The organism is Roseateles chitinivorans, assembly GCF_050632145.1.
GTDB classification, from domain to species: Bacteria; Pseudomonadota; Gammaproteobacteria; order Burkholderiales; family Burkholderiaceae_C; genus Roseateles; species Roseateles chitinivorans_B.
Genome location: NZ_CP192577.1, coordinates 2983387 through 3210057 on the forward strand (window position 1 = coordinate 2983387; position 226671 = coordinate 3210057).

The following is a 226671-nucleotide window of genomic DNA, read 5'->3' on the forward strand; positions in this document are numbered from 1 at the left end:
GGCCGGCGAAGCGCCTTCGAAGATGTCGACACCCGGCACCGGGGTCACGCCTTGCGGCTCCACGAAGCTGGCGGCGACGCGCGCCAGTTCAGCCTCGGGGATGAGCTGCTCGTGGCTGCCGGCGTCGTCGTTCAGGATGGCCTGGTACTCGGCGTTGACCGCGTCGAAATAGGCCTGGCCTTCGGCCTTCACCAGGATCTTGATGCGCGCCTTGTACATGTTGTCGCGGCGCCCGAAACGGTTGTACGTGCGCACGATCGCTTCGAGGTACAGCACGATGTTCTGCCACGGCACGAAGGGGCTGATCTCCTGGCCGATGATCGGCGTGCGGCCCATGCCGCCGCCGACGAAGACCTGGAAGCCGATCTCGCCGGCGTCGTTCCTGCGCAGTTGCAGGCCGATGTCGTGCCAGGCGATGGCGGCGCGGTCTTCCTTGGCGCCGGAGATCGCGATCTTGAACTTGCGCGGCAGGAAGGCGAATTCAGGATGCAGCGTCGACCACTGGCGCAGCACTTCGGCATACGGGCGCGGGTCGATCAGCTCGTCGGCGGCCACGCCGGCGGTGACGTCGCTGGTGATGTTGCGGATGCAGTTGCCGCTGGTCTGGATGCCGTGCATGTCGACATCGGCCAGCAGGTCCATGACGTCCGCCGACTGCGTCAGCGGGATCCAGTTGAACTGCAGGTTCTGGCGCGTGGTGAAGTGGCCGTAGCCGCGGTCGTGCTCGCGGGCGATGCGCGCGAGCTGGCGCAGCTGGCGGCTGTCGAGCACGCCGTAGGGCACGGCGACGCGCAGCATCGGCGCATGGCGCTGGATGTACCAGCCGTTCTGCAGGCGCAGCGCGCGGAAGTCGTCGTCGGGGAGCTGACCGGCCAGATGGCGTTCGAGCTGGTCGCGGTACTGGGCCGCACGGGCGTGGACGAACTGGCGGTCGAAGTCGGTATAGGCGTACATGGCGTCGGCTGGACCCGGCCGGGTTTCTCAGGGGGCCCGCCGCGCGTCAGAGACACCGCGGCTGGCCCAGGGCTGGCCGGGAGTCTGCACTCTATGAACGCTTTATATATATGAGAACTACAAAATCGTAGATTGCTTATGGCCAGATAAGCATATGAAGAATCCTGCAAAGGCCGTTGGCCCCTCACGGCGGTTCACCGCGCCTCCGTCTTCCCCCTCTCCCGCAGGGGCGGGAGAGGGAGGGGTGAGGGTGGGATGAGGGTGGGTTTTGCGGCCGCAGGCCGCGCTCAGGCCGTTGCCAGGCGGCGTAACGCCGACATCTGATCGGCGATCCGCGGCGGCAGCGGCTCGGTGCCGGCCAGGATCGCGCGGATGAAGTCGGCATTGGCAGCGGGCTCGCAGGCGGGCGACAGCGGCCAGTCCAGATCCTCGTTGCTTGCCGGGTTGAGATCCAGGCCTTGCCCGTTCGCGAAGCCTTGCAGGTGGGCCTTGCGCCGGAGGTGGAGGTAGGCCTCGCCTTCGCTGGCGCGCATCAGCAGGGCATGGCCGTCGTCGGCGCTGAGCTGCGGCAGCGCCTCGCCCATGCTGTCGACATATTCCGGATGGGTCACCGCGACGACGCGCACGCTGCGGCCCGGCAGCGGGTCCAGCAGCTTCGCGACGCTGTGGCTGCTGTTGCGCAGGCCCATGCGGGGGCGCAGCGCCATCATGGCGTCGAGGCCGGGATGGATGACTTCCGTCGGCAGGATGGCGAGGCGGTCCGAAGCCAGGCGCTGGCCGGCGTCGTCCACGTTCCGGGCGACGGGGAGTTCCAACGCGTCGAAGAGCTCGAAGGGGCTGATGCGGCTGTCGAAGTCATGGCGGCCGTGGATCAGCACCGGGATGCCTTCACGGGCCAGCAGCATCGCCACCAGCGGCATCAGGTTGGCCTGCTTGCGAGCGCCATTGAAGGTCGGCAGCACGACGGTCCGGGGACCGGCGGGCGCCGCCACGCGGGCGGCTCCCTCTTGCATCGCCTCGACGAACCCGAGCAGTTCATCGAGGCTCTCCCCTTGATGCGCATCGCGATCAGGATGGCGCCGCGCTCCAGGTCGGGCACTGTGCCGGCGAGCAGCGCGGCGAACAGCGCGCGCGCCTGCTCACGCGTCAGGTCGCGGGCGCCGCGAGCGCCTCGGCCGATTTCCTTGAGGAGGGGGCGTAGTCCATGCGTCCTTCCGTTGAGGGACGCAGTTTAAGAGGGCCGCCCGCAGGCCCGCGGGGACGACCGCGGCGACATCCGCGCCAGCGACGTCGGCGGCCGCATCGGTCGCCTCGGCAGCGAGCGTCAGACCCAGCTCGCCGAACAGATCCTTCGGATCGTCCATCTCCGGCACCAGGGCCAGCTCGCGGCCCAGTCCGAGCGCCTCGGCGCGGTCGCCCAGCCAGCGCAGCGTCGCGAAGTCCTCCAGCGCGAAACCGACCGAGTCGAAGACCGTCACCTCCTCGTCGCTGCGCCGGCCGGCGGCCTCGCCGCGCAGCACGCGCCAGAACTCGGTGACCGGGAAGTCTTCCGGCATCTGCTGCACGTCGCCCTCGATGCGCGACTGCGGCTCGTATTCGACGAACACCTGGGCGCGCGCCAGCACGTCGTGGTGCAGTTCCGTCTTGCCCGGGCAGTCGCCGCCGACGCCGTTGATGTGCATGCCGGGCTCGATCATGTCGGGCGTCACGATGGTCGCGTTGCGCTTGTCGGCGGTGACCGTCGTGACGATGTCGGCGCCGCGCGCCGCTTCGGCGGCGTCGCGGCAGCGGACCAGGGTCAGGCCCTCGACGCGCGACAGGTGGCGCACCAGCTTGTCGGTCGCGGCCGGATCGACGTCGAAGAGCCGGATCTCGGCTATGCCCAGCAGGTGGTGGAAGGCCAGGGCCTGGAACTCGCTCTGCGCGCCGTTGCCGATCAAGGCCATCCTGCGTGAGCCGGGACGTGCCAGGTGTTGCGCGACCAGCGCGGACGTGGCCGCGGTGCGCAGCGCCGTGCTGAGGGTCAGCTCCGACAGCAGCCGCGGCGTGCCGGTGTCGACGTCGGCGAGCACGCCGAAAGCCATCACGGTGGGCAGGCCCACGAGGTGGTTTTTGGGGTGGCCGTTGACGTACTTGAAGCTGTAGAGCGAGGCGTCCGAGATCGGCATCAGCTCGATCACGCCGTCGTCCGAGTGGTTGGCGACGCGGGCGCTCTTGTCGAAGGCGCTCCATCGGACGTAGTCCTCGGCGATGTAGCGGGCGAGGGTCTGGAAGCTCTGGGCGATGCCGTCGTGCCGGACGACGCGGGCGACATCGGGCGTGAGGAGGAGGCGGGTCGTCATCGGCGGACTCTTGGAAGTGGGAATGCCTCCATTCTTCGGATCGGCGTGTCAGCAGGAAGCCAGAGAACTGATCAATAATCGAAGCGCCTTGCGCATTTCGTCAGGGAACCCTGACGTTTTGCTTTGAAATCCGGGTTAACCCTGGGCGATCCGCGCGCAATGCGGCCGCCGGCGCACCAACATGGACACACTCGACCATCAACTCATCGCGCTGCTCCGGCAGGACGCCCGCGCGAGCATCGCGACGCTGGCGCACAAGCTGAAGGTGTCGCGCGGGACGGTGACCAACCGGCTCACCCGGCTGGAGGACAGCGGGCAGATCGTCGGCTACACGGTCAAGCTGCGGGCCGACGTGGCGCAGCCGCACATCACGGCCTGGATGAGCATCGCGGTGGAAGGCAACCGCACGCGCGAGGTCGTCGGCATCCTGCTCGGCGAGCCCGGCGTGGCGGGGCTGTTCGACACCAACGGGCGTTGGGACCTGCTCGCCGAACTGCGCGCGGACAACCTCAACGAGTTGGCCGAGATCCTGGAGCGTGTGCGCCTGATCAAGGGCATCGGCGCGACCGAGACCAGCATCCACCTGCAGACCTACAAGCTGGCGTGAGCCTGCGCACGCCTGCAGGCACATGAGTGCCGCGGCGGCGAGGCGCCTCAGCGTTTCGGGGCGGAGGCCGGCAGGTCGTCGTCGTCCGGCTCGGGCGCATCCGGTTCGAGCTGGAAGCGGCCGTCACGCAGCTCCATGCGCGTACGCTGCACCACCGCGCGCAGCGCGTTGCAGGCGCCCTCGTTGAAGCGCAGCACGATCTCGACGCGCGGGCCGCGGCCGGGGCTCAGGACGCTGACGCCGGAGGTCTGCGGCGACGCGGTCGCGCCGCAGGCCAGCGGCCCGGGCTTCTCGTCGAAGCCGAGTTCCGCGCCCAGCTGCATCTCGCCGTCGCGCTCCAGCACCAGCCGTTCGGTGCGGCTTTCGCGACCCCGGTCGATGTCGTAGCGGCGGCTGCGCAGGATCCAGCGCTCGTCGGCGATCTGCAGCAGCTGCAGCTCCTCGTCGCCGGATCCCGGCGCGCCCGGCATCAGCAGCAACCCCTTGGCGCGCAGCTTCCAGCGGCCGGACTCGTCCGCGGCGAGCACGGCGGCGCCCAGCGCCGGCACGCAGGCCGCGCAGCGGAACTGGTCGCGCGGGCCGGGCGTGAGTTGATAGACCAGCATCAGCTTGTCGACGTTCGACTCGACGTAGCGCCCGCGGAAGACCTCGCGGATCTCCGCGCGCAAGGTCGGCGAACGACCGCCGAAGAAGGCGGCCGCGCGCTCGTGGCGCCAGGTGTTGCCCCCGTAGACCATCTTCATCGCCGTGGCGGCGTCGGGCGGCCTGTCGATCGCGACGGGGACCTGCGCCTGCGCCGCCGCGGCCAGCAGCAGCGACGCCGCGACGCCCAGGCGGCGAAGGAGGCCGAGGCAACGGCGGTGGGCGAGGGGCTCGTGCACGAAGGGCGGGCTCGGTGTGTGGCGAAGCCGCGATCATCGCCGAGCCGGGCGGCCCCCGGGTACAGTCCCCGGCCATGAGCCGTCCCGACGCCCCGCCTCCGGTGATCCGCAGCCTGCTGGAGACCGATCTCTACAAGTTCACGATGTGGCAGGCGATGCTGCATCGCTACCCGCAGGCGCAGGCCGAGTACCGCTTCGCGTGCCGCAACACGCCGCAGTACCCGCTGGCGGAGCTGGTCGCGGACCTGGAGCGGGAGATCGACCACCTCTGCGCGCTGACCTTCCGCGCCGACGAGCTCGAGTACCTCAGCGGCCTGCGCTTCATGAAGCCGGACTTCATCGACCTGCTGCGCATCTTCCGCTTCCAGCGCGCGTTCATCACGGTGAGGGCGGACGGCGAGAAGCTCGAGATCGTCGTGCGCGGCCCGCAGGTGCACGTGATGGCCTTCGAGATCTTCGTGCTGGCGATGGTCAACGAGCTGTACTTCCGCCGCTTCGATCAAGGTGCCGCGATCGAGGAGGGCCGCCGGCGCCTCGCGCAGAAGATCGACCTGATCCGGACCTTCACGCGTGACGAGGCGCCGCGCCGGCATCCGTTCCAGTTCTTCGACTTCGGCCTGCGCCGCCGCTTTTCCGGTGCGTGGCACGAGGAGGTGCTGCGCACGCTGCGCGACGAGCTGCCCGAGACCTTCCGCGGCACGTCCAACGTGCTGCTGGCCAAGGAGCTCGGCCTGGTGCCGATCGGCACGATGGCGCACGAGTACCTGCAGGCCTATCAGGCCACCGGCGTGCGGCTGCGCGACCACCAGAAGGCCGCGCTGGAGGACTGGGTGCAGGAGTACCGCGGCGACCTCGGCATCGCACTGACCGACGTGATCGGCATGGACGCGTTCCTGGCCGATTTCGACCTCTACTTCGCCAAGCTGTTCGACGGCCTGCGCCACGATTCGGGCGACCCGGTCGAGTGGGGCGAGAAGGCGCTCGCCCACTACGACCACCTGCGCATCGATGCCAACACCAAGCGGCTGGTGTTCTCCGACGCGCTGGACATGCCCAAGGCGCTGGGGCTGTACCGCCACTTCGCGGACCGCGTGCAGCTGGGCTTCGGCATCGGCACCAAGCTCAGCAACGACGTGGGCCTGCCGACGCTGAACATCGTCATCAAGCTCACCCACGTCAACGGCCAGCCGGTGGCCAAGCTCTCGGACAGCCCCGGCAAGACGATGTGCGAGGACCAGACCTTCCTGGCCTACCTGCGGCAGGTGTTCAAGGTGCCGGCACCGGCGTGATCGCCGGCCCGCCTCGCGAGGCGGGCCTGGCCGGGGATCGCGGTCCGGCCGGGACGTTCAGTCCCGATGCGCCGTGATCCTGTGGATCACCGGCCCCGCCAGCAACGGCGTCGGCTTGCCGTCGACCCAGTCCTGATGCCCCGCGCCGTAGAACGGCGACATCGGGTGGCCGCTCTGGCCGCCCGGCATCGACAGCCAGCCCTGCTCCTCGCGGCCCGGCGAGACCACCATCCGCTCGGACTGGCCGAACGCGGGTCCGGCGACATGGGGCAGGTTGCTGTCGCCGCCCTGCGGCACCGACGGCATGTCCAGCCAGCGCGACAGCGCCGGGATCGCCTTGGCCAGCGGATGCTGGATGCGGCTCGCGTTCTGCGCCCCCCAGGTCGCGCCGCCGAGGTTGCCGTCCGGTGCGATCTCGCGCGCGGCACCGTCGAGCTGCGCCAGCAGCAAGGCGTCCCAGCTCGTGAACGCCGCCGGGAGCAGGTGCGGCGGACGCTCGTCCACCGCGCGCGCGGCGCTGTACTCGAACTGGTTGCGCCAGCGCATGCGGCGTTGCGGATCGAGCTGCCGATCGCCGAGCGACGGCAGCGTCCAGGCGTCCCACAGCGTGTCCAGCACGCGCAGCCGCGCCTGGCGGACCAGCCGGTAGGCGGCGGAGTCCGCGTCGGCGCGCCCGTTCCAGTTCTCCAGCAGCTGCACGAAGGCCTTGTGCGTCGGATTCGCGGCAGCGTCGGTGCGCGCCACCGCCAGCAGGCGCGCCGCCCAGGTCTTCATGAAGCGCGCGTCGTCGTCCTGGTGGAGGGCGCCGATCGAGGCTTCATCGTGCTTGTCGGTGGCCGAGAGCCGGTCGCGGATCTGCTGGGCGCGGGCGCCCAGGTCGAAGCCGCCGTCGCCCAGCAGCTCGCCCGGCGCGCCGTCGAGCTGGCGGTTGTTGGCGGTCCACAGCTGACCCTGCGCGGGCGACAGCACCTGCGGCGCGCGGTCGGGCGCGAGCCAGTCGCGCCGCATCGCCGACGGCGAGACGAACCGGCCGTATCCGTCGGGCAGACCCGGCTGCGCCCACAGGCGACCGGCGACGGTCCAGCCGATCTGGCCGTTGCGGTCGGCGGCGAGCAGGTTCTGGTGCGGCATGCCGGCGCGCTGGGCGAGCGCCAGCGCGTCGTTGACATGGCGTACCTGCAGCATGCGATCGAGTTCGAGGTTGTAGGCCGCGCCCTGGTGCGCGATCCAGTGCAGGGCGAAGCGGCGTCCGCCCTCGACGGTGACGATCGGCGCGTCGCCGATCTCGCTCACCTCCATCGTCACCGCCGGGCCGCCGTGGACCTCCAGCGTCTCGGTGCGCGTCGAGACCTTCGCATCCGGCGGGACCTCGATCCAGTCGAACCACTGCCCATAGGCATTGGTGAATCCCCAGGCGACCGAGCCGTTGGACCCCACCACCATCGCCGGCAGACCCGGCAGCGTCACACCGGCCGCGCGCAGGGCGCCGGCGCCGGTGCCGATCTGGAACTGCGCGCGGTACCAGATGGACGGCACGCCCAGGCCCAGGTGCATGTCGTCGGCCAGGATCGCGCCGCCGTGCGTCGATCGCGTGCCCGCGACCGCCCAGTTGTTGCTGCCCAGGACCGCGGGCTCGTCGGTCGCGCGGGCGCTGGCGGGCGGGTGGGCGGGCCCGCTGGCCGGCGTGGCCGGCATGGCCGGCGTATGGGGCCGGCTCACGTCCAGCTGTTCCGACGTCGGCATCGGCGGCGGCGGCAGCTGGCTGCCGTCGAGCGCCGCGTCCCAGCGCCCGCCGCGCGGGCTGAGCCAGTCGAACACGGCGTCGCCGGCATGCTCGCGCAGCGTGGCGCGGTCGAATCCCGCCTCGACGCTGCCGGACTGCAGCATGAAGTACATCTCCGAAATCACCAGCAGCGAGTCGACCGGCGTCCAGTCCTGCGGCTTGGCGCGCAGGGCCAGGTATTGCCAGGGACGCATCGGCAACGCCTGGAGACCGGCGTTGACGCCCTCCGCGTAGGCCAGCAGCAGCAGGCGGTCCTCGCCCGAGAGTCCTTCGAAGCGTTCGGTCAGCCGCGCGCGCAGGCGATGGACGCGGCGCGTGCGGTCGCGCTCCAGCGCCTTGGCGCCGAACAGCGCCGACAGTTCCCCGGCCGCCGAGCGGCGCGTCAGGTCCATCTCGAAAAAGCGCTCCTGCGCGTGCGCGAAGCCCAGACCGCGGGCGACGTCGAGGCGCGTGCGGCCTTCGACGACCAGCGTGCCGAGCGCATCGCGGCCCAGGCTCACCGGCGCGCTCAGGCCGGGGATCTCGGCCTCGCCGTCCAGTTGCGGCAGGCTTGCGCGCACGCAGGCCCAGGCCGCGATCGCCAGCCCGATCACCAGGAACGGCAGCCCCACCAGGCCCCGCACGGTCCAGCGCCGCAGCGCGCTCTTTCCACTCATGTGCTCTCCTGATCCGGGGCGCGATCGCCGGTCAAATCTTCGCGTCGATGGCCGATCGCCACCGAGCCCCGATTGCCGGGCCGCGATTGTGCGTGCGCGCTGCAACGGGATTGCTACAGAGCTTCCCTAGAATCCCGCGCCATGCCCCGAGACGATCGCGACCATACCAAGCCTGACACCGCCGTGCCGGTGTCCTCTTCCTTCGCCTCCCGCCGCCGCTGGCTGAACGCCGCCGGCGCGCTGGGCCTGAGCGCGCTGGGCGGCTGCTCGACCTTCACGCCGGCGTCGGCGCCGCCGCCGGTCGTGACCACGCCCGACCCCGAACTGCCGACACCCGTCACGCCCAAGCCGATCCCCAGGCCGCCGCGCCTGGGACTGGCCCTGGGCGGCGGCGCGGCACGCGGCTTCGCCCACATCGGCGTGATCCAGGTGCTGGAGGAGAACGGCATCAAGGTCGACCTCGTCTGCGGTACCTCCGCCGGCAGCCTGGTCGGCGCGCTGTACGCGGCGGGCCGGACCGGCAAGGAGTTGCAGACCGTCGCCGAGGCGATGGACGAGGGCGCCATCACCGACTGGACCTTCCCGATGCGCGGCCTGATCCGCGGCGAGGCGCTGGCGCGCTACGTCCGGCAGATGACGGGCGGGCGCGGGCTGGAGCAGCTGCCGCTGCCGCTGGGCATCGTCGCGACGGACCTGGGGGACGGTTCGCCGATCCTGTTCCGGCAGGGCGACGTGGGCACCGCGGTGCGTGCCTCGAGCGCGGTGCCGGCGGTGTTCCAGCCGGTCAAGATCGGCAACCGCGAGTACGTCGACGGCGGCCTGGTCGCCCCGGTGCCGGTGCGTTTCGCCAAGCAGATGGGCGCCGAGCTGGTGATCGCCGTCGACATCGGCGAACCGCCCGATCCCAAGATCCCCGGCGATGCGATGCGCATGCTGCTGCAGACCTTCTCGATCATGGGCAAGTCGATCAACCAGTACGAACTGCAGGGCGCGGACGTCGTGCTGCGGCCCAAGCTGGACGGCTTCAGCGGCTCGGACTTCACGACGCGCCGCCGCGCCATCGCGCTGGGGCGCGAGGTGGCGACGGCCATGCTGCCGGAGATCCGGAAGAAGATCGCGGCGAAGACCCGCTGACGCCGTTGATGCCGTTGATGCCGCCTCGGCGCGTCCGGCTCAGAGCCGCTCGCCGCGCGCGCACGCCTCGATCAGCTTGTCCAGCCGCGCGAGCTGCGTCTCGGGCTTCTTGGCGCTGAGGATGTGCCAGATGCTGGTGCGGCGGTAGCCGTCCGGCTGCGCCTGGAAGAATGCCCAGGCCTGGGCGTCGCGCATGAAGATGACCTCGTGCGACGGCGAGAGCTCGACGAGTTCCTTGGGCTGTTCGAACGCGTAGACGCGCGAGCGTTCTTCCTGCCGCCGCTCGAAGGCCGCGACGCCGGCCGGCTTCATCCGGCCTTCCTGGATCAGCGCCTCGGCGCGGCCGATGTTGACGGCGCTCCAGATCGACACCGCCTTGCGCGGCGTGAAGCGGATCTTGTAGCGCTTGTCGTCGATGCGGGTGCGCACGCCGTCGATCCAGCCGTGGCACAGGGCCTCGTCCACCGATTCGGGCCAGGCGAGGCTGGGCTCGCCGGTGGCGCGCTTGTGGAAGCCGACCAGGACCTCGGTGGCCGTGGCGGCATGCTCGTCGAGCCAGGCGCGGAACGCTTCGGCGCTGGCGAAGAAGATCGGGGTGCGGGTGGCCATGAGGCCGCAGTATGCCCGGCGCCTTTCCCACTTGCCCTCCCGCCTGCGGGAGGGGGAAGGGGCGAGGGCCGGCGGCCTTCGCAGTCAGGCCACCTTGAACACCGAGACGACCTCCGACAGCCGCTGCGCCTGCTCGCGCAGCGAGCCCGAGGCGGCGCTCGACTCCTCGACCAGCGCGGCGTTCTGCTGCGTCATCTGGTCCAGGTTGGCCACGGCCTGGTTGACTTGCGAGATGCCGTCGCGCTGCTCGGTGGCGGCGGCGGCGATCTCGCCCATCAGGTCGGTCACGCGGCGCACGCCGTGGACGATCTCGTCCATCGTGCGGCCCGCCTCGGCGACGTCCGACGAGCCGGCCTCCACCGTCTCCACCGAGCGGTTGATCAGCGTCTTGATCTCCTTGGCCGCCTCGGCGCTGCGCTGGGCCAGCGTGCGGACCTCCGACGCCACGACGGCGAAGCCCTTGCCGTGCTCGCCGGCGCGGGCCGCCTCGACGGCCGCGTTCAGCGCCAGGATGTTGGTCTGGAAGGCGATGCCGTCGATGGTGCCGATGATGTCGGCGATGCGGGTCGAGGACGCGCTGATCTCCTGCATCCGCGCCACCACCTGTCCGACGACCTTGCCGCCGCGCGCGGCCGTCTCGGCGGCGCTGCCGGCCAGCTGGTTGGCCTGGCGCGCCGTGTCGGCGGACTGGCCGACGGCGCTGGTCAGCTGCTCCATGCTGGACGCGGTCTCCTCGAGGTTGGCCGCGGTCTGCTCGGTCCGCGCCGACAGGTCCTGGTTGCCCACCGCGATCTGCGACGAGGCGCTCGACACCGACTCGACCCCGTTGCGCACCTGCGCCACCACCGTCTGCAGCTGGCCGACCATGCGCATCAGCGCGGTCTGCAGCTGCGCGACCTCGTCGCGGCCCTGCACGTGCAGGCTGCGGGTCAGGTCGCCCGCCGCGACCGCCTCGGCGATCACGACCGAGGCCGCCAGCGGCCGCGTGATCTTGCGGGTGATCACGAAGCCCAGCACCGCGCCGATGACGACGGCCAGCAGCGTCATGCCGACGATCATCCAGCGGCTGCGGTCATAGATCTGGTCGCCCAGCGTGTCGGCCGCGGCGGCGCCGACGGTGTTGATCTCGACCAGCTCGTCCACCGCCTTGCCCAGTGCCTCGTACGTCGGCAGGCTGTCGACGGCGACCAGGCGCTTGCCGGCCTCGTCGTCGCCCCGGACGGCGGCTTCGACGAGCTTGATGCTGCTCGCTTCGTACGTCGCCCACAGATCGCGGATCTGGCGCAGCTTCTCGCCCTCCGCAGGTGAGGAGACCATCGGCTCGTAGGCCTTGATCCGTTGCTCGATGCCCTGGCGGCCTTGCGCCAGCTTTTCGGCATAGCTGGCGCGCGCATTGCCCTCGGTCAGCAGCAGCCGGTACTCGCGGGTGCGCAGCCGCGCGACTTCCTGGTTGATCGCTTGCGCTGCGCGGGAGGAGGGCAGCCAGTTCGACGCCATGTCGGTGGCGGTGTCGTTGACGCGCCCCAGCTGGAACAGCGCCAGCCCGCCCAGCAGGGCGGTGATGAGGAGAACGCAGAAAAAGGCCAAGCTGAGCTTGGCGCCCACGGAGAGGCGGTCGAGCATGGGGGAGCGCTTTGCAGGTGAAGAAACCCGCAGGAGAGGCGCGGGCATGCCGTTTGCACCTATTTTCGTACTTGTACGGAACTGGTAATCAGGCGTCTCATCGAGGGTTCGTGACTATTTAACGTGGACCCCGGTATGAGATAACGTACACCGACAATAACCTTTTGATGTAGGGAACGCCGTGCGAAACACCGATCAGGACTCCGACCGCGAGCGGCCCCGGCTGCGGCGCGGTCCGGCCGAGATGGCCGCGCTCAAGCGCGAGATGCTGGAGCGCGCGCGCAAGATCTACCGCGACGAAGGCGTGGAGGCGCTCAGCATGCGCCGGCTGGCGCAGGAGCTCGGCATCTCGACGATGGCGATCTACAGCTACTTCGAGAGCAAGAAGGCGCTGCTGGACGGCCTGTGGATCGAGGTGTTCGAGTCGCTGGTCGACGAACTGCTGGACGCGTCCAAGGACCAGCGCGGGCCGCGCAAGGTGCTGGAGGCGCACACGCGCTGCCTGCTCGACTTCTGGGAGCGGCATCCGGAGCAGTTCCGGATGATCTACATGTCGCTGACGCAGACCGGCACGCTGGACGAGATCGGGCAGTCGCAGCAGCCCGTCTACAACCGGCTGCTCGGCCTGATGCGGGAGCGTGTCGCCGCCTGTGCGCCGGCCGGTTTCGAGCCCGGTGAGACAGCGATCCGGTCGATGTGCGACCAGATGTCGGTGCGCACCATGGGCTTCATGATGATGACCATCGGGCTGCCCCGATATCCGCTCTACGACCGCGAGGCCTTGCGCGAGTTCACCGTGCAGGGCGTGCTCCGCGACGTGGCGGACCAGTACGCGCAGTTCGCGGCCGGGGCCCGCCCCGCGGCCGCGGACATCGTGTCGTCCGACGCGTCGCCGACGTCGGCGGACTGAGTCGCCGGACGACGATGCCCGGCGCCCGGGCATCCGTGCGGTTGCCGGCGCACCGCACCGGTGCCCACAGTCCGGAAATGGGGCGCCCGTACAGGCGAAAAAAGCCCAGCATGCGCTGGGCTTTGAAGGGCACTTGGGAAGCTTGACTTCCTTGGGTACCGAGGAGACAACCGATACGGCAACTCGTTCGCTCAGGCCGTGGCGCGCTTGGCGCTACGGGCGGCGGTCTGGGTCGCCTTCACCGCCGTGCTGGTCACGGCGTTGAAATTGGATTCCGCGATGTCGGTGGCTTGCTTGGCGGCCTTGTGCAGGCTTTCGTAAGCGTTGTTGGCCGCGGCCACCGCCGACTTCACCAAAGCAACAGCATTTTCCGTGCCAGCCGGCGCGTTCTTGGTCGCGTTGTCGACGACGGCGCCGAACTTGACCTGCGCGTCAGCGACTTGCGACTCGGCCAGCTTGACGAATTCGGAGGAGGTCGAGGTCGCGATGTCGTACAGGTGGCGGCTGTAGGCGACGGCCTTTTCAGCCGACGGTTGCAGCAGCGCGGTCTGCAGGGCCCACAGTTCCTGCGGGTCCTGGACGGTGATGGCTTGCTGGGCGGTTTCGGCGGCTTCGCCGAGCGCGGTCTTGGCGACTTGCAGGTTCAGCTCGACGAGCTTTTCATAGCCTTCGAAGGCCTTGGCGGTCAGGCCGAACCACGAGGCTTGCAGGTTCTTCTGTTGGTCGAGCACTTGGTCAGCAGTCAGCATGCGAAATCTCCTTGAGGAATGAGGTCAGCCGGGGAAAACGCGGCGGGCTGAGCGCCGTCGCCACACGTTTGTTGCGGTGCAGCATGGAATCAGTATAGGACTGCCGCCGATGATTGCAAGCACTTTTTGTGCAATGCAGCAAAGTCCGGGCGCGGCCACCCGGCACGGCCCCGGAAGCCCGCCGCTGCGGGGTTCCGGGGGCTCTGCTGGGTCGGACCATGCTCGCCTTCCATTACGACCATTTGACGTTGGCGCTTCCGCCGGGCCACCGTTTTCCGCAGTCCAAGTACCAGATGCTGCGTGAGCGGGTGGAGCGGGCGCCGGGCGTGATGCGGCCCCAGGTGGCCGAAGCCGCCGGGCCGGACATGCTGGCGCTGGTCCACACGCCGGACTACATCGACGCCGTCCTGCACGGCACGCTCGGCGCGGCCGAGCAGCGCGAAATCGGATTCCCCTGGGCGCCGGGCCTGCCGCGGCGCTCCCTGTGCTCGGTCGGGGCGACCATCGCCGCCGCGCGGGCCGCCCTGGAAGAGGGCGTCGCCGCCAGCCTGGCGGGCGGCACGCACCATGCGTATGCGGACAAGGGCAGCGGCTTCTGCGTCTTCAACGATGTCGCGGTCGCGGCGCGGCTCATGCAGGCCGAATGGCACCGGCGCCAGCCGGAGCGGCCGGCATTGCGCGTGCTGGTCGTCGATCTGGACGTCCATCAGGGCAACGGCACGGCGAGCATCTTCCGCGACGACGACAGCGTGTTCACGCTCTCGATCCACGGCGAGAAGAACTTCCCGTTCCGCAAGGAGGCGAGCGACCTGGACGTCGGCCTGCCCGACGCCTGCGGGGACGCGGTCTATCTCGACGCGCTGGAGGCCGCGCTCGCCGAGGTCTGGCGGCGGATGGCGGATCGTCCGCCCGGGCTGGCCTTCTACCTGGCCGGCGCCGACCCGCATGAAGGGGATCGGCTCGGGCGGCTGAAGCTCAGCGCCGAGGGCCTGCTGCGCCGCGACCGGATCGTGCTGGAGGCGCTGCTCGAGCGCCGCATCCCGGTCGCGCTCAGCATGGCCGGTGGGTACGGCGAGGACCTGAACGTGACGGTCGATGTGCAGATGCGGACCCTGGACGCCGCCGCGCAGGCCTGGGCGCGCTGGCGGAACGGCTGACGGTGCGGACGGCCGGCGTTGCGCGAGGCCGGCAGTCCGCTGCCGCCAGTAGCCCACGCGACACCTGACCCCGCGCGGCGGTGGAAGAATCGGCGTCATGACCGCCGACCCCTCCGCCGCGACCGCCGCGACCGCCTCGACCGCCTCGACCGTCGAGACACGCCCGGCCCCCGAGCCCCGCGAGGCCTTCGCCCGCTTCCTCCCGGTGCCGACGCGCTGGATGGACAACGACCTCTACGGCCACCTGAACAACGTCGTCTACTACAGCCTGTTCGACACGGCGGTGAATCGCTACCTGATCGAGCAGGGCGCGCTGGACCTCCACCACGGCGAGGTCATCGGCCTGGTCATCGAGACGCACTGCAACTTCTTCGCGTCGCTGGCCTTCCCGCAGCAGGTCGAGGCCGGCCTGCGCGTCGCGAAGCGTGGCCGGTCCAGCGTCCGCTACGAGATCGGCCTGTTCGCCGAAGGCGAGCCGCTGTGCGCGGCACGCGGCCACTTCGTCCACGTGTATGTCGATCGCGCATCGCGCCGCCCGGTGGCGCAACTGCCCGAGTCCTACGTGAAAGCGCTCAGCGCGCTGGAGATGCCATGACGGTCCCCGCTTCCTTTCCCGATTCTTTCCTCGGTTCCTTCCCCGATCCGTTCATTGCCCCGACGCCCGCGCAGTCCGCCGCCGTCGAGGCCGCGATCGTGACGCGGCATTCGATGCGCGCCTTCCTGCCGACGCCGGTGCCGCGCGCGCTGATCGAGGAACTGCTGGCCGTCGCGGCCCGCGCGCCGTCGGGCACGAACACGCAGCCCTGGCAGGTCCACGTGCTGACCGGTGCCGCGAAGGACCGGCTGGTCGCCCGCATCCAGTCGGCCTACGACGATCCCGAGGAACTGGCCACGCACGGCGAGGAATACGCCTACTACCCGCGCGAGTGGGTGTCGCCCTACATCGACCGCCGCCGCAAGGTCGGCTGGGACCTGTACGGGCTGCTGGGCATCACCAAGGGCGACAAGCTGCGCATGCACGAGCAGCACGGCCGCAACTACCGCTTCTTCGACGCGCCGGTGGGGCTGATGTTCACCATCGACCGCGTGATGCAGCAGGGCAGCTGGCTGGACTACGGCATGTTCCTGCAGAACCTGATGGTCGCCGCCCGCGGCCGCGGGCTGCACACCTGCCCGCAGGCGGCGTTCACGCAGTTCCATCGCGTGATCGCGGAGGAACTCGGTCTCACGCCGCAACAGCAGCTGGTCTGCGGCATGTCGCTGGGCTACGCGGATCCGGACGCGGTCGAGAACACGCTGGTCACCGAGCGCGACGCGGTCGCGTCCTTCACCCGCTTTTTGGAGTGACACGCCGGGGCTGATCCGCGGCAGCCGTGGGCGATCCATGGGCGATCCATGGGCGATCCATGGGCGATTTGCGAGCGGGCCACTGGAGCGGCCGGCCTACAGTCGGTGCTTCCCTGCAAGGAGATGCGCCCATGAGCAAGCCCAGCGTCCTGGTGGCCCGCAAGACCTTCGACGACATCGTCGACCGGCTGCGTCCGCACTTCGAGGTCGAGACCAACGACAGCGACACCGGCTGGTCGCAGGACGAGCTGATCCGCCGCCTGCAGGGCAAGTCCGGCGCGTACATCGCCGGCGGCGACAAGATCGACGCGAAGCTGCTCGACGCCTGTCCCGACCTGAAGGCCATCTGCACGATGGCCGTCGGCTACAACAACATCGACGTGGCGGCCTGCACCGCGCGCGGCGTCGTGGTGACCAACGCGCCGGACGTGCTGACCGAGACCACCGCCGACTTCGGCTTCGCGCTGATGATGGCCACCGCGCGCCGCATCACCGAGAGCGAACACTTCCTGCGCCGCGGCGAATGGAAGCAGTGGTCGGTGACGATGTTCGCCGGCGCCGACATCCACGGCGCGACGCTGGGCGTGCTCGGCATGGGCCGCATCGGCGCGGCGATCGCGAAGCGGGGCCACCTCGGCTTCGGCATGCCGGTGATCTATCACAACCGCTCGCGGCTGCCGGCCGACCAGGAAGGCCCGCTGGGCGCGCAGTGGGTGGAGAAGGACGAGCTGCTGCAGCGCGCCGATCACCTGGTGATCGTCGTGCCGTACAGCGCGTCCTCGCACCACCTGATCGGCCAGCGCGAGCTGCGCCTGATGAAGAAGACCGCGACGCTGACCAACATCGCGCGTGGCGGCGTCGTCGACGACGCGGCGCTGGCCGTCGAGCTGCAGGCCGGCACCATCGCCGCCGCGGGCCTGGACGTGTTCGAGGGCGAACCGACGGTGCATCCGGACCTGCTTGCCTGCACGAACGTCGTGCTCACGCCCCACATCGCCAGCGCCACGATCGCGACGCGTCGCGCGATGAGCGACCTCGCGGTGGACAACCTGATCGCCGCGCTGACCGGCGGTGTTCCTCCGACGGCCTTGAATCCCGAGGTGCTCAAGCGCTGAGAGAATCGGACGCATGTCCTTTCCCGACCTGCTGCAGCTGAGCCTCTCCGGGCTGATCCTGATCCTTCTCGTCGTGGTGCTGTTCACCCGGCGACGGTCGTCGGACGGCCACACGGCGGCGGCGCTGGCGCCGCTGATGCAGCAGTCGGGCGAACGCCTCGAGCGCCTGGAGCGCGCGCTTCGCGACGAACTCAGCCGCGGCAATGCCGGGCTCCGTCAGGAGACGCTGGCGACGCTGACGCAGTTCCAGCAGGCGCTGGCGCAGCAGGCGGCGCGTGCGCGCGAGGCGCAGGACGCCGCCGCGTCGCGCATGACGACGGCGATGACCGAACAGCTGCAGGCGCTGGGCCAGCGCAACGAGGCCGGTCTGGCCGAGACGCGCCGCACCGTCGAGGCACGCCTGCAGGCGATCCAGCAGGACAACGAGAAGAAGCTCGAGCAGATGCGGGCGACCGTCGACGAGAAGCTGCATGCCACGCTGGAACAGCGCCTGGGCGAGAGCTTCAAGCAGGTCGCGGAGCGGCTGGAGCAGGTCTACCGCGGCCTGGGCGAGATGCAGACGCTGGCGCGTGACGTCGGCTCGCTGAACCGCGTGCTGACCAACGTCAAGACGCGCGGCATCTTCGGCGAGGTGCAGCTGGCCGCGCTGCTGGAGCAGGTCTTCACGCCCGAGCAGTTCGCCTCGAACGTCGAGACGGTGCCGGGCACCGGCGCGCGCGTCGAGTTCGCCTTGAAGCTCCCCGGCCAGCGTGACGACGGCCAGCCGATCTGGCTGCCGATCGACGCGAAGTTCCCGCGCGAGGACTACGAGCGCCTGCTCGATGCCCAGGAGCGGGCCGACGCGCCGGCGGCGGAACAGGCCGGCCGTGCGATCGAGACGCGGCTGCGGCTGGAGGCGAAATCCATCCGCGAGAAGTACCTCGGCCCGCCGCACACCACCGACTTCGCGCTGCTGTTCGTGCCCACCGAGGGTCTTTACGCCGAGGCGCTGCGCCGTCCCGGCCTGAGCGAGGCGCTGCAGCGCGAGCACAAGGTGATGCTGGTCGGCCCGACGACGTTGCTGGCGACGCTGTCCAGCCTGCAGATGGGCTTCCGCACGCTGGCGCTGGAGAAGCGCTCCGCGGAGGTGTGGGACGTGCTGCGCGCGGTCAAGACCGAGTTCGGCAAGTTCGGCGACGTGCTCGCCAAGACGAAGAAGAAGCTCGACGAGGCCAGCAACAACATCGAACTCGCCGAGCGGCGCACCCGTGTCATGACGCGGGAGCTGAAGTCCGTCGAGGCGCTGCCCGAGGACCAGGCCGCGCGCGTGCTGAAGCTCGGGGGCGGTGCCGCGAACGCTGCCGGTGGCGGCGCGGGGACCGGTGCCGACGGCGAGGTGGACCTCGAGGACGAAGGCGCCGCGGGATGAACGGCGACGCACCAGCAGCGAAGGGCTACACCGGTCTGAGTGCCGGCTTCGTGGCCGTCATCGCGTCGCTGGTCGCGGTGCACGCCTGCATGGCGACGACGCGTGTCGCCGCCACGCTGTGGGTGCTGCACCAGGGCTACGGCGGCGGCTTCGTCGGCGTGCTGCTCAGCCTGTTCGCCGTCGCGCCGTTGGGGCTGTCCCTGTGGGCCGGGCGGCTGGCCGACCGTCACGGTTTCCATCGCCCGGTGGGCATCGGCGTCGCGATGGCCTTCGCCGGCGCGGTGCTGGCGCTGTGCGCGCAGGTGCTGGGATGGGTCTGGTTGCTCGCGCTCGGCTGCCTGCTGTGCGGCGGTGCGGTCGCGATCGCGGCCGTGGCGATCCAGCGCGAGGCGGGCCTGATGGCGCACGACGCGTCGCAGCTCAAGCGCGTGTTCAGCTGGGTGGCGCTCGGCCCGGCGCTGTCCAACGCGTTCGCGCCGGTCATCACCGGCATCGTCATCGACACGGCCGGATTCACCGCCGCGCTGGTGCTGTCGACGCTGCTGCCGCTCGCGGCCTGGGCGATCGCGCGGCGTGTGCCGCGCCACGTCCCCGCGCCCGCCGCCACCGGCGTCAAGCCGCGTCCCGCCTGGGACCTGTTGAAGGACCGCGGCCTGCACAACCTGCTGATCGTCAACGTCGCGATGTCCTCGTGCTGGGACGCCCACAGCTTCGTGGTGCCCGTCGTGGGCCACGCGAAGGGCCTGTCGGCCTCGAGCATCGGCCTGGTGCTGGGCAGCTTCGCCGCGGCCGCGACACTGGTCCGTCTGGCCATCGTCCGCTGGGCCCATCGCATCGACGACGTCAAGGCGCTGCGCGCCGCGATGGCGATTGCGACTGTCACGCTGCTGGTCTATGCCTGGCTGCCGGGCACGCTCGGACTGATGCTGGGTTCTGCCGTGCTCGGACTGGCACTGGGGGCGGTGCAGCCGATGGTGCTCGCGACGATGCATCAGGTCACGCCGCCGGACCGCCACGGCCAGGCACTCGGACTGCGGATGCTGGCCGCCAACGGCGCGACCGTCGCGATGCCGCTGGGCTTCGGCGTGCTGGCCGCCGCGAGCGTCGCGGCCGCGCCCTTGTGGCTGATGGCGTCGATCCTGGTCGGCGCGCAGTGGGCGGCCCGTCAGATCGAATCGCCGGCGCGCGCGCCGTGATTCGCCGGTCGCGTCACCGGCCTCGGTCGCCTCGCCCGACTCATTCGCCGGGGGCGATGGCGACCTGTCGGCGCGCTTCCTTGTGCTTCATCGCGACATACTCCTCGAGCGACTGCTCGTGGAGCTGGCGCGCATAACGCTCGGTGGCGGCGAACCAGTCGCGCAGTCGCCGGTCGAGCCGCTGGTCGGCGGGCGTCGGCAGCGTGTCGAGGTAGGACTCGATCGCGAGGAAGTAGCGCATCGTGTTCCGCTCCGCGATGCCCTGGATGCCGCCCACATAACGGGGACGACCGTCGTCGTCGCGCCCGACCACGGTGAAGCCGACCTTGTCGCGGCCCGAGGTGGACAGATAAGCGCTGGTCGCGACGCGCGCGGCGAAGTTGTTCACGTAGGCGTAGCGCAGCCGCACGAACGAGCGCTTCGCATCGATCGGCACCGCCTCCAGCGTCAGGCGGTAGTTGCTGGTGCCCATCGGTCCCTTGCTCGCGCTCATCTCGACGAGCAGGTACTGCGGCTGCGCCGCCAGGACCTGGAAGCGGAAGTCGAGGGCGTAGGCGTCCGCTATGGGCTGGTCGAACTTGCGGCCGACGGCCATGTGCAGCGTCGCGCCCGGCGCCTGGTCGTCCTCGACAGCGCAACGCTTGACGTTGGCCGGCAGCGTCAGCAGGTCGCACCAGGCGTCGGCATCGCGCAGCGCGCCGGACAGCGTCCCGAACGGATGGTCGACGACCGCATGCATCTCGCCGGTGGGGTGTTCCGTGTCATCCGCCGAGCTCAGCACGATGGGCTTCTGGAACGGGCTCTTCGACAGCTGCGGCGCGAGCTGGTCGTACTGCGCGCGCAGCCCGGCGCCCTGCTGTGCCGACACCTCGGTGGCGATCAGCAGCAGGCCCAGCAGGACCGCCGCATGCGCGACCCAGAACAGCGCGCCGTGATGCGGCGACGGATGCTTCGCGTGCCGGAACATCCGCCCGAACTGCGGATGGGGAAAGTGCGGAAAGGAACGCATAGCGAACTCCATCACTGGCCGGAGAGCCGTTGATCCACCTTAAGAGATGGGGCAGGGGTGGTCTGTCGGACAAGGCCGCGTCGCCCCGTGCGGATGCGCTGTCGGCGGTCGTGCGTTCAACACCGCACTCGCGGTGTTGGGCGCCCGCGGACCTTCGCCTAGGATGGCCCTCAGCCCGGCGAAGGCCGGACAGGAGCCGCACAAGATGTTGGGAACGCGCCGGACACCGACGCGGCGTCGATGCGCGCCAAGCCGTCAGGGGGCGAGGAAGTTCCACGCCGTGAGGTCGTGGTCCGTCGGTGCGCGGGCGCTCGCGCTCGTGGTCGTCGTGTGGTGCGCGTCGGGGGGCCGGCGATGGCCCAGGAAGACCCCACTGGCCCCACCGGCCCCGGTGCCACCGAAGAGGTGGATCCGCAGGAGCCTCCGGGCGCGTTGAGCGTCGACGAGGCCCGCCGCCTGCTCGCCGAACCGCTGCCCGACGCAGCGGATGCGCGCTACGCGCTGCTGCAACGTCAGTGGACGGCCGCGCGACGGATCGAGGACCGCGCTCGCCAGATCGAGATCGCCAAGGCGTTGATGACGCTGGGCCGCGGCCGGCCCGAGGGCGAGGGCTGGATCCGGCTCTACCTGATCACCGAGTACACCTGGGGCAGCTCCGGCGCCGCGCTGGCGGCGTGCGAGCCGCTGCTGGCCGACAGGCAGCTCAGCCCGGCCGCGCGCGCGGGCGTCGCGCTGCGCCAGACCTACTTCCTGGCCAACGGCGGTCAGGATCGCCTCGTGATGCTGCGGGCCTGGAGCCGGGCCGACGCGCTGGCGGCCGAGGCGCTCAAGCAGCAGCCCGGACTGCCGTTGACGATCGACCGGCTGCAGGTGCGCTCCGAGGTCGAACGCCTGACCGGCGACGGCGCGGCGGCGGTCGCCACCTTGCGTCAGGCGGTCGCCCGCTCACGGGAGCTGCTGCGAACCGGCAGCGAGCCGCGGGTTGCCCCGGACACGCTGCGGCAGTGGCAGGGCTGGCTGGACGGCTCGCAGGGGATGCTGGTCTACGCGCTGGTCGCGCAGGGGCGCACGCGCGAGGCGGCCGACATCGCGCAGGACAACCTCGCGCTGTGGCGGGCCGGGCAGCTGGAGGACGGCCCCGGCGCGCGCTGGCACTACCGCGCCGCGACGGCGCTCAACGCGTCGCAGCAGCACGAGGAGGCGTTGGCCGCCGCGCGGCAGTCCGAGGCGATGCTGGCGAGGGCGAATGCCTCGGCGGCGAGCCAGACGCGCTGGCTCGCCCGCCAGGAGATCGTGCGGGCGTTGCTCGGCCTCAAGCGCTGGACCGAGGCCGACCAGGCCTATCGCCAGTTCCTCGACGAGCTCGGTGCCGACGGCGTGGCGCGCAGCCGCGCGCAGGACAACCGGCTGAGCGCGCTGCTGGCGGCGAAAGCCGGGCGCCTGGATGAGGCGCTGGAGATCGCCGAGCGCACGCTGCGTTATCGCACGCGGATCTACGGCCAGGACCATCCGCAGACGCGCGAGAGCGCCGGCGTACGCGCGGTCGTGCGGCTGCTGCGCGGGGACGCGGGCGGCGCGATGAGCGACTACGAGCAGCTCTTCGCCGCGACGCTGGACCGCAGCGACGGTTGGGTGGACCTGGACGCGCGCGGCTTCCGCGGTTTCGTGCTCGGGCTGGCGTTCGACGAGTTCCTCGGGCACGCGGCGCGACGTGCGATCGCGGGCGAGGCGCTGCCCCCGGCGGTGGTCGACCGCGCGCTGCAGATCGCCGACCGGCGCAAGCTGGGCAGCACGCAGCGCGCGCTGGCCGATAGCACCGCGCGGATGCTGGCGGCGACGCCCGAGCTGCGCGGCCTGCTGGACCAGGAGCAGACGCTGCGCAAGGCCGCTTCCGGCCAGTACAGCCAGGTGGCGGCGCTGATCGCGGACGAGGACAAGCTGCGCAAGGAGTTGTCGGGCGAGGCCTTCAAGGCGTTGCCGAAGGAGCGGCGCAAGCCGCGCGAGGACGCGCTGAAGGCGCTTCGCCAGCAGCTGCAGGCCCAGCAAGGGGTGGCGGCCAGCGCGCGCGAGACGCTCGCGGTGCAACGGCAGCAACTGGCCGCGGCCTATCCCGCCTATGCCGATCTGATCACGCCGGCGACGCCCGGTGCCGTCGCACTCAGTGGCAGGCTGCGGGCCGGCGAGGGACTGCTGATCGTGCATGCGCTCGATGAACAGGCGCTGGTCTGGCTGCTGCGCGCCGACGCGATACCGCAGTTCCGCGCCGTGCCCGAAGGCGCGGCAGCGCTGGGCCGACGCGTCAAGGCGCTGCGCCAGCGCCTCGACCTCAGCGCGATGCCGGTCGGGCGCGAGGTTCCGCTTGCGCAGGCGCTGCCGGAGCTGCACGCGCTGTATCGCGATCTGCTCGCGCCGCTGAACCGGCAGGGACTGAACACGCTGATCGTCGCGGGCGACGGGCCGCTGGCCGGGCTGCCGCTGGCGGCCCTCGTGACTGAAGCGCCAGCCGCCGGCCGTCCCGTGGCCTGGTTGCTGCGCCAGCAGGCGGTGGTGCAGCTGCCATCGGGCGCCTCGCTGCAGGCCCTGCGCCGTGCCGGTCCGCCGGCGGCGGCGACCAAGGCATTGCTCGGATTCGGGGATCCCGTATTTGATCGGAGCGCCGGCGCGGCCACCACCATCCCGACTTCGACTTCGACTTCGACTTCGACTTCGACTTCGACCCAGGCCCAGGCCCAGGCCCAGGCCCAGGCGTCGAAGTCGAGCGCCCGCTCGCTGCACCTGCTCGCGCCCATGCCGACGCGTGCGGCCAGCCGCTACGACGCGCAACTCGGCTTCCGTTATGCCGACATCCCGCCGCTGCCGGAGACGCGCGTGGAGCTGCTGTCGATCGCACGTGCGCTCGGCGCCGATCCGGCCGCCGATCTGCGACTGGGCACTGCGGCGACACGCAGCGCCGTGCTGTCGACGCCGCTGGCCGACCGGCGCGTGCTCGCCTTCGCGACCCACGGACTGATGCCGGGCGAGCTGCCCGGCATCTCCAAACCGGCGCTGGCGCTGGCGGCCGAGGCCGACGAGGCCGCCTCGCCCTTGCTGGAACTCGACGACGTGCTGACCCTGCGCCTGAACGCGCAGTGGGTGCTGCTCTCCGCCTGCAACACGGCGGCTGGCGAGCAGGGCGGCGCGGCGATGTCAGGCCTGGTGCGCGGCTTCTTCTTCGCCGGCGCGCGCTCGGTGCTGGCGACGCATTGGGCGGTGGAGTCCGCGTCCGCCGCGGCGCTGAGCGGCGCCGCGCTGCAGCCGGCCGACACGCGCGCCGGCGGCCTGCGTCGGGCGCAGCTTCAACTCGCCGACGGCCAGGAGGGACAGGGCCGTTGGACGCATCCGTATTACTGGGCGGCCTACGCGCTGTTCGGGGACCCGGCGCAGTGATGATGTCGACCGCCGCACCTGTGATGAGCACACCATGACGACGCCGATGAAACATGCGATGAGGGACGCCGCGCTGATCGCGGCGATGACGATGGTCGCGCTGGCCGCGCGGGCGCAGGCCTGCGAGGTGGCCGCGCTGGCGGGCGACGCGACACGCGTCGTCGCGGGCCAGGCGCAGCCCTTGAGGCTCGGCGACAGGGTGGGCGAGGGCGCCCAGCTGCGCACCGGCGACAACGGCCGGGTGCGGCTGCGCTGCCCCGACGGATCCAGTCTGGTCGTCGGCGATCGCAGCCAGCTCACCTTGACCCGGCTGAACCTCGGCATCGACGCCGGCACGGGCGTCATGCCCGGTTATGCGGAGGGCGCCCGCGACGTGTCCCTGCTGCTGGAGCGCGGCCTGCTGGGTCAGAAGGTCACGCCGTCGGGCTCGGGCAGGTGGGAAGTGCGCACGCCGTCGGCGGTGACGGCGGTGCGCGGCACCGAGTTCCTCGTGGAGGTCGGCGACAACGAGCAGACCTCGGTGCACGTGCAGTCCGGCCAGGTGGCCGTGCTGCCAGGGCCGCGCGCCGCCGGACGGACCCGCGGACTGGGCGCGCAACTGCCGGTCGTCGTCGACCGCGCCGGCGGCACGGACTGCGAGGTGTCGCAAGGCTGCAGCGCCGCGACGCAATGGCCGGCGGACCGGGTCCGCGCGGCGCTGGACCGCTTGTCGGGGGTCTGATGAGGATCCCGTCGCGCTGGACCTGGGCTCAACTGGTCGTCGCGCTGCTGGTGACGGCGGCGGTGGGGATGCTGTGGCTCTCGCGCTTCCAGGCCGGGCCGCTGGCTCGCCTGGACGGTGTGGTGCAGGACGCGCAGGCGCAATGGCGTGGCCGGCTCGCGCCGGGCACGACCTATCCGATCACGCTGGTGCGTTTCGACGACGCCAGCGCCGCGCGCTTCGGCGGCATGGCGCCGGGGCGTCCGCTGCTTGCCGAGGCGATCACGCGGCTGCAAGCCGCGAAGCCGCGGCTGATCGCCGTCGACATGCTGCTGCTCGACGCGAAGCCGGACAGCGACGCGGCGCTGGCGGCCGCGATGCGCGGCGGCGTGCCGGTACTGCTGCCGTTCGCGTTGCCTCCTTCAGCCAACGGCAACGGCAACGGCAATGCCAACGACGCGGCAGCTGCAGCAGCGTACGCCGCCTCCGCGCCCGCTGCAAACGCCTCGCCCGTCCTGCTGTCGCAGGCTTTCATGCGTGCCGAAGGGGCCCCGCGCAGCGCGCTGCTGCCCGAGCGTGCCGACGCACCGCCGGAGCCGCTGCTGTCGGCGGCGAAGTCGCTCGGCCACGTCCAGGCGGAGCGCGAGGTCGACGGCGCCCTGCGTCACGACCTGCCGGCGTTGCCGCTGGGCGGCGAGGTCTACCCGTCGCTGGCGCTGCGCATCGCCGGCGACGCGATGCGCCAGCCGTGGTCCGAGGCCACGCTGCGCTGGAGCCGCGACATCCGCTGGGGCACGCTGCACGTGCCGCTGGATCTGCTGTCGCGGCAGGGCGTCAATTACTACGGTCCGGCCGGCACCTTCCCGTCGGTGTCGATGGCCGATCTCGTCGACGGCAAGGTCCCGGAAGACCTGCTGCGCCACCGCATCGTCATCCTCGGCGTGTCGGCGCTCGGCGCCGGCGACCACTTCCCGAGTCCCTTCGACGCCGGTCTGCCCGGCATGGAGCGGCTCGCGACCGTCGTCGACAACCTCCTGACCGGACGCACGCTGACGCGGCCGCCCTGGGCGCCGCTCGCGGAATCGGGCGCGCTGCTGGTGCTGCCGCTGCTGTGCGCGCTGCTGCTCGCGCGGGGATCGCTGTGGCGCGGTCTGCCGGTCGTGGCCCTGCTGGTCGGTGGCGGTGTCTACGGCGCGCAGTGGGCTTTCGAGGAGGCGCACCTCGTGCTGTCGCTGGCCTACCCGCTGCTGGCGGTGGCGGCGGCAAGCCTGGCCGCGCTGACGCTGCGCGCGCTGGCCGACCAGTCGCGCCGGCGAGAGGCGTTGCGGCGGCTGACGGTGAGCGAGGAACGCTATGCGCTCGCCGCGCGGGGCGCCAACGACGGTCTCTGGGATTGGGACATCCCGTCGGACCGGCTCGACGTCTCGGCGCGCTGGCTGGCGCTGATGGGTGACGCGCGGGCGCCGGACGAAGTCCCTGCCGGCGCGAAGCGCGGCTTCTGGCGCCGCGACAGGCGGGGCGGGGCCGCGGACGCCGAGCGAGGCATCGGACGCTTCACGCGCCCGCTCGACGAGCCGGCGGCGGGACTCTTCCGTGCCGATCTCGACGCGCATCTGCAAGGCCGCAGTTTCCAGTTCCACCATGTGCTCCGTTTCACGCAGGGCGGTCAGACGCGGGCGCTGCTGGCGCGCGGCGTGGCGGTGCGACAGGACGGCAAGCCGGTGCGCATGGCCGGCTCGCTGACCGACATCAGCGAGAACGAACGGCTGCAGGCGCAGGTCGCGCACGAGGCGATGCACGACCGGCTGACCGGACTGCCGAATCGCGCGCTGTTCGTCGAACTGGTCGCGCAGCGGCTGGCGAATCCGACGCCGGGCGTGCCGGTCGCCGTGGTGCTGGTGGGCCTGGACGATTTCCGTGCGTTCAACGAGCGTCACGGCCTGCTGGCCGGCGACGCGGTGCTGGTCGAGAGCGCGCGACGCCTGGCCGGTGGAACGGGCCGGACATCGCGCGCCGGGCGCGTCGTCGCGCGTCTGGGCGCGGACCAGTTCGGCGTGCTCTTCGAGGCCCGCATCGAAGGCGGCGCGCTCGTCGATCGCGTGCCCGAGTGGGCGCTGGCGCGCATCGAAGAGCCATTCCTGGTCGATGCCTCCGACCACGTGGCGGCAGCGCAGGCGGACGCGGTCCCGGCCGCGCCGTCGACGACCGCGCGCACCGGGGCGCATCGCCTCACCGCCTGCGCCGGCTGGGCCTACACGGGGCAGGGCAACTTCAGCCCCGACGACCTGATGTCCGCCGCGGAGAGCGCGCTGGCCCGTGCCAAGGCCGCCGGCGCCGGCCACGCGAAGCTGTTCGATCCGGCGCAGCAACTGGTCGAGCAGTCGCGGCGCTGGGTGAAGGAGAACATCGCGCGCGGCCTGGAGGCGGGCGAATTCCAGCTCCACTACCAGCCCTTCGTGAGGCTGTCGGATCGCGCGCTCCTCGGTTTCGAGGCGCTGATCCGCTGGCAGCATCCGAGCCGGGGCCTGGTGATGCCGGGCGACTTCATCCCCGTGGCGGAGGAGAGCGGCCAGATCGTCGAGATCGGCCGCTGGACGCTGATCGAGGCGGCGCTGCAGTTGCGCCGCTGGCGCGAGATCGGCTTCAAGGGCGAGATCGCGGTCAACGTGTCGGGCGTGCAGCTCGCGCGGGACGACGAGCTGCTCAGCGACGCGCGTGAGACGCTCAAGGCGCTGGGCGACGTGCCGGCCTCGCAGCTCAAGCTCGAGGTCACCGAGAGCATGGCGATGGCCAATCCGCAGCGCAGCGCCGAGGTGCTGCAGGAACTGGCGCGGATGGGCTTCAAGCTGTCGATCGACGATTTCGGGACGGGTTACTCGTCGCTGGCCTATCTGCACCGTTTCCCGTTCGACACGCTCAAGATCGACCGCAGCTTCGTCATGCGGCTGGGGGCCGGTCGTGAGTCGCGCGAGATCGTGCGCACCATCGTCGGCCTGGCCGACGCGCTCGGCAAGCAGACCCTGGCCGAGGGCGTCGAGGAGGAGGCGCAGGCCGTGCTGCTGGAGGAACTCGGCGTGCAGGTCGCGCAGGGCTGGCTGTTCGCCAAGGCCCTGCCATCCGAGGAGGCGAAGCGGCTCATCCAGACGGTGCCGTGGAAGAAGCCCGGCGCGCGATGAGCACCGGCGCCGGACCGCTTCCCGTGGCGCCCGTCACTTCACGGTGAAGGTGCCGACGACGACCCCGTCGCCGCGCCCGCTCAGGCGCAGGACGATGTCCTTGTCCTGCTGCCGCGCGGTGGCGAAGCCGGTGGACAGACGCACCATGATCGTCGTCGACGGGGCGATCACCTGCTGCTGGTGGCCGAAGAAGTTGGCCTGCACCGTGTAGGTCCCCGGCTTGGCCACGCGCAGCGAGAACTCCTCGGGGCCGTAGCCGCCGGTGAAGTCCCGCGACATGCGTCCGCCCTGACGCGTCAGCGCGTTGCCGTAGTACGCGCGCTCGCCGTCGGGATCGGTCACCCACAGGTCGATGTCGGTGTTGTCCGCGTCCCAGCTCATCACCACGCGCAGTGCCAGCGGCAGCGGGCGGCGCAGCCGCGCGTCGATCGCCGACAGGTCCAGCGCCTTGCCCTTGAGCCGCGAGCGTTCCGCGATGGCGTTCAGCTCGGCCAGCGCGATCAGCTCGACGTCGGGGAAGCGGTTCTGCCACGGCCGGTTCACGACCTCCGCGAGCAGGTCCACCGCGCGTTGCGGTTCGCTCGCGTCGGCCCAGGTCAGCGCGAGGTCGCGGTAGGACTGCGGCTCGTCGGGCGCCAGGCGCAGCACTTCCTCGAGGATGGGGATGGCGTCGCGTGGACGGCCCGCCTGTTTCAGCCGGTAGGCCAGGATGCGCAGCAGCTGGCGGTTGCCCAGGTCCATCTCGGCGAGGTTGGACAGCACGCGCAGTCCGAGTGCCGTCTGCCTGCGTTCGATCAGGCGGTCCGCCACGTCGAGGAAGAACGCCGAGCTGCGCAGGTAGGACGGCTTCTCGTCCAGGTAGATCGCGTAGAGGTCCTGGTCGGAGGCACTCTTCAGACGCTGCGCGTAGGCTTCGTTGGGCTGCCAGGCGCGCAGGGCGATGTCCCCGTCGCCGGCCTGCGGCGCCACGGTGCCGGCCGGCGCCGAATGCTGGCGTTGAGCTGGCGCCGCAGCGACCGGAGCAGGCGCGGGCACGGGCACGGGCACGGGCACCGCCATGGTGGGCATCGGCGGCGCGGTCGGAGCCGGCGCGGCGGCGATCGGTGCCACTGGACGGACCACCGGAGGGGGCGCAGGCGGTGAGGTGGGCGTCGGCGGCGCGGGCCGGAACTCCTGCGGCGCCGGTGCCGGCGTCGGGATCGGAACGTAGGTCGGCGTTTCGAACGCGCGCGGCACCGACGCGTCGCGCCGGTTCTTGCCTGCGATCTGCTCGGCCATCTGCCGGGCGGCCGCGCGCATGGCCGGCGTCTCGGACCACCACAGCACCTGGTCCTCGAAGCGCTGGATCACGTCGCGGCGGGCTTCGGAGCGGTCGCTCTGGCGCGTCGCCGTCCGTGTGGCCATCAGCCGTTCCCATTCGGCACGCAGGTCCTCGGGCGGCTCGATGTCGTGGCGGACGTAGTCGGCGGCGGTGTCCAGCACGATCAGCGAGGTCTCGCGCGTCACCAGCCCGAAGTCCATGCCCAGCCGGCGGATCGCCTGGCGCTGGCCCGCGCGGTCGGCCTCCAGCCGGCCGAGGCGGAAACTGGCCCAGCGATAGGCGGCGAGCCCGACAGCCGGTGCGGCTTCGGACGTCTCGGCCGGGTCCGCGGACGTCGACGGCGTCGTCGCTGCGACCGGCTCGGCGGCGGCCACGCGCAAGGGCACCGTGATCGATCGGGGCGCGCCGCCGGGAGTCGAGAGCAGCAGCTTCATCGTCGCCTGCGGTTGCGTCATGACGCCGGCGATCAGCAGGCGGCCCGCCTGCGGAAGGAGGGATCCCGTTTCCCACTCGCCGGCGCCCAGTCCGCTGATCTCGAGCACGCGAGGCCGCTCTTCGGCCATCAGACGCACCGCCTCGGCGGTCTCCGTCGTGAGCAGGTCCGCGTAGGACCCGCCGCGCGATTCGGCCAGGCGGCGCAGGGCCGCCTCGGCCGCGCCCGCCGATGCCGAGAAGGCGAACAGCGGCTTGCCGGTCGCCGGCAATCCGCCCGCGCCCCAGGTGCCCAGGCCGTCCGAAAACAGCAGCGTCACGTCGCTGCCATCAGGCGTGTCCATCGCGCCGAGCGCCGTCGCGCCGTCATACGGCACGCGTTCGAGGCGCTGACGCAGCGCGCGCCAGTCGCCGTCCCGGATGACGAAGCGCTCCACCGGTTCGGCGTCGTTGCGGACGACCTTGAGCCGCACCTCGACCGAACGCAATGTCCGGAACCATTCGTCCAGGAGCGCGAACTCGCGGTCATGGTCCCGGGTGGCACCCGATGCGGACGCGTCCCACACCAGGCCCACCGTGCGCGGCACCGGACGCGGCGACGGCGCGGCGTCGACCGGCACTTCGGCCAGGACGTAGGTCCGACCCTTGAAGCGTTCGGTGGTGACGGCTGGCGCGGCCAGGCGGGCGGGCAGCGCGATGCGCAACTCGCCGGTGGTCTCCGCCGCGTCGCGCTGGACGCGCAGCCGGCTGCCGCCGTCCGGCGTCGGCACGACCGCCAGCGGCTCCGGCCCCCAGGACGCCGCGAGTGCGGCCGGCGCGGCCCCGTCGATCCGCACGTCCACCGCCAGCCGGTCCACGGCGCCGTTGAATTGCAGCGGCAGCCGCCAGACCGGCGCAGCGCCGGTCCCGGCGCTCTCCAGCGATTCGCGGATCTCCAGCACCACGCGACGCGTGCCGCCTGCGGGCAGCGGATAGACCTGCAGCTTGTAGAAGTTGCCCTCGGTCACCTCGAGCAGGGCCGGGTCGACGCGATTGCGGATCGTGTCCTCGTAGACCTGCCGGCCCTTGGCCTTCTCGACCGGCACGGCGCGGCGCAGCACGCCGTTGATGTCGAGCGCGAAGCCGGTCACCGTCTGGCCGCCGTTGAGCGGGAACTGCAGTTCTCCGGACAGCACGCGGGCGTTGGGATTGAACAGCGTGAGCTCGACCCGCGAGACCGCGGAGCTGCCGCTGATGCGGCCTTGCACCGAGACCTGCCGCAGCCGGATCGGCGTGCTGGCGTCGGCGGCCTGGATCGAGATCCAGCGCACCGGCGGTGGTACCGGCGGCGGCTTGATCGACAGGTGGGGCGGTGGCGGGGGCGGTGGCGGCGACAACGCCATCGCGGCGCTCGCGCCCAGGAGCAGGGCCACGGCCGTCACGGCACGGCTCAACGTGCCGCCCAGGCGGCGCGATCGGTCATTCGGCATGCGATGTCTCCCTCGAGGGGCGGCGGTCTGTCGCCTCCGCCCCGAAAGTCATGTTGCCGGCGAAGCTCCTCGCCGGCGCCACCGGGCTTTGCCCGGTGCCGGGAGGAACGCGGGCCAGGGTGCCGCGGTTGACACCCCCGGGGCCGCGGGGTCAGGCCATGCCCTGATGCCTGAGCAGCGCGTCGATCTGCGGTTCGCGGCCACGGAAGGCCTTGAAGTTGTCCATCGCGTCGCGGACGCTGCCCATGGAGAGGATCTCGTCGAGGTAGCGCCGGCCCGTCGCCGGGTTGAACACGCCTTCCTCCTCGAACGCGCTCCAGCAGTCGGCGGACAGTACTTCCGCCCACTTGTAGCTGTAGTAGCCCGCCGCATACCCGCCGGCGAAGATGTGCGAGAAGCTGTGCTGGAAGCGGTTGAACGCCGGCGCCGGCAGGACCGACACCTCCGCGCGCACCTCGTCCAGCAGTTCCTGCACGCGCGTCTCCGCGCCGGGCTCCGCATGCAGCCGCATGTCGAAGAGCGCGAACTCGATCTGGCGCAGCGTCTGCAGTCCGGCCTGGAAGTTCTTCGCCGCAAGCATCTTGTCGAACAGCGCGCGCGGCAACGGTTCGCCGGTGTCCACGTGCGCGGACAGCTGCTGGATCACTTCCCATTCCCAGCAGAAGTTCTCCATGAATTGGCTCGGCAGCTCGACGGCGTCCCATTCGACACCCGAGATGCCCGACACCCCCAGCTCCGCCACGCGGGTCAGCAGATGGTGCAGGCCGTGGCCGCATTCATGGAAGAGGGTGGTGACGTCGTCGTGCGTCAGCAGCGCCGGCTTGCCGTCCGCGCCCTGCGGGAAGTTGCACACCAGGTGCGCGACGGGGATCTGTTCGGCGCCGCTGGCGCTCAGGTCCGGGCGGGCCCAGCGGCTGCGGACCTCGTCCATCCACGCGCCCGGCCGCTTGCCGCTGCGCGCGTACAGGTCCAGGTAGACCTGCCCGATCAGACGGCCGTCGCGGCGCAGTTCGCAGAACTGCACCGAGTCGTGCCACACCGACGCCGTCGCCGGGATCAGCTGCACGCCGAACAGCCGGTCGACGATGCGGAACAGTCCCTCCAGCACGCGAGGCAGGGTCAGGTATTGCCGCACCTCCTGGTCGGAGAAGGCGTAGCGGGCTTCCTTCAACTTCTCGGACACGAAGGGCGTGTCCCACGCCTGCAGGTCCTCCATGCGCAGCGCCGCCTTGGCGAAGTCGCGCAGCTCGTCGAGGTCGCGTTGCGCATACGGACGGGCACGGCCCGCCAGGTCACGCAGGAACTCCAGCACCTGCGCGGGCGAGGTGGCCATCTTCGGCACCAGCGAGGCCTCCGCGAAGTTCGCGAAGCCCAGCAGCCGGGCCTCTTCCTGGCGCAGCATCAGCAGTTCCTGCATCAGCGGGCCGTTGTCCCAGTCCGGCTTGTCGCCGAGCTCGCTGGCGCGCGTCACGTAGGCGCGGTACAGCCGCTCGCGCAGCGCGCGGTCCTCGGCGTACTGCATCACCGGCATGTAGACGGGGAAGTGCAGCGTGAGCTTGTGCGTGTCGGGATCGGTGCTGCCGTCCTTTTCCGCCGCGGCGCGCGCATTGGCGATCACGTCGGGCGGCACGCCCTTCAACTCGGACGCCTTCGCGAGGTAGCTCCAGCCGTCGGTCGCGTCCATCACGTGTTCCGAGAAGGCCTGGCCGAGCTCGGCGCCGCGCTCCTGGATCTTCGCGAAGCGCTCCTTGGCCTCGCCCTGGAGCTCGGCGCCGGACAGGACGAAATCGCGGATCGCGTGCTTCAGCAGCTGGGCGCGCTCGGGCGTGAGACCGGGCAGCGCGGCGATCGCCTTGTACTTGGCGTAGAGCGCCTCGTTGGCGCCGAGCGCCGTGTAGAACTCGGTGACCGCCGGCAGCATCGCGTTGTAGGCCTCGCGCAGCGCCGGCGTGTTGGCCACCGCGTTCAGGTGGCCGACGGCGCCCCAGGCCGTCCCCAGGCGCTCGGAGGCGACGTTCAGGGTGCGGGACAGGAATTCGTAGTCGGCGGGGGCGTCGGACGCCGTCACCTGGTCGAGCGCCTTCTGGGCTTCGGCCAGCAGCTCGGCGATGGCGGGCTGGATGTGCGCGGGGTCGATCGCGGCGAAATCGGGCAGCGGCGCGGTCGAGAGCAGCGGGTTCGCGGCGGAGGATGCGGCGGCTGGCGCGGCGGCGGTGGAGTCGGTCATGCAGGCCTCGTGAGTCTGACGAAATGCCGGGACAGTGTCTCAGCCTTTCGCGCGCGGATGCGCGGGAGGTTTCTATCGTGAGGGCGGCGTCCCGGCTATCAAGCCGGGTCCGCCGCTCACGAGACCTGCATTCTCTGTCTCAGAACGTTTCCCAGTCGCCGTCGTCGGCCGCCGGCGCGGGCCGGGGCGGCGGCGGGGCGGACCGCGGCGCGGCCTTCGCGGCGGGCGTCGATGCCTTCGGGGGTTCGGTCGCGGCGCCGTTCGAGGACGGCGGCGCCGCGTGCGCGACCTTGGCGGCGGGTTGGGCCTTGCGCGCCGCGGTCGGCGCGGCAGGAGGCGGCGAGGCCTTGGCCGGGCTTGCCGGCGCGGCGGTCGCCGCCGGTCGGGCCGCCGCAGACGCGGGCTTCGCGCCGCGCGCGACCGTCGGCATCCCGTCCGCGCCCAGGCGGAAGACCGACACGATCTCGGTCAGCCGGTGCGCCTGGTCCTTGAGGCTTTCCGCGGCCGCGGCCGATTCCTCGACCAGTGCCGCGTTCTGCTGCGTCATCCGGTCCAGCTGCACGACCGCATCGTTGACCTGCGCGATGCCGCTGCTCTGTTCGGTCGATGCCGCGGTGATCTCGCCGATGATGTCGGTCACGCGCTGCACGCTGCCCACGATGTCGCTCATCGACGCGCCTGCCGCCTGCACCAGCCGCGAGCCGGCCTCGACGCTGGTCACGCTCGCGCCGATCAGCGTCTTGATCTCCTTGGCCGCTTCGGCGCTGCGCTGTGCCAGCGAGCGCACCTCGCTCGCGACGACCGCGAAACCCCGGCCCTGCTCGCCGGCGCGCGCCGCCTCGACGGCGGCATTCAGCGCGAGGATGTTGGTCTGGAATGCAATGCCGTCGATCGTGCCGATGATGTCGTTGATCTTCCTGGAGCTGGCGGTGATCTCGTCCATCGTCGAGACCACCTGGCCGACGACCTCGCCGCCGCGCGCCGCCGCGGTGGACGCGCTCGACGCGAGCTGGTTGGCGGTCTGTGCCGCGTCGGCGGTCTGGCGCACCGTCGCCGTCAGTTCCTCCATCGAGGAGGCCGCCTGCTGCAGGTTGGAGGCCGTCTCCTCGGTGCGCTGCGACAGGTCCTGCGAGCCGATCGCGATCTCGCTGGACGCCGTCGTGATCGAGTTGCTGGCCGAGCGGACGTCCAGCAGGATGCGCTGGATCTTCTCGGCGAACAGGTTGAACGAGGACGCGATCCGGCCGACCTCGTCGCGGCCGCCGGCCGGCAGGCGCTGCGTCAGGTCGCCGTCGCCGGCGCTGATGTCGTCGAGCGCGGCGCGCACGCGGTCCACGCCGCTCAGCATCGCGCTGATCGTGCCGGTCATCGCGAGCGCCGCCACCGCCATCATGATCAAGGCCGTGATCACGGCGGTGCGCAACAGCGCGCTCAGCGAGGCCAGCGCCTCATCCTTCTTCGCGGCGACGAAGAGCTGCCAGTCGGTGTCCGCGATCGGCGTGCCGCTGACCAGGAAGACATCGCCCCCCACGCTCGCCTCCACCCAGCCCGCGGCCGGATCGAGCGCCGTGGCCAGCGCCTGCGGGGTCAGCTGTTCGGAGACGGCGGTGGCCTCCTTCAGCGCCAGCTTGGCGTCGGGGTGCGCGACGATCTTGCCGTCCTTGGACATCAGGAACGCGAATCCGCCCGGCGTGGGCTTGATCGCCTGGACCGTGGCGACGACGTCGTCCAGGAACACGTCCGTCGCGATGACGGCCTTGGTGCCGCCGCCGCTCTTGTCCGCCGCCGCGAAGGTCACCACCAGCCGGCCCTTAGAGGCGTCCATGTAGGGCGCGGTCAGCACCGTGCCCGAGGCGGAGGCCGCGCCGGTGTACCAGGGCCGCGCCGTGGGGTCGTAATCGGCCGGCAGGTTCTGCGGGGTGTTGAAGACGATCTTCTTGTCGGCGAAACCGACGTAGGCGGCTTCGAGCCGCCCGGACTTGGCGGCCTGCTGCAGCAGCGGCACCGGATCGGCGGCCGCGACGGCCGGCTGCAACGACGCGACGATGTCGCGTTGCGAGCGGACCCACTGGCGGATCGCGTCGGAACGCGCCGCAGCCAGTTCATCGAGGGATTGAGAGACTTGCCGGTGGGTGTGACCCCGCACGGTCACGTAGTTGGCGACGGTGATCGCCAGCAGCGTCAGGGCGACGATGCCGACGCCCAGCGCGATCAGCCGGGTCTTGATCGAGTCGAACATGAACGGGCTCCTTGGCTGTTGCCTGCTGCCTGTCTGCCGACGCCGGGCTTTCCGCTCTCAGGCGTCGCCTCCACGATCCACTCTCTCTACGCCGTGCGCGGCCATGGCACGCGCACCGACCAAGAAAAACGCCCGGGCGTGCCGGGCGTCTTGTCGTTCGGTCAGGCGACCGTCATCGCGTCCATCAGTCCCATGTCCGCGCTGGACATCAGGCCCTCGATGTCGATCAGGATCAGCATGCGTTCGGCGACGGCGCCGATGCCCATGATGAAGCTGGTGTTGACGGTGCTGGCGCTGAGTTCCGGGGCCGGACGGATGACGTCGCGGTTCAGTTCCAGCACGTCGGACACCGAGTCCACCACCGCGCCGACGACGCGGTTCTTGACGTTCAGCACGATCACGACGGTGAAGCTGTTGTACTCGGCCGTCGCGCAGCCCAGCTTCAGGCGCAGGTCGACGATCGGGACGATCACGCCGCGCAGGTTCACGACGCCCTTGATGAAGTCGGGCGCGTTGGCGATGCGGGTCGGCTGCTCGTAGGAACGGATCTCCTGGACCTTCAGGATGTCGATGCCGTATTCCTCCTGACCCAGGCGGAAGGTCAGGTACTCGCCGCTGGCGGGCGCGGCATTCGCGGCGCCGTGCGGGACCAGCGCGCTGGAGTTCGCTTGCACGACTTGCGTGCCGGTTTGTTGGACGATTTCCATGTGTTGACCTCGTGCGGCTGATTAGAAGGTTTCCCAGTCGCCGTCGTCGGCGGTGGTGGCCGGGACGACCGGCTTGGGAGTGAGCGGTGCGGGCGCGGCCTTGGGCGAGACCGCGGGCTTGACGACGGCCGGCTTGGCCGCCGTCGTGGTGGTGGACTTGACGGTGGCCGAGGAGGCCGTCTTTGCCGGCGTGGCCTTGAACGCGGCCTTCGCGGCGGCAGGCTTGGCCGGCGCGGCCTTGCTCTCGAACTTCGCGGCAGGCTTGACCGGCGCCATCGCCGTCGTGACGCCGTGCGTTGCCGGCGTCGCGGTGTCGGACTTGGCCGTGAATGCCGTTGCCGACAGCGCCGGCGCATGACCCGACACGCGGAAGCGGTCGACCACGCCGCCCAGGCGTTCGGCCTGGTCCTTCAGGCTTTCCGCGGCGGCGGCGGACTGTTCGACCAGCGCGGCGTTCTGCTGCGTCATCTGGTCCAGGTTGCTGACGCCCTGGTTGACCTGGCTGATGCCGTCGCTCTGCTCGCTGGACGCGGCGGTGATCTCGCCGATGATGTCCGTCACGCGCTGCACGCTGGAGACGATGTCGCTCATCGTGCTGCCGGCTTCCTGCACCAGGCGCGAGCCGGTCTCGACGCGTTCGACGCTGGCGCCGATCAGGGTCTTGATCTCGCGGGCGGCCTCGGCGCTGCGCTGTGCCAGCGAGCGGACCTCGCCGGCCACGACCGCGAAGCCGCGGCCCTGTTCGCCGGCGCGCGCCGCTTCCACGGCGGCATTCAGCGCCAGGATGTTGGTCTGGAACGCGATGCCGTCGATCGTGCCGATGATGTCGCTGATGCGCTTGGAGCTGGCGTTGATCTCGTCCATCGTCGAGACGACCTGGCTCACCACCTCGCCACCCTTGGCCGCCGCGCCGGAGGCGGAGGAGGCCAGCTGGTTGGCGGTGCGTGCCGAGTCGGCGGTCTGCTTGACGGTGCCGGTCAGCTGCACCAGCGAGGACGCGGCTTCCTGCAGGTTGGACGCGGTCTGCTCGGTGCGGCTGGACAGGTCCTGGTTGCCGGTGGCGATCTCGACCGAGGCGGTGCGGATCGAATCGGCGGCCGTGCGCAGCTGGCCGACCATCGACTGCAGCGCTTCCTGCATGTGGTGCAGCGAACGCATCAGCTTGGACGCTTCGTCGACGCCTTCGACCGGTTTCATCGTGCGCGACAGGTCGCCTTCGGCGATCGCGGCGGCGAGGGCCTCGGCGTCGGCCAGCGGCGCGCAGATGGTCTGCATGTTCAGCAGCGTCAGCGGCACCACGACGATGGCCGCGAACACCAGCACCAGGCCGAAGGTCCACAGCACGCCGCCCTGGGTGCTTTCCATGCCCTTGCGCATCGCTTCCGACTGCGCTTCGAGTCGCGTGCTCAGTTCGTCGAGCTGCTTCTCGGCCTCGACCACCTGGTCCTTGGCCGGTTGCAGCAGCCGGTCGGCGACCGCCGCGTGATCGTAGGCGCCAGCTTCCAGCTGTGTCACGACGTTCGTGGACTTCGCGGCGTAGGTCTCCAGCGCGGTCTGCAGCTTCTTGATGGCGTCCTGATCGTCGGCACCGCTGAGCTTGGCGAGTTCGCTCAACTGCTCCGAAGCCTTCTTGCGGGCGGCGTCCCACTTGGCGTGGCGATCCTTCACCACGTCCGGCTTCTCGTAGTTGATGATCATGTCCTTCTCATGGACACGGAGCTTGCCCATCGTGCCCGTGAGGTCGCCGAGCAGATTGCCGCGCGCGGTCGATTTCTCGAGGAACTCCTGCGTCTGGCCGCGCATCGACTGCATGCCGAACAGGCCCACGCTGCCGACCACCATCAGCAGCGCCAGCACGATGCCGATCGCGCCGATCATGCGGGTCCGGATGCTGAATTGACGCATCAACGCGCTGAAATTCATGTCTACCTCTTATGCGTTGGGCGCCGGCCAGCCGGCCGACGTCCGCCCTGATTCAACAATGACGGCGGATCTCAATGACGCGAGCGGCGCACGAGGCTGCCCACGTCCAGGATCAGTGCCACGCGACCGTCGCCCATGATGGTCGCGCCCGAGACGTCCGTCACCTTGCGGTAGTTCGCCTCCAGGTTCTTGACGACGACCTGCTGCTGGCCGAGCAACTCGTCCACCAGCATCGCGACACGGCCGCCCTCGGCCTCGACGACGACCATGATCGAGCTGACGTGCTCGAAGTCGAAGCGCGGCACGTTGAAGACCTGTTCGAGCTCGACGACCGGCATGTACTCGTCGCGGACCTCGACCACGCGGCCGGAACCGCCGACGGTCTTGATCGTGTCGGACTGGACCTGGAAGGACTCGACCACCGACGACAGCGGGAGGATGTAGACCTCTTCGCCGACGCCCACGCTCATGCCGTCCATGATGGCCAGCGTCAGCGGCAGACGGACCGAGACCTTCATGCCGTAGCCTTCGGCGGAGTCGATCTCCACCGTGCCGCCCAGCGACGTGATGTTCTTCTTCACCACGTCCATGCCGACACCGCGGCCGGAGACGTCGGTGACCTGGTCCGCGGTCGAGAAGCCCGGCGCGAAGATCAGGCCCCAGACTTCCTGGTCGGTCATCGTGTCCGGCGCGTCGATGCCCTTTTCACGGGCCTTGCGGATGAGCTTCTCGCGATTCAGCCCGCGACCGTCGTCGCGCACCTCGATGACGATGGAGCCGCCCTGGTGGGATGCCACCAGCGTGATCGTGCCCTGCTCGGGCTTGCCCTTGGCGGCGCGGTCGGCCGGCGACTCGATGCCGTGGTCGCAGCTGTTGCGCACCAGGTGGGTCAGCGGGTCGGTGATCTTCTCGACCAGGCCCTTGTCCAGTTCGGTGGCTTCACCCTGCGTGACCAGCTCGACCTTCTTGCCGAGCTTGGCCGCCAGGTCGCGCAGCATGCGCGGGAAGCGGTTGAACACGACCGACATCGGGATCATGCGGATCGACATGACCGATTCCTGGAGGTCGCGCGTGTTGCGCTCCAGGTCGGCCAGACCGGACGCGAGCTGCTGGTACAGCCCCGGGTCCAGATTGCGGCTGTTCTGCGCCAGCATGGCCTGCGTGATGACGAGCTCGCCGACCAGGTTGATCAACTGGTCGACCTTCTCGACCGACACGCGCAGCGTGGACTGGTCCGGGCTCGCGCCGCCGGCGCGCGGAGCGACCTCGGTGCGCGCGGGCGCGGCCGGCTTGGCGGCAGGCACCGGCACGCTGGCCTTGGGCGCCTCTGCCTTGACTTCGGCGGCCGTCGCTTCCGGCACGCCGGGCGCGTCGTCGAAGAAGCCGTAGCCGGGGTCCTCGTCCTTCTTGGTCTCCATCGGGGCGCCGGGCGCGCCTTCATGGAAGCCGAAACCTTCGCTCAGCGGCATCAGCTTGACCTGCTCGCGCGAGACGTGGAAGGTGAACAGGTCCAGCAGATCGTTGTCGGTGCTGCTCGTCAGCACCTTGAAGCGGCGCATGCCGTCGGCGGAGATGCCGCCGTCCAGCGGCTCGATCGTGCCGAGGTCGGTGATTTCCTTGAACAGCTCGACCAGGTTGTCCGCCTGGCCGGCGTCGGTCAGCGGACCGACCAGCAGTTCGAGCTGGCGCACGGTCGACTTGATCGGCGCCGTGGCCGGAGCGGCCGCCTTCGGGGCCGGCGCCGGTGCCGGCGCGGCGGCGGGTGCCGGGGCGCGCGCGCCGTCCAGCGTGCCACCTTCCACCAGCGTGCGGATGCTGCTCAGCAGCGCGGAGGTGTCCACCGCGTCGGCGCCCGAGCCCTGATGTCGGGCCAGTTGCGCCTTCAGCGCGTCGCCGGACTGCAGCAGCACGTCCACCATCGGCGAGGTCGGCGCCAGTTCATGGCGACGCAGCTTGTCCAGCAGCGTCTCCATCTGGTGCGTCAGTTCCGCCACGTCGTTGAAGCCGAACGTCGCCGCGCCGCCCTTGATCGAGTGGGCACAACGGAAGATGGCATTCATCTGCTCGTCGTCCGGATTCTCGATGTCCAGGTTCAGCAGCAGCTGTTCCATGTTGTCGAGGTTCTCCCCGGCTTCCTCGAAGAAGACCTGGTAGAACTGGCTCAGGTCGATGCCTGCGCCCAGGTTTGCGCCCTCGGAGGTCATATCTCCCATGAATCTCTCCAGCTAGCCTTCAGCGGATCACCTTGCCGATCACTTCGATCAGCTTGGCCGGGTCGAAAGGCTTCACCAGCCATCCGGTGGCGCCGGCCGCGCGGCCCGCCTGCTTCATCTGATCGCTGGACTCGGTGGTCAGGATCAGGATCGGCGTGGTCTTGAACTTGGGGTTGTCGCGCAGCTTCTTGGTGAGGCTGATGCCGTCCATCCGGGGCATGTTCTGGTCGGTCAGCACCAGGTCGAAATCGCGTTGCGACGACTTCTCCCAGGCATCTTGCCCGTCCACCGCCTCCACGACGTTGAAACCCGCATTCTTGAGGGTGAACGAGACCATCTGGCGCATGGAGGCCGAATCGTCTACGGCGAGGATCGAGGGCATTTTGAGTTCTCCGGATGACAAGCGGTTTTCGGGTGGACCTGAAGATTCTTGAGGACCTTGAGGGCGGTCTGGTGACGGTGCCCGGTGATTTCGTGACCTAACGGACGGATCGGGTGAACATTCAGAACAGTTCCACCGAACCGGCGTCCATCTCGTCCTGCGTGACGGGATTGGGACGCAGCGGGGCGGTCTCGACGACGGCCATGCCGTCCTCGTCGTCCCCGAAGGTGTCCCGGGCGAGCTGGTCCGAGCAGTTGCGCAGGCGCTGGCTGGTATGCGCGATCAACTGCGTCGACATGTCCTGGAACTGCAACGCGGTGATCGCCCCGGCCAGATGCAGCATCAGCTGCTGCAGCGCGTCCTGGTCCTTCGCTTCCGGCAGGCGCTCGCGCATCTGGTCCACCAGGCTCGATGCGCCGAAGAAATGCGTCGACAACGCTTCGCAGGCGTCGTCGAGCAGGCGCTGCAGGCGCTCGAGATCGTTGTTGACCGTCATCAGATGGTCCTGCAGCTCGGCAGCGGCGAGCAGCGGCATCAGTCCTGTGCCTTCCGGCTCGACCGACGTCTCATCGATTTGCATCTTGGCTCCACTTAGGGGTGTCCTGGTGCGTCTTCATGTCTGCCCAACTCAAACATGCGCCCGGACTGGTCGGCTGGCAAGAATCTTCGGCGTTTGCCACGCATCTGTCGACGGGACTAACCGTGCAAAGTCATCCCAATAGCTCAGATCGGTAGTTCATCGACGGGACCGTGACAAATATCGATAAGGGTAAACCCAAGACTCTACGGTTTCCAGATGAATAAAACGTGGGGGTTCCCTGCATAGATGAGGGATGCGCGACAAACTTGGCATACTCCCGGCCATGCCGACTCTCCCCCTGGCCGAGCGCTCTCTGCGCCTGCTTCATATCGAGGATTCCGACCTGGATCACCAACTGATCCTGGCCCAGTTGCAACGGGCTGGATTGCGATTCGAGATCACGCGACTGGACACGTTGCCCGATATCGAGGCGGCCCTCGACCGGACCTGGGACGCGGTGATTTCCGATTACAACCTGCCGGGGTTTTCGGGCCTGGTCGTGCTGGACATGATCAAGCAGCGGCAACTGGTGCTCCCGTTCGTGCTGGTATCGGGTGAGATCGGCGAAGACACGGCGGTCGCGGCGATGCGCACCGGGGCGTCGGACTACCTGCTCAAGAACAATCTGGCGCGGCTCGCGCCGGCGCTGCTGCATGCGATCGAGTCCTTCGAAGCCCAGCTCGCCCGGCAGGAAGCCGACCGCGAACTGCTCAAGTCCAAGCAGCAGCTGCACGAACTGGCGGGGCACCTCCAGACCAGCGTCGAGATGGAGCGGGCGGCGATCGCCCGGGAGATCCATGACGATGTGGGGGGCTCGCTGACGGCGCTGAAGTTCGATCTGGCCTGGATCGCACGCCACAGCAAGGACGAGGATGTCCAGCAGCGGGTGCAGTCGGCGCTGGAGACGGTGACCAGCGCCATCGAGTCGAGCCAGCGCATCATGCACAACCTGCGTCCGGCGATCCTGGAACAGGGATTGCTGGCAGCAGTGCAGTGGCTGGCCGCGCGCTTCGAGCGCCGCACTGGCATCGCGACCGCGGTGCGGCATGTCGGCGAGCAGTTCCAGCTGCCGGCGGGCGTCCCGCTCGTGGCCTACCGCTGCGCGCAGGAGGCGCTGACCAATGTGTCCAAGCATGCCGGGGCGACCAAGGTCGACGTGGAGTTGAGCATGGAGGGCGGTGTGCTGACGCTGGAGATCAAGGACAACGGCCACGGCGTCGCGCCGGGCGACCTGAGCAAGGCGCGCAGCTTCGGCATCCGCGGCTTGCGCGAGCGCGCGGCGACGGTGGGTGGCTGGGTCGACCTGAGCAGCGGCCTGCAGGGCACGGCGCTGATCCTGTCGGTGCCGCTACGGGGCGTGTTCGGTGAGTTCGAGTTCGATGACGACGGCGAGCCGATCCCGGCCGGCGGCGGCCATGATCCCTCCTCATGGGGCGCCCTATGATCAAAGTCATCCTCTGCGACGACCACGCGCTGATCCGCCGCGGGATCCGCGACACGCTGTCCGACGCGCCCGACATCGAGGTCGTCGGCGAGGCCGGCGACTATGGCGAGCTGCGCAGCCTGATGCGCACGCTGCCGGTCGACAAGCAGTGCGACGTGCTGGTGCTGGACATCAACATGCCGGGCCGCAGCGGCCTGGACGTGCTGCACGTGCTCAAGGACGAGGGGACGACGACGCGGGTGCTGATCGTCTCGATGTATCCGGAGGACCAGTACGCGATCCGCGCGCTGCGCGCCGGGGCTTTCGGCTACGTGAACAAGGGTGGCGATCCGCAACTGCTGGTGCAGGCGGTGCGCACGGTGGCGCAGGGCCGCAAGTACGTGACGCCCGAGATCGCTCAGATGCTGGTCGAGAGCCTGACCGCGCCGGCGCCGGAGCAGGCGCACCAGAAGCTGTCCGACCGCGAGCTCCAGACGCTGGTGATGATCGCGTCGGGCAAGCGCCTGTCGGACATCGCCGAGGAGCTGATGCTCAGCCCGAAGACGGTGAGCGTGTACCGGGCTCGTGTCCTGGAGAAACTGGCGCTGTCCAACAATTCCGAACTGACCGTCTACGCCATCCGCAACGGGCTGGTCGAGAGCTGATCGAAGGGGCCCGAACGCCTGTCCCTGACGTTCCGATCGCGTGAAGTCAGCGAGCGGAGCTGGGGCCGGAATGGGGCTTGGGGTTCGCGGACGCGAGGCCCCATGCCCCGTGGAGCGCCCGCGCTTGGCCGCCCGAAGGCCTCCGAAGACCTGTCGAAAACCGCCCCTGCCGTTCGTCGTCCTCGGGGGACATTCACGCCAGCCAGCCGCCATTCATCGCAAGTCCGCCTTGACGAGGAGGGGGCGCCTCGGAGAATGCGCCCCGTACTGACACACAGGGGGCCGTCATCGATACCGCACTGTTGAAAGAGCTGCGCATCCAGGGGAACGAGCGCGAGGACCACGGCGGGGGACCGCCTGCGTGGGTCTGGGTACTGGTGGGGGTGCTGGTGGTCCTCGGGCTGCTGGCCGGTGGCGCCTGGTGGTGGTGGACCCAGTCGCAGGTGCCGGAGGTGGCGACCGCCAACGCGCAGGCTCGCAGCGGCGCCGGCGGCGGCGCGGTGTTGCAGGCCACCGGGTATGTGACCGCACGTCGCTCGGCCACGGTCTCCACGCAGATCACGGGGACCCTGACCGAGGTGCTCTTCGAGGAAGGCGACCGCATCGCCAAGGGTCAGGTCCTGGCGAGGCTGGAGGATCACGCGCTGCGCGCGGCGCTCGACATGGCGCGCGCCAACGTCAAGAGTGCCCAGGCCAACATCGACGCCGCGCGAGCCCAACTGGCGCAGACCCAGTCCGACCTGAGGCGCCAGGATGAACTGGCCGCGAGCGGCATGTCCACGAAGCAAGCCGCTGAACAGGCGCGCACCGCGGTGATGACCACCGCGGCCCAGCTGGAAGCGCGTCGCCGCGAGGCCGACGCCGCGACGGCGCAGGCCACGCAGGCGCAGGTCAACTTCGACTACACCGTGGTCAAGGCGCCGTTCGCGGGCGTCATCACCGCCAAGGCGGCCCAGGTGGGCGAGATCGTCTCCCCGCTGTCCGCGGGCGGTGGCTTCACCCGCACCGGTGTCGGCACCATCGTCGACATGGAGTCGCTGGAAGTGGACGTCGATGTCAACGAGGCCTACATCGGCCAGGTCAAGGGTGACATGCCGGCCGAAGCGGTGCTGGACGCCTATCCCGACTGGCGCATCCCCGCGCACGTGATTGCGGTGGTGCCGGCAGCCGACCGCGGCAAGGCGACGGTCAAGGTGCGTGTGGCGCTGGAGCAGAAGGACCAGCGCGTGGTGCCCGACATGGGCGTGCGCGTGTCCTTCCTGGCCGCCAAGGCGGATGCGAAGACCGCGCCGCCACCGGGTGTGCTGGTGCCGAAATCCGCCGTCACGGCCCGGGATGGTGTGCCGGTGGTCTTCGTCGTCGTCGGGCAGAACGCCGCGGCGCGCAAGGTGAAGCAGGGAACGCCGGTGGGGGAGCAGGCGGTGGTGTTGGACGGCCTCAAGGCCGGCGAGCCCATCGTCCTGGATCCGCCGGAACAGTTGGTGGACGGCGGCCCGATCAAGCTGAAGGCCGGCGAGTGAGCTGCAAGGGCCGCGCGCCCCGGGCCCAGTGAATGAACCGTTGATGCGAGGAGTCACCGTGAGCAACCTGATCGAGATCCGTGACCTGTCCAAGGTCTACACCCGAGGCAAGCAGAAAGTGGAAGTGCTGCACCACATCGACCTCGACGTGCGCGAGGGCGAATTCCTGGCGCTGATGGGGCCGTCGGGCTCCGGCAAGACGACGCTGCTGAACCTGATCGGCGGGCTGGATCAGCCCAGCGGCGGCAGCATCGCCATCGGCGGCGAGCGCATCGACCAGCTCAGCTCCGCGGCGTTGGCGAAGTGGCGTGCGGCCCGCGTGGGCTTCGTGTTCCAGTTCTACAACCTGATGCCGACGCTCTCGGCGCAGCGCAACGTGGAGCTGCCGCTGCTGCTGACCAAGCTGTCCGCGGCAGAGCGCAAGAAGCGCGCCGCGATCGCGTTGCAACTGGTGGGCTTGTCGGACCGCGCCAGCCACAAGCCGACGGAACTGTCCGGCGGCCAGCAGCAGCGCGTCTCGATCGCGCGGGCGATCGTCTCCGACCCGACCCTGCTGGTCTGCGACGAACCCACTGGCGACCTGGACCGTCAATCGGCCGAGGACGTGCTGGCGCTGCTGCAGGCGCTGAACCGCGACCATGGCAAGACCATCGTGATGGTCACGCATGATCCGAAGGCCGCCGAGCGCGCCCGCCAGACGCTGCACCTGGACAAGGGCACGCTGGTCGAGCAGACCGTCTCCGCGACCGCCTGACGCCGCGGCGTCCGGGTCAAGTCCCAAGAAAGGGCTCGCCATGAAATACCTTCACCTCATCTGGGCGGCGCTGTTCCGGCGCAAGCTCCGGACGGTGCTGACGCTGGTGTCCATCATCACCGCGTTCCTGCTGTTCGGGCTGCTGGACGCGGTCCGCACCTCCTTCGACCAGGCCGGCCAGTCGGCCAACGGCGCGTCGCGGCTGCAGACCGGCTCGCGGTTGTCGTTCATCCAGACGCTCCCGATGGCGCTGACACAGCGCATCCAGGCCGTCGATGGCGCCAAGACCGTGACCTTCGCGAACTGGTTCGGCGGCGCCTACCAGGACCCGCACAACCAGGTCGTGAGCTTCGCGGTCGCGCCGAACTACCTGGACGCGTATCCCGAGATGGTCGTGAGCGCGCAGGCGCGCCAGGCCTTCGCGTCGACACGCATCGGGGTGCTGGTCGGTGAACGGCTGGCCAAGCGCTTCAACTGGAAGGTCGGGGACAAGATCCCCTTGCAGTCGACGATCTTCCCCGACCGCAACGGCAGCAAGAACTGGCAGTTCGAGGTCGTCGGCATGATCGGCTCCGCGGACAAGAAGGCAGGCGGCTGGTACGACCAGCTGTTCCTGCTGAACTGGAAGTACTTCGACGACACGACGCCCTACAACCAGGGCCAGGTCGGCTGGTACGTGACGCGTGTCGCCGATGCGAACCAGGCGGATCGCGTGGCCAAGGCGATCGACGCGATCTCCGCCAACTCCGACCATGAGACCCGCACGCAGACCGAGCAGGCGGCGATGGCCTCCTGGATGAAGCAGATCGCGGACATCGGCCTGATCGTCAGCTCGATCATGGGGGCGGTGTTCTTCACGCTGCTGCTGCTCTCAGGCAACACGATGATGCAGGCGGTGCGCGAGCGTACCAGCGAGATCGCGGTGCTGAAGACGATCGGATTCTCCGGGCGCAGCGTGCTGGCGATGGTGCTGGCGGAGTCGGTGCTGCTGCTGGTGATCGGTGGCGTGATCGGGCTGGCACTGGCGAGCGTGATCGGACCGGTGGTCAGCGCTGGCAGCGGCGGCGCGTTGAATCTGCCGGCGGCCGGGCTGCGCAGCTGGACGATGGGGGTCGGCTTCATGGTGCTCTTCGGCGTGATCGTCGGCGCATTGCCGGCGCTGAACGCGATGCGGCTCAACATCACCGACGCGCTGGCGGGGAGGGCGTGATCATGAAATTCCTGAAGAACCTGGGACTGCTCGTGCTGCTGGCGCTCGTGCTGGTGGGCTGGGTGATGCTGCCGTGGTTCGGCGCCGTCGGGGTGGCGGTGCTGCTGGCGCTGTGGATGCTGCTGACGCGGCGGGGCGCGCAGGCGCGCTCGGTGACCGGCGTCGGCGTGAGCACGCTTTCGCAGCGGATCGGCTCGTCGGCGGTGATCGTCGTGGGCATCGCGGGTGTGGTCGGCGTGCTGGTGGCGTTGCTGGCGATGGCCGAGGGCTATGCGGAGACGCTGCGCAAGTCCGGCAGCGAAGACACCGCCATCGTCCTGCGCGGCGGTTCGGCGGCGGAGGTGGCCTCCGTGATGACCCGGGACGACATCGTGCAGATCGCGCAGGCGCCGGGCGTGGCGAAGAGCGCCAAGGGCGAGCCTCTGGCCTCGGCGGAGACCGTGGTCGCTGCCAACCTCCCTGTGAAGGGCACGAAGACCGATGAAGAGGGCAGCGTCCAGGTGCGCGGCGTGGGCGATGAAGCCTTCGCGGTACGTCCTCAGGTCAAGATCGTCGCGGGCCGGAAGTTCCAGCCGGGTCTGAAGGAGATGATCGTCGGCCAAGGCGCCGCGCGTCAGTTCGAAGGCCTGGAACCCGGCAAGCAGATCCGCATGGGCAGCCAGATGTGGACGGTGACGGGTGTGTTCGCGTCCGGCGATTCGATGGACTCGGAGCTGTGGGCCGATGCGCCCGTGGTCGCGGAGACCTACCGTCGCGGCGCAAGCCGGAACTCGGTGACGGTGAAGCTGACCGATGCGAAGGCCTTCAAGGATTTCAAGGCGGCCCTCGACGGCAATCCGCAGCTGAAGGTCGACACGTCGACGACGCTCGCGTTCTTCTCGAAGCAGTCCGAGCAGATGACCAAGATCCTGCGGATCATCGGCATCGTGGTCGGCACGATCATGGCGATCGGCGCCATCTTCGGCGCGTTGAACACCATGTTCGCGGCGGTGGCGACGCGGGCGCGCGAGATCGCGACCTTGCGGGCGATCGGCTTCCCCGGACTGCCGGTGGTGGTGGCGGTGATGCTGGAGACGATGCTGCTGGCCGCGCTCGGAGGCGTCATCGGCGGTGCGGTCGCCTACCTGCTGTTCAACGGCCATGCGGCCTCGACGATGAGCGCCGGCGCCGTGGGCAAGCTCAGTTTCGAGCTGCGTGTCTCGGGGCAGCTGCTGTGGGAAGGGCTGAAGTGGGCCCTGGCCATCGGCTTCATCGGTGGCCTGTTCCCTGCAGTGCGGGCGGCGAGCCTGCCGGTCACCACCGCGCTGCGCGAGCTCTGAAAGAGGAAACCGGCCGTTGCTGGGAAGCATCGGCCGGTGTGGATGCCGCAGCGGTCAGTTGAACGCCGCCAGCATCCTTTCCAGCGCGATCATGAACGGTTGATGCATCAGCGGCAGTGTCGCGACCAGCCCCACCAGGCCGATGCTGACGGTCAGCGGGAAACCGACCGAGAACACGTTCAGCTGCGGCGCCACGCGCGAGATGATGCCGAGCACGAGGTTCACGAACATCAGCATCGTGATCAGCGGCAGCGCGATCCACAGCCCCATGCGGAAGATCTCCGCGCCCCACACCTGCGGCTGCGCGATGCGCAGGAAGCGGAAGGGCTCCTCGCCGACCGGGAAGGCCTGGAAGCTCTCGACCAGCGAATTGATGAGCATCAGGTGCCCGTTGATCGCGACGAACAGGAAGGCCACCATCGAGCCGAGGAAACGCGACGTCGACGTGCCCTGCGAGCCGGTCGACGGATCGAAGAAGCCGGCGAAGTTCAGCCCCATCTGAAGACCGATCAGTTCGCCGGCGAACTCGAGCGCGGCGAACACCACCCGCACCGCGAAACCCATCGCCAGCCCGATCAGCAACTGCTGCCCCGTCACGGCGAGCAGCTGCGGCAGCGAGTCGAGCGGGATCACCGGCATCGCCGGCAGCGACGGTTGTGCGGCCACCGCGATGAACAGCGCCAGCCCGATGCGCACGCGCGCCGGCACCTGACGCTGGCTGAACACCGGCATCCCGGCGAACAGGGCCAGCGTGCGGATGAACGGCCACAGGACCGGATTGATCCAGGCGAGCAGTTGCGCTTCGCTGAAGGAGATCATCGGGATCGAAGACCGTGGAATCGGGCCGGGCGGCGCGCGGGCGCCAGGCTCAGCCCAGCGCCTGCGGAATGCTCTGCAGCGTGCGTTGGATGTACTCGACCAGCGTCGTGATCATCCAGGGGCCCGCGACCGCCAGCACCAGCACCGCGGCGACGATCTTGGGCACGAACGACAGCGTCGATTCATTGATCTGCGTCGCCGCCTGGAACACCGACACCAGCACGCCGACGGCCAGCACCGTCAGGAGGATCGGCGCCGCGACCATCAGCAGCACGTACAGGCCCTGCTGACCGACCGAGAAGACCTGTTGTGCATCCATGACTTGTCCTTGGTATCGCGTCCGGGGTGGCGTCGGTTTGGCGCGGAGACGGGTGCGCCGCTACTGCGCGAACGACGCCGCCAGCGAGCCCAGCAGCAGGTTCCAGCCGTCCGCCAGCACGAACAGCATCAGCTTGAACGGCAGCGACACCAGCACCGGCGACAGCATCATCATCCCCAGGCTCATCAGCACGCTGGAGACGATCATGTCGATCACCAGGAACGGGATGAAGATGAGGAAGGCGATCTGGAACGCCGATTTCAGCTCGCTGGTCACGAAGGCGGGCACCAGCACGCGGAAGGGCACGTTCTCCGGCGCGACGTTGGGTTCGAGCTTGGCGAGCTTGGCGAACAGCGCGACGTCCGACTGGCGCGTCTGCTTGAGCATGAAGGCGCGCATCGGCACCTGCGCGCGGTCGAGTGCGACCTCGAAGCCGATCTGTCCGGCCTGATAGGGCTGGTAAGCGTCGGCGTAGACGCGGTCCAGCGTCGGGCTCATCACGAAGAAGGTCAGGAACAGCGACAGGCCGACGATCACCTGGTTCGGCGGCGCCGCCTGCGTGCCCAGCGCCTGGCGCAGCAGCGACAGCACGATCACGATCCGGGTGAAGCCGGTCATCATCAGCAGCACCGCCGGCAGGAAGCCCAGCGCGGTGAAGAACAGCAGGGTCTGGATCGGCACCGAGTAGCTGTTGCCCCCCGCACCCTGGCCGATGATCAGCGGCACGCTGGCGGGTGCGCCGCCTTGCTGGGCCCAGGCCGCAGCACCGAAGCTGCCGAGCGCGAGCACGCCCGCGATGCCCAGAGCGCGCCGCGACAGCCGCCGGCGGCGGGGCTCATGCGGAGTGGGGGCGTTCGAGGTCGAAGCGGTCATGCGCCGTTCCCGATCAGACCGAGGTATTGGACCCGGGGCCATCGGCGTGCCTGCCGCCCAGGCTGCGCTTGAGCATCGAGGAGAACGACGGTTGCGCCGCCTGCAGCGCCGCGCCGGCGTCGGCCTGTGGCGGCATCACGTGCAAGGTGCGGATCTGCTGGCCAGTGACGCCGAGCACCAGCCATTGGCGGTCCTCGTCCTGGCCGACCTCGACGATCACGAGTCGCTGGCTTGGCGAGATCACCAGCTGCGCGACGGTGCGCAGCTGTCCGCCCAACGCGCCACCGCCCAAGGGCGTGCGCTTGAGGAGCCACAGCACGACTGGAATCAGGGCCAGGATGGCCAGGAACCAGAGGAGGGGGACGAGGCTGTTGTTCATGGCGCTGAATTATGCGTCCCTGAAACGCATCAGCCCCACCGGGGTGGGGCTGATCAGGGGTCAGGTTATGCCTTGCTCAGGCGCCGCATCCGTTCGGACGGCGTCACGATGTCGGTGAGGCGGATGCCGAACTTGTCGTTCACGACCACGACCTCGCCCTGGGCGATCAGGTAGCCGTTGACCAGCACGTCCATCGGCTCGCCGGCCAGTGCGTCGAGCTCGACGACCGAGCCCTGCGCCAGCTGCAGGATGTTCTTGATCGGAATCCGGGTGCGACCGAGTTCAACCGTGAGCTGGACGGGGATGTCCAGGATCATGTTGATGTCGCTGCCGGGCAGGTTGCCCGGCGTCGGCGAGAAGTTGGTGAAGGCCGCCGGCGCGACCTGCTCGGTCACCTGCTGCACTTCGGCCGCGACCTCGCTGCCGCCGCCGCCGGCTTCCGCCAGCGCCGCCGCCCATTCGGCGGCCATCGCGTCCTGTTCGTCCATCGGGGTGTTGTCAGCCATTGCGGGCTCCCAGCCAGCCGGCATCCGGGCCGGTCAGCATCTTTTCAATCTTGATCGAATACTTGCCGTTCGAGGTGCCGTAATGGCAATCGAACACCGGCACGCCGTCCACCTTGGCCTGGATGATCTGCTCCAGGTCCAGCTCGATGAAGTCGCCCGGCTTGAAGGCCAGCAGCTGTTCGACGGTCGCGGGGGCCTTGGCCAGCTCCGCCACCAGTTCGACCTCGGCCGACTGGATCTGGTGCTTGAGCAGGTTGACCCAGCGGCGGTCGGGTTCGCTCGAGTCGCCCTGCGTGGTGCTGTACAGCACGTCGCGGATCGGCTCCAGCGTCGAATACGGGATGCAGAAGTACACCGTGCCGCTGGTCTCGCCGATTTCCAGCGTGAACGAGGTGGACACGATGATCTCGCTGGGCGTGGCGATGTTGGCGAACTGCGGCTGCATCTCCGAGCGCTGGTATTCCAGCTCCAGCGGATAGATGCCCTTCCACGCCTTGGTGTACTCCTGGATGATCACTTCGACCAGTCGCAGGATCACGCGCTGCTCGGTGGCGGAGAAGTCCCGGCCCTCGATGCGGGTGTGGAACTTGCCGATGCCGCCGAACAGCGAGTCGATCACCGCGAACACCAGCGTCGGGTCGCAGACGATCAGGCCGCTGCCGCGCAGCGGCTTCACCGACACGATGTTGAAGTTGGTCGGGACGACGATCTCGCGCAGGAAGGCGCTGTACTTCTGCACCTTGATGCCGCCGATGGCGACTTCCGGGCTCTTGCGGATGAAGTTGAACAGCCCGATGCGGATGTTGCGCGCGAAGCGTTCGTTGATGATCTCCATCGTGGGCATGCGCCCACGGACGATCCGTTCCTGGCTGGCGAGGTTGTACTCGCGGATGCCGCCGGTCTGGACCTCTTCGGCCTCGAGCTTCTGGCTCTCGCCGGTGATGCCCTGCAGCAGGGCATCGACTTCGTCTTGGGAAAGGATCTGCTGATTCATCGCGCGCTCCTTGCTGTGCGGCCCGTCACTGCACGATGAAGGTGGAGAACAGGACCTGCGTCACCGGGCTTTCGACCTGGCGCTTCTTCTTCTTTTTCTTCTTGGGCGCGGCGTCCTCGTCCTCATCCTCGTCGTCGAGCTCGATGCCCATCGGGCGCACGGCCTCGCGGCGGATTTCCTTGGCCAGCTTTTCCTTGCCTTCGGCGCTCAGCAGCTCGGCCGAGGTCTTGTGCGACAGCACCAGCAGCACGTTGTTGCGGATCGCCGGCATGTAGGCCTTGAGCTGGTCGGCGAAATGCGCGTCGGCGACTTCCAGCGTGATGCCGACCTGCGCGAAGCGGTCGACTTCCTTGTCCGCCAGGTTCACCGTGAACGGGTCCAGCGGGACGAAGGTCGGCGGCGTGCCCGGCTTGGCGTGGGCGGCAGCCGCGGGCTTCTCCTCGGCGGCGGCGCCTTCCTCGTCGTCGGCATGCGACTTCTTCTTCATCATCAGCAACGCGGCGACGCCCACCAGCACCACCACCAGGACGATGGCGACGATGATGATCAGCTTCTTCTTGCCGCCACCCTTGACGGCGGCGTCGTTGCCTGCGGCGGCTGTGGCCATGGGCGCTCCGGTGATGAAAAGAGGGACGTTGTCGGGGAACCGGATCTGGTGACCCGGCAATGTCTCCCATTGTGAAGCGCCGCCAAAGCGCTCAACGCGCGAAAAGGCGGCGGATTCCGGTCAGACTCGGGGATCGTCAGGCGTACAGGTCGACCAGGCCGCGCGGTGCGGAACGGCGCTCCGACCGGCCGGTGGCGGCGATGGCGCCGTCGTCGTCCGAGCCCTGGCCGCGACCGCTCCGACGACCATGGCCGTTGGACGTGCCGTCGGCGGAACCGTCGCCACGATTCTGGCCGCCGCTGGACTGCGACTGGGCGAACACCCCGCCGCCGCTCAGGGTCAAGCCCTGCGCCTGCAGGGCTGCCGCCAGATCGGGCAGGCTGCGTTCCAGCACCTCGCGGGTCGCGGCGTGCTGGGCATGGAAGTTCACCTGCGCCTGCTGGCCGTCGAGCTGGATGTTGATCGATACCGGGCCCATCTCGGTCGGATTGAGCTGGAGCTGGGCTTCGTGCACGCCGTCCTGGATCAGCAGGCTGACGCTGGCGGACAGTTCCGGTGCGAAGTCGGGGCTGTCCAGCGGGTGGCTGAGCGGGACACTGGGGGCCTGGGTCGCGGACGTCGCATCGGCGCCGGAAGTGCTGGACGCCGCACCGGTCTGCTGCGCCGCGGCGAGCAGCGCCTCGAAGCTCGGCTGCGGACCCTTGGCGGCCGCGTCGCCCATCGAGATCTCGTGCGCGCCACTGGACGCGGCGTGCAGCGCGTCGGTCTGGGCGGACTTGTCCGCGCCTTCGACCGCGCTGGCAGTGCCCGCGGCGGCCTGGCTCAGTTCGCGCTGAAGCTGCTGGCGCTCGCGCAGGACGTCGCCGGTGGTCTGTTGCTTGCCTTGGGCATTGGCGCCGCCGGGCAGGGCGTCGGTGCCTGCTTCGTCGCCTTCGGCCGTGCCGGCGCGCGGCTGGGCCCTGGTCTCGACGGGCGCGTCGCCGCGCAGCATCGCCAGGATCTGCTCGGCAGCGGTCGCGCCGGTGTCCTTCGCGTCCTTGGCGGCCTTCTTGTCCTTGCCTTCGTCATCCTTGGCAACGACGCGCTCGGCGTCCTTGCCGCTGGCGGCATCGGTCCGGGCGGTGTCCGCTGGGTCCGAGGCATCGGCAGCGTCAGCAACGTCCGTTGCTTCTCCGGCAGTGGCCGGATCCGACTTCGTCGCGCGGGTCGGGGTCTTGGCGTCTTCGGCCTTGCTGGCGCTGTTGCGGGCGGCGGCATTGCGCGCGGCGAGCTTGTTCTCGTCTTTCGCGGCGGTGTTCTCAGGCGTACGCGGCGGCGGTGACATGGGCTTGGGCGGCTGTGCCGACTCCTGGCGCTGCGCCTGCTGCTGGGCTTCCAGCTGCCGGGACTGCTGCTGCGATTGCATCTGCTGGCTCGCCAGCTGCTGGGATTGCAGCTTCGCCATGGTCGTCTTGGCCGATTGCGCCGACTGATCCTGCAACTGCTGGTTGCTCTGGTTCAGCAGACGGGAGAAGTCTGTCGACGCGCCGTCCTTGCGACCGGTGTAGGCGGGGTTGTTCGCGCCGAGGCCGCCGAGGGCGCCCGGCATCGGGTTCATGTTCTGGATCTGCGTCATGGCGAGGGAGGTTCCGGGTGGACCGGGTCGCGATCAGGCGACCAGCCGGGACATCGGGTTGCCGCCGCGCGAGGCGGCGCGGGCGGCCTGTTCATCGGTGGCGCGCTGCTCCTGGCGCATCTGGCTGCGCAGCGTCTCGGCGCGGCGGCGCTCGATCAGCTTGCGCACCGAGGCGACGCGCAGTTCGCGCTCGCGCACCAGGTCGCGGGCGGCGGACAGGCGCTGGTCGGCGTAGTCGGCGATGCCGCCCTGCTGACCGATGGCCTGGTCCAGGCGCTGGCCGAAGTTCTGATAGCAGCCCAGCAATTGCACGGTCGTCCGTTGGGCGAATTCCTGCGACCAGCGGGTGCGGTAGTCCGTGCGGTACTGCGACAACTGGTCATGCTGGTTGCGCGCCGCGTTCGCACGCGACTGCGCGTCCTGCAGATGACGCAGCGCTTCATCGCGCTCGGCCTCCGCGCGTTCGAGGAGAACGGTCAGGGCCTGCAGATTGGAACTACTCATGTCGATGACCTCGCTTTACGGATGTCGGCAGCTATCACGCAAAGTTAAGTGTGGCGGTCAACTGATTGAGGCAATCGTTCAAAGAAGCGGGGGAATGCATGTCTTGTTGGAGCAATCGGTCCATGTCGCCATGCAGGCGGACCGCCATGTCCAACTCGGGGTCGTGGCCGGGCTGATAGGCGCCCAGCTGGATCAGGTCGCGCGCCTTGTTGTACTTCGCCAGGAGCTGCCGGAAACGGCGCGCCAGTTCGACGTGGCGCTTGTCGGCCACGCTGGTCATGACGCGCGAGATGGACCGTTCCACGTCGATCGCAGGGTAGTGCCCACTCTCCGCCAACTCGCGGCTGAGCACGATGTGGCCGTCGAGGATGCCTCGGGCGGCGTCCGCAATCGGATCCTGCTGGTCGTCGCCTTCGGACAGTACGGTGTAGAAGGCGGTGATCGATCCTTCGCCGGCCAGGCCGTTGCCGCTGCGTTCCACCAACTGCGGAAGCTTCGCGAAGCAGGAAGGCGGATAGCCTTTTGTCGCCGGTGGTTCGCCGATCGCGAGGGCGATCTCGCGCTGCGCCATCGCGTAGCGGGTGAGCGAATCCATCAGTAGCAGCACGTGCTGGCCGCGGTCGCGGAAATGCTCGGCGATCGCGGTGGCGTAGGTCGCGCCCTGCATGCGCAGCAGCGGCGGCGCGTCGGCCGGCGCTGCGACGACGACGCTGCGATGCAGGCCTTCCTCACCGAGGATGTCCTCGATGAATTCCTTCACTTCGCGGCCGCGTTCGCCGATCAGGCCGACGACGATGACGTCCGCCTGCGTGTAGCGGGCCATCATGCCCAGCAGCACCGATTTGCCGACGCCCGTGCCGGCGAACAGGCCCAGTCGCTGGCCGCGACCGACGGTCAGCAGCGAATTGATGGCGCGGACGCCGGTGTCCAGCGGACGGCGTACGGGGTCGCGGTCCATCGCGTTGATCGGGCGGCGGACCATGGGTTCGTCGCGGATCTCGGCCAGCGGGCCGCGGCGATCGATCGGATGCCCCTGCGGGTCGACGACACGGCCCAGCAGGCCGTCGCCCATCGGCAGATGCAGGCCGCGGTCCTCGTCGCGTCGCCAGGGATGGCGTTCCTCGCCCAGCGCGGGTCCGTGCAGCGCGGCGGGGCGCGGCAGCACCATCGCGCCGCTGGCCAGGCCCTGGATCTCGTCGGTCGGCATCAGGTAGGCGCGGTCGCCGGAGAAGCCGACGACTTCCGCCGTCACCGGGCGTTGCCCGCGACGCGGCGAAGCGGCGGTCGAGGGCATGTGGATCTCGCAGACCGACCCGACCGGGACCTTCACGCCGGTGGCTTCCAGCACCAGGCCGGCGACGCGCACCAGCTTGCCCTGCGGCTCGATCGGCGGCGCGTTGCCGGCGAAGGCCTGCAGGTCGTCGAAGTACTGGCGCCAGCGGTCGGTACGGGCGCTCATGATTCGCGGTCCTCGGACGCGCCTTGATTGGCGCCGTGCGGCAGGCCGCCGTACTGGCTGGGTGTGGGCTCGAGGCGGAAGTCCAGCCGGGCATCCCGCTGTTCATCGGCGGCGCTGCGGCGGTTCTCCCAGACGGAGGTCTGACCGAGCGCGCCGGCCGCCGACTGCCAGCGGGCCGGCAGCGAGGCGTCGACGCTGCAGATGTCGGCATCGACCTTGACGCCGCCCCGGGCGATCGAGGGATCGGGGATGACCTGGGCCTCGCGGGCGCGCAGCTCCTGGCCGGCGCCGTCCAGCACCAGCGGCAGGTCGTCGGGATGCACGCGCACGCGGACGTGGCGGGCGTTGATCAGCAGGGCCTCGACGGCATCGTGCGCCACCTTGGCCACGAGTTCCGGCGCCGTCTCCAGTTCATTGCGGACGACCTGACGGGCCAGTTCGACGGCGGTGCGCGCCAGCGCGTCGGCCATGTCCTGTTCCATCGCGGACAGGTCCTGGTCGAAGCTGGCGACCAGTTGCCCCACCTGGGCACTGATCTGCTTGGCGAAGCTCTGCTTGAAGGCGTCCAGCGCGGCCATGCCATCGCGGTAGCCGTCCTGGTACCCGGCCTGCCGCGCCTGCTGCACCAGTTCTTCGACGCTGGGACCCGGCGGAGGCGGCGGAGGCGGCGGTTCGACCGGGGCGGGCGCGGTGACCGCGGGACGGCGCGGGGCGGCGCCGCCATCGAGCGCGCCCGGATTCCACGCGGCGAAGCCCGACAGCTCCTCGCGGGGAATGATGCGGCCGTAGGTGCTGCCGCGCTGCTGGTCGCCATCGGCGCGCGGCGGTGGCGGAACTTGACGGGGAGGGCGGGTGACCATCGTGGCGGGTGTCCGTCGGCGGAAGAAGCGACCAGCGTATTACAGGAACTGGTCGTCGCCGCCGCCGGCGAGCACGATCTGGCCTTCGTCGACGAGACGACGGACGACCTTGAGGATTTCCTTCTGCTCGGCCTCGACCTCGGACAGGCGGACCGGGCCGCGCGAATCCAGGTCCTCGCGCAGCGTCTCGGCGGCGCGGGAGGACATGTTGCGGAAGATCTTCTCGCGCAGCTCCGGGCCGGCGCCCTTGAGCGCGACGATGAGCGATTCGGACTGCACTTCCTTGAGGATGGCCTGGATGCCGCGGTCGTCGATCTTGTCCACGTCGTCGAACGTGAACATGTTGTCCATGATCTTCTGCGCCAGGTCGGAGTCGGCCTCGCGGATGTAGTCCAGCACCGACGCCTCGACGCTGGTGCCCATCATGTTGATGATCTCGGCCGCGGTCTTGACGCCGCCCAGGTTGGACTTCTTCATGCGCTCGCCGCCGGCCAGGATCTGGCCCATGACCTCGTTGAGGTCCTTCAGCGCCATCGGCTGGATGCCGTCCAGCGTGGCGATGCGGATCAGCACCTCATTGCGCTGGCGCTCGGTGAAGACCCGCAGCACCGAGCTGCTCTGGTCGAAGTCCAGGTGCGACAGGATGGCGGCGACGATCTGGGGATGCTCGTTGCGCAGCAGTTCCGCGACCGAACCCGGATCCATCCACTTCAGCGATTCGATCGAGGAGACGTCCGATCCCTGCAGGATCCGGTCCAGCAGCAGGTTGGCCTTGTCCTCGCCCAGCGCCTTGCGCAGCACGGAGCGGACGTACTCGTCGGTGTCGCTGACCAGCGTGCTCTGGGTCTCGGCGACCAGATCGAACTTGTCGAGCACGCGCTCGACGCGCTCGCGCGGCACGACCTTCATCTTGGCGATGGTCTCGCCGAGCTTCTGCACTTCCTTGGGCGCGAGGTGCTTGAAGACCTCGGAGGCTTCCTCCTCGCCCAGCGACATCAGCAGGATGGCTGCGTCTTCTACGCCTTTGTCGTCCATGGTGGTGTCTCGCTATCGATCCGGGTGGGCGTGCTTGGTCGTCGGGGTTCAGCGGCGGCCACCGGCGGGCGCGGCCGTTTCCAGCTCCTCGCCGTTGACCCAGGCGCGCATGATGTTGGCCACCGCGATCGGGTTCTCCTTGGCCAGCAGGCGGGCGCGCTCGAGCTTGTCGTTCGAGATCGGCGCCTCCAGGGCCGGCAGACCGCCAGGACCGCGCGGGCCGCCGAGCGCCAGCTGTTCGTCCTCGACCACGCTGAGCGCGTTGTTGCTGGCAGTGTCGTCCTTCTGTTCGGCCGGCGGCGGGAAAGCCGCCTTGAGAGCAGGGCGAACCAGCCCGAACACGGCGATCAGCGCGACCAGCACCAGGGCGGCGGGCACGGCGAAGTCGCGGGCGACGTCGCGCAGCCACGGTTGCTGCCACAGCGGCACGTCGGCGTTCTCGATCTTGTCGGACACGAACGGGGTGCTGATGACCTTGATCGAATCGCCGCGCTCCTGCGAGAAGCCCAGCGCTTCCTTGACCAGCGAGTCCAGCTTCTGGATCTCGTTCTCGGACAGCGGCTGGCTGGAGGTCTTGCCGTTCTTGTCGGTGACGGTCTTCTGGTTGACCACGACGGCGGCGTTCAGGCGACGGATCTGGCCGATCGCATTGCGGGTGACGCGCACGGTGCGGTCGAGCTCGAACTGCGTGTCGTTGTTGCGGCGCAGGTTCTGCGTGCCGCCGGACTGGCCGGCCGGCTGCAGCTGCTGGGCCTGACCGTTGATCGGCGCGGCTGCCTGCGGCGGGACCTGGTTGCTGGTCGCACCGGGCACGCCCGTGGGTACTCCGGCAGAGCCGCCGGATTGTTCTTCCGAGGTCAGGCGACGCACGCTGCTCTGCGTGTTCGGACCCTGGTTGGGCTTGTATTCCTCGGCGGTGGATTCGACCTGGCTGAAGTCGACGTCGGCGGTGACCGTCGAGCGCAGGTTGTCCCGGCCGACGACAGGTTCCAGAAGCTCGGCGACACGTTTGTTCAGGTTGGCTTCGATCTGTTGCTTGTATTGCAGCTGCTGGCTGTCCAGGCCGATGGCGTTGCCGTCCGGGTTCTGGGAAAGCAGGGCGCCGGTGCTGTCGAGCACGCTGACGGCCTTGGGGTTCAGCTCCGGCACCGACGAGGACACCAGGTGGACGATGCCGGCGATCTGGGCGCGGTCCAGCGTGCGGCCGCCGCGCAGCGTCAACATGACGGAGGCGCTGGGCTTCTGCTGCTCACGGAAGAAGCCGTTCTGCTGCGGCATGGCCAGGTGGACGCGCGCGTCGGCGACGTCGGCCATGGCGGTGATGGTGCGGGTCAGTTCGCCTTCGAGCGCACGCTGGAAGTTCAGCCGCTCGTTGAAGGCGGTCTGGCCGATGGACTGCTTGTCCATCAGCTCGAAACCGACGATGCCGCCCTTGGGCAGGCCGGCGGAGGCCAGCTTCATGCGCAGGTCGTAGACCTGGTTGGCGGGCACCATGATGACGCCGCCCGGGTCGTTGCGGTAGGGCACGTTCATCTGCGACAGCTGCGCGATGACGGCGCCGCCGTCCTTGTCGGACAGGCCGGAGAACAGCGGCCGGTAGTCCGGCTTGGCCGTCATCATCGACATCGCCACGATGACCGCCAGCAGCGCGGCCACGCCGCCGCCGAGCATCATCTTGCTCTTGGCGGGCATCGCCGCCAGACGGGCGGGCAGGCCGGCCGGTTTGGCGGTCTGCTGCACCTCGGGGAGTCCGGCGGCGGGGCTGCTCAGGGCGTTGTCCATGGGGCGGTGGTGTACGGCTGGTGTCGAACGGAGTGCCCAGGCGGACGCCTCGACACAGGACTGGATTATTTCGATGGACGGCCTCAAGAATGGTGGGAACAGGCCGAAGAAGGCCCCCCAGTTCGGAGCTATGGACGGCCTGCGGATCCGTACGATGCGTTCCGTGGACCTGAAACTCAAACCCTTCGACTTCGCCAACGCGGTGGCACGCGCCGGCCTGACCCCCCAGGGTCAGCCGGTGGCCAAGGCCGCGTCGGGCGGTGCGAGCTTCGCGGATGCGATGAGCTCGGCGTTGAAGTCCGTCAGCACGCAGCAGAACGAGGCGTCGCGGCTGCAGCGGGAGGTCCAGCTCGACAATCCGACCGTCAGCCTGGAAGAGACCATGGTCGCCATGCAGAAGGCGCAGATCGGCTTCCAGGCGACGCTGCAGGTGCGCAACCGGCTGGTGTCCGCCTACTCGGAAATCATGAACATGCAGGTGTAAGCGAGGTCTTGGCGCGTGCAACGCGTGTTGATGCTCCGCTGGATCTCCGCATCACGAACGAAAAAGCCGCCTCTCGGGCGACTTTGTTCATTTGGCGACCTATCTTGCCATCAGCAGTCAGATGCTGCGCCGCATCAATCGTTCTCGTTTCTGCGCCTGGTCGATGAAGATCTGTAGCGCGCGGGCCGCCGTGGGGGCCAGGGAGACGAAGGCACAGCCGGCATGGTGCGGCGCGCCCTGGTCGCTGTCGGACATGTGCTGGATTCTCAGCAGCGCGGAGAAACTGACTTCGCGCTCGAGCTCCAACGTGCCGCTGATCTCCTCGCCTGCCTGCGGCACCGGGACCACGTTCGCCGGCCATTGCAGCGCGATGCCGCCTGCGCTCACGTTCATCACGCGCATGCGGGGCAGATCCGGGTTGGCCAGCTTCAGTGCCGGGTAGAGCTGCCCGGCCGAGGCGACCCGGTAAGCCTGACGCCTCTGAAAGCGGTACAGGCGCAGGGGCACCGGCGATCGCAGCACTTCCGCCCCGTCGCCGCGGATGGCCACCAGCCCGGACACGTCGAACTGCAGCTTGATCTTGTCCAGGAAAGCCGTCGCCACCAGCTCGTCGCTGGCCAGCACCGGCGCGAGGGTGTCGCCGACCTGCGGTGCCTCCATCGTCAGCATCCCGTGCGGCGTGTCCAGTGCCCGCAGCACCGTGTGGATCGCTTCGCCGTCTGGCGTCGACAGCTGGATGCGCGCCTGGGACTGCAGCAGCTCGCGCAGCCAGTTCATGATTTCACCGGGCGCGTCCATCCGGAAATCGGTGTCCGCGGCGTCGGGGGGCTCGTGGATAGCTTCAGGTCGCTCAAGGCCAGCATCCGGCAGGATTCGTTGGGAAAATTCTCTCGCATCCCCAAGGCAAACGCCGCGCCAACCCCATCCGTTCAAGGGGCCGGTCGCGGCGCTGTCGTGAGTCCCGAGCCCGGTCGCGTGACCGATGTCTCGGATCGCCCGGGCGGTCGGAGGAAGCCGATCCGCCGGCTGATCAGTGGACCGTCTTGGACTTGCCCTTCATCAGCTGGTCCAGGTCTTCCAGCCACGGCTCGGCCAGGTGGCGGATCTCCGCGTCGTTGACCAGGATGCGCTGCATGATGCGCGTCTTGAGCTGCGCTTCGTCCGGGCCCAGGTTCTGGCTGGAGGCCGCATGCTTGAGCTGCGAGATCAGCAGCACGCAGGCGCCTTCGAGCTTCACCACTTCGTCCCAGTTGCCCGAACGGGCGGCGCTCAGCATGTCGGCGCTGGCTTGTTCGATGGCTTCGTAATAGCTCAACAGTTGGGTGCTCATGAGGCGGTCCGGGGTCGGGGCGGCGTGGGCGGCGGAGGTCTGGGGCTTGGCGGTGTACTTGGACATGGAACTTCTCAAGTCGTCAGGCTGAAGGGCGGGGTCCGGGGCTCAGGCCGCGGCGCGTTGGTCGGCGGAGGCCGGGGCGATGCTGGCCCAGGCTTCCTTGATCGGTTGCAGCAGCTTCACGCATTCCTCGATCGCGACGTCGTCGCTGCGCAGGTTGGCGTAGGTCAGCCGGGTGCAGATATAGGCGTACAGGTCGCGCAGGTCCAGGGCCAGCTCGCCCGATTCCAGGTTGAGGGCCGCTTTCAGGCCTTCGTCCAGGATGCGGACCGCGCGGCTCAGGCTGCGGTTCTTCACTTCGACATTGCCGGAGCGGATCGCGCCGATGGCTTGCGTCATCGAATCGAAGGCGCCGTCCAGCAGCAGGCTCACGAGGCGATGCGGCGAGGCCGTCATCACGTCCGTTTCCACGCCGACGCGGTTGTACATGCTGCTGGCGCGCTGACCGTGGGAGGCGAAGGGGGAGGAGTTGCCGTACATGATTTGTTGCTGCGGTGTGCTGAAGTGCTTGAATCAGTTTTCGGCCCCCGCCGGCCCAACTTGAGCCTCCCCCGTGTCGAATTTGTCTCGAAATTCTGCCTGCGTGAAGAAAAGGAAAAGCCTCCGTGAGGAGGCTTGTCGGTGCTCTTTTCGAAGCGCCGGAGAAGGGCGGTGACGACGGCCCTGTTCCGTCCCCGACCGCCGCCGCCGCGTCAGCTGCTGCTGAGCATGCTGGTGATCTTGCTGACGTAGCTCTGCATGTCGTTGAGCTTGGCCATCTGCGTGTCCAGCGCCGTGTATTGCGCGCGCAGGCGTTTCTCGTAGGCGTCGGCGCGGTCGTTGAGCTCGTCGACGCGCTTGCCGTTGGCCGTCACGCGCGATTGCAGGCCGGTGGTCCGGGTCGTGATCGAGCCGTCGAAGCCGGTGACCTGGTCGGCGAAGCCGCGCCAGCGCGTGGCCATGCCGTTGTTGTTCGCATCGCTGCTGTCCACACCCATGAACAGGTTCTTCAGGTCGCCCATGCTGCCCAGTGCGCTGGTCAGCTTGGTGTCGTTGACCTTCATCGTGCCGTCGGCGTTGATGTCGATGCCGATGTCCGACAGCCGGCCGAACTGGCCGCCGAGGGTGCTGCCCGACGCCGTGATGTTGCGCAGCTGGCTCTGCAGGCCGACCGCGGTGCTGTCGCCCTGGAGCGCGCCAGCGGTCTTGTTGGTGTCGTCGTACTTGGTGTCGTTGCGCATCAGCGTCATCAGGCTGTTGTACGACGTGACGAAGTCGGTGATCGCCTTCTTGACGCTGTCCTTGTCCTGGCCGACGGTGATGGTCGAATCCCCTTTTTTCAGAAGATTGATCGTCAGGCCGTCGACGGCGCCCTCGATGTTGTTGGTCGCCGAGTTGATGTCCAGCCCGTTGATCTTCAGGACGGCATTCGCCGCTGCCGTGTTGTTTCCAAAGTTCTTGATGCCGGCAGTCGGGTCGTAAGCCAGGGCGGACAGGCCACCGGTGTCGCCGTTGTTGCCGTCGTCGTCGGCCGTGGTGATGCGGAAGCCATTGGCTTCGCCGGTGTCTTTGGATCGGATCACCAGGCGCGAGCCGGAGGCGTCGGTCACGACCGACGCCAGCACGCCGGCGCCCGAAGCGTTCACCTTGTCGCGGATGTTGGCCAGCGTGTCGGTCGAGGAAATCGAGATGCTGACCGGCGTCTTGCCATCCTTGCTCGTGAAAGTCGGGTTGGCGACGGTGCCGCCCCACTGGCCGAGCTCAATGGTCATCGTGCCGGAGCCGACGGTGGCGTTGTTCCCGAAGGCCGTGCTGGCGTTGGACTGCGCCGCTGCGAGCGAAGTGACCGACATCGAGTAAGAGCCCGCGCCGGAACCGTTGCCCGCGATGACCGTGGCGATCGAGGTGTCGGAAGAGGTCGCGGTCAGCGCAGCCCAGGTCGACGGATTGGCCAGCTTGGCGGCTGCGTCGCGCATCGTGCTGAAGGCGCTCTTGATCTTCCCGTATTCGGAGATCTGCGTCTTGATCGTGTCGGTGCGCGTCTGGAGATCCGTGATCGGCTGCTTCTCGAGCGAGACCAGCTTCGTGACGATGCTCTCGACGTCCAGGCCGCTGCCCAGACCGGCGGAAGTAATGGATGCCATCGTTCTTGCTCCCTGTGACCCTGACCACCGTGGCCCGGCTCCCCTCGTGGAAGTCCCAAGCGCGACAGGGCCCCGCGTGTGTTGCGTGAGGCCCTGTCCTGCTTATCGGCGCCCGTGGCACCGACTTTAGGACGGTGACCCGGGGGATTGATTGCGTTTTTCTATCAGCCCTTGAGCAGCGACAGCACCTGCTGCGGCAGCTGGTTCGCTTGAGCGACCATCGCGTTGCCCGCCTGCTGCAGGATCTGCGCGCGGCTCAGGTTGGACGTTTCGACCGCGAAGTCGGCGTCCATGATCCGGCTGCGGGCGGCGGTCTGGTTCTCGAACGCCACCTGCAGGTTGGAGATCACGGCGTCGAAGCGGTTCTGCGTCGCACCCAGCGTCGCGCGCTGGCTGTTGACGGTGTCCAGCGCCGCGTCGATGTTGGCGACGACCTCGGCGATCTTGGCCGGGTCGGAGTCACGGTTGATGCTGCCCCGGTCGGTGCCGTTGGCATCGGTCCCGGCGACCCTGACGATCGACTCATCGGCGGACATGTTCGGCGTGGTGACCGAGATCTCGTCGTTGGATGTCGTATTCGGGCCGACCTGGAAGACCTGGGGAAGGGCGGCATCGGCGCCGAGGATGTATTTCCCGTTGAAGGTCGTCCCCGCGGTGACCCGCTGGATTTCCTTGGCGAGCTCGCCGAATTCCTTGTCCAGCGAATCCTTGTCGCTGTCCGCGTTGGTCGCGTTGCGTGCCTGGATCGCCAGTTCACGCATCCGCTGCAGCGAATCGGCGACCTTGCCCAGCGCGCCTTCCGCGGTCTGCGACAGCGAGATGCCGTCGTTGGCATTGCGCATCGCCACCGTCATGCCGCGTGCTTGCGAGTTCATGCGTTCGGCGATCGCCAGGCCGGCGGCGTCGTCCTTCGCGGAGTTCACCCGCAGGCCCGACGACAGGCGCTGCATCGAGGTCGCCAGCGACGACTGCGACGAGTTCAGATTGCGTTGCGCGTTCAGCGAGGCAATGTTGGTGTTGATGGTCTGTGGCATTGATGCACTCCTGCGGAGATCCTGTCCTGGCTGCGATCCCGGTTAGGTGGGTCGGTTCCCGACCGCACCTGCGGATCCTCGCTGCGCCATCGCAGTCATTGTTGGGATCTGCCGGTTGGACCGGTGGTCGAGCGGTACTGCCTGCTCGATGGTTCCCATTGTGCGAAACGTGCTTCAACGCCGATTGGCCGATTAGCGGGCGGAAAACCGGCCATTAACAACCAACAAAAGAAGGCCCCGCATCGTTCCCGGAGGGGCGATGCGGGGCCTTGGAGGCCCGGCCGCGAAGGCCGGTGCTTGAGGAGTCGACCGGTGGAGGGAGGGGATCAGCCGCCGCGCAGCAGCGACAGCACCTGCTGCGGGAGCTGGTTGGCCTGCGCCACCATCGTGTTGCCGGCCTGCTGCAGGATCTGCGCGCGGCTCAGGTTGGCGGTTTCCGCGGCGAAGTCGGCATCCATGATGCGGCTGCGGGCGGCGGTCTGGTTTTCCACCGAGACCGACAGGTTGGAGATGATCGCGTCGAAGCGGTTCTGCGAGGCGCCCAGGATGGCGCGCTGGCCGCTGACCGTGGTGATGGCCGCGTCGATGTTGTCGATGACGGTCTTGAGCGAGTCGGGCGTCGAGGCGTTGTCGATCACGCCACCGGTCACGTTGGTGATCGACGTGTCGTTGGTCATGTTGTTGGTGATCACGTCGACCGAGTCGTTCGCGCTGGTGTTGGCGCCGATCTGGAAGGTCTGCGTGCCGGCATCGTCGCCCAGGATGGACTTGCCGTTGAAGGTCGTGCCGCCGATGACGCGGCCGATTTCCTGACCCAGCTGCGCGTATTCCTTGCCGATCGAATCCAGGTCGGACGTGGTGTTGGTCGCGTTGCGGGCCTGCACCGCCAGTTCACGCATGCGCTGCAGGGAATCGCCCACCTTGGACAGCGCGCCTTCGGCGGTCTGCGCCAGGGAGATGCCGTCGTTGGCGTTGCGCATCGCGACGTTCATGCCGCGGACCTGGGCGTTCATGCGCTCGGCGATCGCCAAGCCGGCCGCGTCATCCTTGGCGGAGTTGACGCGCAGGCCCGAAGACAGGCGCTGCATCGACACCGACAGCGACGACTGCGAAGACGACAGGTTGCGCTGGGCGTTGAGCGATTGCAGGTTGGTGTTGATGATCTGAGCCATGATTCATTCCTTCAAGTTTCAAAGACCTCTGGCGGTCTCGGCGGACGGTTGATTAATCGTCCGACTGAGCCGGACCACGTGGCCCTTGCTGTTGAATTGCGGACCCGTTGATGCAGTTATCGGGACGCTTGGGAATGGACTTGAGGCCTTCTTGAAAAGAAAGCGTGCAACGCCCCGTGGCGGGCGTGAAGAAGTGGCGGGGAGCCACTGCGGACGGGCGCTTGCGGCCCGACGGTGTCGGAAGCCTGCGGTGCCGGCTTCTGGGCCGGCGCGGAGGCCGTCTGGTACGAAGCCTTCGGGCGGCCTGGCGCGGGCTCTCCACGGGGCATGGGGCCTCGCGTCCGCGAACCCCAAGCCCCATGCCGGCCCCACCCTCGCTCGTTGACTTCTCTTTCACCACCACCACCGCCGGTCGATGGGGAAAGAGAAGGGGACCGAGTCCCCTTCGAGGGCCTGGCACCCGCGGACGTCTGGACGTCGGCGGGTGGCCTCTTCCTTCTATCAGCGCAGCAGGGCCAGCACTTGCTGGGGAGCCTGGTTGGCCTGGGCGATCATCGCGTTGCCGGCCTGTTGCAGGATCTGCGCGCGGCTCAGGTTGGCGGTTTCCGAAGCGAAGTCGGCGTCCATGATCCGGCTGCGGGCAGCGGTCTGGTTCTCAACCGAGATCTGCAGGTTCGACACGATCGCGTCGAAGCGGTTCTGCGAGGCACCCAGCTTGGAACGCTCGGTCGATACCGAGGTGATCGCCTTGTCGATGTTGTCGATGATCGTCTTCAGGTCGTCGGTCGACGAGCCGTTGGTGATCGCGCCGCCGGTGACGTCCGTGATCGCGGCCTGGCCGGTCATGTCGGTCGTGACGACGTCCACCGAGTCGTTCGTGGTCGTGTTGGCGCCGATCTGGAAGGTCTGCGTGCCTGCGTCGCCGGCCAGGATGGCGCGGCCGTTGAAGGTCGTGCCGCCCAGGACGCGGGTGATTTCCGAGCCCAGCTGGCTGTATTCCTGACCGATCGAGTCCAGGTCGGACGTCGTGTTGGTCGCGTTGCGGGCCTGCACCGCCAGTTCACGCATACGCTGCAGCGAGTCGCCCACCTTGGACAGCGCGCCTTCAGCCGTCTGCGACAGCGAGATGCCGTCGTTGGCATTGCGCTGGGCGACGTTCATGCCGCGGACTTGCGAGTTCATGCGGTCGGCGATCGCCAGGCCGGCGGCATCGTCCTTGGCGGAGTTCACACGCAGGCCCGACGACAGGCGCTGCATCGAGATCGCCAGCGACGATTGGCTGGTCGAGGTGTTGCGCTGAGCGTTTTGCGACAGCAGGTTGGTGTTGATGATCTGGGCCATGATTGCTCCTAACAGCTATACGTAAATACCGGCAAAAGCGCCGAACCACACATGAGCGCCTGAGTCCTCCGATCCTCCGACCCGCCGTGAGGCGAACCGGCCGAGGATCTCGGATGCTCCTGCTGAACCGCCCGGGCCATTTCCCGGTTCGGTCCCAGTCCGACGCTAGTCAACCGTTGCCGTCCCACCCCTCATCGGAAGCCAAGAACGTCAGGCCTTCTAACCGGACCACGTGCCGCCTGCCTGCTTCGACCTGCTAGCAAGACTGCTTGTCTTTGCTGGCCTGTCGCTGCGTTCAGCAGCCCCGTTGAGTTGGTTATCGGGACCCTCGACATAGAACTTGAGGGCAATTTGTCAAGACTTGTGATCTGTCGATAAGCAGGTCTTGCAACGCGTTGTTTGTCGTTTGACGTCGACCCGGACCTGTGCCCGGGTGTCGGTCTGGCGACGGACATGGGGGTATCTACGGCCTGAATGGCTCGGGATTGAGGGGGAATGCCGGTGCTTTTCGTGTGCTCGATCACGGGGGGCACCCTACAGTGCCTCCTGGCGATGCCGACAAGCGGAATCGCCGCATTCGCCACCTTCGCCGGGATCGGTCTCGGCTTCGAGACCGGACTCGATCGACGAGTCCCAACGACCATGGAGAGATCTATGCCACTGCAAGCGCAAACCGAGGCACGGTCCGCCGTGTCGATGATCGACGCGTCGATCGATGAACAATTTCACGGAACGGTCCGGCCGGGATCCAGCGAGGCTCGCCTCCTGCTGGCCCAGGCGCGCAACGCCGCCTATGCGCAAGCCGCGCAAGGTCGCATCGGAGACGGTGTCGAGCTGCTCTACAACGCGCTGGAAATGGCGCCGATGAGCGTCGACCTGCTGTCCGATGTCGGCGCGCTGATGCTGGCCGCGGGCCAGCTCAGCGATGCGGCGCTGTATGCGCATCGCGCGGTCGAGCTGTCGCCGCAACACGCGCCTTCCCTCTACACCCTCGGCTTCGCGCTGTCGGGCCTGGGAGAAGTGAAGGCGGCGATCGAGGTGTTGACCACCCTCAATCAAGGCCAGGCGCTCGAGATGCTGCGTCGCGATTCGCCGGAATTGATGGCGATCGTCGACTCCGAATTGCTACGCCTGCAAGCCGCCTGATCGTTCGACGATCCGTCGACCCGGAGACCGCCTGACAGGCTGTCTCCCTGAAAAACCGCCGCCGAGCCCGCAGCCACGGGCCTCGTCCGGCGGTTTTCTCATGGGGGCCTGTCAACGTGTAGGAATCAGGCTGACAAGGGGGTCGTCCCGCTCCCTAGCCTGTATCTGGCGTCCACCTGATGTTGCGTGAACGAGTGTTTCTTCAGAATTCATTCCATCGCAGCAACGCAACCCACCAGGAGCCACCAGATGAACAGCGACCAGATCCTTGCCGAGATCCGCGAAGCCAACCTGTCGTACCTGATGCTGGCCCAAAGCCTGATCCGTACCGACCGCGAACAAGCGCTGTACCGTCTGGGCATCTCGGAGGAGACCGCGACGCTGCTGAACACGCTGAGCCCGGCGCAGATGATGAAGATGGCCTCCGGCAACACGCTGCTGTGCCGCTTCCGCATGGACGACGACCTGGTGTGGGGCCTGCTGACCTCGCACGGCAAGCCGGCCGCCAACGACAGCGTGTCGCGTCTGCATGCCTCCATCCTGATGGCCGGCCGCCACCAGGAAGCTGCGGCCTGATCCAGTAGATTCAGGCAACTGCCCCCGGGCAGAGAAATTGCCGCCCGAGAACATCCGAAAGACACCGGGGCACCCCATGCGCACCAAGTCCATCCTGACCGAAGCCAAGCAGATCGATCGCGCCGTGACGTTGATCAAGCTGGGCGCGCGCCTGCAAGTGCTGGAATCGGAAACCGACCTGAGCTACGAGCGTCTGCTGCGCCTGTACAAGGAAGTCTCGGGCAAGAGCCCCAGCAAGGGCCAACTGCCGTTCTCGACGGACTGGTTCATGACCTGGCAGCCCAACATCCACGCCAGCCTGTTCCTCAACATCCACGAGTACCTGAACAAGGTGGCCGAGATGGACGAGATCGACGTCGTCATCAAGGCCTACCAGCTGTATCAGGAACAGACCGCCGCGCAGAACCTGGAGCAGTTGCTGTCCGTGACCCGCGCGTGGCGCCTGGTGAAGTTCGTGGACAACGGCATGCTGACGATGACCAGGTGCAGCAAGTGCGGCGGCCACTTCGTGACCCACCCGCACGAGGTCGCCAAGCATTACGTCTGCGGGCTGTGCAACCCCCGGCGCGCGCCGGCAAGGGCAAGGCGGCCGGCGGCATCCAGATGCACTGAGCGCATCGCTCCCGGATCACGCTTTTCGAATGCCCACCCGCTGGCGCAGCTGTCTGGTCGTCATCGCCCGCAATGAGGCGGCGACGATCACCCGGTTGTTGACCAGCGTTCGTCCGTTCGTGGACGACATGCTGGTGGTGGACACCGGTTCCAACGACGACACGGTCCGGCTGGCAGAAGCCGCAGGCGCCCGGATTGTCCAATTTCCCTGGATCGATGATTTCGCCGCCGCGCGCAATGCCGCGCTCGAGGCCGCTACCGCCGACTGGCATATCGTGCTCGATGCCGATGAATGGCTGATCGGGGAGAGCGGTGGGGCGGCGCTCGCAGCGTTGCGAGCCACGCCTCCTGACTTCGTGGGCACCATCGCGCTCCAGGACCACTTCGACGGCGGCACCGCGCAATCGCGTCTTAGCCGCGTGCTGCCTGGACACGTCCGCTATGCCGGTCGCATTCACGAACAGCCTGTCCACGACCTGCCCATCCGGGCGCTTGATGTCCGGGTCGGGCACGACGGCTACTTGCCGGAGCGGCTCCACGTGAAGCAGGGGCGCAACGAGCAGTTGCTGCGCGTTGCCATCGATGAAGATCCTGCCAATCCGTATCTTTGGTACCAGCTCGGCAAGGATTTTTCGGTCTATGACCGCTTCGCCGATGCCGAAGCGGCGTTCGCGAATGCCTGCGAGCGCTTGACCTCCTTGGCCCTACCGCCCGCATGGTGGAACGACTTGGTCGCAAGGCGACTCTTCGGGTTGAAGTCGCTCAAGCGCCATGCCGAAGGCATGGTCTTCGCCGAAACGCAATTGCAAGGATGTGCGGAGTCCCCGGACTTCTTCTTTGCGCTTGGCGATCTCCTGCTGGATTGGGCGGCGGATGAGCCGCAGGAAGCGGAAGCCTTGATTCCGATGATCGAGGATGCCTGGCGTCGTTGTCTTGAGATCGGCGAGCGACCGGAGCAGCCGGGCGCGGTGGAGGGGCGAGGGAGTCATCTGGCCGCCCACAACCTGGCGCTGGTGCTCGACGCCACCGGGCGTCACGAGGAGGCGAGGGCCCTGCGCCAGGCGGGGTGATCCCTCAAAAAGCAGCGTCGGGATGGCGCTGATCTGGCATCTTGTAGGAATTAGGCTGACAAGCGCGTCGGCGCGCTCCCTAACCTGGAGATGGAAGCGACCTGATGTTGCTGACGTGTCGGGATCTCTACAGTTCGTCTCACGCTGAAACGAAACGACATCAGCACCCCACACCCCAGGAGCCGAACGATGAACGCCGACCAAATCCTCGCCGAGATCCGCGAAGCCAACCTGTCGTACCTGATGCTGGCGCAGAGCCTGATCCGTGCCGATCGCGAGCAGGCGCTGTATCGTCTGGGCATCTCGGAAGAAACCGCGACGCTGCTGACCACGCTGAGCGCCGCCCAGATGCTGAAGATGGCCTCCGGCAACACGCTGCTGTGCCGCTTCCGCATGGACGACGACCTGGTGTGGGGCCTGCTGACCTCGCACGGCAAGCCGGCCGCCAACGAAAGCGTGTCCCGGCTGCATGCCTCCATCCTGATGGCCGGCCGCCATCAGGAAGCCGCCTGAGTTGTATCGACGCCCCTCGCGTCAACTGAAGCTGAATCCAAGCTGAACTGAGCCGGAGACACCGACATGCGCACCAAGTCCATCCTGACCGAAGCCAAGCAGATCGATCGCGCCGTGACGTTGATCCACCTGGGCGCGCGCCTGCAGGTGCTGGAGTCGGAAACGGACCTGAGCTACGAGCGTCTGCTGCGCCTGTACAAGGAAGTCTCGGGCAAGAGCCCCAGCAAGGGCCAGCTGCCGTTCTCGACGGACTGGTTCATGACCTGGCAGCCCAACATCCACGCCAGCCTGTTCCTCAACATCCACGAGTACCTGAACAAGGTCGCCGAGATGGACGAGATCGACGTCGTCATCAAGGCCTACCAGCTGTATCAGGAACAGACCGCCGCGCAGAACCTGGAGCAGTTGCTGTCCGTGACCCGCGCGTGGCGCCTGGTGAAGTTCGTGGACAACGGCATGCTGACGATGACCAGGTGCAGCAAGTGCGGCGGCCACTTCGTGACCCACCCGCACGAGGTCGCCAAGCATTACGTCTGCGGCCTGTGCAACCCCCGGCGCGCGCCGGCAAGGGCAAGGCGGCCGGCGGCATCCAGATGCATTGAGGGCGCCGTCATGGCCGCCCGACTTCCCCGCGCCGCTTCGGGAGACGCGCCCTCCGCGCTGCGCTGGCCGACGCTGGCACTGCTGAGCTGGGGCGCCTGTTTCATCGTCTGGCGCCTCTTCGGCCCCGACTGGCCGGCGGCGATCGTCGCTTCGGGCCTCGGGCTGATCCTCGCGGGCCTCCATCGCCAGACCTGGCGCCGGATGATCGTCGCGGCGGGTTTCCCCATGGCCTTGCTGTTCACCGGCACCGACCTGCCGGCCTGGATCTGGCTGATCCCGCTGGCCGTGCTGGTGCTGGCCTATCCCCGCCGCGGCTGGAGCGATGCGCCGCTTTTCCCGACACCCCACGATGCGCTGCGCGCACTTCCCGAGCGTGTGAAGCTGCACGACGGCGCCCGCGTACTCGACGCCGGCTGCGGTCTAGGCGACGGATTGGTGGCCCTTCGCCGCGCTTATCCGGCCGTGCGCTTCGCGGGCATTGAATACAGTGGCTTCCTGTGGCTGCTGGCCCGCCTGCGCTGCCCCTGGGCCGACATCGCCCGGGGCGACCTGTGGGCCCAGTCGTGGCGCGACACGGACCTGGTCTACCTGTTCCAGCGACCCGAGTCGATGCCGCGCGCGCTGGACAAGGCGCGCAGCGAGATGCGACCGGGCAGCTGGCTGGTCAGTCTGGACTTTCCGCTGCCGGGACAACCCGTCTTCGCGCAACTGGACACCGGCACCCGGCATCAGCTGTATGTCTACCGGGTGCGCGAACTCAAGGCCTGAGGAACCCATTTCATGTTTGTCATCATCGGTTGGCTGCTGGCCCTGGCCTGCATCTTCGGCGTGTTCATCGCGCACGGAGGCAACATCAGCGTGGTGCTGCACGCGCTGCCGTTCGAGATGACCACCATCTTCGGCGCGGCGATCGGCGGCATGCTCGCCACGAACCCGCCCAAGGTCATGAAGGCCACCATGAAGGGCCTGGGTGACTGCTTCAAGGGCAGCAAGTACACGAAGGCGCGCTACATGGAGCTGCTGGCGCTGCTGTACGACATCCTGCAGAAGGCGCGCAAGGAAGGCCTGATGTCCATCGAAAAGGACGTCGAGGATCCGCACAGCTCGCCGCTGTTCCAGAAATACCCGACGGTGGGCAACGACCACCACGTCACCGAGTTCATCACCGACTATCTTCGGATGATGGTCTCCGGCAACCTGAACGCGCACGAGATCGAGTCCCTGATGGACGCCGAGATCGATACCCACCACCACGAGGCCTTCCTCGCCGTGATCGCGCTGCAGCGCCTGGCGGGCGGCCTGCCGGCCTTCGGCATCGTGGCCGCGGTGCTGGGCGTGGTGAACACCATGGGCTCGGTCGGTCAGCCGCCGGCGGTGCTGGGCGGGATGATCGGGTCGGCGCTGGTGGGGACGTTCCTCGGGATCCTGCTGGCCTACGCGTTCGCAGAGCCGCTGGCAGGCGCGCTGGAAGCCAAGGTCGACGAGGCCGGCAAGGAACTCCAGTGCATCAAGACCACGCTGCTGGCCTCGATGCAGGGCTACGCGCCGCAGGTGGCGATCGAATTCGGCCGCAAGGTGCTGTACTCGACCGAACGCCCGACCTTCGCCGAGCTCGAAGGCCACGTGAAGAAGAAGTGAACGGAGTGAATCACCATGGCCGGTGACGCCAAGAAGCTCCAGCCCATCATCATCAAGCGCGTCAAGAAGGGCGGCCATGCCGCCCACGGCGGCGCGTGGAAGATCGCGTACGCCGACTTCGTGACGGCGATGATGGCCTTCTTCCTGCTGATGTGGCTGCTCGGCTCGACGACCGAGGGCGACAAGAAGGGCATCGCGGACTATTTCGCCTCGCCGCTGAAGGTGGCGATGTTCGGCGGATCGGGTTCGGGCGACGCCTCGCACATCATCAAGGGCGGCGGTCAGGACCTGACGCGCCAGACCGGCCAGGTCAAGGCCGGTGACGTCCAATCTCCCCGGAAAACCATCAACCTGAAGGCCCTCAAGGAAGAGCAGCGCCGGGCGGAACGCGTCCGTCTGCAGCAGTTGAAGGACAAGGTCGAGAAAATCATCGCCGAGAACCCAAAAATTGCGGCATTAGGTGGACAAATCCGACTCGACATGACACGCGAGGGCTTGCGGATTCAAATCGTGGACGAGAATAATCGTCCGATGTTTGACAGCGGCAGCGCGGTGGTGAAACCGTATATGCGCGAGTTGCTGCAGGAACTCGGCAACGTGTTGTCCGAGGTGCCCAACCGGCTCACGCTGGAAGGACATACGGATTCACAGCCGTTTTCTGCGGGCGAGCGCGGATACAGCAACTGGGAACTGTCGGCGGACCGGGCCAATGCCTCGCGGCGCGAGCTGGTGGCGGGCGGTTTGCCGGATGCCCGGGTCCTTCGCGTGCAGGGGTTGGCGTCGAGCAAGTTGCTCGACACGAAAGACCCCAAGGCCCAAGTCAATCGCCGCATCAGCATCATCGTGATGAATCGCGATGCCGAGGATGCGGTGCTGAAGAACCTGCCCGATGAGGACGAGGACGCTTCAGACCCCGCGGCGAGCGAGCCGCAGGCCTCAAGTTCCGCGCCCGCGAGCCGATAACGTTCCGAATCGAACCAAGCCTTCCAGTCCCCTCAGAGGAACGCCATGAGCACTGACATGAAATTCTTGATCGTCGACGACTTCTCGACCATGCGCCGGATCGTGCGCGGTCTGCTGAAGGAGATCGGCTACAACAACGCCGAGGAGGCGGAAGACGGCGTCGAAGCCCTGAGCATGCTGAAACAGGCGAAATACGATTTCGTCGTGAGCGACATCAACATGCCGAACATGAACGGCTTCGAGCTGCTCAAGGCGATCAAGGAAGACGCCACGCTGAAGCACCTGCCGGTGCTGATGGTGACGGCGGAAGCCCGCAAGGAAGACATCGTCCTGGCCGCTCAGAGCGGTGCGGCGGGCTACATCGTGAAGCCATTCACGAAGGCCACGCTGGAGGAAAAGGTCCTGAAGATCATGCAGAAGCTGGCCGCTGCGGCCTGACGCTGGGAGTCCCACCATGCAGATGGAAGAGCTGGCCAAACTGACCTCGCAAGCCAACGAGCCGTTGACGGTCTCGCCCGAGGTGTTCCAACAGATCGGCACGATCACGCGCGTGCTGCACGACACGATGCAGCAGCTGGGCGTCATGCCCAAGCTGCAGGTCGCGACGGACGGACTGCCCGACGCGCGCAGCCGCCTGACCTACATCGCCAACAAGACCGCCGACGCCGCCAACAAGGTGCTGAACTCGGTCGACCAGGCCAAGGCCGAACACGCCAAGATCACCGAGGCCGCCAACGCGATGGCCCAGGCGATCACCGCGGACCCCGTCCGCGCGGTGGCCTCGGGCGCGGTGCTGAACTTCGTCAAGGAGGTCGAATCCTCCACCACGAAGATCGACACCCACCTGACCGACATCATGCTGTCGCAGGACTTCCATGACCTGACCGGCCAGGTGGTCGCCAAGGTCGTGACCCTGGCCAACGACCTGGAAGATTCGCTGGTCAAGCTGCTGGTCTCGGTGGTCCCGCCGGAACAGCGCGAGAAGGTGGATCCGAGCATCCTGCAAGGTCCGGTCGTGAATCCGGAAGGCCGCGCCGACGTGGTGGCCAACCAGTCCGAAGTGGACGATCTGCTGGCCTCGCTGGGCTTCTGATCTTCCGAAGCCGGCCTCGCCGCAACGAAACCCGCGCCCAGGCGCGGGTTTCTGCTTTCCGGGCCTGTGTCCTGAAGTCCGGCTGATTTCCGGCCCTTATCCGGCTAAAGCGAAACCCTCTCCGGCCGAACAATGGCGGGGCCACGGCATAGGGCCGTGACCACCCATGGCCGATCAAGACGCACAAGACCGCAACTTACCCGCCTCGCAGAAAAAGATCGAAAGATCGCGCAAGGAGGGTCAACTGCCGCGCTCCCGGGACCTGCCGCATTTCGCGGTGATGGCCACGGGTGGCGCCTTGTTCGCGAGCTCGACGCCGTACGCCGTAGAGACGCTGCAGCGCATGCTGGAAGGCGCGCTGCGTTTCGATGCCGAACAGCTGCGCACCGCCGGCATGATGACCGAACGCCTGTCGACGCTGACCTGGCAGGGTTTCATGCTGGGCCTGCCGGCGCTGATCATCCTGACGCTGGCCGCGATCGTGGCGCACATCGCCTCGGGCGGCTGGAACTTCACGATGAAGCCGCTGGCGCCGAAGTTCTCCAATCTGAATCCGATCACCGGCATCGGCAAGCTGTTCCAGATGCAGAACCTGACCACGGCGCTGAAGGCCGTGCTGCTGTCGCTGGTGCTGGGCGTCGTCGGCGCGATGGCGATGAAGGACCGCATCGCCGGCTTCATCGGGATCATGTCGGTGCCGCTGCCATCGGCGCTGGCCTTCGCGGGCAAGCAGCTGATGGGCGGGCTGATGATGCTGGGCCTGTGCCTGGCGCTGTTCGCCGTGATCGACGTGCCGCTGCAGCGCTTCCAGTACCTCAAGCGGCTGAAGATGTCCCGCGAGGAAGCCAAGAACGAACTCAAGGAAGCCGAAGGCAACCTCGAGATGAAGCACAAGATGCGCGCCAAGGCCCGGGAGCTGGTGAAGCGCCGGATGCTGCAGGCGGTGCCGAAGGCGGACCTGGTCGTGATGAACCCGACCCACTATGCGGTCGCGATCGCCTACGACGAGACCAAGTTCGGCGCGCCGCGCGTGGTGGCCAAGGGCCTGGACCTGCTGGCGTTCAAGATCCGCGACATCGCCAAGGAAAACAAGGTGCCGGTGCTGCAGGCGCCGGCGCTGGCCCGTGCCCTGTACGCCCACGCCGAGCTGGACCGCGAGATCCCCGGCGCGCTCTTCGGCGCCGTGGCGCAGGTGCTGGCGTACGTGTACCAGCTGAAGGCCGCGCTGAAGGGGCAGGGCGCCTCGCCGCAGGCCGTGCCGAACCCGCCGGTGCCCGACGAGCTCGACCCGCACAAGAAGCCGGGCTGGACGCCGCCGGAAGAAGAGCTGGACGACCAGTTCCCCGAGGGCAACCCCGCCTGACGGTCCGACCTCGCCCGAAGGGGCGAGGCCCGATTTCGGGGGAGATTCCCCCTTTATCCGGCTAAAGGAAACGAGGCTCCCGCCGAACAATGGCGGGGCTCGACGGCAGTGTCGGGCACGTGATCTCCCCCGGCACCCAACAGGTTGAAGGCAGCACCGATGAACGAGCTGATGGCCCGTTTGCAGAACCTCCTCGGACCCCGCGCCGCCATCGTGCAGGCGCTCGGGGCGCCGATCGCCATCATGATCATCCTGTCGATGATGGTGCTGCCGCTGCCGGCCTTCGCGCTCGACCTGTTCTTCACCTTCAACATCGCCATGTCCATCATGGTGATGCTGGTGGCCTCGCAGATGATCCGGCCGCTGGACTTCGCGGCCTTCCCGACCGTCCTGCTGATCACGACGCTGCTGCGCCTGTCGCTGAACGTCGCCTCCACCCGCGTGGTGCTGCTGGAAGGCCACACCGGCGCCGGCGCCGCGGGCAAGGTCATCGAATCCTTCGGCCACTTCCTGATCGGCGGCAACTTCGCCGTCGGCCTGATCGTGTTCGCGATCCTGGTGGTCATCAACTTCATCGTGGTCACCAAGGGTGCCGAGCGGATCGCCGAAGTCGGCGCGCGCTTCACCCTGGACGCCATGCCCGGCAAGCAGATGGCGATCGACGCCGACCTGTCCGCCGGCCTGATCGACGAGAAGGAAGCCAAGCGCCGCCGCGCCGAACTGGGCGACGAGGCGGACTTCTTCGGCTCCATGGACGGTGCCTCGAAGTTCGTCCGCGGCGACGCGATCGCCGGCATCCTGATCCTCTTCATCAACATCGTCGGCGGCTTCGTCATCGGCGTGGCCCAGCACGGGCTGTCCGCCGGCCAGGCCGCCGACAGCTACATCCTGCTGGCCGTCGGCGACGCGCTGGTGGCGCAGATCCCGGCGCTGCTGATCTCCGTTTCCTCCGCCCTGGTCGTGTCGCGCGTCGGCAAGGACAAGGACGTCGGCCAGATGATCGGCTCGCAGGTGTTCGGCTCGATCAAGGCCGTCGCCATCACCGCGGGCGTGGTGTTCATCCTGGGCCTGATACCGGGCATGCCGCACCTGGTGTTCATGATCATCGCCGGCGCCCTGGGCTACCTGGCGTACTGGCTGCGCACCAAGGAGCAGGCCACCAAGGCCGCCGAGGCCCGCAGCAAGACCGCCGCCCCCGTGCCTGGCGCGCCGAACCCGGATGCCGAAGCCTCCTGGGACGACGTGGTCGCCGTGGACACGCTGGGCCTGGAAGTCGGCTACCGCCTGATCACGCTGGTCGACAAGACCCGCGAAGGCGACCTGCTGAGCCGCATCAAGGGCGTACGCCGCAAGTTTGCGCAGGACATCGGTTTCCTGCCCCCGTCGGTGCACATCCGGGACAACCTGGAACTGCGCCCCAGCCAGTACCGCGTGACGCTGCGCGGCGCGGTGATCGGCGAGGCGGAGGCCTACCCGGGCATGTGGCTCGCCATCAACCCCGGTCACGCCACGCAGAAGCTGATCGGGACGCCCACCACGGACCCGGCCTTCGGACTCCCGGCGGTCTGGGTCGAGGAACGGCAACGGGATATGGCGCAAATGGCGGGCTTTACGGTCGTTGATTGCGCGACCGTGGTGGCCACTCATCTTTCACACTTGCTGCAAGTTCACGCGGCCCGGTTGTTGGGCCGGGTGGAAACCCAGCAGCTGGTGGATCACCTCACCAAGCAAGCGCCCCAACTCATCGAAGACGTGATTCCCAAGATGGTCAATGTCGCCGCCCTGCAACGAGTCCTCCAGTTCCTGCTGGAAGAGGGCGTGCACATCCGCGACATGCGTTCCATCGTGGAAAGCCTGGCCGAAAACGCCACGCAGACGACCGATCCCGCCGAGCTGGCCCGTCGCATCCGCATCCACATCGCTCCGGCGATCGTGCAGCAGATCTACGGACCGGCCAAGGAGCTCGACGTCATCGCCCTCGATCCCGAGTTGGAACGTCTGGTCTCGCAGGCCCTGCACTCGCCTCACGGCGCGGCGCTGGATCCCGGTGTGGCCGACACGCTTGCAAGAAGTGCCGCGCAGACCGCGCAATCCCAAGAGGATCGCGGTTTGCCCGCCTGCCTGCTGGTGCCCGACTTGATTCGCGCTCCCCTGGCCCGTCTGCTCAAGCGCGCTGCGCCGCGGCTGAAGGTGCTGGGACACAGCGAGATTCCTGAAACGCACACGATCCGCATCGGCTCCATCATCGGAGGCACGGCATGAACGTCAAACGCTTTACCGCCCGCAATTCCCGCGAAGCCATGGCCCTGGTCCGCCAGGCCTTCGGCGACGAAGCGGTCGTGCTCTCGAACAAGCCTTGCCCCGAAGGGGTGGAGGTGCTGGCGATGGCGCCGGAAGGCATGTCGCAGATCGAGCGCGTCGCCGCGTCGACGCCGCGTGCCGCCGCTGCAGCGCCCCGCGCCGCCGCGCCGCGCCAGCCGGCTGCCCAGCCGCAACGCCAGCCGCAACGGGAAGAAGTGCAACCGCGTCAGGCGCTCAAGCAGCGTCTGGCCGCGTCGCCGGCCCCGCAGCGCGCCGAACCCGCCTTCGGCGGCTCGGTGGGCGAGGACGTCAACGCGATGGCGATGAGCACGCTGTCCTTCCAGGACTATGTCCGGGAACGCATGCTCAAGCGCCGCTCGGCCGAGATGAACGGCCTGCCCGATCCGATGATGGACGAGCCGGCCCCCGCCTTCTCGCAATCGCAGATGAATGAATCGGTCGCCTCGATGGCCGCGCAGCGCGACCAGCGCGCGCGTTCGGCGATGCAGACCCTGGGCGCCCGTCGCGTCGACGAGCGTGCCTACGAACCCGCGCCGGCTCCCGCGCCGCGCGTCGTGCCGCCGGTGCTGCGCGACGAGATCCGCGTGCAGCAGCAGGCCATGCAGGACCTGGGCGGCATCGGCCACGGCTTCGGCGGCATGGGCAACCATCCGCTGAACGACATGCCGGCGTCCTCGCGTCGCGAGCAGGAGATGATGACCGAGCTCCGCGCGATGAAGGGCATGATCGAAGAACGCTTCGGCGCGCTGGCCTTCATGGAGAAGCTCCAGCGCCAGCCGGCGCAGGCGCGCCTGACGCAGAAGCTGCTGGATTCCGGTTTCTCGCCGGCCCTGGTGCGCAAGCTGGTCGAAGGCCTGCCGGCGCAGACGACCGAGGAAGCCGATTCCCAGGCATGGGCCGCCAACGTGCTGTCGCGCAACGTGCAGACCGCCGAGCAGCAACCGCCGCTGGAAGATCAAGGCGGCGTGTTCGCGATGATCGGCTCGACCGGCGTCGGCAAGACGACGACGACGGCCAAGATCGCCGCGGCCTTCGCGACCAAGTACGGCGCGAGCCAGCTCGGCCTGATCACGCTGGACGCCTACCGGATCGGTGCTCACGAGCAGCTGCGCGCCTACGGCCGCATCCTCGGCGTGCCGGTGCACACGGCGCATGACCGCGCGTCGCTGGAAGACCTGCTGGACCTGCTGTCGTCCAAGAAGATGGTGCTGATCGACACGGCCGGCACGGCCCAGCGCGACAGCCGCACCGCCGAGCTGCTGGACATGCTGGCGCACAAAAGCATCAAGCGCATCCTGGTCGTCAACGCCGCCCAGCAGGGCGAGACGATCGAGGACGTGGTCGGCGCCTGGCGCGGCGCGGAAGCGCAAGGCGTCATCCTGTCCAAGCTGGACGAGGCGGTGAAGCTGGCCCCGGCGCTGGACACCGTGATCCGCCACAAGCTGCGTGTCCTCGGCGTCACCAACGGCCAGCGCGTGCCGGAAGACTGGCATCGCCTGTCGTCGCAGGCGCTGGTGCAGCGCGCGCTGCGCAGCCACGGCCAGTCGGCCTGGCGCGTGGATGCCTCGGACGTCAACCTGATCTTCACCGCCGGCACGATGGCGGGAGGCGCGGGCGCCTCATCGCCGATGGGCATGAATTGATCAAGCGCTGACCGCTCGATCGGAGGGGGTTTCCCGGGGACGGGAGTTGCCAAAGCCGGTCACAAGTTCTAGAAAGGGGGAAGGGCTCGGGCTCTTCCCCCTTTTCCATTGGGACGGGGGACGACCCGAAGTCGTTGTGTGAGAGGTCCACGAGGTGAGGGTGACGGGAGAGAAAAGCGGGGTGTTTCCCCCTTTCAATTCCCGGTCAGAGGGTGGCCCCGGGAGCGAAACTTCCGGTAACGGCTCCAGCATTGGCCGGTTCCTCTCGAGAGGGACAGGGCGCTGGGGCGGAACACGCAAGAGACACAGAGCAGCCCAATGCGCGACTTCAGCAATGCTCCGAAAGACCAGGCCGACGGCCTGCGCCGACTGTTCGCCACGGCGCGCGTGCGCGTGGTGCCGGTGGTGAGCAACCCGCATGTCGTCGGCAGCGGCGCGCTGCTGGAAGGCATGTGCGCGGCGTTCGGGGAACTCGGCCTGCACACGCTGGTCGTGGACGCGGGCGAGCAGGCCTCGGCGGCGTCGGAACTCGCGGCGGTGGACCTCGCGGCCTGCGTGGAACCGCTGTCGGCGAAGGTCTCCTTCCTGGCCGCGCGCGGACTGCCGATGCGCTACGTCAATGCCAACGGCTCGGCCGCCCAATTCCTGGAAGCAGTGACCGACGCGGCGCCGTACGCTGACGTCCTCCTGCTGCACGCCAGCGCCGCGGAGCTCAGCCGCGTGCTGGTCTCGCGCGAAGTGCGTCCGGTGCTGCTGGCCGACACCGACGTGCAGAGCGTGACCTACGCCTACGCCGGCATGAAGTGGCTGACGCAGCGCGCGGGCCTGATGGTCTACAGCCTGCTGCTGGCCTGCAACCCGCAGCTGCGCCTGGCCGAACGGATCGCGCAGCAGCTCTCGAGCTGCGGCGACGGCTTCCTCGGCGCGGTGCTGCGCGAGTGGGCCTGCCTGGATCCCCGCCAGCCGGTGACGGCGCCGCTGACGCACGAGATGCGTCACATGGCGCGTGAACTGCTGCTGGCCTCGGTGCCCGGAGCGGCGCTCGACAGCGCCGCCGACGCGATGCCGCTGCGCCCGCGGCCGATGTGGCAGCCCAAGGCCGGCCGCGCCCCGCAAGGCGTGACCCTCGCTGCGCACTGACGCCGGATTGGAGACGAGACGATGTACACCGCCAAGGGTCAACTCGACAACAACTCGCTGATCCGCCAGTACAGCCCGCTGGTGCGCCGGCTGGCGCATCAGATGATCGCGAAACTGCCGGCCAACGTCGAACTGGACGACCTGATCCAGGTCGGCCTGATCGGGCTGACGGACGCGCTGTCGCGCTTCGACACGGCGCAGGGCGTGCAGTTCGAGACCTTCGCGACGCAGCGCATCCGCGGCGCGATGCTCGACGAGCTGCGCGGCAGCGACTGGATGAGCCGCGGCAACCGCCGCCAGCAGCGCTCGATCGAGAGCGCGGTGCACAAGCTCGAGCAGAAGCTCGGCCGCCCGCCGCAGGAGTCCGAGATCGCCGTCGAGATGGGCATCTCGCTGACCGAGTACCAGGAGATGCTGGGCAAGGTGCGCGGGACGCAGCTGGTCTATCTGGAGGACATCTCCGGCGGCGAGGACAACGACGACTACCTGGACCGGCACGTCGGGGACAACTCGGCGGATCCGATGTCGATGCTGGGCGACCACCGCATGCGCGAGGCGCTGGTGGAGGCGATCAAGAACCTGCCGGAGCGCGAGGCCTACGTCATGTCCATGTACTACGAACATGACATGAACCTGAAAGAGATCGCCGCGGTGCTGAAGGTGACCGAATCGCGGGTGTGCCAGCTGCACAGTCAAGCGATTGCCCGATTGCGCGTCAAGCTGCGCGACTGGTAAAACGAGCCGCATAGGCGGCCGCAATCCTTGTGGTCCATAAACCATGAGGGGAGCGTCCGATGTGGGACTCATGGCGCAGGCGCGCCGGGAAGGAGGCGCCTGACGCGTCGGTGGGGGAGCCGAGGTTGGCTTTCGTGAGCCGACGCAGCAAGGCAACACCACCAAGGTCGTTCGGGAGCTCTCGAGCGGCGTTTCCAAACTGGGCCGCGACGCGGCCGAAGTCCGCGGACTGCTGGAGGACACGCAGAAGGTCGTGACCTCGCAGGCGCAGGCGATGCAGGCGCTGGGCTCCGAGCTCGAGCAGGTCCGGCATGCGCAGGACGGCATCAACCAATCCACGAACCAGACCCGCGAAGCCGTCGAGCGCGCGCGCACGGCGCTGTCCGGCGTGGGCGACGAAGTGGGCGGGATCGTGTCCACCTTGCGTCAGGTGTCGGACGCGGCGTCCGAGATCACGAAGATCGCATTGCAGACGCGGCTGGTGGCGTTCAACGCGTCGGTGGAGGCCAAGCGCGCCGGCGAGGCGGGTCGCGGCTTCGGCGTGGTGGCGGATGCGGTGAAAGACCTCGCGGCGCAAGTCGAGGCGTCGTCGAAGGCCATCATGGGCACGGTGGGGACGCTGGATGCGCGGATCGAGACCTTCAGCCGGGAGCTGAGGACGGACGGCTCGGGAGGAGCCGGTCAGAGCAAGATCCTGCAGGCGTTCGCGGATGTGGAGGTCGACGTCGACCTGATCGCGAAATCGGCGCAGGAAAGCCAGGCGACGACGCAGCAACTGGCGGAGCGCTCGGGCGAGCTCGGGGTGGAGATCCAGCAGGCGATGCGCAAGCTGGAATCGGCGTTCGCGTGCAGTGACCGTTTCCTGCGCCTGTCGGAGCAGATGATCGAGCAGATCGCGTCGAGCGGCGTCGAGGTCGAGGACTCGCCGTACATCCAGGCGGTGCAGGGGGCGGCGGCGGAGATTGCCGGCTTGCTCGAACGCGCGGTGAAGGAGAAGCGGATCGAAGTCTCGGCGCTCTTCGACGAGCAGTACCAGGCGATCGCGGGGACCGATCCGCAGCAGTTCACGACGAGATTCACGCAGATCGCGGATCAGCTGTTCCCGGAGGTCCAGGAGCGGATGCTGAAGCTCTCGGACAAGGTGGTGTTCTGCATCGCGGTGGACCGCAACGGGTACGTGGCGACGCATAACAAGCGGTACTGCCAGCCCCAGCGCGCGGGGGATGTGGCTTGGAATACAGCCAACAGCCGCTACCGGCGGATCTTCAACGACCGGACAGGGCTGGCGTCAGCCCGGAATCAACGACCGTTCCTCCTGCAAACCTACCGCCGGGATATGGGCGGCGGGAACTTCGTGCTGCTCAAAGAGGCTTCGGCGCCCGTCACCGTTGCTGGGAGGCATTGGGGTGGGGTGAGGTTGGCGTTCAATTTCTAGGAGGGCCGAGATATGGAGCGATATGCAAATCTGAACGGCAATTCGAGCGTCGCAGAGTATGAGATTGGCGTTGGCCTCATACGTGTTCAATTCAATGATGGTTCGGTATATCTGTATACCGACTCGTCCGCTGGTGGGCAGAATATTTTGGAAATGCAACGCCTTGCACGTGCAGGCGCTGGGTTGGGGTCATTTATTGGGAGGGTAGTTCGAAAGAGATATCAAAGCAAGCTTCGTTGAGTTGCGTTTGATGGTGCTCAAACGACGTTTGAAAGGATCTTATGGCTTCGTGGAATCATATTTATCAAATTCCGTCGAAAAAATATAGATGCGGATTCTGTTCGAGCGTGGTGGCGTCCGATCGTGGCTTCAGCGATTCGAGGGGCCCCTTTATATATGTGTGTCCACATTGCGGGTGTCCAACTTTCTTTGAGATCAACGGAAAGCAAATTCCCGGTATTCCTCCGGGAAATGATGTAAACCACTTGCCTTCAGGATTGGAGAAGTTGTACAGGGAGGCGCGACTTTGCGTTTCGGTGAATGCCTTCACCGCTTCCGTGTTGATTAGTCGGAAGATGCTGATGAACATTGCTGTCGAGCAGGGGGCGCCGGAGGGGAAAACGTTCATCTTCTATGTTGAATATTTGTCTACAAGTGGATTCATTCCTCCAAATGGACGCCAATGGGTAGATCATATTCGAAAGAAGGGTAATGAAGCGACGCATGAGATTGCGCTGATGTCCTCAGGCGATGCGGAAGAGCTGATCTCGTTTGTGGAAATGCTTCTTAAATTTATCTACGAGTTCCCGGCGAAAATTCCGCAGACGCCGGTGATCTGATTCAACTCACGCGATTGATGAGTGGTCACTGATTCGAGTCAGTGTGACTAAAGAGTTGAGTGGAAATTTCCGCGAACTCAGCAAAAACAAGTAATCGACGGCGCTGCTAAGTTTTGTCAAACTGCGAAGCAGATGCTCAAAACATCGTATTTCCAGTGAGTGCTGTCGCACCAGGTTTCGTTCCGCTTCTGCGGGCGAGATGGATCTTTCCGTGAGGAGGATCGCACGTTGGAAATCCGTGTTTTGACATCTCGCCCACCCTCCGCATTCAACAGGTCAGGTGGTCGTCCCTCAACTTCCGTATAGTTAAGGACTTCCATGCTCACTACCAGCTTCATCTTCAACGTCGCCGACAGCAATTCCCGTCTCTCGGAATTTGTCGCCCTCGAACATATCGAGTTGGACCCCGGTCCCGCCGCGCGCGAGGTCCCGTTCCTCGATCGTCAGCCCCTTGTGATGAATTCCGACCGCACGTTGGAACAGCTCAATGTCGCCGCCGGTAATCCCTATCACTATGGAATGGCGGAAGACGGCGGTTTTTACGAGTATCCGCTCGTGTTCGATCAGAACATCACCGTCCGCACCGCTATCGCCAGCATGCGCGACCGCCTCACGCTAGCGATGTCGTTTCTCCAGGAAGTCGACGTTTCGATGAACAGGAGTCGCGAGCCCGGTAATCCCCGTCATATCGCCGTCGGGCTCCTTCACGACGCCGCCAGCTTCTTCGCTGTGATCGAGATCGCAGCCATCGAAGAGCATGGGCGCCAACTGAAGAACTCGATCGAGGCAGGCTGACGGTGTCGGTGCTTAGACCGCGCCCTGATCTCCAGACCACCAAAAGAAAACGAGTGCCCACGCGGGAGCGTGTGGCACTCGTTTTGTTTTTCGGTAGCTGGGCGCCTCGATGGGCGACTTGCTCTATCGTCGATTAGACGTTTCGAAAGAAAAACGCGAAAACATAGGCGAGACAGAGGAGCTGGGACGCTTGCGATGCCAGGTTGCAAATCATGGACAGCATCCGTGTGCGCCGAAGGTCTGTCTGATCCTCGCGAGCTTCGTAGTACAGCCGTTCTTCCTTGGCCCCCAGCTTGACATCAGCGGCGTTGAAGCCAACCGCGCAACCGAGCAGCACATAAACGTAGATCGCGTTCCATTGATCAAGGCTTCGGAAAACGAAGAGGCCAAGCGACATGCAGCCAATCGCCATTGGAGTTCTTGAATCGTCGAGAATCGACAAATACTTCTTGCGATCCTTGAGAATTTCCTTCAACACATCACGTCTCATATCTGACTGGGTTCTAGGCGATTCGAAAAGTCATCTTCGTTAGCCCTCAACTGCCGGTTGATCTCTCGAGCAATTCTCTCTTGAGTTCGGGGACCCGGGCAAGCTCCTCTTTAGTGAGCCTCGACTGGAGACGGCTGGTGACCGACACAGCGCCGCGTAGCGGCTTGCCTTGCTCCCGTTGGTAGGCCTCGGCCGCCAGTTCGTAATAGATCAGCGCAAAGGATGGGTTGGATTCTCCCACCCCTCCGATATCAAACCGATCGGACAAGGTGAGAGACGAATAGACGTCACCATGCCGTGCCCCAGCTTCGAAATGCCTGAGTGCTCGTTGCTCCCATTCGAAATTGCGCGCGTCGCTATCGCCGTGCCCGTGTCCGTCAGGGCCGATGGTGACGAATTGCTGGGCCGCGCCGCGTATGCCATGCGCTGCCGCTTCGTCGAGCCACTGCAGCCTTTGAACAATTTCAGCGGGAGAGATGTCTCCACAGTGTTCCGATTCGTTGTCGACGGGGGCTTTCATGTACTGCTCGGGCGGCCCATCGCTATCGGCAGCGAATACTCTGATCAACTTTTCTTTCGATGCGACGCAGTCGGCCACAATCTTGTACGCCGAGAACTTGTCCATCGGTGAGGATGACCTGGCGAGCCGCAATACCTGTTCACGCTTGCTTGGAGTTGGGGCTATTTGTATCCCAGCGACAGGCTCCAATCTCCCGATCTGCGGCGATGACGCCGTGGCGGGAGTAGGTGATATTTTCTTGTCGATTTCAACAGGCTTCGCATTTGGCTTGCCGCTCGGATCCCGCATGATTGTGGAGGAGAAGAGCAATGGCAACGCCGCGGCAATGCCGATGGCGGCTATCGATATAGCCGGATGAATTTTCATTTTCCTCCGCTCTTCACTGTTCTTGATGGGTGCCACCAAACGCTGGCTAGCTAATTTCCAGAAGGAAGTAGTGTGATTACTATCCCAAACGCCTTTGCACCCATGCTGCTGCAGTCGGTGCGCGATGCCATCCTCTACCACGAAGGGTTACTCCGCAGCGAGACAATCCGACCGCATGAGCGGGCTGACTATGAAGAGTATTACGTTCACCTCACGCAGTTTCTGGAGATCCTGAAGAAGGAGTACCGAGCAGTTGAGAACGATGTCGGCGTGCCGCTGGCAGATCTTCACGTCTAAGAACAGGACGGTCAAACGGCAGCGGCAGGTTTGCGGCCGCGTCAATCGGCACGCCATGGCGTTGAGGCTGATGCTTCGCTTGACGAGTGCCCACGCGTGAGCGTGTCGCACGCGTCTGCAGTCAGGCCGGCGGATGGCTGCACGGCTGAATTCATCTCCGCACCTGCTTGGATCTGGCTTCGAAAGTTGGATGACGCCGCTCAGTTTGTTGAATGACGTCGCGCGGTATGTTGAATGGGACGAAAAAAGTCCTTTTTAAACAATCACTTGCGCGCTTTGCATGAGTTCCGTAAGTGGAATCGCGGTTTGAAGTATGTTGAAAGCATCTCGAGGCTGAGCATGGTGATAGAGCCGCGAGACAGGCTGGCCCGTTTCCATCGCATCGTGTTGCACGCCCTCCCGATGTGTGACCAGCCCCATCCCAGCCCCCGCGCCCACGCCCCCGCCCAAACGCTTTGTCACCACGCCTCCGGGTTTTCCCGCTGCGCTGGAGTGAGCAGATTTCGGAAAGTGGTACTCAAGCGGTGACAAGAAATCTGAGCTTGGAAGATACCAATTCAGATCCACCGCCCATGCGATCCGCCGACTGGCCCGACCACACCTGGCCTCCGGCGGCTTTGGTGCGGGCTCGGGACCCGCTTCGGTCTTACCCCTTGGAACCACTGCCATGACCGTCACCGTCCGACGTCCGTCCAAATCCACCTCGGCCCCGCTGCGACTGCTCGTCGCCCTCGGCGCCGCCGCCTTCACGCTGCATGCGGTCGCGCAGACCGCCGCGGCCTGGAAGCCCGACACCTACTACACCGCCGGCACCGTCGTCAGCTACAACGGCCAGCTCTACCGCGCCACCGTCAACCAGACCGACTACGCCAGCACCGGCTGGAACCCGACCAACGCGTCGCTGTGGACGCTGGTCGGCCCCGCGAGCGGCCCGGCGCCTTCGCCCGCGCCGTCGCCGGCCCCCACGCCGAGCCCGTCGCCCAGTCCCGCTCCGGCGCCCACCCCGGCACCGTCCCCGGCCCCCGCACCGCAGGGCGTCTGGAACGCCGCCACCCCCTACTCGGGCGGCGCGATCGTCAGCTACCAGGGCGTGATCTACCGCGCCAACTGGTGGACGCAAGGCGACAACCCCGCCTCGCAGAGCGGCCCCGTCGGCACCGGCAAGCCGTGGACGGTCTACGGCGGCACGACGCCGCCCGCACCGTCGCCGGCCCCGACGCCCACGCCCGCCCCGTCGCCGGGACCCGCGCCCGCGCCTGGCCCCGCGCCCACGCCGGCCCCGTCGCCCGGCCCGGCGCCCGCGCCCGGCAAGCACCAGCTGATCGGCTACTGGCACAACTTCACCAACCCGGCCGGCCCGACCTTCCCGATCAGCGAGGTCTCCGCCGACTACGACGTGATCGTCGTCGCCTTCGCGGATGACGCGGGCAACGGCAGCATCGCCTTCAACCTCGACCCGAGCGCGGGCGGCGAGTCCCGCTTCATCGCGGACGTGGCGGCCGCGCGGGCCAAGGGCAAGAAGGTCGTGCTGTCCTTCGGCGGCCAGAACGGCACCGTGACGCTCAACAACGCGACGCAGGTGACCAACTTCGTCAACAGCGTCGAGGCCATCATGCGGCGCTACGGCTTCGACGGCATCGACATCGACCTGGAGAGCGGTGCCGGCGTGACCTCGGGCGCGCCGGTGCAGACCAACCTGGTCACCGCGGTGAAGCAGCTGAAGCAGCGCATCGGCAGCGGCTTCTACCTGTCGATGGCGCCGGAGCATCCGTACGTCCAGGGCGGCTTCGTCGCGTTCAGCGGCATCTGGGGCGCCTACCTGCCGATCATCGACGGCCTGCGCGACGAGCTGAACGTGCTCCACGTCCAGTACTACAACAACGGCGCCGTCTACACGCCGTATGCGACGCAGGGCCTGGCCGAGGGCAGCGCCGACATGCTCGTGGCCACCAGCCGCATGCTGATCGAGGGCTTCACGACCAACAACGGCACCGGCTCGTACGTGTTCCGCGGACTGCGTCCGGACCAGGTCGCGTTCGGCCTGCCGTCGGGCCCGTCGTCGGCCAACAGCGGCCTGGCGAGCACCGCCACCATCACGGCGGCGCTGAACTGCCTGACGCGACTGCAGCAATGCGGCGCGATCAAGCCGGTGCAGGCCTATCCGACGTTCCGGGGCGTGATGACGTGGTCGATCAACTGGGATCGCCATGACGGGAAGACGTTCTCGACCGACGTGAGGAAGTCGCTCAACACGCTGCCCTGAGCGAAGCGGACGGGGAGGGCGGCGTTCGGGAGAACGCCGCCCGTGGCGCGGTCCCCGCCGCGACCCCTATCCGCGATCCCGATATCTCCCATCGAATCTGACGACTCACGCCTCCTGGCGTGTGCGGCCTACGCTTCGCTACCGACTGAAGCAACCGCTCCCCGTCACTCGAAGAGATATCGCCATGACTACCCAGACCGCCCTGATCACCGGTGCCAACAAAGGCATCGGCCTCGAGACCGCCCGCCAGCTCGCCCAGCAGGGCTTCCACGCCATCGTCGCCGCGCGCGACCTCGCCGCCGCCGAACAGGCGGTCGAGCGGCTCACGTCCGAAGGTCTCAGCGCCGAGGCGCTGCAATTGGACGTCACGAGCAGCGCGTCGATCGACTCGGCGTTCGCCTCGGTGCAGCGCAGGCATCGGCACCTCGACGTGCTGGTCAACAACGCCGGCATCATGGTGGACGCCTTCGACAAGGCGCCGTCGCAGCAGACGATGGACGCCTGGCGTCGCACCTTCGACACCAACGTGTTCGGCCTGGTCCAGGTGACCAACGCCTTCCTGCCGCTGCTCAAGCACGCGCCGGCGGCGCGCATCGTCAACGTGTCCAGCATCCTCGGGTCGATGGGCGCCAACGTGGACCCGACGTCGACCTTCTACGGTTTCAAGATCCCGGCCTACAACATCTCGAAGTCGGCGGTGAATGCCTGGACCGTGCATCTGGCTTATGAGCTGCGCGACACCGCCATCAAGGTCAACGCCGCGCATCCCGGTTTCGTGAAGACCGACCTGCACGGCGTGGACGCGCCGATGTCGCCGCAGGAAGGCGCCCGCACCAGCGTGCGTCTGGCCACGCTGCCCGCCGAGGGGCCCACGGGGTCGTTCTTCCACGCAGACGCCGTCCAGCCCTGGTAATCGCCCGCGCGATCGCAACGCTGACTCACCGGCCATGAAACGTCCCCAGCCCCTCCTGTCGTCGATGCCGCCTGCCTTGATCGTCCCAGTGCCTGCCATGCGGCGCCGCGCGTCCCTCATGCTGGCGCTCGCCTGCCTGGCTGCGCCCCTGGCCGCACCCTTGGCTTTCGCGGAGTCGCCGGACGCGGCCGCGGAGCGCCTGCGCGACCTGGCGCTGGCCGATTCCACCGCCTTCGGCCTCGTCGAGTCGTTGACGACGGAGATCGGCGCCCGTCTGGCCGGCTCCGAGGCGGACGCGCGTGCGGTGGCCTGGGCGGTCGCCAGATTCAAGGCGCTCGGCTACGACAAGGTCAGCACCGAGCCCGTGACCTTCCCGACCTGGCGTCGCTTGTCCGACAGCGCGACGGTCGTCGCACCGGTCGTGCAACGGCTGGCCGTGGCCGCCCTCGGCGGCAGCGTCAGCTCCCCGGCCCCATCGAGGCCGAGGTGGTGCGGCTGAACGACTTGCGCGCGTTGCAGGACGCGCCGGCCGAGCAGTTGCGCGGCAAGATCGTGCTGCTGACGCGCCGCATGGACCGCCGCACCGACGGGTCCGGCTACGCCGACGTGCTGCCGATGCGCAGCAGCGCGGCTTCGATCGCCGCGGGCAAGGGCGCCGTCGCGCTGCTCATCCGCTCGATCGGCACCGACAGCAACCGTCTGCCCCACACGGGCAGCGTCATCTACGAGGGCGGCGTCGCGATCCCCGCCGCGGCGGTGTCCGCGCCGGATACCGACCTGCTGGAGCGATTGACCGCGCAACCCGCGCCGGTCCGCATCACGCTGGACCTGCAGTCGGTCGCCGGCACCGCCACGTCGTACAACGTCATCGGCGAGATCACCGGCCGCGACGCCCGACCCGGCGTCGTGCTGCTGGCCGCGCACCTGGACTCGTGGGATGCGGGCACAGGAGCCGTCGACGACGGCTTCGGCGTGGGCCTGGTGATGGCCACTGGGCGCGCTCATCAAGCGATCAGGCCAGGCGCCGCGTCATACCGTGCGCGTGGTGCTGTTCGCCAACGAGGAGAACGGCTTCGACGGCGCCAAGGCCTACGCGGCGCGGGATGCGGCTGATCTGGCGCGCCACCGCATGGCGTTGGAGAGCGATTGGGGCGCCGGCCGCATCTATGCCTTGCGCCACCCGCCGGCCGATGCGGCGCTGACCGCCAGCCTCATCCGCGTGCTGCGGCCGCTCGGCATCACCGCGGACGGCGCGGCGGGCAATCCCGGCCCGGACCTGCAGTTCCTCGCCCGGGCCGGCGTCCCCTGGGCCAATCTGGCCCAGGACGCCAGCGAGCTCTTCGACCACCATCACAGTGCCAACGACACGCTGGACAAGATCGACCCGGTGGCGCTTCGGCAGAACACGGCCGCCTACGTCGCCTTCACCTGGCTGGCCGCCAACGCCCGTTGAACGCGACGCCCGCGAGGTCTCGCCGGGCGCGTGCAGCCGGGGCTGCAGCTCGCCATCAAGCATCGCGCTTGCTCACTGCGGTGATCCGCGGATCACCATGAGCGCCCGCGCGGCCTCTTCGGCCACGTCATAGTCCTCGTCATCGACGAGTGCTTCCAGGACGTCGGCGGCAGCCATCGCCATCGGCCCCAGTTCCCCGAGCGCCTTGATCGCGGCTTGACGCGGCGCCGACTGATCGCCGCGGCGCAGCATCGCGATCAGGGACGAGACCGCTTCGACGTCCGCTGCAATGCGGACCATCGCGATCGCGCAGCAGCTGGCGCGCGGCTCGGCGCCCGCGCGCATCCCCGGGCGCAGATCGTCCATCGCCGCTGCCGCGGCAGGACCCATCTCGCCGAGCGCATAGGCGGCCCAGACGCCGTGAGGCGCCGAGGCGTCATTGAGCAGCGCGCGCAGCGGCTCGATCGCCGCCGCGCCGATGGCGGCCAGGGCGCGGGCCGACGCGGACCGCACGATGGGACTCGGGTGGCTCAGCGCCTGCATCAGCGGCGGCATCACCATCGGGTCGGACGACGCCATCGCGCGCAGCGCGTCAGCAGCCGCCCATTGGAGATCCCAGTTCTCCTCGCCCAGTGCCTTGATCACGTCGGGAATGAGCGGCGAGGCGTCCGGGCCGATTTCGCAGATCAGGTCGCAGATGCTCTCGCCGTCCTCGTCGAACACGCGCCGCATCGCGGGGATGAGCGCCTCGGCCCGTCGCTCGATGCGCCACAGGGCCTGCCCGGCCGGACGCACGAGGTCATCGTTCATCAAGGCCTCGCGCAGGGCGGGGATGGCGGCAGTGGGGCGCGGGCGCATCTCACCGAGGACCTCGCATGCTCGCGGTCCCTCCTGGACGGGCTCCTCGAGCCGCGCGATCAGGGCGGGAACGGCGGCGGACAGATCGACCGACGGGGCGAGCTCCTTCAGGGTCGACAGGGCTTCCAGGCGGACTTCGCGCGCGTCGTCCCGCCGCAGGATGTCGACCAGCACATCCGCCCAGACCTGCGCCTCGAGCCCCACCCATTCGGCCGCATACAGCGCCCATCGGCGGACGTTGGGCGTCGGCCGGTCCAGCGCTGCCAGCACCAGCGATCGATGGGACGAGAGCGACGCGCCACCGGCCGACTTCCCGATGTTGCCCAGGGCATGCAGCGCGGCGCCGGCGTCGGCGGGCGATGCCTTGCCGGCCATGTCGGCGAGGAGCGCCACCGTCCGGTCACTCGTGTCGTGCATCAGTCCCAAGGCCCAGGCGGCGCGTTGGCGCACGGCGTCCTCGGTGTCGGCGAGCAGGGGGCGGAGGCGGGCGGACGCCGCGTGGCACGCGGTTTCCCCGATGTTGCCCAGCGAATGCGCGGCCCGTTCCCGGACGAAGGCGAGCGGGTGGGCCAGGCACTCGACCAGGGGACCGATGCTGTCGGGAGCGCAGTAGTGGAGCGCCCAGAGGGCGCTTTCGCCGATCTTGGGATCAGGATCCAGCAGGCCGTCGATCAAGGTGGGTACGGTCGCCGAGGCCTTGTCCTGGACCTTGTAGGCGAGCTCATAGATCTGCTCGAAGGCTTCCTGCCGGGTGCCGAGGTCGGCGCTGGCGGCCCGGTCGGTCAGCTCGGCGAGGATTCCTGGCAGATCGGCGTCATCGGGCGGTGGCTCGTTGTAATTCATGGCCCGGATTCTGCCCAACGGCGCCGGAGGAGCGCCTCGTCAGTAGGGGTTGTCCGCCGGCCGGCCGGCGCCATCGGTCCAGAGGTCGTCGGGCAGCGACCGGTCCCGCAGGCACACGCGGTCGTGGTCCGGGTAGGTGATGCGGTCGACGGGCGCGCGGGTGCCCACGACCAGGCACCGCGTCGGCGCGCCGCTGCGGTTCTCGAGGTAATGACCCACGGCCACGCCGGCCTTGAAGGTGGCGGCGTCCCCTTCGCGCAGCAGCGTCTCGACGGTGCCTTCCACCAGCGTGATCTCGCCGGCCAGGACGTAGACCAGTTCGTCCTCGTCGCTGTGCCAATGCTTGAGGGCGGAGCGGCCGCCTGCCTGCAGCACTTCAATGAAGGCGCCGAACTGGGTCAGGCCACCCGCTTCGCTGAGCCACAGCGTCTGATGGGGCTCGGTCGTGCCTTCGGCGGGGTGAGTCTCTGCGACGAACTGCTTGGGCGTGAACACTGGCATAGAACGTCCTTGGCTTCCATCAGGCTAACGACGCCGCTGTGATGAGCGCTCAGCGGCGGGGCGAGGCGATTCGAGTGACTGAGCGCGTGTGAGGAGACCTCAGAGGGCTGGCGCCACCACGTCGGCCTAGGAGGACCAAGCGTCTTGACGACGAGATCACCGTTCCGGCCCTGATCCACCTGCGCCCGGAAGAATACCGTGGCGCCTGGCTGTAGTCGGTGTCGCGCGTCACCGGCGAGCGGACTCGTCGCTGAACCTTGCCGCAGATGTTCTTCCTGACCCCCTGGATGAACTGCTCGCGATTCAGAATGTGCCCGTTGAGATCGTGGAAAAACTCCACGTCCGGTGCGTACAACGCCTGCAACGTCTGCGTGTCGCAGCTGTTGAACGCGTCGAAATGCCTCGGGTCCAGCTGGGCGATGAGCGCGAGCAACTCCGCATCCGGGATGCTCGGATGCACGGTTTGCGACGTGCCTCGCGGCTGGTCGAGACGGCAAGGGCGAGAGCCAGGAGCAGCCTGTTCATGGCCGTGTTCCGGGATAGTCCGGATCCATTGGAGGGTTCCCGGCGCGTAAGCCAATCGTGCTCGCATTCGCTACGATCTGTCGCTGCCGAATACGTCGCTTCCACGAAGGCCTGACAGAGATGAAAAAACGCATCGCCGCGATTGCCGCTGTCATGTTCATTGCCGGCGCGCCGATCCTCGCGTCCGCCGCCGAGCCTCGGCCGGCGTACAAGCCGCTGCCGAACTTCGGACTCGCCGCGGGTGCGCCGTTCCCGCTCGACGGGCTCGCCGGTGCCGACGGCAAGGCCATTGACGGCCAGCGTCTGCTCGGCAAGCGCGTGCTGATCAACTTCTACACGAAGCATTGCCCGCCCTGCATCCGGGAGGTGCCCAAGCTCAACGACATCATGAAGCGCCGCGGCGACCTCCACGTGCTGGCCATCACGCCGGACTCGGCGACCGAGGCCGCCGGATACGTGAAGCAGCATGGACTGATATGGCCTGTGGCCGCCAACGCGGGACCGCTGCTGTTCAAGCAGCTGGATGTCCAGGCCTTTCCCGCATTCGCGCTGCTGGACGAGAAAGGGCGGTTGATCACGACGGTCCAGGCGAATCAATTGGGCGGTGAGGACGGCCACGCCACGGTGGCAGGCATCGAGGCGTGGATCGAGGCGCAGCGGGCGCCAGCGACGAACTGAATGGAGACGCAGACGGCCAGGTCCCGCAATCACGTCGCCGTTTGCCAGAACGCGTCGACGTCACGGTATTGACGCGGTAGATCCGATTTGGCTTGTGCGACCGTCAGGTAGACCTCGTCCTGTTCACATGCCCAATCGGGTCCGCAGCTGAATCGATAGACCTCGTCCGGACTCCCGTAGCTGCAGATCGCCAAGCCATGAATGGGGACGGCATGGCCGTCTTCTCGTGACTGCACCTGACCAAACGGTCGATCAGACCACGCCCATTCAAGAACCTGGGCGCCGTCGATGTGGGTCGGAGGAGTGGGCATCGGAGGATGATCGATTCAAGAGGCGGTGATATCCAGTCTGACGATATCGAACTCGACGTGCTCGACGTCCGGGACTTCTCCAGTCGAGTAGGAATCCGTGGACGAGTCCGAGTCCTCGGCTCGGGTCGACAACAGAACCGATGCCCTCGTGTTGGTAACGCGCGCCATGGACAAGCTTCTCTCGGCCGAGCCGCTCGCGCTCATCCTGCGGCCAGTCCGCACCGCAGGGCGATTGAAGCGACCGGACATTGAGCGCCTTGAGCCATATGGGAATGTCCGAGCTCGCTGCGGTCCTGGAACGTCGTCCCGTTGGATGCCGCTCAAACGAGCGTTGCACGGTCGTCCTATGTCGCACTGGCCTGTCGGCCACATACGGGGCAAAGAATGCGCTTGGCATAGCTGACGAGGTTGAATCCGCAGCAACCGCCTTCTTGGCTTGGGCCGCTACCCTCCGTGACGAACTCGCCGAGAGTTTGCGGTCTCGCCAGGACAAGAAGTTCCCAGGGCGACGGTGTTCCAGACGTCTCATTGAATCGATGAGCCTCGGCAAGCACGAGTTTGGCCTCCTCCCAATCGGGGCGAGCGACCTCAGCCTTGCGCAGTTCCATCGATAACGCGACAACCTCCACCAACCGGTGCTGAGGGAGCGACACCAGAAGGTCGACGAGCTCGCGATCTGTGAGCGGGTTCGTCATGCCGCGTCGAGATGATGCCTTGCGGCATGGCTGAAGCGAGCCTTCGTCAAGCTCAAGGCAGCACCTTCACCTTGATGTTCCTGAAATGCGCCTCGCTCTCCGGGTCATGCCCCTGCAGTGCGAACGTGCCGCTGGCGATGTAGCGCTTCTCCAGGCCCTTCTTGCGGACGATCGGCGACTCCTCGGTGTAGTCGGCCGTCTTCTCGCTGTTCACGAAGGTCGTCACGTGCTTGCCTTCGACGCGCACCGTCAGCGTGAACCACTGGTGGTCCGGCGACACGACCTTCAGGTAGTCCTGGACACCCCACAGTCCGCCGGTGCGGCTGGGGTCGCTGTGCGAGTTGTTGACCTGCACTTCATAGCCCAGCTCGGGCCAGCCCACCTCCTGCCACTTCGTGTGGAAGTAGACCCCGGAGTTGGCCTTGGGGAAGGTCATCACGTCGACCTTCAGCTCGAAGTTCCTGAAGTCGTGCTGCTGCACCGGTCCCGTGTAGAACAGGTGCGAGCGCGGGCCGCGGACGACGATGGCGCCGTCCTTCACGCTGAAGGTGCCGGGCTGGTCGCTGGCGCGCCAGTGGTCGAGGCTCGTGCCGTCGAACAGCAGTTGCCAGCCGGCGGCGGTCTCTTCGGCGGTGAGGGTGTTGGGCATGTCGGCGGCGTGGGCAGTGGCGGACAGGGCGAGGGCGGCCGAGGCCGCGGCGACAACAGGGGCAAGGCGCATCAGGCGACTCCAACGATCTGCAGGACCTTGAGGGGCGGGCCGTCGAAGGTGACGGAGGGGATGTTGCCGACGAAGCCGACGTCCTTCATGCCGTCGGGCGTCGTGTAGAAGCCGCCGGCGGTCAGATCGCGGAAGCGCTTGAAGAAGCGCGCGGCGGTGGCGAACCCGGGCTTGGCGGACTCGGTCCAGCAGATGTCGTCGGCGATCTGCGATTGCTGTGCGACGTCGAGCTGGTCGAAGCGCCTGCCGCCGAAGCGCTTCGCGCTCTCGGCTTCCAGCCAGGCGAGGCCCTCCACGATGACCGGCTTGTCCTTGGCCTGGTTGGGGTAGGGTGCGCTGATCCATTCATCGATGAAGCGGTGCACCTGCAGCTGCGCGGCGCTGGGCGACTGGTCGTCGGCCGGGATGATGAGGCCGCACAGCGCCTGCGCGGTGCGGTTCTGCGCGGCATTGAAGGTCAGCGGCCACAGCTCGCCGCTCTTGTAGCTCTTCGTCAGCAGCGGGTCGGTGCCGTAGCCCTTGGGCTTGCCGCCCTTCCTGCCGGCGGGCGTGGCGCCGGCCGACACGTCGACGCTGAGCGCCGCGGCGGCGGCCAGCATCCATTGCAGGGTCGTTCTGCGGTCCATGTCAGAGCTCCTTCTTGCGGAAGCGGTCGACGATGTGGTCGGCCTGGCGCCAGGCCAGCGCCATGATGGTCAGCGTCGGGTTCTTGTCGGCATTGGAGGCGAAGGGCGCGCCGTCGGACAGGAACAGGTTGGGCACGTCCCAGGTCTGGCCCCAGCGGTTGGTGACCGAGGTCCGGGCGTCGGCGCCCATGATCGCGCCGCCGACCTCGTGGATGATGTAGCCGCCCGGGGCGATGGCCTTGCGGCCGTCCAGTTCGGGGCCGCCGTCCAGCACCTTGCCGCCCATCGCCTCGACGATCGCCGCGAAGGTCTTCTGCATGTGCGCGGCCTGGCGGGTCTCGTGCTCCGACCACTGCCAGTGGAAGCGCAGCACGGGGATGCCGAAGCGGTCCTTGGTCGTCGGGTCGATCTCGCAGAACGACTGCTCGTTGGGGATCATCTCGCCGCGCCCGGCGAAGTAGACGAAGGAACCGAAGGTGCGGCGCACGTCCTGCTTGAACTTCGCGCCGTAACTGCCCTTCGTCAGCCACTCCAGGCCCGCGCCGGTGCCGGCGCCGGGCATGCGGCGGCCGGTGCCCAGCTCGATGTGATACCCGCGGGCGAAGCCCAGGCCCTTCGTCGCCCAGTCCTTGCCCTGCTGGCCGTACAGCCACCAGGGCGCGTACATGTGCGAGCCGCCGGCGCCGTCCTCGTTGTGCGGCGGCAGGTTCTCCAGCAACGGCACCTGGCCGGACAGGTCGCTGCCGACGGTGTCCATCACGTACTTGCCGACCTTGCCGCTGCTGTTGGGCCAGGCCCTGCGGGTAGGCGCTGGTCCTGCTGTTCAGCAGGATGCGCGCCGACTCGCAGGCGCTGGCGGAGAGCACCACCGCGCGGGCCCTGGCCTCGATGTGCTTGCCGGTCTTGCGGTCGACGAAGCGCACGCCGCTGGCCTTGCCGTCCTTCGTCGTAACCTCGTAGACCATCGCGTCGCACAGCACGTCGAGATGGCCGCTGGCGAGCGCCGGCGGCAGGTGCACTGCGGGGCTCTGGTAGGTCGCGCCGATGGAGCAGCCGCGCGAGCACGGCGTGGCCCAGAAGCAGGCGGCGCGCTCGCGCATGGACTGCGCGACCAGCGCCTGCGCGCGCGGGTTGCCGGGATGCAGCAGCGCGGGGATGCGGGCGTCGTCGAGCTTGGCGGTCAGCACCGCGCGGTGGATGGGCACCACCGGGATGCCGAGCTTGCCGGCGCGCTGCGCGACCAGGCGTTCCCCCACGCGCGCGGCGGGGGCGGGCAGCAGGCAGCCCTCGGGCGAGTCGGGCGTGTTCTCCAGGCCCTCGTTGGTGCCGTAGATGCCCACCAGCATCTCGACCTTGTCGTAGTAGGGTGCCAGGTCCGCATAGTCGATGGGCCAGTCGAAGCCCAGCCCGTCGCGGGTGTGCGGCTTGAAGTCGTAGGGCCCGTTGCGCAGCGAGATGCGGCCCCAGTGGTTGGTGCGGCCGCCCAGCATGCGGGCGCGCCACCACTCGAAGCGCTGTTCCTGGTTGTCGGAGGCCTGCGTGTAGGGCTCACCCGGCACCTGCCAGCCGCCGTCCACCGTCGCGTCGTAGAAGCCGAAGGCCTTGTCCGGTGTGCCCGCGCCGCGCAGCGGCGCGTCGTGCGAGGCCTGGAACATCGGCGTCTCGGTGCGGAAGTCGTAGTACCGGCCGGCCTCCAGCATCAGCACCTTCACGCCTTCCAGCGCGAGTGTGTAGGCCGTCTGGCCGCCGCCGGCGCCCGAACCGACGACGATGACGTCGTAGTCGCGCGCCATGGTGCGCGTCGTCACAAAACCCATGCGCCCTCCTTGGGGAAGTCGGCGGAGTTTGCCATCGCGGGAGCGGATCTTCCGGGGCGTCGGAGGACGGCCCGGGGGCTGCGTGCGATTACGATTCCCGTCGAGGCCAGTGATGCCGGAAGCCCCGATTGCAAGGACTGACCCTTTCGCGCAAGAGAGGGCGGCACAGGTTCACAGGTCCCCGCGCTGCGGGGCGCCGTTCGACGCCTCGGAGCAGTTCGTCGACTTCATTCGTCGGCCTGTGCTCGCGCAACGCATCGTTGCATCTCATGGGTTGTGGGCGCGTGCCGCTACCACGACTTCCAGCTGATGAACAGCACGCAGCACAGCATCGCGGTCCACGTCGCCGTCAACTTGATCAGACCGCGCCAGAAGCGCCAAGGCTCGTTGGCCCTCGCGATCGATCCCTCTTTGGTATGAACGACTCCCACCGTCAGCGACGCGATGGGAATCAGCAGCGTGGACGCGACCCAGAGCAGGACCTGGACCACCAGGACTGCGCGTCTGAACGGCGCAGGCGGCAGCCCGAACAGGGCCAGCAGGCTTGACACGATCAACGCCACCATCATGAGGCCGGCCATGCGGCGCTCGATCGGTCGGCGTGCGCGCAAGCGTTCGAGCATGCCGAAGCCGGCCAGGTCTTCGAGCGCACCCGGAAGCCTCCGCCATGTCTGCCACGTCAGCCACCAGATCCAGGCCATCAGCAGACCGTGCGGAAAGAAGCTGACGATGAACATCGCGGGTTCGTCGTCGAAGGCGATCACGCGGTGAGGCCCGGACGACTTGGAGAACTCGGAGACGCGGCCGTCGAGCAGCATCAGGACGAGTACGACGGTGTAAACCGAGGCGCAGGCGGCCAGCGCGCCCGTGCAGAGCCAGGTGATGATCCGTTGCACACGCATCCGGGGAGTCGTCCAGAAAAGGACGGGAGTCTAGATGCCCCGGCGGTCCGCGCCGTCGACGCGGCGTGGCGGGCCATGGTTATGCTTGCACTCAGGGAGGCCACGCCTGTGGACAACGATTCATCCATGCCTTTCTGTGCCAGCCGCGCGGCTGCTGTCGGCGACAACGTCGAGTCACGCGTGGGCGTCGCGATGCGCGAGGTCTGGCTCCCCCTACTGGCTGCCATGCCGTGGTTGCTGATGGCCGTCGCCGGCCTGCTGTGGGCACTGACCCTGCAGCGGGGCGTGCCGCACGCGCACGCCTTGCTGATTGCGCAGCCGATGCTGGTCGCGGGGGTCTTGGTCCTGGCGGCCCTGGCGGCGGGGGCGCTGAACATCCTGGCGGGAACGCTGTCGCTGCTTTGGAAGCCGACCACCGCCGGCGGGGTGACCCTGGCGTCGGGCGTCTTGGTCGTCGTGGTCGTCGTGGTCGTCGTGGTGGCCAGGGGGCTGTGGTGAGCCCTCGTCCGAACTGGCGGTCGCCATGATCCTGCGCGCATCGCCCGGCATGGCCTGACGTCCTACGCGCCGGCGCGCCCCAGGCTGACGTCGCGGACGGTCGCGCGGACCTAGGCTCGTTCCATGGGATTTCACCGACTCCTCGGGCGTCTCGCGATGGCGCCATTCTCCAAGGCCTTGCCTGCGATGGGCGACACCGAACGGGCCGCGCTCGAAGCCGGCACGGTCGGTTTCGAGGGCCAGCTCTTCGCCGGGCGGCCCGATTTCGACGCCCTGATCGCGCAGGGCCCGAACCGCCTCACCGACGAGGAGCGCCGCTTCCTCGACCACGAGGTGACCACACTCATCGGCATGCTCGACGACCATGCCATCGACACGGCCGGCGACCTGCCGCCCGAGGTCTGGCAGTACCTGCGCGAGCACCGCTTCTTCGGGATGATCATCCCCAGGGAGCACGGTGGCCTGGGCTTCGGCCACTACGCGCATGCCGAGGTCGTGACCCGCATCGCGACCGTCAACACGGCCTGCGCGGTGACCGTGATGGTGCCCAACTCGCTGGGCCCGGCCGAGCTGCTGCTGCGCTACGGCACGCCGGCCCAGCAACAGCATTACCTGCCGCGCCTGGCCGACGGCCGCGAGCTGCCGTGCTTCGGACTGACCTCGCCGTACGCCGGGTCGGACGCCGCCTCCATCCCGGACCGCGGCGTGCTCACCGAACGCGTCGTCGATGGCAGGACGGTGCGCGGTTTCAGCGTGCGCTTCGACAAGCGTTACATCACCCTCGCGCCGGTGGCGAGCGTGGTCGGCCTGGCCTTCCAGGCGATCGACCCGTCGCGCCCCGAAGGCCACCAGGAACTCGGCATCACCTGCGCGCTGCTGCCGGTGCCGACGCCCGGCATGGAGATCGGCCACCGCCATCGTCCGATGGACTCGGCCTTCATGAACGGCCCGATCCGCGGCGAGGACGTCTTCGTGCCGATGGACTGGGTGATCGGCGGCGAGGAGCGCGTCGGCCAGGGCTGGCGCATGCTGATGGAATGCCTGGCCGCCGGCCGCGCCATCTCGCTGCCGGCGCTGGGCGCGGCGATGCAGCAGACCGCGCTGTTCGTGGTCAACGGCTACGGCCAGGTGCGCGAGCAGTTCGGCCTGCCCATCGGACGCTTCCACGCGATCGCGGGCATCACCGCGCAGATGGCCGCGCGGCTCTACGCCACCGACGCCGCGCGACGCTACACCGCCGCGGCGCTCGACGCGGGCGAGCAGCCCAGCGTCGCCAGCGCCATCCTCAAGGTGCAGCTCACCGAGGCCGGCCGCCGCGCGGTCAACGACGGGATGGACGTGCTCGGGGGCAAGGGGATCATCGCCGGACCGCGCAACCTGCTGGGCGTGGCCTACCGCCACGCGCCCATCGCCATCACGGTGGAAGGCGCCAACCTGCTGTCCCGCGCGCTGATCATCTTCGGCCAGGGGGCGACCCGCTGCCATCCCTTCGTGCTCGAGGAAATGCAGGCCGTGCAGGCGCAGGATCCGGAGCGGCTGGGCCGCGCGCTCGCCGGCCATGTCGGCCATGTGATGCGCAACCTCTGGCGCAGCCTGGCCGGGGCGCCGCTGCGCGGCAATCCCCCGGACGACCTGCGGGCGGAGGCGAAGCTCATCGCGTCGCTGTCGGCCCGGTACGCGCTCACGGCCGACCTCGCGATGGGACTGCTCGGCGGCAAGCTCAAGCGGATGGAGTTGCTGTCGGCGCGGCTGGGCGACGTGCTGTCCGCGCTTTATCTGGCCGCTGCCTGCGTGTGGCGCTATCAGGTCGAGAACGACCCGGCGATGCGACCCGTGGCGCGCGCGGCGATCCGCCTGCAACTGCACGAGGCCGCGACGCTGCTCCGTGATCTCTACGCCAACCTGCCGTCGGGGTTCCTGCGCGCGATGGCGCCGATGCTGCTGCACGGCACCGGCCACCTTGCCCCGCTGCGCGACCGCGAGGCCATCGCCCTGGCCGACGCGCTGCGCACGCAGCCGGCGCTGGTGGGCCGCCTGTGTCCCGACGTCTCGCGCCCGAAGCTCGGCGGCCTGCTCGACCTGATGAGCGCGCTCGACGCGGTCCGCGCGCTGGGCGACGAAGTGCCTGAACTCAACAAGGCGCTGCGTCGCTCGGGCTCGCTGGAAGAGGTGGCGCGCGGTTCGCGCGACCCCGCCGCGGCGCTGGCCTACCTGCGCGCGGCGGCCCAGGTGATCCAGGTCGACGAGGACTCGGCCGGGACGCCCGCGGCGGATCCGGAGGACCCGACAGGCACGCCGCCTGCGGCGCCGGCGCTCCCCGACGTCGTGATGCGACCGGGTGGAGCGGGCGCGCCGAGCATGCGCAGGGTGGAAGAGGAAGAGAACGGGTAGGGGACGAGCGCTTGAGAGGCGAGCGGCGGGCGCGTCGCCCGTCGCTGCGCATCGTGTTCAGCGCTGTGCGTTCACCGCCTCGATGACGAGCATCGAGAGGTCGGCGCTCTCCTTGGCGAAGGCCACGTGCTCCACGAAGATCAGATCGATCTTGCGCTCCTGGGCGACCGCCTTGATCGCACGCTCGACGCGCTCCTTCAAGGTGGCGTACTCCTGGGCCTTGCGGTACTCGAGATCGCCGTCGAACTCCCGTTTCGCCCGCTCCAGCGCGCGCGCCTGGTCCGCGACGTCCTTGCCGCGGCGCACGCGCTCCAGTTCGGAGAGCGTGGGCGCGTCCTTCTCCAGCTGCGCCGTCGCGGCGTTCCAGCTGCCATCGAGGTCCTGGAGATTCTTCTGGCGCCTGCTGAACTCCTCCTGCAGCTGGACCTGGGCCGCCTTGCCGGGCGCGCTGTCGTTGATGACCTTCTGCACGTCGACGTAGCCGACCTTGAGCTGCTGGGCCTGGACGCCGCACACGCTCCCGCACAAGAGCACGGCGCACGCAAGCGACCGTCCGAGTCTGTTCATCATCATCTCCCTGCGTCGACCGGTACCGAGAACCGGCGTCCTGGCATGCGGCGTGGAGGGTAGCGGATGGCGCGTTAAGAAGCCATGGGGCGCAGGATGGCGACGGTCCGCGGCGGCCGTCGGCTACTCGATCCCCAGGTCCAGCTTCGAGATCAGCGCGCGGCTGTGCGCATTCATGCCGACGACCTCCACCGTGCTGCCGTGCCGGCGCAAGCGCTGGCAGACCTTGTCCAGCGCGTTCACCGCGGTGATGTCCCACAAGTGCGCGCCGCCCAGATCGATGCGGACGGGCCTGCCGTCGATGTCGCGCACGTCGAAGGCATCGACCAGCAGGTCGGCGGAGGCGAAGAACACCTGGCCGCTGATGCGATAGGTCAGCACCTCGTCGCCGGACTTCGTCACGTCCAGCAGGCGCGCGACCTTGGCGGTGAAGAACACGCCGCTGAGCAGCACGCCCACCGCGACGCCGGCAGCCAGGTTGTCCGTCGACACGGTCACCGCGACGGTGGCGACCATCACCGCGCTGGACAGCTTCGGATGCTTCAGCAGCGCGCGGGCCGATCCCCAGTCGAAGGTCGCCGCGGAGACCATCACCATGATGGCCACCAGCGCCGCCACCGGCACCTGCGACACCCACGGCCTGAGCAGCACCATCAGCACGAGCAGGAAGGCGCCGGCGAACAGCGTCGAGAGCCGCCCTCGGCCACCGTAGCGGACGTTGCTGACGGTCTGGCCGATCATGCCGCAGCCGGCGATGCCGCCGAAGAGGCTGGCCCCGATGTTGGCCGCGCCGAGGCCGGCGCACTCGCGGTTCTTGGCGCTCGGCGTGTCGGTGAGGTCGTCGACGACGCTGGCCGTCATCATCGATTCCAGCAGGCCGACCATGGCGATCGCGAGGGCGGGGAGCGCGATCAGCCGCAGGGTCTCGAGCGAGAGCGGCACCTGCGGCAGTCCGAAACTCGGCAGGCCGTCCGGCAGGTGGCCGAGGTCAGCGACCGTCTTCAGCGGGAGCCGGAGCCAGTGTGCCGCCAGCGTAAGCACCACGATGCAGATCAGCGGGGAAGGGACGGCGGTGGTCAGCCGGGGCAGCCCGTAGATGATCACGAGACCGGCGCCGACCATGGCCCAGGTGGCCGCGTTCGCGCCGATCAGGTGGGGCATCTGGGCCGAGAAGATCAGGATGGCCAGGGCGTTGACGAAGCCTGTCCGCACCGAGCCGGAGACATAGCGCATCAGCACGCCGAGCCGGAGCCAGCCGAACAGGATCTGCACCACACCCGCCAGGAGACCGGCGGCGAAGAGGTACTGCACGCCGTGGGCGTGGACCAGCGGCGCGGCGACGAGCGCGACGGAACCTGCCGCAGCGGACACCATGGCGGGTCGCCCGCCGGTGAAGGCGATGACGAGGCTGATGACGAAGGACGCGAACAGGCCGACCGCGGGATCGACGCCGGCGACGAACGAGAAGGCGATGACCTCCGGGATCAGGGCGAAGGTCGCGACCGCGCCGGCCATGAGCTCGCGCGGAATGCTGGGCGCCCATTCGGCGCGGAAGGGGTGGGTGTGTCGGGACATGGCGGCGTGGATCCCGCGCGCGGGATCTTGGACAAGCGTGGACCTCCGGGCTCGAGACGCTGGCGCTTCGACCCCGGTGCTGCGGAAGGGGCAGGGCTTGCTACGGCGGCGTCAGGCGCGAACAGCCGGACTGGCGGCTCTGCGAGATCCGGGCGGCGCGATGGCGCATGAAGCTGCGCAGGCGCGCGACATCCCTGCGGCACGCCTCACGGGTGCTGGGATGGCGGCACGGGATCCTGGACTGCATCGGTGAATTCTAGAGGTCGCAGGGAAGACGGCCTGCTCCGATCGGCTCAAGCGCGGCGCCCGCGCCCGCGTTGATGGCGTCCCCCACGCTGCGGCCTTCAAGGGCAAGGCCTGGCCCTTGAGGGCGGGATCGCCGCGCAGGCGGTCGTGGCGCCGCCCCCACAGTCAAGCGGGCTTGGCAGGCTCTGTAAAGCGGACTGACATATCCTCCCGCCGCTTCGTGCGACCGCGCCGAGCCAGCCGTCGTGCTCTTGCAATGAGCGCGCGCTGCCCTTCAAGACAAGAACTGACGACCCGGGAGGGGTGATGATTCGATCCATGGCGCGTGTGGCCCGCGCGATGTCCAGGGGCCTGACCGTTTCTGCGCTGGCCCTGGCGCTCGCCGCGTGCGGCGGCGGCGGAAGCGACGCCGCGCCCGAACTCAGCATCGGCGAACTCAGCCCCGGCTCGATCGCCGTCGCCATGGGCGACGGCGCCCAAGCGAAGCTTCCGGAGTTCACGCTCAGCGCCAGCTTCTCCGGCACGCCCGGCAGCGACACCGTCTACGTGATCGTGGACGACCCCGACCGGCTCGTTGTCGGAGCGGCGCCGGCCCTCACGGGCAACCGCGCCTCCTTGACGCTGTCGGTCGGCAACAGCGCGGGTCCCGGCCGCTACACGCAGCCCGTCGTCATCAAGGTGTGCAAGGACGCCGCCTGCACGCAGCAGTACGCCGGGTCCCCGCAGACCGTGCGCAAGGACGTCCAGATCGACACCCTGGCGGTCAGCGCCACCACGCTGAACTTCTCGGCACCCGTGGGCGCGGGCGGGCCGGCGCAGGACCTCGCCGTGACCTTGCCGGCGGGCAAGACCTACAGCCTCTTCATGTCGCTCGTCGAGCACCGGGACCCGCGAGGCGGGACATTCCGGGCGACCAATGAGGTGTTCTCCTTCAAGAACACGCCCACCGGCATGCAGATCAAGCCGCTGGGCGGCTGGGCCGGCACCTACACCGCCACGCTCGGACTGTCTTCGCCCGGCTTCAAGGACAAGGTCGTGACCCTCAGCTACGAGGTCGCGGGCGCCAGCGTGCAAGCCCTGACCCTGCTGACCCCGACCCTGGAAGTCTCCAGCGCCGGCGGCGACTCCCTGCTGGCGAGCGTCGATGTGCTGATGCCCATCCAGAGCGTCTTGAACATCACCCGGATCGGCAGTCCCGCCCCGGACTGGTTGCAGGGCTATGACGTGGTCCCGTTCACTTCCGGCGACGGACCCGCCAACAATGCGCGGCACGTGCGGTTCCGGTTCAATCGCTGCGGCCTGGTCGGATTCCCCTCGTGCCTGGCAAGCGGCACCTACAACGCGACGATCCGCATCGACGCCGTCGCCTACGGCCACACCTGGACATATTCCGTCCCGGTCATCTACACGGTGCCTTGAGCTTTCGCCAATAGCGATCCTTCCGCCGAACGACCCCCGGGGAAGGTCTTCGGCCAGGCGTTCCGCCACGCCATGGCATCCGTCTTGACTCCGACGCGCTGAGGGGCGGGAAGCGGCACGGACTGGTGATACAAGCTCACCATCGTCCCGCCCGCCCGGTCGGCGGGTGCCCCAGGCACCGAAACTGCCGCCCCGTCGCCGATGCCGCTGATCTCCTCACCGAGTCCTTCCGACCCTCGCGCCGTCGACCTGCGCCGCATGAAGCGGGTCGCGCTGGGCTGCCTGCTGGCGTCGCTGGCCGGCCTGCTCGTCAGCCTCGTCATGGGCGCCCAGGGCCCGTGGGCCTGGCTGAAGGCCTTCTGCGAGGCCGCCGCCATCGGCGGCCTGGCCGACTGGTTCGCCGTCGTCGCGCTGTTCCGCCATCCGCTGGGCCTGCCGATCCCGCACACCGCGCTCATCCCGCAGGGCAAGCACCGCATCGCCGACAGCCTGGCCGAGTTCGTCCGCGACAACTTCCTCCACCCCGAGGTCCTGCTCGAGAAGCTGCAGGTCCTCAACCCCGCCGAGCGCCTCGGCCAGTGGCTGCGCGAGCCCGTCAACCTTGCGCAGGTGACCGGCTCCGTCCGCACGATGGCCGTCGAGGCGCTCTCGCTGCTCAACGAGCAGGCCGTGCGCCGCGCCATCGGCGAGTTCCTCGTCGCCCGCGCGCTGTCCTGGAACGCCACCGGCACGGCCGCCTCGGTCCTGGACGTGCTGACCAAGTCCGGCCGCCACCAGGACGTGCTCGACGGCGCGTTGTCCAAGCTGCGCGACTACCTGGCCACGCCGGAGGTGCGGGCGCTCGTCGCGGCGCGGCTGGTGAAGTTCGCCAGCACCCAGTGGCCGAAGGCGATCAAGCTCGTGGACACCATCGCCAACGTCGACAAGATGGCCGACAGCCTGTCCGACAAGCTGGCGCTGCAGCTGGTCGAGGAGGTGCAGACCGCGCTCGCGCAGCCCGACCACTCGGTGCGCCGCCAGTTCGATGCCTGGATCCTCGAATTCATCGAGCGCCTGCGCCAGGACCCCGCGTTCGCGAGCGATATCAACGCGATGAAGGACCGCGTCGTGCAGAGCGACGACGTGCGCGCCTACCTGGACGGCGTCTGGACGGAGGTCCGCGCCACCATCGAGCAGGACCTGCGCCGCGAGGACTCGGTGCTGATGCGGCATCTGGACCAGTCGCTGGCGGCGCTCGGCGACCGGCTGAGCCGCGATCCGGCGCTGGTGCAGGCGATCAACGAGCATGTGCTTTCCGCCGCGGGCCGCATGGTCGGCAGCATGCGCGAAGGCATCACGCGCCACATCGCGTCCACCGTCAAGGACTGGGACGACCGCAGCCTCGTGCGGCAGATCGAGCTCAGCGTCGGGCGCGACCTGCAGTTCATCCGGCTGAACGGGACGCTGGTGGGCGGCGTCATCGGGCTGTTGCTGTATGCGGTGACGATCCTGGCGCAGCGCTGAAGGTCGTTCCGCATCTGGCGCCGTCCGTGGTCGAATCGGCAACACCTGTTGCTCAATGGGCAACGACTGTTGTTGATTGAGCATCGGGCCAACGACCGTAGACTCCGCCGATCCTCAGCTCCTTCCGGATCTCGCCATGCCCCGTTACGTCGCCTTCCTCCGCGGGGTCAGCCCGATGAACGCCCGGATGCCGGACCTGATCCGCGCGTTCGAGGCCGCCGGCTTCACGCGGGTGAAAACGGTGATCTCCAGTGGCAACGTCGTCTTCGACCACCCCGGCGCGCCGGTCGACGAGCTCGAGCGCATCGCCGAGCAGGCGATGACCGACACGCTCGCCAAGGCCTTCGCCACCACCGTGCGGCCGGTCGAGCACCTCGGAAGGATCGTCGACGCCGACCACCACGCCGCCTTCCATCCGCCGGCCGCGGCCAAGCAGCTGATCACCTTCCTCAAGAGACCGCACGAGGGTCAGGTCGTGCTGCCGTTCGAAAGCGACGGCGCTGCAATCTGCAAGCTCGAGGGCGTCGAGGTCTACAGCCACTACCTGCCCAACGAGACGGGCCCGCTGTTCATGACGATGCTGGAGAAGACCTTCGGCAAGCAGATCACGACCCGCACCGTCGACACGGTGCGCAAGTGCATCAAGGCCTGAGGACGGGCCCGGGCCGCGCACGGAGAAAGCTCCTGGCGGCCCGTGACGGCGGCTCGCGACGGTGGCGCTCGACGAGGGGTCACGACAGCACGTTGTAGAGCCGCAGGATCCGCCACTGCTGCACCGCCAGCGCGACGACCACCAGCGCCCACTGGACGCGCCGGCTGGTGACCAGCGCGGCGACGCCGCACAGCACGATCGCGCCCGCGGTCTTCACGCCGTAGACGGTGCCCAGCTCCTGCAGGTGCGCCGTGCCCTTGAGCGCGCTGTCCGCGACGTCCAGCAGCAGCGTGAACGCCAGGATGCCGAAGAACCAGCGCCGCCGCGACTGGAAGTAGTCGCGGTAGCCGGCGTACTCGGCGATGTCGTCGGGGAAGAGGATCGCGCACAGCAGGTACAGCACCGCGCTGTAGCCGACCACGAACACGAACTGCAGGAAGTGCCACGGCCCCACGCGGCTCAGCGCGAACTCCCACCACCAGAAGTGGATGAGCGTCACCATCATGTAGAGCGCCCACAGCAGGTGGACGCCGTCGACCTTCAGCCGGCCCGGGTGCTGCACGAACTTCGCCAGCCCCGACAGCAGCCGCGCGATGGACAGGCTGACCACCATGCTCAGCACCATCCGGATGTGGATGAACTGGGTCGGATCGATCGCGGCGTGGTCCATCGCTCGGGCTCCTCAAGGGGCGCCGCCTCGCGGTGCGATCGACGGCGAATGGCTGAAGCACGACGGCGGACCTCAGGCCCGCCGTGTCAACGGTTCCGGGCGTCCCGCCCCGGACGCATCATGCGCCTCAGGCGACGCACGCCCGGTTCTTGCCGGTGCGCTTGGCCTCGTAGAGCGCCTCGTCCGCGCGGTCCAGCGCCTGCTCCATCGTCTCGTTGCCGCGGAACAGCGTCACGCCCGCCGAGAAGGTGACGAACACGTCGCGCCCCTCGTGCATGAACAGGCTGGCCGACAGCGAACGCTGCAGCCGCAGCAGCACCGCCTGTGCCTCCTCGAGCGGCGCTTCGGGCAGGATCAGCACGAACTCCTCGCCACCCCAGCGGCCGACCTTGTCGCCCGGCCGCAGCATGCCCGACACCCGCGCCGCCAGCGCCTTCAGCGCCTCGTCGCCGGCCGCGTGGCCGAGGTTGTCGTTGAGCTTCTTGAAGTTGTCGATGTCCAGCAGCGCCAGCGCCAGCGGCTTGGGATCGCGCTCGAGCTTCGCGCGTTCGGTCTCGAAGGTCGCGATCAGGCCGCGCCGGTTGGCGACCTGCGTCAGCTGGTCGGTCTGGACTTCGCTGGACAGGCGGCGCAGCTCACCTTCGAGCTGTTCGACGCGCCCGGCGAGCTGCGTCGCCCGGTCGTGTTCGTCGCGCAGCCGACCTTGCGTGTTCTGCACCAGCGACTGCACGCTGCGGCTTTCCTCAACCATCTCGCGCACGACGCCCGCCAGGCTCTCCAGCGAGTCGGCCTGCTCGATCACCGTGGCGTACTTGCCCACGCTGTCGCTGAAGCGGTCGGTGTGCTGGCCGAGCTCGCCCAGCTCCTGCAGCATCCGGTTGATCAGGCCCTTGAGCGCGTCGCGGGCGCGGCCGCGTTCCTCGCGCAGGCTCTGCTGGCGCTCGCGCGTGCCGTGCAGCAGCTCGCTGACCGAGCGTACGCTGCGCGCCGTCAGGCCCTGCGCCAGGGTCTGGTTCATCGCCTCGCACTGGCCCTGCGCCCAGGAGTCGTCCTCGGCCAGGTCAGCCAGGCTGCCGGTCAGCTCGCCACAGAGCTTGCCCAGCTCGGTGAAGGCGTGGTTGCGGTGGTCCAGCCAGCGTCGCGCGCGGATGCACAGCGCATCCATCTGTCCCGCGCGCTCGGGCGTCGCGCCGTCGCGGACCAGCTCCGCATGCGCCACGCCGAGTTCGTCGATCAGTTCCTGCGCCCGCGCGTCGTCCGAGCGCAGCGCGTGGCGCACGGTGCCGTTCAGGTGCGTGCCGACCTCGGGCCACGATTGCAGGCCCGGGCCCGCCTCGCCCATCAGCGTGTCGAGCGAGCCGTAACGCGCGGCGGCGGCGGCTGCTGCTGCCTCGGCTGGCGGCTGCGCGGCTTCTTCTTCGCTGAAGAACTGGCTCGGTGTTCCGGCGCGTTCGTCCTCGTCGTCCTCGATGCCGTCCAGTGGCGCCGGTTGCGTTTCCACGCGCGCGTCGCTGACGTCGGAATCCCAGCTCGCCACCAGCTGCTTCAGGCGCAGGGTCAGTCGTTGCGGGTCGCTGCGGTTGCTCTGCAGCACGCGCAGCACGCCGTCCTTCTTGCGCGCCAGCGTCCATTGCCGGCCGCCGCGTTCCAGGCCGCGCATCATCCGTTCGATCAGCTGCGCCAGCTGCTCCGCCTGGGCGCCGGGACCGTGCGTCTGCTGCAGCGCCTCCAGCGCGCGCTGGAGCTCGTCCCACTTGCCATCGCGCACCTGCATCGCGAAGCCCTGGCGCTGCTGCGGATCGGGCACCGCCAGACCGAGCAGCCGGGCGACGGAGCCCTGCGCGCGTTCGGGCAGCTGCGTGCCCGCGCCGCCGCGGGCGGGCTCGCCGGACTCCTGCGCATAGGCGCGGGCGTAGTTCTCGGGGGTGGGTTCCAGCTTGTCCAGCGCCAGCCGGCGCAGGGCCGCTTTTGCCAGGAGAGCGGGGGCTGCTGCGGCATCGGTCGGGACTCGGTGAATGCGGGGGAGGGCGCTGACGCTCGCGGCCGGGACCGGGCTCAGCGTGTCGGAAGGTCTTCGCCGGCGTCGGACGTCGGCAGGATCCAGGGGGCCTTGCGCGGCAGCACGGTCTGCGCGAGCCAGCGCTCCAGGTCGTCCGGCGGCAGCGGCTTGCTGAACAGGAAACCCTGCATCAGGCTGCAGTCCAGCCGTCTCAGGACTTCCATCTGCCGCAGCGTCTCGACACCTTCGGCGATGACCTGCAGGCCCAGCGAGCGTGCCAGCGCGATGATCGCGGTGACCACCGCCGAGCTCTGCGGCGTGATGCCCAGGTCGCGGACGAAGCTGCGGTCGATCTTCACTTCGGAGATCGGCAGCGTCGTCAGGTAGGCCAGCGACGAGTAGCCGGTGCCGAAGTCGTCGATCGAGATCTCGACGCCGACCTCGTTGAGCCGGTGCAGCGACGGGATCACGCTCTGCAGGTCCTTCATCAGGCCGGTCTCGGTGATCTCGAGCTGGATCGCGCGGTGCGGCACGCCCCACTGGCTGACGAACTGGTGGATGTGCTCGACCAGGTCCGAACGCTCGAACAGCCGGTTCGGCAGGTTCACCGCGATCGACTCGCTGAAGCCGAAATTCAGCTGCCAGACCTTGGCCTGGCGCGCGGCCTCGCGCAGCGCCCATTCGGACAGCGGCACGATCAGGCCGGTTTCCTCGGCCAGCGGGATGAATTCGCCCGGCGGCACCAGCGTGTTGCCGCGGCGCCAGCGCATCAGCGCCTCGGCGCCGACCATGCGGGCGGTGCGGACGTCGATCTTGGGCTGGTAGTGCAGCACCAGCTCGTCGCGCTCGATCGCCTTGTGCAGCGCCGACTCGAGCTCGAGCTTCTCGCGCCCGCGGCCCGCCAGCATCGGCGAATACAGCGCCGACGCGTTGCGGCCCTGGTTCTTGACCGCGTACATCGCGACGTCGGCGTTGCGCAGCAGGTCGGCCATCGTCAGGCCGTCGCGCGGGTAGAGCGAGATGCCCACCGACGCGGTCACGAAGCATTCCTGGCCGGCGATGAAGATCGGCTCGCGCAGCGCCTCCAGCACGCGCTCGGCGACGCGTTCGGCATCGCTCTCGTCGCCGACCTCGGGCAGCAGCGCGACGAACTCGTCGCCGCCCAGGCGGCCCACGGCCTCCAGCGTGCGGTGCGAGCGCGTGCCGACCGATTCCAGCATCCCTTCCATCACCTGGTCGCTGTGGCGCACGCAGGAGCGCAGGCGGCGGCCGACTTCCATCAGCAGGTCGTCGCCGGCGGCATGGCCCAGCGTGTCGTTGATGACCTTGAAGCGGTCCAGGTCGATCAGCAGCAGGCCGACCTCGTGGCCCATGCGGCGGCCGGCCTCGATGGCGCGCTCGGCGCGCCACATCAACTGGCGGCGGTTGGGCAGCCCGGTCAGCGCGTCGAAGTTGGCCAGCTCGCGGATGCGGTCCTCCGCCATGCGGCGGTCGGTCACGTCCTGGATGACGCCGGTGTAGCCGCAGGCGTTGCCGTGCTCGTTGAACTCGGGCTCGGCCTCGATGTGGATGACGCGCTTGCGGCCGTCCAGCAGCGTGAACGGCAGGTCGGTCACCAGCACCGAGTTGTGGGCGACGACGTCGCGCAGCAGCCGCATGAAGAGCAGGCGCTCCTCGCGCGGCACCATGCGCATCACGCCGATGAAGTCCAGCGGATCGATCGGCCCGCGGCCGAAGACGCGCAGCGCCTCGTTGGCAAGCTTGAAGCCGTGGCCGGTCTGCCACTCGAAGCTGCCCATGCGGGCCAGGTCTTGCGCGCGGGCCAGCTTGGACTTGCTGCGCTCGAGTTCCTGGCGCGTGCGCGAGCTGCGCAGCATGTAGCGCAGCCGGCCGGCCAGCAGCCGCCACTGGGTGGACTTGACGAAGAAATCGGTCGCGCCGGCCTGGTAGGCGCGGTTGATGGAGGCCTCGTCGTCGAGGCCGGTCAGCATCAGGATGGGGGCGTTCTCGAAACCGGGCATGGCGCGCAGCCGCTCGCAGGTCTCGAAGCCGTCGAGCTCCGGCATCAGCGCGTCCAGCACGATGAGTTCCGGCGTCCATTGCGTCACCAGCTGCAGCGCCTGCAGCCCGCCGCTCAGCGCGGTGACCTCGAAGCCGTGCTCCTGCAGCGCGGCCTCGCTCAGCATCAGGTTGACCGGGTCGTCGTCCACCAGCAGGACGCGCGGCCGCTCGATCAGTTCGCCTTCCTTCACGACGCGGCTCATCGTGCGGGTCGCACCAGTTGCTGCATGGCGAGGCGGGCGGCGGCGATGTCGTCCTGCACGGTCCCGATCAGGTCGGCCAGGCCGTCCTCGCGGCCGGAGCGGGCCAGGCCCTCGATCTCGGCGCAGCGCTGCGACAGCGCCGTGGCGCCCAGGCTGGCCGCGGCCGACTTCAGGGTGTGCGCCACGTGGCGCAGCGCGTTCAGGTCGCGCGGCGCGTCGCGGCCCGCCGCGAGCACCTGTTCCTGCTGGTCCAGCGATTTCAGGAAGGCGGCCACGACACGCTCCAGCAGATGGTTCACACCCTCCGGGTCCAGCTCGCGCAGACGGGCGAGGGCCTGGTCGTCCAGCACGGCGGGTTCGGGCTGCGTCCGGGAGGGCATGGTCGTGGCGTAGTCTGGTGACATCTTCTGATCATGGCGCCGCGGGTGGTTCCACGCGGAGTTGCAGACCATTGTCGTTCACCGCAAGGATGCGAGCGTGCGAAAAAGCAGTCAATTCTGGTGTTCTTGGAGACGCTGCTCGGGGTAAGTCCTGGGGTGGGTGTCGCATCCATGCCGCCTGAGGCGAAGCGCAGGGTCTCCCCCACCCGTGTTCGAGGTCCGGGGGCCAGCAGTTGCCTGCCTACAATGGTTCGCATGAACAGGTTGGGGAAGCCGCCGCGCGCCGTCGGCCATGGAAGGGAGCCGCGCTGGCCTTGGGGCTGGCGGTCGTGGTCCTGCTCCTGCTGCTGGCGCTCAACCTCGAGCCCAGCGGACCCGGCCTGGTGCTGACCGCCGTGATGGCGGGCGCCGCGCTGATGATCTTCGTGGCCGCGCTGACCTGGCACCTGGCGGTGCGGCTGGCGCGGGCGCAGTTCGGCGAGCTGCTGCGCGAGAGCCGCCAGCAGGCCCAATCGCTGACGCAGCTGCAGCCGGACTGGCTCTGGCAGACCGACGCCCAGCACCACCTGATCCGCTGGCAGGCGCCCCAGGGCGCGCCCGCGTCGAGCTGGGCCGGCACGGCGATGAACGGCGCGGTGACGCAGCGGTTGTGGGAGCGCTTCCAGCCGCTGTCCGACGCGAACGGGGCGTCGACGGAGGCACCGGTTCCGGACCTGCGCGGGCAGGTCGAACCCGGACAGAGCTTCGACCGTCTGCGGGTGGTCGATGGCCAGGGCCGTCGCTGGGAGCTGCGCGGACAGGCGACGACGGACGCGGCGGGTCGCTTCGCCGGTCATCTCGGCGCGGCGCGCGTGCTGGACGACACGCCGACGGCGGATTCGGACATGGTGCTTTCGGGCCCCACGGCCGGCACGGCGGCCACGTCGTCGACCGAATGGCTGCAGGCGCTGCCCGGCCCCGCGTGGCTGCTGAGCGATAACGCCGGCGCCGGCAACAGCGCTGGAGGCGCCGCGGCGGGCGGCACCGGCGCCGCCACGCGCCTGATCGATTTCAACGACGCCGCCGCGCAGATGATGGGCGGCTCGGAAGCGCGGGGCCAGCTCTGGCGCGCCTGCGAGGAGCGCCTGCCCGAGGAACTCCGCCAGGCCCTGGCGCAGCCCGACCTGCAGTCCGGCAGCGCCTGCGGCGCCTGGTGGCTGTGCCTGACGGCGCTGCCGCACGGCGGCGCCAGGCTGCTGAGCCTGTGGCCGCAGGGCGCGGTCGAGACCGTGCCGGCGGCGCTGGCCATGCAGGCGGCGGAGCAGGCGCGGGCGGACCAGGCCTCGTTCAGCTACACCGTGTCGCACGACCTGCGCGCCCCGCTGCGCGTGGTCGAGGGCTTCACCCGCATCCTCAAGGAAGACTACGGCCGGCTGCTGGATCGCGCCGGCAACGACCACCTGGACCGGGTGCTCGGCGCCTCGACGCGGATGCACAGCATGATCGACTCGCTGCTGGCGCTGTCGCACCTGTCGTCGCAGGCACTGCGGCACGAGACGGTCGACCTGTCGCTGCTGGCCTCGCAGGTCGTGGACGAGCTCCGCCGCGGCGCGCCGACCCGCGCGGTCGATGCGCAGGTGCAGTCGGGCCTGCGCGTGCAGGGCGATCCGACGCTGCTGCGCATGGTGCTGGAGAACCTGCTCGGCAACGCGTGGAAATACAGCGGCAAGCGCGACCACGCCGAGATCCGCTTCGAGTCCGAGCAGCGCCAGGGCGAACGGGTGTTCGTCGTCACCGACAACGGCGCGGGTTTCGACATGCGCTTCGCGGACCGCCTCTTCGGCGTGTTCCAGCGGTTGCACAGCGCGAGCGATTTCCAGGGCACCGGCGTGGGGCTCGCCTCGGCGCGGCGCATCGTGCGCCGGCATGGCGGCGACATCTGGGCCGAGTCCGAAGTCGGGCAGGGCGCCCGTTTCTACTTCACGCTGCCGAACTGACCGGCGCCGCTGTCGGCATCGGTGCCGTCGCGGCTCGAGCCGTTGGCGGGATCAGCTCCCGAGCGCCAGCTGCTCGACGGCCTCGACGATGCGTCGGGCCTGTTCCCCGGTCTCGATCGACTGCTCCGCGGCCATGCGTTCCAGGCGCGACAGCGCCTGCGCACGGGTCAGCGAGTAGCGGTGCATCAGCACGCCCAGCGCCATCGCCTCGACGACTTCGAGCGACGAGGTCGAATCGACGGCCGGCGCGGGCGGCGCCGCGACGGTGCGGGCAGGCCGGTTCGCGAAGGCGGCCTCGACGGCGGGGACGATCTGGTGGATGTCCAGCGGCTTGACCAGGTAGGCGAGCGCGCCCAGTTCCTTGACCTTGGCCACGGTGGCCTCGTCGGCGAAGGCCGACAGGAACATGAAGGGCAGTTGCAGGTAGTCGCGCAGGTAGCCGGCGACGTCGAAGCCGGTCATGCCTTCCATGCGGATGTCGAGCAGCGCCAGGTCGGGCCGGTGCTGCCGGGCGATGAGGATCGCATCGTCGCCGTTGTCGGCGTCGAGGACCTCGTAACCGGCCTGGGCGAGGCCGTGCGTCAGGGTGGCGAGCACCAGCCGGTCGTCGTCCACGACCAGGATGCGGCCCTTGCCGCTCGCGCCCACGTCCTTGCTCACGCCATCCAAGCTGCTCACGCTGCTCCCGAATCCAAGGCCATCAAGGCCATCAAGACCATCCAGGCCACCTCGACCACCAAGGCCAACCCCAATCGAAGGGGGACCCAGGATTGTCACCGAAATGCCGTGGGCGGGGCTGCCGGGGCCGGGCCCCGGTTTCGGGTGGTCACAAGTGACCCCGCGGGCTGCCCGTGCCCCGGTCGAGGCGTCGGTCCGGACTCGCCGCGAGGGCGCCCATCGCGGTCACAACGCCTCCAGCAACTGCACGCCGGGCGGCCACAGGCTGAGTTCGCAGACGACCTGATCGCCTTCCTGCGTGAGCCCGAGCAGCGCGCTGCGCCGCGGCAGCAGCGCGCGCACCAGGCCCAGGCCCGACACGCCACCCCGCACCTGCGCCAGATCGAAACCCGCCGGCAACTGCCCCTGGTTGATGATGCGCAGCACCACCTGCTCCGGGTCGAAGCGCAGTTCGCAGCGCACCGGCGTCTCGCCGCCGTGCTTCACCGCGTTGGTGAACAGCTCGTTGAGCGTCAGCGCGATCGGGATCGCCTCGGCTTCCGGCAGGCCCCAGCGGTGCGACTGCTCGGCCATCGTGCCGTCGATGTCGACCAGGATCTCGCGCCCGAACATGCGCTGCACCGAGCCCATCACCGCCTCGACCACCTTGCGCAGCCGCAGCGGTCCCGACATGCCCACCTGCAGCCCGTAGACCTGCGCGATCGCCTGGACCTGGCCGACGGCCTCGTTGATCACCGTGCGCACTTCCGGCCGCCGCGCCGCGATCTGCTGCAGCAGTCCGGCCACGCCCTGGAGGTTGTTCTTGATCCGGTGGTGCACCTCGCGCACCAGCAGCTCGCGCTGCGCGATCGCCGCCTCCAGGCGCGCCGCTTCCTGCGCGCGCTGTTGCGTGACGTCGGTGGCGACGAGCAGCAGCTGTTCCGGCTCCAGTTCGCCGCTGGCATCGTTGACGCCCGCCAGGTGCAGCAGCCGGGCGTCCCAGATCCGCGCCTGGCCGCGCACCGTCAGCGGGTACTCGCGCTGCAGCACCTCGCTGCTCTGCAGCGCGAACTCCATGTCCGAGCGGATCGTCTGCGCCTCGTCGCCGCTGCCGAAGAGCGCCTCCAGGCTTGCGCCCAGCAACTCCTCCTCCGGCCGGCCGGCCAGCGCGGCGGCGGCCTGGTTGATCTGGCGCACCTGCAGCGTGCGTGCGTCGTGCAGGCTGATGGCGATCGGCGCGGCCTCGATGATCCGGTGCAGCGAGGCCTGCGCCTGCTGGCTCTGCGCCTCGGCCTGGCGGCGGCGTTCGATGTCGAGCAGCGCGTAGGTCAGCTGGCGCGAGCTGTCCGGCCCCACCGTCGCCACCGCGTTGCCCACGACCCAGAACTCCCGTCCGTCGCGGGCGACCACGCGGCACTCGAAGGTCTCGGCCTGGCCCTCGGGCAGTTCGTCCAGGTATTGCGTCTGGCGGAACGGGTGGTCCGGCGCCTCGGTCGCGACACTGCTGATCGGCTGGCCGGCGAATTCCGGCAGGTCCCCGCCGAACATCCGTCGCGCCGAGCGGTTCATCCATTCGATGCCCTGCCGGCCGACCGTCACGATGCCGACCAGCACCGAATCGAGCACCGCGCGCTCGCGCTCGGTCTGCAGGTTCAGCGAATGCTGCAGCAGCTCGTTGCGCTCCTGCGCCTGATGGTGGTCGGTGATGTCGACGGTCAGCACCGAGGTCGTCTTCTGGCCCGAGGCCAGCTGGCCGATCTCGACCCGCGTCATCAACCAGCGCAGCCCGTGCTCGGGATGGCGGACCGCGTAACGCGCGACCGTCGACGTCGCCTGCTTCAGCGCCTGCTGGAGCTTCTCGTATTCGGCACGCGATTCGGGTTCGACCATGTCGCGGTTCACGCCCTGCAGCGCCGGCGCGGGTCGCATGCCGTCGTCGCCGGGGATGGGCGGTGGTGCCGGCACGCCGGTGCCCGGTCGCGACCAGCCGGCTTCCGCCTGGAAGGTCGCCAGGCCCACGCCGGCCGTGTCCATCAGCGTCTGCAGCCAGCTGCTGCGCGAGCTCCAGGTCCTGCTCCGCGCTGCGGTCCTCCAGCATCACCAGCGTCCGCGGCCGCGACCACGGGCCGCTCAGCCGGCGCGCGCGCACGCGGATCCAGCGCCGGCGGTCGCCCGGCGGCGCGAGCAGCGCGTTGCGATGGGTTTCCTGGCCCGACTCGGGCGCCTTCCCATGCAACAGGTCGCGCCACTCGGCCGGCAGCTCGTGCAGGCTGATGGGCATCTGCGGGCTCAGCCGCCGGCACAGCGCCGCAAAGGCGCCGTTGAATCGCAGCAGCAGGCCCTGGTCGTCGTGCATCAGCGCCGGCAGCGGACTGAGGTCGAGCCACTGGTCGATCTCCGACTGCATCCGGTCCGCGCGTTCCCGCGCCGCGAGTTCGGTGCTGTGGTCCTGCAGCAGCGCCAGACCCAGTCCACCCTCCAGCGGATGCACCCAGGCCTGCAGCAGGTGGTCGCGACCCTGGTCGTCGACCAGGCGCAACTCCTGCGCCTTGCCGCTGGGCAGCAGGCGCTCACCTTTGAGCGAGATCCCGCCCATCAGCCCCTGCAGCCGCGCATTGGTCAGCAAGACCTGGCCCTTGGCGTCGAGCACGAAAGCCGGCCAGGGGCCTTCCCACAATCCGGCCAGGAGGTCGGCCAGCGCCAGTCCACGCGCCGTCAGCAGCGCGCGCAAGGCGTCGAGGTCAGGGGAGGCGAGCGGGAGTTGGGCGGACACGCGCCGAGTTTATGCCGGGTGAGGGCGACTACCTGCTACGGGAGGTGCGTTGGCCGCCAGGTCGCAGGGCCCTGGCGTCAAGCGCCAGAACCCCGCGACCTGCCGTCCCCCATCGCTGTCGTCCTTCGACGGTTTTCCGACCGGGGACTGCAATGGAAAAAGGCCTCGCGGCGGTGCCGGCGAGGCCTCTCGTTGCTGGGGCCGAAGGCCCGCATCACTCGAGTTGCGCGGCCTTGTTCAGCGCGCGCAGGACGGCGCCGTTCACTTCGTCGGGGCCCAGCATCAGCGTGTCGAGTGCGGCACGGACGTCGAAGACCGATTCGTTCTCGATCGCCTGCACCAGGTCCAGGTAGCCCTTGTACGGACCGGTCTGGTCGACCAGCGCCTGGCGCACGCGCTCGGGCACCGGGATCGACTGGAGCAGCTTCTCGAAGGGCTGCTTCAGCATGTGGTCCAGCAGCGAGAACAGGCCGCAGATGAACATCTCGTCGCGGACTTCGGAGTCCGTCATGCTCTTGGCCAGCTCTTCCATCACCAGGCCGCGGCGCAACGCGCCGAACATGACCGGGCGCATCGCGTGGTCCTTGCTGGCCGTGGCCAGCAGCAGCGCCAGCCAGCGGCGCAGGCGGGCGTAACCCAGCAGCATGATCGCGTGGCGGAACGAGGACACCTCGACCGACAGGCCGAAGGCCGCGGAGTTCATGTAACGCAGCAGCTTGAAGGCCAGGCTGGGGTCGCGCTTGAGCGTCTGCTCCAGGCGCTCCACGTCCTCGCCCTGGTCCACGCGCGACATCAGTTCCACGATGACCTGCAGGTCGGCCTGCGAGTCGTTGCGGGCCGCCGGGGCGGCGGGCGCCTCGAACTCGCCGTGCACGGTCCAGCCCAGCACGCCGGCCGCGCCGGCATCCAGTGCCTGCTTGAAGTCGCCGCCGTTGCGGGCGCCGGAGACCAGCACCGACTTGCCGGCCGGCAGCGGGCCGCCACCGAGCTCCTGGAGGTCCAGCACCAGCTGCTTGAAGCCGGCCGCGTCGGAACGGCCCTTGATCAGCGCGCCGCGGGCCTGCGCCTGCGCCGCGACGTCCGCGTCGGACAGCAGGAAGGCCGGGACTTCGATCTTGAAGTTGCCCGGCAGCGCGGCGGCCAGCAGGCCCTTGAGCAGGCCTTCGTGCGCCACGTTCAGCAGCACGGGTTTGGTCGGGAAGGCCTCGGCCAGCGCGGCCAGCAGCTCGGCGGCGTCGGGCGTGCCCTCGGGGCGAAGCGCGAACACCGTGACGCGGGTGGCCTCGATGTCGAGGGACTTGGAAACCAGGGGCGCGTACCCCAGGGCCACTTGGCCCAGCACGGCGTGTGTCGAGTTCATGCAGATCGGCGCATCAGGTGTTGATGTACTGGAACAGCGACATGCGCTGCACCATCGAGTAGGTCTTCAGCGCCGCATCGTAGCCCGTCTGCTGATTCTGGAAGTCGGAAATGCCCTGGGTCATGTCCAGATCCTCTGCGGCAGATTGCTCAGCCTTGTTGTAAACCTTGAGCGTCTGCAGCCGGGACTCCGAACCGTCGAGGTTGTTCATCTGCTCGCCCACCTGGCTGCGCACGTTGGCGAGGTTGCCCATCACCGCGTCCAGGTCGCGCAGGTTCATGAGGTTGTTCTGCGTGATCTCGGGGCCGGTGCGGCCGGTGACCTTGAGCGATTCGATGGTGCGGTCCAGCACTTCGAAGAGCTTCAGGTCGGCCGTCGACGGCTTGACGCTGAAGGTGTCGCCGTCGGACGGCGCGCCGGCGAGCGTCATCGCCATGCCGTCGAACTTGACGGTCTGTCCGGCGGCGTAGTTGTCGCTGGCGACCGGCACGTGGCCCTGGGATTCGTTGAAGACGGTGTAGGTCTGCGAGGGGGCGGTGCCGCTGACGACGATGCTGTAGCTGTCGCCGGTGATCAGCGCCGGGTCGGTGACGCGGCCGGAGTCGATGTAGCCGGTCGAGGCCCTGCCGGTCAGCGCGTTGGGGGCGGGGCCGGTCTCGAAGGTGCCGTTGCCGCTGCGCGCCTGCTCCCAGGCCTGGCGGCCGTCGACGCTGAGCGGGTAGTTCTCGAGGTTGCCGGTCGTGACGCTGCCCGAGACGCCCTCGAAGCCGACGCCGCCGCCGGTGCGGTTGCCCGACGCGTCGCGCTGCACCGGGTTGTCGAGGAAGGGCGTGCCGGAGGTGCCCTGGCCGGAGAACAGGTAGCCGCCCGCGCCGTCGGTGCGGTTGGCGATGGACAGCAGCTGGTCGCGCAGGCCCTGGACCTTGTTGGCCAGGCCCTGGCGTTCCGGATCGCTGTAGCTGGCGTTGCCGGCGGCGACCAGCGCCTCGCGGATCTGCTGCATCAGTTCGTTGGCGTCGCCCAGCGCGCTTTCGGCCAGCGTCATGCTGTTGCGGCTGGCGTCCAGCGCGCGCTGGCTGGCGTCGACCTGTCCGATCGAGGTGCGGGCGCGTTCGGCGCGGGCCGCGCCGGTCGGGTCGTCGCTGGCCTTCTCGACGCGCTTGCCGCTGGTCAGGCGCTGCTGCGCTTCCTGCATCTCCTGCTGGCGGCGCTGCAAGGTCGCGATGCTGGAGTCGAACATGTTGTTGGTCGAGAGTCGCATGGCTGCGTCCTTCAGGGTTCAGTCGATCGGGCCGCGTCAGCGGCCGACCACGCTCAGCAATTGATCGAACAGGCTCTGCGCGGCCTGCAGCATCTTGGCGGCCGCCTGGTAGCCCTGCTGGAACTGCATCAGCTTGGCGGCCTCCTCGTCGAGGTTGACGCCGGCCTGGCTGGAGCGGGTCTGCTCGGTGTCCGAGGCCACGGTCGTGGAGACCTGCGCCAGGTAGTCCGCGCCCTGCACGCGCGAGCCGATGTCGGCCATCGCGGCGGCGTAGGCCTCGTTGACGGTCTGGCCGCGCGACAAGGTGCCGTCGACCTGCAGCTGCTTGCCCAGGAAGGGCTCCTTCTGCATCGCGAGGAAGGCCTTGGCGTTGCCGTTGTTGGTGGACACCACCTGGTCCGACACCTGCATGGCGATCTTGTCGCCCTCGCGCGGCACGCCGTTGATGCTCAGCTCGAAGCCGAGGTCCACGCCGTTGGCCGGGTCGTTGCCGATCTTGCCGCCGGCCTTCCAGGTGCCGCTGACCTGCGTGTTGTCCGACAGCGTGATCGTGTAGTTGATGCTGTTGTCGGGGTTGACGGCGCCGAATTCGACGGTCGCGGGCTGCTTGCTCTTGTCGAACTTGTCGTTGATCGCGTAGAGCGTGTCGACGGTCGCCGTGCCCTTGTTGTTGACGTTGGTGGTGCCGATGATCGGCGACGCCGCCGCCAGGCCCGCCGGATCGTCCAGCGCGCGCTTGAAGCTGCCCGCCGCGTTGGCCACCGGCTCCAGCAGGAAGCTGTCGCCCTGCTGCATGGTGCCGCTCGTCGACAGGCTGATGCCGTAGGCCGCCTTGATCTGGTCGTTGTTCATGATCGTCGGCTGGCCGCCCGGGCGCACCGAGATCTGGTAGCTGTCGGGCGTGCCGGTCGGATCGGGCGTGACCGTGAAGGACAGCGCCGGCACCAGCGAGCCGTCGGTGACGGTCGCGCTGATCTTGGCGTCGCCGCGGTTGGTCGTCGCCGGCAGCACCGTCGGATTGGCGATCGTGAACAGCGGCCCGCCGGCCTGCGCCTTCAGGTCGATGCCGAGCTTCTGCTGCTCGTTGACGCGTGACGCGATCGCGGTCGCCATCTGGCCGAGCAGGTTGCGGGCGTCCTGCAGGTGGGTGTTCTGGTAACGCAGCATCGCCGTCAGCGTGCCGCCGGTCAGCGTGCTGTCGTCGAGCACGCGCGTGCCGCTGGTGTCGGTGATCGAGAGCTGCGCGCGCGCGCCGTCGTAGGGATCGGGCGTGACCGACAGCTGCTGCGCCTGGCCGCCGAGCACCAGCACCTGGCCGCCGCCGATGAACACGCCGGTCGTGCCGTCGCGGGCGTTGGGGACGGTGCTGACCTGCACGTACTGGCTGAGCTGCGAGATCAACTGGTCGCGCTTGTCGAGCAGGTCGTTCGGGGTGTGGCTGGTGCCGGCCGAGCGGGCGATCTGGTCGTTGGCCGCGGCGATCTGCTTGGCGAGTTCGTTGACCTGCTTGACGTCGGCGTTCATGTCGCTGACGACGCCCGACTGCAGGTCGGCGAGCTGCTGGCCGGCGCTCTGGAAGCGCGCGGCCAGCGCCTGGGCCTTGCCCAGCACGACCTGGCGCGCCGACGGATCGTTCGGACGGCTGGCCACGTCGACCAGCGCGTTCAGGAAGTCGTTGGCCGACTGGCCGATGCTGTCGTCGCCGGTGGGGAAGAGCTTCTCCAGCTGCGCCAGCTGCGACTGCATGGTCGTGTCGGCGAAGGCCTGCGACTTGGCGGCCGCGGCCTCGCGGGTCAGGAATTCGTTGTGCGAGCGGGTCACCGTCTGCACGTTGACGCCCTTGCCGAAGTAGCCCGCGCCGGTGAACTGGCCCTCGGGCGTGGTCAGCACCACTTCCTGGCGCGAGTAGCCCTGCGTGTTCGCGTTGGCGATGTTCTGGCCGATCGTCTGCAGCGCCGCCTGGTTGGCGAACATCGCGCGCATGCCGAGCGAGAGCAGCGGAGAGGTACTCATGTCGGTGTCCTCGGTCTTTCCTGGGCGTTCTAGGCGTTCAGGACGTGCTCAGCGGCGCGCGATCAGGCCAGCGCGCGCTGCACGCGCATCGTGGTGTTGATCGTGCGCGCCAGCTTGGTCGCGTACTCGGGGTCGGTGGCGTAGCCGGCCTTCTGCAGGCCCTTGGCGAAGCCCTCGGCGCTGCCGGTGTTGGCCTTGGCGACGACGTCGCGGTAGCGGTCGTTGTTGCCGATCAGCTTGGCGTAGTCCTTGAAGGCCTCTTCATGGCTGGCGTAGGCGCGGAACTTGGCCGTCACCTTGACCGCCTTGCCGTCGATGTACTCGGTGGTCTGCACCTCGGCGACCTTGCCGGTCCAGTTGGCGCCGGCCTTGATGCCGAAGATGTTGTTGCTGCTGGTGCCGTCCTTGTTCAGGATCTCGCGCTTGCCCCAGCCGGACTCGTGCGCGGCCTGCGCGATCATGAAGCTGGCCGGGATGCCGGTCGCCGCCTGCGCCGACTTGGCGGCGGCGTCGTGCTTGAGGATGAACTCCTGCACGTGCGGCTGCACGTTCTTGACGGCCAGCGCCGGCAGCTGCGGGACCTTGGTCGCGTCCTTCGCCGTCGGCAGCTCGCCGTCCTTCACGCCGAGCTGGCGCTGCAGATGGCGCTCGATGGCCTGCGACAGGCCGCCGGGCAGGCCGGTCATCTTCGCGGCGTACTGCTGGTCCAGCATCTCGCCGCCCATCTGGGTCGCCGAGTTCTCCATCATCCCGCTGTTCATCGTGGCCTGGCGCATGCTCTTCATCACTTCCTGCATGAAGAGGGCCTCGAACTGGCGCGCGGTCTCCTTGACGGCGGCCTTGGGGTCGCGCGACGCGGTGCCCTTGAGCTGTTCGACCGAGCGCGTGTCCGACGACAGGCCGTTCACGCCCATGCCGAGCGCGGTGCTGAGGGGGTGGAGAGGGCCATGTCAGATCACCTCGAGTTCGGCGTTCAACGCGCCGGCGCTCTTCATCGCCTGGAGGATCGCCAGCAGGTCCTGCGGCGTGGCGCCCAGCGTGTTGAGCGCCTTGACGACGTCGTTCAGGCGCGCGCCGGCCGGCAGCTGGATCAGCGAGCCGGGATCCTGCTTGATCGAGATGTCGGTCTTCTGCGTGACCGTGGTCTGGCCGCCGGACAGCGCATTGGGCTGGCTGACCTGCGGCGTGCTGGAGATGGTCACTGCCAGGTTGCCGTGCGCGACCGCGCAGGGCTGCAGCGTGACGGCCTGGTTCATGACGACCGAGCCGGTCCGCGCGTTGATGACGATGCGGGCGGCCGGGGTCTCCTGGTCGAAGCTCAGGTTCTCCATGTCGGCCAGGAAGGCGACGCGCGCGTCCGGCGCCAGCGGGGCACGGACCTTCACGACGCGGCCGTCCAGCGCCATCGCCGTGCCTTCGCCCTTGGACTTGTTGATGGCCTTGGCGACGGCGCGCGCGGTGCCGAAGTCGGAGGCGTTCAGGTCCAGCTGCAGCCATTCGTTCTGCTGCAGCGGCGTCGGCACGCTGCGCTCGACCAGCGCGCCGCCGGGGATGCGGCCGGCGCTCAGGTGGTTGATCTGGACCTTGGAACCGCCCGCGGACGCGCCGGCGCCGCCGACGATCATGTTGCCCTGGGCGATGGCGTAGACCTGGCCGTCGGCGCCGCGCAGCGGCGTGGCGATCAGCGTGCCGCCGCGCAGGCTCTTGGCGTTGCCCATGGACGAGACGACGACGTCCAGCGGCTGGCCGGGTTGCGCGAACGGGGGCAGGGAGGTGGTGATCATGACCGCCGCGACGTTGCGCGGCTGCATGGTCACGCCGGGCGGGAGCAGCACGCCGAACTGCTGCAGCATCGCCGTCATGCTCTGGCCCGTGAACGGGGCCTGCGTGGTCTGGTCGCCGGTGCCGTCCAGGCCCACCACCAGGCCGTAGCCGGTCAAGGGGTTGGAACGGACGCCCTGCACCGCGGCGACTTCCTTGATGCGCGTCGCCTCGGCCGGCGTCGCGATCGCGAGCAGGGCCATCAGCGCGAGCAGGCCGGAGGCCAGCAGGCGAGGGGAGCGGGAAATGAAGCGGGGGAGGGTGTTGGGGTACATCTCGGTCACACGGTTGCAGACTCGTGTGACCGATTGTGGGGAAACTTAAACGGGCGAAAGGTTCAAGAAGAAGCGGGATAGCCAGCCAATTCCGTGCGCGTCGGCGACGGCGCCGCGACCGCGCTGCTCGACCCGGACGTTGGCGATCGCCGTGGAGGCGACGATGTTCCCCTGACGGATCGACTGCGGGTCGACCTGGCCGTAGAAGCGCAGCACGTCCACGTTGGCGTTGACGCCGACCTGCTTCTCGCCCGAGATCAGCAGGTGGCCGTTGGGCAGCACGCCGGTGACGACGGCGGTGATGGTGCCGGAGAAGTCGTTGGTGTTCTCGTTCGTGCCCTTGCCGGTGCTCTTGCTCGACGAGGAGCCGGCCACGTCGGCGCGGCCGGCGCCGAAGGAGTTCGCGGCGATGCCCGGGATCGCGGTCACGCCGGCGGCCAGGGCGCCGCTCTTGTCCAGTTCGCTGGTCGACTTCTGCGTCGCGCTGACCTTCTCGGTGATCGTCACGGTGACGATGTCGCCGACCAGGCGGGCGCGGTGATCCTCGAACAGCGGCCGGTAGTTCGCGTTCTGGTAGATCGCGCCGTTGTTGGCGGAGGCCGGGATCGGCTCGGGCATCTTCACGACCGGCGCGGGCTGCATGTCCACGCGCGGCTGCGGGTACATGGTCGAGCACGCGGTCAGCGCGAAGACCGCCGGCACGACGGCCAGCAGGACGACGGAACGGGGAAGGGGTCGGGGCAGGGACGGGAACGAAGGCATGACAACTCCTGGGATCGCGGACAGGTACGAAGGCCCCCGCATCGTCGCGCGGGCGTTCAGCGCCCGATCGGTCGAAAAGCGGGGCGAGCGCCCGTCAGAGCTGCGAGAGCTTCTGGAGCATCTGGTCGGTGGTCGTGATCGCCTTCGAGTTCATTTCGTAGGCGCGCTGCGTCTGGATCATCTGCACCAGTTCCTCGACGACGTTGACGTTCGAGGTTTCGACGAAGCCCTGCTGCACCGTGCCCAGGCTGTTCTGGCCCGGCGCGCCGGTCTGCGGCGTGCCGGAGGCGACGGTCTCGGCGTACAGGTTGCCGCCCAGCGATTCCAGCCCCGGCGGGTTGATGAAGTTCGCCAGCTGGAGCTGGCCCAGCGTCGTCGGCGTGGCACTGGCGGCGGTGGTGACGCTCACCGTGCCGTCGGCGCCGATGGTCAGGGTCTTGGAGTCCGCCGGGACGATGATCCCCGGCAGCACCGTGTTGCCGTTGTTGGTGACGACCTGGCCGTTGGCGTCCAGCTGGAAGCTGCCGTCGCGGGTGTAGGCGGTGGTGCCGTCGGGCATCTGGACCTGGAAGAAACCGTTGCCCTTGACGGCGACGTCGAGGTAGTTGGACGTCTGCGTCAGGCTGCCCTGCGAGTGGCTGCGCGAGGTCGCGACCGCGCGCGAACCCAGGCCGACCTGCATGCCGGTGGGCAGCGTGGTCTGCTCGGTGTTGTTGGCGCCGGGCTGGCGCAGCGTCTGGTACATCAGGTCTTCGAAGACCGCGTGCGACTTCTTGAAGCCGTTGGTCGAGACGTTGGCGAGGTTGTGGGAAATCACGTCCAGCTGGGTCTGCTGGGTTTCCATGCCGGTCTTGGCGGTCCAGAGCGAGCGAAGCATCGAAGTCTCCTAATCCTGTGGCAAATGCGGTTCCGTACTGCGAACTGTCGGCAGGCGGATCAGCTGTCGGACAGCAGCTTGGAGGCTGCCTGGCCGTGGGTCTGGGCGATCGAGAGCATCTTCATCTGCTGCTCGAACTGGCGGGCGGCGGCGATCATGCCGACCATGGTCTCGACCGGGCTCACGTTGGAGCCCTCGAGGGCGCCCGACTGCAGCCGGGCGGCGGGATCGGCGGGCAGCGGGTCGCCGCCGTCCGCAATGAACAGGCCGTCGTCGCGGCGCGTGAAGCGGCCGTCCTCGGTGACCAGCTTGATGCGGCCGATGTTCACCGGACGCTGGCCGTCGGCCTTGGCCACGACGGTGCCGTCGTCGCCGATGGAGATCGTCGAGTTGGGCGGCACGGTGATCGGACCGCCGTCGCCCAGCACCTGCAGGCCGTTGCGCATGCGCAGCACGCCCTCCTGGTCGACGTCCATCGAGCCGGCGCGGGTGTAGGCCTCGGTGCCGTCCAGCGCCTGCACGGCCATCCAGGACTTGCCCTTCATGGCGACGTCCAGGTTGCGGTCGGTCGTGGTGATCGGGCCGGCGGTGAGGTCGTGGCCGGTGGTCGTCTCCAGCGCGAAGGCGCGGGTGGAGGCGCCGTCGCCGCGGATCGGCACCGCGCGGAACGCCTGCAGCTCGGCCCGGAAGCCGTTGCTGTTGGCGTTGGCGAGGTTGTTGGAAAGCACGTCCTGGCGCGACATCGCCGCCTGGGCGCCGCTCATCGACAGGTAGATCATGCGGTCCATCGGTACTCCTCAGCGATCGGCAGTCAGGGGGCTCGGAACGTCGGCGGCTGCGCGGGGATCAGCGCAGGTTGACCAGCGTCTGCAGGACCTGGTCCTGCGTCTTGATGGTCTGCGAGTTGGCCTGGTAGACGCGCTGCGCGGTCATCATGTTCACCAGCTCGGAGGTCAGGTCGACGTTGGATTCCTCCAGCGCGCCGGGGGTCAGCACGCCCAGGTTGCCGTCGCCGGGGACGCCCACGACCGGATCGCCCGACGCGTTGGTGCGTGCCCAGACGTTGCCGCCAAGCGGCTGCAGGCCTTGCGGGTTGCGGAAGTTCGCCAGCTCGACCTGGCCGGCCGGCTTGGATTCGCCGTTCGAATAGCGGGCGGTGACGATGCCGTTGTCTTCCAGCTTGATGCCGACCAGTTGGCCCGGCGCGTAGCCGTTCTGGCTCAGGTCGGTCACGGCGAAGTTGGAGCCGTTCTCGGTCGCCGAACGCAGATCGAACTTGATGCCCTGCACTGACGGATCGGACGGATCGGCCGGCGGCGCCGGGATCGGCAGCGTCGGGGCGCCCTGCGAATTCGTGCCGGCGGGGATCTTCAGGTTCAGGAACTCGCTGGGTCCGGGCGAGACCGGCTTGCCGCCGGTGGGCAGGAAGGTCATCTGCGTGAACGGCGTCAGCGGGTTGCCCTTGGCGGTGCCGTCGTCGGTCTCGATCGGGTTGCCCTGCGAGTCGAACTGCACGGCGCTGCCGTTGGCCGTCAGGTAGACGTTCCAGACGGTGTTGCCGTTGGCGTCGTCGTTGTTGGCGCGCTGGAAGTACATGGTCAGCGCGGTCGGCTGGCCCTTGGCGTCGTACACCGTCATCGACGTCGCGTTGTTGTACGAGGTCGGGTCGTTCAGCGTGATGCCGGTCTTGTCGATCTTGGCCGAGTTCGGGTCGGCAGGGTCGGTCAGGTCGTAGGCGGCGGTCGGGCCGGCGCGGGAGTCCAGGTTGAACTCCATCTTGATGTCGCTGGTGACCTTGGGGTCGATGCCGCCGGTGGGCAGCTTCAGGCCCTGGGCCAGGCCCGGCTGGATCACGCCGTTGGCGTCGGCGGGGTAGCCCATCAGCTTCAACTGGTCGTTGTTGACGATGTTGCCGTCCTTGTCGACCTTGAACTGGCCGTTGCGGGTGTACACCGTCGGGCTCTTGCCGTCGGAGACCTGGAAGAAGCCCGCGCCGTTGATCGCCAGGTCCATCGGGTTCTCGGTGATCGAGATGTTGCCCTGCGTGAACTGCTGGGCCACCGTCTGGATCTGCACGCCGATGCCGACGTCGTTGGAGCCGGCGCCGTTGAGCGAGGCGGCATACATGTCGGCGAACTCGGCCCGCGACGACTTGGCGCCGTAGGTCTGGGAGTTGGCGATGTTGTTGCCGATGACTTCCAGGTTCTTGCTGGAAGCGTTCAGTCCGGAGAGGCCTTGTTGGAAGCTCATGGTCGTGTCCTTGGGCGATTCAGGCGGGAATCTGCGGGGTAAAGCGGGGGGCTGGGCTGGGGGCGGAGGTGCTGGGATCAGCCCAGCGACCGGACCTTGTCGTAATCGACCAGGCCGGAATTCTTGAGTTCGAGCTGCAGCGTGGCGCCGCTCGTGTTCACCGCGCGCACCGTGTCGCGGGTGAGGGTGGTCGCGGTGACCGGGGCGCTGGCGTTGGTCGCCGTGACGCGGAAGCTCAGGTTGGTGGTCTCGGTGGCCTTGGACGCATCCCAGGTGTAGGACTGCATGCCGGCCTTCATCTTGCCGAGGTCCTGGGTGGAGATCACCTCGCCGGCACCGTTGAGGATCTCCAGCTTGACGGCGTCGGCGGCGCCGCCGAGGTCGAAGCTCATCGTGGATTTCCCGTCGGCGACGCTGATCTTGTTGCCGGGGACGGTGACGTCGCGGCCGACCAGGCTGACGCTCTGCAGCGCCTGCATCTGGCCGAACTGGCTGCCCAGCGCCTGGATGCTGCTGTTGAGCGTGCTGACGCCGGTGACGGTCTGGATCTGCGCCATCTGCGTGGTGACCGCGGCGTTGTCCATCGGGTTCATCGGGTCCTGGTTCTGCAGCTGCGCGACCAGCAGCTTCAGGAAACGGTCGGAGGTTTCCTGCGCGCTCGTGCCGGTCGCGCTCGCGGCGGCCGTGTTCGTGGCGGCGCCGGTCTTCGTGTTGTTGTTCAGGGCGGTGAAGTCCATGATGGGCGTTCCGGTCGGTTATTCAGGAAGGTCGGGCGATCAGCCCTGGCCCATCTGCAGGGTCTTGAGCAGCAGCGACTTGGCGGTGCCCATGACCTCGAGGTTGTTCTGGTACGAGCGGGAGGCGGAGATCATGTTGACCATCTCCTCGACGCTGTTCACGTTGCTGTACGTCACGTAGCCGTCGGCGTCGGCCAGCTGGTGGCTGGGGTCGTGGATGCGGCGGCCGGGGGTCTGGTTCTCCTGGACGCCCACCACCTGCACGCCGACGTCGGTCTGGTCCATGCCGTTCTGGGCCAGCACGCTCTGGAACACGACCTGGCGTGCCTTGTACGCCTGGCCGTCCGGGCCGGCGACGGTGTCCGCGTTGGCCATGTTGCTGGCCACCGCGTTCAGGCGCTGGCTCTGCGCGCTGACGGCGCTGCCGCTGATGTGGAAGATGCTGAACATCGACATGACGGGCTCCTTCTTCTAGCGCGCGATCAGGACGCGTTCGGCGACTTCATCGCGTCCAGCATCGTGCGGATCGAGCCGTTCAGGAATCGCAGCGAGGCCTCGTACTTCACCGTGTTGTCGGCGAAGCTGGCGCGCTCGCGGTCCATGTCGACGGTGTTGCTGTCCATGCTGGTCATCGAGCTCAGGCTGCTCTGCAGCGCGTTCTGGGTGCGCTGCGTCAGGGTCTGGTTGGAGTCCGAAGGATTGGCCGCCGGGGAGGTCGCCGCGCGCAGCGCCTTGGCGAAGTCCATGTCCTTGGACTGGTAGCCCGGGGTGTCGGCGTTGGCGATGTTGCTGGCCAGCAGACGCTGGCGCTCCGCCCGCAGGGTCAGCGCCTGGGACTGGAAGCTCATCGCGTCGGTCAGTTTGTTCAGCATGTCGTTTCTCCTTCGGACGGTCGGGGCGCGTCGGACGGCCCGGTTCTGTCACGTTCGAGCATTGTGTTCAGCAGGTCCGAAAACATGAGCGCGATAAGACGGGTGATCCCGGCGCATTTCGAAGCCACCGGCGAGCCCCGGATCCGTACAGTTCCGACCCATGCCGCAAAGCTGCCACTCCACCCATGCCCGCCACGCGCAGGCGCTGCCCGCCCTGCTGGCGGGGGCGCTGATGTCCGTATGGTTGATGTTCGGGCTGGTGGACGAGGCCGACGCGCAGACCGCGGCGCCGGTGCAGGTCGCCGTGGCGCCGAACATTTCTGTTAGCGAACCCGGCGGCTCGGGCCTGAACGCGCTGGACGCGACGCTGGAAGACCGTCTGCAGACGCTGGCGATGGCCGGCGCCCGCCAAGTGGCACCGAATCAGGCCCGCGTGGAGATCGAGATCGGCAAGCTGGACCCACGCCTGCGCCTGGCGCCCTGCGCACAGATCCAGCCCTACCTGCCGCCCGGCACCAAGATGTGGGGCCGCAGCCGGCTGGGACTGCGCTGCGTGGCCGGCGTGACCAAGTGGAATGTGACGCTGCCGCTGACCATCAAGGTCTACGGCCAGGCGTTCGTGGCCGCCGCCGACCTGCCGACGGGCACGATCCTGACTCAAGAACACTTCCGGCTGGCCGAAGTAGATATTGCGGGCGAGGCCGGCGCCATCTATACCCAAGCGGATGGCTGGCTCGGACGTCACCTCGCCAAGCCGGTCGCGGCCGGTCAGGCCCTGCGGTCCGTCGACCTCAAGCTGCGCCAGTGGGTGCAGCCGGGCGACCGGGTGCAGGTGATGGCGACCGGTGACGGGTATGCGATCGCCGGCGAAGGCCAGGCGATGGGCGTCGGGCTGGAAGGCCAGGATGTCCGGGTACGTTTCGACAATGGCCGCATGGCCACCGGGCGTACGATCGGTGAACGACGGGTGGAGGTGGTACTGTGACGGCCTTCACCGAGAGATCTGTCTATTTTGTGAAGCCCGGCCCTCAAGTTCCGTCCAGGCAGGTCGATAAACCCGCTAATGGAAGGGATCCGGAAGTTCTCGGGCCCATGGAGAAACGCCATGAAGATCGGTAACAACGCTGACATCAACGCCTACTCGAAGGTCGGCGGCACCGCTGCCGGCGCGACCGAGGGCGGAGCCAAGACCGCCAAGGGCGGCGCCGCGGCCCCCTCGAACGAGGGGTCCAAGGTCGAACTGTCGAGCACGGCGAGCAGCCTGATCTCGGGCACCGGCCCGGACGACGGCAGCTTCGACGCGGAGAAGGTCGCCCGTATCGCCAGCGCGATCGAGAAGGGTGAGTTCAAGATCAACGCCGACGCGATCGCCGACAAGCTGATCGCCAACGCGTCCGAGATGCTGGGCCGCACCCAGCAGTCGCACTGAAGCGCCCCACGACCCCAGCTTTTCCGGTGACGCACATGACCGCCACGCCTCTGACCACGACCGCCGTCGACCTGGAGCAACCGCTCCAGGACGTCGAAAGCTGCCTGAACCTGCTGGGCGACGCGCTGCATCGACGCGACTCGCAGGCGATCGAGCTGCACGCGGCGTCGTTGCATGCGGCGCTGGCCCGGGCGATCGAGCAGTTCAGTGCCGCCGCCCGCACGGGGACCGTGCCGCAAGGCCTGCGCACCCGCCTGATGCAGGCCGGTGGCCGCGTTGCCGCCCAGCGCGAGTCGCTGGCCCGCGCGACCGCGGCGCTGGACCGCGCCATCGACGTGCTGATGCCGGGCGAGCCGAGCGGCCTGTATGGCGCGTCCGGCAAGAACGAGCGCAAGTCGGGTCTGGGTGGAGCGATCCAGGCGTAAGCCGGGTTCACTCCCCAATGACGAAGGCCACGCAGTGCGTGGCCTTTTGCATTTCAGGTCGGCGTCCGTGTGGCCTTGCGCCTCAGGCAGTCCAGATAGACGTGGCCGTCCGGCGGTAGCCCGCTGCGCTGAGACGTCCAGATCATCTCGCCCAGGCACTCCATGGCCTCGTGGTGGGCTTCATGGAGCGACTGGCGGCGGGCCGCCAGCAGGTCCAGCGCCTGGCGTACGCCGGTCGGCTGGTCGATCTGGTGCTGCTCCATCAGGCTCAGGTGCATGGACAAGTGCAGGAACGGATTCGTGCGGCCGTCCTCGACCGTGTAGACCGCCGCCAGCGCGGCGTCTTCGTCGGCGAGTTCGTCGTGGTATTCCGGATGCTGCTCGATCCAGTCCGAGGCGATGGCCTCCATCGGCGTCAGCGGCAGCTTGTCGCGGTACTTGCGGAAGGTCTGGCAGAAGAAGCGCCGGACCTCGAGTTGGGAAGGGGCAAACATAAGCGTCGGATTGTCGCCGGCCTCGTCAGGCCTTGTCGGGCTGGGGATGCTCGGATGTCGCCGGTGCCGCGCCGGGCGCCAGATGCGGTTCCTGCCACGGGTTGCGGACCTTGCCTTCCGCCAGCGCCTTGCGTTCGGCCGCCAGGCGCTCTTCCAGCTGCTCGCGACCGCGCTTGGACATCGCGATCAGCGTGTCCAGATCGCCGCGATGCGGGCGCAGTTCCTCGGTCTGCTCGACGGTGTGCCGCCGGAAGCGCCACGCCATCTGCCGCGCCGCGTGCGGCTCCCAGCCCAGCTGCTGCAGCACGCTGCGCGCGCTCATCAGCGCGGAGTCCAGCGTCTCGCGCTCGATCAGTTCGACACCCAGCTCGCGCAGCGCGTAGTAGTGCTGCACGTTGCGTGCCCGCGCAACGATCGTCAGGTGCGGGAAGTGCTGCCGCGAGATCTCGGCGATCTTGACGCTGTGGTTGAAGTCGTCGACCGCCAGCACCAGCACCTGCGCGTGCTGGGCGCCGGCGGTGCGCAGCAGTTCCAGCCGCGTCGCGTCGCCCCAGAACACCCGCCAGCCGAAGCGCCGCAGCGATTCGACGGTGTCGGCATCGTGGTCCAGCACCGTCGCCGGAATGCCGTTGGCGAAGAGCATCCGCCCGATGATCTGCCCGTAACGTCCGAAGCCCGCGATGATCACCGTGGACTCCTGCTGTTCGGTGAGTTCGTGCGGGGACTTGCGCTCGATCTGCCCGGCGCGCCGCTGCGCCCAAGCCAGCAAGGCCGGCGTCAGCGCCAGCGACAGCGCGACCGCCGCCACCAGGACCGAGCGCTGCGAGGCGTCGAGCAGCGTCGCCTGTTCGGCGAGCTGGAAGACGACGAAGCCGAATTCGCCGCCCTGCGCCAGCAGGATGACGAAGACCGCGCGCTCCGGCCGGGGAAGGCCCATCGCCCGGCCCAGCACCGCCAGCACCAGGCCCTTGCACAGCCACAGCGCGGCCAGCAGGCCGAGCACGGCGAGCGGCTTGTGCCAGAGCACCGTCAGGTCCAGGCCCATGCCCACGGCGATGAAGAACATGCCCAGCAGCAGCCCCTTGAACGGCTCCAGGTCGGCCTCGAGCGCGCGGCGGTACTCGCTCTCGGCGAGCAGCACGCCGGCCGCGAACGCGCCCAGCGCCATCGACAGCCCGACCTTCTGCATCAGCATCGCCGCCGCCAGCACCAGCAGCAGCGAGGCGGCGGTGAAGATCTCCGGCGTGCCGCTGCGCGCGATCCAGCGCAGCAGCGGGCGCAGCAGCAGCCGGCCGCCGAGCACGATCAGCACCAGCGCGCCGAGCGCCAGCCAGATCCGGTATCCGGAATGTCCCGCCGCGGGCCGGCCCTGGCTCGCGAGGATGGGCACCAGCGCCAGCACCGGGATCGCGGCGATGTCCTGCAGCAATGCCACGCTGATGACGCTCTGGCCGGCGCGCGTGTTGCCGAGGTTCTTCTCGCTGAGCGTGGCCAGCGCCACGGCCGTCGACGACATCGCCAGCCCCAGCGCCGCGATGACGGCGGCATGCCAGTCGGCGTCGAGGAAGAAGGACGGGATCAGCAGCAGCGCCGCGCACCCCAGCATCTGGGCCGAGCCCCAGCCGAAGATCGGCCGGCGCATCGCCCACAGCCGCTTGGGCTCGAGTTCGAGGCCGACCAGGAACATCATCAGCACGACGCCGAATTCGCCGACCTCCAGCACCGTCGCCGGTTGGCTGATCAGCCCCAGCACCTGCGGACCGAGCAGCACGCCCGCCACCAGGTAGCCCAGGATCGAGCCCAGCTTCAGCCCGCGCGCCAGCGGCACGGCGAGCACCGCCGCGGCCAGCAGCACGAGCGGGGTCAGCAGCCAGTTGCCATGCGCGCCATGCGCGGCGGCTTCGGTCGACGTCACCGCGGCGGAGGCAGCGGCCATCGCGGCGGAGGCCGCGTTCATCGGCGTGGAGACATCCATCAGACCGGCGCTCCTTCCTCGCGCACCGGGCGCTCGTCGTCGGGGACCGTCTCCTGCGCGGGATCGGGCTGGTGCTCGCACCATTCGGGCAGGACGCGCAGTCCCTCCACGAAGGCCTGCGCATGGGCCTGGACCTGCTCGGCCGGCGCCTTCTGCGCGCCGTGCAGGATCAGCGGCGGCAGGAAACGCATGCCGCACAGCGCGGCCGTCTGCGCGTAGGGCAGCAGGAAGTCGCCGACCGGGTGGCGGTTGTAGCCTTCGGCGCTGTAGGAATGCTCACTGCCGCCGGCGGAGGTCACCAGCCACAGGTCCTTGCCGTGCAGCGCGTGACCGGTCTGGCCGTAGGCGAAGCCGACGCTCAGCACCTCGTCCACCCACAGCTTCATCAGCGCGGGCATGCCGTACCAGTGCATCGGATGCAGCCAGACCAGCATCTCGGCGTCGCGCAGCGCCTCCTGCTCGGCGTGGGTGTCGATCGAGTAGTCCGGATACAGCGCGTAGAGGTCGCGCACGTGGACGTCGGGCAGGCCGTGCGCGGCGGACAGCATCGCCCGCGTGACGCGGGAATGAGCCAGGTCCGGATGCGCGACCAGGATGAGGATCGACGAAGCGCCGCGTTGGGCGGCAGGAGGCGAGGGGAGGATCGAGGCTGGCGAACTCATGGGGCCGGAGTATCCGGCACCTCGCTGATGGCGGACATCTCCCGGATCCAGACCGTGCCGCCTCGGCGCTCCGGCCACTGTCCGCCGGGGAGGAGACGGATCTCGATCTTTTCAGGAGATTGGCCTGCGGCGACCAGGGCATCGCGGACGGCGAGCAGTCGTCGATAGGTGGCCTGCCGTGCGGCGGTCTGCTCGAGATCGGTGGCCGCCGCGACCTGGAGCATCCGGCTGCGTTTCTCCGGTGTCACCCATCGTGTCAGTGTCGAGGCGGCTGCCTCATCCAACCCCAGCGTTCCCGCCGGATAGCCGACGTCCAGACGCCATCCGCCCTCGGGCAGCGCGACTTCCTGGATGGCGATCGGCAGCGCGTCGGAGGGCGCCTTGGAGGTCGAACGCACATGCAATGTGAGGTTGTCCAGGACGAATAGTCCGTTCGCCGGGGCGGACGCGGCGGTCGGGGCCGGCGGTGGTGAGGGGGCGGTGCGCATCGCCGGCTCGCGCATCGCGAGCCCAGGCGCCGCGGACCGGATCGGCATCGAGATCGTTGCTGCGGCCGTCGTCGCCGGAACGTCGGAAACGGACGCCACCGCTGGCGGCGTCGGTGGCGCGTGACGAGGTTCGCGCGTCGGCAAGGGGCTTGACATCTGCAGTCCGGTCGCCAGCAGACCACCACAGAAGATCGACACCACGAACAGCAGGTTGAGCACCACATTGATCAAGGCGTCGACATAGCCGGGCCAGAAATCGATGGCGTTGACGCGGTCAGCGCGCATGGCGTTCTCCTTCGCTCGATGGTGCCGCCGCCTCGATGACGATGGTCCTCGGGTTCCATTCGGCGTCGGATGGCACATCGGCGTCGAGCAGTTGGAACTGGATGCGGTCCGCCGCGATGTCCAGTTCCAGCAGCGCGTTGCGGACCGCCATGATCCGGATGAAGGCGGCCCGGCGTGCGGCGGCGGACGCGTCGCCGGGAAGCCTGGCGGTCAGCCGCAGGGACTGCCGCGCAGGCAACGGGGACAAGGCCGTCCGCAACGATGCGCGGATCTCGTCGTTCAGCGCATGGGCGTCCTCGTCGAAGAGCAGCGCGATGCGGCCACCGGAGGTGGCTGGATCAGGCGCACGCGGCTTCGGCACCGACGCGGGCGACGTCGCCGCCTTCCATGCGGAGGCCGATGCCGATGGGTCCCGCGGCACCAGGATTGGCGCGGCGGTGTCGACGACCTGAGGCGATGCGTCTGCCAACGCGGCGTTGGGCGGGGGATCGGCTTCGCTGTCGATCTGCCGAAGTTCCTGCCTCACGGCCTGGCTCACGAGGAACAGGTCACCGCCCAGGATGGCGATCACCAGCAGCAGGGTGATCGCCAGCCCGGCGACGGCCGCGACGTAGCCCGGCCACACGTTGGGGCTGTTGGGAGCGCTGCGCATGATGGACGATCAGAGGATGGTGCCGTTGCTGATCAGCGTGTGCAGGTCGGTCGAGGCCAGCGTCACGCCTGTCAGGTAGATCTGCTGCACCACCTGCCCCGGGCCCGCGCCGTCGATGTCGATGCGGATCAGCGCGCCGGTGGTACCCGCGTCGGAACCGCCCAGGCCTTGCGGCGCTTGCGCGTTGTTGTAGACGTGGATCCATTGCGAGAGGTCGTCTGTCGGCCCCTTGCGCCCCTCCAGCATCGTCAGCAGGGACAGCTTGTCCTGGTTGCCGCTTGCCGTGCCGAAGTCCCGGATCACGTCCAACGCGCCAGTGGTGCCCGCGTCGCCGCGGCGCCAGACGAAGGTGTCGTTGTCGGTTCCCGCGTTTGTCGAGCCCCCGCGGCCGTACATCACGTCATTCCCGCGGCCGCCGACGATCGTGTCGTTGCCGTTGCCGGCCATGATGTAGTCGTTGCCGTCGCCACCGTCGATGGTGTCGTTGCCGACGCCCATGGCCTGGGTGAACATGCGGTTCTCGCCGTTCCCGGCGCCGGGGCCGTCGAGGAAGGCGTTCCTCGCTGCCGCCACGGCGCTTGCCGCCGAACCTGTGTTGTCGTATTGATGCAGCGTCGTGTTGGGCGCGCCATCGAACTCCGCCGTGTAGCCGGTTCCGGCGCCGACGCCGGCCCCTCCCCCGCCGGAGGTACGGCTGCTGCCCCAGTCCGTGGCGCCTCCGGCCTGGACAGCACCGAGCGTGGTTGACCCGCCGGTGGCCTGGGTTCCCCCGGTTCCGCCCCCGATGCCGCCGATGACGCCAGCGGACCCCGCCCCGTTGCCGCCGCCGCCGCCCCCGCCGCCGTAACCGCCTTGTGAGTCGGCGGAGCCGCTGAAGCCGTCGCCGAAGATGATGTCGTCCCCATCGCTGGCGGCGATGCTGTCCATGCCGCCGCCGGCGGCACCGCCCACACCCGTCGCGGACATGCCGCGGCCGGCGCCGCCGCCCGATCCGTCGCCGAAAATCAGGTCCGCATGTGTGGTGCCGAGCAGCTGGTCCGTGCCACCCGCGCCGGCGTTTCCAGTGGTCACCTGCAGATTCAGCACGGCACCTGCGGAGCCGGATCCGGAGCCGTCACCGAACACCGCGATGCCCGTGCCGTTGTGGATGGAGAAGTTGAGCGAACCGCTCATCGATTCCGTCGTGGCGCTCGGCTTTGTCACCGTGAAGTCGACGTCGGCGAACACCCCGCCGGATAGGAGACTGGGGTTGTCCTGGCCGTAGACGATGCTCACATGGCCGTCGATCACCTGCTGCAGCGTGACGACGGTGCTGCCGTGCTGGAGCGTGCCATCGATGGCGATGGTGACGTTCACGGTGTTGCCGAAGGTGATGTTGACGTCCCTGGGCGTCGGGTCCGTCAGCCCCAGATGCGCCGCCGACAACTGATCGCCCTTCGGCGACAGGTTCGGTAGCAGGCTGTCGTTGACATCGGTATTGGCCAAGGTCCGGCCGTCCAGTTCGATGGCCTTGGCCGGCGCGAGGGTCGGCAACGAGTGATTGACCGTCAACGTGAAGGGCGTGGCCGCGCTGGCGTTGCCCGCCGTGTCCTGGGCGATCACGCGCAGCGTGTGCATGCCTTCGGCGAGGGAGACCTGGGCATTCGCCGGCGTGCCCGCCAGCGCACCGGAAGCGATCTGCTCGCCGGCATCCATGATCTGGTTGCCATTCCTGTCGTCGAACACGATGAACTGGGCACCGGCTTCGCCGGCGATCTGCAGCGTGAGACTTTCCAGCGCGGTCACCTTGTCGCCGACCACGCCCGTGTCGCTGCTGGCCGCCAGTTGCACGGTCGGCGCTTGCGGCGCCTGCTGGTCCAGCGTGACCGCCAGATCGTCGCCCGTCGCGCTCTTGCGGCCCAGCACGTCCACGGCGTAGGCACGGAGGTGGTTCACGCCTTCGACGAGATGCGCGTCGACGCTGCCGTGCGTATCGGGCGCCGTCAGGGTGACGGCGCCCACGGACTCCCCGGTATCTTCCTTCCCGTTCTGGTTGAAGTCGTTGAAGACCTTCACCGTCGTGCCGGGCGTGCCGTCGACCAGGATCGACACGGTCTTCTTGCTGGTGACGAGGTCGCTGTTGCTGCGACCGGTGTCGTCCGCCGCCGCGACGCCCAGTGTCGGAGGCGCGACGGCCGTCGCGGCCACCGAGAGGGTCTGGATGGCCGACACGCTGCGGTTGCCCGCGACGTCGGTCGCCACGACCCGCAGGTCATAGCTGCCATCGGCCAGGGCCATGGCGCTCGCGACCTCGTCTCGATCGCCGATCTGCAGATGGCCTGCCACCAGCACCTTCTCACCGTCATCGATCTGGCCGTTGCCGTTCTGGTCCTCGAAGACGCTCACGTGGCTGCCCTTCTCGGCGGTGAGCTCGAACAGCGGCGTCGCCGTCGTCGAGACCGGCTGGCCGTTGAGCGTCGTGCTGTCGGGCCCTCCCAGATCGGGTTTGCCCACGGTCGGCCCGGTCCGATCGACGACGATCGTCCCCGGCGCGGAAACGCTGCCGGACAGACCGGTGGCGTCCTGCTGGTAGGCCCGCAGGACGTGGCGGCCCTCCGCCAGGTTGAAGACCAGGGACGCCTGGACCTCGCCGTCCTGCACCTGGGCTTGCGCCAGCAGTTCGCCGTCGTCCTGCCTGCCATTGCCGTTCAGGTCATCGAACAGGTGGACGGTGTTGCCTGCGTCGCCGGTCACCTGCACGTGCAGCGTCGAGCGGTTGGTGACCATGTCGTCGGCGCGGTCGCCGGTGTCGTCCGTGGACGCCAGGGACCATTGCGACGTCGGGATCGGCTTGGCGAGGATGCCGATCGTCTGGATGTCGGAGACGCTGCGGTTGCCCGCCAGATCCGTCGAGATGACGCGCAGGTCGTGGCGGCCGCCGCCCAGGGCAATGAGGCTGTCGACCTCGTCCTGGCTGCCGAGCTGCGTGTGGTCGACCAGGACCGGCTCGTCCGCGCCCTGCGCGCCGTCCGCGTTCAGGTCCTCGAAGACGACCACGCGGGCGCCTTTCTCCGCGGTGATCTCGAAGGTCGGCGTCGCGTCCAGCGACACCGGCATGCCGTTGACGGTCAGCGGGTCGGTGCCGCCCAGCCCCAGCGTCGCGCGAACGGGGGCGGTCTTGTCGACCAGCACGACCTCGGGCGTCGACAGCTCGCTGGTGAAGCCATTGGCGTCCTGTTGATAGGCCATCAGCACATGTCGACCCTCGGCGAGGCTGGCCGCCAGCGACAGCGGCACGCCCGGCTGCGCAGGAGCCGCGGCCTGCCCGATCAGTTCCCCATCGTCCTGTTGGCCGTTGCCGTTCAGATCGTCGAACACGACGAGGGTGTTGCCCGGCTCGCCGCCGACCTGCAAGTGCAGCAGGGACTTGCTCGTGATGCCATCGGCGTTGCTGACGCCGGTGTCCTCCTGCGGCAGCAGGTCGATCCGGGGCGCAACGATCGGCGTGCTCGCCACGCCGACGTCCTGGATGGCCGAGACGCTGCGGTTGCCCGCCAGATCGGTGGTGACGACCCGAAGCGGGTGCAGACCGTCGCCCAGCGCGGCGGTGCCGGCAACGGTGTCCACCGACCCGGTCTGGACGTGGGAAGCCAGCGTCGGCTCGTCGGCATCCTGCACGCCGTCGCCATTCCGGTCCTCGAAGACGGTGACCCGGCTGCCTGTCTCCGCGGCGATCGAGAACGTCGGCGTTGCCACCAGTGAGAACGGCGTGCCGTGACGCGTGACCTGATCGGGGCCGGCCAGCAGCAGTTTGGCCGCCGCGGGGGCGAGCGTGTCGACGACCACCGCGAGCGGTGCCGAAGCGGCGCTCGTCGAGCCGTCCGCATCCTGTTGATAGGCCAGCAGCTCGTGGCGACCTTCGGTCAGCGCCACCGCCACGGTCGCCTGCGAGGCGCCGGCCTGCACCGGGGCGTCGCCCCGTGCCTCGCCGGCGTCCAGCCTGCCGTTGCCGTTGAGGTCCTCGAACAGGTGGACCGTGTTGCCCGCGCTGCCGGACACGGAGACATGGACGAGCGAGGACCGGGTGATGCCGTCGTCCGACTTGGCGCCGGTGTCGTCGGCCGCGTCCAGGCGCGCGCTGACCACGGGAAGCACGTTGCCGACCGCGACAGGGTGCGACTGCTCGGCGCCTGGAAGCGCGACCGCGACCGCGTTGCCGCCGGCGTCCACCAGCCTGTCGGTGGCATCGGTCTTCAGGCCGAGCACGCTCACCGTGCCGGCGGCCGCATAGTCGACCGGCTGCACGACGTACTCGAACACCAGCCGGCCATCGGCCATCGTGGCCGCGTAGGCGGCCTGGACGACATGACCGCCGAGGTCGAGACCGACGGTCGGCGACCCCACGACGAGTGTCGATTCATCCATCGACAGGGTGATCCTCAGCTTGTCGCCGGCCGTCAGCTTGCCGGACTTGTCGTCGCCATGGGCGTCCATCCCGCTCAGCGTGATGCCGGTCGTCACCGGCGCGATCACGTCGGCGTTGGCGTTGGCGTTGGCGTTGGCGTTGGCGCCGAAGGCCTTGTTCAGGGTGGCACGGAGTTCGTCCGTGCGTGCGGCGTCGGGCAGGGCGTTGAAGGCGAGGGCCATCTGGTCGGACAGCGGGACCGGGTCCGGCGCGCCCGCTTTCCAGTGGTAGGTCGCACCGGAGGTGTCGAGCTGGTCCAGCAGGCGCGCCAGCGCGGCGTCGTCCCCGCCGTCGCTCGATGCGGCACCGGACAGCAGCGCCAGGATGCGCCCGTAGTCGTTCGCACTGATGCTGACGCCTCCATCCTGCCTGATCACCGGACTGGCGATCTTCGTGGTGATGTCCGCATCGCCCAGGCCGAGCAACTGCGGCAAGGCCGTGTTGGCATGCGTGACGGCGGCGCTGTCCGCGGGCGCCTTGCCATCGGCCGGCCCCAGCACCCGGACCGCGAGCTCGGTGACCGGCGTGACGTTGACCTGCAGCTGGGATTCGCCCGCGCGTACCGTGGCGGCCCGCAGCGGCGAGACGAGGTCCTTGCCGGCGTGGGAGGCTTCGTCCAGGTAGTCGTCATTGGCGCCGGTGTTGGAGACCGTGACCAGCAGGGCACCGGTGTAGGCACCGTTCAGACCGCCGATCTGGTAGCGACCGTTCGCATCCACGGTCGACGCGCCCAGCACGCGGCCGCTGGTGTCGCGGACCTCGACGCGAAGGTCGTTGCTGGCCAGCACCGGTCCGGCCGTGATCGTGCCGAAGATCGAGAACGTGTCGGCGGGCGCGGCGGGCGAGACGGCAGGCGCCGGCGGGGTCGGGGCGGCCGGGGTGGCCGGGGTGGCCGGACTCCCTCCGCCCCCTTCGAATGCCCCCCGTGGCCAGGGCCAGCAGGCCCCCGCCAGCAGCGACGATGGCGGCCCACGGCGCCCAGTTCTCCGCGAATCCTTTCGGCGGCGGAGCGGTCGGGACGATCGGGCTGTCCACGGCCTTGGCGGCGTCCGCGACTGGAGACGTGCCGCCGTTGACCCAGACTGCCGCGTCTTCGGGCGGCGGCGTGCTGACGGCCACGGAGGCCAGATCGCCGATCTCCATCCTGCCGGCCTGGCGCAGCAGGGCGCTGCCGGCCACGTCGGTGTCGTCGAACTGAACGGTGAACTCGGGGTCCATCATGGCGCGGATCGCACCGTCAGGCACCACCGCCGTCTTCCCGGACTTCAGGACGATCACGAGGTCCGTGTCCATCAGTCGGATGTTGTGGACGTCGGACATCGACGCCTGGACTTTGATGACGGTTTTCTTGCCGGGCGCGCCGGCGGGGGCGAGGGGAGAGGTGGCCATGACGAGGGTTCAGGAGGCGTTGAGGATCAGCAGGCTCGCGGGGACTAAGCGGTCGCGGAGGCGGTGTTGCCGGCTGGCGTGTCGTTGGCGACGTTGCCGGGCTCGAATCGACCGCACTGGTCGAGTTGCAGTGCCAGGACCGAGCGCAGGCGGCCGCCCACCTGCTCGAAGGACTGTCGGCAGTCCTGAAGGGCTTGCCGGAGGTCGATGTCCTCGTGCGAATCCCTTGCCGCGGATTGCGTCATCAGGGCCTGCATCGCGGCGCTGGCTTCGGCCACCCGCTCGACATTGCGGGCCTGGTCGCGCAGCGACACCAGCAGCGCCTGCGAGGTGGCGGCTTCCTGCTCGCGCAGGCGGCCGAGTTGATCGTTCATCTGCGACCACGCGTCCAGCCACAGCTGCGGGTGGCGCAATCCGGCCAGCGCGGCCGCCTGCTCGTCGAGCTTGGCGGTGAGCGATTGCAGGGCCGCTTCGAGACGTTCCGCCGCAATGCCCTGGCAGGCCGGCGCGCAGGCCGGGTTCGACGGGGCCAGGGGAATGCCGGCAAAGGCGTCGAAGATCGCGTCATGCACCGTGGCGTTGACGCGCAGCCGCGTGTTGTTCACGGCGACCAGCGTGAGGCCGAGGACCAGCGACCCCAGCAGTCCGTACAGCGAGGCGATGAAGGCGGTGCCCATGCTCTTCATGGGTGCCTGGAGCTTCAGCAGCATGCCGCTGAAGAGCGCGGCGGGATCGCCGCCGGACGCCGCGCTCATGCCGGAGAAGAGCTGCGCCAGGTCTTCCAGCGCGCCCAGCAGCCCGATGAAGGTGCCGACCAGGCCCAGTCCCACCAGGGCTCCCGCGATGAAACCCGGCAGGGACAACCGCTCGGCATAGGCCGTCTCGGCCGCCTCCAGCCGGCGCTCCAGTTCCTGCCGGTTCATTTCCTTCGGATGGACGGCGTGTTCCGTCACCAGGGCATACGCATCGCGGAAGGGAGAGGCCCGTCTCGTGAGGCTCAGGCGGGATGCGAAATGCTCCGGAGGCAGGTGGCGCCACGCGCGGGCCGTCTGTTCTTCCCCGATCATCTGGTGCAGGGCAAGCCACGCGAGGACGGTGGCGGCCACGAGCGCGCCGAGGATGACGTAGACCAGGGCAGGGTGCGGCGTGCTTGCGATCGAGTGGAGGATGTCCTTGCCGAACCACAGCGCGCCGCCCCCTGCGACCAGGGTGAAAGGCCAGGCCGCGCGAATCCAATCGCCGGCAATCATTGGTTTTGAACGGGTATTCATGGCGGTTGCGTGTCAAGGGTTCAGGGACTGTCGGCCGCGTCAGTGGCCTGGGGATGCCCTCCTGAAATGGGCATTCGATATCCGAGCGAAATCGTTCGGAGTGATTCTTGGCGGCTGTGGCCGGTTGGTAAATTGCAGATATTTGTGAGTGCGCGCGGAGCTATTAATTGGTTCTTGCCGGCGACCTACTTAATAGTTTTAGGACTCCTGACTCACGGGTCCTCCGGAGGACGCTGGAATGAGCGGAGGTGACGATGGGGCGCCGAAGGCCCGCCAGCGAATCACCTAAGATGCCGGCGCGTCGTCAGCCGAACGGAGGTGTCTGCAATGCCGGTGATCCTGGTGGCCAATCCCAAGGGGGCGTGGGCAAGAGCACGCTCGCCAGCAATATCGCCGGGTACCTGGCACATCGCGGCAACGCCGTGATGCTGGGCGACATCGACCGTCAGCAATCGTCGGCGCGCTGGCTCGCGCAGCGCCTGCGGCGCTGCCGGCGATCCGCGGGTGGGAACTGGCCTCGACCGAGCAGCTGCGTACCCCGAAAGGCGTGTCGCACGCGGTGCTCGACACCCCCGCCGGGCTGCACGGCAAGAAGCTGGCACAGGCGCTCAAGGTGGCGGACCGCGTGGTGGTGCCGCTGCAGCCCAGCCTCTTTGACATCCAGGCGACATACGACTTCGTGCGCGAGCTGCAAGATGCGGCCCAGGATCGCGGCAAGGCCGGCGGACTCGACATCGGCCTGGTGGCGATGCGTGTGCGCGAGGGAACGCTGTCGCAGCAGCAACTGCACCAGTTCATCGAGCAGCTCGGGCTGCCGCTGCTGGCCGAGTTGCGCGATACCCAGAACTATGTGCAGCTGGCCGCGCGCGGGCTGACGCTCTGGGACATCGCCCCGGGCCGCGTGGCCCGCGATCTGGAACAGTGGCAACGACTCTGCGCCTGGCTGGACCGGCCGGGGAAGGCGGGCAAGGACTGACCCCTTGCGCGCTCGCTCCCGGACCCGCCGCGCTGGAGACCTCAGGACGACAGGAGACCGGGATGCGGATGTTCGAGAAGCTGGAAGACCTGACGCCCCTCGTGGGCCAGGAGATCGGCGTGTCCGACTGGATCGCGGTCGACCAGCCGCGGATCCAGGCCTTCGCCGACGCGACCGAGGACCAGCAGTGGATCCACACCGACCCGTCGCGCGCTGCGGAAGGCCCCTTCGGCGCCACCATCGCGCACGGTTTCCTGACGCTCAGCCTGTTGCCGCGTTTCTACGAGACCGCCTTCCGGGTGAGGGAGGTCCGCATGGGGATCAATTACGGGCTGGACCGGGTGCGGTTCCCGGCGCCGGTGCCCGTCGGCAGCCGGCTGCGCGGGCGCTTCGTGCTCAAGCGCCTGGAGCCGGTCGAGGGCGGCGTGCAGATGATGGTCGAGGTGACCGTCGAGCGTGAGGCCGGCGGCAAACCGGTCTGCATCGCCGAATCGCTGACACGGCAGTTCCGCTGATCGACTGCCGATCGACCCGCGCCGCCACACCGGCGGGATCACAGATGTCCGGGCGGCAATCGCCCGTCGATGGCGTTTTCATCATTTCCGACGCCTCATTTATCTGCCGACACACTCGACGGACAGCCCTCACACATCGATACCGCGATGTGCGAATACAAAATTCTCAGTTTGCCAATAGAACTTTCTACTGTTTCTGATGCCACCGTAAGGGGAGTGCCGGCCCGGAAGCGCCCGCCTATGATCTCGACTTCGTTCGAAAGTTATTCGGTATGGCCGGTGGGGAGGCTCCCTCGTCGCAGTCCGACCATCCAAGGAGAGACGCCCGTGAGGGTTTTGCTGATCGACGACCACCCGCTGATCCTGGCCGCGCTGCAGACCGTGATTCAAGGTCTGGGAGAAGACGTGCAGGTGCTGGGCGCCGACAGCGCGGCTCAGGCGCGAGACACGCTGAAGTCGCGCCAGGACTTCGACCTGGTGCTGTTGGATCTGAATCTGGGCGATGCCAGCGGGTTCGACGTGCTGGAAGAATTCCGCGCGCAATATCCGTCGCTGCCGGTGGTGGTGATCTCCGCCTCCGACCGCGCCAGCGACGTGATCCGCGCGATCGACCAGGGCGCGATGGGATTCATCCCCAAACGCACCGGCAACGACGTGCTGGCCCAGGCGCTGAAACTGGTGATGTCGGGCGGGATCTACGTCCCGCCGATGTCGCTGGGCTCCGACGTGGCGCCGGAACCGGAGCCGGTGGCCGTCGCCGAGGCCGCCCCGGGCAACGCCAAGCTGAACCAGGTCCAGGCGCTCGCCAGCCAGGCCGGCTACCAGACCACGGCCGGGCTCGAAAGCCTGCAGCTGACGCCGCGCCAGACCGATGTGCTGGCGCTGCTGCTCCAAGGCAAGCCGAACAAGATCATTGCGCGCGAACTCGGCGTCTCGGTCGAGACGATCAAGGATCACGTCGCGGCGGTGCTGAAGGCGCTGGGCGTCAGTTCGCGCACGCAGGCGGTGCTGGCGGTGGGACAGATGGTCCAGCGGCAGCCGAACGCCGCCTTCACGACATTCCGCTGAGACCGCCTTCTGCTGAGGCGGTGCCCACGCGCTGCCCTTGCCGAAACGACAACGCCGGGCTTGCCCCGGCGTTTTTCATGGCTGCGCCGGGCTTGCCCTGGCGTTTTTCATGGCGGCGGCGGGCGGTCTCAGCTCGGCGCGTAGGCCAGGCGCACGTAGATCGGCGCGAAGGCTTCCGCCTGGGTGATCTCGACGAGGCGCTCCCGCGCCAGCTCGAGCATCGCGATGAAGGACACGACCAGCACCTGCGAGCCCTTGTCCAGCTCGAACAGGTCTTCGAACTCCACGAAGCGCGCGCCTTGCAGCCGGCGCAGCAGGTGGGACATGTACTCGCGCACCGAGAGCTGTTCCCGCGAGATCTTGTGATGCTGGTTGAGCTTGGCGCGCCGCATCAGGTCCGCCCAGGCCGAGCGCAGGTCGTCGACGTGGACGTCCGGCAGCTGCGGCGCGAGCGACTGCTCGATGTGGATCTGCGCCCGCAGGAAATCGCGGCCCAGCACCGGCATCTGGTCGAGCCGCAGCGCGGCCTGCTTCATCTGCTCGTACTCGAGCAGACGGCGGACCAGCTCCGCGCGCGGATCCTCCGGCTCACCGCCGTCGTCCGTCTTCTTGGGCGGCAGCAGCATCCGCGACTTGATCTCGATCAACATCGCGGCCATCAGCAGGTACTCGCTGGCCAGCTCGAGGTTGTGCTTGCGCAGCTGCTCGACGTAGCTGAGGTACTGCCGCGTCACCTCGGCCAGCGGGATGTCGAGGATGTTGAAGTTCTGCTTGCGGATCAGGTACAGCAGCAGGTCCAGCGGCCCCTGGAAGGCCTCCAGGAACACCTCCAGCGCATCCGGCGGGATGTAGAGGTCCTGCGGCATGGCGAACAGTGGTTCGCCGTACAGCCGGGCCACGGCGACATGGTCGACCGCGTCAGGCGTGGAAGCGTCGCCGCCCTGATCCGCCGGAGGATCCGGCAGCGTCAGGGCGGTGTCGCGATGGTCGTCAGCGTTGCTCACGCAGGGAACGACGGGCGGGCGGCGAGGTCGGCAGGACCGGCGGCGTCAGATCACTCGGACTTGGTCTGGTAGACGTAAGCCTGCTGCGACACGCGCGCGTCGTTGTAGCCGGCCTGCGCCTGGCGGTCTTGCTCCCGGTCCCACAGCAGGGCGCGACCGGCACGTTGCTCGGCTTCCAGCGTCGGCTTCTTGGCCTTCAGTTCGTTGATGAACTGCGTGGCTTCGGATTCGTATTTCTTCCAGAACAGCGGCATGGTCGTCTCTTGATCGAATGTTCGAAAACTGGGATGGATTCTAGGCGGTCGGCGTCGGCTGAACCTGGGCTCAGCGCACGCGCATGCCGGGCTGGGCGCCGGGGAAGGGTTCGAGCACGAAGATGCCCGGGTTCGCCTTCTCGTCCGCGTGGCTGGCGGCAAGCACCATGCCTTCGGAGACGCCGAACTTCATCTTGCGCGGCGCCAGGTTGGCGACCATCACGGTGAGCTTGCCCTCGAGCTGCTCCGGCTGATAGGCGCTGCGGATTCCGCTGAACACGTTGCGCAGGCGTCCTTCGCCGACGTCCAGCGTCAGGCGCAGCAGCTTGTCCGAGCCGTCCACCAGCTCCGCCTTCACGATCTTGGCGATGCGCAGGTCGACCTTGGCGAAGTCGTCGATCTTGATCTCGGGCGCGAGCTCCTCGCCGCCGGGCACGACCTTGGGCGGTGCGGGCGGCTCGAACAGCGCTTCCAGCAGCTTCGGGTCGACGCGCTGCATCAGATGCTCATAGCCGCCGATCTTGTGCGCGCCCAGCGCGCGGTCGGCGTCGGCGAAGGTCATCGGCGCGACCTGCAGGAAGGCCTCGACCTTGGCGACCAGCGCCGGCAGCACCGGCTTCAGGTAGATCGACAGCAGGCGGAAGGCCTCGATGCAGACGGTGCAGACGTCCTGCAGCACCTGGTCCTTGCCCTCGAGCTTGGCCAGGTCCCAGGGCTTGTTCTGGTCCACGTACTCGTTGACGCGGTCGGCCAGCAGCATGATCTCGCGCAGCGCCTTGCCGAACTCGCGGGTCTCGTACAGCTCGACGATCGTTCCCTTGTGCGCGCGCAGGCCGTCCAGCAGCGCACGGCCCTCGACGCCGACGTCGGCCGACAGCTGTCCGCCGAAGCGCTTGGACAGGAAACCCGCCGCGCGGCTGGCGATGTTGATGTACTTGCCGACCAGGTCCGAATTGACGCGGGCGACGAAGTCCTCGGGGTTGAAGTCGACGTCCTCGACCTTGCTGTTGAGCTTGGCGGCCAGGTAGTAGCGCAGCCACTCGGGGTTCATGCCCAGCGACAGGTACTTCAGCGGATCCAGGCCGGTGCCGCGGCTCTTGGACATCTTCTCGCCGCCGTTGACGGTCAGGAAGCCGTGCACGAACACGTGGTTGGGCGTCTTGCGGCCGCTGAAGTGCAGCATCGCCGGCCAGAACAGCGTGTGGAAGTAGGTGATGTCCTTGCCGATGAAATGGATCTGCTCGGTGGACTCGTCCTTCACGAACGCGTCGAAGTCGCGTCCGGTCTTGCCGAAGTAGTTCTTCAGCGAGGCCAGGTAGCCGATCGGCGCGTCCAGCCAGACGTAGAAGTACTTGCCCGGCGCGTCGGGGATCTCGATGCCGAAGTAGGGCGCGTCGCGGCTGATGTCCCAGTCGCCCAGGCCGCCGTTGCCGTCCTCGTCCTTGGTGAACCACTCCTTGATCTTGTTGAGCACTTCCGGCTGCAGGCGGCCGGGCGCCTGCGTCCACTGCTCCAGGAACTCGACGCAGCGCGGGTCGGACAGCTTGAAGAAGTAGTGCTCCGAGCTCTTCATCACCGGCGTCGCGCCGGTCAGCACCGAGAACGGGTTCTTCAGCTCGGTCGGCGTGTAGACCGCGCCGCAGACCTCGCAGGAATCACCGTACTGGTCCTTCGCGCCGCACTTCGGGCACTCGCCCTTGATGAAGCGGTCGGGCAGGAACATCGACTTCTGCGGGTCGAAGAACTGCTCGATGGTCTTCACCGAGATCAGCTCGTTGGCGCGCAGCGAGCGGTAGATCTCCTTTGACAGCTCGTGGTTCTCCGCGCCGTCGGTGGAGTGCCAGTTGTCGAAGCTGATGTGGAAGCCGTCCAGGTACTGCTGGCGGCCCGACGCGATGTCGGCGACGAACTGCTGCGGGCTCTTGCCGGCCTTCTCGGCCGCGATCATGATCGGCGCGCCGTGCGCGTCGTCGGCGCAGACGAAGTGCACCTCGCTGCCCTGCATCCGCTGGAAACGCACCCAGATGTCGGCCTGGGTGTACTCCATGATGTGGCCAATGTGGAAATTCGCATTGGCGTACGGGAGGGCGGTGGTGACGAAGAGCTTGCGGGTCATGGCGCTTTTCAGGGCTGCAGGGGGCCCCGGGGGACTCCCGGGGAACCGACCATTTTAGGCGCCGGAAACCGCCGCCGGGCGCGCCGCGTAACGCTGGGCCAGCCACGAGCACAGGATCAGCTGCAGCTGGTGATAGAACATGATGGGCAGGACGATCACGCCGACCGCCGGATGCGCGCCGAACAGCAGCTTGGCCATCGGCACGCCGGAGGCCAGCGTCTTCTTGGAGCCGCAGAACACCGCGGCGATCTCGTCCTCGACCGACAGCCCCATCGCCCGCGAAGCCAGACGGCTCAGCACGATCACCGCGGCCAGGAACAGCGCCGCGCCCAGGGCGGCCTTGACCAGCAGTTCCGCGCCGTGGTCGCGCCACAGGCCCGAGGCCACCGAGTCGCTGAAGGCCGACAGCACCAGCAGGATGATCACCCAGCGGTCGATCAGCGTGATCCGCGACTTGTAGCGCGTGTAGAAGCCCAGCAGCAGCGGGCGCAGCAGCTGACCGGCGACGAGCGGCAGCAGCAGCAGCTGGGTCAGCTTCCAGACCGCCTCGCCGAAGGGCAGGGTGGCGCCGCTGGTGCCCGCCATCAGCGCGACCAGCAGCGGTGTCAGCACGATGCCCAGCAGGCTGGAGACGCTGGCGTTGAAGATCGCGGCCGGCACGTTGCCCTTGGCCAGCACCGTCATCGCGACGGACGACGAGATCGTCGACGGCAGCGCGCAGAGGTAGGCGAAGCCCAGGGCCAGGTCTTGCGGCAGCCAGCGGCCGAACAGGGCGCTGAAGCCCCACCACAGCAGCGGGAAGAGCGCATAGGTGCTGAGCTGCACCAGCACGTGGACCTTCCACTTGAGCGCGCCGTCGCGCAGCGCCGCGGCGGACAGGCCCAGCCCGGTCAGGAAGAACACCAGGGCCACGCCCCAGTTGCTGACGACCTCCAGCCGCAGCAGGCCGCCGCTGCGGCCGAGTTCGGGCCAGAAGCTGGCCAGCGCCACCGCGCCGACGAGCGCCAGCAGAAACCATTCCTTGCGGAACCAGGACCGGATGCCCATCGCCAACCTTTCGCCGGCGCGGGGCCGGCACGTCACAACCATCGGGAGAAACAGGGACAAGGCCGGGACTCTAGCGGGACCGTGACTTGCCCACCTGTCACTGGCCTTGCCGCCCGCCGATTTCGCCGCCTGCCCGACCGCTGGTCGCCCCGGATGTCGGATTCATGACGCGGCCTGGTGCATCCGTGACGGTCCTCGCACAGTCGGGCGGACCGACGACCGGCAGATTTGACCGGACTTGTAACCGGCAACGGACCTGTCGCACGGTCCAGACACCCTCCGGCATCCCGCCGAAGAGGTACTCGACCTCGTCCGGCGGTTCAAGGAGTCACGCTAAATGCTTGATTTCAAAGACCCCGGAAAGCTATCCACCGAGACTGTGGATAACTGTGTGGGAAACCTGCCGGGGATTGCTCTAAACCCTTGATCGACGGTCTCCCGAGGTTCCGTGCCTCATTTCCGGGCAAGCGAAATCGCGCTATATGAATCAATGGGTTAGCGACGTCCCGGGAAAACGATCAGCTGCGATGCAGCAGCGCGGTTCGCGGGACGGGTAGAGCGGCGGAATGGGGATAAGTCAAGCCCCGCATCCTCGATTTTTGGGTTGACAACCCTCCGATGACGCCGGAAGAGGCGACCCGACGGTAGCGCTGTCTTCCCTCCGAACGGCGGATCTATCCCCCGCCCCTGTGGACAAGCATGTGTGTCATTTGGCGATGACGCTTGCAAGTGCTTGTCACGAGCCGTATTCCGATGGTTTGCTCGAAAATGAGGCAGCCATCCTGCGGTTCATGACGACGCCCGGAGCGGACATGACAGGTCCGCGACGGTGTGCCCGAGGCGGGTCGGCGCCTGACGGGCTGGGCAGGCCCCTAAAGAGAGGCCTTCGCGCACCGCTAAAATCCGCGACTTTGCAAACGCATTCCTCATTTCTTACATGACGCAGGCAGTGGCGGGCAATTCATCGGGGCGGTCGGCCGCTGGCAAGTCCCCGGAACTTTTTGAACTGAAGAGCGCCTCGCTGAGCCTGCTCGCCCTCGTCCTGAAGACGGCCGATCCGGCCGCGCTCGACGCGGAACTCCAGGCCAAGCTGGGCGAAACGCCCGACGCGTTCCACCACGATCCGCTGCTGCTCGACCTGAGCCAGTTGCCGGTCGCGTCGGTGGTGGGCGCCGGCGACGCCATGGACGCGGCGGAGCAGGGCGCGGCAGCGGTGCCGTCGACCGACGGCCAGGGGCAGTTGAGCCTCGAGACCGAGACGCCGACCGTCGCCCTCGCCGAGGCCGTCGAGCCCGCCGCCCGCGTGGACATCGCCGCGCTGCTGCCGCTGCTGCGCCGTCACCGGCTGCAGCCGGTGGGCGTGGTCGGTGCCAACGCCGCGGAACTGGCGCAGGCCGCCGCGCTGGGTCTGGCCGAGGCGCCCGACCTGCCGGTGCGGGCCGAGCGTGAGTCGCGTGAACCGCGCGTCGAGAAGGTCGTCCAACAGGTCATCAAGGAAGTCATCGTCGAGCGCCCGGTGGAAGTGCCGGTGCCGACCGAGGCCAAGACCGTCTACGTCGACAAGCCGCTGCGCTCCGGCCAGCAGGTCTACGCCAAGGGCGCCGACCTGGTCGTGCTGGCGGCCGTGAACCACGGCGCCGAAGTGATCGCCGACGGCAGTATCCACGTCTACGCGCCGCTGCGCGGCAAGGCGATCGCGGGCGCGCGCGGCAACACGGACGCGCGCATCTTCGCGCAGCAGCTCGAGGCCGAGCTGATCGCCATCGCCGGCATCTACCGCACCAGCGAGAACCCGCTGCCCGACAACGTCCGGGGCAAGGCCGCGCAGGTCCGCCTCGACGGCGAAAAGCTGCTGATGGAGCCGCTGGGTGCCTGAGCCCGCGGATCCCTCCCAACCAGACACTCTGAAAAAAGGACCCAGCCCCATGACCAAGATCGTTGTGGTGACTTCCGGCAAGGGCGGTGTGGGCAAGACCACCACCAGTGCCAGCTTTGCCACCGGCCTCGCGATGCGCGGCTACAAGACGGCGGTGATCGACTTCGACGTCGGTCTGCGCAACCTCGACCTGATCATGGGCTGCGAGCGCCGCGTCGTGTACGACCTGATCAACGTCATCAACGACGAGATCAAGCTCAGCCAGGCGCTGATCAAGGACAAGCAGCTGGACAAGCTGTTCATCCTGGCCGCTTCGCAGACGCGCGACAAGGACGCGCTCAAGCAGGAAGGCGTCGAGCGCGTGCTGGACGAGCTCAAGGCGATGGAGTTCGACTTCATCGTCTGCGACTCGCCGGCCGGCATCGAGACCGGCGCGCTGATGGCCATGCACTACGCCGACGAGGCGCTGGTCGTGACCAACCCGGAAGTCTCCTCGGTGCGCGACAGCGACCGCATCCTGGGCATGCTCAACAGCAAGACCAAGCGTGCGATCGAAGGCAAGGAGCCCGTCAAGGAACACCTGCTGATCACGCGCTACAACCCCAACCGGGTCGAGGGCGGACAGATGCTCTCGCTCGAGGACATCCACGAGATCCTGCGCACGCCGCTGATCGGCGTGATCCCGGAAAGCGAAGTGGTGCTGCAGGCGTCCAACCAGGGCCTGCCGGCGATCCACATGAAGGGAACGGATGTTGCCGAGGCCTACGCCGACGTCATCGCCAGATTCCTGGGCGAGGACAAGCCGATGCGTTTCGTCGAGGCCGTGAAGCCGGGCTTCTTCAAGCGTCTGTTCAGCCGCTGACACCCAAGGGAGAGACCATGGGATTCATGTCCTTCTTCCTGGGCGAAAAGAAAAGCACCGCCAGCGTCGCCAAGGAGCGCCTGCAGCTGATCCTCGCCCATGAACGCAACGGTCGCGGCGCGAGCCCCGACTACCTGCCGCAACTGCAGCGCGAGCTGCTTGCGGTCATCTCGAAGTACGTCTCCATCAACCCGGACGACATCAAGGTCCACATGGAGCGCCAGGACGACCTCGAAGTCCTGGAGGTCAAGATCGAGCTGCCGGAAGGGCGCAAGCTCTGACCCTCAGAGCCTGAAGACCGCCACCGCCTGATTCAACTGGGCGGCCTGGTGCTTCAGGCTCTCTGCCGCCGCGGCGGCCTCCTCGACGAGCGCGGCGTTCTGCTGCGTGACCTGATCCAGCTGCGTGATGGCGTCGCCGACCTGGCCGATGCCCTGGCTCTGCTCGACGCTGGCGTGGCTGATCTCCGCGATCAGGTCCGACACCCGCTTCACCTGCTCGACGATCTGGCCCATCGTCTCGCCGGCCGAGCCCGCGAGGCGCGTGCCGGCCTCGACCTTGGCGCCGCTGTCGCCGATCAGCGTCTTGATCTCCTTGGCCGCCGCCGCGCTGCGTTGCGCCAGCGCGCGCACCTCGCTGGCGACGACCGCGAAGCCGCGTCCCTGCTCGCCGGCGCGCGCCGCTTCGACGGCCGCATTCAGCGCGAGGATGTTGGTCTGGAAAGCGATGCCGTCGATCGTGCCGATGATGTCGGTGATGCGGCGCGAACTCTCGTCGATCTGGCGCATCACCGCCACCACCTGCTGCACCGCCTGGCCGCCCTCGGTCGCGACCGTGGACGCGTTCTGCGCGAGCTGCGTCGCGGTGCGCGCGGTCTCCGCGTTCTGCTTCACCGTCGCGGTGAGCTCCTCCATCGATGCGGCCGTCTCCTCGAGGTTCGAGGCCTGCTCCTCGGTCCGCTGCGACAGGTCGGCGTTGCCGCTGGCGATCTCGCCGGTGCCCGTCGCGATCGAATCGCTGCTCATCCGCACCTGGCCGACGATGCGGGTCAGGCTCTCGTTCATCCGCTGCAGCGCGCCCAGCAGCTGACCCGTCTCGTCGCGGCTGTCGACACGGATCTCCGAACGCAGGTCGCCGGCCGCGACGGCCTCGGCCACCCTCACGGCCTGCGCCATCGGCGTCACGATCGCGCGGCTCAGCAGCCATGCGGTGCCCAGTCCCACCGCCGCGATGACGAGGGCGCCGAATCCCGCCTGCCAGCGCAGCGCCGCGCGCGCGTCGGCCGCGGCCTGGCGCGCCTCCTGCGCGTGGCTCTCCTGCATCGCGACGAACTGCCCGATGGCGTCGAGGTAGACCTTCACCGACGGCACGTACTCGTTCTGGACGATGCGGCTGGTGGCGCTCCAGTCGCCGGTCGCGCCGGCCTCGCGCGCCTTCTTGCTGGCTGCGAGCAGCGTCTGTCCCAGACCGACGATCTCCTTGAGCTTGGCCTGGTCCTCCGGCCGCTTGGCTTCGGCGGAGATCTGCTCGCGCAGCTTGGCGACCTCGGGCGCGTCGTTGGCGATGTTGGCCTTGAAGAGTTCGCCCACCGCCGGGTCCGAGCTGATCGCGCTGGCCATGCTGCGCGCCACCGCCGTCTGCGTCATGCCCTGCCACTGGACGGACTTGCGGATGATGTCCTGCGCCTCGTTGATGGCGACTGTGGATTCGCTGGTGATGCGGTCGCTGCGCCAGAGCGTGAACGTGCCCACCAGGAGCATCGCCACGATCAACAGCACGATCGCGCCGTTGAGCTTGCTGGTCAGGGGAAGGTCGTTGAGCCGCATCGTTGTCTCCTGGAGGTTCTGGTTTTTCGATGAGAGGACCTGGACGCACCGAATCTGAGCACCGCCGCGTGCCGCTGCCAAGAGAGCTTGCGCCCGCCGCGGTCCCGTGTAATCCCCTATGCCGGAAACGCCGCCGCGTCACTAGGGTGACGCGAGGCGCCCGGGGCGGTCGATAGACTGACTCGAACAGCCGAAATCAAGGCGCCCGTGCGCTGCCGGATCGCGTCCCGCGCGAGCCGGCGGCCAAGAGGCTCCGGCCACAATATCCAGGAGACGACATGGCACTGATGGGCCAGATGATGTCGATGCCCTTGCTGATCTCATCGTTGATCCAGCATGCGGCGCGCCATTCCGGGGATACCGAGATCGTCAGCAAGCGGGTCGAGGGCGACCTGCATCGCACCACCTGGGCCGCGGTCGAGTTCCGCGCCCGGCAGCTCGCGCAGGCCTTCGGGCGGCTCGGGCTGAAAGCCGGCGAACGCGTCGGCACGCTGGCCTGGAACGGCCACCGCCACCTCGAGATCTACTACGGGACGTCAGGTTCCGGCCTGGTCTGCCACACGATCAACCCGCGCCTGTTCCCCGAGCAGATCGCGTGGATCGCCGGCGACGCCGATGACCGGGCGTTGTGCTTCGACCTGACCTTCCTGCCGCTGGTGGAGAAGATCGCCCCGCAGCTCGGCCAGGTGCGCCACTTCATCCTGATGAGCGACCGCGCCCACATGCCGGCCGAGTCCTCGATCCCGAACCTGCGCTGCTACGAGGAGCTCGTCGACGCGGAGGACGGGAACTACGTCTGGCCCGAGTTCGACGAGAACACCGCGTCCAGCATCTGCTACACGAGCGGCACGACCGGTCATCCGAAGGGCGCCGTCTACAGCCATCGCAGCTCGGTGCTGCATGCCTACGGCGCGGCGCTGCCGGATGCGATGGCCTCCTCGCGCCGCGACGTGATCCTGCCGGTGGTGCCGATGTTCCACGTCAACGCGTGGGGCCTGCCGTACAGCACGGCGCTGGTCGGCTGCAAGCTGGTGCTGCCGGGACCGCACCTGGACGGCAAGTCGCTCTACGAGCTCTTCGAGAGCGAGAAGGTCACCTTCAGCGCCGGCGTGCCCACCGTGTGGCTGGGGCTGCTGAACTACGTCGGCGCCAACGGCCTGAAATTCTCGACCTTCAAGCGCACGGTGATCGGCGGCTCGGCCTGCCCGCCGGCGATGCTGCGCACGCTGATGGACGACTACGGCGTCGACGTGATCCACGCCTGGGGCATGACCGAGATGTCGCCGCTGGGCACGCTGTCGCGGCTCAGCAGCCGCCAGCTGGAACTGCCCAAGGAACAGCAGCGCCATCTGCTCGAGAAGCAGGGCAAGGCGATCTACGGCGTGGACATGGCCGTCGTCGACGACGGCGGCCAGGCGCTGCCGTGGGACGGCAAGAGCTCGGGCAACCTGGTCGTGCGCGGCCCGTGGGTCATCGACAGCTACTTCGGACACGATGGCTCGCCGCTGATCCGCGTCACCGGCGAGGACGGCCGCGACGCCGGCCTGTGGTTCCCGACCGGCGACGTCGCCGCGATCGACGCCGACGGCTTCATGCAGATCACCGACCGCAGCAAGGACGTGATCAAGTCCGGCGGCGAATGGATCAGCTCCATCGACGTCGAGAACATCGCGATGGCGCATCCCGCGATCCATGAAGCCGCCGTCATCGCCGTCGCGCATCCGAAGTGGGACGAACGCCCGCTGCTCGTCGTCGTGCGCAAGCCCACCGACGCGGGCGCGGCCCTGACGCGCGAGGCGGTGCTCGGTTTCTACGAGGGCAAGATCGCCAAGTGGCAGGTGCCCGACGACGTCGTGTTCGTCGACGAGATCCCGCACACCGCCACCGGCAAGATGCTCAAGCTCAAGCTGCGCGAGCAGTTCAAGGGCCACAAGCTGCCGGGCTGCTGAGCCCACCGGTCCCGCGTCGTCCGCAGGAGATCCGCCACCGCCATCGTTTTTCCTCTCCGCAGTCCGCTGCGGTCCGTCGTACCCGCCGCTTCACGCCCTTGCACACACACAAAGCACATCAGGAGACAAGCATGAGCAAGCACAGCACGCGTTCGATTTCCTCGCCGGTCCGTCCCGTGGCCCGCGCCATCGCGGTCGCGGCCTTTGCCGTCACGGCCGCCACTGGCGCGTATGCGCAGAAGGGCGAGACGGTGAAGATCGCCTGGATCGATCCGCTGTCGGGCCTGATGGCGCCGGTGGGTCAGAACCAGGTGAAGTCCTTCCAGTTCTTCGCCGAGAAGTTCAACGCCACCAACCCGGCCGGCGTGAAGTTCGAGATCATCCCGATCGACAACAAGCTCAGCCCCGCCGAGTCGCTCAACGCGCTGAAGTCGGCGATCGACCAGGGCGTGCGCTACGTGACGCAGGGCAACGGCTCGGGCGCGGCGCTGGCGATCATCGACGCCGTCAACAAGCACAACGAGCGCAATCCCGGCAAGGAGGTCGTGTACCTCAACCACTCGGCCGTGGACCCGGACCTGACCAACAGCAAGTGCAGCTACTGGCACTTCCGCTTCGACGCCGACACCTCGATGAAGATGGAGGCGATCACGACCTTCCTGAAGGACCAGCCCGACGTCAAGAAGGTCTACCTGCTCAACCAGAACTACGCGCACGGCCACCAGGTCGCGAAGTACGCCAAGGAAGGGCTGGCCAAGAAGCGGCCCGACGTGCAGATCGTCGGCGAGGACCTGCATCCGCTGGCCCAGGTGCGCGACTTCGCGCCCTACGTGGCCAAGATCAAGGCCGCCGGCGCGGACACCGTGATCACCGGCAACTGGGGCTCGGACCTGGCGCTGCTGGTGAAGGCGGCCTCGGAGGCCGGCTACAACGGCAAGTTCTACACCTACTACGCCGGCGTCACCGGCACGCCGACGGCCATGGGCGCGGCCGGCGCGGGACGCGTCTACCAGGCGGCCTACAACTACAACAACATGGGCGGCCAGATGGACACCTGGGCCAACGAGTTCAAGGCCAAGTTCAACGACGACTTCTACACCGGCAGCGTCATCCACATCTACTCGGCGCTGGGCGCGGCGATGGCCAAGGCCAAGAGCACCGACCCGGTGAAGGTGGCCGCGGCGCTCGAAGGCCTGAAGTTCAAGAGCTTCAACGGCGACGTCGAGATCCGCAAGGGCGACCATCAGCTGCAGCAGCCGATCTACATCTCCCGCTGGGAGAAGGTGGACGCCAAGCATCCGTACAACGTCGAGAACACCGGCTTCAACTTCGCGCCGGTGAAGACTTACGACGCGTATGTGAGCTCGACGCCGACCAGCTGCCAGATGAAGCGTCCCAGCTGACGCGCATCCGCACACCGCGAGCCGGACGGTTCGCGGTGGTGTTGCGTGATGCGACGCGATTGAGAGGATGAACTCTTGGAACAGATCCTGATCAACCTGCTGAACGGCCTGTCCTCGGGACTGCTGCTGTTCATGCTCAGCTCCGGCCTGACGCTGATCTTCAGCATGATGGGCGTGCTGAACTTCGCGCATGCGAGCTTCTACATGCTGGGCGCGTACGTCGCGTACTCGATCGCCGGGTGGGTCGGGTTCTGGCCCGCGCTGTTCCTCGCGCCGCTGGTGGTGGGCGGCCTCGGGGCCGTGTTCGAGCAGGGCGCGCTGCGGCGCGTCCACAAGTTCGGCCATGTCCCGGAGCTGCTGATCACCTTCGGCCTGTCGTATGTGGTGCTGGAACTGGTCCAGCTGGTGTGGGGCCGCACGGCGGTCCCGTTCCCGCCGCCGCCGTCGCTGCAGGGCGCGGCCTTCACCCTCATCCACGCGCCGGGCCAGGCGCTGCAGATGGCCTGGGGCGATGCGCCGGCCGCCGTGTGCGCGGTGGCGAGCTGTTCCAAGTTCCCGTTGACGCGCGCCTTCATGATGCTGGTCGCGCTGTTCATGCTGCTGTCGCTGTGGCTGCTGCTGACGCGTACCCGCATCGGTCTCGTCATCCAGGCCGCGCTGACGCATCCGGAGATGGTCGAGTCCCTCGGCCACAACGTGCCGCGCGTGTTCATGCTGGTGTTCGGCAGCGGCTGCGCACTTGCGGCGCTGGCCGGCGTCATCGGCGGCGTCACCTTCGTCACCGAGCCGTCGATGGCCGTGCTGGTCGGCTCCATCATCTTCGTGGTGGTCGTGATCGGCGGCATCGGCTCGCTCGCCGGCGCCTTCGTCGCCTCCATCGTCATCGGCCTGCTGCAGACCCTGCCGCTGACCGTCGACGCCTCCCTGGCGCAGGTCTTCAAGCTCGGCCCCGACACCTTCGGCTACCCGCTGCTCAAGCTCTCGCTGGCGCAGGTCGCGCCCATCCTGCCCTACCTGCTGATGGTGCTCATCCTGATCTTCCGGCCCAAGGGCCTGCTCGGCACGCGGGAGGGCTGACCGATGTCCGTCGTCATGGCTTCTTCCTCCGCGCCCGCCGCTTCCTCCGGGTCCGCGCCGGGTTCGCCGTCCGCCGCGCCCGCCAACGGTGGGACGCGGCGCGTCCATCCCGCGCCAGGCGCGGCGAGACCTACCACTTCAAGCCGCACAACGTCGGCCGCTGGCTGATCTGGGGCTTCTACGCGCTGGCGCTGATCGTGGCGCCGCTGATGTGGACCAGCAGCCTGGCGCAGACGATGCTGTCGCAGATGGGCATCGCCATCATCGCCTGCCTGTCCTACAACCTGCTGCTGGGGCAGGGCGGCATGCTGAGCTTCGGCCATGCCGTCTACACCGGGCTGGGCGCCTATCTCGCGATCCACACGCTCAACGTCGTCGGCGCGGGCCAGCTCGCGCTGCCGGTCGGACTGGTGCCCATCGTCGGCGGCCTCGCGGGCCTGTTCTTCGCGGCGCTGTTCGGCTACGTGTCGACGAAGAAATCCGGCACGCCCTTCGCGATGATCACGCTGGGCCTGGGCGAGCTGATCTGGTCGATGTCGCTGATGCTGCCGGAGTTCTTCGGGGGCGAGGGCGGCGTCTCCTCCAACCGCGTCGTCGGCAAGGCGGTCTGGGGCATCAGCTTCGGACCGCAGATCCAGGTGTACTACCTGATCGCGATCTACGCCTTCGTCTGCACCGCGCTGCTGTTCGCGTTCACGCGCACGCCGCTGGGCCGCATGCTCAACGCGGTGCGCGACAACCCCGAGCGCGTCGAGTTCATCGGCTACGACACGCAGTGGGTGCGTTTCCTCGCGTTCCTGATCGCGGGCTTCTTCGCCGGCGTGTCGGGCGGGCTGTCGGCGCTGAACTTCGAGATCGTCAACGCCGAGGTCGTCGGCGCGGCGCGCTCGGGCGCCTACCTGCTGTTCACCTTCCTCGGCGGCGCGACCTTCTTCTTCGGCCCCATCATCGGCGCCGTGCTGATGGTCGTGGCCACCGTGCTGCTGTCGGAGCTGACCAAGGCCTGGCTGCTCTACCTGGGCCTGATCTTCCTGTTCATGGTGATGTACGCGCCGGGCGGCATCGCCTCGCTGATCATGATGAACCTGCGGCTGGCGGCCTTCGGCAAGCTGCGGTCCTTGTGGCCGTCGTACCTCGGCCTGGCCGGCGCGGCGCTGACGATGCTGGTCGGCGGCTCGGCGATGGTGGAGATGCTCTACCACCTGCAGCTCAACGAGGCGCTCGGTCCGAAGATGACCTACCTGGGCGTGGCGCTCGATGCGAAGAGCGTCGAATCCTGGTTCGGCGCCGGCTTCGTGCTGTTCACCGGGCTGGGCCTGTTCGAGCTGGTGCGCCGCGAGTTCCGCGCCGAGTGGGACCGCGCCCAGGAAGAGATCGAGAAAGAGATCAAGCGGAGGGAGAGCCTGTGAGCGCGCACCACGCCCCGTATGCCTTGGAATTGAAGTCGGTCCGCAAGAGCTTCGGCAAGAGCGAGATCATCCGCGGCGCGGAGCTGGCGGTGAAGCCCGGCGAGCGCGTCGCGATCATCGGCCCGAACGGCGCCGGCAAGTCCACGCTGTTCAACCTGATCAGCGGCCGCTTCGCGCCCACCAGCGGCGAGATCCGGCTCTTCGGCGAGCGCATCGACCAGCTGGCGCCGTACCAGATCAACCGCCGCGGGCTGTCGCGCAGCTTCCAGGTCTCCAACCTGTTCACGCGGCTGTCGGTGTTCGAGAACATCCGCTGCGCGCTGCTCTGGTCCATGGGCCACAAGTACGCGTTCTGGAAGTTCCTCGCCGGCATGGACGACGTCAACGACCGCGTCGAGGAACTGCTGGAGATGCTGCACCTCGACAAGAAGCGCGACGTCCCGGCGGTGAACCTGACCTACGCCGAGGCGCGCGTGCTGGAGATCGGCATCACCATCGCCGGCGGCGCGCAGGTGATCCTGCTGGACGAGCCGACGGCGGGCATGAGCAAGAGCGAGACCAAGCGCTTCATCCAGCTGATCCGCCAGGTCACCGAGGGCCGCACGCTGCTGACGGTGGAGCACGACATGGGCGTGGTCTTCGGCCTGGCCGACAAGATCGCGGTGCTGGTCTACGGCGAGGTGATCGCCTTCGACACGCCCGACGCGGTGCGCGCCAACCCGCGCGTGCAGGAGGCGTATCTCGGATCGGTGCTGGCCGAATCGCAGACCGCGGGAGCCCACGCATGAGCGTCGCGATGAACGACTCCAATGTCGGCGCGATGCGCGCCGCCTCGACGGGCGCCCCGGTCGTTGCGGCCTCGCGCGCCTTGCAGCTCGACAACGTCCATGCCTTCTACGGCAAGAGCCATGTGCTGCACGGCGTGTCGATGGAGGTCCGGCCCGGCGAGATCGTCAGCCTGCTGGGCCGCAACGGCTCGGGCCGCTCCACGACGGTGAAGACCATCATGGGCCAGGTGGACGGCACCGGCTCGATCGCCTGGGGCGGCGAGGCGCTGCTGGGTCGCAAGGCCTACGAGATCGCGCACCGCGGCATCGGCTACGTGCCGGAGAACCGGGACATCTTCCCCAAGCTCACCGTGCACCAGAACCTGATGCTGGGCGAGAAGGGCGGTGGTGGTCGCAAGGGCGCCAAGCCGCGTTGGGCCTTCGACGACATGTACGCGATGTTCCCGCGCCTGAAGGAGCGCCAGCACACCGAGGCCGGCGTGCTGTCCGGCGGCGAGCAGCAGATGCTGACGCTGTGCCGCACGCTGATGGGCGACCCCGACCTGATCATGATCGACGAGCCCACCGAGGGCCTGGCGCCCAAGATCGTCGAGCTGGTCGCGGAGTACCTCAAGGAGCTCAAGCGGCGCGGCGTGTCGGTGCTGCTGGTCGAGCAGAAGCTGGCGATCGCGCTGGAGATCTCCGAGCGCTGCTACGTGATGGGCCACGGGCGCATCGTCTTCGAAGGCACGCCCGCCGACCTGCGCGCCAACGCCTACGTGCGCAAGGAGTGGCTGGAGGTCTGAACGGCGCGTCCCGTTCCCGCCCTCGCTCCGCCCCTCGAACTGCTTCTTGCTCCGCCTTTCGCACCGTCCTGTCGCCGCCGTGACGCGGCGGCGCATCCCGACATCCGCACCCCCACGTTCGTGGTCCCCGCACGCGTTGTGTCGTCCCCTGATCGGGGTGGCTCGCCGCTCCCCTTCGCGTGGCCCCGGCACTACATTGGCCGGCAGGCAACAAGAACAGGGAGCCCCCAATGAATTCGGTGCAGCCATGGATGGTGGCCGTCGGGACGCTGGCCGGATTGGCGGTCGGCGGTGCCGCCATGAGCGCGTGGTGGTGGCCCAAGCTCAAGCGCGCGCGCCGGCTGATCGACCGGATCGAGTCCTCGCGCCTGCTGCTCAACGAACAGACCACGCAGGCGCGGCGCCAGATCGAGCGCATGCAGATGGAACACGGCGAGCTGCGCCTCACCGTCGAGCGGCTGCGTCGCAAGCTGGCCGCCGCCGCGCCGCATGAGTCGGGCTACGGCAGCACGGACTCCCTGCTGCCGCTGGATTCGGTCTCGCCGGTGAGCGCCCCCACGCCGCTGCCGAGCTTGCGCCCGACGGAGAAGCCGCGTAGTGCCTCACCTGCTGCCCCGGCTCCTGCGCCGGCCCCCGCACCGACGATCGCGAGCATCGACGCCGCGCTCGCGCGCAACGACCGCGCCCACGGGCGCGTCGACGGCGGCTTCGCCCGGACCGAGATCCAGGACGAGGATCCGAACGACGATCCCCACTCGCGCGGCTTCCTGCCGACGCAGCTGGACAAGCCGTTCTGAGCCCGGCCCGGTCAGGCGTTCCTGACCGGTTGACCTGAGGGCCTCACCCCCGCGCATCGCGTTGCGACGCCCCCGCACTTCCCCCGTAGCGCCCTGTCACAGCAGAGACAAGCGGCGCGGCTCGGCGCTGCCTAGAATCGAACGATCGTTCTTTTCGCCGCCGGCCTTCGGGAGACATCCGGCCGCGGCGAGACTCTTCAGCATCGGAAGGAACAAGCATGGGTGCCAGCTACGAAGTCCGCGGTCAGGTCGCGGTGATCACGCTCAACAATCCGCCGGTCAACGGCCTGGGCCACGCCACGCGGCTGGCCGTCGCCGAGGGCGTCGAGAAGGCGGAGAGCGATCCCGCCATCAAGGCCCTCGTGATCACCGGCGCCGGCAAGGCGTTCTCCGGCGGTGCCGACATCCGCGAGTTCGGCTCGCCCAAGGCGCTGGCCGAGCCCAACCTGGGGTCGCTGATCACCCGCGTCGAGTCCTGCACCAAGCCGGTCGTCGCCGCGATCCACAGCGTCGCCATGGGCGGCGGCCTGGAACTGGCGCTGGGCTGCCACTACCGCGTCACCGCGCCGGGCGCCAAGATCGCGCTGCCCGAGGTCAAGCTGGGCCTGCTGCCCGGCGCCGGCGGCACGCAGCGCCTGCCGCGCGCGCTGGGCGTCGAGCCCGCGCTCAACATGATCGTCAGCGGCGAGCCGGTCGTCAGCGAGCAGCTCGCGCAGGTCCCCGGCCAGGTGCTGTTCCAGAAGGTCATCGACGGCGACCTGATCGACGGCGCCGTCCAGTTCGCGATGGGCATCGCCGACAAGCGTCCGCTGCCGCGCGTGCGCGACATCAAGGCCCAGCATCCCGAGGCCCAGGCCTACTTCCAGTTCGCGCGCAACACCGTCGGCGCGATGGCCAAGAATTTCCCGCGCCGCTGCAGTGCGTGGAGACCGTCGCCAACGCGGTGGCCATGAAGTTCGAGGACGGCATGCGCGCCGAGCGCGACGCCTTCCAGCAACTGATGCTGACGCCGGAATCCAAGGCGCTGCGCCACGCCTTCTTCGCCGAGCGCGACGCGTCCAAGATCCCCGACGTGCCCGCGGACACGCCGCTGCGCAAGGTCGAGCAGGTCGCCATCATCGGCGCCGGCACGATGGGCGGCGGCATCGCGATGAACTTCCTGAACGCCGGCATCCCGGTGACGATCCTCGAGATGAAGCAGGAGGCGCTGGACCGCGGCGTCGCCACCATCCGCAGGAACTACGAGGCGCAGGTCAAGAAGGGCAAGCTCAAGGAAGACCGCTATGCCCAGCGCATGAGCCTGCTGGGCACGACGCTGAGCTACGCCGAGATCGGCAACGCGGACCTGGTCATCGAGGCCGTCTTCGAGGACATCGGCGTCAAGGAGCAGGTCTTCAAGCAGCTCGACGCGGTGATGAAGCCCGGCGCGATCCTGGCCAGCAACACCTCGACGCTGGACGTCGACAAGATCGCGGCCTTCACCAAGCGTCCGCAGGACGTCATCGGCACCCACTTCTTCAGCCCGGCCAACGTGATGAAGCTGCTGGAGGTGGTGCGCGGCGCGGCCACCGCCAAGGACGTGCTGGCCACCGTGATGGCGCTGGGCAAGAAGATCCGCAAGACCTGCGTCGTCTCGGGCGTCTGCGACGGCTTCATCGGCAACCGCATGATCGAGCAGTACAGCCGCCAGGCCGGCTTCCTGCTGGAGGAGGGCTGCACGCCGCAGCAGGTGGACAAGGCGCTCGAGCGCTTCGGCTTCGCGATGGGCCCGTTCCGCATGGGCGACCTGGCCGGCAACGACGTGGGCTGGTACATCCGCAAGCGCCGCTACCTGGAGAAGCCGGACCTGCGCTATTCCAAGACCGCCGACCTGCTGTGCGAGATGGGCCGCTTCGGCCAGAAGACCGGCGCGGGCTGGTACGACTACCTGCCCGGCAAGCGCGACGCGATCCCGTCCAAGACGGTGCTGGAGATGATCGACATGCACCGCTCGGCGCTGGGCATCACGCCGCGCAAGATCAGCGACGAGGAGATCGTGCAGCGCCTGGTCTTCGCCCTGGTCAACGAGGGCGCCAAGATCCTGGAGGAAGGCATCGCGCTGCGCGCCTCCGACATCGACATGGTCTACCTGACCGGCTACGGCTTCCCGCTGCATCGCGGCGGCCCGATGTGCTACGCCGACACGGTCGGCCTCTACAACGTGGTGCAGGCGATGAAGCGCTTCGCCAAGAACCCGCTGGACGACGGCAAGTTCTGGGAGCCCGCGCCGCTGCTGCAGCGCCTGGCCGACCAGGGCAAGGGCTTCAACGACTGACCCCCGCGGACCGCATCAGGAGAAAAGAATGAGCAAGGCATTGATCGTTTCCACGGCCCGCACCCCGCTCGCCAAGAGCTGGAAGGGTTCGTTCAACATGAGCCACGGCGCGACGCTGGGCGGCCACGTGGTGCGCGCGGCGCTGGAGCGCGCCGGCATCGAGGGCGGCGAGGTCGAGGACGTCCTCATGGGCTGCGCCACGCCCGAGGGCGCCACCGGCGGCAACATCGCGCGCCAGATCGCGCTGCGCGCCGGGCTGCCGGTGAGCGTCTCCGGACAGACCGTCAACCGGTTCTGCTCCAGCGGCCTGCAGACCATCGCGACCGCGGCGCAGCGCATCATCGCGGGCGAGGCGGACGTGTTCGTCGCCGGCGGCGTGGAGAGCATCTCCTGCGTCCAGAACGAGGCCAACCGCCACATGGGCCACGAGAGCTGGCTGTCGGCGCACAAGCCCGAGATCTACTGGTCGATGCTGCAGACGGCCGAGAACGTCGCCCAGCGCTACAAGATCCCGAAGGAGCGCATGGACCGCTACGGCGCGGCCAGCCAGCAGCGCGCCTGCGCCGCGCAGGCCGAAGGCCTGTTCAACGCCGAGATCGTGCCCATCACCGTGATGGCCGGCGTCGCCGACAAGGTGCGCGGCATGACGACCCGGGAAGTCACCGTCAGCGTCGACGAAGGCCTGCGCGTGGGCACCACCTACGAGAGCATCAAGGACATCCGCACGGCCATCCCCGGCGGCGTGGTGACCGCCGGCAACGCGAGCCAGTTCAGCGACGGCGCGGGCGCCTGCGCGATCGTCAGCGAGGCCTATGCCGAGAAGAAGGGCCTCAAGCCGCTGGGCCGTTTCCTCGGCTTCGCCGTGGCCGGCTGCGAGCCCGACGAGATGGGCATCGGCCCGGTCTTCGCCGTGCCCAAGGTGCTCAAGCGCCTGGGCCTGAAGGTCTCGGACATCGACCTGTGGGAACTCAACGAGGCCTTCGCCGTGCAGGTGCTGTACTGCGCGGACAAGCTCGGCATCCCGATGGACAGGTTGAACGTCAACGGCGGCGCGATCGCGATCGGCCACCCGTACGGCGTGTCGGGCCAGCGCCTGACCGGCCATGCGCTGATCGAGGGCAAGCGCCGCGGCGCCAAGCGGGTCTGCGTCACGATGTGCATCGGCGGTGGCATGGGCGCCGCAGGCGTGTTCGAAGTCCTCTGATCGTTTCCGCCAACTGCTGAGGTCCGCATGCGCCAGACGCTGGAATTCTTCCTCTACGACTGGCTGAAGGTGCAGGACCTCGGCCGGCGCGAGCGCTTCTCGGAGCACTCGCGGGAGACCTTCGACGCGGTGCTCGACACCTGCGAGAAGATCGCCCGCGAGAAGTTCGCGCCGTTCAACCGCCTGGCCGACACCGAGGAGCCGCGCTTCGACGGCGAACGCGTGCATCTGCCGAAGGCGACGCACGAGGCGCTCGCCGCCTATGTCGGCTCCGGCATGCTGGCCGCCGCGCAGGACTACGAGCACGGCGGCATGCAGCTGCCCTGCGTCGTCGAGATGGCCGCCAACTGCTTCTTCAGCAAGGCCAGCGTGTCCCTGGGCGGCTACGCGATGCTGACCAACGGCAACGCCAACCTGCTGATGGCGCACGGCACGGACACGCAGCGCGAAGTCTTCGCGATGAACGAGCTGGCCGGGCGCTGGTTCGGCACCATGTGCCTGTCGGAGCCGCAGGCCGGATCGTCGCTGTCCGACGTCGCCACGCGGGCCGACGCGGACGGCGCGGACTTCGAGGCGGATCCGCTCGGCCCGCGCTACCGGCTCACCGGGAACAAGATGTGGATCTCCGGCGGCGAGCACGAGATCACCGAGAACATCGTCCACCTCGTACTGGCGAAGATCCCCGGCCCCGACGGCAAGCCGCTGCCGGGCACCAAGGGCATCTCGCTGTTCATCGTGCCCAAGCACCTGGTGGACACGGACGGGCGGCTCACCGGCGAGCGCAACGATGTGTCGCTGGCGGGCCTGAACCACAAGCTCGGTTATCGCGGCACGACCAACTGCCTGCTCAACTTCGGCGAAGGGCGTCAGACGCCGCGCGGGAAGAAAGGCGCGATCGGCTACCTCGTCGGCAAGCCCGGCGACGGCCTGCGGCAGATGTTCCACATGATGAACGAGGCCCGCATCGGCGTCGGCCTCGGCGCCGTGATGCTGGGCTACGCCGGCTACGAGGCCAGCCTCGAGTACGCGCGGCAACGTCCTCAAGGTCGACCGGTCACGACCGCCGGCGTCAAGGATGCGGCGCGGCCGCAGGCGCTGATCATCGAGCACGCCGACGTCAAGCGGATGCTGCTGGCGCAGAAGAGCTTCGTCGAAGGCGGGCTGGCGCTCGAGCTGTTCTGCGCGCGGCTCGTCGACGAGCAGCACACGGGCTCGGAGAACGAGGTCGCCGCCGCGAAACGGCTGCTCGAGGTCCTGATCCCGATCGCCAAGAGCTGGCCCAGCGAGTGGTGCCTGGAGGCGAACTCGCTGGCGATCCAGGTGCTGGGCGGCTACGGCTACACGCGCGATTTCCCGGTGGAGCAGTACTGGCGCGACAACCGCCTGAACATGATCCACGAGGGCACGCACGGCATCCAGGCCTTGGACCTGCTGGGCCGCAAGGTCGTGATGGACGGCGGGCAGGCACTGATGGCGCTGGCCGCGCGCATCAGCGACACGGCGCAGCGCGCCGGCCAGGTGCCAGGTCTTGCCGAGGCGGCGAACGAACTCGGCGCGGCGCTGGCCGCCGTCGGCGGCGCCACGAAGAAGGCCTGGTCCACCGGCGAGCCGGAAGCGGCGCTCGCCAACGCGACGCCCTACCTGCAGGCCTTCGGGCACACGGTGCTGGCGTGGGTGTGGCTGGACGTGGCGCTCGCGCTCGACGGCCGGGACGATGACTTCGCCCACGGCAAGCGCGCCGCGCAGCGCTACTTCTTCGCCTACGAGCTGCCCAAGATCCACGCCTGGCTGGGCGTGGTCGCGCGGCGCGAGGCGCTCACGCGCGAGATGCGCGACGAGTGGTTCTGAACAACATCAAGGAGACGACGATGAGCAACAAGGTGCAAGACCTCTTCGACCTGACCGGCCAGGTGGCGCTGGTGACCGGCGGATCGCGCGGCCTCGGCCTGCAGATCGCCGAGGCGCTCGGCGAGGCCGGCGCGACGCTGATGCTGAGCTCGCGCAAGGCCGCCGACCTGGAGGAGGCCGTGGCGCATCTGAAGGCGCGCGGCATCGCGGCGCAGTTCGTCGCCGCCGACGCGTCCGACGAGGTCCAGGCACGCGGCATCGTCGAGCAGACGCTGGCCCAAGCTCGGCAAGATCGACATCCTCGTCAACAACGCCGGCGCGACCTGGGGCGCCCCGGCCGAGGACCATCCGGTCGAGGCCTGGGACAAGGTGATGGACCTCAACATCCGCAGCCTGTTCGTGATGAGCCAGGAAGTGGCGAAGCGCAGCATGATCCCGCGCCAGTCGGGCCGCATCATCAATGTCGCCTCGATCGCCGGCCTGGGCGGCAACAGCGGCATGATGAAGACCATCGCCTACAACACCAGCAAGGGCGCCGCGGTGAACTTCACCCGCGCGCTGGCCGGTGAGTGGGGCGTGCACGGCATCACCGTCAACGCGCTGGCGCCGGGCTTCTTCCCCAGCAAGATGACCAAGGGCCTGATGGCCGCGATCGGCGAGGACAAGCTCGCCGAACACGCCCCGCTCAAGCGCATCGGCGATGATGAGGACCTCAAGGGCGCCGCCCTGCTGTTCGCGAGCCGCGCCGGGAAACACATCACCGGGCAGATCCTCGCGGTCGACGGCGGCGTCTCCGCCGTCCATGGCAGCTGATCGCGCCGCATTCATTCCCGTCCCATGTCCGAGCCGCTGAAGTTCCCCGTCCACATCCCCTTCGTCCAGCAACTGGGCTTCGAGCTGATCCGCATCGACGAGGGCGAGGCCGAACTGCGGGTCGACATCCGCGAGCTGCACCTGAACTCGTGGGAGGTGGCGCACGGCGGCGTGCTGATGACGCTGCTGGACGTGGCGATGGCGCATGCGGCGCGCAGCGCGCACCGTGACCAGCCGGGCTTCGGCCCCGGCGTGGTGACGGTGGAGATGAAGACCAGCTTCATGCGCCCCGGCGAGGGCGCGCTCCGTGCCGTCGGCCGGCTGCTGCACCGCTCGACGACGATGGCCTTCTGCGACGGCTCGGTCTACGGCGAGGACGGCCAGCTCTGCGCCCATTCGACCGGCACCTTCAAGTACCTGAAGGCGCTGCCCGGGAAGGGCCGCAGCCTCAAGACGCTGCAGCGCAGCGAGGACTGAGCACGCGCGGACGACGCCGAGCGCGTCGGGAGCGCCGGAAGCCTCGAGCGTGCAGGAAAAGCACGCTCGTTCTTTTCTGTCGCGCGAGGGACGCGGCGGGCGCGGCGCGCGTGGTTCAATCGTTGGCATTCCGTCACGGATCGCGGGCGCCAGCGCCGCGCGATCCCGTTCCACGCGCCATGCCCTGACGTGGCCGACATCGACCGAGGAGCCTTCCATGAGCCCAGTGAACCGCCAGATCCATCTGGCCTCCCGCCCGACCGGCGAGCCCGGCACCGACAACTTCAAGCTGGTCGACCAGGCGATCCCTGACCTGGCCGACGGGCAGGTGCTGGTCCGCAACCACTACCTGAGCCTGGATCCCTACATGCGCGGCCGCATGAACGACAGCAAGAGCTACGCCGCGCCGCAGCCGCTGGACGCGGTCATGATCGGCGGGACGGTGGGCGAGGTGGTCGCGTCGAAGAACGCTCACTTCATCGTCGGCGACAAGGTCGTCGGCATGGGCAACTGGCAGGAGTACCAGCTCGTCGACGCGAACCAGCGCGGCGTGCTGCAGAAGGTCGACACGACGCACGTGCCGCTGTCGGCCTACCTGGGCGCGGTCGGCATGCCGGGCGTGACGGCCTGGTACGGCCTGGTCAAGATCATCGATCCGAAGCCCGGCCAGACGGTCGTGGTCAGCGCCGCCAGCGGCGCCGTGGGCGGCGCGGTGGGCCAGCTGGCCAAGGTGCGCGGCGCGCGTGCCGTGGGCATCGCCGGCGGCGCCGACAAGTGCCGCTACGTCGTCGAGGAACTCGGCTTCGACGCCTGCATCGACTACAAGCAGCACGGCGACCTGAAGTCGCTCAGCGGCGCGCTGAAGGCGGCCTGCCCGGACGGCATCGACGGCCACTTCGAGAACGTCGGCGGCATGATCCTCGACGCGGTCATGCTGCGCGCCAACGCGTTCAGCCGCGTGGCGATGTGCGGCATGATCGCCGGCTACAACGGCGAGCCGATCCCGCTGACCTTCCCGCAACTGATCCTCACGAACCGGATGAAGGTCGAGGGCTTCATCGTCTCCGAGCACATGGAGGTGTGGCCCGAGGCGCTGAAGGAACTGGGCACGCTGGTCGCTACGGCCAAGCTGAAGTTCCGCGAGAGCGTCGCGCAGGGCCTGGAGAACGCGCCCGAGGCCTTCCTCGGTCTGCTCAAGGGCCGCAACTTCGGCAAGCAACTGGTGAAGCTGGTCTGATGGCCGGCCCGCGCTGGATCAGCCAACCCTTCGACGAACTCGGCGTGCGCGGCCTGTACCGCGCGTTGCGGCTGCGCGCGGAGGTCTTCGTCATCGAGCAGCGCTGCATCTACCTCGATCCGGACGGGCTCGACGAGCACGCCTGGCATCTGCAGGGCATTGGGCAAGGCATGGGGCAGGGCGCCGACGGCGGCGAGGCACTCTTCGCCTACGCGCGGCTGCTGCCGCCGTCGATCGGCGATGGTGCGGCCCGCATCGGCCGCGTGATCACGGCGCCGACGGCCCGCGGCGGCGGCCTCGGCCGCGCGCTGATGAGCCAGGCGCTGCGCGAGTGCGAGAGGCTCTGGCCCGGCCAGCCGATCGAACTCGGCGCGCAGGCCCACCTGCGCGAGTTCTACGGCAGCTTCGGCTTCACGCCGATCTCGGACGTCTACGACGAGGACGGCATCCCCCACATCGACATGCGCAAGGAGGCGACGCCATGAGCGGACCCACCCCCGAGCCCTCCTCATCCTCTTCGACCGGCCTGCCGTCGGCCGACGACCTCGTCCTGCACCACTACAGCAGCTCGCCCTTCGCCGAGAAGACGCGGCTGATGCTGGGCCTCAAGGGCCTGGCCTGGCACTCGGTGACGGTGCCGATGGTGCTGCCCAAGCCCGACGTCGTGGCGCTGACCGGCGGCTACCGCCGCACGCCGTTCCTGCAGCTCGGCGCCGACATCTACTGCGACACCGCGCTGATCGCCGAGGTGCTGGAAGGCCGGCGTCCGACGCCCAGCCTGTTCCCAGCGGCCGTCGCCGGGCACGCGCGCACGCTGGCGCAGTGGGCCGACACGGACCTGTTCTGGACCGCGCTGCCCTACGCGATGCAACCGGCCGGCGCGACCGCGCTGTTCGCCGGCGCGCCGCCGGACATGCTGAAGATCTTCGTCGCCGACCGCAAGGCGATGAGCGAGGGCATGCCGCAGGTGCGCGGCGTCGATGCCGGCGCGGCGCTGACGCAGTACCTCGACTGGCTGTCGGCCATGCTGTCGGACGGCCGGCCATGGCTGCTCGGCGACCAGACCAGCATCGCCGACCTCAGCGTCTACCACCCGCTGTGGTTCGTGACCCGGACCGGACCGCTGGCCGAGATCTTCCAGCCGCACGAGGCGCTGCGGGCCTGGATGGCGCGTGTCGCCGCGATCGGGCACGGCGAACGCGCGGGCAAGCTCGACGGCGCCGGTGCGATCGCACTGGCGAAGGCGTCGACGCCGCGTCCGGCGCTGGTCGAGGAGGGGCTCGGCTTCGCCGCCGGCGACGCCGTGACCGTCACGCCGTACGACTACGCCCGCGATGCGGTCGCCGGGGAACTCGTGGGCCTCACCTGCCGCACCGTGACGCTGGCGCGCGAGGACGAACGCGCCGGCCGCGTGCACGTGCACTTCCCGCGCATCCGCTACACGCTGAAGGCGGCGTAGTCCGTCCGGCGCATCGACGACGGATGGCCGTCGGGACGGGCGAATCGACACGACGGGCCCACAAGACATCGAAGATCAAGGAGACAGGCGCATGAAGGACTATCAAGGCAAGACGGCGGTGATCACCGGCGCGGGCTCGGGCTTCGGGCTCGAGGTGGCGCGCATCGCCGCGGCGCGCGGCATGAACCTGGTGCTGTGCGACGTGCAGCAGGACGCGCTCGACAAGGCGGCCGCCGAGTTCGCCGCGCACCCGGTGCTGGCGCGTCGCGTCGACGTGTCCAAGGCCGACCAGATGGAGGCGCTGGCCGCCGCGGTGAAGGAGCGCTTCGGCGCGCCGAACGTCGTGTTCAACAACGCCGGCGTGGGCTCGGGCGGCTTGATCTGGGAGAACGCGCTCTCCGACTGGGACTGGGTCCTGGGCGTCAACCTGATGGGCGTGGTGCACGGCGTGCGCCTGTTCACGCCGATGATGCTGGAGGCCGCCGGCAAGGATCCGGCGTGGCAGGGCCACATCGTCAACACCGCCTCGATGGCCGGCATGCTGAACCCGCCCAACATGGGCGTCTACAACGTGTCCAAGCATGCGGTGGTGTCGCTGAGCGAGACGCTGTACCAGGACCTGGCGCTGGTGACGGAGCAGGTGCGCGCGTCGGTGCTGTGCCCGTTCTTCGTGCCCACCGGCATCACGCAGAGCCACCGCAACAGGCCCGGCGAGCTGGGGGCCGGCAAGCCGACCAAGAGCCAGCTGATCTCGCAGGCGATGACCGACAAGGCGGTCAGCTCCGGGAAGCTGACGGCGGCGGACGTCGCGCGGATGGTGTTCGAGGCGATGGACGAGGAGCGCTTCTACATCTTCAGCCATCCGCAGGCGCTCAAGGGCGTGCAGACGCGGCTGGAGGACGTGATGCAGCTGCGCAACCCGACCGATCCGTTCGAGGACAAGCCGGAGATCGGCCAGAAGCTGAAGGAGTCGCTGCGGGCCTCGCTGCGCGGCTGACCCCGGGCGGGGCCCCTCCGGACGGCGCCCGGGCATGCGTCGTCGGGGCCTGACACTTCTGACAGGGACCACCCTGGATGCGGGAGAGCCCTTCCCCTCCAAAGGGGGGCGTGGGCTCACAATGGTCCCGTGGTCCCGTTCGCACTCCCCCGAATCCTCCGCATCCTGCCGCGGCTGCTGCCGATCCTGGTGGCGGCCCTGGCGGCGTGGCTGGCCTTGGCGGGGCAGGGCCACGCGGACCCGCGCGACTGGCTGACGGCCGAGGAGCGCGCCTGGGTGGCGCAGCATCCGGTGCTGCGGGTCGGCGGCTCGGCCAGCTACGGCCCGTTCACCTACGTCGACGAGGAAGGCCGCCTCACCGGCCTGTCGATGGACTACACGCGGCGCCTGACGGAGCTCACCGGGCTGCACTTCGAATTCCAGCCGCCGCGGCCCTTCGCCGACAACCTGGACGCGCTGGCCGCCGGCACGCTCGACGTGCAGATGTCCTTGCGCGAGACCCCGGAGCGCGCGCAGCGCTTCGGCTTCACGCGGCCCTACATCACGGTCCCGGCGGTGCTGCTGCGCCGCGCCGGCGCGGGCGACGATCCGCTGCGGCCGGGCGAGCCGGTGGCGGTGGCGCGGGGCTACGCGGTGGCGGAATTCCTGCGCGACCGCTACGCGACCAACCCGTTGCAGGTCGAGATCGACGATCGCTCCGTGCTGCGCCGGCTGACCGGCGGTGAGGTCGGCGCGGCGGTGATGGACCTGGCCGGCGCGACCTACCTGATGCGGCGCGACGGCATCGGCAACCTGCGCGTGGTGGACGACATCGGCTTCGCCTACGGGCTGGGCATCGGCTACCGCCGCGACTGGCCGATGCTGGGCCGCATCCTGGACAAGGCGCTGACGCGCATCGGCGACAGCGAGCGCCAGGCCATCGCCGACCGCTGGATCACGCAGGACACGGCGGCGATGCGCTGGCAGCGGCGGACGCTGTGGGGCGTGGGCATCGCGCTGGCGCTGGTGATCGCGGGACTGGGGGTGACGCTGCTCTGGAACCGCGCGCTGCAGCGCCAGGTGCGCCTGCGCGGCGAACTGCTGCAGCGCGAGCTCGTCGAGCGCATGCGCCTGCAGGACGTGGACCGGGCCCGCGAGCTGGCCGAGGTCACCAGCAAGACCAAGAGCGAGTTCCTGTCCCAGGCCAGCCACGAGCTGCGCACGCCGCTGAACGCGGTGCTGGGCTTCAGCCAGCTGCTCGCCCACGATCCCAAGCGGCCGCTGGACGACCTGCAGCACTCGCGGCTGCGGCACATCGACGAGGCGGCCAAGCACCTGCTGGTGCTGATCGAGGACATGATGACGCTGTCGCGCGTCGAGGCCAACACCCTGACGGTGCAGTCGCTGCCCCTGCAGGCGGGGCCGCTGCTGCGCCGGGTGGTGGAGCTCGCGCAGCCGGCGGCGGACGCGGCCGGCATCGACCTGCAGGTCGGCATGACGCCCGAGGAGGACAGCACCCTCCCGCTGGTGCAGGCCGATCCCATCCGGCTGGAGCAGGTGCTGCACAACCTCATCTCCAACGCCATCAAGTACAACCGGCGCGGCGGCTGGGTGAAGGTCCGCGCCTGCGCGGAACCGCGCGGCTTCCGCATCGAGGTGGCCGACAACGGCATCGGGCTGAGCCCCGAGCAGCGCTCCCAGCTGTTCCAACCCTTCAACCGGCTGGGACGCGTGGATCAGCCCGGGCACGGCATCGGGCTCGTCATCTGCAAGCAGCTGATGGAGCGCATGGGCGGCCGCATCCTCGTGGACAGCGAGAGCGGGCAGGGGTCCCGGTTCACGCTGGAGCTGCCGGCGGTGCCGACTGCGGCCTAGTCGGCAGGACGCGCGCGGCGCGCTGGGCGCATCCCCATCGTGCCATGCAGTGCGTGCCGCCATCGCGCCACGGCGGCCCCCTTGGCCGACCTCGCTGACAAGCTAACAGGCTAACGAGCCAGCCAACCGCCATCCACCGCGAGCGTGTGGCCATGCACGTAGCGCGCGGCGTCCGAGGCCAGGAACACGATCGCGCCCGTCAGGTCCTGCGGGTCTCCCCAGCGCCCCGCCGGGATGCGTGCCAGGATGGCCTCGTTGCGTTGCGCGTCCTCGCGCAGCGCCGCGGTGTTGTTGGTGCTCATGTAGCCCGGCGCGATCGCGTTGACGTTGATGCCCAGCGGCGCCCATTCATTGGCGAGCGCGCGCGTCAGCCCGAGCACGCCGCTCTTGCTGGCCGTGTAGGAGGGGACGCGGACGCCGCCCTGGAAGGACAGCATGGAGGCGACGTTGACGATCCGGCCGCCCGAGCCCTGCGTCACGAAGCGCTGCGCCGCCGCCTGCGACAGCCGGAAGACGGCGCCGAGATTGACCGCCATCACCTCGTCCCAGTCGGCTTCGCTGAAGTCGATGGCGGCCTGCCGCCGGATGATGCCGGCGTTGTTGACGAGCACGTCGATGCGTCCGTCCACCGCGGCCGCGGCGGCGGCCATGAGATCGGTCGCGCCGCCGCGGTCCGACAGGTCGGCGCCGAGGTCCGCGTTCAGGTCCACGTAGCGCCGGCCGAGGGCGGCCACCGCCGCCGCCAGGTCGCCCGGATCGGAGCGGTTGATGCCCACGATGTCGGCCCCGGCCTGGGCCAGGCCCAGGGCCATCGCGCGGCCCAGCCCGGTGTTGCAGCCGGTGACGACGGCCGTGCGGCCGGCGAGGTCGAAGAGGGGGAGGGTGCTCATGGTCAGAACTTCACGTCCAGGCGGAGTGCCGTGTAGCGGAAGGCGTCGCGCGCCGGGGTCCACGTGGTGTGGGGCTGGGAGGGGCCGCTGTTGGTGGGGTTCACGCGCCAGGTGCCCAGGCCGCTGAAGCCGGTGTTGGCGTAGTGGCGGTCGAACAGGTTGTTGATGAAGAACCCGAGCTGGTAGCGGCCGCCCTTGGCCTTCAGGCCGAAGCCGACGTTGACCACGGTCACCGCCGGCGACATCAGCGACGGATCCTGGTTGATGTTGGTCTGGACCTCGCCGCGGTGGCGCAAGTTGCCGCTGAAGAACAGGTTGAACGGGGCGTCGGTCAACGCGAGGTCGTAGCGCCCCGACAGCCCCAGCTTCCATCGCGGCGCATTGGGCATCACGCCCCCGGCCAGGTCCTGGGTGTTCTGTCCGCCGTAGACGGGGTTGTTGCGGATGCACTCGGGGTTGAAGCCGCCGTTGGCCGTGCCGCCGACGTTGTAGCAGGGCGCGTTGGGCCAGTCGGAGACCGTCGCGCGGGTGTAGGCCACGTCGGCGTTGACGATGAAGTCGGGCGTGACCAGCGCGGCCACGTCCATCTCCAGCCCGCGCGTCTGCACGCCGCCGATGCTGCTCAGGCGGGTCACGTAGGTCGAGGTGCCCGGCAGGTAGCCGCCCGAGTTCTGCTGGTAGTCCTTGAACCGGGTGTCGAAGGCCGCGAGGTTGACCGTCAGCCGGTTGGCGAAGAAGTTGCCCTTCATCCCCAGCTCCCAGTGCCGCGCCGATTCCGAAGGCACCGGCTGCTGCGCCGCCGTCTGCGCGGTCAGGCCGCTGGTGATGTCGTAGGCCTTGCCCTTGTAGCCGGTCGAGGTCATCACGTAGGCCATCAGGCCGGGCGTGAACTGATGCTGCAGGCTGAGCTTGCCGGTGGTCGAGTCCTCCTTGTTGTGGCGGCTCGAATAGGACGCCGTCGGCGTGAAGTCCGCCGGCGGCGGATTGCCCAGGGTCAGGCCGTAACCCGACACCTGGTGGTTCTGGCGCAGGCCCGCCACCAGCGTCGTGCCGGGCCGGAACTCCCAGGACGCCTGGCCGTAGATCGCGGTGTTGCGGTTGGAGGTGTCGCCGAAGTACGCGATCGGGGTGGACAGCGCGATGCCGTCGAAGCCGCGCACGAAGGTGCGGTCGATCTCTGTGCTGGCCCACCAGAGTCCGGCCACGTAGCGCAGGTTGCCGGTGTCCGACGAGGTCAGGCGCAGCTCCTGCGTCTTGGAGTCGATCACGTAGGTGCCGTATTGCACGTAGCCCGCGTCGCGGCCGACGGTGGACTTGCCCGCGGCGATCGGGAAGTAGAGCAGCGTGTGGACGTCGGTGAAGTCCTGGTCGCGGTAGTCGTTGGCGGAGTAGCGCTGCGTCGAGGTGATCGAGGTCAGCGCCATGCCGTTGGGCGCGGCGTAGTTGATCCGCAGCGAGGCGCCCTTGGTCTCCGACTCGATGCCGGTCGGCGAATCCATGCGCACGTCGCGGTTGGCCGGTCCGGGCGTGATGCCGGCCAGCAGCCGCGAGGCGGGCAACGCCGCGACGCCGCTCAGGTAGCCGCTCTGCAGGTTCCCGAAGCTGGTCAGCGCATAGGTGCAGCAGTCGTTGCGGGTCTTGTTGTAGGTCGGCGTGAACTCGACGTCGATCTCGTCCGTCGGATGCCAGGCCAGCTTGAGCATCAGGGTGCGGTCGCGGCTGCCGTTGACCTTCCTGCCGGTGGCCAGGTTGTTGAGGTTGCCGTCGAACTCGCTGCCGGCCGCGGCGATGCGCAAGCCGAGCTTGGGCGCGATCTCGCCGCCCATCGAGACGCGCAACCGCTGCTCGCCGTCGTTGGTGATGAAGGCGCTGGCGTCGCCGCGCAGCGCGCCGCCGATGGGCTTGGTCGTGATCAGCATCGCGCCGGCGATGGCGCTCTTGCCGAACAGCGTGCTCTGCGGGCCCTTCAGCACCTCGACCCGCTGCACGTCGGCCAGGTCGCGGAAGGCCATGAACTGCGCGCTCATGGGCACGTCGTCGATGATGACCGACACGTCCGATTCGACCCCGATGCCGATCGACGAGGTGCCGATGCCGCGCATGTTCAGGCCGTTGTTGGCGGGCGTCGAGCCGTAGGTGACCGTCAGCGCGGGCGTCAGCTCGATGACGTCCTCCAGCGAGCGCACGTTGCTGCGCTCCAGCCGCTCGCTGGTGAAGACCGAGATCGCCAGCGGCACGCTCTCCAGCCGCTCGACGCGCTTGCTGGCCGTCACCTCGACGCGTTCCAGCTGCGGCCGCTCCGCAGGCGGATCGTCCTTGGGCCGGGCGTCTTCCTTGGGCTTGGCCGCTTGCGCGGCATCAGCCTGAGTGGCGGCCGGGTTGGCGGCCGTGTTGGCAGCCGCGTTGGCGGTCTGGGCCGCCGTCCGGGCCTTGGCGGCGGCCTCCGTCGTCTGCGGCGCCTGCTGCGCCTGCGCCGACTGCGCGGCCAGGGCCAGCAGTGCGACGGCGATCGGCGTCCTTCCGGGTACGAACCTCTTCATTGCCTGTCTCCATTTTTTTTGGTGCCTGGTCGGCTTTGGCTACCGGTAGCTCAAGGTCCACCGGACTTGAAGCGGGGCGGCCTTCTGCGAGGCCGTTCCTGAAAACTGCAGATGCGTGCGGGCGGGGCCGCTGGTCAGTCCTTCGAGACCGCGGGCGGGCGGCTCCTGGACATCGAGGACGTCGTAGCCCTGCGCTTCGAAACGGGCAATGCCGCCGTCGTCGAAATCGACGCCGAAGCCGCCGCCAAAGTTGCCGGTCCGTGCGCCCGACGAGAAGCAGGCGAAGGCCAGGCTCAGCGACGTGATCTCCAGCGACGGATCGGGATGCAGCACGTCGACGCGGCTGATGCGCCCGGGGCCGAAGCGGTACTCGGTCGTCAGCGTCACGCGCGTGTCGAGGACCGGCCCGCGCTCGCCGACGCGGTTCAGACCGGGCTGGCGATAGCGGAGCACCTGCTCGTCACCCTCGTGCCAGGTCTTGATCTCCTGGATGAAGGACGTCGGGAGCAGCACGCTGCCGTCGGCGAGCACCAGGCGAGGCAGCAGTTGCGGATGGTCCGCGCCGCTTTCGGGCAGGCCTTCGATGAGTCGGGGCGAGAAGGGGATCGGGTAATACGGCGCGTTGTCGTGCTGCCCCTCGCCGCCGTTGATCAGCGGCAGCGTGAAGACCCGCCCGCGATCGCGCCGCGTGACCAGCGCGCGCTCGTAGTGCCCGCGCGCGAACCAGTTGAGCTGGAAGGCCGGCTGGCGCCGCGTCAGCCAGCCGCCGAGATCGTCCGGCGGCAGCTCGTCGGCCTGGCCGGCTTCCGCCCACAGCTCGGTGGTGGACAGCAGCTGGTGGATGAGGGAGAAGTTCTCCCCCAGCATCCGGTGCGTGCCGCGGTAGCCGTCGGTCCGGCGGCCGTCGCGCCACAGGTTGACGGAGTTCATGCCGCGGTCGACCCAGAAGTCCACGTACTTGGCGGCTGCCCGCACGCAGAAGGCGTAGGCGTAGCGGCGTTCCTCGTCGTCGAGCACGCCCAGGCGCGCCGCGGTGGCCAAGATCTCGACGATGCCGGTGTCGCCGTAGGGACCGATGCTGCGACCGAATCCGAAACCGTCGCCGTCCGCGCTCGCGCATTGCAGCGCCAGCTGCGCGGACTGGGCCAGCAGCGTCGTGAGCCGCGGCGTGACCGGCAGCTCGGTCTCGATGAAGCGTTCGCAGAACTCGGCCGCGAGCAGGATGCTGTAGCGGTCGAAGCGGCCTTCGCCCTCGGTCTCGTCGGAGAAGCCGAACTCGCCCGAGTAGCGCTCGTAGTGGTCCAGCGTCTTCGTCAGCAGCGCGTCGCCGGCGCTGGCGTCCTCCCATCCCATCAGCATGCGCAGCCGCGCGATGCCGAAGGCGACGCCGTAGTAGTTGGTCGGCAGGGCCATCAGCCGCAAGGACCCGGCGTCGACGAAGTGGCGCCAGTCCAGCGTGCCCTTCAGGCGCGCCAGGCACGCCGGTTCGACTGCGGCCTCCAGCAGCCCCGCCTTGCGCAGCCGGTTCAGCCCCATCAGCGCGTAGTAGATGCCCCAGCTCTCGATGGGCAGCGTGCCGATGAGCGTCATCAGCCGCCGCGTGCCGCTGAGGTAGCCGGCGAAGGGCGCGGCGTCGCGCGGCGTCAGCGTCAGCAGGTGGGCCAGGCCGATGGCGATCTTGCCGGGCAGGAAGACGTCGCCCTGGCCGAACACCGGCGCGCCATTGAAGCGCGCATCGAGGCCATGGGCGTCGAGCAGCGAGAAGTAGTCGGCCAGCTGGGGCAGCACCTCGGCGCGGACCAGCGCGTTGAGCGACCGGCCGTGATGCGGTGGGTGCGGTGCGTGCGCTGCATGGTGAGGCGGGTGACGATCAGTGCGCATCATGTGTCCGCTCCGCGTGGTCCTGTACGAGAATCCGCATCCATCTCCTGCCGTTCATAGACCTCCCATGCCTCCGACCAAATCCCCAGCCACCCTGCGCGACGTCGCCGAGCTGGCCGGGGTATCGACGGCGGCGGTCTCCAAATTCGTCAACGGCAAGCAGCGCTTCACCGCGGCGGTCGAGCGGCGCATCGCCGAGGCCATCGACCAGGTGGGCTACCGCTCCAACCTGGCGGCGCGCAGCATGGTCACGGGCCGTTCGGGCGCCATCGCGGCGCTGGTCTACGGCGTGGAGAACCCGTACACCGCCGCCGTCATCAAGGGCGCGAGTCGCGCGGCCACCGCGCTGGGCTACGACCTGCTCTTCGTCGACCTGCTGCAGAGCGAGTCGCCCGAGCGCGAACTGGCGCGCGTGACCGGCATGCAGGTGGACGGCATCGTGCTGGCCGCCGCGCTGCCCGCCGAGGCGCGCCAGCTGCTGTCCAGCTACGGCCGGCCCTTCGTCGACCTGAACCGCGCGAGCGAGCCGTCGCAGGCGCCCAGCGGCGAGGAACAGGCCGCGGCCATGCTGGGCCGCTACCTGCTGAGCCTGGGCCACCGCGACATCGCCTACATCGCCTGCGAGGCGCAGCCCGGCAATGCCGACCGCCTGCAGGGCATGCAGCGCTCGCTGCAGGCGGCGGGCGTCGCGCTGACGGTGCATCCCGTGACCAGCCCGACGGCCGAGGAGGGCGCCCGCGTGGCCTCCAGCCTGCTGCTCGGCCAGAAGCGGCCGCAGGCGATCGCCACCTGCAACGACCTCATCGCGATGGGCCTGATGTCGGAGGCCCGGCACCTGGGCCTGTCTGTGCCGGAGGACGTGTCGGTCGCCGGCATCGAGAACATGCCCTTTGGCCGTTTCCTGAGTCCGCCGCTGACCAGCGTGGACCTGCATGCGGACGCGCTCGGCGAGTGGGCCATGCGCGACCTGATCGCCACCATCGACGGCGAGGACGCGCCCGTGCGCGGGCATGACCTGACCCCGCGACTGGTCGTGCGGGGCTCGACGCGGGCCGCCGGCTGACGCCCCCACTGGCATCCGCTGCGGGCTCATGAGGCCCGCCGGGCGGTGGATTCGCGCACGACCAGCCGCGGCGCGAGCACCTCGTCGAAGGGGCGTTCCAGGTCGTTGTTGATCAACTTCAGCAGCCGCTGCATCGCCAGCTCGCCCATGCGCTCGCTGTTCATCGCGACCGAGGTCAGCGTGGGACTGGTGTAGCGGCCGTACGCGATGTCGTCGAAGCTGGCGATGGACAGGTCGCGCGGGATGCTGACGCCCAGGGTGCGGGCCTCGTTCATCAGGCCGAGCGCGATCAGGTCGTTGTAGGTCACGATCGCGTCGGGGCGCGCGCCGCCATGCAGCAGGCGGGACGCGGCCGACTCGCCCGCCTCGGGCGAGGGCGCGTCGACGTCCAGCATGTCCAGCGTGCGGCCCGCCTCGGCCAGCGCCTCGCCCAATCCACGGATGCGCTCCGCGTTCCAGCGCGAGCCCGGGAAACCCACGTAGGTCACGCGCCGGTGCTGCAGCGACATCAGGTGGCGGCCGATCATCAGTCCCGCCTGATAGCCGTCGGCGCCGACGCTGTGCACGCCCGCGTGGCCATAGCGGCCGAAGAAGACGACCGGTTTGCCCAGCGCGTTCAGCCACTCGATGGATTCGTCGGCCAGGCGCGAGCTGACCACCAGGCCGTCCACCCGCCGCGACAAGGTCTCGACGAGGTGGCGCTCCGGCGCCTGGCTCTCGGACGTGTCGACGAAGGCCAGGCTGTAGTCGCCGGCCTGCGCCGCGCGGCTCGCGCCCTTGACGATGCCGGTGAAGTGCGGGTTGCCGAGGTCCAGCACCACCAGCCCGACCGCGCCGCTGCGCCCGGTCGCGATCGAGCGGGCCATGTGGTTGGTGCGGTAGCCCAGCTGCTCGATGGCGGCCTGGATGCTGGCCTCGACGGCGGGCGAGAAACGTCCGCTGCCGCTGCAGTACTTCGACACGGTGGCCGTGGAGACGTTCGCCGCAGCGGCGACGTCGCGAAGGGTGGGGAGTCGTTTGTTAATCATTTCGGTCAAGCGTTTAACTTCAATGATAGTGAGCGCGCCGGGAAATGGAAGTCCCTCTGTTGGCCTTTGTTGCCAGGGTTTTCGCTACATGCGTCGACGTTTACAGCGAGGCCTGTCGTCATCACAATGAATGGATGGTTAACCGCTATACCTCTTTCAGGAAGTTGTCGGCGCGGTTGCGGCTGCGGTCGCGGCTGCGGCTGCGGCTGCGGCTGCAGTTGCGGCTACGGTCGCTGCTGGTGATGCCGCTGCTGGTGATGCCGCTGCTGGCCGTGCCGCTGGCGGGCCCGGCGCAGGCGGCGTCCGCCGACGAGCCCTTGCGGGTGTGGACGCGCTCCTCCAAGGACGGCCGCAAGACCTACGACGCGATCGCCGCGGCCTTCACGAAGCAGACCGGCATCCGGGTCGAGTACTTCAACGCGATGACCGACTTCGAGCCGCGCCTGGCGCGCGCCGCGGTCGGCGGCCGCATGCCCGACGTCATCGTCAACGAGATCGGGGCCGCGGGTCAGCTGGTCAACATGGGCGTGGCCGCCGAGATCGACCGCAGCCGCATCGCGGGCGGCGACCGGCTGCTGGACAGCGCCTGGCGCGCCGCGACGCTGCCCGACGGCAAGACCTACGGGGTGCCGGTATCGGTGCAGACCCATGTGCTGTTCATCCGGCGCGACTGGCGCGAGAAGCTGGGCCTGCCGGTGCCGCGCACCTGGGACGAGCTGGCCGCGCTGTCGCTCGCCTTCACCGAGCGCGACCCCGACGGCAACGGCCGTCGCGACACCTACGGCCTGGCCCTGGCCGGCACCGCCGCGCGCGGCTATGCGGCGGCCTCGCTGAGTTCCTTCCTCTTCCAGGCCGGGGGCGAGTTCCAGCGCCGCGGCGCGGACGGCCGCGCCCACGGCGCGCTGGACGAGCCGGCCGCCAGCGCCACGCTGACCTTCTTCCGCCGCCTCGTCTGCGAGGACCGCAGCGTCCAGCCCAACGCCATCAACGCCGCGACGCAGGACACCAACAAGGCCTTCAGCTCGGGCCAGGCGGGCATCTACCTGTCAGGCCCGTATCACATCGCGCTGTTCGACAAGGAGCCGGGGCGCGCGCGCTACGAGGTCGTGCCCCTGCCGGCCGGACCCACCGGACAGCGCGCCAGCATGGCCGGCGGCGAACTGGCCTACCTCACGACGCGCGGCCGGCATCCGGGCGAGGCCAGGCGCTTCGTCGAGTTCCTGATCTCGCCGCAAGGCCAGACGATGGGGATGCAGGCGGCCGACGGCGGGCTGCCCGTGGTCCGGCTGCCGGTCGACCGCACGCTGGACGCCGGCGCCATCCACGGCGATGCGCGCTGGGCCATGGTGGCCGACGAATACCGCAGCCACGGCCATCCGATGCCGCAGGCCCGCAACTGGTCCCGCCTGCAGCAGCTCGCGGCCGACGGCTTCAACGCCATCCTCGCGCACTGCAGCCAGGACATCCCCGGCGAGCTGCGCGCGCTCAACCAGCGCTTCAACGCCGAGCTCGCCCGTCAGGAGGCGCAATGAGCATCGGTCGTTCAGTGTCGCGTTCGCGTTCACGTTCGGGCTGGGCGCCGTGGCTCTTCCTCGCGCCGGCGCTGCTGGTCTTCACGTGGTTCAAGTTCATCCCCATGGTCAAGGGCCTGGTGATGAGCGTCCACAAGGTCAACTTCGGCGGCGCGGACACCTACGTCGGCTGGCACAACTTCGAGCGCGTCCTCGGCGACGCCGCGCTGCGGGACGCGGCCGGCCGCACGCTGCTCTACGTCGTCGTCACCGTGCTGCTGTCGGCCTCCATCGCGCTGCTGCTGGCGCAGGCGCTGCAGGGGACGGCGCGTCACATGCGTTTCATCCGCACGGCGATGTTCCTGCCGGCGGTCACGAGCGCGGCCGTCGCCGCCGAGATCTGGCGCATCCTCTACGCGCCGACGCCGGACGGCGTCGTCAACACGGTGATCGGGCTGGTCGGGATCGGACCGCAGGGTTTCTGGGCCGATCCGTCGCAGGCGCTGGCCGCGCTGGTCGGCATGCATGTCTGGAAGCACGTGCCCTACGACACGGTCATCTTCGTGGCCGGCCTGGCCGGCATCAACAGCGAGCTCTACGACGCCGCCGCCGTCGACGGCGCCAACGCCTGGCAGCGCTTCACCAGCGTGACGCTGCCGGGCCTGGCGCCCGCCGTCACGGTGATCTGCACGCTGGGCTTCATCCGCGGCTTCCGCGTCTTCACCGAGGTCTATGCGACCACCGGCGGCGGCCCGGCAGGCAGCACCGAAGTCGTCATGACGCAGATCTACAAGCAGGGCTTCCAGGAGCTGGACTACGGCTTCGCCGCCGCGGCCTCGACCTTGCTCTTCCTCGTCACCGCGGCGCTCACCGCCGTCTACCTCGCCTGGCGCCGCCGTCGATGACCGCTTCGAAATCCCCGCTCGCCGCGCCGCTGCGCATCCTGTTCTACGGCCTGGTGCTGATCGTGTTCGCCGGCCCCTTCTGGGCCTTCCTGATGACGGCGCTGTCCGGCGTCACCATCGCGCCGGGCCGGCTGCTGTGGTGGCCGGAGCAGCCGACCTGGGAGAACTTCCGCTACGCCTGGGTGGAGGCCAAGGTGTGGCGCTACCTGCTGAACTCGATGGTCGTCGTGCTCGTGGGCACCGTGCTGCAGCTCGGCGTCAGCGCACTGGCCGCCTATGCGCTGGCGCGCAAGCGCTTCCGCGGCCTGGCCATCGTCAGCTTCCTGATCCTGTCGACCATGATGCTGCCGGACGAGGTGATCGCGATCCCGCTGTTCCTCGTGCTGGGCCAGCTCCCGCTGGTCGGCGCCAGCCTGCATGACACGCACCTCGGCATGATCCTGCCGGTCGTCGGCTGGGGCTTCTCCATCTTCATGCTCTGCGAGTTCATGCGCGCCATCCCGATCGACCTCGAGGAGGCCGCGCGCGTGGACGGCGCCAGCGACTGGCAGATCTTCCGGCACGTCATCCTGCCGCTGTGCCGGCCCGCGCTGGGCAGCGCGGCGGTCTTCGGCTTCATCATGATCTGGGACCAGTACCTGCTGCCGCTGCTGGTCACCAACGACGAGTCGCTCTACACGCTGCCGGTGGCGCTCGCCACCGTGCGCGCGGACGAGACGATGAAACCCGCCGTGTTCATCGCGATCAGCGTGATCGCCATGCTGCCCAGCATCCTCGTGTACCTGGGTCTGCAGAAATCCTTCAACCGCGGCCTGCTGGCCGGTGCCGTGAAAGGCTAGTGAGCGTGGCCACCATCGAACTGAAAGGCGTGGGCAAGCGTTTCGCCCATGTCGACGTCATCAAGGATGTCTCGCTGTCCATCGCGGACGGGGAGTTCTGCGTGCTCGTGGGGCCCAGCGGCTCCGGGAAGTCCACGCTGCTGCGCACGATCGCGGGGCTGGAGGAGGCGACCAGCGGCCAGCTCTTCATCGGCGGGCGCGACGTGACGCGCGAGCCGCCCAAGGCGCGCGACATCGCGATGGTCTTCCAGAGCTACGCGCTCTATCCGCAGATGACGGTGCGCGAGAACATGGGCTTCGGCCTCAAGCTGATGAAGCGGCCGGCGGAGGAGATCCGCCGCCGCGTCGACGAGGTCGCGCGCATGCTGAGCCTGGAGCCGCTGATGGAGCGCCGGCCGGCCGCGCTCTCCGGCGGCCAGCGGCAGCGCGTCGCGATGGGGCGGGCGATGGTGCGGGAGCCGGCGGCCTTCCTGTTCGACGAGCCGCTGTCCAACCTCGACGCCGCGCTGCGCAGCGCGGTGCGCCAGGAGATCCGCGCGCTGCATGCGCGGCTGCGCACGACCTCGGTGTACGTGACCCACGACCAGGTCGAGGCCATGACCATGGGCGACACCATCGTCGTGCTGCGCGACGGTCGCGTCGAGCAGAGCGGCAGCCCCACCGAGCTCTACGATCGGCCGGCGAACCGGTTCGTCGCCGGCTTCATCGGTTCTCCGGCGATGAACTTCTGTCCCTTGCCGGGGGAACTGGGCACGGCGCTGGACACGACGCGCCTGCAGCTCGGCGTGCGGCCGGAGCATCTGCAACTGGGCCGGGTTCCGGATGCGGCGGTCGCCTTCGACTGCCGGGTCGAGTCCATCGAGTTCATGGGCGCGCAGTCGCAGCTCAACCTGCAGAGCGCCGCCGGCCCTCTGGTGGTCAACGTGCCCGACCGGCCCCAACTCAGCAACGGCAGCACGGTCAGCGTCAGCGCCCTGCGCAGGCACCTGCATTTCTTCGATGCGCAGAGCGGCCTGCGGCAGGAGGCGGTATGAGCGTGCGCAGACGTGACGTGTTGCTGGGCCTGCCGCTGGGTCTGTTGCTGAGCCGCGCTCAGGCTGCCCCTGCGGACGCGCCGTCGGTGACGCTGGTGACCTTGGACCACGGCGCCCTCGACGAGACGCGCCGTCGTCTGCGCGCCGGGGACGACGGCCTGGCCGCCGCCCATGCCGCGTTGCGGACCCGGGCCGCCAAGGCGCTGAAGACGCCGCTGCGCAGCGTCGTCGACAAGACGATGCTGCCGCCTTCGGGCTCGCGCAACGATTACATGAGCATGGGGCCCTACTGGTGGCCCAATCCCGATACGCCGGACGGGCTGCCCTACGTCCGCCGCGACGGCAAGCGCAATCCGCAGGTCGCGGGCGACGCGCTCGATTCCGACCGCATGGTCGCGTTCTGCCGCGACGTCTTCGACCTCACGCTGGCGCATCACTTCGGCGCGCCGGACGATCATGCGGCGAAGGCGGCCGAGGCGCTGCGTCACTGGTTCCTCGCGCCCCGCACGCGCATGCGGCCGCATCTGCGCTACGGACAGGCGATCCCGGGCATCGTCGAGGGCAGGGCGGAAGGGCTCATCGACACCCGCCATCTCTGGATGGTGATCGACGCGGCCTTGCTCCTGAACGCGCGCGGCGTCCTGTCCGATGCCGATCTCGCCGCGTTGCGCCAGTGGTTCGTCGACTTCACGCAGTGGATGCAGACCAGCCCGATCGCCCGCGACGAGGACGCCGCGGACAACAACCACGGCATGTTCTTCGACGCGCAGCTGGTGAACTGCCTGCGCTTCACCGGCGAAGCGGCGAAGGCGAAGGCGCGGTTGGCGACCGTGGCGGCGCGGCGCTTCAAGCCGCAGATCGAGGACGATGGCCGCATGCCGCTCGAACTCGCGCGCACGCGGCCCTTCCACTACAGCGCGTTCAATCTGGAAGCCGCCACGCGCCTGGCGCGCTACGGGCAGGGCGGCGATGTGGACCTCTGGCGCGAACCGCGGCTGCTGCGCGCCATCGCGCTCCTGCAGAGCGCCGCGTTGTCGCCGGAGCGCTGGCGTCACGCCACGAGCACGGAGCCGACGATCGACCCCGCCAAGCTGGTGCCGATCCTGCTGATGACGCGCTTCTCCACGGGCGTGGACCAGCCGCTGCTGGCTGCCGCCGTCTCGCCGCGCACGGAGGCGGTCGACTGGCTGCTGTGGAGCGTGCCGCCGGGCACCCCGGACAGGGCGCGTCCGTCGCAGGGGTGAGCGTCGGGGTCGAGGCGCCCCTGGCCGCCTCTGGCACACTGCGCGGCCTTGCGCGGTACCCTCCATCCCATGCCTACCTCCGAATCCTCCCGTCGCGCCGTCGTCATCGGCGGCGGCCCCGCCGGCCTCATAGCCGCCGAGCGTCTCGCCCATGCCGGGCTGTCCGTCGACCTCTATGACGCCATGGCCTCGGTCGGCCGCAAGTTCCTCCTCGCGGGCAAGGGCGGCCTCAACCTGACGCACTCGGAGTCGCGTCCCGAGTTCGACTCGCGCTACTTCGAGCGCCAGGCCGCGGTCGGCACCTGGCTCGACCGCTTCGACGGCGAAGCGCTCCGCGCCTGGGCCCAGGGCCTCGGCGTCGAGACCTTCGTCGGCACGTCCGGACGCGTCTTCCCCAAGGACCTGAAGGCCGCCCCGATGCTGCGCGCCTGGCTGTCCCGCCTGCGCACGCAGGGCGTGCGTTTCCACATGCGCCATCGCTGGCTCGGCTGGGACGCGGACGGCGGGCTGCGTTTCAGCTCGCCCGAGGGCGAAACGACCGTGAGCGCGGACGCTGTCGTGCTCGCGCTGGGCGGCGCGTCGTGGCCGCAGTTGGGCTCGGACGGCGCCTGGGCGCCGCTGCTCGCCGACGTCGGCGCGACCGTGTCGCCGCTGCGGGCCGCCAATTGCGGCTTCGATCTCGGCGCGACCCGCGACGGCGCGGCGCCGGGCTGGTCGCCGTTCTTCGCCGACAAGTTCGCCGGGCAGCCGCTCAAGCCGGTGGCGCTGAGCGCCGACGGCGTCGACGGTCGGCAGTTCTCGCGCCAGGGTGAATTCGTCGTCACCGCCACCGGCATCGAAGGCTCGCTGGTCTATGCCGCCTCCGCGCTGCTGCGCGAGAAACTCGAGCGCGACGGCGAGGCGCTCGTGCACCTGGACCTGCTGCCGGGCCGCGATGCGGACTGGGTGCTGGCGCAGGTCGCCCATCCGCGCGGCTCGCGCTCGCTGTCCTCGCACCTGAAGAGCCGCCTGAACATCGAGGGTCTGAAGGCCGGCCTGCTGCACGAGGTGCTCACGAAGGACGAGTACGCCGACACGGCGACGCTCGCCCGCACGCTGAAGGCACTGCCGCTGCGCCTGCGCGCCGCGCGTCCCGTCGCGGAAGCCATCAGCACCGCGGGCGGGGTGACGATCGAGTCGCTGGACGAGCGTCTGATGCTGACGGCGCGTCCCGGTGTGTTCGTCGCTGGCGAGATGCTGGACTGGGAGGCGCCGACGGGCGGTTATCTGCTGACGGCGTCCCTGGCCAGCGGCCTGGTCGCCGGGGACGGCGCGGCGGCCTACCTGGGCTGAATCGGGCGCGTGAGCCGCATTTGACGAAATGCGGCTCAAGAGATGAGCCGCAAATGCCGGCGCAGAGTCGTGCCGAGATCAGGCGCGAGCCGTCGACGCGACCGTCAACGCGAACGGCTTGAACCCCTTGGCCGCCACGATGTGCGGCGCCATCAGGATCATGGCCTCGGTGGCGCGCGCGCTGGCGATGCCGCCGAGGTCGAGGATCCACTCGTCCGGCCATCCCAGCGAGGCCAGCAGCGCCCGCACCTGCGCCTTGGCGTCGGGGTCCTCGGCGCTGAGGAAGGCCTGCGCCGGCGTGGCCAGGCTGCGCGGCGCGGTCATGACAGTGAAGAACATCGTGTTCAGCGCCTTCACCACGCGGGTCTCCGGCAGCGCCGCCTGGAGGCGCTGGGCCAGGCTGCCGTCCGGATACAGCAGGTCGCCCGGCGCGCCGCTGGGCTGACGCACGGTGGCGTTGGAGACGTCCACCAGCACCTTGTCCCGCAACGGGACGCGCAGGCCGGTGAGCAGGTCCAGCGCCGTGTGGCCCGGCGTCGCGTGGAAGACGACCGGCGATGCCGCGGCCGCTTCGGCCAGCGTGGCGTGGCGGACCGGTGGTCCCTGCCAGGCCCGGGCGCCCGTGGACGGCGTGCGATGCCCGACGGTCACGGCGTGGCCCCGTTCGGCGAAGGCGCGCGCCAGGTTGGCGCCGACACGTCCGGCGCCGAGGAGGCTGACGGGGTGCAGGTCGCTGTTCATGCCACTTCTCCCGCCACTTTTCCAGCCACTTCTTCGGCTACCTCGTCAGCCACTTCTCCCAGGACGGACAGCGCTTCGCCCCGGATGCCCGGCGCGCAGGCCAGGAAGTCCTTGCTGGCGAACGTCCAGGGTCGGCCCTGCAGGTCGGTCACCGAGCCGCCGGCCTCGGACACCAGCAGCGCGCCGGCCGCGAGGCCGGACCGCACATCGCTGTGCTGCCAGAAGGCGTCCGTCTGCCCACCGGCGACCAGTCCGAGCTGGAACGTGGCCGGCACCGTCATCCGCACTACCAGCGCGGCATTCAGCATCGCCGTCACCGAGGTGCCGATCCGTTGGTAGGTCTGCGCGGATTCGCCGGGCCTGGCCTGACCGGTGGTCACGATGGCCGCTTTCAGCTCGGTCTTGGTCGACGGTCGCAAGGGTTCGCCGTTGACCGCCGCGAGGCCGCTGCCGCGCACCGCTGTGTAGAGGCGGTCGGCCACGGGCTCGTACACGGCCGTGAGTTGCGGTGCGCCGTCGCGCACCAGCGTCGCGCTGATGCCCCATTCGGACAGGCCGTGCACATGGTTCACGTTGCCCTCCACGGCGTCGAAGATCCACCAGTCCCCGTGGGGGAGTTCGCCGCCTTCGAGTTCGTCGTCCACCCAGCCTGCCGCCGGGACGGCGCGTTCCAGCAGCCGGCGGGCGACGGTGAGCGACGCGTCGTCGTTGGCGTGGATGGCGTGGACCAGGCGGTCGAGGTTGTCGGGCGTCCGGGTCCGTTCATTGAAGGTCGCCAGCAGATGCCGGCCGGTGAGTCGGACGGCCGCGACGGCGGCGGCCAGCACGGCGCCGTCCTGCGGAGTGGAAGCGGCGATGTCGGCGAGCCGCTCGGCGGCTCGGAGGTCAGTATCGAAGGAGGTCATGGTGGGTGCCTGGGGGTGTCGATGGGATCGATTGTTGGCAGTCGACCGATTAACATCAAATCAATTGAGCTGACCGGTAAGTTAACCGCCATGCAACTGGACATGAACCTGCTCGTGGCGCTGGATGCCCTGCTGGACGAAGGCAGCGTGGGCGGTGCGGCGGCGCGCATGCACGTGAGTTCGCCGGCGATGAGCCGCACGCTGGACCGCATCCGTCACATGACGGGCGATGCCATCCTGGTGCGCAACGGCCGTGCCATGACGCCCACGCCGTATGCGCTGTCCATCCAGGCGGATGTGCACGACGTGGTGCTGCGGGCACAGACGGTGCTGGCACGGCAGAGCCGGTTCGACATCGCCGAGGTGGAACGGACCTTCACGATCCAGTGCCACGATGCGCTGGCTGCGGCGCTCGGTCCGCCGCTGCTGGCCGCGCTGCGCAAGGACGCGCCGCTGGCGGTGCTGCGCATGCCGGCGGAGGGCGCGTCCGACGCGCAGGAACTGCGGCAGGGGCAGGTCGACCTGCAGATCGGCGCGGCCATCCCGACGCAGGCGGAGCTGCTGCACGAGGTGCTCGGCGAGGACCGGCCGATGGTGGTGATGCGCGCCCGCCACCCGCTGGCGGGCCGCAAGCTGACCTTGCGCGACTACGCGCAGGCGGAGCACGTCACGGTCTCGCGACGCGGCCGGTTGCGCGACGCGGTGGACGATGCGCTGGCCGCCCAAGGGCTGGCGCGCCGCGTGGTGGCCGCCGCTCCCACGGCGGCAGCGGCGCTGGCGTGGGTGGCCGGCGCCGATCTGTTGACACTGGTGCCCGAACGGATCGGCGTGGGCGCCGCGCGGGCGCTGAAGCTCAAGGTGGTGCCGATGCCGCTGCGCACGCCGGCGTTGCCCGTCGTGGCGACCTGGCATCGGCGCCATGAGGGCGACCAGGCCCATGCCTGGCTGCGCGGGCAGGTCCGCCGCCTCGTGGCGATGCTGCTCGCGCCAGGCGAGGCCTGAACGACGTCCTGATGACGGCTACGCCTGCTGCGGCGACGCCATCGGGAAGCAGACGCTCCCCGGGGGCGCCCCGAGAATCCGGGACGCCACCTGCTGTCCGGGGCACCCGGTCATGCGGTTGACATGAAGCTCGGCGACCCTGTGTCGCGATGCGCTCAGCGACCGGATCCTTCGCCCGCACCTTCGCCGGCTGGCTCCGCCAGGCGCGAAGCGCGTTGCTGTTGCTGCTGTGCGCAGCGGTTCCGCTGTACGGCGCCGCGGGCGCGCGCTTGACCACGCTCGGCCCGGCGCATCACCACCGCACCGTACCCGTGGCCGACCATGGGCACGAGGGCCGATCGCTGGCGCAGACCTGGCGCGACCTGGTCCATCAAGGGCTGCAGGCGCTCGCGGGCCAGGAGGGATCGCAGGTCCTCGACACCGCGCGGGCGCGGCAGCAGCAGGTCCAGGCGCAGTTCCAACGTGGCGCGAAACCGGCGCACGTCCATGCCCATGGCCTCTTCGAGCGCCACCATCACCTGGCCGACGATGCCACCGTCGTGCTGGACGCCCACGACGGGCCGTCCTTGAGCGATGCGGCGGCGCTGGGCGGTTACGTCCTGCCCATGGCCAACGTCGACATGCCGCGGGTTCCGCTGCCCGCGAGCGCCAACGGCGATTGGCCGATGACCGGGCCGCCGTCCTGGCGGAGCATCGGTGCCATGCCGCTGGAGCGACCACCCCGGCGCTGAACGGCCTTCACGGCGCGCGAACACGTCCCTGCCCCGGCGCGGACCTCGCGCGTTCCGCCGTTCCGCATCGTCCGGGCGCCGTCGCCGCGCCCGCCCGATGAGGTCACGCCGTCGTCGCCCGCGGGCAGACGTGGCGCCATCGGCTGTCCGCCGACGCGGCAGCAGGATCTCCCGTCATGGAAACTCTTGGCACCCATTTCCCGAACATCCTCCCGAGCCTCCTTCCGAAGGCCCCGGGCGCCTTCCCGAGCCCCTTGTCGGACGCCCGCGACGCGGACGGTTCGACACCGACCTGGCAAGGCGCGGTCGACCGCGCCGTGCGCCTGTGCGGCAGCCAGGCCGCATTGGCCCGTCACCTGAAAGTTCCCCGGCAGCACGTCAGCGAGGCGCGCACCGGCGGCCGGACGATCCCGACGGACCGGCTGCCGGCGCTGGGCGAACTGGTCCACATGACGCCGGCCGAGCTGTGGACCTTGCAGGAGATCGCGAACATGCCCCGGCGCAACCCGTTCGCGCGCGAGTGCGACGGCCTGTAGGACCACACCGACGGCAGGACGCGCCGCCCGCCGTCACGCGGCGGACGGAGGCGCGCCTAGGATCAAGTCCGTGCCATCGCACCCTGCGAGATACGCAGTAACTTTCTGGAGTAGACGATGAACAAGGACCAAGTGAAGGGCGCCGTCAAGGACGCAGCAGGCAAGGTGCAGCAGAAGACCGGCGAGGTCATCGGCAGCACCGAACAACAGGCCAAGGGCCTGGCCCAAGCAGGTCGACGGCAAGGCCCAGAAGGCCTACGGCGACGTGAAGGAAGCGGCCAAGGACGCGGGCAAGCACTGATCGCCCTGATCGCCCGGCGCCAATGACAACGCCGGCGGGACTCGCGTCCCGCCGGCGTTTTTCATGGTCTGGCCCGGCGCTGTCGATCAGGCCCGACCGACGCTCAGCCCGGCTTGTTCTTCAGCTTGCCCTTGGGCATCACGGCCGTCATCGGCGCGACCGGCCGCGTGGAGACGGAGGACGACTCCTTGGGCGTGCTGGTGTCCTTCTTCGGCTTCTTGTTGGCCTTGTCGTTGCGTTGCTCGCCTTTTGGCATGGCTCGATTTCCTTCTGGTGGTTCAGGGTCGGGATGGCGGCACTCTACTACTGCCCAGGCCCTCCAGTCACTTCGCCGGCAGCCCCGGCCTGATCCCGTACAACGCCAGCATCCCGAACACATGCCCGATCGCGACGCCGGGCTCGCCGGATTCGATGCGCGCGATGGTCTGGACGTGCACGCCCAGCCGCGCGCCGGCTGCGCCCTGGCTCTCGCCGGCCGCCGTGCGTGCCGCCTTCACCGCCGCGCCCAGCGCCTTGATCGCCTCGAGGGCGCCGTCGTCGATGTCCACGGAGATGCGTTTGCCTTGTGCCATGGGACGTCATTCTCTCCGCAGGAGGCCAGACGTGCCGGCGCAACGCGAGGAGCTTGTAAAGTGGCGCGCATGAACCCCCGTCTCCTTCCAGCCGCCGCGATGACGCTGCTCGCAGCCCAGCTCCTGTCGCCCGCGTTCGCTGCTCCCGGTGTGCCGGCGCGTGTCGACTTCAAGACCATGCCCGACTGCGCCCAGCTGCCCGCGCCCGAGGCGCCTGACGCACCCGAATGGCATGGGCGCCTGGTCGTCGGCGTGAAGGCCGGTGTGCAAGGCGGTCGGGTGACCGAGTTGGACATCCGCCTGCTCGAACAGCCTGCGGACCTGTCGAGGCAGGCGCAGCGCGCCGTGAAGAACAACGTCATGGCCGCCATGTCCGATTGGCGGTGCGCCTTGGCGCTGCGGTCGCTGGAGGTGACCTTCACGTTCGACCGGCCCTGACGCGGGACGGCGCCGGGGTCAAGGCCGCCTCGGCCGTGCCTGGCGACCCGACTGTCGCGCCGCCGCGATGGCGGCCTCGAGCCGGGGCAGCGCGTCGTCGAGGGACGCCTCGCCCAACGCGCTGTCGCCCAGCAGCACCCCGGGTGCCGCCCTCACGCGCTGGCAGAACTCGGCCACGAGTTCGAGCCGCAACCCGCGCTCGGCGGCTGCTTCCACCAGGGCGTCGGCGGGCACGTCTTCCGGCAGCCACCAGGTGAAGTGGAAACCGCCGTGTTCACCGCTGGTCCGCAGCGGCGCCGGCGCGACCGCCCGGCGCAAGGTCCCGAGCATGCGCTCCCGTCGCCGCGCGTACACGGCGCGCGTGCGCCGGATGTGACGCGCCAGCCCGCCGTCGGCGATGAACGTCGCGAGCGCGCGTTGCTCGATCAGGCCGACCGACGGCCCCATTGCGCGACACGCCGCGGCGAAGTCGGGCACCAGCGCCCGCGGCACCACGGCGTAGCCGATGCGCAGGTCGGCGAACATGGTCTTGTTGAAGCTGCCGCAGTGGAGGACGCGGTCGTCCTTGTCCAGGCTCTTGAGCGCGGGCAGCGGGGCGCTGCGGTAGTTGAACTCGCTGTCGTAGTCGTCTTCCAGCAGCCACACCGAGCGCTCCCGCGCCCAGCTCAGCAGCTCCAGGCGGCGCGAGACCGGCATGGTCACCCCCGTCGGTGACTGGTGCGCCGGCGTCACGTGGGCGAGCCGCACACCGGCATGCCGGCGCGCCCGCGCGACCGAGAAGCCTGCGTCGTCGATCGCCACGGCGGCCAGGCGTCGCGCGAAGGGCGCGAAGATGTCGGCGGCGAGGGAGTACCCGGGGTCCTCGATCAGCACCTTGTCCGTCGCGCGCAGCAGCACGCGTGCCGCGAGGTTCAGGCCTTGACGGATGCCCGCGACGACGATGACCTGGGCGGGATCGCAGGCCATTCCCCGTGCGGCGCCGAGGTACCGCGCGACCTCTGTCCGAAGTTCCCACGCGCCGAAGGCATCGTCCTCGGCGCTCGCCCGCAGCTGCGTGCCGCGAGCCGCCGCCTGCAGATGGCTGCGCCACTCGGCGAGCGGGAACAACGCCGCGTCGGCCACCCGCGCGACGAAGGTCACATCGTGGCGGGTCGGACGCGCGGTGGCTGAGCGGGGCGCCTTTGACGACATCGACAGAGGCATCGGTGCAGACATCGGCGTCGACGAGGGCATCGGCACCGGGGTCGGCATCGCCTTCGCCGCTCGCGCCGACCGTTCGGGGCGCAGGAACTGGTCGGGCAGCGTGGCGTTCACGTAGGTCCCGGAGCCGACCACGCCGGCCACGTAACCCTCCGCGCGCAGTTGGTCGAAGGCGACCTCGACCGTCGAGCGCGCCACCGACAGCCGCTGCGCGAGCGCGCGCGACGAAGGCACACGCATGCCCGCCTTGAGCGTCCCCTGCAGGATGGCCTCCCGCAGCAGTCGATACACCCAGGCCTGACGCGTCTCGCCGTCGACCAGTGGGAGCGCGGGAAGATCGAAAGGCGCGCGCCCCATGCCGGCATCGGCATTCGAACGGCGGGTGGAAAGTGGCTTGCTCAAAAGGTTGGAAGTGGCTATTCCGGGGAGGCCACAGTGTAGGCAGGATCGCTCTCCATGCAAGTCCTCGACGCCTCCTCCGACACGTTCACCCTCATGCCCCATGGTGTGCGTTTGCCCATGGCCGCTCATCCGAGCGTGCTCGATACCGCGCTGGCGGCCGGGCTTTCGGTGCCGTTCTCCTGCCAGCGGGGCGCGTGCGGATCCTGCGCCGCCGACTGCCTCTCAGGCGATGTCGAACACGCCTCGACCGCTTCGGCGACCGCGATCGACCCCGGCCCGGGGCGCGTGCTGATGTGTCAGGTGCGCGCTCGCGGGGACGTCGTCCTGCGGGTTCCGGACTGGGTCCCTCAAGCGCCGCCGCAGCGAGTCGAGATGTGCGTGCTCGCGCGCCGACCGCTGAGTCCGGATGTCGTGGAACTCGTGCTCGATCCAGGCCGCGAAGTGGCGACACACGCAGGTCAGCACCTGCGCATCCGGCTGCCCGACGGCGACCACCGCTGCTTCTCCATCGCCAACCGTCGCGAGGATCCGCGCGATCCCCTCGAGCTGCAGATCCGTCGCGTGCCGGGCGGCCGCTTCTCCGAGGCGCTGCTGGGTGGGTTGATGCCCGGAGCGGTGCTGGACGTCGAGGCGCCGTTCGGCGCGCCCGCGATGCCCGCACCGGACACCCCGCTGGTGCTGCTGGCCACCGGCACGGGCTACGCCGGCGTGCGGGCGTTGCTGCAGGCGGCGCTGGCCGATCCCGCGACGCCTGCCGTCACCTTGTACTGGGGCGGACGTCATGCGGCCGACCACTACGCCCGCGCGGAACTGGACGCCTGGGCGGCGGCCGATGGCCGGCTGCGCTGGCAGGCGGTGTCGCCGGAAGCGACGAAGGGCCACGCGGGGGAGGATGGCGCCCTGCAACGCCATGTGCAGGACCATGCGCTGGCGGATGGGCACGACTGGTCGAGCGTGCGCGTGCACGCCTGCGGTCATCCGGGGATGCTGCGTGACGCGCGTCTGGCGTTGCAGGCCGCCGGGCTGCCCGCCGCACGCTGGCATGCCGACGCGTTCGTTCCCAGCGGTCGGGACGATGCGGCGCACGACTGGGAACGCAGCGGGCCGCAGTTCGACCTCGCCGGCATCGTGGCGGCGCGTGAGCGTTCGATCGTCGCCGTGCAGGACATCGCGGCCTTGCTGCGACCGGGCATGTCAGGGGAGGAGGCGCGTCTCCTGGCCGATGAGCGGCTGCGCGCGCTGGGCTCGCAGCGCAACTGGCATCCGACGATCGTGCGCTTCGGCGAGGACACGACCTGCACCTCGCGCGAGCCGGGCGATCCCTCGCGACGCCTGCGCGCGGACGACATCGTCTTCATCGACATCGGCCCGGTCTGGGACGGCTACGAAGGCGACTACGGCGACACCTTCGTCTTCGGCGACGACGAGGCGCATCGGCGTTGCGCCGAGGCCGCGCGCGCGGTGTTCGCGGAAGCGCGCACGGCGTGGGTGGGCGGCGCCAGCGGCGTGGACCTCTATGCGCTGGCCGAGACGGCGGCGCAACGCCACGGCTGCACGCTGGTCCGCGAGATGGCCGGTCACCGCGTGTCCGACTTCCCCACGCGCTCTACGGCCGGCACCAGCTGGCGCAGGCCGGCTTCGCGCCGGGGGAGGGTCTCTGGGTGCTGGAGATCCAGGTCCGCGATCAGGTGCGGCCGATCGGCGCCTTCTTCGAGGACGTGCTCCTGCGTCAGCCGAACCCGTGCGGATCCGCCACCCTCGGCCAGTAGTCCAGCGACCTCAGCCGATACGGCGTGCTCGCGAAGTCGCAGTTCATCGCGCCGGGCGTGGTGACGTAGAGCACCGCCTTGGCGATGGGCGCGAATTCAGCGTGGAAGTGCTGCGTCGACTTCACGACGATCAGCGCCTTGTTCTCCAGCGTCAGGCCCAGGCCGGTGAACGCGTCCGTCCCGTAGGTCTGCGTGCGGATCGAGCAGAGCACGATGTGCACGCCGTTCGCCGCCTCGACCCGCACGCAGGTGCCGAGCCGCTCGCGCGTGCCGAGCGCGGACTGCGTGTGGTCCTCGACCACCGCGCGCACCACCACCCGCAGGTCCAGCGGATCGCCCGAGGCCGGCCCGCACTTGCCGCCGATCCGCAGGTCGAGCTCCGCGCCCACGCCCGCGTCGCGGCAGATGTGGACGGCGCCGAGATCCCAGAGCGCGCCCACGATCACGTTGCCGATGCCGCGCTGGACGATGCGGCGCAGGAGGAAGGTGCTGTCGCACGGCGCGCCGCCGCCGGGGTTGTCGGCGATGTCGGCCAGCACGACCGGACCCTCGCCCAGCGCGAGCGCGCGATCGAGCGCGCCGTCGACATCGATCAGCTCCGGTGCGATCGCGTCGCGGAGGTCCCAGAACTCGCGCCCCAGCCGTTCAGCGAGTGACCGCGCGAGCGCCGGATCGTTGTCGGTCACGACCCAGAGCTTCGCGCCCGCTTCTGGCACGTCGCCCCAAGGGAAACCGTGACCGAGCGAGACCGACAGCACGCCCGGCTCGCGTTCCAGCGCCTGCATGCGCGCGACGAAGGACTGCATCGGCTCGCGCGTCGTGTGCCACAACCCGACCATCTTGCAATCGAAAGTCGAAGTCACCGGTCGCACACGGCCTGCCGCCGTGTCGACGAGGATCCGGTAGAGCTCGCGCCCGCGCGGCTCCGCGTCGATGTGCGGATACTCCTTGAACGCCACGATCGCATCCGCCGAGCGCTGCATCAGCGCCGTGAGGTGGCAGTGCAGGTCGAGTTCCAGCCCGATGGCGACGTCCGGTCCGACGATCTCGCGGATGTGCGCCGCGAGATCGCCTTCGCAGTCGTCGTAGCCCTCCGCGGCCATCGCGCCGTGCAGCAGCAACTGCACCGCGTCGACCGGCATCGCCGCGCGCAGGTCGGCGAGGATCTCGTCGCGCAGCGCCTCGTAGACGTGTCGCACCGTGCGGCCCGACGGCTGCGCGATGGCGCACAGGCTCTCGGCGACCTCGTGACCGTCCGCCTCGATCAGTTCGCGCAGGAAGCGCATGAAGGCGCCCGTGCCCTCGGAATCGCGGCGGCTCGCGTCGCCGTGGAAGATCCCGTATTCCTCGAAGCCGCCCAGCCCCGTCGGTGCCGGCGCGAAGGTGTTGGTTTCGGTGGCGAGGTGGGCGATGAAGAACTTCATGGTTCGTCCGGTGCTGGCAGCGCTCGTGCCGTTGTTGATGCTCATGAACGCTCAATAGTTGAGGTTGAAGGCCATCAACTGGCCGACCACGCCGATCCAGACGATGCCGGCGAGCGCGAGCGCGACCAGCACGCCCCAGACGCGTGTCAGGCGCGTCGCGTCGACGCGGAACAGCTTCCACGCGACCCACACGCCGACGAGCGCCGCCGCGACCGCGAACACGCCGCTCAGCTGCATCAGGCCGAACAACCAGTCGTTGCCGCCGTTGTAGAGCGCGAGGTCGGTGCTGAGCACCGGCATGATCAGGACGAGCCACGCGGTCACGTAGACGAGGTCCACGGCGACGGCGATGCGCTGCCAGCGACGCAGCTTCTGCAGCGCGGGCGATGCGCCGCTGGTGGCGCGATCCGCGCGGCGCAGCAGCGCCCCCAGCGGCCAGGCGACGAGCGCGCCGGCCAGCACCAGCAGCGACAGTCCGAGGATGCTCAGCGTCAACGGCGCGGAGCGCAGGAACGGCGCCTCCTGCAGGACGGAGACGGGGTTCTCGCTGTCGATCACCGTCTTCACGCCGTCGACGTCGGCCAGCGCGAGCTCCTGCAGGCCGCCCTGCCTGCGCCACAACTGCGGTGCGACCTCGCGGAAGGTCGCCATCTCGCCGGTGGGCCCCGAGGGCGCCAGGATCGTGCCGTCCGGATTGGCCGCGATCACCGTCTGGTTCATCAGGTACAGCGCACTGAGGAAACCGTGCTCGACGCGGCGCGAGGTCTGGTAGCGGCCCGCGATCAGCTGCGCGTCCTTGGGCGCCGACGCCAGCGCCGGCGCGTCGACGACCGGCTTGCCGGGGAAATAGCGGTCCAGGAAACCTTCCATCAGCGCCTTGCGCGCGAGGTAGACCGCCGAGTCCTTCCCGCGACTGTTGAAGGACACGAAGATGCCGACGCCTTCTTCCGGCAGCAGGCTCAGGTCGGAATGGAACACGATGGTGTCGCCGCCGTGGCCCAGCAGCGTGCGGCCGTTGCGGAACTCGCGGAAGAAGCCGTGCGCCATCACGTTGAAGCCTGGCCGCGCCTGTGCGGACGGGCTGTGCATCAGCGCGGTGGTGGCGGGGCTCAGGATCTCAACGCCGTTGAACTTGCCCTGTTGCAGATGCGCGAGCATGAAGCGGGCCATGTCCGCTGCCGTCGCGCTGCCGCTGCCCGCGGGCGCGGTGACGACGAGCTCGAACGGGGAGGGCGCCGGATCGCTCGCCTGCCGGTAGCCCTTGGCGACGAAAGGCTCGAACTTCGCCGGCAGCGGCTGCGCCGTCGTCGAGTGCAGCATGCCCAGCGGCTGGAAGATGTGGCGGTCGACGTAGGTGTCGAAGGGCTCGCCGGAGACGCGCTGCACGATGTAGCCGGCCAGCGCGACGCCGTAGTTGGAGTAGCCCGGCGCCTGGCCCGGCGCGAACAGCATCGGGCGCGGGTGCTGCTTGAGGTAGTCCTCGTTGGAAGGCGCGAGCTTCGGGTCGTAGGCGAGCAGGTCCTTCAGGCCTTCCTCGAACCCGGCCGTGTGGTTCATCAGATGCCGCAGCGTGACCGGCTTGCCGAAGGTCTGCGGGATCTTGAAGTCGAGGTAGTCGTTGACGTCGCGATCCAGATTCAGCTTGCCCGCCTGGACCTGCTGCATCACCGCCGTCCAGGTGAACAGCTTGGACGTCGAGCCGGGACGGACCATCGAGGTCTCGGCGCTCATCGGCACCTTGGCCTTGACGTCGGCGTAGCCGTAGCCCTTCTGGAACAGGACCTGGCCGTCCTTCACCACGGACACGACCGCGCCGGCGATGTCGCCGGCTTCGAGCGAGTAGGCCACGCGACCGTCCAGCCACGCTTCGAGGTCGGCGGCGGTCAGCGCCACGGCGGCGTGAGGTGCCGAAGCGGAGGGCGCTGGCGGCTCCGGCGTGGCGGTGACCTTGGGCGCGAGCGGCTTCTCAGGCGGGATCGCCGCGGGCTGCCCGCTGGGTTGCGAATGAGACAGCGACGCCGCGGACATCGCCAGCGCCAAGGTCACCAGGCCGGCGAGTCCGGCCCTCTTCATCGGGTTGATCGGGTTCATCGAGCATCCTTCAAGCGAAACAGGCGCGCCTTGTGGGCGCGCCTCGACTCCATCCCGGGAGCCTCGGGTTCAGAAGTTCTGGTTGAAACTCATCAGGTGGTGGGCGGCGCCGATCATGATGAGGACCGCGAAGGCCAGCACCCAGATCACGGCGAGCGCCTTCGCCGCCTTGCCGACGGCCGCGCCGCCCTTGAAGGCGAGCCGCGCCTGCCACAGCGACACCAGCAATCCGCCGATGAACGCGACCAGGGTCAGGCCTTGCGCGAGGGGCAGGACGACGCTCAGATCCCCGTCGCCCTCGAGGCGCGTGAACACCATCGCCCACAGCGCCACCGCCAGCAGCACCAGCACGCTGGCGACACGCACCGCCAGCAACGACCGGCCCGGCGCCGCGACGCCGTGCTTGCGTCGAAGCACCGCGGCGACCGGCCACAGCAGCGCCGTGAGCAGCATCGTCACCAGCGAGAGCCCGGCCAGCAGCAGCGCCGGACCGCTCGACAGCGCCGGCACCGGCTCGAAGACGAAGGCGAAGACGTAGGGCTCCAGGCCCCAGCGCGCCACGCGTCCGTTCTCGACGATGGCTTGCAGGCGGCGCTTGCCGTGCTCCTCTTCCCACAGGTAGGGCTTGACCTCGCGGAACACGCTGCGCGAGCCGGCCAGCTCCAGCGCGACGCGGCCATCGTCCAGCGCCTGCACCTTCAACGGGCTGAGCAGTGGCAGGAGCGAGAAGAAGGTCGAGTCCTCGCGGCGGGTGCTCTGGTAGGCGCCGGCGAGTTGCTGCGCATGCTGCTTCGCGGTCGCGTCGTCGACCACCCGAGGCGTCGCGGGGCGGGTGTCCGGCAGGTAGCGGTCGGCGAAGGACTCCAGTACCGTGTCCCGCAGCCACTTGCCCTGGCCGTCCTTGCCCGGCGAGTTCACCGAGATGTACAGCCCGATGCCGTCGTCCACGAACAGCAGCAGGTCGGTGTGGAAGAGGATGGTGTCGCCGCCGTGGCCGACGACGCGATGGCCGTTGATGTCGTGCTGGTAGAAGCCCAGGCCGATGCCGAGCAGCTCCGACATCGGCTTCGTCAGCTGGCCATGCATCTGCTTCACGGTCTCCGGCTTGAGGAGGCGCGATTCACCCAGCTGCCCCTGCTGCAGGAAGGCCTGCATGAAGCGGCCCATGTCTGCGCCCGTCGCCGACAGGCTGCCGGCCGGTGCCAGGCTGACGATCTCGAAGCCCTTGCCGGGCTCGCCCTGCTTCTCGTAGCCCTGCGACATCAGCGGCGCGAGTGCCGGCGGCAGCGGCTGACGGAAGCTCGCGTGCCGCATGCCCAGCGGCGCGAAGATCTTCTGCTCGACGTAGTCGTCGAAGGGCAGGCCGCTGACGCGCTGCACGATGTAGCCGGCCAGCGCCGTCGCGTAGTTCGAGTAGCCCGGCCGCGCGCCCGGCTCATAGAGCGCGGGCGGGATGTAGTCCTTCAGCACCTTCGCCAGGTCGGGCGACTTGCCGGTGTAGGTGATCAGGTCGCGCGCCGTCTCCTCGAACCCGGTCGTGTGCGTGAGCACGTGGCGCAGCGTCATCGCCTTGCCGTTGAACGGCGGGATCTTGAAGTCGAGGTACTGGTTGAGGTCGGCGTCCAGGTTGAGCTGGCCCTGCTCGACCAGCTGCATCACCGCCGTCCACGTGAACAGCTTGGACACGGAGCCCGGTCGGAAGAGGGTGCGCTCCGCATCGACGGGCACGCGCCGGTCCCAGTCGGCGTAGCCATAGCCTTTCTGGATGAGCGGCTGGCCGTCCTTCACGATCACGACGACGGCGCCGGGCACCTGCGCCATCTTCAGCGCGGCGGGCATCAGGCCGTCCAGCCAGGCCTGCGTGTCGGCCAGCGTCATCGGCTGTGCGGCGGCTCTGGCGGCGGCGGGCGATGTCGCCGCAGACGCGGCAGAAGCCGGCGCGGTCGCGGTGATCGGCGCGATCGGCGCCGACTTGGGCGTGGTGGTCGGCGTCTGCGCGGAGGCGTTCGGCACGGCGCCGAACGCGGCCAGTATCAGCGCGCAGAGGCGCAAGGTCATTGGCTTCATGGGGCGGCGTTCAGAAGTTGTAGTTGACCGAGGCGCCGATCGTGCGCGGTTGCGCCGGCGTCGCGCGCAGCGGGCCGCCGAAGGCGGTGAGCGCGGTGTCGGCGCCGAGGATCGCGCGCTTGTCGGTCAGGTTGCGGACGAAGGCCGACAGCTGCCAGGCGCCGAAGTCCATGCCCCATTGCGCGTCGACCAGCGTGTAGGCCGGCATCACGAAGTTGGGGATGGAGGTGGTGTCGCTGTCGTAGCCCGCGTTGCGCTTGCCGACGTGCCGCACCTGCAGGCTGGCGTAGGACGGCTTGCCGGCCAGCGCGAAGTTGTAGCGCGCGCCCAGCGACACGGACAGCTTGGCCGAGTTCGGCAGCCTCGCGCCCGAGGGACCGAGGGCCGGCGCGTCTTCCTTGAGCTTGCCGTCGGTCCAGGCCAGGCTGCCTTCCAGGCGCCAGTCGTCGTTGATCGCATACCGCGACGCCAGTTCCAGCCCCTTGACCTCGGCCTTGCCGGCGTTGCCCATCACCGTCGTCGCGCCGAAGGCGAGCGGCTGCTGCAGCTTGCTCCAGCGGATGTCGAAGAGCGCGACCTCCAGCGACAGGCGCCGGTCCAGCAGGTCGGCCTTGTAGCCGGCCTCGTAGCTCCAGAGCGTGTCGGCCTCGAAGGAGGTCGGCGCGCCGGGGATGACCTGGCCGTTCTCGTCGATCGCCTGCGGGTTGGGACCGCCCGGGCGGTAGCCGCTGGCGGCGCGGACGTACACGCTGCTCTGCTTGTCGAGCGAATAGCGACCCGTCAGCAGGTAGGTGTTGGACCGGTCCTTGGAGGTGGCCGGCTCGGGGAAATCCGGGACCTCGTTGGTGAACGTCTCGTAAGCCTGCTTGTTGCGGGCCACGCGGGCCCCCAGCGTGAAGGAGAGCGCCGAGGTCGGGTTCCAGGTCACGTCGCCGTAGACGGCGTTCTCCTCGTAGCTCGCGGGCTGGCCCACGCGCACGAGTTCCATGTCCGCGTCGGCGCCGGTGGGCAGGCCCCACAGGCGCTGGTTGTAGTTGTTGCGTTCCTTGTTGTGATACAGACCGACCAGCCATTCCACGGTGCCGCGCGCCGACGTCAGGCGCAGCTCCTGCGTTTCCTTGCGCAGCTTGGTGCGGTTGTCCAGCTGCACGAAGTCGAAGGCGCCGCCGCCGAGGATCTCGGTGGCGTCCAGCAGCGTGTCGCCGTTGAAGCGCTGGCTCGACACGATCGCGTTCAGGCGCGCCCAGCCGAAGTCGTAGTCGACGTCCGCCGACAGCAGCCGTGTGCGGATGCTGTAGGGCTCGGAGATCGACAGGTCGTGGGTCAGGTCGCCGTGGAGGGGCTTGCCGGTCGCGACGTCGTACTGGACCACGCCGGTGCCGTCGCGCTCGATCTTCTGGTCGACCGCGGAGAGGCGGACCTTCATCTTCGACATCGGCTCCAGCAGCAGCGAGACCCGTCCGCCGCGCGTGTCGCCGTCGTTGACATGCTTGCCGGGCGCCAGGCCGGAGGCCTTGATGTAGCCGCCGTCGTGGTCGTTGAAGGCGGCGACGCGCAGGGCGGCGACGCCGGCGCTCAGCGGCACGTTCACCACCGCGTTCTCCGTGTGGCCGAGCGCGCCGCCCTTGATGCCGCGCACGCCGAAGCCGACCTTGCCGGAGAACTCCAGCGTGTCGGGTTCGTTGGTGACGTACTTGAGCAGGCCGCCCATCGCGCCCGCGCCGTAGAGCGTGCCCTGCGGGCCGCGCAGCAGCTCGATGTGATGCAGGTCCAGCAGCGACATGTCGAGTGCCGCCACCGCCGCGCCGCCGAAGGCGGTGCTGGAGCCGTAGGCCACCTCGTCGACATAGGTGCCGACCGTCGCCGTGCCCGCGCTGCCCACGTTGATGCCGCGGATGCTGACCTGGCCGCGGCCGGGACCGCCGTCGCTGCTGACGTCCACGCCAGGGAGGCTGCCCACGTAATCCACCAGCGAGCCGGCGCCGGAGCGCTCCAGGCCTTCGGTGCTGATGGTCTCGACGCGCAGCGGCACGTCCCGCAGCGGCTCACGGCGGCGCGTCGCGGTGACGGTCACGACCTCCAGCTTCTCGGCCTTGGCCGCCGCGCGGTCGCCGTCCTTCTCGACGACGCCGGAGGGCGCCGCCGATGCCGCCGATGCCGCCGATGCCGCCGATGCCGCGGGCGCTGGCTGCGTCGCGGGCGCGGCCGCCTGGCTCCACGCCGGCATGGCGTGCAGCGCGGCGAGGCAGGGCAGCAGCAGCGGCGCGAAGGCGAATCGACGCGTGGGGCGCATGCGCCGTGCGGAAGGCGCTAGGCGGCGGGAACGGGGGAGGCGTTCATTCGGTGGACTCCTGGCGAGGCGGGCGAAGTTGAGCCACAAGTTTCCAATTTGGAAAAAGCTTTCACATTGGTGGAAACCTTAGATGCTATGGCGCAAAGCTTCAACTCAGGGTGATCGCGGTGGTCCGCGGGGGCCGCCTTGCTAAGATCGCTTCACTGTTTGCTCCCCTCGACCATGGCCATCGACTCGAACCTTCCTGGTGACCACATCCGCAGCGTGCGACGCCGTCTGGGCCTGACGCTCAGCGACGTGAGCGGGCGGACCGGCCTGGCGGTGTCGACGCTTTCCAAACTGGAAAAGGGCAACATGTCCCTGTCCTACGACAAGCTGATGCTGCTGAGCAAGGGCCTGGGCGTGGACATGGCGGAACTGCTGGCCGACGTGCCCGGCTCGCGCGCCGCGCCGGGTGGTGGCGGTCGTCGCATCGTCGAGCGCGCCGGGGAAGGGCAGCAGGTCGTGACCGAGAGCTACCAGCAGCTCTACCTCGCGACCGAGTTGCTGAACAAGCGCGTCACGCCGCTGATCGCCGAGGTCAATGCGCGCACGCTGGACGAGTTCAAGGCGGAGTTCGGCGACCTCATCCGCCATCCCGGCGAGGAGTTCGCGTACGTGCTCGAGGGCGAGATCGCCTTCCACTGCGAGCTGTATGCGCCGGTGGTGCTGAAGACCGGCGACTCGATCTACTTCGACAGCGAGATGGGGCACGCCTACCTGAAGGCGTCCGACGAGCGCTGCCGCGTGCTGGCGACCTGCGCGCCGCGCAGCAGCGGCACGCCGGACGGGTTCAGCCAGCATTTCATCGATGTGTCCAAGCGTCTGCAGGAGCCGGCGCCGGCGCCGGCACCCTCGGGAAAAGGCGCGAAAGCGACGGCTGCAAAGTCGCGCGGTTCGAAGCGCTGAGGCTTTCTTACTCCCTCTCCCGCTTGCCGGAGATGGGAGGGTTGAGGGCCGGCGTCCCCTCCAACCGCCTCAACAGGGGGCCCAGCGCGAGCAGCGCCAGCGAGGCCGTGGCCGCCAGCGCAGCGAGCAGCACGAAGAAGCCTGCAGGCCCGAGCCACTCCCAAGCACGTCCCACGACCCCCGACAGCAGGTTGCCCGCGAAGGCCGCGAGGAACCACGCGGCGATGACCGTCGCGCCCATGCCCGACGGCGCGAGCCGCGCGAACAGGCCCAGCCCGACGGGCAGGATGTAGAGCTCGCCGACCGTGTAGACCGCGAAGAACACCACCAGCAACAGCCCGCTGACCGGCTTGCCATCGGACATCGCGGCCATCGCCGCCAGCAGCAGGTAGGCCGCGGCGACGCCGGCCGCGCCGATCGCCATCTTCCGTGCCGGCGCGGGTTCGCGGCCCTTGACGGCGGCGCGCCGCCAGGCGCGGATGAGCAGCGGCGTGAACAGGAAGACGAACAGCGGATTGAGCGACTGCACCCAGGTCACCGGGATCGCGAAGCCGAACGCGTGCAGGTCGACGCTGGTGTCCGCCCACAGCGCCAGCGTGTTGCCGCTGTGCGCGTAGGCGCTGCGGAACACCATCACCGACAGGGCCACCAGCAGCAGCGGCACGACGATCGCGGCGGCGCCGGGTCTGCGTCTCGCAGCTCCCGCGGATGCGTCCGCCGATCCCCCGATCCCGCCGATCCTGCCGCATCGGGACTGGCGGCGTTGGCCGCCCGTGCGGACACGTCGCGCGGCCGGTCCACCGGCAGGTGCCGTCCGCCCAGCAGATAGATCGCCAGACCCACGCACATGCCGACACCCGCGGCGCCGAAGCCCCAGTGCCAGCCGTAGACCTCGCCCAGCGTGCCGCACGCCAGCGGCGCAAGCAGGCCGCCGAGGTTCACGCCGACGTAGTAGACGTTGTAGGCGCCGCCGCGGCGCGGGTCGTCCTCGGCATACAGGTCGCCGACCTGGCTCGGCAGGTTGGGCAGGAACAGGCCGTTGCCCAGCGCGATCAGCACCAGGCTCGGGTAGAACATCGCCTCCCAGCTCAGCGCGAAGTGCCCCACCGCCATCAGGCTGCCGCCGATCACGATCGCGAGGCGTCGGCCCAGCCAGCGGTCCGCGAGGTACCCGCCGGCGATCGGCGTCAGGAAGACGCCGCCGGTGTACAGCCCGTAGATCAACGAGGCGTCGGCCTGCGTGAAGTGCAGCTGCTTGGTCATGTAATAGACCAGCAGCGCGCTCATCCCGTAGAAGGAGAAGCGCTCCCACATCTCGGTCAGGAACAGCACGGTGAGCCCGCGCGGCTGGCCGAACCACGTGGCGCGAGAGCCCCTTGTGGAGGGGGCGGCGCCGGTGTCGCCGGCGTTGTCGGGTGTTGTGCTGCGGACGGTGCTGGGGGTGGTCATGGTGGCGCTCATCGTCGCGGTCCCTCCGGCGGAAGTTCTGCGGGTCTTCCCGTGTCAAACGAGGTTGTGCATCGAGTTGTCTGGATGGTAGAGTTATTTTCCAATTTGGAAAGTAGCTAAAACCATGAGTGAGACGACCGCCCGCAGCGTGGATTGCCTGGTGATCGGGGCCGGCATCGCCGGGGCGTCGATCGCGGCGAACCTGGCGCCGCACCTGACGGTGGCCGTGCTCGAAGCGGAGGCGCATGCCGGGTATCACACCACCGGCCGTTCCGCGGCGCTGTACTCGGCGCTCTACGGGAATGCGCCGGTCCGTGCGCTGACGCGGGCGAGCCGGCCGTTCTTCGACCGGCCGACGGCCGGCTTCGCCGAGGTGCCGCTGCTGCGCACGCGGGACACGCTCTACCTGATCGGCACCGGTCAGCAGGCGATCGCCGACCGTTTCGCCACGGACGAGGACGTGCGGACGCACACGCGGCGCCTGGATGCGGACGAAGTGATCCGGCGCCTTGCGATCCTGCGGCGCGACGTGATCGAGGGCGCCTTGCTCGACGACACGTCCGCGGACATCGATGTCGACGCGCTGCATCAAGGCTTCCTGCGGCAGGCGCGGGCGGGCGGGGTGCGGCTGCATCTCGGCGCGCCGCTGCGTGAGCTGGTGCGCGAGAGGAAGGGCTGGCTCGCCCGCACCGACAGCTTCAGCGTGCGCGCACCGCTGGTGATCAATGCCGCCGGCGCCTGGGCGGATGCGGTGGCGCAACTGGCCGGCGTCGCGCCGCTGTCGTTGCAGCCGTTGCGGCGGACCGCCGCGCTGATCGACGTACCGGCGGGTGTCGCCGCCGCCGAAGCGGCGGACTGGCCGGCGGTCATCGCCATCGACGAGAGCCACTATTTCAAGCCCGACGCCGGCCTGCTGCTGATCTCCCCGGCGGACGAGACGCCGAGCCCGCCCTGCGACGCGCAGCCCGAGGAACTGGACGTGGCCATCGCCGTCGACCGCTTCGAGACGCTCAGCGGGCAGCGCGTGGCGCGCGTGCGGCACCGCTGGGCGGGGCTGCGCGTGTTCAGTCCCGACCGTACGCCGGTGGTGGGCATGGATCCGACGGCGCCCGGCTTCTTCTGGTGCGCGGGGCAGGGCGGCTACGGCATCCAGACCGCGCCCGCGCTGGGCCGCGCCGCCGCGGCGCTCGCGCTCGGCGAGGACCTGCCCGCAGACATCGCCGCCGCGGGCGTCCACGCCCGAGACCTTTCCCCCGGCGTTTCCGCAACGCCTGACCCTCCCCGTCCAGTGCCTGACCTCATGCCCCGCTTCCAACTGTCCACCCATGTCGAGCAGCTCGTGCTGCGCGAGCCTTTCGTCATCTCCGGCTACCGCTTCACCGAGATGCCTGCGATGCGCGTCGTCCTGCGGGACGGCCCGGATGAGGGGCGCGGCGAGGCCGCCGGCGTCTACTACCTGAACGACCGTCCGGCGGACATGCCGGCCCAGATCGAGGCGGTGCGCGACGCGATCGAAGGCGGCATCGGCCGCGAGGCGCTGCGACGTCTGATGCCGCCGGGCGGCGCGCGCAACGCGGTCGACTGCGCGCTGTGGGAGCTCGAAGCCCGGCGTGCCGGCAGAGCCGTGTGGCAACTGGCCGGACTCACCGAGCCGCGCCCGCTGACCACGACGATCACGCTGGGCGCCGATGAACCGGGCGCGATGGCGACGAGGGCGCCTGCGCTGCGCGACATGCGGGCGCTCAAGCTGAAGCTCACCGGCGACACGGATGCCGACATCGCGCGGGTGCGCGCGGTGCGCGGCGCGCGGCCGGACGTGTGGCTCAGCGTCGACGCCAACCAGGGCTTCACGCCGACCACGATCGAGGCGTTGTTGCCGGTGCTGGTCGCCTGCGACGTCAGCCTCGTCGAGCAGCCGTTCGCGCGCGGTCGCGAGGCCGACATGGCGCTCGTCGATTTCCCGATGCCGACGGCAGCGGACGAGAGCTGCCTGACGCTGGACGAGCTCGAGGCGCTGCCGGGGCGTTTCGACGTGCTCAACATCAAGCTCGACAAGTGCGGCGGGCTGACCGAGGCGCTGCTGATGGCGCACCGCGCGCGGGTGCTCAAGCTGGGCGTGATGGTCGGCAACATGGGCGGCACCAGCCTGGCGATGGCGCCGGCGATGCTGGTCGGCCAGCTGTGCGACATCGTCGACCTCGACGGGCCGACGATCCTGGTGCAGGACGTCGTGCCGGGCGTGCGCTACGGCGAGGGGAAGGTGGATTGCCCGGTGACGGTGTGGGGATAGGCGTGCCGCGCGCGGGCGCACGGCGGCCCGGAGGCGTCGGGCACCTCAGGTCGCGTCCGCCACCCGTGTGAACCGCATCACCCAGTTGGTCTCCCACGTGGTCCCGCCGTCGGCGGAGAACGCCTGCTCCCAGCGGGGCTCGTCCAGGTTGCGCCTGTCCCAGGTGAAGCGGACCTTGATGTCTCGCCCATCCAGCACGTCGTCGGCGAAGAACAGCCCGATCGGACCGTCGAAGCGGCCCTTCACCGGCACGTCCAGCGCATGCGGTGCACGCCCGTCGAGCCACCAGATCGCCCACAGCCCGCTCGCCGGATCGAAGGAGCGCAGCGCCACCGCGCGATAGCGGCCGTCGGGCAGGTCCAGCGTGTTGTCCTCGAGGTTGCCGAGGCCGCCGAGGATGGGCCGCGTGGTGCAGCGGCCTTCGAACGTGGTCCAGTCCTCGCAGCCGCTCAGGCGACGGTTGAGCCGGCGGTGATGGATGGCGTAGGTGCCGAATTCGAAATCGAAGTCATCGGCGCCAGGATGTGCGGGCGTGTGCATGGGAGGCCTCGGGTCTGGTGATCGACCGGCCAAGTTTCTGCGCGGGCTCGTCCAGTTCTGGCAGCAGACCCGGCGCCGCGCGGCGCCTGGTGACGGCGCGAGCGGCCAGCCGTCAGGGCTGGTGCGTGAGGGCGAAGTCCAGCGCCGCGCGCACGGCCACGACCTGCGCCTCGATGCATTCCTCCGGATTCGTGCGCGGACTGTCGGGATACGCCTCGGTGGTCGTCGTGAACGGCGCCCGCGTCACGCACGCGCACAGGCCCGAGTTGCGCACGGGGAACTCGATGACACCACGTGCGCTCAAGGGCGCGCCGATGATGTGGCCGTCCGCGTCCGGCGGCGCGATGTGGGTGACCTTTTCCACCGCCTGGATGATGGCTTCCTGGAAGTCGAGTCGGGTCGTCTCGCTGTCGCCGACCAGGTAGAAGCCGTCGGGCACTTCCTCGGCTTCCAGCGGCTTGCCGTCGCGCGCCGCCAGGGCCAGACGGAACTCCGTGATGTCGGTGTCCGTCGTTTCGTGCAGGTCGATGTGCAGCAGGAACTGGCCCGCGTAGGGCGCCAGCAGTTCGATGACCGCCGACGACTCCGCGGCCTCGCGGCGCGCACCGAAGTTCCGATTGGGATCGACCGCGTGGTAGTTCCAGCGGCAGATGCGCTCGTAGGCCCACGGGCTCACGCAAGGCACGACGATCACGTTCACGCGATCGCTGAAGGCTTCGGCGTGTTCCTCGGCGAAGCGCAGCGCGCCCAGCACGCCGCTGGTCTCGTACCCGTGCACGCCGCCGGTGACCAGCGCCACCGGGCGCGACGCGTCCCACGCGCGGCTCTTCAGCGCGAGCAGCGGATAGGCATCGGCGCCGTACGTCAGTTGCCCGTAGCGCACGATCTCGAAGCGGCCGGCCAGGGCCTCGACGCGCGTGACGACGTCGTCCTGATAACGCCGCGACACGACCTGACGCTCGCGCCAGGCGATGCGTTCCGCGTCGCCCCACGGGACGCCGGGTGTGCCGATCGGATAGAAGTGCGTGGCGGTCATGCGTGCTCCGGATCAGGGATTCGTTGTCACCGAAGGCAGAGGTGACATGGGATCGCCAGTGTCTCCGATTCACGACCTTCGTCTATGCTGCCCGGCAGGAAGCGCAATGGTGCGCGCCGCCATCGGGAGCGATGCATGGAGTTGGATCCGGACGTGCTGTACAGCATCGACGTCGACGTTCGGGGCGGCTTCGCCGATCGCCCGGACATCATCGCGGACACGCTGGAGCGGATGCAGGAGGACGAACTCATCGAGGACGGCCAGGAAGAGGCGACCGAAGCCGCGATCGAGGCCGCGGTCGATGCGGCGCTCCATGCGCGCAGCCTGGACCAGGCGAGCTGGCCGGCGGTGACCGACTGCGATCGGCTGGACGCCGTGTTCGATGCGCTGACCGCCGAGGGGTGATCGCGCTCCAGAACGCCGGCTATACGCAGACCGACGGCTGGGATGACATCGTCGAGGCGCGCGCGGAGGCGGACGATCCCGACGCCTTCCACGGCTACTGCTTCTTCCATGGGCAAGACCTGGAACGTGCCGTGCACGGGCAGGGCCTGTTCCTTGCCTTCGGCTCCATCGACGGGGACGATGACACGGAAGGCGTCAAGGTGGGCGAACGGGCCGTTGAGCTGTTGAAGGGCGCGGGCTTCCGCGTGGAATGGGGCGGGACCTTCAAGACCCGGATCTTCATCCCCGGGTTCGATTGGAAGCGCCGCTAGCGGAGCGGCGCAGTGCGCCCTCGACTTTGGAACGGATTCAACCAGGAGCTGCAGGCATGAAGTACACCAAGCTGGGCAACACGGGACTCGACGTCTCGCGGCTGTGCCTGGGATGCATGACCTTCGGGGCGGCGGACGTCGGCAACCACAGCTGGACGCTGGACCTCGAGGCCTCCCGCCCGATCTTCCGCCGGGCGGTCGACAGCGGCATCACCTTCTTCGACACCGCCAACAGCTACTCCGGCGGCACGTCGGAGCAGATGGTGGGCGTGCTGCTCAAGGAGATGACGCGGCGCGAGGAGGTCGTGCTCGCGACCAAGATGTATTTCCCGTACGAGACGCCGGAAGGCGTCAAGCATCGCCGCGGCCTGTCGCGCAAGCAGGTGCTCGCCGAGATCGACGCGAGCCTGGCGCGCCTGGGCACCGACTACGTCGACCTGCTGCAGATCCACCGGTGGGACCACGACACGCCGATCGAGGAAACGATGTGCGCGTTGAACGACGTGGTGCGCTCGGGCCGGGCGCGTTACCTCGGTGCCTCGTCGATGTATGCGTGGCAGTTCGCCAAAGCGCAGGAGGTGGCGCGCCGCAACGGCTGGACGCCGTTCGTGAGCATGCAGAACCACCTCAACCTGCTGTACCGCGAGGAGGAGCGCGAGATGATCCCGCTGTGCGCGGACCAGGGCGTGGGCCTGATCCCGTGGAGCCCGATGGCGCGGGGTCGTCTGACCCGGCCGGCGGACGAAGCCACGCAGCGGCTGCAGACCGACGACGTCGGCAAGCGGCTCTACGACAAGTCGGGCGACCAGGACCGGCCGGTCATCCAGGCGGTGCAGGACCTGGCGGCGAAACGCGGCGCGAAGATGGCGCAGGTCGCGCTGGCCTGGGTGCTCGCGAAGCCGCAGGTGACGGCCCCCATCATCGGCGCCTCGAAGATCGAACAGCTGGACGACGCCGTCGGCGCGCTGGAGGTCGTGCTCGACGACGCCGAGATCGCCGCGCTCGAAGCGCCCTACCTGCCGCACGCGATCAGCGGACACGAGTAACTCCGGGCCGCGCGGCGGCAGGGTTGCGCTACGCTTCGCGTTCGGACCACGGCGCCCTCATCGGTGGCGGCGCGAGGGAGTCCTTCAAGGAAAACAGGGATGGATGCCGCACATCAGGCGCAGGGGAGGCGCACGATCCTGCTCGTCGACGACGAGGCGGCGCATCGTTATGCGTTGCGGCGCCGGCTCGAGCTCGCCGGCTTCGAGGTGATCGAGGCGCCGGACGGCGCTGAGGCGCTGAGACTGGCCGGGGTCGGCAGCGTCGGCGTTGGCGATGTCGGCGGCGCGGGCATCGACGCGATCATCCTCGACGTCATGCTCCCCGACATCGACGGCTTCGAGGTCTGCCGCCAGCTGCGCGCGTCGAAGTCGGCCGCGTCGGTCCCCATCATCCATGTCTCCGGCATCCATGTCGCGGACCGGGACCTGGTCCACGGGCTCGAGAGCGGCGCGGACGCCTACCTCACGCGTCCGGTCGACGAGGACGTGCTGATTGCCAACCTGCATGCGCTGCTGCGGCGGCGCGACGTGCTGCGGGCGCTCTCCGACGAACTCGACCAGAAGCGCCTCGACGAGGAGCGCGCGCGCGACCTGTTCCTGGCGATCCTGGGGCATGACCTGCGCAATCCGCTGGACGCGATCTCGATGAGCAGCCAGCTGCTGGCGAAGGCGCCGCTGTCCGCCGACCTGACGCAGAAGATGGCGTCCCGCATCACGGCGGCGTCACGGCGCATGACGCACATGCTCGACGACATCCAGGACTACGCCCGCAGCCGGCTCGGCGCCGACCTGATCCTGCGGCGCACGCCGCAGCGCCTGGGCGCGCTGGCCTCCGCGGCGATCGACGAGGCGCGCGGCGCCAATCCGGGTCTCGTCATCGAGCTCGTGCAGGAGTCGCCGGACGACGGCGCGTGGGATGGCGACCGGTTGTCGCGCGTCATCGCCAATCTCCTGCGCAACGCCGTGGAGCACGGGGCCGAAGGGCGACCCATCGTCGTGCGCACGGGCAGCCGTGCGGGCACGCGGCGGTTGTCGGTGCGCAATGAAGGCCGTCCGATTCCGGACGAGGTGCGGGGCCGGCTGTTCGAGCCGATGGTCCATCGGACCACGGATGCGCCGGCTGCCAGCAACATGGGTCTGGGACTCTTCGTGTGCCGCACGATCGTGGAGGCGCACGGTGGCCGCATCGACGTCGAGACCGACGAGTCGGGCACCGAATTCCGGATCGAGCTGCCGGCCGGTCCGTCGGCAGGCTCGTGAGGCCGGTGCTGCCAGTGCGGCCGGTGAGGCCGGTGAGGCCGGTGAGGCCCGAGGGCCCTCATCAAGCCTGGAAGGCGGCTGAGCTACTATCGGCCCATAGACCGTGAGGTTGTCATCCCGAAGTCCTTGCTTCGTTCGAGATTCTCGAACGCGCCGCAAGTCCTCGCCTTGATCGCTTGGCGCTTCTGTTCGCGCCGCATGTCGTGGCGCGAAACGCAAGGAGTAGGGCAATGGCTGATCTGCAGGACCTGGACGGGCTCCGGGAATCGTTGCGTACCTGCGTGGACGCACTCCACCGGCGTCGCGCGAGCGAGATCCCCGAACCGCTGATCGACCGGCTCGTGAGCCAACGCTGGCTGGAATGGCGAGGCGGTGCCTTGTGTCTCACCGAGGACGGCGAGCGCATCTACTGGCAGGCGTTGGCGTGACCGCCGCGCGGCGGGCGTCATGCTGATCCGGACGCGTCTGGCCAACATCATCGGCCTGCGGATCGAGTCGTTTGATCTGGTGTTTGTCACGGCACCCGCGACGGACGTCGGGGCGGTGATCTTTCAGCGGCCGGGGCTGCCGACGCGGAGGGTGCTCCACGTGGAGGGCGTCGCCGATGATCGCGAGGCGGCTGCGCAGGCGATCAGGAGAGAGCTCGACCCGTCGCTGCTCAGCGACGGGTGGAAGCTGTGAGCCGGTAGGGCGTGCCTCGGGAGAGGCTCGCCGGAAGGCTCACTCAGTCTGCGTTCAGATGACGCGGATGCTGGAGGCTTGCGGACCCTTCGGGCCGTCCTTCGTCTCGAACTCGACCTTGGCGCCTTCGGCCAGGGTGCGGAAGCCGCCGGAGCTCTGGATTTCGCTGTGGTGGGCGAACAGGTCCTTGGAGCCGTCGGTCGGGGTGATGAAGCCGAAGCCCTTGTCGTCGCTGAACCACTTCACGGTGCCGGTCTTGGTCGTCATGTTGTTTCCTTTGGAATGAATGACAGGAAAAACCCGGCGCACGGATGCGTGCCGGGACAGAGACACTCAAGAGCTTGCAGCGGGGGGTGTTGCTGAAGCAGTCCGCTCGCACAAGGGGCCCGGGGAGGGCCGGCGGCGGCTGCAGAGAAGACCTCAGAAGAAAGGTCTTGTGCGAATCTATCCGGCTAATGTAGCACGGATGAGCCCCTCCCGGGCCCCTCATCCTTACTTCGTTTCGTAATGGTCGTTGACGTAGGGCATCGGGATCCAGCGATAGCCCTTGCCGTCGGCCTGCAAGTGGCCCACGCCCGGGAACGCGACGTGGTCGCCGGCGACCCAGTAGCGGCCCTTGAGCGCATCGGCGAAGGCCTGCTTGCGCGTGGCCGCGGCGGCCTTCGGGTCGACATCGAAGGCGACGGTCACGTCCGGCCGGGGCAGTTGCACATCGGCCACGTGGAGCAGGTCGCCCCAGAACACCAGCTTCTCGCCCTGGCTCTCCAGCACGTAGAAGCTGTGGCCCGGCGTGTGTCCCGGCGCCGGCAGCGAGCGGATGCCCGGGAGGAGCGTGGTCTCGCCGCTGAAGGTCTTCACCCGGCCCGCGTCGACATAGGGCTGGACCTTGGCCGCGGCCTGGTCGAAGTAGACCTTCAGCGCCTCCGGCGCCCGGTCACGCTGGCCGGCACCCAGCCAGTAGTCGAGCTCCTTGCGTTCGAGGTGGAGCGTCGCGTTCGGGAACACCAGGCGCGCACCGTCCATCAGTCCGCCGGTGTGGTCCGTGTGGATGTGCGTGATGAGGATGTCGGTGATCTGCTCCGGCGCGTAGCCGGCAGCCTTCAGGCTCGCGCCGATCTTGTTGAGCTTGGGGCCGTAGAGCTCGCCGGTGCCCGCGTCGACCATCACCAGCCGGTTGCCGGCCTTGATCAGGAAGGCGTTGATCGAGGCCTCGACCTCGGTGCCCTGGTAGGTCCTGGCGAGGCGTGAAGCGACCTCGTCCGCGCTGATGCCCTTCAGCACCTGTCGGGTGGGGATGGGCAGCGTGCCGTCCGACAGCGCGATCACTTCGAACGCGCCGATCTTGAAGTGCTGATAGCCCGCCTGGATGTGGCTGAGCTTGGGGGCGTCGGCGGCGCCCTCCGCGTGGACCGCGGGCGCCACGGTGGCAAAGGCGGCCGCGATGGCCAGGGTCAGGGTGAGGAGTGAACGGTTCATCATGGTCTTGCGTCAGTCGAGGTCGAGGGGGAATGGAAATCGGGGTCCGGCTCCGGCCCGGATCCGGCAGGGCGGGTGGCGCCGGAACGGTCAGGCGGCGGCCTCCGGCAGCCCGTGGGTGAACAGGCTGGCGCGCGTCTGCGCATCGGTGTCCTGCTTGAAGTCGAAGCGCGCCGGCAGCGCGGCGACGCGCTGCGCGGCGGGGCGCTCGTTGATCTCGTTGAACAGTCGCGCGACGTTGGGATAACGCGACCACGCATCGGCCCCGAGCAGGTACTGCAGCCCGCGACACCAGCCCCACAACGCCATGTCGACGAGGGAGTACGCGTCGCCGAGCATGTAGCGGCGGGTGGCCAGATGCGCCTCCACGATCGCCCAGTGGCGGTCCGCCTCGAAGCGGTAGCGATGTGCGCCGTAGGCCTCGCCGGCGGGTGCGTAATGGGTGAAGTGGATGGCCTGGCCGGTGAACGGCCCGACGCCGGAGGCGATGAACATCAGCCACGACAGCAACTCCGCCTGGCCGGCGTCGGACGGATCGCCGTTGAAGCGTCCCGCCTTGCGGGCGAGGTGGAGCAGGATCGCCGAGCTATCAAACACGGCGATACCGTCGTCGACGATCGCCGGGACCTTGCCGTTCGGGTTGATGGCGCGGAAGGCCTCGCCGTGCTGCTCGCCCCTGGCGATGTCGATCGGAAGAATCCGGTAGGCAAGGCCGCTTTCCTCCAGGAATAATGCGACCTTCGACGGGTTCGGCGTCGGGTGGTAGTAGAAATCGATGCTGCACGACATGGGCGCTCCGGGGTGGTGCTGGTTTCTGAGGGATCGAAGCGTAGGACCGGAGCGTCGGCGGGTGTGAGTCGTCAGAGTCGATGGGAGGTATCGGAAAAATGGATATGAGGCGTTCGGATCTGCACCTGCTGATCTCGCTGGACACGCTGCTCGACGAGCTCAACGTCACGCGCCGCGCAGCGCATGCACATCAGCCAGCCCACGTTGTCGGGGCATCTGGCCAAGCTGCGCGAGCTGTTCCAGGACCCGTTGCTGGTGCCCTCGGAGACGGGTCGCGGCATGGTCGCGACGGAGCGTGCCCTGGCGTTGCGCCCGGCGCTCGCGCAGGCGCTCTCGCAGCTGCGCGAGGCGGTGGCGCAGCCGCACGACTTCGATCCGGCGACGTCGGCGCGGACCTTCACCGTCGCGGCCAACGACAGCGTGTTCACGATCCTGGCGCTCGACGTGATGGCCGAGGTGATGCGCCATGGCAATCCTGAACTGAAGATGGCCGTCGTGCCGCCCTACGACGTCGGCATCGTCGAGCGCATGGCGCGCGGCGAGGTGGATCTCTATCTCGGCGACATCGACAAGATGCCGGAAACGCTGAAGGCGCGGTTCCTGATGAGCGCCGACTTCGCGCTGGCGCAGCGCCGCGACCATCCGCGCGGCAACCGGCCGCCGAAGCTCGATGAATACTGCGATCTCGGCCACGTCATCGTGTCCTCGAAGGGCGAGTTCTCATCCTCCGTCGACGACGTGCTGGCCAAGCTGGGCCGGCACCGCCGCGTCACCGCGGCGGTGCCCAGCTACAACCAGGTCGCGCTGGTGCTGGCGCAGACGGACCTGGTGACGACCCTGCCGCGCCAGCTGCTGCAGCGCTACGAGTCCTTCGTCGACCTGCTCGAACTCCCGTTCGAGCTGGCGCCGTTCCGTCTCGCGATGGCGTGGCATCCCCGCTCGCAGAACGACGCCGCCGGACGCTGGTTGCGCGACCGCTTCACTGCGGCCGGTACGTCACCTTGAGCTGGTAGCTGCCGGCCGAGTAGGCGTAGACCAGCACGTACACATCGCCGTTGGCGGTCATCGTGACGCTGCAGCCCTCGGTGGCGGTCGAGCCGTCCGACTTGCAGGTGTAGGTGGACGTCGTCGGCACGGCGCTCTTGCGGACATAGAGGTCCATGTCCCCGGTGCCCGTCGTGCTCGCCGCGAGGCTGCCGCCCGACTTGACCTTGAACGGGCCGAAGCTCTTGCTCTGGCCGCGCGTCAGGCTGCCGCTGAAGTTCTCCGTCTTGTCGGCCGGCGGCTGCGTGCCCGGACCATCGCTGCCCAGCTCCACCGCGTACGCCGCGGCCATGCGCGCGAACTTCAGCGCGTGGTCGGCCTGGCTGCCCATGTTGGCGTAGGTGTCGTTGGCCGTGTGGATGTTGGGGTTGTCCGCGCTGAAGCTCGACTCGAAGGGCATGCTCGCGAAGAAGCCCTTGGCGTTCCAGGACGCGTGGTCCGAGCAGGCGTAGCCGCAACGGTCCGTCCCCACGCGCAAGGTCGGCAGGTAGGTCGAGATCACGTTCGTCAGGAAGGTGTTCTGCGCGCTGTCGGTGTAGTCGGTGAAGATGTAGATGTCGTTGGCGGCGCCCTTATAGTTGGTCATGTCGAGCTGCAGCACGCCCACCACGTTGGTGTTGGCCGCGGCGAAGCTGTTGGCGATCTCCTGCGAGCCGCGCAGGCCGACCTCCTCGGCCGCATAGGCCATCAGCTTGATCGTGCGGCGCGGCTTGTAGTTGGCCTGCACCAGCGCGCGCAGCACCTCGGTCAGGCTGGCCACGCCGGAGGCGTCGTCGTCGGCGCCCGGCGCGCGCATCGTCTCGCCCGAGCCGCCGGACTGGTTGATCGAGTCCAGGTGCGCGCCCATCACGATCACTTCGCTGCCGTTGTCGCTGCCCTGGATCGTCGCGATCACCGACTTCTGCGCCCAGCCCGCGTGGGTGAACTGCTCGACGGTGATGTCGCTGCGGCCGCCGCCCAGCGTCGTCCACTTCTGCTTGAGCCAGTTCGACGCCGCCACGCCGCTGCTGCTCGTGTAGTAGCGGTTGATGTTGGCCGACAGGTCGACGATGGTCTGGCCGATGTTGCTGGCCTGCATCTGCGACAGGATCGGCGTCACGACGGCCTGCTGGTCGATCACGTAGCTGGGCCGCGTCGCGACCAGCGCGGCGGCCAGCTGCTGCGACGCCGCCGGCGTGCTGTGGCGCTTCAGCGAGGCCAGGCCGGCCTCCTGGCTCGGGTGGTACATGTAGCCGCCGCAGCGGCGCAGCTCCTCGTGGATCGAGTGGCTGAGCGAGGCGAGCGCGTCCTCGTCGACCTCGACCAGATGGATGCCCTCGTTTCTGGCCGCGAAGGCCGACGCCGACGCATCCTGCGCGGCGTCGGCCTTGACGCTGGCCACGGCGCGCGCGGCCGGACGGTGCTTCTGCAACTGGGCCAGCGCGGCGTCGCCGAGGCTGATCCAGACCTTGTCGCCCGCGTAGGCGGGCGTGAGCGCGGACAGGCCGACGCACACCGCGGTGATGGTGAGGAATGAACGCATGGGGTGTTGTCTCCGGAGTCGTTCCAGGAATGGCGAAGCCGGCGCGCCGCGCAGGGCAGCGCGCCGGCATCCTCGGCGCCGCACGGGGCGGCGCCTCGGGCTCGATCAGGCGGGGATCAGTAGGTCCCGACCAGCGTGGTGCTGGTCACCGTCGAGTACGCGCTCAGCAGCACGTAGTACACGCCGGCCGTCGGCGCCGAGAAGCTGATCGTCTCGGCGTTGGTCGAGCCGATCGAGCGCTTGTCGTAGCTCGTCGTCGTCGGCGCGGAGCCGCGCTTGACGTACAGGTCGCCGTCGCCGGAGCCGCCGGACAGCTTGATCGTCAGCGTCGTGCGGCCGGCTGGCACGGTGATGCTGTACAGCTTGGTAGCGCCCTTGGCCAGCGAGATGCCGGTCACCGGGACGCCGCTGGTCAGCACCGTCGTGGTCGGCGGCGGGGTGGTGCCGGAGCAGCTCACGCCGACGCTGGCGAAGGCGGCGGTCACGTCGGCCTTGGCATAGCCGCGGTTGGTCGCGGCGGTCTCCACGCCGCAGGCGCCCTGGTTGAAGGTGCTGTTGGCGGTCCAGTACAGGCGGTTGGCGTCGACCATCACCTCGAAGGCCTTGCGCGTGTTCCAGCCGGGCTTGGTCGCCAGCAGGTAGAAGGCCTTGTTGTAGACGCCGCTCGAGTAGTGCACGTCCATGCCGCTGCGGTAGTCGGCCGCGTTGCCGATGGAGCTGCCGTCGCGGGTCGGATCGTCGAAGTAGCGCAGCGCGCCCGAGCCCTTGAAGATCTGCGCGCCGACCAGCCAGTCGTTGCTGCCATTGTTGCGGTAGTACTCGGCGGCTTCGCCGGCCATGTCGGAGAAGGCTTCGTTCATGCCGCCCGACTGGCCGGAGTAGGTCAGGCCCGAGTTCTGCTCGGTGAAGCCGTGGCTCACCTCGTGCGCGGAGACGTCCAGCGAGACAAGCGGATAGAAGGTGGTGCGGCCGTCGCCGAAGCTCATCGCCGTGCCGTCCCAGAACGCGTTCTCGTAGTTGCTGCCGTAGTGCACGCGCATGTACAGCGTGCCGGTCAGCGGACGGATGTTGAACCAGTCGCCGTACATCTTGAAGATGATCTCGCCGAAGTAGTGCGCGTCGTTCAGCGGCGAGTAGGCGCCGTTGATCTGCTTGTACTCGTTGCGCGAGCAGGTGAACTGGAAGGGCGTGTTGCTGGCGCCGGTGCTGCCGTTGAGGTTGACGGTGACGACGTTGCCGGAATTCATCTGGCAGGTGTCCGTGACCTTCAGGGCCGGGTAGTCGGTGCCGTACTCGTAGCGGCCGGTCTTGGCGTTGCCGCCGGGGCCGGTCGCGTCCTTGTGGGCCAGGCCTTCCCAGCGCTCCAGCACCGCGCCGGTGGTGGCGTCGATCATGAAGTGCGGGCGGCTCGGCTGCTTCGCGTCATGGCGCACGAAGGACACCAGGTAGAACAGCTGTGCCTTGTTGTTCTGGTTCAGCCGGACGTAGAGCTTGACCTGCTCGTTCTCGGTGATCGCGGCGTTGATGGCGCCCTTGGCCTGTGCCAGCGCGCCTTGCGAGGTCAGGCTGGCCTGCGTGGTGGCGAGGTCCTGCTGGATGTTGGCCAGCATGCTGCCGGAGAAGCGCGAGGTGCCCGCGTCATTGCTTTCGACCACCCCTTCGCCCCACACCGGGACGCCCTGGTAGTACTGCTGGTGACGGGTGACGACCTTGCCGCCGGCGTAGGCCTGGCTGCGCACGGCCTGCAGGTCGCTGGCCCCGAGGCCGAGCGCCGTGGCGGCGGACTGCGGTGCGGCGCTCGAGGCGCGCATCTGCGTGTTCACCGGGGACGCGTCATCGAGCAGGACGCGGTCCGCGGCGATCGCCTGGCAGGCGGCGGTGGCCGCGGCGGCGAACAGGGTGGCGCGCAGGACGCGCTGGATGGATGCCTGTGTGGAAACCTTAGACATAAGCCTCTTTCATTCGTGATGGATCGATCAGATCTCCCGAAGAAACGGCCGTGCTCGCTCAGGTAGGAACGGGACGGCCCCCTCTGTGCGCGACCCAGTGGTGGAGTCGTGTCAGATGTTCTTGGAGGTGCGTGCGGCTGGCGCCGCATCCCGAGGTGTCGCCGGGTGCCTCGGAGGACCCGAGGTCGGTTGTGGTGGTCCGGACGACTGGGCGAATGTAGGGGCATCGCGGGCCGGTTCGGACTGTCAGGCCTTACAGCCGGTGTAACCCTTGCAACCAGGTTTTCGGGCACGGCCATGGCTGGCGTGCGCGCGATAGGCGACGATCCGGATTGCCGCGCCCCCGATCCAGAGGACATGCTGGAAACGGGTGACGTATCAGGAGACGCACACCATGACACCCATGGAGACGAACCCCACGCCCGACGTCGCCAACCAGGTCGACGAACTGGTCGACTACTCGCTGTTCGAGACCGATCCGGCGCTGAAGGCGGCGCTCGGGCGCGCCGGCGCCGAGGCTTTCGTGCCGGGTCTTGCCGCATATGCGGCCGGGCTCGGCCGCGTCGGGACCTATGCCGTCGCCGAGCGCATCAACCGGGTCACGCCGACGCTGGACAGCTTCGACAAGCGCGGCCGCCGCATCGATCGTGTCGAGTTCGACGCCGGCTGGCACGACCTGCTGGCGATGTACCGCCGGGCGGACCTGGTCGCGATGCCGTTCCGCGACGGGCGGCCCGGCCGCTGGGCCGCGTGGGCCGCCGGCTTCTATCTCCACGGGCAGGTCGAGGCCGGCACGCTGTGCCCCGCGACGATGACGCAGGCCAGCATCCCGGTGCTGCGCCGCGAGCCGCAGCTGTGGAGCGCGCTGCGCGATCAGCTCTTCAGTACCGAGTACGACGG

193 protein-coding genes and 12 pseudogenes (2 of these 205 cut by a window edge) are annotated in these 226671 nt (G+C 68.8%); 100 read left to right on the forward strand and 105 right to left on the reverse strand.

Annotated elements, in window-relative coordinates:
- The 4 genes and pseudogenes from ACQ86G_RS13790 to ACQ86G_RS13805 form a co-directional block, all read right to left on the reverse strand.
- Window positions 1-954: pseudogene (locus tag ACQ86G_RS13790) on the reverse strand (nitrite/sulfite reductase) (it extends 734 nt beyond the left edge of the window).
- Window positions 955-1241: 287 nt separating this feature from the next.
- Window positions 1242-1997: pseudogene (gene ybiB / locus ACQ86G_RS13795) on the reverse strand (DNA-binding protein YbiB); the annotation flags it as partial.
- 62 nt (window positions 1998-2059) lie between these two features.
- Window positions 2060-2104 (reverse strand): annotated as a pseudogene (locus ACQ86G_RS13800) (hypothetical protein); the annotation flags it as partial.
- Window positions 2094-3296, reverse strand: a complete 1203-nt coding sequence (locus tag ACQ86G_RS13805) for an ornithine cyclodeaminase (RefSeq protein WP_431261077.1) — start codon at window positions 3294-3296, stop codon at window positions 2094-2096. The gene ACQ86G_RS13805 and the pseudogene ACQ86G_RS13800, both read right to left, overlap by 11 nt.
- Before the next feature lie 181 nt (window positions 3297-3477).
- On the opposite strand from ACQ86G_RS13805, the gene ACQ86G_RS13810 reads away from it, so the two are divergent.
- Entirely contained in the window at window positions 3478-3903 is a 426-nt protein-coding gene (locus tag ACQ86G_RS13810) for an Lrp/AsnC family transcriptional regulator (RefSeq protein WP_431261078.1), read from the forward strand.
- 47 nt (window positions 3904-3950) lie between these two features.
- Here ACQ86G_RS13810 and ACQ86G_RS13815 read toward each other — a convergent pair whose 3' ends face one another.
- A complete protein-coding gene (locus ACQ86G_RS13815) occupies window positions 3951-4784 on the reverse strand; it encodes a hypothetical protein (protein ID WP_431261079.1) in 834 nt (277 codons plus the stop codon).
- A 74-nt stretch (window positions 4785-4858) separates the two neighbouring features.
- Between ACQ86G_RS13815 and pncB the strand changes: the two genes are divergently transcribed.
- Window positions 4859-6073 (forward strand): nicotinate phosphoribosyltransferase, encoded by a 1215-nt coding sequence (gene pncB / locus ACQ86G_RS13820; protein ID WP_431261080.1) that lies wholly within the window; start codon window positions 4859-4861, stop codon window positions 6071-6073.
- Window positions 6074-6130: 57 nt separating this feature from the next.
- On the opposite strand, the gene ACQ86G_RS13825 is transcribed toward pncB, so the two are convergent.
- Window positions 6131-8512: a penicillin acylase family protein gene (locus ACQ86G_RS13825; RefSeq protein WP_431261081.1), complete on the reverse strand. Its 2382-nt coding sequence runs from the start codon at window positions 8510-8512 to the stop codon at window positions 6131-6133.
- Window positions 8513-8653: 141 nt separating this feature from the next.
- On the opposite strand from ACQ86G_RS13825, the gene ACQ86G_RS13830 reads away from it, so the two are divergent.
- The gene (locus ACQ86G_RS13830) at window positions 8654-9646 is read left to right on the forward strand and encodes a patatin-like phospholipase family protein (protein ID WP_431261082.1); all 993 of its coding nucleotides are present in this window, start codon (window positions 8654-8656) and stop codon (window positions 9644-9646) included.
- Between the two features lie 39 nt (window positions 9647-9685).
- On the opposite strand, the gene ACQ86G_RS13835 is transcribed toward ACQ86G_RS13830, so the two are convergent.
- Window positions 9686-10255 (reverse strand): YdeI/OmpD-associated family protein, encoded by a 570-nt coding sequence (locus ACQ86G_RS13835; RefSeq protein WP_431261083.1) that lies wholly within the window; start codon window positions 10253-10255, stop codon window positions 9686-9688.
- 84 nt (window positions 10256-10339) lie between these two features.
- Window positions 10340-11878, reverse strand: a complete 1539-nt coding sequence (locus ACQ86G_RS13840) for a methyl-accepting chemotaxis protein (protein ID WP_431261084.1) — start codon at window positions 11876-11878, stop codon at window positions 10340-10342.
- A gap of 181 nt (window positions 11879-12059) precedes the next feature.
- On the opposite strand from ACQ86G_RS13840, the gene ACQ86G_RS13845 reads away from it, so the two are divergent.
- On the forward strand, window positions 12060-12788 hold the full coding sequence (locus tag ACQ86G_RS13845) for a TetR/AcrR family transcriptional regulator (protein ID WP_431261085.1): 729 nt from the start codon (window positions 12060-12062) through the stop codon (window positions 12786-12788).
- Window positions 12789-12979: 191 nt separating this feature from the next.
- Here ACQ86G_RS13845 and phaP read toward each other — a convergent pair whose 3' ends face one another.
- Entirely contained in the window at window positions 12980-13537 is a 558-nt protein-coding gene (gene phaP / locus ACQ86G_RS13850; protein WP_431261086.1) for a TIGR01841 family phasin, read from the reverse strand.
- A gap of 218 nt (window positions 13538-13755) precedes the next feature.
- Between phaP and ACQ86G_RS13855 the strand changes: the two genes are divergently transcribed.
- The 6 genes from ACQ86G_RS13855 to ACQ86G_RS13880 all read left to right on the forward strand — a co-directional run bounded on the left by ACQ86G_RS13855 (window position 13756) and on the right by ACQ86G_RS13880 (window position 19760).
- Window positions 13756-14694 carry a histone deacetylase family protein gene (locus ACQ86G_RS13855; RefSeq protein WP_431261087.1) on the forward strand — a complete coding sequence of 313 codons (939 nt, stop codon included), beginning with the start codon at window positions 13756-13758 and terminating at the stop codon, window positions 14692-14694.
- Window positions 14695-14791: 97 nt separating this feature from the next.
- The gene (locus tag ACQ86G_RS13860; protein WP_431261088.1) at window positions 14792-15289 is read left to right on the forward strand and encodes an acyl-CoA thioesterase; all 498 of its coding nucleotides are present in this window, start codon (window positions 14792-14794) and stop codon (window positions 15287-15289) included.
- Window positions 15286-16041 (forward strand): nitroreductase, encoded by a 756-nt coding sequence (locus ACQ86G_RS13865; RefSeq protein WP_431261089.1) that lies wholly within the window; start codon window positions 15286-15288, stop codon window positions 16039-16041. Before ACQ86G_RS13860 ends, ACQ86G_RS13865 begins: the two co-directional genes overlap by 4 nt.
- Before the next feature lie 131 nt (window positions 16042-16172).
- Window positions 16173-17156, forward strand: a complete 984-nt coding sequence (locus tag ACQ86G_RS13870) for a 2-hydroxyacid dehydrogenase (protein WP_431261090.1) — start codon at window positions 16173-16175, stop codon at window positions 17154-17156.
- A gap of 13 nt (window positions 17157-17169) precedes the next feature.
- Window positions 17170-18564, forward strand: coding sequence for a DNA recombination protein RmuC (locus tag ACQ86G_RS13875; protein ID WP_431261091.1), 1395 nt, complete (start codon window positions 17170-17172; stop codon window positions 18562-18564).
- Complete coding sequence (locus tag ACQ86G_RS13880; RefSeq protein ID WP_431261092.1) at window positions 18561-19760, forward strand: MFS transporter; 1200 nt, start codon at window positions 18561-18563, stop codon at window positions 19758-19760. Before ACQ86G_RS13875 ends, ACQ86G_RS13880 begins: the two co-directional genes overlap by 4 nt.
- A 40-nt stretch (window positions 19761-19800) precedes the next feature.
- Here the strand turns inward: ACQ86G_RS13880 and ACQ86G_RS13885 are convergent, their stop codons facing one another.
- Complete coding sequence (locus ACQ86G_RS13885; RefSeq protein ID WP_431261093.1) at window positions 19801-20769, reverse strand: hypothetical protein; 969 nt, start codon at window positions 20767-20769, stop codon at window positions 19801-19803.
- A 354-nt stretch (window positions 20770-21123) separates the two neighbouring features.
- Here ACQ86G_RS13885 and ACQ86G_RS13890 point away from each other — a divergent pair, with 354 nt between their 5' ends.
- The 3 genes from ACQ86G_RS13890 to ACQ86G_RS13900 are packed head-to-tail and all read left to right on the forward strand — an operon-like array spanning window position 21124 to window position 28071.
- The gene (locus ACQ86G_RS13890) at window positions 21124-24195 is read left to right on the forward strand and encodes a CHAT domain-containing protein (RefSeq protein ID WP_431261094.1); all 3072 of its coding nucleotides are present in this window, start codon (window positions 21124-21126) and stop codon (window positions 24193-24195) included.
- A gap of 34 nt (window positions 24196-24229) precedes the next feature.
- Complete coding sequence (locus ACQ86G_RS13895) at window positions 24230-24916, forward strand: FecR family protein (RefSeq protein ID WP_431261095.1); 687 nt, start codon at window positions 24230-24232, stop codon at window positions 24914-24916.
- A complete protein-coding gene (locus tag ACQ86G_RS13900) occupies window positions 24916-28071 on the forward strand; it encodes an EAL domain-containing protein (RefSeq protein ID WP_431261096.1) in 3156 nt (1051 codons plus the stop codon). Before ACQ86G_RS13895 ends, ACQ86G_RS13900 begins: the two co-directional genes overlap by 1 nt.
- Before the next feature lie 33 nt (window positions 28072-28104).
- Here the strand turns inward: ACQ86G_RS13900 and ACQ86G_RS13905 are convergent, their stop codons facing one another.
- From ACQ86G_RS13905 to ACQ86G_RS13940, 8 genes are all read right to left on the reverse strand, one after another.
- A complete protein-coding gene (locus tag ACQ86G_RS13905) occupies window positions 28105-31293 on the reverse strand; it encodes a VIT domain-containing protein (protein WP_431261097.1) in 3189 nt (1062 codons plus the stop codon).
- A gap of 151 nt (window positions 31294-31444) precedes the next feature.
- On the reverse strand, window positions 31445-33520 hold the full coding sequence (locus ACQ86G_RS13910) for a M3 family metallopeptidase (protein ID WP_431261098.1): 2076 nt from the start codon (window positions 33518-33520) through the stop codon (window positions 31445-31447).
- A 139-nt stretch (window positions 33521-33659) separates the two neighbouring features.
- On the reverse strand, window positions 33660-35759 hold the full coding sequence (locus tag ACQ86G_RS13915) for a methyl-accepting chemotaxis protein (RefSeq protein WP_431261099.1): 2100 nt from the start codon (window positions 35757-35759) through the stop codon (window positions 33660-33662).
- Between the two features lie 161 nt (window positions 35760-35920).
- Entirely contained in the window at window positions 35921-36466 is a 546-nt protein-coding gene (locus ACQ86G_RS13920) for a chemotaxis protein CheW (protein WP_088403372.1), read from the reverse strand.
- A gap of 21 nt (window positions 36467-36487) precedes the next feature.
- Entirely contained in the window at window positions 36488-38389 is a 1902-nt protein-coding gene (locus ACQ86G_RS13925; protein WP_431261100.1) for a methyl-accepting chemotaxis protein, read from the reverse strand.
- 71 nt (window positions 38390-38460) lie between these two features.
- On the reverse strand, window positions 38461-40602 hold the full coding sequence (locus tag ACQ86G_RS13930; RefSeq protein WP_431261101.1) for a chemotaxis protein CheA: 2142 nt from the start codon (window positions 40600-40602) through the stop codon (window positions 38461-38463).
- 19 nt (window positions 40603-40621) lie between these two features.
- On the reverse strand, window positions 40622-40984 hold the full coding sequence (locus ACQ86G_RS13935) for a response regulator (RefSeq protein WP_067068294.1): 363 nt from the start codon (window positions 40982-40984) through the stop codon (window positions 40622-40624).
- A 121-nt stretch (window positions 40985-41105) separates the two neighbouring features.
- Window positions 41106-41564 (reverse strand): hypothetical protein, encoded by a 459-nt coding sequence (locus tag ACQ86G_RS13940; protein WP_067276237.1) that lies wholly within the window; start codon window positions 41562-41564, stop codon window positions 41106-41108.
- Window positions 41565-41847: 283 nt separating this feature from the next.
- On the opposite strand from ACQ86G_RS13940, the gene ACQ86G_RS13945 reads away from it, so the two are divergent.
- From ACQ86G_RS13945 to ACQ86G_RS13970, 6 genes are all read left to right on the forward strand, one after another.
- Window positions 41848-43008, forward strand: a complete 1161-nt coding sequence (locus tag ACQ86G_RS13945; protein WP_431261102.1) for a histidine kinase — start codon at window positions 41848-41850, stop codon at window positions 43006-43008.
- Entirely contained in the window at window positions 43005-43652 is a 648-nt protein-coding gene (locus ACQ86G_RS13950; protein ID WP_088403375.1) for a response regulator, read from the forward strand. The genes ACQ86G_RS13945 and ACQ86G_RS13950 overlap by 4 nt, the downstream gene beginning before the upstream one ends.
- A gap of 302 nt (window positions 43653-43954) precedes the next feature.
- A complete protein-coding gene (locus tag ACQ86G_RS13955; RefSeq protein ID WP_431261103.1) occupies window positions 43955-45172 on the forward strand; it encodes an efflux RND transporter periplasmic adaptor subunit in 1218 nt (405 codons plus the stop codon).
- 43 nt (window positions 45173-45215) lie between these two features.
- Window positions 45216-45926: an ABC transporter ATP-binding protein gene (locus tag ACQ86G_RS13960; protein WP_431261104.1), complete on the forward strand. Its 711-nt coding sequence runs from the start codon at window positions 45216-45218 to the stop codon at window positions 45924-45926.
- 40 nt (window positions 45927-45966) lie between these two features.
- Window positions 45967-47136, forward strand: coding sequence for an ABC transporter permease (locus ACQ86G_RS13965; RefSeq protein WP_431261105.1), 1170 nt, complete (start codon window positions 45967-45969; stop codon window positions 47134-47136).
- A gap of 2 nt (window positions 47137-47138) precedes the next feature.
- On the forward strand, window positions 47139-48455 hold the full coding sequence (locus tag ACQ86G_RS13970; RefSeq protein WP_431261106.1) for an ABC transporter permease: 1317 nt from the start codon (window positions 47139-47141) through the stop codon (window positions 48453-48455).
- Between the two features lie 54 nt (window positions 48456-48509).
- On the opposite strand, the gene fliR is transcribed toward ACQ86G_RS13970, so the two are convergent.
- The 13 genes from fliR to fliF all read right to left on the reverse strand — a co-directional run bounded on the left by fliR (window position 48510) and on the right by fliF (window position 60207).
- Window positions 48510-49274 (reverse strand): flagellar biosynthetic protein FliR, encoded by a 765-nt coding sequence (gene fliR, locus ACQ86G_RS13975; protein ID WP_431261107.1) that lies wholly within the window; start codon window positions 49272-49274, stop codon window positions 48510-48512.
- Window positions 49275-49323: 49 nt separating this feature from the next.
- Complete coding sequence (gene fliQ / locus ACQ86G_RS13980) at window positions 49324-49593, reverse strand: flagellar biosynthesis protein FliQ (RefSeq protein WP_088403381.1); 270 nt, start codon at window positions 49591-49593, stop codon at window positions 49324-49326.
- A gap of 60 nt (window positions 49594-49653) precedes the next feature.
- Window positions 49654-50466, reverse strand: coding sequence for a flagellar type III secretion system pore protein FliP (gene fliP, locus ACQ86G_RS13985; protein ID WP_431261108.1), 813 nt, complete (start codon window positions 50464-50466; stop codon window positions 49654-49656).
- Window positions 50467-50479: 13 nt separating this feature from the next.
- The gene (locus tag ACQ86G_RS13990) at window positions 50480-50845 is read right to left on the reverse strand and encodes a FliO/MopB family protein (protein WP_431261109.1); all 366 of its coding nucleotides are present in this window, start codon (window positions 50843-50845) and stop codon (window positions 50480-50482) included.
- 65 nt (window positions 50846-50910) lie between these two features.
- Window positions 50911-51351 (reverse strand): flagellar motor switch protein FliN, encoded by a 441-nt coding sequence (gene fliN, locus ACQ86G_RS13995; protein ID WP_088403384.1) that lies wholly within the window; start codon window positions 51349-51351, stop codon window positions 50911-50913.
- On the reverse strand, window positions 51344-52345 hold the full coding sequence (gene fliM, locus ACQ86G_RS14000) for a flagellar motor switch protein FliM (RefSeq protein ID WP_067276207.1): 1002 nt from the start codon (window positions 52343-52345) through the stop codon (window positions 51344-51346). Before fliM ends, fliN begins: the two co-directional genes overlap by 8 nt.
- A 25-nt stretch (window positions 52346-52370) precedes the next feature.
- Window positions 52371-52952: a flagellar basal body-associated FliL family protein gene (locus ACQ86G_RS14005; protein ID WP_067276206.1), complete on the reverse strand. Its 582-nt coding sequence runs from the start codon at window positions 52950-52952 to the stop codon at window positions 52371-52373.
- Between the two features lie 136 nt (window positions 52953-53088).
- Window positions 53089-54567 (reverse strand): flagellar hook-length control protein FliK, encoded by a 1479-nt coding sequence (locus tag ACQ86G_RS14010; RefSeq protein WP_431261110.1) that lies wholly within the window; start codon window positions 54565-54567, stop codon window positions 53089-53091.
- A 33-nt stretch (window positions 54568-54600) separates the two neighbouring features.
- Complete coding sequence (fliJ, locus tag ACQ86G_RS14015; protein ID WP_088403387.1) at window positions 54601-55071, reverse strand: flagellar export protein FliJ; 471 nt, start codon at window positions 55069-55071, stop codon at window positions 54601-54603.
- A gap of 34 nt (window positions 55072-55105) precedes the next feature.
- Window positions 55106-56530, reverse strand: a complete 1425-nt coding sequence (gene fliI / locus ACQ86G_RS14020) for a flagellar protein export ATPase FliI (protein WP_431261111.1) — start codon at window positions 56528-56530, stop codon at window positions 55106-55108.
- Window positions 56527-57390, reverse strand: coding sequence for a FliH/SctL family protein (locus tag ACQ86G_RS14025; protein WP_431261112.1), 864 nt, complete (start codon window positions 57388-57390; stop codon window positions 56527-56529). Before ACQ86G_RS14025 ends, fliI begins: the two co-directional genes overlap by 4 nt.
- Window positions 57391-57429: 39 nt before the next feature.
- The gene (fliG, locus tag ACQ86G_RS14030) at window positions 57430-58425 is read right to left on the reverse strand and encodes a flagellar motor switch protein FliG (RefSeq protein ID WP_088403390.1); all 996 of its coding nucleotides are present in this window, start codon (window positions 58423-58425) and stop codon (window positions 57430-57432) included.
- Between the two features lie 48 nt (window positions 58426-58473).
- Window positions 58474-60207, reverse strand: a complete 1734-nt coding sequence (gene fliF / locus ACQ86G_RS14035) for a flagellar basal-body MS-ring/collar protein FliF (protein WP_431261113.1) — start codon at window positions 60205-60207, stop codon at window positions 58474-58476.
- Window positions 60208-60370: 163 nt separating this feature from the next.
- Here fliF and fliE point away from each other — a divergent pair, with 163 nt between their 5' ends.
- Entirely contained in the window at window positions 60371-60691 is a 321-nt protein-coding gene (gene fliE, locus ACQ86G_RS14040; protein WP_231993099.1) for a flagellar hook-basal body complex protein FliE, read from the forward strand.
- Between the two features lie 117 nt (window positions 60692-60808).
- Here the strand turns inward: fliE and ACQ86G_RS14045 are convergent, their stop codons facing one another.
- The 7 genes from ACQ86G_RS14045 to ACQ86G_RS14075 form a co-directional block, all read right to left on the reverse strand.
- Complete coding sequence (locus ACQ86G_RS14045; RefSeq protein ID WP_431261114.1) at window positions 60809-61624, reverse strand: flagellar brake protein; 816 nt, start codon at window positions 61622-61624, stop codon at window positions 60809-60811.
- A gap of 97 nt (window positions 61625-61721) precedes the next feature.
- The gene (locus ACQ86G_RS14050) at window positions 61722-62021 is read right to left on the reverse strand and encodes a flagellar protein FliT (protein ID WP_067282807.1); all 300 of its coding nucleotides are present in this window, start codon (window positions 62019-62021) and stop codon (window positions 61722-61724) included.
- A 108-nt stretch (window positions 62022-62129) separates the two neighbouring features.
- Entirely contained in the window at window positions 62130-62564 is a 435-nt protein-coding gene (gene fliS, locus ACQ86G_RS14055) for a flagellar export chaperone FliS (protein WP_431261115.1), read from the reverse strand.
- Between the two features lie 212 nt (window positions 62565-62776).
- A complete protein-coding gene (gene fliD / locus ACQ86G_RS14060) occupies window positions 62777-64207 on the reverse strand; it encodes a flagellar filament capping protein FliD (protein ID WP_431261116.1) in 1431 nt (476 codons plus the stop codon).
- A gap of 164 nt (window positions 64208-64371) precedes the next feature.
- A complete protein-coding gene (locus tag ACQ86G_RS14065) occupies window positions 64372-65241 on the reverse strand; it encodes a flagellin (RefSeq protein ID WP_431261117.1) in 870 nt (289 codons plus the stop codon).
- A gap of 326 nt (window positions 65242-65567) precedes the next feature.
- Window positions 65568-66413: a flagellin gene (locus ACQ86G_RS14070; RefSeq protein ID WP_431261118.1), complete on the reverse strand. Its 846-nt coding sequence runs from the start codon at window positions 66411-66413 to the stop codon at window positions 65568-65570.
- A gap of 501 nt (window positions 66414-66914) precedes the next feature.
- Complete coding sequence (locus tag ACQ86G_RS14075) at window positions 66915-67754, reverse strand: flagellin (RefSeq protein WP_421033184.1); 840 nt, start codon at window positions 67752-67754, stop codon at window positions 66915-66917.
- A 495-nt stretch (window positions 67755-68249) separates the two neighbouring features.
- On the opposite strand from ACQ86G_RS14075, the gene ACQ86G_RS14080 reads away from it, so the two are divergent.
- The 19 genes and pseudogenes from ACQ86G_RS14080 to ACQ86G_RS14170 all read left to right on the forward strand — a co-directional run bounded on the left by ACQ86G_RS14080 (window position 68250) and on the right by ACQ86G_RS14170 (window position 86240).
- The gene (locus ACQ86G_RS14080; protein WP_431261119.1) at window positions 68250-68900 is read left to right on the forward strand and encodes a tetratricopeptide repeat protein; all 651 of its coding nucleotides are present in this window, start codon (window positions 68250-68252) and stop codon (window positions 68898-68900) included.
- Window positions 68901-69149: 249 nt separating this feature from the next.
- Complete coding sequence (gene flhD, locus ACQ86G_RS14085; protein WP_067276165.1) at window positions 69150-69476, forward strand: flagellar transcriptional regulator FlhD; 327 nt, start codon at window positions 69150-69152, stop codon at window positions 69474-69476.
- A gap of 76 nt (window positions 69477-69552) precedes the next feature.
- Window positions 69553-70088: pseudogene (gene flhC / locus ACQ86G_RS14090) on the forward strand (flagellar transcriptional regulator FlhC).
- Window positions 70089-70117: 29 nt separating this feature from the next.
- The gene (locus ACQ86G_RS14095) at window positions 70118-71158 is read left to right on the forward strand and encodes a glycosyltransferase (RefSeq protein ID WP_431261120.1); all 1041 of its coding nucleotides are present in this window, start codon (window positions 70118-70120) and stop codon (window positions 71156-71158) included.
- A 189-nt stretch (window positions 71159-71347) separates the two neighbouring features.
- A complete protein-coding gene (flhD, locus tag ACQ86G_RS14100) occupies window positions 71348-71671 on the forward strand; it encodes a flagellar transcriptional regulator FlhD (protein WP_088403402.1) in 324 nt (107 codons plus the stop codon).
- Window positions 71672-71737: 66 nt separating this feature from the next.
- Window positions 71738-72273: pseudogene (gene flhC / locus ACQ86G_RS14105) on the forward strand (flagellar transcriptional regulator FlhC).
- A gap of 10 nt (window positions 72274-72283) precedes the next feature.
- On the forward strand, window positions 72284-73042 hold the full coding sequence (locus ACQ86G_RS14110; RefSeq protein ID WP_431261121.1) for a class I SAM-dependent methyltransferase: 759 nt from the start codon (window positions 72284-72286) through the stop codon (window positions 73040-73042).
- A gap of 12 nt (window positions 73043-73054) precedes the next feature.
- Window positions 73055-73912, forward strand: a complete 858-nt coding sequence (gene motA, locus ACQ86G_RS14115) for a flagellar motor stator protein MotA (RefSeq protein WP_088403404.1) — start codon at window positions 73055-73057, stop codon at window positions 73910-73912.
- A gap of 15 nt (window positions 73913-73927) precedes the next feature.
- Complete coding sequence (gene motB, locus ACQ86G_RS14120) at window positions 73928-74875, forward strand: flagellar motor protein MotB (RefSeq protein WP_431261122.1); 948 nt, start codon at window positions 73928-73930, stop codon at window positions 74873-74875.
- Window positions 74876-74920: 45 nt separating this feature from the next.
- Window positions 74921-75313 carry a chemotaxis response regulator CheY gene (gene cheY, locus ACQ86G_RS14125; protein WP_067276146.1) on the forward strand — a complete coding sequence of 131 codons (393 nt, stop codon included), beginning with the start codon at window positions 74921-74923 and terminating at the stop codon, window positions 75311-75313.
- 16 nt (window positions 75314-75329) lie between these two features.
- Window positions 75330-75968, forward strand: coding sequence for a protein phosphatase CheZ (locus ACQ86G_RS14130; RefSeq protein WP_431261123.1), 639 nt, complete (start codon window positions 75330-75332; stop codon window positions 75966-75968).
- A gap of 166 nt (window positions 75969-76134) precedes the next feature.
- Window positions 76135-77331: an EscU/YscU/HrcU family type III secretion system export apparatus switch protein gene (locus ACQ86G_RS14135; RefSeq protein WP_431261124.1), complete on the forward strand. Its 1197-nt coding sequence runs from the start codon at window positions 76135-76137 to the stop codon at window positions 77329-77331.
- Between the two features lie 159 nt (window positions 77332-77490).
- Entirely contained in the window at window positions 77491-79593 is a 2103-nt protein-coding gene (gene flhA, locus ACQ86G_RS14140) for a flagellar biosynthesis protein FlhA (RefSeq protein ID WP_431261125.1), read from the forward strand.
- Entirely contained in the window at window positions 79590-81296 is a 1707-nt protein-coding gene (flhF, locus tag ACQ86G_RS14145) for a flagellar biosynthesis protein FlhF (protein ID WP_431261126.1), read from the forward strand. Before flhA ends, flhF begins: the two co-directional genes overlap by 4 nt.
- Window positions 81297-81614: 318 nt before the next feature.
- Entirely contained in the window at window positions 81615-82436 is an 822-nt protein-coding gene (locus tag ACQ86G_RS14150) for a MinD/ParA family ATP-binding protein (protein ID WP_431261127.1), read from the forward strand.
- A 21-nt stretch (window positions 82437-82457) separates the two neighbouring features.
- Complete coding sequence (locus ACQ86G_RS14155) at window positions 82458-83171, forward strand: RNA polymerase sigma factor FliA (RefSeq protein ID WP_431261128.1); 714 nt, start codon at window positions 82458-82460, stop codon at window positions 83169-83171.
- Window positions 83172-83445: 274 nt separating this feature from the next.
- On the forward strand, window positions 83446-84606 hold the full coding sequence (locus ACQ86G_RS14160; RefSeq protein WP_431261129.1) for a methyl-accepting chemotaxis protein: 1161 nt from the start codon (window positions 83446-83448) through the stop codon (window positions 84604-84606).
- Between the two features lie 281 nt (window positions 84607-84887).
- Window positions 84888-85445, forward strand: coding sequence for a DUF4145 domain-containing protein (locus ACQ86G_RS14165; RefSeq protein WP_431261130.1), 558 nt, complete (start codon window positions 84888-84890; stop codon window positions 85443-85445).
- A 318-nt stretch (window positions 85446-85763) separates the two neighbouring features.
- On the forward strand, window positions 85764-86240 hold the full coding sequence (locus ACQ86G_RS14170) for a hypothetical protein (RefSeq protein ID WP_431261131.1): 477 nt from the start codon (window positions 85764-85766) through the stop codon (window positions 86238-86240).
- Window positions 86241-86373: 133 nt separating this feature from the next.
- Here ACQ86G_RS14170 and ACQ86G_RS14175 read toward each other — a convergent pair whose 3' ends face one another.
- Together ACQ86G_RS14175 and ACQ86G_RS14180 are read right to left on the reverse strand one after the other, a co-directional pair.
- Window positions 86374-86715, reverse strand: coding sequence for a hypothetical protein (locus ACQ86G_RS14175; RefSeq protein ID WP_431261132.1), 342 nt, complete (start codon window positions 86713-86715; stop codon window positions 86374-86376).
- Window positions 86716-86776: 61 nt separating this feature from the next.
- The gene (locus tag ACQ86G_RS14180) at window positions 86777-87616 is read right to left on the reverse strand and encodes a hypothetical protein (RefSeq protein ID WP_431261133.1); all 840 of its coding nucleotides are present in this window, start codon (window positions 87614-87616) and stop codon (window positions 86777-86779) included.
- A 102-nt stretch (window positions 87617-87718) separates the two neighbouring features.
- Between ACQ86G_RS14180 and ACQ86G_RS14185 the strand changes: the two genes are divergently transcribed.
- The 6 genes from ACQ86G_RS14185 to ACQ86G_RS14210 all read left to right on the forward strand — a co-directional run bounded on the left by ACQ86G_RS14185 (window position 87719) and on the right by ACQ86G_RS14210 (window position 92542).
- Complete coding sequence (locus ACQ86G_RS14185) at window positions 87719-87913, forward strand: hypothetical protein (protein WP_431261134.1); 195 nt, start codon at window positions 87719-87721, stop codon at window positions 87911-87913.
- A 667-nt stretch (window positions 87914-88580) separates the two neighbouring features.
- On the forward strand, window positions 88581-90176 hold the full coding sequence (locus ACQ86G_RS14190) for a chitinase (protein ID WP_431261135.1): 1596 nt from the start codon (window positions 88581-88583) through the stop codon (window positions 90174-90176).
- 184 nt (window positions 90177-90360) lie between these two features.
- Window positions 90361-91089, forward strand: a complete 729-nt coding sequence (locus tag ACQ86G_RS14195; protein ID WP_431261136.1) for an SDR family oxidoreductase — start codon at window positions 90361-90363, stop codon at window positions 91087-91089.
- A 97-nt stretch (window positions 91090-91186) separates the two neighbouring features.
- Window positions 91187-91588: a hypothetical protein gene (locus tag ACQ86G_RS14200; RefSeq protein WP_431261137.1), complete on the forward strand. Its 402-nt coding sequence runs from the start codon at window positions 91187-91189 to the stop codon at window positions 91586-91588.
- Window positions 91579-92202 carry a M28 family peptidase gene (locus tag ACQ86G_RS14205; protein ID WP_431261138.1) on the forward strand — a complete coding sequence of 208 codons (624 nt, stop codon included), beginning with the start codon at window positions 91579-91581 and terminating at the stop codon, window positions 92200-92202. Before ACQ86G_RS14200 ends, ACQ86G_RS14205 begins: the two co-directional genes overlap by 10 nt.
- The gene (locus ACQ86G_RS14210; RefSeq protein ID WP_431261139.1) at window positions 92135-92542 is read left to right on the forward strand and encodes a M28 family peptidase; all 408 of its coding nucleotides are present in this window, start codon (window positions 92135-92137) and stop codon (window positions 92540-92542) included. The genes ACQ86G_RS14205 and ACQ86G_RS14210 overlap by 68 nt, the downstream gene beginning before the upstream one ends.
- Window positions 92543-92614: 72 nt before the next feature.
- Here ACQ86G_RS14210 and ACQ86G_RS14215 read toward each other — a convergent pair whose 3' ends face one another.
- Genes ACQ86G_RS14215 through ACQ86G_RS14225 form a run of 3 tightly spaced genes read right to left on the reverse strand, consistent with a single transcriptional unit; the run spans window position 92615 to window position 95204 of the window.
- Window positions 92615-94243 carry a HEAT repeat domain-containing protein gene (locus ACQ86G_RS14215; RefSeq protein WP_431261140.1) on the reverse strand — a complete coding sequence of 543 codons (1629 nt, stop codon included), beginning with the start codon at window positions 94241-94243 and terminating at the stop codon, window positions 92615-92617.
- A 39-nt stretch (window positions 94244-94282) separates the two neighbouring features.
- Entirely contained in the window at window positions 94283-94744 is a 462-nt protein-coding gene (locus ACQ86G_RS14220; RefSeq protein WP_431261141.1) for a cupin domain-containing protein, read from the reverse strand.
- Between the two features lie 49 nt (window positions 94745-94793).
- A complete protein-coding gene (locus tag ACQ86G_RS14225) occupies window positions 94794-95204 on the reverse strand; it encodes a nuclear transport factor 2 family protein (RefSeq protein WP_431261142.1) in 411 nt (136 codons plus the stop codon).
- Between the two features lie 122 nt (window positions 95205-95326).
- On the opposite strand from ACQ86G_RS14225, the gene ACQ86G_RS14230 reads away from it, so the two are divergent.
- Entirely contained in the window at window positions 95327-95947 is a 621-nt protein-coding gene (locus ACQ86G_RS14230) for a TlpA family protein disulfide reductase (protein ID WP_431261143.1), read from the forward strand.
- A 29-nt stretch (window positions 95948-95976) separates the two neighbouring features.
- Here the strand turns inward: ACQ86G_RS14230 and ACQ86G_RS14235 are convergent, their stop codons facing one another.
- The 7 genes and pseudogenes from ACQ86G_RS14235 to ACQ86G_RS14265 all read right to left on the reverse strand — a co-directional run bounded on the left by ACQ86G_RS14235 (window position 95977) and on the right by ACQ86G_RS14265 (window position 101019).
- Entirely contained in the window at window positions 95977-96258 is a 282-nt protein-coding gene (locus tag ACQ86G_RS14235) for a hypothetical protein (protein ID WP_431261144.1), read from the reverse strand.
- A 344-nt stretch (window positions 96259-96602) separates the two neighbouring features.
- Window positions 96603-96953, reverse strand: a complete 351-nt coding sequence (locus ACQ86G_RS14240) for a hypothetical protein (protein WP_431261145.1) — start codon at window positions 96951-96953, stop codon at window positions 96603-96605.
- 52 nt (window positions 96954-97005) lie between these two features.
- Window positions 97006-97674, reverse strand: coding sequence for a 3-keto-disaccharide hydrolase (locus tag ACQ86G_RS14245; RefSeq protein WP_431261146.1), 669 nt, complete (start codon window positions 97672-97674; stop codon window positions 97006-97008).
- Window positions 97674-98300 (reverse strand): gluconate 2-dehydrogenase subunit 3 family protein, encoded by a 627-nt coding sequence (locus ACQ86G_RS14250; protein WP_431261147.1) that lies wholly within the window; start codon window positions 98298-98300, stop codon window positions 97674-97676. Before ACQ86G_RS14250 ends, ACQ86G_RS14245 begins: the two co-directional genes overlap by 1 nt.
- A 1-nt stretch (window position 98301) precedes the next feature.
- The gene (locus ACQ86G_RS14255) at window positions 98302-99057 is read right to left on the reverse strand and encodes a GMC oxidoreductase (protein WP_431261148.1); all 756 of its coding nucleotides are present in this window, start codon (window positions 99055-99057) and stop codon (window positions 98302-98304) included.
- Between the two features lie 121 nt (window positions 99058-99178).
- Window positions 99179-100117: pseudogene (locus ACQ86G_RS14260) on the reverse strand (FAD-binding protein); the annotation flags it as partial.
- A 290-nt stretch (window positions 100118-100407) separates the two neighbouring features.
- Window positions 100408-101019 (reverse strand): hypothetical protein, encoded by a 612-nt coding sequence (locus ACQ86G_RS14265; RefSeq protein ID WP_431261149.1) that lies wholly within the window; start codon window positions 101017-101019, stop codon window positions 100408-100410.
- Window positions 101020-101145: 126 nt separating this feature from the next.
- Here ACQ86G_RS14265 and ACQ86G_RS14270 point away from each other — a divergent pair, with 126 nt between their 5' ends.
- Together ACQ86G_RS14270 and ACQ86G_RS14275 are read left to right on the forward strand one after the other, a co-directional pair.
- Window positions 101146-101517, forward strand: a complete 372-nt coding sequence (locus tag ACQ86G_RS14270; RefSeq protein ID WP_431261150.1) for a hypothetical protein — start codon at window positions 101146-101148, stop codon at window positions 101515-101517.
- 123 nt (window positions 101518-101640) lie between these two features.
- Window positions 101641-103908, forward strand: coding sequence for an acyl-CoA dehydrogenase (locus tag ACQ86G_RS14275; protein WP_431261151.1), 2268 nt, complete (start codon window positions 101641-101643; stop codon window positions 103906-103908).
- 57 nt (window positions 103909-103965) lie between these two features.
- Here the strand turns inward: ACQ86G_RS14275 and ACQ86G_RS14280 are convergent, their stop codons facing one another.
- Both ACQ86G_RS14280 and ACQ86G_RS14285 read right to left on the reverse strand, forming a co-directional pair.
- Window positions 103966-104475 carry an OmpH family outer membrane protein gene (locus ACQ86G_RS14280; RefSeq protein ID WP_431261152.1) on the reverse strand — a complete coding sequence of 170 codons (510 nt, stop codon included), beginning with the start codon at window positions 104473-104475 and terminating at the stop codon, window positions 103966-103968.
- A gap of 123 nt (window positions 104476-104598) precedes the next feature.
- Window positions 104599-106050, reverse strand: a complete 1452-nt coding sequence (locus ACQ86G_RS14285) for a SulP family inorganic anion transporter (protein WP_431261153.1) — start codon at window positions 106048-106050, stop codon at window positions 104599-104601.
- A 552-nt stretch (window positions 106051-106602) separates the two neighbouring features.
- Between ACQ86G_RS14285 and ACQ86G_RS14290 the strand changes: the two genes are divergently transcribed.
- From ACQ86G_RS14290 to ACQ86G_RS14300, 3 genes are all read left to right on the forward strand, one after another.
- A complete protein-coding gene (locus ACQ86G_RS14290) occupies window positions 106603-107715 on the forward strand; it encodes a hypothetical protein (protein ID WP_431261154.1) in 1113 nt (370 codons plus the stop codon).
- A gap of 201 nt (window positions 107716-107916) precedes the next feature.
- Window positions 107917-109218, forward strand: a complete 1302-nt coding sequence (locus tag ACQ86G_RS14295; protein ID WP_431261155.1) for a DUF445 domain-containing protein — start codon at window positions 107917-107919, stop codon at window positions 109216-109218.
- A gap of 136 nt (window positions 109219-109354) precedes the next feature.
- Window positions 109355-109870, forward strand: coding sequence for a DUF1697 domain-containing protein (locus tag ACQ86G_RS14300; RefSeq protein ID WP_431261156.1), 516 nt, complete (start codon window positions 109355-109357; stop codon window positions 109868-109870).
- A gap of 79 nt (window positions 109871-109949) precedes the next feature.
- On the opposite strand, the gene ACQ86G_RS14305 is transcribed toward ACQ86G_RS14300, so the two are convergent.
- The 4 genes from ACQ86G_RS14305 to ACQ86G_RS14320 all read right to left on the reverse strand — a co-directional run bounded on the left by ACQ86G_RS14305 (window position 109950) and on the right by ACQ86G_RS14320 (window position 115183).
- Window positions 109950-110540 (reverse strand): hypothetical protein, encoded by a 591-nt coding sequence (locus ACQ86G_RS14305; protein WP_431261157.1) that lies wholly within the window; start codon window positions 110538-110540, stop codon window positions 109950-109952.
- A gap of 127 nt (window positions 110541-110667) precedes the next feature.
- Entirely contained in the window at window positions 110668-112680 is a 2013-nt protein-coding gene (locus tag ACQ86G_RS14310) for a diguanylate cyclase domain-containing protein (RefSeq protein ID WP_431261400.1), read from the reverse strand.
- Complete coding sequence (locus tag ACQ86G_RS14315; RefSeq protein ID WP_431261158.1) at window positions 112596-114803, reverse strand: putative bifunctional diguanylate cyclase/phosphodiesterase; 2208 nt, start codon at window positions 114801-114803, stop codon at window positions 112596-112598. Before ACQ86G_RS14315 ends, ACQ86G_RS14310 begins: the two co-directional genes overlap by 85 nt.
- The gene (locus ACQ86G_RS14320; protein WP_431261159.1) at window positions 114800-115183 is read right to left on the reverse strand and encodes an Hpt domain-containing protein; all 384 of its coding nucleotides are present in this window, start codon (window positions 115181-115183) and stop codon (window positions 114800-114802) included. Before ACQ86G_RS14320 ends, ACQ86G_RS14315 begins: the two co-directional genes overlap by 4 nt.
- A gap of 329 nt (window positions 115184-115512) precedes the next feature.
- On the opposite strand from ACQ86G_RS14320, the gene ACQ86G_RS14325 reads away from it, so the two are divergent.
- Window positions 115513-117159, forward strand: a complete 1647-nt coding sequence (locus tag ACQ86G_RS14325; RefSeq protein WP_431261160.1) for a sensor histidine kinase — start codon at window positions 115513-115515, stop codon at window positions 117157-117159.
- A 51-nt stretch (window positions 117160-117210) separates the two neighbouring features.
- Here ACQ86G_RS14325 and ACQ86G_RS14330 read toward each other — a convergent pair whose 3' ends face one another.
- From ACQ86G_RS14330 to flgB, 14 genes are all read right to left on the reverse strand, one after another.
- Window positions 117211-117837: a response regulator gene (locus ACQ86G_RS14330; RefSeq protein ID WP_431261161.1), complete on the reverse strand. Its 627-nt coding sequence runs from the start codon at window positions 117835-117837 to the stop codon at window positions 117211-117213.
- Between the two features lie 225 nt (window positions 117838-118062).
- On the reverse strand, window positions 118063-119850 hold the full coding sequence (locus ACQ86G_RS14335) for a sensor histidine kinase (protein WP_431261162.1): 1788 nt from the start codon (window positions 119848-119850) through the stop codon (window positions 118063-118065).
- Window positions 119851-120803: 953 nt separating this feature from the next.
- Window positions 120804-121949, reverse strand: a complete 1146-nt coding sequence (locus ACQ86G_RS14340; RefSeq protein ID WP_431261163.1) for an EAL and HDOD domain-containing protein — start codon at window positions 121947-121949, stop codon at window positions 120804-120806.
- A 13-nt stretch (window positions 121950-121962) separates the two neighbouring features.
- Window positions 121963-123210 carry a flagellar hook-associated protein FlgL gene (gene flgL / locus ACQ86G_RS14345; protein WP_431261164.1) on the reverse strand — a complete coding sequence of 416 codons (1248 nt, stop codon included), beginning with the start codon at window positions 123208-123210 and terminating at the stop codon, window positions 121963-121965.
- 36 nt (window positions 123211-123246) lie between these two features.
- Entirely contained in the window at window positions 123247-125223 is a 1977-nt protein-coding gene (gene flgK / locus ACQ86G_RS14350) for a flagellar hook-associated protein FlgK (protein WP_431261165.1), read from the reverse strand.
- A gap of 62 nt (window positions 125224-125285) precedes the next feature.
- Complete coding sequence (gene flgJ / locus ACQ86G_RS14355) at window positions 125286-126137, reverse strand: flagellar assembly peptidoglycan hydrolase FlgJ (protein WP_431261166.1); 852 nt, start codon at window positions 126135-126137, stop codon at window positions 125286-125288.
- A 36-nt stretch (window positions 126138-126173) separates the two neighbouring features.
- Window positions 126174-127319 carry a flagellar basal body P-ring protein FlgI gene (locus ACQ86G_RS14360; RefSeq protein ID WP_431261167.1) on the reverse strand — a complete coding sequence of 382 codons (1146 nt, stop codon included), beginning with the start codon at window positions 127317-127319 and terminating at the stop codon, window positions 126174-126176.
- A 45-nt stretch (window positions 127320-127364) separates the two neighbouring features.
- Entirely contained in the window at window positions 127365-128081 is a 717-nt protein-coding gene (locus tag ACQ86G_RS14365) for a flagellar basal body L-ring protein FlgH (RefSeq protein WP_431261168.1), read from the reverse strand.
- Window positions 128082-128175: 94 nt separating this feature from the next.
- On the reverse strand, window positions 128176-128958 hold the full coding sequence (gene flgG / locus ACQ86G_RS14370) for a flagellar basal-body rod protein FlgG (RefSeq protein ID WP_431261169.1): 783 nt from the start codon (window positions 128956-128958) through the stop codon (window positions 128176-128178).
- 59 nt (window positions 128959-129017) lie between these two features.
- A complete protein-coding gene (flgF, locus tag ACQ86G_RS14375; protein WP_431261170.1) occupies window positions 129018-129746 on the reverse strand; it encodes a flagellar basal-body rod protein FlgF in 729 nt (242 codons plus the stop codon).
- A 58-nt stretch (window positions 129747-129804) separates the two neighbouring features.
- Window positions 129805-131208, reverse strand: coding sequence for a flagellar hook protein FlgE (gene flgE, locus ACQ86G_RS14380; protein WP_431261171.1), 1404 nt, complete (start codon window positions 131206-131208; stop codon window positions 129805-129807).
- Between the two features lie 77 nt (window positions 131209-131285).
- Window positions 131286-131945, reverse strand: a complete 660-nt coding sequence (locus ACQ86G_RS14385; protein WP_431261172.1) for a flagellar hook assembly protein FlgD — start codon at window positions 131943-131945, stop codon at window positions 131286-131288.
- Between the two features lie 39 nt (window positions 131946-131984).
- Window positions 131985-132401 carry a flagellar basal body rod protein FlgC gene (gene flgC / locus ACQ86G_RS14390; protein ID WP_297526474.1) on the reverse strand — a complete coding sequence of 139 codons (417 nt, stop codon included), beginning with the start codon at window positions 132399-132401 and terminating at the stop codon, window positions 131985-131987.
- 26 nt (window positions 132402-132427) lie between these two features.
- Window positions 132428-132817 carry a flagellar basal body rod protein FlgB gene (flgB, locus tag ACQ86G_RS14395; RefSeq protein WP_088403445.1) on the reverse strand — a complete coding sequence of 130 codons (390 nt, stop codon included), beginning with the start codon at window positions 132815-132817 and terminating at the stop codon, window positions 132428-132430.
- A gap of 160 nt (window positions 132818-132977) precedes the next feature.
- Here flgB and flgA point away from each other — a divergent pair, with 160 nt between their 5' ends.
- The 3 genes from flgA (at window position 132978) to ACQ86G_RS14410 (ending at window position 134671) form a co-directional block, all read left to right on the forward strand.
- On the forward strand, window positions 132978-133802 hold the full coding sequence (flgA, locus tag ACQ86G_RS14400) for a flagellar basal body P-ring formation chaperone FlgA (protein WP_431261173.1): 825 nt from the start codon (window positions 132978-132980) through the stop codon (window positions 133800-133802).
- Window positions 133803-133922: 120 nt separating this feature from the next.
- Entirely contained in the window at window positions 133923-134246 is a 324-nt protein-coding gene (flgM, locus tag ACQ86G_RS14405) for a flagellar biosynthesis anti-sigma factor FlgM (RefSeq protein ID WP_431261174.1), read from the forward strand.
- Between the two features lie 35 nt (window positions 134247-134281).
- Window positions 134282-134671, forward strand: coding sequence for a hypothetical protein (locus ACQ86G_RS14410; RefSeq protein WP_431261175.1), 390 nt, complete (start codon window positions 134282-134284; stop codon window positions 134669-134671).
- 53 nt (window positions 134672-134724) lie between these two features.
- Here the strand turns inward: ACQ86G_RS14410 and ACQ86G_RS14415 are convergent, their stop codons facing one another.
- From ACQ86G_RS14415 to ACQ86G_RS14450, 8 genes are all read right to left on the reverse strand, one after another.
- Window positions 134725-135165, reverse strand: a complete 441-nt coding sequence (locus tag ACQ86G_RS14415; RefSeq protein WP_331614954.1) for a DUF1841 family protein — start codon at window positions 135163-135165, stop codon at window positions 134725-134727.
- Window positions 135166-135190: 25 nt separating this feature from the next.
- Complete coding sequence (gene kefC / locus ACQ86G_RS14420; RefSeq protein WP_431261176.1) at window positions 135191-137140, reverse strand: glutathione-regulated potassium-efflux system protein KefC; 1950 nt, start codon at window positions 137138-137140, stop codon at window positions 135191-135193.
- Window positions 137140-137802: an NAD(P)H-dependent oxidoreductase gene (locus ACQ86G_RS14425; protein ID WP_431261177.1), complete on the reverse strand. Its 663-nt coding sequence runs from the start codon at window positions 137800-137802 to the stop codon at window positions 137140-137142. Before ACQ86G_RS14425 ends, kefC begins: the two co-directional genes overlap by 1 nt.
- Window positions 137799-138575 carry a hypothetical protein gene (locus ACQ86G_RS14430; RefSeq protein WP_431261178.1) on the reverse strand — a complete coding sequence of 259 codons (777 nt, stop codon included), beginning with the start codon at window positions 138573-138575 and terminating at the stop codon, window positions 137799-137801. Before ACQ86G_RS14430 ends, ACQ86G_RS14425 begins: the two co-directional genes overlap by 4 nt.
- Window positions 138565-139227 (reverse strand): hypothetical protein, encoded by a 663-nt coding sequence (locus ACQ86G_RS14435; RefSeq protein ID WP_431261179.1) that lies wholly within the window; start codon window positions 139225-139227, stop codon window positions 138565-138567. The genes ACQ86G_RS14430 and ACQ86G_RS14435 overlap by 11 nt, the downstream gene beginning before the upstream one ends.
- Window positions 139228-139236: 9 nt before the next feature.
- Window positions 139237-143853 carry an Ig-like domain-containing protein gene (locus ACQ86G_RS14440; RefSeq protein WP_431261401.1) on the reverse strand — a complete coding sequence of 1539 codons (4617 nt, stop codon included), beginning with the start codon at window positions 143851-143853 and terminating at the stop codon, window positions 139237-139239.
- Window positions 143854-144298: 445 nt separating this feature from the next.
- On the reverse strand, window positions 144299-145060 hold the full coding sequence (locus ACQ86G_RS14445) for a hypothetical protein (RefSeq protein WP_431261180.1): 762 nt from the start codon (window positions 145058-145060) through the stop codon (window positions 144299-144301).
- 44 nt (window positions 145061-145104) lie between these two features.
- On the reverse strand, window positions 145105-146331 hold the full coding sequence (locus ACQ86G_RS14450; RefSeq protein WP_431261181.1) for a hypothetical protein: 1227 nt from the start codon (window positions 146329-146331) through the stop codon (window positions 145105-145107).
- Window positions 146332-146658: 327 nt separating this feature from the next.
- Here ACQ86G_RS14450 and ACQ86G_RS14455 point away from each other — a divergent pair.
- The 3 genes and pseudogenes from ACQ86G_RS14455 (at window position 146659) to ACQ86G_RS14465 (ending at window position 148890) form a co-directional block, all read left to right on the forward strand.
- Window positions 146659-147307 (forward strand): annotated as a pseudogene (locus ACQ86G_RS14455) (ParA family protein).
- A gap of 62 nt (window positions 147308-147369) precedes the next feature.
- Window positions 147370-147822: a MaoC family dehydratase gene (locus ACQ86G_RS14460; RefSeq protein WP_431261182.1), complete on the forward strand. Its 453-nt coding sequence runs from the start codon at window positions 147370-147372 to the stop codon at window positions 147820-147822.
- 327 nt (window positions 147823-148149) lie between these two features.
- Complete coding sequence (locus ACQ86G_RS14465) at window positions 148150-148890, forward strand: response regulator (protein ID WP_431261183.1); 741 nt, start codon at window positions 148150-148152, stop codon at window positions 148888-148890.
- 128 nt (window positions 148891-149018) lie between these two features.
- Here the strand turns inward: ACQ86G_RS14465 and ACQ86G_RS14470 are convergent, their stop codons facing one another.
- From ACQ86G_RS14470 to ACQ86G_RS14485, 4 genes are all read right to left on the reverse strand, one after another.
- Window positions 149019-149861, reverse strand: coding sequence for a segregation and condensation protein A (locus tag ACQ86G_RS14470; RefSeq protein ID WP_431261402.1), 843 nt, complete (start codon window positions 149859-149861; stop codon window positions 149019-149021).
- 83 nt (window positions 149862-149944) lie between these two features.
- Window positions 149945-150148, reverse strand: a complete 204-nt coding sequence (locus ACQ86G_RS14475) for a DUF3460 family protein (protein ID WP_331614960.1) — start codon at window positions 150146-150148, stop codon at window positions 149945-149947.
- Window positions 150149-150218: 70 nt separating this feature from the next.
- A complete protein-coding gene (metG, locus tag ACQ86G_RS14480; protein WP_431261184.1) occupies window positions 150219-152264 on the reverse strand; it encodes a methionine--tRNA ligase in 2046 nt (681 codons plus the stop codon).
- A 54-nt stretch (window positions 152265-152318) separates the two neighbouring features.
- The gene (locus ACQ86G_RS14485; protein WP_431261185.1) at window positions 152319-153311 is read right to left on the reverse strand and encodes a bile acid:sodium symporter family protein; all 993 of its coding nucleotides are present in this window, start codon (window positions 153309-153311) and stop codon (window positions 152319-152321) included.
- A gap of 937 nt (window positions 153312-154248) precedes the next feature.
- Here ACQ86G_RS14485 and minC point away from each other — a divergent pair.
- Genes minC through minE form a run of 3 tightly spaced genes read left to right on the forward strand, consistent with a single transcriptional unit; the run spans window position 154249 to window position 156330 of the window.
- The gene (gene minC / locus ACQ86G_RS14490) at window positions 154249-155187 is read left to right on the forward strand and encodes a septum site-determining protein MinC (RefSeq protein WP_431261186.1); all 939 of its coding nucleotides are present in this window, start codon (window positions 154249-154251) and stop codon (window positions 155185-155187) included.
- Window positions 155188-155236: 49 nt separating this feature from the next.
- Entirely contained in the window at window positions 155237-156049 is an 813-nt protein-coding gene (minD, locus tag ACQ86G_RS14495) for a septum site-determining protein MinD (RefSeq protein ID WP_088403458.1), read from the forward strand.
- A 17-nt stretch (window positions 156050-156066) separates the two neighbouring features.
- Window positions 156067-156330: a cell division topological specificity factor MinE gene (minE, locus tag ACQ86G_RS14500; protein ID WP_088403459.1), complete on the forward strand. Its 264-nt coding sequence runs from the start codon at window positions 156067-156069 to the stop codon at window positions 156328-156330.
- Window positions 156331-156333: 3 nt separating this feature from the next.
- Here the strand turns inward: minE and ACQ86G_RS14505 are convergent, their stop codons facing one another.
- The gene (locus ACQ86G_RS14505) at window positions 156334-157875 is read right to left on the reverse strand and encodes a methyl-accepting chemotaxis protein (protein WP_431261187.1); all 1542 of its coding nucleotides are present in this window, start codon (window positions 157873-157875) and stop codon (window positions 156334-156336) included.
- Between the two features lie 278 nt (window positions 157876-158153).
- Here ACQ86G_RS14505 and ACQ86G_RS14510 point away from each other — a divergent pair, with 278 nt between their 5' ends.
- From ACQ86G_RS14510 to ACQ86G_RS14590, 17 genes and pseudogenes are all read left to right on the forward strand, one after another.
- Window positions 158154-159824 (forward strand): 3-(methylthio)propionyl-CoA ligase, encoded by a 1671-nt coding sequence (locus ACQ86G_RS14510; protein WP_431261188.1) that lies wholly within the window; start codon window positions 158154-158156, stop codon window positions 159822-159824.
- Window positions 159825-159955: 131 nt separating this feature from the next.
- The gene (locus ACQ86G_RS14515) at window positions 159956-161227 is read left to right on the forward strand and encodes a branched-chain amino acid ABC transporter substrate-binding protein (protein ID WP_431261189.1); all 1272 of its coding nucleotides are present in this window, start codon (window positions 159956-159958) and stop codon (window positions 161225-161227) included.
- A gap of 132 nt (window positions 161228-161359) precedes the next feature.
- Window positions 161360-162304, forward strand: a complete 945-nt coding sequence (locus tag ACQ86G_RS14520) for a branched-chain amino acid ABC transporter permease (protein ID WP_431261403.1) — start codon at window positions 161360-161362, stop codon at window positions 162302-162304.
- Between the two features lie 197 nt (window positions 162305-162501).
- Entirely contained in the window at window positions 162502-163713 is a 1212-nt protein-coding gene (locus ACQ86G_RS14525; protein ID WP_431261190.1) for a branched-chain amino acid ABC transporter permease, read from the forward strand.
- Window positions 163710-164501, forward strand: coding sequence for an ABC transporter ATP-binding protein (locus ACQ86G_RS14530; protein ID WP_331614528.1), 792 nt, complete (start codon window positions 163710-163712; stop codon window positions 164499-164501). Before ACQ86G_RS14525 ends, ACQ86G_RS14530 begins: the two co-directional genes overlap by 4 nt.
- A 32-nt stretch (window positions 164502-164533) precedes the next feature.
- The gene (locus ACQ86G_RS14535; protein WP_431261404.1) at window positions 164534-165286 is read left to right on the forward strand and encodes an ABC transporter ATP-binding protein; all 753 of its coding nucleotides are present in this window, start codon (window positions 164534-164536) and stop codon (window positions 165284-165286) included.
- A gap of 230 nt (window positions 165287-165516) precedes the next feature.
- Window positions 165517-166083: a hypothetical protein gene (locus tag ACQ86G_RS14540; RefSeq protein WP_431261191.1), complete on the forward strand. Its 567-nt coding sequence runs from the start codon at window positions 165517-165519 to the stop codon at window positions 166081-166083.
- Window positions 166084-166301: 218 nt separating this feature from the next.
- Window positions 166302-168397: pseudogene (locus ACQ86G_RS14545) on the forward strand (3-hydroxyacyl-CoA dehydrogenase NAD-binding domain-containing protein).
- A gap of 28 nt (window positions 168398-168425) precedes the next feature.
- Entirely contained in the window at window positions 168426-169601 is a 1176-nt protein-coding gene (locus ACQ86G_RS14550; protein WP_431261192.1) for an acetyl-CoA C-acyltransferase, read from the forward strand.
- 27 nt (window positions 169602-169628) lie between these two features.
- Window positions 169629-171449 (forward strand): acyl-CoA dehydrogenase, encoded by a 1821-nt coding sequence (locus ACQ86G_RS14555; RefSeq protein ID WP_431261193.1) that lies wholly within the window; start codon window positions 169629-169631, stop codon window positions 171447-171449.
- Between the two features lie 20 nt (window positions 171450-171469).
- Window positions 171470-172262, forward strand: a pseudogene (locus ACQ86G_RS14560) (SDR family oxidoreductase).
- Window positions 172263-172286: 24 nt separating this feature from the next.
- On the forward strand, window positions 172287-172739 hold the full coding sequence (locus tag ACQ86G_RS14565; protein WP_431261194.1) for a PaaI family thioesterase: 453 nt from the start codon (window positions 172287-172289) through the stop codon (window positions 172737-172739).
- Between the two features lie 217 nt (window positions 172740-172956).
- Entirely contained in the window at window positions 172957-173976 is a 1020-nt protein-coding gene (locus tag ACQ86G_RS14570; protein WP_431261195.1) for an NADP-dependent oxidoreductase, read from the forward strand.
- Window positions 173976-174461, forward strand: coding sequence for a GNAT family N-acetyltransferase (locus ACQ86G_RS14575; RefSeq protein WP_431261196.1), 486 nt, complete (start codon window positions 173976-173978; stop codon window positions 174459-174461). The genes ACQ86G_RS14570 and ACQ86G_RS14575 overlap by 1 nt, the downstream gene beginning before the upstream one ends.
- Entirely contained in the window at window positions 174458-175435 is a 978-nt protein-coding gene (locus tag ACQ86G_RS14580) for a glutathione S-transferase family protein (RefSeq protein WP_431261197.1), read from the forward strand. Before ACQ86G_RS14575 ends, ACQ86G_RS14580 begins: the two co-directional genes overlap by 4 nt.
- A 91-nt stretch (window positions 175436-175526) precedes the next feature.
- Window positions 175527-176432, forward strand: coding sequence for an SDR family oxidoreductase (locus ACQ86G_RS14585; protein WP_431261198.1), 906 nt, complete (start codon window positions 175527-175529; stop codon window positions 176430-176432).
- Window positions 176433-176561: 129 nt separating this feature from the next.
- Entirely contained in the window at window positions 176562-178286 is a 1725-nt protein-coding gene (locus ACQ86G_RS14590) for an ATP-binding protein (protein WP_431261199.1), read from the forward strand.
- Between the two features lie 110 nt (window positions 178287-178396).
- On the opposite strand, the gene kduD is transcribed toward ACQ86G_RS14590, so the two are convergent.
- From kduD to ACQ86G_RS14605, 3 genes are read right to left on the reverse strand one after another with little or no spacing between them, the layout of a single operon-like run.
- A complete protein-coding gene (kduD, locus tag ACQ86G_RS14595) occupies window positions 178397-179176 on the reverse strand; it encodes a 2-dehydro-3-deoxy-D-gluconate 5-dehydrogenase KduD (protein ID WP_431261200.1) in 780 nt (259 codons plus the stop codon).
- Between the two features lie 2 nt (window positions 179177-179178).
- Window positions 179179-181716: a TonB-dependent receptor gene (locus tag ACQ86G_RS14600; protein WP_431261201.1), complete on the reverse strand. Its 2538-nt coding sequence runs from the start codon at window positions 181714-181716 to the stop codon at window positions 179179-179181.
- A gap of 39 nt (window positions 181717-181755) precedes the next feature.
- Window positions 181756-183600: a hypothetical protein gene (locus tag ACQ86G_RS14605; RefSeq protein WP_431261202.1), complete on the reverse strand. Its 1845-nt coding sequence runs from the start codon at window positions 183598-183600 to the stop codon at window positions 181756-181758.
- Window positions 183601-183664: 64 nt separating this feature from the next.
- Here ACQ86G_RS14605 and ACQ86G_RS14610 point away from each other — a divergent pair, with 64 nt between their 5' ends.
- Window positions 183665-184660, forward strand: coding sequence for a LacI family DNA-binding transcriptional regulator (locus tag ACQ86G_RS14610; RefSeq protein ID WP_431261203.1), 996 nt, complete (start codon window positions 183665-183667; stop codon window positions 184658-184660).
- Window positions 184661-184686: 26 nt separating this feature from the next.
- On the opposite strand, the gene ACQ86G_RS14615 is transcribed toward ACQ86G_RS14610, so the two are convergent.
- Window positions 184687-185688, reverse strand: a complete 1002-nt coding sequence (locus ACQ86G_RS14615; protein WP_431261204.1) for a LacI family DNA-binding transcriptional regulator — start codon at window positions 185686-185688, stop codon at window positions 184687-184689.
- Window positions 185689-185822: 134 nt separating this feature from the next.
- Between ACQ86G_RS14615 and ACQ86G_RS14620 the strand changes: the two genes are divergently transcribed.
- From ACQ86G_RS14620 to ACQ86G_RS14645, 6 genes are all read left to right on the forward strand, one after another.
- Window positions 185823-187220, forward strand: coding sequence for an ABC transporter substrate-binding protein (locus ACQ86G_RS14620; RefSeq protein WP_431261205.1), 1398 nt, complete (start codon window positions 185823-185825; stop codon window positions 187218-187220).
- Entirely contained in the window at window positions 187217-188104 is an 888-nt protein-coding gene (locus ACQ86G_RS14625; protein WP_431261206.1) for a carbohydrate ABC transporter permease, read from the forward strand. Before ACQ86G_RS14620 ends, ACQ86G_RS14625 begins: the two co-directional genes overlap by 4 nt.
- Window positions 188101-188943 carry a carbohydrate ABC transporter permease gene (locus ACQ86G_RS14630; RefSeq protein WP_431261207.1) on the forward strand — a complete coding sequence of 281 codons (843 nt, stop codon included), beginning with the start codon at window positions 188101-188103 and terminating at the stop codon, window positions 188941-188943. Before ACQ86G_RS14625 ends, ACQ86G_RS14630 begins: the two co-directional genes overlap by 4 nt.
- A gap of 5 nt (window positions 188944-188948) precedes the next feature.
- Window positions 188949-189977, forward strand: a complete 1029-nt coding sequence (locus ACQ86G_RS14635) for an ABC transporter ATP-binding protein (protein WP_431261208.1) — start codon at window positions 188949-188951, stop codon at window positions 189975-189977.
- Window positions 189974-191221 (forward strand): alginate lyase family protein, encoded by a 1248-nt coding sequence (locus ACQ86G_RS14640; protein WP_431261209.1) that lies wholly within the window; start codon window positions 189974-189976, stop codon window positions 191219-191221. The genes ACQ86G_RS14635 and ACQ86G_RS14640 overlap by 4 nt, the downstream gene beginning before the upstream one ends.
- Before the next feature lie 69 nt (window positions 191222-191290).
- Entirely contained in the window at window positions 191291-192553 is a 1263-nt protein-coding gene (locus tag ACQ86G_RS14645; protein ID WP_431261210.1) for an NAD(P)/FAD-dependent oxidoreductase, read from the forward strand.
- Window positions 192554-192631: 78 nt separating this feature from the next.
- Here the strand turns inward: ACQ86G_RS14645 and ACQ86G_RS14650 are convergent, their stop codons facing one another.
- Window positions 192632-193294: an NADPH-dependent F420 reductase gene (locus ACQ86G_RS14650; protein ID WP_431261211.1), complete on the reverse strand. Its 663-nt coding sequence runs from the start codon at window positions 193292-193294 to the stop codon at window positions 192632-192634.
- Window positions 193291-194199: an inositol monophosphatase family protein gene (locus tag ACQ86G_RS14655; RefSeq protein ID WP_431261212.1), complete on the reverse strand. Its 909-nt coding sequence runs from the start codon at window positions 194197-194199 to the stop codon at window positions 193291-193293. The genes ACQ86G_RS14650 and ACQ86G_RS14655 overlap by 4 nt, the downstream gene beginning before the upstream one ends.
- A gap of 90 nt (window positions 194200-194289) precedes the next feature.
- Between ACQ86G_RS14655 and ACQ86G_RS14660 the strand changes: the two genes are divergently transcribed.
- From ACQ86G_RS14660 to ACQ86G_RS14675, 4 genes and pseudogenes are all read left to right on the forward strand, one after another.
- The gene (locus ACQ86G_RS14660) at window positions 194290-195201 is read left to right on the forward strand and encodes a LysR family transcriptional regulator (RefSeq protein ID WP_431261213.1); all 912 of its coding nucleotides are present in this window, start codon (window positions 194290-194292) and stop codon (window positions 195199-195201) included.
- A gap of 149 nt (window positions 195202-195350) precedes the next feature.
- Entirely contained in the window at window positions 195351-195932 is a 582-nt protein-coding gene (locus ACQ86G_RS14665) for a hypothetical protein (protein ID WP_431261214.1), read from the forward strand.
- Between the two features lie 176 nt (window positions 195933-196108).
- On the forward strand, window positions 196109-196468 hold the full coding sequence (locus ACQ86G_RS14670) for a hypothetical protein (protein ID WP_431261215.1): 360 nt from the start codon (window positions 196109-196111) through the stop codon (window positions 196466-196468).
- 117 nt (window positions 196469-196585) lie between these two features.
- Window positions 196586-196769, forward strand: a pseudogene (locus ACQ86G_RS14675) (CsbD family protein).
- Between the two features lie 103 nt (window positions 196770-196872).
- Here the strand turns inward: ACQ86G_RS14675 and ACQ86G_RS14680 are convergent.
- The gene (locus ACQ86G_RS14680; protein WP_297531206.1) at window positions 196873-197025 is read right to left on the reverse strand and encodes a hypothetical protein; all 153 of its coding nucleotides are present in this window, start codon (window positions 197023-197025) and stop codon (window positions 196873-196875) included.
- Window positions 197026-197092: 67 nt separating this feature from the next.
- Window positions 197093-197341 (reverse strand): helix-turn-helix domain-containing protein, encoded by a 249-nt coding sequence (locus tag ACQ86G_RS14685; protein ID WP_431261216.1) that lies wholly within the window; start codon window positions 197339-197341, stop codon window positions 197093-197095.
- A gap of 69 nt (window positions 197342-197410) precedes the next feature.
- Here ACQ86G_RS14685 and ACQ86G_RS14690 point away from each other — a divergent pair, with 69 nt between their 5' ends.
- Window positions 197411-197779 (forward strand): hypothetical protein, encoded by a 369-nt coding sequence (locus ACQ86G_RS14690; RefSeq protein WP_431261217.1) that lies wholly within the window; start codon window positions 197411-197413, stop codon window positions 197777-197779.
- A gap of 18 nt (window positions 197780-197797) precedes the next feature.
- On the opposite strand, the gene ACQ86G_RS14695 is transcribed toward ACQ86G_RS14690, so the two are convergent.
- Window positions 197798-199336 carry a PLP-dependent aminotransferase family protein gene (locus ACQ86G_RS14695; protein WP_431261218.1) on the reverse strand — a complete coding sequence of 513 codons (1539 nt, stop codon included), beginning with the start codon at window positions 199334-199336 and terminating at the stop codon, window positions 197798-197800.
- 99 nt (window positions 199337-199435) lie between these two features.
- On the opposite strand from ACQ86G_RS14695, the gene ACQ86G_RS14700 reads away from it, so the two are divergent.
- Entirely contained in the window at window positions 199436-201214 is a 1779-nt protein-coding gene (locus tag ACQ86G_RS14700; RefSeq protein ID WP_431261219.1) for a M24 family metallopeptidase, read from the forward strand.
- Here the strand turns inward: ACQ86G_RS14700 and ACQ86G_RS14705 are convergent.
- The 4 genes from ACQ86G_RS14705 to ACQ86G_RS14720 all read right to left on the reverse strand — a co-directional run bounded on the left by ACQ86G_RS14705 (window position 201111) and on the right by ACQ86G_RS14720 (window position 209025).
- Window positions 201111-202574 (reverse strand): M81 family metallopeptidase, encoded by a 1464-nt coding sequence (locus ACQ86G_RS14705; RefSeq protein ID WP_431261405.1) that lies wholly within the window; start codon window positions 202572-202574, stop codon window positions 201111-201113. The genes ACQ86G_RS14700 and ACQ86G_RS14705 overlap by 104 nt on opposite strands.
- A gap of 51 nt (window positions 202575-202625) precedes the next feature.
- Entirely contained in the window at window positions 202626-204665 is a 2040-nt protein-coding gene (locus tag ACQ86G_RS14710; protein ID WP_431261220.1) for a serine hydrolase, read from the reverse strand.
- A gap of 69 nt (window positions 204666-204734) precedes the next feature.
- On the reverse strand, window positions 204735-206732 hold the full coding sequence (locus tag ACQ86G_RS14715; protein ID WP_431261221.1) for a serine hydrolase domain-containing protein: 1998 nt from the start codon (window positions 206730-206732) through the stop codon (window positions 204735-204737).
- Window positions 206733-206742: 10 nt separating this feature from the next.
- Window positions 206743-209025, reverse strand: a complete 2283-nt coding sequence (locus tag ACQ86G_RS14720) for a TonB-dependent receptor (RefSeq protein ID WP_431261222.1) — start codon at window positions 209023-209025, stop codon at window positions 206743-206745.
- A gap of 222 nt (window positions 209026-209247) precedes the next feature.
- Between ACQ86G_RS14720 and ACQ86G_RS14725 the strand changes: the two genes are divergently transcribed.
- Window positions 209248-209973: a helix-turn-helix domain-containing protein gene (locus ACQ86G_RS14725; protein ID WP_431261223.1), complete on the forward strand. Its 726-nt coding sequence runs from the start codon at window positions 209248-209250 to the stop codon at window positions 209971-209973.
- 7 nt (window positions 209974-209980) lie between these two features.
- Here ACQ86G_RS14725 and ACQ86G_RS14730 read toward each other — a convergent pair whose 3' ends face one another.
- Window positions 209981-210637: a hypothetical protein gene (locus tag ACQ86G_RS14730; RefSeq protein WP_431261224.1), complete on the reverse strand. Its 657-nt coding sequence runs from the start codon at window positions 210635-210637 to the stop codon at window positions 209981-209983.
- Entirely contained in the window at window positions 210607-211434 is an 828-nt protein-coding gene (locus ACQ86G_RS14735) for a peptide MFS transporter (RefSeq protein WP_431261225.1), read from the reverse strand. Before ACQ86G_RS14735 ends, ACQ86G_RS14730 begins: the two co-directional genes overlap by 31 nt.
- A 112-nt stretch (window positions 211435-211546) precedes the next feature.
- Here ACQ86G_RS14735 and ACQ86G_RS14740 point away from each other — a divergent pair, with 112 nt between their 5' ends.
- A complete protein-coding gene (locus ACQ86G_RS14740; protein ID WP_431261226.1) occupies window positions 211547-213712 on the forward strand; it encodes an FAD-dependent oxidoreductase in 2166 nt (721 codons plus the stop codon).
- Between the two features lie 45 nt (window positions 213713-213757).
- Here the strand turns inward: ACQ86G_RS14740 and ACQ86G_RS14745 are convergent, their stop codons facing one another.
- Both ACQ86G_RS14745 and ACQ86G_RS14750 read right to left on the reverse strand, forming a co-directional pair.
- Entirely contained in the window at window positions 213758-214252 is a 495-nt protein-coding gene (locus ACQ86G_RS14745) for a DUF1579 domain-containing protein (RefSeq protein WP_431261227.1), read from the reverse strand.
- Window positions 214253-214364: 112 nt separating this feature from the next.
- Window positions 214365-215288: a M14 family metallopeptidase gene (locus ACQ86G_RS14750; RefSeq protein WP_431261228.1), complete on the reverse strand. Its 924-nt coding sequence runs from the start codon at window positions 215286-215288 to the stop codon at window positions 214365-214367.
- A 135-nt stretch (window positions 215289-215423) separates the two neighbouring features.
- Here ACQ86G_RS14750 and ACQ86G_RS14755 point away from each other — a divergent pair.
- The 5 genes and pseudogenes from ACQ86G_RS14755 (at window position 215424) to ACQ86G_RS14775 (ending at window position 218991) form a co-directional block, all read left to right on the forward strand.
- Window positions 215424-216004, forward strand: a pseudogene (locus ACQ86G_RS14755) (DUF6891 domain-containing protein).
- Between the two features lie 56 nt (window positions 216005-216060).
- Entirely contained in the window at window positions 216061-217050 is a 990-nt protein-coding gene (locus ACQ86G_RS14760) for an aldo/keto reductase (protein ID WP_431261229.1), read from the forward strand.
- A 99-nt stretch (window positions 217051-217149) separates the two neighbouring features.
- Window positions 217150-218310: a hybrid sensor histidine kinase/response regulator gene (locus ACQ86G_RS14765; RefSeq protein ID WP_431261230.1), complete on the forward strand. Its 1161-nt coding sequence runs from the start codon at window positions 217150-217152 to the stop codon at window positions 218308-218310.
- Window positions 218311-218540: 230 nt separating this feature from the next.
- Window positions 218541-218738, forward strand: coding sequence for a hypothetical protein (locus ACQ86G_RS14770; protein ID WP_431261231.1), 198 nt, complete (start codon window positions 218541-218543; stop codon window positions 218736-218738).
- A gap of 19 nt (window positions 218739-218757) precedes the next feature.
- Window positions 218758-218991 carry a hypothetical protein gene (locus ACQ86G_RS14775; protein ID WP_431261232.1) on the forward strand — a complete coding sequence of 78 codons (234 nt, stop codon included), beginning with the start codon at window positions 218758-218760 and terminating at the stop codon, window positions 218989-218991.
- A 54-nt stretch (window positions 218992-219045) separates the two neighbouring features.
- Here ACQ86G_RS14775 and ACQ86G_RS14780 read toward each other — a convergent pair whose 3' ends face one another.
- The 3 genes from ACQ86G_RS14780 to ACQ86G_RS14790 form a co-directional block, all read right to left on the reverse strand.
- On the reverse strand, window positions 219046-219258 hold the full coding sequence (locus ACQ86G_RS14780; RefSeq protein WP_331615178.1) for a cold-shock protein: 213 nt from the start codon (window positions 219256-219258) through the stop codon (window positions 219046-219048).
- 225 nt (window positions 219259-219483) lie between these two features.
- Window positions 219484-220467 (reverse strand): MBL fold metallo-hydrolase, encoded by a 984-nt coding sequence (locus ACQ86G_RS14785; RefSeq protein WP_431261233.1) that lies wholly within the window; start codon window positions 220465-220467, stop codon window positions 219484-219486.
- Window positions 220468-220557: 90 nt separating this feature from the next.
- Window positions 220558-221256: a glutathione S-transferase family protein gene (locus ACQ86G_RS14790; RefSeq protein ID WP_431261234.1), complete on the reverse strand. Its 699-nt coding sequence runs from the start codon at window positions 221254-221256 to the stop codon at window positions 220558-220560.
- Window positions 221257-221439: 183 nt separating this feature from the next.
- Between ACQ86G_RS14790 and ACQ86G_RS14795 the strand changes: the two genes are divergently transcribed.
- Complete coding sequence (locus ACQ86G_RS14795) at window positions 221440-222261, forward strand: LysR family transcriptional regulator (RefSeq protein ID WP_431261235.1); 822 nt, start codon at window positions 221440-221442, stop codon at window positions 222259-222261.
- On the opposite strand, the gene ACQ86G_RS14800 is transcribed toward ACQ86G_RS14795, so the two are convergent.
- Both ACQ86G_RS14800 and ACQ86G_RS14805 read right to left on the reverse strand, forming a co-directional pair.
- On the reverse strand, window positions 222236-223822 hold the full coding sequence (locus ACQ86G_RS14800; protein ID WP_431261236.1) for a M20/M25/M40 family metallo-hydrolase: 1587 nt from the start codon (window positions 223820-223822) through the stop codon (window positions 222236-222238). The two genes, ACQ86G_RS14795 and ACQ86G_RS14800, sit on opposite strands and share 26 nt — an antisense overlap.
- A 116-nt stretch (window positions 223823-223938) precedes the next feature.
- The gene (locus ACQ86G_RS14805) at window positions 223939-225771 is read right to left on the reverse strand and encodes a M4 family metallopeptidase (RefSeq protein ID WP_431261237.1); all 1833 of its coding nucleotides are present in this window, start codon (window positions 225769-225771) and stop codon (window positions 223939-223941) included.
- 403 nt (window positions 225772-226174) lie between these two features.
- Here ACQ86G_RS14805 and ACQ86G_RS14810 point away from each other — a divergent pair.
- Window positions 226175-226671: pseudogene (locus ACQ86G_RS14810) on the forward strand (acyl-CoA dehydrogenase family protein); it runs 1164 nt beyond the window's last position.

Excerpts from the sequence above, each read along its gene's own strand:
- ACQ86G_RS13805 (WP_431261077.1), bottom strand. The coding sequence starts at position 3,296 with ATGACGACCCGCCTCCTCCTCACGCCCGATGTCGCCCGCGTCGTCCGG.
- ACQ86G_RS13810 (WP_431261078.1), top strand. The coding sequence starts at position 3,478 with ATGGACACACTCGACCATCAACTCATCGCGCTGCTCCGGCAGGACGCC.
- pncB (WP_431261080.1), top strand. The coding sequence starts at position 4,859 with ATGAGCCGTCCCGACGCCCCGCCTCCGGTGATCCGCAGCCTGCTGGAG.
- ACQ86G_RS13825 (WP_431261081.1), bottom strand. The coding sequence starts at position 8,512 with ATGAGTGGAAAGAGCGCGCTGCGGCGCTGGACCGTGCGGGGCCTGGTG.
- ACQ86G_RS13830 (WP_431261082.1), top strand. The coding sequence starts at position 8,654 with ATGCCCCGAGACGATCGCGACCATACCAAGCCTGACACCGCCGTGCCG.
- ACQ86G_RS13835 (WP_431261083.1), bottom strand. The coding sequence starts at position 10,255 with ATGGCCACCCGCACCCCGATCTTCTTCGCCAGCGCCGAAGCGTTCCGC.
- ACQ86G_RS13840 (WP_431261084.1), bottom strand. The coding sequence starts at position 11,878 with ATGCTCGACCGCCTCTCCGTGGGCGCCAAGCTCAGCTTGGCCTTTTTC.
- phaP (WP_431261086.1), bottom strand. The coding sequence starts at position 13,537 with ATGCTGACTGCTGACCAAGTGCTCGACCAACAGAAGAACCTGCAAGCC.
- ACQ86G_RS13855 (WP_431261087.1), top strand. The coding sequence starts at position 13,756 with ATGCTCGCCTTCCATTACGACCATTTGACGTTGGCGCTTCCGCCGGGC.
- ACQ86G_RS13860 (WP_431261088.1), top strand. The coding sequence starts at position 14,792 with ATGACCGCCGACCCCTCCGCCGCGACCGCCGCGACCGCCTCGACCGCC.
- ACQ86G_RS13865 (WP_431261089.1), top strand. The coding sequence starts at position 15,286 with ATGACGGTCCCCGCTTCCTTTCCCGATTCTTTCCTCGGTTCCTTCCCC.
- ACQ86G_RS13870 (WP_431261090.1), top strand. The coding sequence starts at position 16,173 with ATGAGCAAGCCCAGCGTCCTGGTGGCCCGCAAGACCTTCGACGACATC.
- ACQ86G_RS13875 (WP_431261091.1), top strand. The coding sequence starts at position 17,170 with ATGTCCTTTCCCGACCTGCTGCAGCTGAGCCTCTCCGGGCTGATCCTG.
- ACQ86G_RS13880 (WP_431261092.1), top strand. The coding sequence starts at position 18,561 with ATGAACGGCGACGCACCAGCAGCGAAGGGCTACACCGGTCTGAGTGCC.
- ACQ86G_RS13885 (WP_431261093.1), bottom strand. The coding sequence starts at position 20,769 with ATGCGTTCCTTTCCGCACTTTCCCCATCCGCAGTTCGGGCGGATGTTC.
- ACQ86G_RS13890 (WP_431261094.1), top strand. The coding sequence starts at position 21,124 with ATGGCCCAGGAAGACCCCACTGGCCCCACCGGCCCCGGTGCCACCGAA.
- ACQ86G_RS13895 (WP_431261095.1), top strand. The coding sequence starts at position 24,230 with ATGACGACGCCGATGAAACATGCGATGAGGGACGCCGCGCTGATCGCG.
- ACQ86G_RS13900 (WP_431261096.1), top strand. The coding sequence starts at position 24,916 with ATGAGGATCCCGTCGCGCTGGACCTGGGCTCAACTGGTCGTCGCGCTG.
- ACQ86G_RS13905 (WP_431261097.1), bottom strand. The coding sequence starts at position 31,293 with ATGCCGAATGACCGATCGCGCCGCCTGGGCGGCACGTTGAGCCGTGCC.
- ACQ86G_RS13910 (WP_431261098.1), bottom strand. The coding sequence starts at position 33,520 with ATGACCGACTCCACCGCCGCCGCGCCAGCCGCCGCATCCTCCGCCGCG.
- ACQ86G_RS13915 (WP_431261099.1), bottom strand. The coding sequence starts at position 35,759 with ATGTTCGACTCGATCAAGACCCGGCTGATCGCGCTGGGCGTCGGCATC.
- ACQ86G_RS13920 (WP_088403372.1), bottom strand. The coding sequence starts at position 36,466 with ATGGAAATCGTCCAACAAACCGGCACGCAAGTCGTGCAAGCGAACTCC.
- ACQ86G_RS13925 (WP_431261100.1), bottom strand. The coding sequence starts at position 38,389 with ATGAATTTCAGCGCGTTGATGCGTCAATTCAGCATCCGGACCCGCATG.
- ACQ86G_RS13930 (WP_431261101.1), bottom strand. The coding sequence starts at position 40,602 with ATGGGAGATATGACCTCCGAGGGCGCAAACCTGGGCGCAGGCATCGAC.
- ACQ86G_RS13935 (WP_067068294.1), bottom strand. The coding sequence starts at position 40,984 with ATGCCCTCGATCCTCGCCGTAGACGATTCGGCCTCCATGCGCCAGATG.
- ACQ86G_RS13940 (WP_067276237.1), bottom strand. The coding sequence starts at position 41,564 with ATGCAAATCGATGAGACGTCGGTCGAGCCGGAAGGCACAGGACTGATG.
- ACQ86G_RS13945 (WP_431261102.1), top strand. The coding sequence starts at position 41,848 with ATGCCGACTCTCCCCCTGGCCGAGCGCTCTCTGCGCCTGCTTCATATC.
- ACQ86G_RS13950 (WP_088403375.1), top strand. The coding sequence starts at position 43,005 with ATGATCAAAGTCATCCTCTGCGACGACCACGCGCTGATCCGCCGCGGG.
- ACQ86G_RS13960 (WP_431261104.1), top strand. The coding sequence starts at position 45,216 with ATGCGAGGAGTCACCGTGAGCAACCTGATCGAGATCCGTGACCTGTCC.
- ACQ86G_RS13965 (WP_431261105.1), top strand. The coding sequence starts at position 45,967 with ATGAAATACCTTCACCTCATCTGGGCGGCGCTGTTCCGGCGCAAGCTC.
- ACQ86G_RS13970 (WP_431261106.1), top strand. The coding sequence starts at position 47,139 with ATGAAATTCCTGAAGAACCTGGGACTGCTCGTGCTGCTGGCGCTCGTG.
- fliR (WP_431261107.1), bottom strand. The coding sequence starts at position 49,274 with ATGATCTCCTTCAGCGAAGCGCAACTGCTCGCCTGGATCAATCCGGTC.
- fliQ (WP_088403381.1), bottom strand. The coding sequence starts at position 49,593 with ATGGATGCACAACAGGTCTTCTCGGTCGGTCAGCAGGGCCTGTACGTG.
- fliP (WP_431261108.1), bottom strand. The coding sequence starts at position 50,466 with ATGACCGCTTCGACCTCGAACGCCCCCACTCCGCATGAGCCCCGCCGC.
- ACQ86G_RS13990 (WP_431261109.1), bottom strand. The coding sequence starts at position 50,845 with ATGAACAACAGCCTCGTCCCCCTCCTCTGGTTCCTGGCCATCCTGGCC.
- fliN (WP_088403384.1), bottom strand. The coding sequence starts at position 51,351 with ATGGCTGACAACACCCCGATGGACGAACAGGACGCGATGGCCGCCGAA.
- fliM (WP_067276207.1), bottom strand. The coding sequence starts at position 52,345 with ATGAATCAGCAGATCCTTTCCCAAGACGAAGTCGATGCCCTGCTGCAG.
- ACQ86G_RS14005 (WP_067276206.1), bottom strand. The coding sequence starts at position 52,952 with ATGGCCACAGCCGCCGCAGGCAACGACGCCGCCGTCAAGGGTGGCGGC.
- ACQ86G_RS14010 (WP_431261110.1), bottom strand. The coding sequence starts at position 54,567 with ATGACGCAGATCCAGAACATGAACCCGATGCCGGGCGCCCTCGGCGGC.
- fliJ (WP_088403387.1), bottom strand. The coding sequence starts at position 55,071 with ATGAGTAGTTCCAATCTGCAGGCCCTGACCGTTCTCCTCGAACGCGCG.
- fliI (WP_431261111.1), bottom strand. The coding sequence starts at position 56,530 with ATGAGCGCCCGTACCGACCGCTGGCGCCAGTACTTCGACGACCTGCAG.
- ACQ86G_RS14025 (WP_431261112.1), bottom strand. The coding sequence starts at position 57,390 with ATGGTCACCCGCCCTCCCCGTCAAGTTCCGCCACCGCCGCGCGCCGAT.
- fliG (WP_088403390.1), bottom strand. The coding sequence starts at position 58,425 with ATGGACGACAAAGGCGTAGAAGACGCAGCCATCCTGCTGATGTCGCTG.
- fliF (WP_431261113.1), bottom strand. The coding sequence starts at position 60,207 with ATGGACAACGCCCTGAGCAGCCCCGCCGCCGGACTCCCCGAGGTGCAG.
- ACQ86G_RS14050 (WP_067282807.1), bottom strand. The coding sequence starts at position 62,021 with ATGAGCACCCAACTGTTGAGCTATTACGAAGCCATCGAACAAGCCAGC.
- fliS (WP_431261115.1), bottom strand. The coding sequence starts at position 62,564 with ATGTACGGCAACTCCTCCCCCTTCGCCTCCCACGGTCAGCGCGCCAGC.
- fliD (WP_431261116.1), bottom strand. The coding sequence starts at position 64,207 with ATGGCATCCATTACTTCCGCCGGTCTGGGCAGCGGCCTGGACGTCGAG.
- ACQ86G_RS14065 (WP_431261117.1), bottom strand. The coding sequence starts at position 65,241 with ATGCCACAGACCATCAACACCAACATTGCCTCGCTGAACGCGCAACGC.
- ACQ86G_RS14070 (WP_431261118.1), bottom strand. The coding sequence starts at position 66,413 with ATGGCTCAGATCATCAACACCAACCTGCAATCGCTCAACGCCCAGCGC.
- ACQ86G_RS14075 (WP_421033184.1), bottom strand. The coding sequence starts at position 67,754 with ATGGCCCAGATCATCAACACCAACCTGCTGTCGCAAAACGCTCAGCGC.
- ACQ86G_RS14080 (WP_431261119.1), top strand. The coding sequence starts at position 68,250 with ATGCCGGTGCTTTTCGTGTGCTCGATCACGGGGGGCACCCTACAGTGC.
- flhD (WP_067276165.1), top strand. The coding sequence starts at position 69,150 with ATGAACAGCGACCAGATCCTTGCCGAGATCCGCGAAGCCAACCTGTCG.
- ACQ86G_RS14095 (WP_431261120.1), top strand. The coding sequence starts at position 70,118 with ATGCCCACCCGCTGGCGCAGCTGTCTGGTCGTCATCGCCCGCAATGAG.
- flhD (WP_088403402.1), top strand. The coding sequence starts at position 71,348 with ATGAACGCCGACCAAATCCTCGCCGAGATCCGCGAAGCCAACCTGTCG.
- ACQ86G_RS14110 (WP_431261121.1), top strand. The coding sequence starts at position 72,284 with ATGGCCGCCCGACTTCCCCGCGCCGCTTCGGGAGACGCGCCCTCCGCG.
- motA (WP_088403404.1), top strand. The coding sequence starts at position 73,055 with ATGTTTGTCATCATCGGTTGGCTGCTGGCCCTGGCCTGCATCTTCGGC.
- motB (WP_431261122.1), top strand. The coding sequence starts at position 73,928 with ATGGCCGGTGACGCCAAGAAGCTCCAGCCCATCATCATCAAGCGCGTC.
- cheY (WP_067276146.1), top strand. The coding sequence starts at position 74,921 with ATGAGCACTGACATGAAATTCTTGATCGTCGACGACTTCTCGACCATG.
- ACQ86G_RS14130 (WP_431261123.1), top strand. The coding sequence starts at position 75,330 with ATGCAGATGGAAGAGCTGGCCAAACTGACCTCGCAAGCCAACGAGCCG.
- ACQ86G_RS14135 (WP_431261124.1), top strand. The coding sequence starts at position 76,135 with ATGGCCGATCAAGACGCACAAGACCGCAACTTACCCGCCTCGCAGAAA.
- flhA (WP_431261125.1), top strand. The coding sequence starts at position 77,491 with ATGAACGAGCTGATGGCCCGTTTGCAGAACCTCCTCGGACCCCGCGCC.
- flhF (WP_431261126.1), top strand. The coding sequence starts at position 79,590 with ATGAACGTCAAACGCTTTACCGCCCGCAATTCCCGCGAAGCCATGGCC.
- ACQ86G_RS14150 (WP_431261127.1), top strand. The coding sequence starts at position 81,615 with ATGCGCGACTTCAGCAATGCTCCGAAAGACCAGGCCGACGGCCTGCGC.
- ACQ86G_RS14155 (WP_431261128.1), top strand. The coding sequence starts at position 82,458 with ATGTACACCGCCAAGGGTCAACTCGACAACAACTCGCTGATCCGCCAG.
- ACQ86G_RS14160 (WP_431261129.1), top strand. The coding sequence starts at position 83,446 with ATGCAGGCGCTGGGCTCCGAGCTCGAGCAGGTCCGGCATGCGCAGGAC.
- ACQ86G_RS14165 (WP_431261130.1), top strand. The coding sequence starts at position 84,888 with ATGGCTTCGTGGAATCATATTTATCAAATTCCGTCGAAAAAATATAGA.
- ACQ86G_RS14170 (WP_431261131.1), top strand. The coding sequence starts at position 85,764 with ATGCTCACTACCAGCTTCATCTTCAACGTCGCCGACAGCAATTCCCGT.
- ACQ86G_RS14180 (WP_431261133.1), bottom strand. The coding sequence starts at position 87,616 with ATGAAAATTCATCCGGCTATATCGATAGCCGCCATCGGCATTGCCGCG.
- ACQ86G_RS14185 (WP_431261134.1), top strand. The coding sequence starts at position 87,719 with ATGCTGCTGCAGTCGGTGCGCGATGCCATCCTCTACCACGAAGGGTTA.
- ACQ86G_RS14190 (WP_431261135.1), top strand. The coding sequence starts at position 88,581 with ATGACCGTCACCGTCCGACGTCCGTCCAAATCCACCTCGGCCCCGCTG.
- ACQ86G_RS14195 (WP_431261136.1), top strand. The coding sequence starts at position 90,361 with ATGACTACCCAGACCGCCCTGATCACCGGTGCCAACAAAGGCATCGGC.
- ACQ86G_RS14200 (WP_431261137.1), top strand. The coding sequence starts at position 91,187 with ATGCGGCGCCGCGCGTCCCTCATGCTGGCGCTCGCCTGCCTGGCTGCG.
- ACQ86G_RS14215 (WP_431261140.1), bottom strand. The coding sequence starts at position 94,243 with ATGAATTACAACGAGCCACCGCCCGATGACGCCGATCTGCCAGGAATC.
- ACQ86G_RS14220 (WP_431261141.1), bottom strand. The coding sequence starts at position 94,744 with ATGCCAGTGTTCACGCCCAAGCAGTTCGTCGCAGAGACTCACCCCGCC.
- ACQ86G_RS14235 (WP_431261144.1), bottom strand. The coding sequence starts at position 96,258 with ATGCCCACTCCTCCGACCCACATCGACGGCGCCCAGGTTCTTGAATGG.
- ACQ86G_RS14240 (WP_431261145.1), bottom strand. The coding sequence starts at position 96,953 with ATGACGAACCCGCTCACAGATCGCGAGCTCGTCGACCTTCTGGTGTCG.
- ACQ86G_RS14245 (WP_431261146.1), bottom strand. The coding sequence starts at position 97,674 with ATGCGCCTTGCCCCTGTTGTCGCCGCGGCCTCGGCCGCCCTCGCCCTG.
- ACQ86G_RS14250 (WP_431261147.1), bottom strand. The coding sequence starts at position 98,300 with ATGGACCGCAGAACGACCCTGCAATGGATGCTGGCCGCCGCCGCGGCG.
- ACQ86G_RS14255 (WP_431261148.1), bottom strand. The coding sequence starts at position 99,057 with ATGGACACCGTCGGCAGCGACCTGTCCGGCCAGGTGCCGTTGCTGGAG.
- ACQ86G_RS14265 (WP_431261149.1), bottom strand. The coding sequence starts at position 101,019 with ATGCGTGTGCAACGGATCATCACCTGGCTCTGCACGGGCGCGCTGGCC.
- ACQ86G_RS14270 (WP_431261150.1), top strand. The coding sequence starts at position 101,146 with ATGCCTTTCTGTGCCAGCCGCGCGGCTGCTGTCGGCGACAACGTCGAG.
- ACQ86G_RS14275 (WP_431261151.1), top strand. The coding sequence starts at position 101,641 with ATGGGATTTCACCGACTCCTCGGGCGTCTCGCGATGGCGCCATTCTCC.
- ACQ86G_RS14280 (WP_431261152.1), bottom strand. The coding sequence starts at position 104,475 with ATGAACAGACTCGGACGGTCGCTTGCGTGCGCCGTGCTCTTGTGCGGG.
- ACQ86G_RS14285 (WP_431261153.1), bottom strand. The coding sequence starts at position 106,050 with ATGTCCCGACACACCCACCCCTTCCGCGCCGAATGGGCGCCCAGCATT.
- ACQ86G_RS14290 (WP_431261154.1), top strand. The coding sequence starts at position 106,603 with ATGATTCGATCCATGGCGCGTGTGGCCCGCGCGATGTCCAGGGGCCTG.
- ACQ86G_RS14295 (WP_431261155.1), top strand. The coding sequence starts at position 107,917 with ATGCCGCTGATCTCCTCACCGAGTCCTTCCGACCCTCGCGCCGTCGAC.
- ACQ86G_RS14300 (WP_431261156.1), top strand. The coding sequence starts at position 109,355 with ATGCCCCGTTACGTCGCCTTCCTCCGCGGGGTCAGCCCGATGAACGCC.
- ACQ86G_RS14305 (WP_431261157.1), bottom strand. The coding sequence starts at position 110,540 with ATGGACCACGCCGCGATCGATCCGACCCAGTTCATCCACATCCGGATG.
- ACQ86G_RS14315 (WP_431261158.1), bottom strand. The coding sequence starts at position 114,803 with ATGAGCCGCGTCGTGAAGGAAGGCGAACTGATCGAGCGGCCGCGCGTC.
- ACQ86G_RS14320 (WP_431261159.1), bottom strand. The coding sequence starts at position 115,183 with ATGCCCTCCCGGACGCAGCCCGAACCCGCCGTGCTGGACGACCAGGCC.
- ACQ86G_RS14335 (WP_431261162.1), bottom strand. The coding sequence starts at position 119,850 with ATGGACACGGCCGGCGTGGGCCTGGCGACCTTCCAGGCGGAAGCCGGC.
- ACQ86G_RS14340 (WP_431261163.1), bottom strand. The coding sequence starts at position 121,949 with ATGAACTCGACACACGCCGTGCTGGGCCAAGTGGCCCTGGGGTACGCG.
- flgL (WP_431261164.1), bottom strand. The coding sequence starts at position 123,210 with ATGCGACTCTCGACCAACAACATGTTCGACTCCAGCATCGCGACCTTG.
- flgK (WP_431261165.1), bottom strand. The coding sequence starts at position 125,223 with ATGAGTACCTCTCCGCTGCTCTCGCTCGGCATGCGCGCGATGTTCGCC.
- flgJ (WP_431261166.1), bottom strand. The coding sequence starts at position 126,137 with ATGGGCGTGAACGGCCTGTCGTCGGACACGCGCTCGGTCGAACAGCTC.
- ACQ86G_RS14360 (WP_431261167.1), bottom strand. The coding sequence starts at position 127,319 with ATGTACCCCAACACCCTCCCCCGCTTCATTTCCCGCTCCCCTCGCCTG.
- ACQ86G_RS14365 (WP_431261168.1), bottom strand. The coding sequence starts at position 128,081 with ATGCCTTCGTTCCCGTCCCTGCCCCGACCCCTTCCCCGTTCCGTCGTC.
- flgG (WP_431261169.1), bottom strand. The coding sequence starts at position 128,958 with ATGCTTCGCTCGCTCTGGACCGCCAAGACCGGCATGGAAACCCAGCAG.
- flgF (WP_431261170.1), bottom strand. The coding sequence starts at position 129,746 with ATGGACCGCATGATCTACCTGTCGATGAGCGGCGCCCAGGCGGCGATG.
- flgE (WP_431261171.1), bottom strand. The coding sequence starts at position 131,208 with ATGAGCTTCCAACAAGGCCTCTCCGGACTGAACGCTTCCAGCAAGAAC.
- ACQ86G_RS14385 (WP_431261172.1), bottom strand. The coding sequence starts at position 131,945 with ATGGACTTCACCGCCCTGAACAACAACACGAAGACCGGCGCCGCCACG.
- flgC (WP_297526474.1), bottom strand. The coding sequence starts at position 132,401 with ATGTCGATGTTCAGCATCTTCCACATCAGCGGCAGCGCCGTCAGCGCG.
- flgB (WP_088403445.1), bottom strand. The coding sequence starts at position 132,817 with ATGCTGAACAAACTGACCGACGCGATGAGCTTCCAGTCCCAGGCGCTG.
- flgA (WP_431261173.1), top strand. The coding sequence starts at position 132,978 with ATGCCGCAAAGCTGCCACTCCACCCATGCCCGCCACGCGCAGGCGCTG.
- flgM (WP_431261174.1), top strand. The coding sequence starts at position 133,923 with ATGAAGATCGGTAACAACGCTGACATCAACGCCTACTCGAAGGTCGGC.
- ACQ86G_RS14410 (WP_431261175.1), top strand. The coding sequence starts at position 134,282 with ATGACCGCCACGCCTCTGACCACGACCGCCGTCGACCTGGAGCAACCG.
- ACQ86G_RS14415 (WP_331614954.1), bottom strand. The coding sequence starts at position 135,165 with ATGTTTGCCCCTTCCCAACTCGAGGTCCGGCGCTTCTTCTGCCAGACC.
- kefC (WP_431261176.1), bottom strand. The coding sequence starts at position 137,140 with ATGGATGTCTCCACGCCGATGAACGCGGCCTCCGCCGCGATGGCCGCT.
- ACQ86G_RS14425 (WP_431261177.1), bottom strand. The coding sequence starts at position 137,802 with ATGAGTTCGCCAGCCTCGATCCTCCCCTCGCCTCCTGCCGCCCAACGC.
- ACQ86G_RS14430 (WP_431261178.1), bottom strand. The coding sequence starts at position 138,575 with ATGCGCGCTGACCGCGTCAACGCCATCGATTTCTGGCCCGGCTATGTC.
- ACQ86G_RS14435 (WP_431261179.1), bottom strand. The coding sequence starts at position 139,227 with ATGCGCAGCGCTCCCAACAGCCCCAACGTGTGGCCGGGCTACGTCGCG.
- ACQ86G_RS14440 (WP_431261401.1), bottom strand. The coding sequence starts at position 143,853 with ATGGCCCTCGCCTTCAACGCCCTGCCCGACGCCGCACGCACGGACGAA.
- ACQ86G_RS14445 (WP_431261180.1), bottom strand. The coding sequence starts at position 145,060 with ATGGCCACCTCTCCCCTCGCCCCCGCCGGCGCGCCCGGCAAGAAAACC.
- ACQ86G_RS14450 (WP_431261181.1), bottom strand. The coding sequence starts at position 146,331 with ATGAATACCCGTTCAAAACCAATGATTGCCGGCGATTGGATTCGCGCG.
- ACQ86G_RS14460 (WP_431261182.1), top strand. The coding sequence starts at position 147,370 with ATGCGGATGTTCGAGAAGCTGGAAGACCTGACGCCCCTCGTGGGCCAG.
- ACQ86G_RS14475 (WP_331614960.1), bottom strand. The coding sequence starts at position 150,148 with ATGCCGCTGTTCTGGAAGAAATACGAATCCGAAGCCACGCAGTTCATC.
- metG (WP_431261184.1), bottom strand. The coding sequence starts at position 152,264 with ATGACCCGCAAGCTCTTCGTCACCACCGCCCTCCCGTACGCCAATGCG.
- ACQ86G_RS14485 (WP_431261185.1), bottom strand. The coding sequence starts at position 153,311 with ATGGGCATCCGGTCCTGGTTCCGCAAGGAATGGTTTCTGCTGGCGCTC.
- minC (WP_431261186.1), top strand. The coding sequence starts at position 154,249 with ATGACGCAGGCAGTGGCGGGCAATTCATCGGGGCGGTCGGCCGCTGGC.
- minD (WP_088403458.1), top strand. The coding sequence starts at position 155,237 with ATGACCAAGATCGTTGTGGTGACTTCCGGCAAGGGCGGTGTGGGCAAG.
- minE (WP_088403459.1), top strand. The coding sequence starts at position 156,067 with ATGGGATTCATGTCCTTCTTCCTGGGCGAAAAGAAAAGCACCGCCAGC.
- ACQ86G_RS14505 (WP_431261187.1), bottom strand. The coding sequence starts at position 157,875 with ATGCGGCTCAACGACCTTCCCCTGACCAGCAAGCTCAACGGCGCGATC.
- ACQ86G_RS14510 (WP_431261188.1), top strand. The coding sequence starts at position 158,154 with ATGGCACTGATGGGCCAGATGATGTCGATGCCCTTGCTGATCTCATCG.
- ACQ86G_RS14515 (WP_431261189.1), top strand. The coding sequence starts at position 159,956 with ATGAGCAAGCACAGCACGCGTTCGATTTCCTCGCCGGTCCGTCCCGTG.
- ACQ86G_RS14520 (WP_431261403.1), top strand. The coding sequence starts at position 161,360 with ATGCTCAGCTCCGGCCTGACGCTGATCTTCAGCATGATGGGCGTGCTG.
- ACQ86G_RS14535 (WP_431261404.1), top strand. The coding sequence starts at position 164,534 with ATGCGCGCCGCCTCGACGGGCGCCCCGGTCGTTGCGGCCTCGCGCGCC.
- ACQ86G_RS14540 (WP_431261191.1), top strand. The coding sequence starts at position 165,517 with ATGAATTCGGTGCAGCCATGGATGGTGGCCGTCGGGACGCTGGCCGGA.
- ACQ86G_RS14550 (WP_431261192.1), top strand. The coding sequence starts at position 168,426 with ATGAGCAAGGCATTGATCGTTTCCACGGCCCGCACCCCGCTCGCCAAG.
- ACQ86G_RS14555 (WP_431261193.1), top strand. The coding sequence starts at position 169,629 with ATGCGCCAGACGCTGGAATTCTTCCTCTACGACTGGCTGAAGGTGCAG.
- ACQ86G_RS14565 (WP_431261194.1), top strand. The coding sequence starts at position 172,287 with ATGTCCGAGCCGCTGAAGTTCCCCGTCCACATCCCCTTCGTCCAGCAA.
- ACQ86G_RS14570 (WP_431261195.1), top strand. The coding sequence starts at position 172,957 with ATGAGCCCAGTGAACCGCCAGATCCATCTGGCCTCCCGCCCGACCGGC.
- ACQ86G_RS14575 (WP_431261196.1), top strand. The coding sequence starts at position 173,976 with ATGGCCGGCCCGCGCTGGATCAGCCAACCCTTCGACGAACTCGGCGTG.
- ACQ86G_RS14580 (WP_431261197.1), top strand. The coding sequence starts at position 174,458 with ATGAGCGGACCCACCCCCGAGCCCTCCTCATCCTCTTCGACCGGCCTG.
- ACQ86G_RS14585 (WP_431261198.1), top strand. The coding sequence starts at position 175,527 with ATGAAGGACTATCAAGGCAAGACGGCGGTGATCACCGGCGCGGGCTCG.
- kduD (WP_431261200.1), bottom strand. The coding sequence starts at position 179,176 with ATGAGCACCCTCCCCCTCTTCGACCTCGCCGGCCGCACGGCCGTCGTC.
- ACQ86G_RS14600 (WP_431261201.1), bottom strand. The coding sequence starts at position 181,716 with ATGAAGAGGTTCGTACCCGGAAGGACGCCGATCGCCGTCGCACTGCTG.
- ACQ86G_RS14605 (WP_431261202.1), bottom strand. The coding sequence starts at position 183,600 with ATGATGCGCACTGATCGTCACCCGCCTCACCATGCAGCGCACGCACCG.
- ACQ86G_RS14610 (WP_431261203.1), top strand. The coding sequence starts at position 183,665 with ATGCCTCCGACCAAATCCCCAGCCACCCTGCGCGACGTCGCCGAGCTG.
- ACQ86G_RS14615 (WP_431261204.1), bottom strand. The coding sequence starts at position 185,688 with ATGATTAACAAACGACTCCCCACCCTTCGCGACGTCGCCGCTGCGGCG.
- ACQ86G_RS14620 (WP_431261205.1), top strand. The coding sequence starts at position 185,823 with ATGGTTAACCGCTATACCTCTTTCAGGAAGTTGTCGGCGCGGTTGCGG.
- ACQ86G_RS14625 (WP_431261206.1), top strand. The coding sequence starts at position 187,217 with ATGAGCATCGGTCGTTCAGTGTCGCGTTCGCGTTCACGTTCGGGCTGG.
- ACQ86G_RS14630 (WP_431261207.1), top strand. The coding sequence starts at position 188,101 with ATGACCGCTTCGAAATCCCCGCTCGCCGCGCCGCTGCGCATCCTGTTC.
- ACQ86G_RS14640 (WP_431261209.1), top strand. The coding sequence starts at position 189,974 with ATGAGCGTGCGCAGACGTGACGTGTTGCTGGGCCTGCCGCTGGGTCTG.
- ACQ86G_RS14645 (WP_431261210.1), top strand. The coding sequence starts at position 191,291 with ATGCCTACCTCCGAATCCTCCCGTCGCGCCGTCGTCATCGGCGGCGGC.
- ACQ86G_RS14650 (WP_431261211.1), bottom strand. The coding sequence starts at position 193,294 with ATGAACAGCGACCTGCACCCCGTCAGCCTCCTCGGCGCCGGACGTGTC.
- ACQ86G_RS14655 (WP_431261212.1), bottom strand. The coding sequence starts at position 194,199 with ATGACCTCCTTCGATACTGACCTCCGAGCCGCCGAGCGGCTCGCCGAC.
- ACQ86G_RS14660 (WP_431261213.1), top strand. The coding sequence starts at position 194,290 with ATGCAACTGGACATGAACCTGCTCGTGGCGCTGGATGCCCTGCTGGAC.
- ACQ86G_RS14665 (WP_431261214.1), top strand. The coding sequence starts at position 195,351 with ATGCGCTCAGCGACCGGATCCTTCGCCCGCACCTTCGCCGGCTGGCTC.
- ACQ86G_RS14670 (WP_431261215.1), top strand. The coding sequence starts at position 196,109 with ATGGAAACTCTTGGCACCCATTTCCCGAACATCCTCCCGAGCCTCCTT.
- ACQ86G_RS14680 (WP_297531206.1), bottom strand. The coding sequence starts at position 197,025 with ATGCCAAAAGGCGAGCAACGCAACGACAAGGCCAACAAGAAGCCGAAG.
- ACQ86G_RS14685 (WP_431261216.1), bottom strand. The coding sequence starts at position 197,341 with ATGGCACAAGGCAAACGCATCTCCGTGGACATCGACGACGGCGCCCTC.
- ACQ86G_RS14690 (WP_431261217.1), top strand. The coding sequence starts at position 197,411 with ATGAACCCCCGTCTCCTTCCAGCCGCCGCGATGACGCTGCTCGCAGCC.
- ACQ86G_RS14695 (WP_431261218.1), bottom strand. The coding sequence starts at position 199,336 with ATGGGGCGCGCGCCTTTCGATCTTCCCGCGCTCCCACTGGTCGACGGC.
- ACQ86G_RS14700 (WP_431261219.1), top strand. The coding sequence starts at position 199,436 with ATGCAAGTCCTCGACGCCTCCTCCGACACGTTCACCCTCATGCCCCAT.
- ACQ86G_RS14705 (WP_431261405.1), bottom strand. The coding sequence starts at position 202,574 with ATGAAGTTCTTCATCGCCCACCTCGCCACCGAAACCAACACCTTCGCG.
- ACQ86G_RS14710 (WP_431261220.1), bottom strand. The coding sequence starts at position 204,665 with ATGAACCCGATCAACCCGATGAAGAGGGCCGGACTCGCCGGCCTGGTG.
- ACQ86G_RS14715 (WP_431261221.1), bottom strand. The coding sequence starts at position 206,732 with ATGAAGCCAATGACCTTGCGCCTCTGCGCGCTGATACTGGCCGCGTTC.
- ACQ86G_RS14720 (WP_431261222.1), bottom strand. The coding sequence starts at position 209,025 with ATGCGCCCCACGCGTCGATTCGCCTTCGCGCCGCTGCTGCTGCCCTGC.
- ACQ86G_RS14725 (WP_431261223.1), top strand. The coding sequence starts at position 209,248 with ATGGCCATCGACTCGAACCTTCCTGGTGACCACATCCGCAGCGTGCGA.
- ACQ86G_RS14735 (WP_431261225.1), bottom strand. The coding sequence starts at position 211,434 with ATGAGCGCCACCATGACCACCCCCAGCACCGTCCGCAGCACAACACCC.
- ACQ86G_RS14740 (WP_431261226.1), top strand. The coding sequence starts at position 211,547 with ATGAGTGAGACGACCGCCCGCAGCGTGGATTGCCTGGTGATCGGGGCC.
- ACQ86G_RS14745 (WP_431261227.1), bottom strand. The coding sequence starts at position 214,252 with ATGCACACGCCCGCACATCCTGGCGCCGATGACTTCGATTTCGAATTC.
- ACQ86G_RS14750 (WP_431261228.1), bottom strand. The coding sequence starts at position 215,288 with ATGACCGCCACGCACTTCTATCCGATCGGCACACCCGGCGTCCCGTGG.
- ACQ86G_RS14760 (WP_431261229.1), top strand. The coding sequence starts at position 216,061 with ATGAAGTACACCAAGCTGGGCAACACGGGACTCGACGTCTCGCGGCTG.
- ACQ86G_RS14765 (WP_431261230.1), top strand. The coding sequence starts at position 217,150 with ATGGATGCCGCACATCAGGCGCAGGGGAGGCGCACGATCCTGCTCGTC.
- ACQ86G_RS14770 (WP_431261231.1), top strand. The coding sequence starts at position 218,541 with ATGGCTGATCTGCAGGACCTGGACGGGCTCCGGGAATCGTTGCGTACC.
- ACQ86G_RS14775 (WP_431261232.1), top strand. The coding sequence starts at position 218,758 with ATGCTGATCCGGACGCGTCTGGCCAACATCATCGGCCTGCGGATCGAG.
- ACQ86G_RS14780 (WP_331615178.1), bottom strand. The coding sequence starts at position 219,258 with ATGACGACCAAGACCGGCACCGTGAAGTGGTTCAGCGACGACAAGGGC.
- ACQ86G_RS14785 (WP_431261233.1), bottom strand. The coding sequence starts at position 220,467 with ATGAACCGTTCACTCCTCACCCTGACCCTGGCCATCGCGGCCGCCTTT.
- ACQ86G_RS14790 (WP_431261234.1), bottom strand. The coding sequence starts at position 221,256 with ATGTCGTGCAGCATCGATTTCTACTACCACCCGACGCCGAACCCGTCG.
- ACQ86G_RS14795 (WP_431261235.1), top strand. The coding sequence starts at position 221,440 with ATGCACATCAGCCAGCCCACGTTGTCGGGGCATCTGGCCAAGCTGCGC.
- ACQ86G_RS14800 (WP_431261236.1), bottom strand. The coding sequence starts at position 223,822 with ATGCGTTCATTCCTCACCATCACCGCGGTGTGCGTCGGCCTGTCCGCG.
- ACQ86G_RS14805 (WP_431261237.1), bottom strand. The coding sequence starts at position 225,771 with ATGTCTAAGGTTTCCACACAGGCATCCATCCAGCGCGTCCTGCGCGCC.